We start from the raw sequence: 230,686 nt of genomic DNA, 5'->3' as shown, positions 1-230,686 counted from the left end.
CCGGCCAGCTCGCCGTGATTGGCGGTCCCGGGGAAGAGCTGGTCCACGGCATGCATGATCTCATGATCTCCGCCACTCGCCGGACGACTTGACCCGGCGATGACCATCGACATGCCCGACAGGATCAGCGCCTCGGCGAGCACGGTCAGGAACGTGTCCGACTCGATGGAGTCCGACCTGCCCAGCACCGCCTCCGCCGCCGTACGGGCCATGGAGACCGCCACCCCGTCGACGGGTTCGCCGCGCTCGGCCCGGCTCAGCTGCCAGTCCTCGATCGCCGACAGGTTGCTCACCACGTCGCCGACCCCGGCGCTCACCAGGGACGGCGGCGCGTCGTGGACGAAGTCGAGGTCCACCATGATCGCCAGCGGCATCGGCACGCCGAACGACGGCTTGCCCCCGTCGTGGACGAGGGAGGCCACCGGCGAGCAGATGCCGTCGTGCGAGAGGTTGGTGGCCACCGCGACCATCGGGATCCCGGCGAGCGAGGCGGCGTACTTGGTGGCGTCGATCGTCTTGCCGCCGCCGATCCCGACGACCGCCTCGAACGCGCCCTTGCGCAGGTCGGCGCCGAGCGCGATGGCCGCGTCGACCGTTCCGTCGGCGACCCGGAAGACCTTGGCGTCACCGAGCGACGGCGTGATGACCTCGGTGATCCGGTCCCCCTGGTTCGGGCCGACCGCGACCGCGACCTGCCCGGAGGTGGCCACCCGGCTGTCGGCCAGCAGGGTGCCGAGTTGCGCGATCGCGCCCCGCCGCACCTCCATCGTGAGGGGGGCGGGGAGCATCCTTGCCAGAATCGGCATGCGAACTCCTCAGAAGGCCGCGGAAATCAGTAACGGCACGCGATCTCACGGGCCTTCGCGAGGTCGTCGTGGTTGTCCACCTCGACCCAGTCGACCTTCCCGATCGGCGCCACGGAGATGGTCTCGCCGCGCCGGACCATCTCCTGGTAGCCGTCCTCGTAGTAGAGCTGCGGGTCCCGCTCGAAGGTGGCCCGCAACGCGTCGGCCAGCCGCTCGGCCGCGCCGGGCCGGATCAGCGTGGCGCCGATGTACTCGCCGTACGCCTCGGCGGGGTCCATCAGCTTGGTGATCCGCTTCAGCCGGCCGTCCCCCAGTGTGACCTTCATCTCCTCCTCGGCCAGGGACTTCACGTCGTCCACGGCGAGCAGGATGTCGGAGGTGTCCTCGGCGGCCAGCAGGGTCCGCTCCACCGACTCCGGGTGGACGGTGTCGCCGTTGACCAGCAGCGCGCCCCGCGAGAAGTGGTCACGCGCGCACCACAGCGAGTAGGCGTTGTTCCACTCCTCGGCCTTGTCGTTGTGCACCAGCGTCAGCGACACGCCGTGGCGGCGCTCCAGGTCGGCCTGCCGTTCGCGTACGGCCTGGGCCTGGTAGCCGACGATGACCACGACCTCGCGCAGGTCCACGGCCGCCAGGTTGCGCAGGGCGATGTCGAGGATCGTGGTCTCACCGTCGACCGGCACCAGCGCCTTGGGCAGCGTGTCGGTGTACGGCCGCAGGCGACGTCCGGCTCCGGCGGCCAGCACCATTCCGAGCAATTTCCCGCACTCCTTGAGGTCGAGCGTCAGACAGTAAACCCAAAGGTTAGTTGGCCCGGGGCCGCACTTGGGTAATCCGCCGTTGGTCTGACGTTAATCCTGGGGAGCCGGTTCCACCGCCTGGTCGGGTGTGCGGGGGGCGGCCAGCCAGCAGGTCAGGCTCTCCCAGCCGAACAGTCCCCACAGGTAGAGCGCGAGCAGGACGAACGCGGGAGCCACCATATCGAGCAGGCCGGCCAGGGCGACGACGAGCATCCGGCCGTCCCAGCCGAGCCCCGCCGTGGCCAGCCACGACGGCGGATACACGTGCTGACGCACCCGGTAGACGATGTCGTAGTGGTGGAAGGCCATCGCGCCGAGCAGCGCGAAGGTGATCACGGGCGGCACCGAGCGGGCGAACCCGGCCGAGGCGACGAAGCCGTACTCCGTCAGGCGCAGGATCGGGGGCGCCAGCCAGTCGAGCCGCCCGTCGTGCCGGTGCGCGCTGCCCGCCCCGGCGAGCAGCAGGGCGATCGCGGGCGCGAAGACCGCGAAGTCGTCGGCCCCGGCGATGCCGAGGACCAGCAGCACGGCGGTCACGAACGCCCCGGCGAGCGCGGGCGGCAGGGGTGGCAGCTGCCCGGCGACGAGCAGCCCCATCGCCCGCGACAGCGGGCCGTCGTCACGCTGGGCGACCACGACGCTGCGCGGCACCGGGGTCATGTGGACGGAGATCACGTCGGAGCCCTCCCGAGCGGCGTCGTGGGCGGCGTCATGGGCGGGGCGGCTCATGCCACCTCCTCGCCTTCGGCTCGGAGCAGGGTCATGCCGGAGGCGCGCAAGTCAGCACCTTGCCAGACGCTGTGTTTACTGATTCGCTCGCTACGCTCGCTCATGCGAAGGACCTCGCCATCCGCCCGGCGGCCGTGTAGACGAGCGCCACCCCGCCCCAGCCGAGCAGCGCGAGGAACGTCACCCGCGCGTCGAACAGCGCCGCCGTGACACAGATCAGGGCGGTCCGCTCCCCGATCGGCAGGACGATCGTCTTCTTCAGCCAGTAGGCCACACCCCGGTCGAGCCGCCGCGCCAGCGCCAGCACCGACCCGGTGCCCGAGGCCGCGGCGGCCGCCGGGGCCTCGTCCCAGGGCACCGCCATCGAACGCGGGGCCGCCGCCCGCAGGCTCGCCGCCCGCGCCCGGTCGGCCAGCGCTCCGGCGTACGCGAAGTCGACCATGTGCCGGATAGTCTGCAGGACCAGCGCGGCCACGGCCAGGGCCCAGATCCGCCAGGACCCCTCGGGACCGGAGGTGTATCCGAGCACCAGCCCGACGTAGACCACGTACTCCTTGATCCGGTCGCAGATGGCGTCGAGCCAGCCGCCGAGCGGGGAGAACCGGCGCGTGTACCGCGCGACCTGGCCGTCCAGGCAGTCGAGCACGAACGACAGGTAGAACGCGACGGCCCCCACGACGAGCCCCGCCCGGTGCCCGTCGGAGAACCAGACGGCCGCGATGAGCGCGAACGCGACCGAGATGCCGGTGATCGAGTTGGGCGTCAGGCCGAGCCGTACGGCCGGCCGGATCAGGTGGCGGGACCACGAGCTGACGCAGAAGGTCGTGAAGCAACCGTCTCCGCTCTTCACGGCGGCCTCCAGCCGGGCCCGCGGCTCGTCGACGTCGGCGAGCTCGCGCACCGCCCGCTCGGCGGCCGGGCGGGTCGCGACCCGCCCGCAGTGCAGCGCGCCCAGTGTGACGGCGTGCACCGGGACGCCCGCCCGGGTGAGCCCGGTGAGCAGCAGCTCGGGCACCTCGGTGTCGCCCACCCGCCCGAGGTGGCGGCGCTGGGCGAGGTCGGCCAGCTCCTCGGCCAGGTCGGCGAGCCCGGCGAGGTGCGCCTCCCCCACCTGCAGGACGCCGCGGAAGGTGCCGTTGGCCCATTCGACCTCGTGGAAGGAGGTGCCGGCCGACACGATGCGGCCCCACTCCGTCCGCACGGGCGGCCGCAGCGGGGCCGGGTCGCCGCCGGCGACGATCGCGCCGGTCGGGCGGGCGGGATGTTCGAGCAGCAGGGCCAGCGCGTCGGTGTGCGCGACGACGTCGGCGGCCAGCACGGCGACCGGGGAGGTCGAGGCGCGGGCCGCCTTGGCCACGATCCGCAGGTCCTCGGCGAGGCCGTCGCTCACGCAGATCTGGTGCCGCGGACCGCTCCCGATCTCCCGTTCCCGCCCGCCCGCCAGACCCGGCCGCCGGCCGTCCGCGGCCTCCGGCCCCGGACCGTCCGCCGCGATCTGTCTTCGCTCGCCCTCCCAGCCGTCCTGGCTTCTCACCACGATCACCACCTCGCGGACCGGCAGGGTGAGGAGCTGGGCGACGAGCCGCTCCAGGAGGCTGCCCTCCGACCTGGCGCCGTCGGAGCAGGGCAGCCCGGCGGCCGGCGAGGTCGCGAGGACGACCGCCACCGTCTGTGTGTCCCGTACCGTACCGGGCTTGCTCGGATCCGCCCCCATATGGAAACCCGTTTCACGTTGGCCGCACGTGCTCACCTCGCAAAGTAACCGAGTGATCACTAGGTGGCAATCACCTTCTGCGGCTTCCGGCACGGGTATGGTCTGCTGTCGGGGAGGACATCATGATCGCGGAATCGCGTCTGCGCAGGGTGGGGGTCGTGCTGGCCGGCGGCGTCGGCCAGCGCGTGGGGCTGAACACCCCGAAACAGCTTCTGAAGATCGCCGGAAAGACGATCCTGGAGCACACCCTCGACGTGTTCGACGGCCATCCGGAGATCGACGAGGTGATCGTCGCGATGACCCCCGGCTTCGTCCCGGACGCCGAGGAGCTCGTCAGGCGGGGCGGCTACGCGAAGGTCTCCCGGGTGCTCGAAGGAGGCGCGAGCCGCACCGAGACGACCTGGCGGGCGCTGTCCGCGCTGGGCGAGCGGGAGTGTGACGTGCTGCTGCACGACGCGGTCCGGCCGCTCATCGAGCCGCGCGTCATCAGCGAGTGCGTGGCGGCCCTCGGCCGCTACGAGGCGGTCGAGGTGGCGATCCCGTCCTCCGACACGATCGTCGTGGCCGCCCCCGGCCCGCGCGGCGAGATCATCCGTGACATCCCCGACCGCTCCCGGCTGCGCCGCGGGCAGACCCCGCAGTGCTTCCGGCTGTCGGTGATCCGGGCGGCGTACGAGCGCGCCCTGGCCGACCCGGCGTTTCCCTCCCTGCCGACGACCGACGACTGCGGCGTGGTGCTGCGCTACCTGCCCGACGTGCCGATCTACATCGTGCCCGGCAGCGAGCGCAACATGAAGGTCACCCACCCGGTCGACGTCTACCTGGCCGACAAGCTCTTCCAGCTCGCCGAGAACACCGCGCCCGCGCTGACCGACGAGCAGTACCGCGCCGGGCTGGAGGGCCGCACCGTCGTGGTCTTCGGCGGCAGCTACGGCATCGGCGCGGACGTCGTCACGCTCGCCCGGGGGTACGGCGCGAGCGTCCACTCGTTCTCCCGCAGCGAGAACGGCGTGCGCGTCGAGGACGCCGCCGCCGTCGAGGACGCCCTCGCCCGCGTGTACGCCGCGACCGGCCGGATCGACCACGTCGTCAACACGGCGGGCGTGCTGCACATGGGCAGGCTCGGCGAGGCCGGGCAGCACACCATCGAGGAGACCATCGGCGTCAACTACCTCGGCCCGGTCAACATCGCCCGCGCCTCGGTGAAATACCTGATGGAGACCCACGGCCACCTGCTGCTCTACACGTCCTCGTCCTACACGCGCGGCCGCGCCGACTACAGCCTGTACTCCTCAACCAAGGCCGCCGTCGTCAACCTCACCCAGGCGCTCGCCGACGAGTGGGCCTGCCAGGGTGTCCGCGTCAACTGCGTCAACCCCGAGCGCACCGCCACCCCCATGCGGCTGCGCGCGTTCGGCGACGAACCCGCCGGAACGCTTCTCTCCCCCGCCGCCGTCGCCCGCACCAGCCTCGACGTGCTGCTGTCCCGTCTCACGGGACAGGTCGTGGACGTGCGGCTCAGCCGATGACCGCAACCACGCACGGAGGGACGGGCGCTCGCCCATGGGGGGAAACATCAGGGGGCGCATCGCCTCCGAGGCGCGGCGCACGCCGCTCGCACGCCGCCTGGCCCTGGCCGCCGGGGGGCGCCGGGGCCTGCGGATGCCGGCCCGAGGCCGTCGGGGCCTGCGCAGGCTGGCCGGGGGACGCAGAGGACTGCTCACGGCGCTGACGCTCGCGTCGTACCCGGCCCTGCTCGCGGCGGCCGTCTGGCCGTTGCCCGCGACCTTCGCGGTGCTGGCGCCGCTGTCGTACGCCGCGGAGGCGGCGCTGCCGGGCCGGGCGGCGGCGGCGCTGAGCCGGGCCCATCTGGGCGCGACGGTCCGCTTCCTCGCGCGGGAGACCGCCGCCGTGGTGCTGCTGGCGCGGCTGGCGCCGGGACGGCCGTGGTGGTACGCCGCGCTGGCGACGGGGCTGTTCCTGTTCCACGGCGTGCGGGCCGCGCAGACCTGGCTCGCCTGCCGGCTCGACCGCGTCCACCACCAGATGCCGGTGGTGACGCGCAACATCCGTCTGGCCGCGCCGCCGATCCCGCCCGCGCCGCCCCGCGCGCTGCTCGCCTGGCGCGGCACCCGCCCGCTCTACCTCGACGCGCTGGCGATCGTGCCGGCGGCGGCCCTCACGCCGTCCGGCCTCGGCTGGGCGGGCGCCGCGGGCGCCGCCGCGGCCGTGGCGCTGGAGGCCGTCGTCACCGCCGCGCTGCTGGTCCACACCCGGCGGGCCGCCCACCTGGGCGACCGGCGGCGCGTCCTGTCGGCCGTGGACGAGTGGGTCGCCGCCTACCGGCCCGAGATCGTCATGTACTTCTCCGGCCCGGCCACAGCCGCCTACCAGGCCACGATGTGGCTGGGCACGCTGGAGCGGATCAGGCCGAGGACGCTGGTGGTCCTGCGCGAGCGGTCGCTCGCCGCGGCCCTCGGCCCGACGACGCTGCCGGTGGTGTGCATCCCCTCGTCGGTGGACCTCATGAACTTCCGCGCGCTGGACGGCGTCCGGGTCGCGCTGTTTCCCGCCAACGTCGGCAACAACATCCACATGCTGCGGGTGCCGGGCGTCCGCAGCGTGTTCATCGGCCACGGCGACAGCGACAAGGAGGCGTCGTTCAATCCGTACACGAAGGTGTACGACGAGGTCTGGGTGGCCGGGCCCGCCGGGCGCGACCGTTACCTGCGCGCCCAGGTGGGCGTGCGGGACGAGGCCGTCGAGGAGGTGGGCCGCCCGCAGCTCGCCGGGATCCGGCGCACCGGCCCGTACGCCGAGGGCACGGCGCCGTACCGGACCGTCCTGTACGCGCCGACGTGGGAGGGGTGGAGCGACGACGTGTTCCACAGCTCGCTCGACGCGATGGGGCCCGCGATCGTGCGCGCGCTGCTGGAGCAGCCGGTGCGGGTGATCTACAAGCCCCACCCGCTGACCGGCCACCGCTCCCCGGCGGCCCGGACGGCCCACCGGCGGATCATGGCGCTGCTGGGCGAGCGGACCGGTATCCCCCACGTGGCCGTGACCGGCCGGGAGCCGTCGCTGTACGACTGCTTCAACGAGGCCGACGTGCTGATCTCCGACATCTCCAGCGTGGTTTCGGACTTCGTCGCCAGCGGCAAGCCGTACGTCGTGACGAACGTGGCCGCCCTGCCGGGGGACCGCTTCCGCGAGCGCTACCCGGCCGCCGGGGCGGCCTATCTGCTCGGCCCCGGCCTTGCGGAGCTGCCGGGCATCCTGCGCCGCCTGGACGCCCCGGGAGAGGACGAGATGGCCGGCGCCCGCCGCGCCCTGCGGGGTTATCTGCTCGGCCCCGACCATCCGGACCCGCTGGCCCGCTTCGAGGAGGCCGTACGGCGGGCCGCCGCCCGCGCCGGGGAACGCGCCCGCTTCCTCGGCCTCGAAGCCCTCGCCCCCTCCGTGCGCGACTGAGATACTGGCGATGCCAACTCAGCGTATCGACGCGGACACGAAGGGATGCGAACCCATGGTCGCGACCTCACGCAAGACCCATGGCCCCGGTCTGGCACGCATACCGGATCAGCCGCTGCCCGGCACTCCTCGTGAGCTCTTCGATTCGCTGCCCCCACTTCCGGGTCTGCGGACCGAGATCATCGACGGGAGACTGATAGTGAGCCCCGTGGGCACCCCCGAACACGCCCGAGCGGCCATGCGGCTGTTCCGAGCGTTCATCCCCCTCATGGACGAGCGCGGATGGGAGGGCTTCAGCGGCAACGTGGACGTGTGCATCGACGGCAGCCGGGATCCGCTCGAACCGGACTTCGTCATCGCACCGTTCGACTGCCCGCGCTGGGGAGAACGAGAGCTGTTCTCTTCCGGGCTGATGCTGGTGGCCGAGGTGGTGTCGAAGGGGAGCGCGGAGGACGACCGGGGCAAGAAGCCGGCGATCTACGCCAAGGGTGGGGTCCCGGTGTTCCTGCTCGTGGATCCGCTGACGACGCCGGCGTCGGTCACGGTCTACAGCGACCCGAAGGAGGGGCAGTACCAGGTGACCTCGACGGTGCCGTTCGGGCGGGAGATCCTCGTCCCCCACCCGATCGGCTGCACGCTGGACACCTCAGTCTTCGAAAAGGTCGTCTAGGCTCGCCCGTTCCGGCTTGGGACGGGGCTTGCTGAGCTTCGGGGGGCTGGTCAGGAAGCCGGTCCCCCACGAGACGTGCATGGCCGCGTACACCACCGGGAGGCGTAGGAGCGCGGCGGGCGGCAGGTGGCGGCCGGTGAGGACCGAGCCCGCGACGATCGCCGCGAGATAGCCCCCGGGGATGAGCAGGCCGGGCCAGAACACGGGCGAGGCCACCAGGCCCAGCGCCATCGCCGCGACGGCGGCGGGCGGGGCGAGATAACGCAGGTTGATCGTGCCCTGGTGGGTGCGGGAGACGACCCGCCGCCAGCGGCCGTAGTGGAAGTACTGCTTGGCCAGGGCGCGCACGTTGGGCCGGGGACGGTAGGTGACGCGCATCCTCGGCTGGAACCACACCAGCCCGCCGGTCTCCCGGATGCGGTGGTTCATCTCCCAGTCCTGCGCGCGCTGGAAGTGCTCGTCGTAGCCGCCCACCCGGTCGAGCGCGCTGCGGCGGAAGACGCCCAGGTAGACGGTGTCGGCCGGGCCGGCCTCCCCGCCCGTGTGGAACCGGGCGTTGCCCACGCCGATCTTCGAGGTCATGGCGCAGGCGACCGCCTGCTCGAACGGCGTGATCCCCTCGGCGGCCATGATGCCGCCGACGTTGTCGGCGCCGGTCTGCTCCAGCGTCTCGACCGCCGTACGGAGGTAGTCGCGGGGCAGGATCGCGTGCCCGTCCACCCGCGCGATGATCGGGTTGCGGGACGCGGCGATCGCGGCGTTCAGCGCGTTGGGCGTGCGGCCGGTGGGGTTCGGCACGACGACGACGCGGCGATCCTCGGCCGCGATGGCGTCGGCCACCTCCTGGGTGCGGTCGTGGGACGGGCCCACGCTGATGACGACCTCAAGCGGGCCCTCGTAGTCCTGTTCGAGGACCTGCCGTACGGCGTCGCGCAGGTGCCGCTCCTCGTTCAGCACCGGCATGATCACCGATACCGGCGGCCAGGTCCGCGCGGGATTCTGGCTCGACTGTCGCGAGTCGGGAAAGGGCTTCATGGCGGCGCTCACGCTACTGTACGGAGGGGTGGAGACGGCAACCGGAGGACGGGAATGCCCGGCGAGGATCAGGAGGACTCCGGCGTCCGTATCGGGGGCGACGGGTACGGCGGAGTGCGGCTGACGACCCAGCGCGCCCGCCGTCGTGGGAGCAACCTCCGATCCCTGGTCATCTCGGGCGCGCTCTCCGGGATCGTGCTGGTCGGCTCGGGTGTGCTGTGGACGGTGCCCAACTTCGCCTCCGGCCGCATCCAGTCCGTGGACGCGGGCACGAGCGAGTCGTCACGGGGCGCGAAGAACATCCTGCTCGTCGGCGTGGACAAGCGTGACGACCTGAGCAGGCGCCAGCAGGTCCAGCTCCACCTCGGCCGCGACGTCGGCGAGCGTACCGACACGATGATGGTGCTCCACCTGTCGGAGGACCACAGCAGGGTCACCGTCGTCAGCCTGCCGAGGGACACCTGGACGACGATCCCCGGCAAGGGCGACCACAAGATCAACGCGGCGTACCAGTTCGGCGGGCCGAAGCTGACCGTCAAGACGGTGGAGCAGGTGACCGGGCTGCGCATCAACAACTACGTCGAGGTGAACGTGCTCGGGTTCATCGGCGTGGTGGAGTCGCTCGGCGGCGTCACCGTCTGCACGCCGGTGGCCATCGACGACCCCAAGACGAAGCTCGACCTGCGACCGGGGACGTACACCCTGGACGGGGTCAACGCGCTCGCGTACGCCCGCACCAGGGCCACGGCCCGGTCCGACCTCGACCGCATCGACCGGCAGCAGCAGGTCATCTCGGCGCTGCTCGACAAGGCGCTGAGCGGCGGCACACTCGCCAACCCGGCCAAGCTCGCGGGGTTCCTCGACTCCACGTTCAGGACGATCACGGTGGACCCCGCCCTGCAGAAGGATCTGCTCGGCATGGTCAGCCAGTTCAGGGACGTCTCGACCGACGACGTGTCGTTCGCGACCGTGCCGCTGGCCGACGTGAACTATCGCTCGCCCACGGGCGAGTCGGCGGTGCTGTGGGACAAGCCGGCCGCCCGTGAGCTGTTCCGGCGACTCGACGCCGACCAGCCCCTCGTGGAGCCGCCGGCGAAGGCGTCCGCGTCCGCGCAGCCGTCGGCGTCTCCCTCGGGCAGCCCTTCGGCCAGCGCATCGCCGGGGGCGCTCACCATCCCGCCCGCGCGGATCTCGGTCAAGGTGCTCAACGGCACGCTCGTCACCGGCCTCGGCGCGGCCACGAAGACCAAGCTCGTCGAGGCGGGATTCTTGGTGCCGTCGGCCCCCGGCGACACGGCCCGGCGCGACTTCGCGAACACGGTCGTCCGCTACCCGTCCGGCCGCGAGGACTCGGCCCGTACGGTGGCCGCCGCCATCCCGGGCGCCGAACTGCGCGAGCAGCCGGACGTGACCGGCATCGAGGTGGTCGTGGGCCAGAAGAACCACGACGTGAAGAAGGTGACCGTGACCGCGGCCCCCACGGCGTCCGCCACGGGTTCCCCCGCCTCCGCGCCCATGGCGACCCCCTCGGCCCGCACCGCGACCCAGAACATCTGCAAGAAGTAACCCCCGGGCAGGTCACCCGGCACGAGGCGCCTCCCCCAGCCGGGCCACTGAGGGACAACTGAGAAACCGTTCAGTAGTGACGCTGTCTCAGTTAGCATCAGTGCATGGAACCGGAGGCGCTGCCTTCCGTTTCCGCCCGCCCAGCAGCGCGAAGTGATGATCGCGCGAGGCCAGATCGACTGGTCCGCCGAGGGATCCGGCGCCGGGCTCGACGACCTGAGCGCTGTGGAAGTCGCCCGTCTCCGTGATCTGCTGGTGACGGCCGGCCGCGATCACATCGCCGAACTGTCCGACCGTGCGATGCTCGAATCACTGCGGCTCGTCGCTCCGGACGGTGGTGTCACAAACGCCGGCGTTCTCCTGCTGGCCGACGAACGAGTGTTGCGCACCGTCGTGCCGAGCTACGGGTACTCGTATCAGTTCCGCCCGACCCTGGGTAGCGAGGCGACGGGTAGGGCCAGAGGGACCAAGCCTCTGCTCGCCGCGATCGACGCCATGGCGGAGGCGGTCGCCACGCGCCGGGAGATCCACCCACTGACCATCTCCGGTGGCGTACAACTCCAACTCACCGATTATCCGCAGGACGCCGTACGCGAACTGATCGTCAACGCGTTCGTCCACCGGTCGTTCGAGACCGGCGGCACGGTGGACATCGAGCACTCTCCCGAACGGCTCGTCATCACGAGCCCGGGCGGGCTGGTCGCGGGGGTCACGCCGGACAACATCCTCACGCATCCCTCGACGCCTCGTAACCGGCTCCTGACCGAGGCGATCTCCACACTGCAACTCGCCGAGCGCACCGGGCAGGGCATCGACCGGGCCTACCGGGAGATGCTTCGCGTGGGTAAGGAACCCCCGGCCATCGAGGACAACGGCACCTTCGTACGCGCGACACTTCCGGGCGGCATCGGAAACGACGCCTTCGTCCGATTCGTCGGGGAGTTGCCGGCGAAGGCAGGGCGCGACGTCAACGTTCTGCTGACGCTGTCGCATCTGCGCGGCACCAGCATGGTCGACGCGCTCCGGCTCGCCGCCGTCATCCAGCGCCCTCCGGCGGAAGCCCAGGAAGTGCTCTCGCGCATGGCGGAGGAGTTCGCCCTGCTGGAGCCGACCAGACGCACGGTCAGGAAACCGTTCCCCACCTATCGCCTGCGGGCCGAAACGGTGGCCGCGATGCCGCGGGCGGTCGCCTACCGACGCCGGGGCGTGGACGGCACGGACCAGAAAGTGATCGAGCACGTTCGCGAGTACGGCTTCGTGACGAACCGCACCATCCAGCGCCTCTTCGATATCCAGGTGTACGCCGCGCGCGACATGCTCGGCGACCTGCGCGCACGCCAGATCCTGGAGAAGATCGGGGACGCGCGTGGCGGCACCGGAGTCAGATACGGGCCGGGCCCCGCTTTCCCGCACTGAGCGCGGGACGCCGTAGCAGGCCAGGATCTCCTGGCCTTGGAGCCGAGCGAACCTGCCACGGCCGGGCGGACAGACGGTGGTCAGGCCGTCCAGCCCAGGAACGCCTCGCCGGCCGAGACGCCGCCCAGCCACAGGCCGATACCGAGGAACGGCACCATCAGGCCCCAGGCGGATCGCCTGTACACGGCCCAGCCTGCCGTGCCGACCAGCCCCGCCCACACCACGAGAAGAACGACGATCGCCCAGAGCGGGGCGACCAGCCCGCTCGCCAAGTAGAACGGCAACGTGCACAACTGACCGGCCAGTCCCAGCCAACTGACCACTCGGGATACCACCGCCACCTCCGGCCACCGGACGCTGTCGCGACTCGCTCACCGTACCGGTGATGCGCGCAACGGTCGACGCCACCAGGGGAACCGTGCCGGGGCAGCGCCCGGCCCTGACCCCGCCCGGCGGGGCCTTGGGTGACGGTGAGCAGGCGTTCGGCCTCAGCCGCGCATACTCTCGTCGCTCAGCTCGTCCAGCGGGGTCAGCGCGGCTGAAGCCTCGTCGTGATCCATCCCGGTCGCCTCGAGCAGGTCGACGGCGATGGAGCGCAGTTGCGCGATGGTGACGTTCGCCGAGAAGCCCAGGTTTTTGGGTCGCTCCCGTGCGGCGACGGCGAGCAACGCCTGCCTGGCCATCATCGGTTCGCGCCCAGCCCCCAGTTCGAGCTGGAGCAGCAGCGCCGCCTCCGAGACTTCGCGCAGCGACTCGGCCAGCGCGACCGGTGGCGGGCTGGACTCCCCCATCGCCGCGAGCGTGCGGCGGACCAGTACCCGTGCGTTGCGCAGCGCCAAATCGACCGGTACGGCGGCGGTCTTGTACCTGGCCAGTCTGGCCCGGTGATGCCAGCGCAGCGGCGAGATCCTGATGATCTCGTTGCTGTTCTCCAGCGCCGCCGCGAACTCCCCGACCGCGGTCTGGGTCCTGCGACCGCACTCCAGTGCCTCGGCGGCCAGGTCCATATCGCCCTTTTCGATCGCCTCCGCCGCCTGTTCCAGCACGGTGGACAAGGCGTCGAGCACGCCGGACAGATGTTTGCCCGCGATGGTGAGCGGGCTGGCGGGCAGCAGTGCGACTGCGGCGATGCCGATGATGCCGCCAGTGAGCGCGTCGGCCATCCGGTCCAGCCCGCCGGCGTCCTCGCCCGGCACCAGCATGGTGACCAGCACCGCGGACGACCCGGCCTGCGACACGAACAGCTCGCCGCTGTTCAGCAGCGCCGCGACGGCCATCGCCAGCGCGATCACAAGCGCCAACTGCCAGGGGCCCGAGCCGATCCAGGACACCAGCACGTCGCCGATGCCCACGCCCAGACTGACGCCGATCACCAGCTCGGCCACCCTGCGCAGCCGCTGCCCGAGCCCCACACCCACGCAGATCATCACAGAGATGGGCGCGAAGAGGGGGTGGGCGTGGCCGAGCAGATGAACGGCGACGACCCAGGCCAGCGCGGCGCCCAGGGCACACTGCGCGATAGAGGGCACAATCAGGCCGAACGTGCCCAGACGTCTCCTCACCTGATCACCGAGCCACGTTCGCACTCCTCCACGATGCCGGATCTTTATGACATTGGGATCACATTTGCCCCGAATTCCTCCGATTCGAACCATTCGGCGAAGGCCGGGGCGACCACTGGCAATCCCCTCGAGTGGCCGAGGAACGCGGCTGGCTCTAGCGCGGCTGTGATGTCCGGGCCGTTGACACGCCCTACGGGCGCTGGGCATCGAGTAGCGAGGGCAGTGCCTCGAGGACGATTCTGTAGAGGTGTTCTTCGGCCTCTTCGTCCAGCACAGGACGCTCGCCCGTCTCGTCGACGACGACGATGGGCAGATCCTCGCGCCGGGCGGTCGCCTACCGACACCGGGGTGTGGACGGAACGGACCAGAAAGTCATCGATCACGTTCGCGAATACGGCTTCGTGACGAACCGCACCCTGCAGCGCCTCTTCGACATCCAGGTGTACGCCGCGCGCGACATGCTCGACGACCTGCGCGCACGCCGGATCCTGGAGAAGATCGGAGACGCGCGGGGCGGCACCGGGGTCAGATACGGGCCGGGGCCCGCTTTCCCCCGCTGAGTGATCGCAGTTCGTCAGCCGGCGCATCCTCCGACGACGTGGCCGGGCTGGGGTGGCCGGGTGTCCGCGCGGGGCTGCGGATCACGAAGAGGGCGAACCGGACCAGCAGCGGCGCGAGCAGCGCCATCATGAAAAGCCTGAGGCTCTGCACGCCGGAGATCAGGGACACGTCGGCGTCGGTGACGACGGCGGTGGTCATCACGGCGTTGATCCCGCCGGGCGTGGTGGCCAGATAGGCGTCGGAGAACGGGATGTCCAGGACCCGCGCCAGTCCCGCCGCCAGCACGGCGCATCCCCCGCTCACCACCGCCGTCAGGGCGAGGAGCATCGGCAGCAGCGACCGCACCCGGCGCAGCGTGTGCCGGGTGAAACGCAGGCCCACGTCGAGGCCGACCAGGGTGAACAGGACCGTTCTCAGCGCGCCCGCCGGGGCGTACGCCGGCGGCGCGTCCACCGGGACGATCTCCGTCAGCGTGCCGGTCAGGGTGACCAGCGCCGTGCCCAGAGCGGTGAGGAGCATCGGGCCGAGCAACGCCGGGCACGGCAGCCGCGTCCTCGTGCCCAGGAACACGCCGAGGACCGCTATGACCACCAGCACCAGGAGCCCCGCCCCTTGATGGTCGCCCGTGACGAGCCGTCCCCACTCACGGGCGGTGACCGGCGCCTCTCGCGCGCTCGTTCCTCCGGTCATCCAGTCGATGACAACGGGAGCGGTGGCCGCGACCAGGCCGACCCGTAAGTACTGCATGAACGCGACGAGCCGGGTGTCCGCGCCGAGGTCCTCGGCGGAGGCGACCACGGCGGTGGAACCTCCCGCCACCATGCCCAGGGTCGCGCTCGCCCGGTCGACTCCGGCGCGGCGGGCGAGGATCGCCGCCGCGCCGACGCCCATGACGACGGCGGCTCCCGTGACGGTGGTGAGCGGCATCACGGCACCCGCGGACTCCGCCAGGGCGTGCGGGTTCAGGTGCGTGCCCAGCAGGACCCCGAGGAGCGCCTGGGCCACCCGGTGCGCCCACCTCGGCGCCTTGTCGGGCATCACCCCGGCGAGGGCCAGGCAGAGGCCCAGCGCCATCGGCACGAGCAGGTGCGGCGCGGGGATCCGCTGCCCCACCAGTTCGGCCGCGAGGCCTCCCGCCGCGAGCGCGGCCGGCCAGCGGAGCGCCCGTACGAGACGCGGAAAGTGCCGGGCCGTACGGCTCACGCCCGGGGAGCCCGTGGAGAACGCGCCGGTCGCCGGACAGGGCAGGTCACGAGAGCCGTCTGTCCGGATTGGAATGGATTGAGAACCGCTGAGCACCCTCAACGATGCGGCATCGCGGGCAAAGCCACCGTATGACCCGGCAATGCTCCGGTGTGGATTGCCCGTTCTTATCGTCGTCACCGGGGGCCACGAGGCGGCCGGGACCGGTGGGAACGCCACGGCCCCGCGAACGATCGTTCACGACCCGGCGCACGTGCTGAGCGCCGTCAGCCGACGCCGTACATCTCGTCCAGGCCGACCAGGCGGAGGCTCTCGTCAAACGCGGCCGCGGCTCGCAACTCCCCCGTGAACCCCCCCGCACCGCCGTAGCAGGCCAGGGTCGTGGCGCTCGTGTCGTACCCCTTGGCGGCGAGGAGGTCGCGGGCGCGGGCCAGTCGCGCCACGTGGTGACGGCTCATCGTCTCACCCCACTTGACCTCTCCCAGGGACAGCAGCCTGCCCGCCCGGCCTCCGTCGGGAGGAGAGAAGACAGCCACGTCGATCTCTATCTGCGTACGGTTCTCCGGATCGTTCACGACGCCCGCGCCGACCGTGGCGGGGAAGCCGCCGTAAACCTCCTCGTCGGCGTCCTGGGCGAAGGCGCGGCACAGGGCCTCGAAGTGGGGGCCCACGATCTGGGCCAGGAAGGTCTCGCGCACCGAACCCCACACCGTCTCCCCGCGGTACGCCTCCAGTTCGGGCCACCTGCGGCGCATCACCCCCTCGTAGAAGGTGATCAGAGGCTCCACGATGCGGTACCGGAGACGGCCCGGGCGGAAGACGTCCGGCTCACGGGTGACCAGCGCACAGTCTTCCAAGACGTTGAGAGGGTGCGTGATCTGATCGGACCTGCGTCCGATGAAGCTCGCGATACCGCCGTTCGTGGTGTTGCCGCTGGCGATCGCCGCCAGCACGGAGTGATAGAGCGCCGGATCTCGGATGTCCGACTCCTCCGCGAGCAGATAGCGGGCCTCGCGAAAGAGGGGTTTCTGCGGGTTCAGGACGCTTCTGATGACCCAGGAGTCGAAGTCGTCCAGGCCGGCGGGAGCGTCCCCCTGCGTGAACTCGTACCGGTAGGCGGGAGTGCCTCCGACGATCGAGTGGACCAGTACGGCCAGACGCGGGTCCGTGAGGTCCCAGAACCGCGCGGCGTCCCGGTAGCCGAAGGGCTGGACGACCAGTTCGAGCCCGGCTCGTCCCCGCAGTGGCGCCTGCCCGGCGAGCAGGCCGCCCATCACCGCCATGGCCGACCCGCAGAGGACCAGGCGCGCGGAACTGTCCCGGCCGCTGCCGCCGGGGCCGAGTTCGCGCTGAATGATCGACGGCAGGCTCGGAGTCACCCTGGACAGGAACGGGAACTCGTCCACGACCACCAGAGTCGGCCGGTCGCCGCGCGACCTGCGGAAAAGCTCGGCGACCGCGTCGTTCCAGTCGCGGAACGGCTGATCGAGCGCCTCACGCGTGTGCCGTACCAGCGCGTCCGCGAAGAGCCGGAGCGACTCCGCCTCCGTGGCCTCGGTGGCGGCGAAGTACATGCCTCCGGTCTCCTCGGCCAGCGCCTGCAGGAGATAGCTCTTGCCCTGTCGGCGGCGTCCGCTGACGATCCCGAGCGTGGCTCCGCGCCCCGCCTGCGCTTCCGCCGACGCGAAGGAGGCGAGTCCCTGCCATTCCCGCACCCGGTCGAAGACCCGCTCCGGCTTCGGAACCACTCCTGCCTCCACTCTCGGTGATTACAGAAGTATAGTTCCCGGAACCATGGCTCTGTGCGCGCCGTCAGGTGGGGAGAACGTAGCCTCCCACGGAGGGCGGGATCACGAAGGAGTCGATCCGCTTCAGCTTGTGCGTCGCGCGGTTCAGCCGATACCAGGTGTGGAGCCTGCGCTCCTCGCCGCCGACCCGGCGGTCGGAGCGGGTCAGGACGTCGATGTGGCCGGCCTTGTCCCAGCGCGTCCGCAGCGGGCTCTCCCCCGTACGGAGCCGGATGGGGATCGTGCTCTTCTTCCCGGTGGCGAGGTTGCGGGTGACGACCATGTTCCGGACGGTCTTACCGGTCTTCGTCCACTTGGTGCCGGCCACGGTGACGCCGTCGGGGCCGAGGTCGCCGCGCATGTAGACCGATCGCCGCAGCTTCACCGACCACGTGCCGGTCGCGTAGAGCACCGCCGTACGGTTGTTGCCCGCCATCATCCGTCTGCCGTCGGGGCTGAAGTCCCAGGCCTGGTATCCCCTGGGCAGCGTGAAGACCTTCCCGGTGGCGGTGTCGGCGACCCGGTCGACCTCCCGTTCGGAGGCGTCGACGCCGAGCATGCTGACGTACCGCCCGCCCGGAGAAAGGGTCAGCGCGTTCATCTGGAGATCGTCCGGCCACGTCACCTTGGGGATCTCGCGCGCCCGGCCGGGGGCGGCCGTCCAGATCGTGAGCACGCCGTCCTTGCCGCTGAAATACGCCGCCTGGGCGCCGTCCTGGGAGACCGCGACCACGGCGGCGGCCACGTACTCGCCGTCGCCCACCGTCCTGCGCGCGTCCGGGAGCGGGACGACGCGGCCGTTGCTCAGCCACAGCTTCAACGGGCCGCACGCGTGCCGGCCGCCGTCGCTCTGGAGGCAGGAGCTGAGCCCGGCATAGTGGATCACCGGCTTGGCCGCCGCTGCCTCGGCATGGGGAGTGATCGTGAGGGGGGCGGCGGTCACGACCGCGGCCAGGAGCACCCGGTACGGCATTCCGGCATCTTCGCACACCGTCACGGATGTTCGGGGGCAGACGGCAAGAGATCGCTCAGCCGGGGAGGACTCGCACCTCGGCGGCGGGCAGGTCGGCCCACCAGCGGTCGTAAGCGCGGTAGAGCCGGTGGTCGCGGCCGGCCAGGAGCGCCACCAGCGCCCGGGCCTCCTCCGCGAGCCCCTCCCACGCCTCGGCCGGCAACGGGTGGAAGGCGGTCGCCTCGATTCCGCCCTCGACCTGGCGCCACACACCGGCGACGTACCCGTCGACCAGGAGCGTCGGCAGCACGTCACCGTTCGCCCGGATCACGAGCCTGCGGTAGTCCGGTGGGAGGACTCGGCTCCGGTCGGCGTACGCCAGCAGGACGCTGTCCCACATGGCCATCAGCCGGGGAGGGGCAGGGGTGTCCGCGGCGGGCCGCGCCGCGCCCGGCACGTCGTAGAGTTCCGCGCCGCCGGGCCCCTCCAGTCGCTCCAGTACGGCGGAGAGCGCGCCCAGCGCCTCGCGGACCCTGGACCGCTGCACCAGGGCGAACTGCGCCACGTCCGCCACGGACGCGGGCCCGAATCCCTCCAGGTAGCGGTGGACCAACGTCTGCAGGTGCTTGTCGGACAGGTCCCTGTCGTACGGCGTCGGCGGCGTCCCCGACGCGACGTACGACGGCCGGGGGCCGAACGACCACGGCCCGCCCATCGGGACATGCCGCAGCGGCGCGAACGACCGCACCGCCCACCACACGCCCTGCGGCGGGACCGCGAGCCGTTCGGCGAGCCAGCCCTGGATCTCGGCGTTGGTGCGCGGCCGGTCGGCGAACTCCAGCAGGTCGGGAAGGAGGGCGTCGGCGTCGGCGGCCCCGAGACCGCTCTCCGTGAAGCGGCGGTCGCCGAGCCTCGCGCCGCGCAGCGTCGGCTGCATGGCGGTGTGCATGGGCAGATGATCGTCGGCGTGCACCACGTGCAGCGTGATCCGCATCAATGTCGCCTTGACCAGCGCCCGACCGGCGAAGGCGACGTCGAGGTCGGCCGGGTCGAAGGCGGCGAGCCGGTTCCACAACGCGATGTACGGCGAGGCGGGCTGCTGGGCCTGGAGCGCGACCACGCGCCGGACCGCGTCGACGACGCCGACCGGCTCCCGCCGCAGCAGCAGTTGCCGGGCGAGCGTGGCGCGGTTGAGGTCCTGTGCCGTGATCGTCATGGTGACAAGGACTGTAACGGACCCCGAACGGTTCACCGCTGGGCGTCGAGGAGCGAGGGCAGTGCCTCGGCGGCCCGGTCCTTTCCGAGAAAGGCCGCGGCACCGGCCGTTATGGCGGCGGCCTCAACGGTGACATCGGTACACACCGCGATCACCCTCGTGCCGAGGGCGGCGAGGGCTGAGGCGGTGGCCAGTCCCTCCTCGATGGTCGGCAAGTGGAGGTCGATCAGGCAGGCGTCAGGCCGCAATCGCGCGGCAAGTGCCTCGGCCTCGGCCCCGGTCGCGCAGGCGGCCGCGACGGTGACGTGCGGCAGGGCGTCAAGGAAGATCGCCAGGGCATGCCGAACCCGGCGGTCAGGGTCGACGACCAGCAGATTCAATGGCTGCGGCGTTTCGGCCGGTGTGGTGGACAGGCGACTCTCCCTCCACAGCCGGCGGCGCGCGTCACAGACGCAAGTCTGCACGGTTACGGGGCGGAGAACCTCGTTCGAAGGACTGTTGCCGATTCGGCGGTTGGTACCGGCTCTCATCGGCGGAATGACGTAGAGCACGACAGGGGCTCATCCGGACGGAGTGATGCCCTCCCGGGTCGCCCACAAGGCCGCCTGGGTGCGGGAGGACAGGTCCAGCTTCGCAAGGATGTTGCTGACATGGGTACGTGCCGTGCGTTCGCTGACCGACAGAGCCGAAGCGATCTCCCGGTTGGACCGGCCGTCGGCGATGAGGGCCAGAACTTCTCGTTCGCGTGGTGTCAAGCTCGTCGCGGCCGTCGCGGGTGCTCGCATCGCAGCCGTCAACTGACGAGCGGCAGCCGGGTCGAGGTGCACCTCGCCGCGGACCGCGGCACGAAGGGCCCGCCCCACTTCGTCCGCGTCGGTGTCCTTGAGCAGGTAGCCGGCGGCTCCCGCCTCCAGGGCGGCACGGACCTTTCTCTCCTCCACGAAGCTGGTCACCGCCACGACCTCGACGGCGGGAAACCTGACCTTGAGTTCTCGGGTCGCCTCTATGCCGTCCATGACGGGCATCATCAGGTCCATCAGGACGACATCGGGAAGCTCGCCGGAACGGTCGAGAACCGCCAGGCGGTCGAGCGCTTCCTTTCCCGTTCCTGCCTCACCGACCACCTCCATGTCGTCGAGCATGTTCAGGAAGGCCCGCATGCCCGTACGAACGACGCGGTGGTCGTCGACCAGAAACACCTTGATCGTGCTCTCTACGGTGCTCACCGGCTGGTTGTCTCCATCTGCTTCGTGATCGGCGCGGTGACCATGACGCTGGTGCCGGCACCGGCCGCGCTCACAATACGCAGGTCGGCACCCATGCGTGCCGCCCGCTCCCGCATGGTTCCAAGTCCCATATGTCCTGGAAAAGCGGCAGCAGGGTCGAAGCCGCGACCATCGTCCTCAACCACGACCGTCAAGTCCGACTCGGTCCGGCTGACCGACACGGTGATCCGCTGGGCATCGGCGTGCTTGACGGTGTTGTGCAGCGCCTCGAGGACGATTCTGTAGAGGTGTTCTTCGCCCTCTTCGTCCAGCACAGGACGCTCGCCCGTCTCGTCGACGACAACGATGGGCAGACCCTCGCGGGCTGCGATGGCGGCGGCCTGTTTGCGGACCGCGGAGATCAGGCCCTCCTCGGCCAACGCTCCCGGGCGCAGTTCGAAGATGAGGGCTCGCATCTCCGCCAAGGCTCCTTGCGTCAGCTCCCGGAGCTGTGCCACTGCTCGTCCCAGTGGCCCGTTCCCGTCGATGCCCTGCTTCTCCATGGCGAGCTCGGCGGCACGGGCGTGCAGCGTCATCGAGAACAGCGCCTGGGAGACCGAGTCGTGGAGCTCCCGAGCCAGCCGCTGCCGCTCCAGAAGTGCGGCGTTCTGCCGGCCTTCGGCCAGCAAGGTGGCGTTCTCCACCGCGACGGCGATCTGATCCGCGAACGCCACGAGGAATCTGAGCTCCTCATCCGCCGGCTCGTCATGCGGCAGGTAGTAGACGTGTAGCGCACCGAACATCTGACCCATGGCCCCCAGGGGAACGGCCACGAGGATGTCCCAGTCGACATGGGGCAGGAACCGGTGGATCGGCTTGGCTCGTGGCCGCGCCAGGGTCCGCGCCGGGGCGCCGCGAATCACCTCCACGCGCTGCTCGCGAAGGGCGCTCACGGCGGGCGAGTCGACCCCGAGGCCCCAGCACGCTCGTAAACCTTCCTCATAGCCGTCGGGAAGACCGTCGGTGGCCAGGAACCGCAACCGGTCGCTGTCACGCTCCATCACGTGGACCGCGGCGGCGACACCTCCGCTCGCCCGCACCACCGTCGCCACGGCGTTCCGCAATGTCGTCTCCAGTGGCTGGTCCACGACCATGTCGCTCGCGACTCGGGCCAGCGCGGCCACCCGCCGCTGCAGGAGATCCATGGCATTGGCGGTGTCGGTGGCGTCCCTCACCACTGTGAGCGTGTGTGGTTCACCGGAGAAGATGACGGAGTCCGCGCGAACCTCCACGGGAAAGGTCGTGCCGTCCTTGCGGATGTGACGGACACGTATCGCCGCCCCGGTATGCGGAAGGGCCGAGAGGAACTCGGTGACAATCGTCAGGTCGGCAGGATGCGTCCATGCCTCGGGGTGAGTGCCTGCCAGTTCCCCGGGTGAGTAGGCGTGCATCCTGTGGAAGGCGGGATTCGCCTCGACGAGCCGGCCGTCGAGGTCGCTGATCACCAGCCCGTCGCCGGTCGCCTCGAACACGGCACGATACTGCGCTTGCTGCGCGCGTAGCCGCCGCTCGGTGCGCGTGCGTTGGATCGCGGCTCCCAAGGTGTCCGCGGCCGCCCGGAGTGCCGCCACGTCATTGGGCAGCCACTCCCGTTCCGCCGCGCATTCGTCGAACCCGATGAACCCCCACCAGAGGCCTTCGACGTGGATCGGTACGAGTGCGATCGACTTGATGTCCTCGGCGTCCAACTCGGGGCGCTCCGATGCGGGGAAGTCGCGGGTGTTGCCGACCATCACGTCCCGGCGCACCAGTAGCTCGGCCCACCGTCCCCAGCCGACGTCCACGTAGTCGAACCCCCTGAGCAGGGGGTTGTCCATCTGCGAGGTGATCCCTTCGGCGACCCATTCGTACCGCTGGCCACTGCACTGCCGACCGTGAGCGTCGAGATGGTTCTCGAAGATGTACACCCGGCTCACTCCGGCCGCCGTCCCGAGACGCGCCAGGACCTCGGCGATGTTCGTCTCCCACGGCTCGGCACTGGCGAGGAACCGGTCGGCGGCGAACAGTACGGCGGCCAGGACGGCGTCTGGGCCGGGAACACGGCTGGCGTCCTCTGGCGCGACCGCCATATTCGTTCCTCCTGACTTCCCCCGCCACGGCTACGGCACCGCCGCGGGAGCGGTCCACGGCGATGCTACTCCCGGTCGCTTTTCGACAAGGGACCCTCCCCCGCTGGTCGGGATGCCTGAGAACGCGCTGGTCATGCCGCCGATCTGAGACTTTTGACGTAGCGGGCCGATGGCGGAACGGCTGAGCCGGGTGCCGTCTGTCTGCCGATTCGGTGAAGTGATCGCCTCCGAGAGCATCGAGGTACACGGCCGGTGGCCGCGACATGGAATCTCGGAGGTACCTGACATGACGGCTGACCAGGCTGTTCGACCCGCCCGCCAGGAGACCGTGCCTGGCGACCTGGCGTGGGCCGCGCCGGGTTGGGTGGAGTGGCGGCCGCTCGCGGTGACGTTCGCGATCACGGCCGGCGTCTTCGGGCTGCTCGGCGCATCCACCGGCGTTCTCGCCTGGCTCACCCCCGAACTGGGCGAGACGACGCGTCGCGAGATCGCCACCCTCGTGCTCGCGCCCGGCCTCCTCATCACGACGTGGTTCGGCCGGAGCGCCGCGCACGTCGTAGCCGGCGTGATCGTGTCGCTCATTCTGGTCGTGAGGTCGACGATGACCGGCGTCCCCAAGAAGATGGGCAGCTTCGTCTGGCACCCGGTCGGCGCAGGTCCAACCCAGGATTACGCGGTGAGCGTGGGCGCGGGCCGGCTCGACCTCACCGATGTCTCGCTCGCACCAGGCACCCGGGCCAGGTTCGTCGCGTCGGTGTCGGTCGGCCAGCTCAAGGTGATCGTGCCCCCCACCGCCCGGGTCGAGGTGCACGGTATCGCCCGGCTGGGCGAGGTGAAGATCGACCACAAGGTCGAGGCCGGTGCGAACATCCAGATCGACCGGGTGCTGGAGCCCGAGGTGACCGGCACCGGCGATGCGCCCACGATCGAACTGCGGATCAACGCCGGCGTCGGAGACATAGAGGTGCGCGCATCGTCCCCGACCATCGAGACGTCGTTCCTCGTCGCGTCCCTGTGCGCCCCGTGAACTTCGTCGTACTGACGTGGGAGCATGACTTCATGGCGACATCGAAACAGCCGGTGACGGTCCCGACCGACGCCAACGTCGACGACTTCCTGGCTGCAGTCCCCGACGAACGCCGGCGGGCCGACGCGGAGCGCCTCTGCACGATTCTGCGCGAGGTGACCGGCGAGCCCGCGGTGATGTGGGGCCCGAGCATCGTCGGCTTCGGCAGCTACCGCTACACCTATGAGAGCGGGCGCACGGGCGACTGGCCCCTGGCTGCCTTCTCGCCGCGCAAGCAGCAGCTGGTGGTCTACCTGGTGGGCGGGTTCGAGGAGCGATACGCATCGGTGCTCGCCCGGCTCGGTCCACACAAAACCGGAAAGGGATGCCTCTACCTGAAACGGCTCGACGAGGTCGACGAGAGCGCGCTGCGTGAGCTCATCGACCGCACGGTGCGGGTGCACAAGGGCGTCGACCGGGCCAGCCAACGCGATGATAACGGGGAGCCCATAACACGTCGCGCCTCCGCATGATGTCCGGCTCCCACGACCGCGCCCGCAAGGCCATCGACGACCGGCTGTTCCGTCCGCGTACGGTCTCTCCCGAAAAAGGGACGGAACGGTGATCATCTGAAGGTTGTATCCAGAGACAGCGAACCCCGCTCCCCATAGGTAGGAAGCGGGATTCTTGGGTCGGCCGACCAGGGCCGCTCCCTCCCGGGAACCGTCAACGCCGATGCCCCGGCAGGACCAGCAGGGTGATCGAGTTCGCCGGGTACGTCGCGGTGACCCGGCCCTGATGCACCTTGAGATCGTTGCCGCGCACGATCGAGTTGAGATCGGCCGGGCTGTAGGTGAACCGCTGCGCCCTGGCGTTGCCGTGCAGTCCGGCGATCGACAACGGTGAGGTCAGCTCACCGCCGGTCTTGTTGATGACCATCAGGGTCAGCGCCTTGTCGCGTGAGCGCTGCGCCCCGTACACCGCCAACTGCCCCTGATCGCTGCTCGTCGCCGACACGCTCACGTCGCCGAACCGGCTCCCCGCGCCGTCATAGTTGCGATACATCCGGAACGCGTAGGCGCCGGGCTGCGTCGGCTGGGGTTCGCCCCAGATGGTGGCGAGGTCGAGACCCTCGCGCCCGAAGATGCCGAGAACGTCGGCCTGCGCCAGAGCGCCGTTGATGTCGTCCAGCGCGCCCCAGTTGTACTCGGTGATCGCGGTCTTCGTGCCGGGGTAGTACTGCGCGATCCATTCCTTCATCTTGCGGATGAACTGCAGCGGCGGCGCGTTCACGCCCGTGGGGCCGATCCAGGACTCCTCGACGTACGTCGGGTCCCACAGCGAACGCGTGGACCGCAGCCGCAACGCGTTGGACTCGGGGTCCTTCCCGCCGTTGATCTGAGGGTAGTAGTGCTGGTCGAAGTAGTCGAGCATGCGCTTGCCGCCGTGCGCGTCGCTGTAGTCCTTCATGTTCTTCAGGAACCACTGCGACAGGTTGAGCCCGCCGTGCGCGGCCGCGTCGGCTCCCGGCGCACATCCGTCCACCCCGGACGCGACCCACTCGCAGTATCCCCAGCCGGAGGGGCCGAGCACCGCCGCGCCCGGGTCGGCGGCCTTGATGGCCGCGGCGGTCGCGGTGCTCTTGCCGCCCAGCTCGTCGTACGAGACCGCCTCGGGGTGCACGTCGCGGTGCGTGGAATTCCACAACACCGGCTCGTTGTCGAGCTCGTAGATCGGCACGCCCCCGCGCGCCGCCTTGCCGAACCGGCTCACGAGATGCGACACCATCTCGCCGTCGAAGGATGCGCCCACCGGGATCGAGGTGTCCTCGGGCACCGCCCCGGTGAGGTTCGCGTTGTTGAGCCTGCCGTTGCCGCAGCCGGCGTCCCACTGGTCGAATCCGTCCTGAGCGGGGAACCGGCTGGCAGGGAATCCGCAGGCGAACGGGTGCTGGTCGGGCGAGTCCTTGGCCACCCACCCGCTCATCGGCACGGTGACGACCTGTTTGGTACCGCGGTCCCGGTTGGTCTTGACGAACGCCTCGACCGTGTTGTCGGGCCCGGCGACGATGTTCTCGAAGTACCAGTCGCTTCCCGTGTTGTAGGTGTGGTTCTTGAAGTTGTAACGCGTGGTCGAATTGCCGCCCCAGCGCGCCACCGGCAGGCCGATCTCGGCGGCGAACGCCGGGGGAGCGCCGTTCATGCCGTAGATGTCCGGACTGATCGCGTGCCGGGCGGCGGACAGGTCCACCGACAACGTCGGGCCCGCTGCGGCCACAGCCGGGTCCAGGGCCGCCTGGGCGGTCATCGTCCCCGCCACGAAGGAGACCGCTACGCCGAGCGTCGTGGCCGATCGCAGCTTCCGCCGCCGTTGAGCACCCATCATCGACGCTCCCGTCAATCGATCCATCAGTGACCAATCGAGGAGCCTGACCGTATGCTTCACACGAGTCAAGACACTGCGGTCGCGCGGAGACGGGCGGCAAGGCGGTACCAGGAAACCCTGGCCCCCTGACTTGGTACGTCTCCTGGTCAGGCCTTGGCCGCCCCGTAACGACCCGGCCGCGGTTTAAGAGGACAGCCTGAAAGTTGCACACAGCCCACGAATTCGGCCTCTCGGCTGCACGGCGACCTGCAGATCGACTTCGTGGCCTGGGTTGACCTCGCAGTTCACGTGAAAAGTGCTTTGTGATCTGGCGTGGACGGGGCCTTAGACAAGTCCGATCATCCCAGCTCAGAGCACACGATCAAGCCGACTCGAATTCGCCGCGAAAGCCCGAGGCCAAGAGGCTCTGTCCAGACGCAGCGAACCCCGCCTCTCATGTACGGGAGGCGGGGTTTTCGCTGCTCAGCGGCTACTTGAGGAGCTGGCGGGCCATGACTATGCGCTGGATCTGGTTGGTGCCCTCGTAGATCTGGGTGATCTTGGCGTCGCGCATCATGCGCTCGACCGGGAAGTCGCGGGTGTAGCCGTACCCGCCGAGGAGCTGGACGGCGTCGGTGGTGATCTCCATGGCGGCGTCGGAGGCGGCGCACTTGGCGGCGCTGGAGAAGAAGGTGAGGTCCTTGACCCGCGTGCCGTTCATGGCCAGCTCCGACTTGGCCGCGGCGGCGTAGGTGAGCTGGCGGGCGGCCTCCAGCTTCATCGCCATGTCGGCGACCATGAACTGCAGGCCCTGGAAGTCGGCGATCGGCTTGCCGAACTGTCTCCGCTCCTTGACGTACCCGATCGCGTGGTCCAGCGCGCCCTGGGCGATGCCGAGCGCCTGCGCGGCGATCGTGATGCGCGTGTGGTCCAGCGTGGCGAGGGCGGTCCTGAAGCCGGTGCCCGGCTCGCCGATCATCCGGGACTCCGGGATCCGCACGTTCTCCAGGATGACCTGGCGGGTGGGCGAGCCCTTGATGCCGAGCTTCCTCTCCTTGGGCCCGAACGAGACGCCCTCGTCGTCCTTCTCCACCACGAACGCGGAGATGCCGCGGGCGCCGGCCGACGGGTGGGCCACGGCCATGACCGTGTAGTACTCCGACACGCCCGCGTTGGTGATCCACATCTTGGTGCCGTTGAGCACGTAGTGGTCGCCGTCGCGCTCGGCCCTGGTCTTCATCGCGGCGGCGTCCGAGCCCGCCTCCGGCTCCGACAGGGCGTAGGAGAACATCGCCTCCCCGGCCGCGACCGGCCGCAGGTAGCGCTGCTTGAGGTCTTCGGACGCCGACAGCAGCAGCGGCATGGTGCCCAGCTTGTTGACGGCCGGGATCAGGGAGGACGAGGCGCAGGCGCGGGCGACCTCCTCGATCACGATCACGGTCGCCAGGGCGTCGGCCCCCGCGCCGCCGTACGCCTCGGGGATGTGGACGGCCTGCAGGTCGGCCGCGACGAGGTCCTTGTAGACCTCCCAGGGGAACTCCTCGTTCTCGTCCGCCGCCGCGGCCCGCGGGGCGATCTTGTCGTCGGCGAGGGCCCGTACGGTCTCCCGGAGCATCTCGTGCTCCTCGGCGAGGGCGTAGAGAGGGAAGCTCATGACGCGATACTAGGACGTCCGACCAGAAAGTTACCAGTCGGTACGACACGCGCCCTGACAGCTCGTCCTGACAACGGTCGTAATGGCCTCAGCACACCGCACGCATCGACCACCTGGGCGTTTCGCCGTACCGTTGGGGCCAAGGCCCCGGTTTGCCCAGGTGGCTGCTCGGGCAAATGACAGGCCCGGTACCATGCCAGATCACGAAGAGTCGGCAAGAGGGGAGCCTGCCGTGCCGTACCGCCTCACCGTGCTCGGGACCGGATACCTGGGTGCCACGCACGCGGCCTGCATGGCGGAGCTGGGCTTCGAGGTGCTCGCTCTCGACGTGGACCAGAGCAAGATCGAACGTCTGCGGCGCGGCGAGCTGCCGATCCACGAGCCCGGGCTGGAGGAGGTCCTCCGCCGCAACCTCGACTCGGGCAGGCTGCGCTTCACCACCTCCTACGAGGAGGTGGCGAAGTTCGGCGACGTCCACTTCGTCTGCGTCGGCACGCCGCAGAAGAAGGGCGAGCGCGCCGCCGACGTCTCCTATCTCGACGCGGTCGTCGAGTCGCTGGCCCCGCACCTGGACCGTGAGTGCCTGGTCGTGGGCAAGTCGACGGTCCCCGTCGGCACCGCGGAGCGCCTCGCCGAGAAGCTCGTACGGCTCGCGCCCGCCGGCACGCAGACCGAGCTGGCCTGGAACCCCGAGTTCCTGCGCGAGGGTTTCGCCGTACGGGACACCCTCCGGCCGGACCGGATCGTGATCGGAGTGACCTCCGAACGGGCCGAGAAGATTCTGCGGGACGTTTACGCGCCGCTCGGCGAGGTGCCGATCGTGGTGACCGACTTCCCCACGGCCGAGCTGGTCAAGTCGGCCGCGAACGCGTTCCTGGCCACGAAGATCTCGTTCATCAACGCGATGGCGGAGGTCTGCGAGGCCGCCGGCGGCGACGTCACGCAGTTGTCCGCGGCGCTGGCGTACGACGAGCGGATCGGCGGCCGATATCTCAACGCCGGCCTCGGCTTCGGCGGCGGCTGCCTGCCCAAGGACATCAGGGCGTTCACCGCCCGGGCCGACGAGCTGGGCGCCGGTCACGCGCTCGCCTTCCTGCGGGAGGTCGACGAGATCAACCTGCGGCGCCGCGCCCGGATGGTCGGCCTCGCCGGTGAGGTCCTCGGCGGTTCCTTTGGCGGCCGGAGGGTGGCGGTGCTGGGCGCGGCTTTCAAGCCCAACTCGGACGACATCCGCGATTCGCCCGCGCTGGACGTCGCGGTGAAGATCGCCGAGCTGGGCGGGCTGGTGACGCTCTACGACCCGGCCGCCCTGGCCAACGCGCGGGCCGCCCACCCCCAGCTCGGGTACGCCGAGTCGGCCCTGGAGGCCGCGAGCGGAGCCGAGGTCGTGCTGCTGCTCACCGAGTGGCAGGAGTTCGTCTCCCTCGACCCCGAGGACCTGGGGGCGGTCGTCGCCGCCCGGGTCATCGTCGACGGCCGCAACGCGCTCGACGTGGAGCTCTGGCGGGGCGCCGGCTGGCACTACCGCGCGCTCGGCCGCCCCTGATCCAGTTCCCCGTGGAGGGCGGCGGCCTCGGCGCGGAGCCGCTCGCCCTTGGCGTGCGCCTGGTCGCGCAGGGCGGCCTGGAACTCCTCCATCCGCCGCCGCAGGCCCTCGTCGGCCGCCGCCAGGATCCGTACGGCGAGCAGTCCCGCGTTGCGGGCGCCGCCGACGGCGACGGTCGCGACGGGCACCCCGGCCGGCATCTGGACGATCGACAGCAGCGAGTCCATCCCGTCGAGATATCTGAGCGGCACCGGGACGCCGATCACCGGCAGCGGGGTGACCGAGGCCAGCATGCCCGGCAGGTGGGCGGCGCCGCCCGCCCCGGCGATGATCACCTTCAGCCCGCGCCCGGCCGCGCGGGAACCGTACTCGATCATCTCGGCCGGCATCCGGTGCGCGGAGACCACGTCGGCCTCGAAGGACACGCCGAACTCGGCGACCGCCTCGGCGGCCAGGCGCATGACCGGCCAGTCCGAGTCGCTCCCCATGACGATCCCGACGTCAGGCATCCACGGGTCCTCTCAGGCAGGTGACGGCGTGGCGGGCGCGGGCCCGCACCTCGTCGAGGTCGGTGCCGAGGGCCGTGACGTGCCCGATCTTGCGGCCGGGCCGCACGTCCTTGCCATAAAAATGGATCTTGATGCCCGGGTCGTTGGCCAGCACGTGCTCGTACCGCGCGTACACGTCCGGGTCGGGCCCGCCGAGCAGGTTGGCCATGACGACGACCGGCGCGGTCATCGACGGCGATCCGAGCGGCAGGTTCAGCACGGCCCGCAGGTGCTGCTCGAACTGGGACGTACGCGCGCCCTCGATCGTCCAGTGGCCGCTGTTGTGCGGGCGCATGGCCAGTTCGTTGACCACGAGGCCGGTCTTCGTGACGAACATCTCGACCGCGAGGAGCCCGGTCACGCCGAGGTCGCGCGCGATGGTGAGCGCGACGCGCTGGGCGTACGCCGCCTCCTCCTCGCCGAGGTCCGGCGCGGGCGCGATGACCTCGACGCAGATCCCGTCCTGCTGGACCGTCTCCACGACGGGGTAGCTGACGCCCTGGCCGTGCGGCGACCGGGCGACCAGCACGGCGATCTCCCGCTCGAACGGGACGAACGCCTCGGCCAGCAGGTCGACGCCGGTATCGAGCGCCGCCCGCGCCTCGTCCGGTGACGAGCAGACCCACACGCCCCGGCCGTCGTACCCGCCGCGGACCGCCTTCAGCACCACCGGCCAGCCGTGCTCGCCGGCGAACGCCTCGACGCCGGCCAGGTCCTCGACCCGGGCCCAGGCCGGGCAGGGCGCGCCGATCGCGGTGAGCCGCTCGCGCATGACCGCCTTGTCCTGCGCGTGGACGAGCGCGTCGGCCCCCGGGTGTACGGCGCGCCCCTCGGCGGCCAGCGCCTGGATGTGGCCCGTGGGCACGTGCTCGTGGTCGAAGGTGACGGCGTCGCACCCCTTGGCGAACTCCCGCAGGTCGGCGAGGTCCCGGTAGTCGCCCAGCCGGGTGTCCACGATGACCTTGGCGGCGCTCTCGTCGCGGGCGCCCGCCAGCACGCGCAGCTCGATGCCGAGCGCGATCGCGGCCTGCTGGGTCATCCGGGCGAGCTGTCCCGCGCCGACCATGCCCACCACGGGCGCCGCGACAGGGCCCGCCGCGGGCGTGGCCGGCGGCCGGGAAGGGGAATCCTTCGGGCTGTTCACGACAGGTCAGCCTACCTATGGCCCGCGCGTACGCCCGCCACGGGTCACGCGTCAGCCCGTAGCGTCAGCTCGTTCTGTCAGTCGGCGTCCTCGGTGATGCCGGCGAGGACCCGGCGCATGCCCACGGTCGTCATCCTGTTGTCCGCGCCCACCCTGGTGGCGAGCAGCACGATCTCCGCACCCGTGACGGTCTTCGGCGCGCCGCCGGTGAAGGCCCGCACGTCGGCCGCGCCGTACCGCCGATGGGCGAGGGAGGAGCGGCCCGGGCCGGGCTTCTGGGTGAAGACGAGGCGCAGCGCGTGGAAAACCAGGGCCCCGCCGTCCGGCAGGGCGAGCGCGCGGGCCGGCCCCTCGATGCGTACGTCGGTGGACAGGCGGTCGGGACGGACCCTGCGGGGAGCCCGGACCAGTTCGCCGAGCAGGCCGCGCATCGGGTCGCCGGAGGCGAAGCGGACCCCGCTCAGCCCCGCGGGATCGGTCAGGAACGCGACGTGCCGGGTGGACACGAGCCGTGCCCCGACCCAGGAGCCCGGGCCGGCCGCGGCGTCCACGACCTCGCCCTCCGCCTCGGGCGCGTCGCCGGCGAGCGGAATCGGCCCGGCGCCGAGCCGCCACGCGCCGTCCGTGCGTACGAAGACGAAGTAGGCCGGGGTGGGCTTGCGGGCCAGGACGGCGAACCAGGGGTCGTCCTCGCCGTCCTCGTGTGCGGGGAGCAGGAACTCCGGGTTCTTGGGCACGCCGAAGCCGGGCGCGGCGCGGCCCTCGCGGGCCGCCGCGCAGACACGGCTCCCGATCGCCTTCTCCGCCCACGTCGTAAGCCGCTCGATCTCCGCGCAGTCGCCGTCCTTCCAGGCGGCGGCGAGGTCGCCGAGCCCGCCGAAGGCCGCCTCGGCGTCGGCCCGGGCGATCTCGGCCATCGGCGCGGAGGCCTCCCCGGGATCGGCCGGGAGCTCCCGGGCGCTCTCGGTTCCGCACCCCGCGAGGAAGACCACGAGGACAACCGCGAGCAGGACGCGGCCGGGGACGAGGCTCGGCGGACGAGCCCCGAAGGTACGACGAACCACGGTGAAGGCCACCTCTTCCACAACGGCACGGCCCCGCGCCAAGTGATCCAGTGGGGCGAGAGCGTAGTGCGAAGAGTGCCTCCAAATTCCAGATGACGGGATTTTCCGTGAAATGTTCTTTGGTGACCTGCGACGGAGCGGCGAGAGGTTGCGCTACTACCCTCATTTGTGCCACCGGCGGGTAGCCTGAGAGGACCTCGCCGCCGACCAGGCCGCAGATCAGGAAGGACCGATCGGGACGTGCAGTTTCTACGACGCGCCTACGAGCGGTTCGCCACGCTCATCCACGAGTTGATCAAGTTCGGAGCGGTGGGCGCCATCGCGTTCGTCATCGACTTCGGCGGCACCAACCTGCTGCGGTTCGGCGTCGGCCTGGGCCCGCTGTCCTCGAAGGTCGCGGCCACGATCGTCGCCGCCACGTTCGCCTACGCGGGCAACCGCTTCTGGACCTACCGGCATCGTCAGCAGAGCGGCCTGGCACGCGAGTATGTCCTGTTCTTCCTGCTGAACGGCGTCGGCCTGCTGCCCTCGCTGCTCACCATCGGTTTCGTGGTGTACACGCTGAACCTGCACGACACGGTGAGCTACAACATCGCCCAGGCCGTCGGCCTGGTCCTCGGCACGTTGTTCCGCCTCTGGTCGTACAAGAAGTGGGTCTTCCTCGCGACTCCGGAGCCGGTCGAGAGCGAGGGCCCCGCCGGGGGCGTCGAGGCGCTGGTCGTGTCCGCCGCGAAGGCCGGCTCTCCGAAGAACGACGCCCCGAAGATCGGCGCCCCGAAGAACGGCTCGCCCAGGAACGGCTCCCCTGGGAACGGCTCTCGGAAGACCGGCAAGAAGGCCCGGGCGAAGGCGAGAGCGGCGGTCGCGGCGGACGTCTCGGCGCAGCCCGGCCCGATCACCGCCCGCTGACCCCGTTCCCGTCCCCCGCTTCGCCCGCCGCCCGGGTCAGGCCGGGCCGGAGACGACGCGGCGGCGGTCGTTGTCGCGGTCGTGCCGCAGGAAGATGGCGAAGGTCGCCGGGCGGCGCCTGACGAGTTCGAGCCGGCCGCCGTCGGCGGCGACGAGGGCGCGGGCGAGGGTCAGCCCCAGGCCGGTGCCGCCGCCGCCGCTCACGTTCCGCTCGAAGACGCGATGGCCGAGGGCCTCGGGGATGCCCGGTCCCTCGTCGCCCACCTCGATCACCACGGACTTGCCCGCACTAGAGGTGTTGATCGTCAGCACGCCGTCGCCGTGCTTCAGCGAGTTCTCCAGCAGGGTGGCCAGCACCTGGCTGAGCCCGCCCGTCGTGCCGAGGGCGCGCAGGCCGCGGTCTCCCGCCAGCACCAGCGACCGATGGACCCGGCGGAAGGCGGGCTCCCACTCGACGATCTGCTGGCCGACCACGTCGTCCACGTCGAGCGGCCCGGCCTGGGCGTGGCGCTGCCTGCGGGCCGCGGCGAGTAACTCGTCGATCACCGCGGTCAGCCGCTCGACCTGCACGATGGCGGCCTCGCCCTCCTCGCGGACCACCTCGGGCTGCCCGGCCGCGGCGACGATCTCCTCCAGGCGCATGGTCAGCCCGGTCAGCGGCGTACGCAGCTGGTGAGAGGCGTCGGTGGCGAACTCGCGCTCACGGGCGAGCAGATCGGAGATCCGCAGCGCGCTGCGGTCCAGCACCTCCGCCACGAGGTCGAGCTCCGGAACGCCGTAGCGGTGCCTGCTGGGCCTCGCGTCGCCCGAGCCCAGCCGCTCCGCGATCCTGGTGAGGTCTTGGAGCGGCAGGCTCAGGCGGCGCGAGGTCACGGTGGCCAGCCCGATCGCGGCGCCGAGCGCCGCGATCGCGAGCGCGATGATCAGCACCAGCCGCGCCCGGGTATCCCGCTGGATCTGGGCCGAGTCACGGCTGACGCGTACGTAGCCGTTCTCGGAACGGGCCTCCTCGGTCAGGTCGCGGCCGTCCGGCGGAGGCGTGCCGGCGATGATCGGCCGGTTCCCGCGGACGTACACCTGGAGGTATCTGTCCGGGTAGTTCCGTGCGAGCTGCTCCGGACTGATCGGCTGCTGCTGGCTGACGGAATACTCCACCCCGATCAGCAGCCGGTTCGCCTCCGAATGCAGCTCCTGGGCGGCGTCCTCGTTGATCAACCGTACGACGACCACGCCCAGGGGCACGCCTAACAGCAGAACCGCGATGACCGCGACGAGCAGCATGGAGGCAAGCAGGCGCCGGCGCATGCGGCTAGCCCCTCCCCCGCGACCGCCCCACGGCCGCTACTCGCGCTCGAAGCGGAAGCCGACCCCACGAACGGTGGTGATGTAGCGCGGTTTGGCCGCGTCGTCGCCCAGCTTCCGGCGCAGCCAGGAAATGTGCATGTCCAGTGTCTTGGTCGAACCCCACCAGTTGGTGTCCCACACCTCGCGCATGATCTGCTCGCGGGTGACGACCTTGCCGGCATCCCGTACGAGCACGCGCAGCAGGTCGAACTCCTTGGTGGTGAGATGCAGCTCCTTGTCCCCCATCCAGGCCCGGCGGGAGTCGGCGTCGATGCGGACGCCCTGCACCACCGGGGTCTCCGATGTTCCGCGCCGGAGCAGCGCCCGCACACGGGCGAGCAACTCCGCCAGCCGGAACGGCTTGGTCACATAGTCGTCGGCCCCCGCGTCGAGACCGACGACGGTGTCGACTTCGTCGACACGGGCGGTGAGGATCAGGACCGGAGTCCCGTGTCCCTCCGCGCGAATGCGGCGCGCGACCTCCAGCCCGTCCATTTCTGGCAGACCGAGGTCGAGAACAATCAGGTCGACGCCCCCCGACAAGGCCCTCTCCAGGGCCTGCGGGCCATCCGGGCTCACCTCCACCTGATAGCCCTCCCGGCGCAGTGCGCGCGCCAGGGGCTCGGATATCGAGGTGTCATCCTCGGCGAGAAGTACGCAGGTCATGGTGCGATCGTAGGACCTTAAGCGATCGTTTCCCGGCTACAGCGCGCACTTTGACTTGTCGTTGACTCATCAATTGACCTGGGCAAACACTGATAAATCCGGGATAGTCAGTACGGAAGGGCAGCGATCTTCTATGGCGTTCTCCGCCAATTCGAACAGCCTCGGATCAATGCGGGCGATGACATGAGAAACGCCCGCCGAACCGATGCCGACGGGCGTTGTCCATCTGTATTCGCGAGTTTCGGCCGAGTCGCCGACCGGGTTACCGGCCGCGCCGGCGGGTCTCAGGCGGGCGACGGCGGCTCCGCGTACCGCTGGAGGTAGAGCTGCTCACCCAGACTCTCCAGGAGCCCGAGCTCGGTCTCCAGATAGTCGATGTGGTGCTCCTCGTCGGCGAGGATCCGCTCGAAGAGCGTGGCGGAGGTGATGTCTCCCCGCTCCCGCATGAGCGCGATCCCCGGCCGCAGCCGCTTGACCACCTCCACCTCAAGCTCCAGGTCGGCCTGGAGCTGCTCCTTCACGGTCTGGCCGATGTGGAGGGTGTTGAGCTTCTGGTAGTTCGGCAGGCCCTCTAAGAAGAGGATCCGGTCGGTGAGCTCCTCCGCGTGCCGCATCTCGTCTATCGACTCCGCCCTCGTCAGGGCGGCGAGCTTGGTGTATCCCCAGTTCTCCTGCAGCTTGGCGTGCAGGAAGTATTGGTTGATGGCGGTGAGCTCGGAGGTGAGCTGCTCGTTGAGCAGCGCGATGATCTCCTTGTCGCCCTGCATCGCGTACCTCGATCTATGCGCTGGTGACCAGGTCGTCTGACCGTTTCAGGATGGCACAGATCTTTCGGACACATGACGCGCAGTCCCCCCCGGCGCCGGTGGCGTCCCGCACCTGACGAGCCGTCCGCGCCCCCGCCGCGATGCAGTCGTGCACCTCGTTCTCGGTGACCGCGCGGCAGATGCACACGTACATGGGTCGCCCTCTCAGGGATCATGAGGAAGGTTAGGCATACCTAAGATAACTCACTTTGGTAAGGCTTGCCTATGTGATCCCAGGCACAGAAAGGGGCGGCGTCCGGCAAAACCCGCTGTCCGAGGAGGACCCGGGGAGCCGGAACGCCGCCCCCTTCGGCGGACGGGCCGTCGTCCGCAGAGGTCAGAGCACCGTGACTCAGAGCATCGTGACTCAGAGCACCACGACGGAGCGCAGCACCTCCCCGCGGTGCATCTTGCCGAACGCCTCCTCGACCTGGTCGAGGGCGATGGTCTCGGAGACGAACCCGTCGAGGTCGAGCCGCCCCTGCAGGTAGAGGTCGATCAGCATGGGGAAGTCGCGGCTGGGCAGGCAGTCGCCGTACCAGGAGGACTTGAGCGCGCCGCCGCGGCCGAACACGTCGAGCAGGGGGAGTTCGATGGTCATCTCGGGCGTCGGCACCCCGACGAGCACGACGGTCCCGGCCAGGTCGCGGGCGTAGAAGGCCTGCTTGTACGTCTCCGGGCGGCCCACCGCCTCGATCACCACGTCGGCGCCGAAACCACCGGTCAGGTCGCGGATCGCCGCCACGGCGTCGGCCTCCCGCGAGTTCACGGTGTGGGTGGCGCCGAAGCGGCGGGCCCAGTCGAGCTTGCGGTCGTCGACGTCCACCGCGATGATCGTCCGCGCCCCGGCGAGGTTCGACCCGAGGATCGCCGCGTTGCCCACGCCGCCGCAGCCGATCACCGCCACCGAGTCGCCGCGGGTGACGCCGCCGGTGTTGATCGCGGCGCCGAGGCCCGCCATCACGCCGCAGCCGAGGAGGCCGGCGACGGCCGGGATGGCCGCCGGGTCGACCTTCGTGCACTGGCCCGCGGCCACCAGGGTCTTCTCCGCGAACGCCCCGATGCCGAGCGCCGGGCTGAGCACGGTGCCGTCGGCCAGGGACATCTTCTGGGCGGCGTTGTGGGTGTTGAAGCAGTACCACGGCCGGCCCCGCAGGCACGCCCGGCACTGCCCGCAGACCGCCCGCCAGTTGAGGATGACGTAGTCGCCCGGCGCGACCTCGGTCACGCCCTCGCCGACCGCCTCGACGACGCCCGCGGCCTCGTGGCCCAGCAGGAACGGGAACTCGTCGTTGATGCCGCCCTCGCGGTAGTGGAGATCGGTGTGGCAGACGCCGCAGGCCTGCACGTTCACGACCGCCTCGCCGGGCCCCGGGTCCGGGACGACGACCGTCTCCAGTGTCACCGCCTCTCCCTTGCCCCGTGCCACCACGCCCTGGACTTCGTACGGCATGCCCCGCACCTCAACTCTCTCTGCTGGATCTCCTCAGAACATACGGCTCCACGACGCCGAGCCCGCGTGCGGGGCGGCGGCGCAGTTTCACCAGGTCGACGCCGGCCGCGCCGGTGAGCGCCGCGGCCATCTCGCTGTCGGCGAGGATCGTGCCCGGCCGGGCGATGGCGGTGAGCCGCGCCGCCAGGTTCACCGTCGTGCCGAAGACGTCGCCCATCGCGGGCAGCACCGGGCCGTACGCCAGCCCGACCCGCACGTCCGGCCCCTCGGCGTCCCGCTTGAGCTCGTCGAGCAGGTCGAGCGCGATCAGGGCCGCGGTGCGCGGGCCCGAGGCCGTGAAGAGCACCTCGTCGCCGAGCGTCTTCACCAGCCGCCCGTCGTGGGCGGCGATCACGTCGGAGGCCCGCGACTCGAACCCCTCGACCAGGTCGGCCAGCGCCAGTTCGTCCAGCTCGCGGGACACCCGGGTGAAGGCCACGAGGTCGGCGAACCCGACCGCGAGCCTCGGGCGGGTCGGGGAGGCGTCCCCGCCCGGCTCGCCGGGCTCGGCGAGGCTGACCAGCCGGCTCGCGGTCGCGGCGAGCTGCGACCGCCAGACGTGCACCAGCGTCCGCTCGAAGTCCGGCAGCAGGCGGCTGACCGTGTCCATCACCTGCCGGAGCCGCTCCTCGCCCTGCCGCGCTCCGGGCTCGATCAGCGCGTCCACCATGATCTCGGCCTGCCACTGCGCGAGCCGCGCGGTGTTGCGGCCGAGCGCGCGCGCCATGCGGATCACGGACCGCTCGTCGAGCATCTCCGCGTCCAGCAGGTCGCGGATGCGGTGCAGGGCCTCCAGGTCGGCGTCCGTGAACGCCACCGCGTCGTCGGCGAGCGTCGCGAAGCCGAGGGCCCGCCAGATCCGCGCGGCGAGGTCCTGCGGGATCCCCGCCGCCTCGGCGACCTGCCGCCGCGTGTACACCGGCGGCGGCCCCAGGAACAGCCGCCGCATGTCGTCGGCGCCGGGCCGCCCGCTTGTCTCCACGTCTCCCTCCCCCGTACGGCACGTGGTCCGCGCCGCGCTAGTCCCCGTCGATGTTCCCGTCCGCGGCATCCTCCACCAGCCGGAACAGCTCGTGCCGTACGCGCTGGATCTGGGGGATCTCCCGGTAGTCGATGTCGCCCTTCTCCGAGGCCGACTCGACCCGGAGCGTGCCACAGCCCAGGATGCGCTCCAGGAAGCGCTGGTCGGAGCTCACGCTGCTCACCTTGGCCAGCGGGATGTCGTCCTCCGACTTGTTCAGCACCCCGACGCTGATGGCGAAGCGGTGCGAGGTCAGCGTGTAGGAGGTCGTCACCCAGCGCAGATAGGGGGTGAGCGTCCACAGGACCAGCGCGACGAAGGCGACCACGGCCACCGCGCCGCGGGCGAGCCCCGCGTACTCGTAGTCGCCGGGGATGAGGACGAAGGCCGCGACGGCGGCGGCGAGGACGACGACGAAGGCGAGAACCGGCAGGATGAGCCGCTTCCAGTGCGGATGGAACGACAGAACGACCCGCTCGCCCTCGGTCAGATAGTGATCCGGGAGACCCATGGCGCAAATCGTGACACGATCCCGGGTCGTTCGCATGCGTTCCCCGGCTACGTGATCGATCCGGGCCTGACGTGGACGACGTCGCCGGCGCTGAGCGAGTGCTCCCCGTCCTCGCCGCGCACGAGCAGGTGGCCCGCCGGGTCGATGCCGGCGGCCCGGCCGGTGATCACCCGCTCGCCGGGCAGTTCGACCCGTACGTCCTGGCCCACGGTCGCCGACCAGGCGAGATAGGCCGCGCGCAGGCCCGAGGCGTCCGGGTCGCCGCCGGCGGCCACCCAGTCGCGGTAGTGCGACTCGACCTCCCGCAGGATCGCGCGCAGCAGCGGGTCGCGGTCGGTGCAGGCGGCGTTCTCCACCGCGAGGGACGTGGCCCGTTCGACGGGCAGTTCCTCCCGCCGCAGCGAGACGTTGAGGCCCATGCCGATGACGACCACCCGGTCGACCCGCTCGGCCAGGATGCCGGCCAGCTTGCGCTCTCCGATCATGAGGTCGTTCGGCCACTTCAGCCGTACGTCCAGCTCGGCGATCCGCCGTACGGCGGAGGCGGCGGCGAGGCCCACCAGCAGGGCCAGCCAGCCCTGCCGGGCGAGCGGCACCTCCGGCCGCAGCAGCATCGAGAACGTCAGCCCCGAGCGCGGCGGCGCGCTCCAGGGGCGGCCGAGCCGTCCCCGGCCCGCGAACTGCGCCTCCGCGACCAGCACGGCGCCCTCGCCGGGGGTGTCCCGCACGGTCCTGGCGAGGTCGGCGTTGGTGGAACCGGTCCGCTCGACCACGCGCACGGACGACCACAGCGATCCGGGGCGCACCAGCGCCCTGGTCAGCGCGGCCTCGGACAGCGGAGGCCGATCGAGGTCGGCGTACGGCGAGTCGGGCACGCGTCCAGGCTATCGGCCGGGGGTCGCCCCCGGCGCCGCGAAGCCGCATCGGCGACCGGCGGCCCTCCCGTGCGCCGCCCGGGCGGAGGACCCCTGGGACGAGGCCGGGACGAGGCGTGGCAGGCTCCGTACAGGAAAGAGCCGCGTACGGGAAAGAACGGCAGCCATGCCGGCCGTGCCGCCAAGGAGGAAGCAGATGCGAGAGGACGGCGGGGAGGGGCTGCCGGCCCGTCCGGGGCCGGTCACGCGGTTCCGCGTCCGGAGGGTGTCGGGATCGGCCGTACACGACCGGCGGGACGATATCGCCACCGAGGAGCCCCTGGAGATCCGGCTGCTGGCCGCGGGCGGCGACGCCCGCACGGTGGCGATCACGATGCGGACGCCGGGCGCGGACTTCGAGCTCGCGGCGGGGTTCCTGCACGGCGAGGGGATCATCGGCCCCGGCGGCATCGCCGCCGTCGGCTACTGCACGGACGAGGACCTGGACCCCGAGGCGCGCTACAACACCGTGACCGTACGGCTCACCGCGCCCGAACTGCCCGACATGACCTCCGTCCAGCGGAACTTCCTGACGTCGAGCGCGTGCGGCGTCTGCGGCACGGCCAGCCTGGACGCCCTGCGTGACCGCTGCCCGGCGCCGGCCGTCCGCCCGCCGGTCGGCGTGTCCGCCACGACCCTGTACGCCCTGCCGGACCGGCTGCGCGCGGCCCAGGGGGTGTTCGGCCGGACGGGCGGGCTGCACGCCGCCGGGCTGTTCACGCCCGAGGGCGCTCCCCTGGCCGTACGGGAGGACGTGGGGCGGCACAACGCGGTCGACAAGCTGGTCGGCTGGGCGCTGATGGGCGGCACGCTCCCCCTCGACCGGCACGTCCTGCTGGTCAGCGGCCGCGTCAGCTACGAGATCATGCAGAAGGCCGCGAGCGCCGGGATCCAGATCGTCTGCGCCGTCTCCGCGCCCTCGTCGCTCGCCGTCGACCTCGCCCGCGAGTTCGGCGTCACGCTCGTGGGCTTCCTGCGCGACGAGCGCTTCAACGTCTACGCCTGCCCGGAGAGGATCGACGTCGAGCGGGAGCCGTCGGTCCCGGCCGCTCCCGCACAGTGACACTTCGCGGCTGACCGGCGTGCGGGCGCGCGTTCTTACCGCGCCCGCACGCCGGACCGGCCGGTCAGCCGGTGTTCTGCAGGCCGGCGGCGACGCCGTTCACGCTCAGCAGCAGCAGCGTGGACAGGCGCTCGCGCTCCTCCTCCGACAGGTCGGAGGACGCCCGCAGCGCCGACAGCGCGCGCAGTTGCAGGTGGCTGAGCGCGTCCACGTACGGATCGCGGAGCTGCACGGCCCGCGAGAGGACCCGCCGGTTCTCCAGCAGGCGCGTGTGGCCGGTCACCTCCAGCACCAGCCGCCTCGTCAGGTCGTACTCCTCCAGGACCTGCTCGGCGAAGTCGCTCCGCCCGCCCAGCCCCAGGTAGCGGGACGCGATGGCCCGGTCGGTCTTGGCCAGCGACATCTCCGCGTTGTCCAGCAGCGCGGCGAACAGCGGCCACTCCCGGTACGCCGCGCGCAGTTCGGCCATGCCGCCGTCGGTGACCACGGCGGCGAGGCCGCTGCCGAGGCCGTACCAGCCGGGGAGGTTGACCCGGGTCTGCGCCCACGAGAAGACCCAGGGGATGGCCCGCAGGTCGTCGAGCGAGCGGGGCGCGCCGAGGCCGCGCCGTGCGGGCCGGGAGCCCAGCCGCAGCGAGCCGAGCTCCTCCAGCGGGCTGACCAGCGCGAACCACTCGGGGAAGCCCTGGGCCTCGGTCAGCCCCCGGTACGCGCGCTCGGAGGCCGAGGCGACGAGGTCGGCGAGTCGGCGGAACTTGGCCGCCGCCTCGGCCGTGCTCGACTCCACCGCCGAGGTGGACGCCAGCAGCACGGCGTTGGTGACCTGCTCGATGTGGCGCTTGGCGATGGCGGAGTGGCCGTACCGGGCGAAGATGACCTCGCCCTGCTCGGTGACCTTGAACCGGCCGGCCACCGACCCGGGGGCCTGGGCGAGCACGGCGCGGTTGGCCGGGCCGCCACCGCGGCCGAGCGCGCCGCCGCGGCCGTGGAAGAGCGTGAGCCGGACGTCGTTGGCCGCCGCCCAGGCGGTCAGCGCCGCCTGCGCGTCGTACAGGCGCAGGGTGGCCGCCGCCGGGCCGAGCTCCTTGGCCGAATCGGAGTAGCCGAGCATGACCTCCATGCGCCGCCCGTTGGCGGCGAGCCGCCTGCGCACCGGCTCCAGCGCGGCCATGCCCTCGAGAACCGTGGTGGAGTTGTCGAGGTCCTCCCCCGACTCGAACAGCGGAACCACGTCGAGCACCGGAGCCCGGTCACCCAGGGCGTGCCGGGCCAGCTCGTAAACGGCGGCGATGTCCTCGGACGATCGGGTGAACGAGACGACATACCGGGAGCAGGCGGTCACGCCGAAGCGCTCCTGGATCCAGCCGATCACCCGGATCGTGGCCAGGACCTCCTCGGTGCGCTCGGACAACGTGCCGGACGCGATCTCCCGCAGCGCCGCCGCGTGGACCGCCGAGTGCTGGCGCACCTCCAGCTCCGCGAGGTGGAAGCCGAAGGTCTCGACCTGCCAGATCAGGTGCTGCAGCTCGCCGTACGCCTGCCGTACGGCGCCCGCGCCGCGCAGGGAGTCCTGCGCGAGCCGCAGGTCGGCGAGCAGCTCCGCCGGGGCGCGGTAGGCGAGATCGAGGTCACGACGGCGGGTCGCGGCGATCTTGGCCGCCACGAACATCAGCCACTGGCGGTGTGGCTCCATCGGCGAGCGGGTGGCCATCTCCGACACCAGGTCGGGGTGGTCGTCCTCGGCCTGGGCGAGCGCCGCTCGCAGCCCGGCGGACGGCGGCGTGAAGATCCCGGCCAGGGTCAGCGACCTGCCGATCCTGGTGGTGGCGTTCTCCAGCGCGATGAGCACGTGCTCGGCCTGGATCTGCATGGCCTCCCTGGTCACCTTGGCGGTGACGTTGGGGTTGCCGTCGCGGTCGCCGCCGATCCAGCTTCCGTAGCGGATGTACGCCCTGGCCTGCGGCTCCCGCGTCCCGGTGCCCGGGCCGAGCGCCGCGTCGAGCGACCGGTAGATCAGCGGCACCGTGCGGAAGAGCGTCTCGTCGAACGCCGCCATCGCGGTGCGGACCTCGTCCAGGGGGTCGAGTTTGGTGTGCCGGAGCTGCTCGGTCCGCCAGAGGAGGTCGATCTCCTCCAGCAGCCGCCGGTGGGCCTCCTCGCGCTCGGCGGCCCCCCGTCCCGGCATGTTGTAGGCGTCGAGTTGCGCGCTGATCCGCTGGATGGCGGTGACGATCGCGCGGCGCCGCGCCTCGGTCGGATGCGCGGTGAGCACCGGCCGGAACTCCAGCCCGTCGATCAGCTCCTGGAGGCGGTCGTCCCCGCGCAGGCGCTGGACGGCCTCGGCGAGCGACTCGCGCAGCGGCACGTCGTCCTGGTCGCGCTGCCGGAGCGTACGCACCCGGTAGTGCTCCTCGGCGAGGTTGGCGAGGTGGAAGTAGCAGGTGAAGGCGCGGGCGATGTGCACGGCGCGGTCCACCGGCCATTCGGCGACCAGGGTCGCGACCTCGTCGGCGGTCGTCTCCCGGCGCCGGGCCGCGATCACCGCCTTCCGGAGCCGTTCCACGTCGGCGAGGAGGTCGGGGCCGCCGTGCTCGGCGATCACCTGACCCAGCAGTCCACCCAGGAGGCGCACGTCCGCGCGGAGCTCATCCGGCATCTCCGCTACGGCGTTGTGTCGTTCGGCAGGAGCGATGGCGGCCATGGTTGGAAGGCTAGCGAATGACGCTCCGCGCCCCGAGGGCGGTCTCACTAATTGGACTAGACCACTAAAAAGGGACAGATCAGATTGTCCCGACGACCGATCCGTTACGCGACAGAAGGGGCAGAAGACGCAGTCAGGTGGGGCGGGAGACGGCGGCGAGGAGTTCGGGCAGCCGGGCGAAGCCGATGCCGGCCGCGAGCCGGCGGCCCGCCCAGGCGACCGCCACGCCGTACGGCACCGCGAGCACGGCGAGCCAGGTCGTGCCGAGCAGGACCGGCAGCACGACGGGCAGCGCGAGCGCGGCGACGGCGAGCATCGTGGCGAAGGCCGAGACGAACGCCTGCCCGCCCTGCCCGGGCGCGGCGCCGCTGAAGGCGTTGAGCCGGTCGGGATAGGTGTACGGGACGGTCACGCTGGTGAGCGCGCCGACTCCCATGCCGACGCCGAGCACGCCCCACGCGGTGAGCGCGGCGGCGGGGGCCCAGGCGGCGTCACCCGCCACCAGGGCGGCGGCCAGTGACGCCAGCGCCAGCAGCGGCACCGCGATGACCGCCATGGCTAGGTGCCGCCCGGCGAGGTCGGTGCGCAGGTCGCGGGGCGTGCCGAAGGTCACCGCGTTCAACCACAGCGACCTTCCGTCGATGCCGAAGGAGTTGGCCGACTGCAGGCCGATCACCAGGGCGGCCAGGCAGGCGGGGCCGATCGCGGACGTGGGCCCCGCCGAGACGCCGGGACCGTGCAGGGAGAACATGACGACCGCGCTCACGAAGATCGCGGCGATCCAGTTCACCCGGCCACGCGGCTCCCTCCGGGCATACCTCAGCTCCTTGGCGACGACGGCGCCGATCACGCCGCCCGGCAGGAGTCCACCGGCCCAGGACCGGCGCACCGAGCCGCCGCTCTGGTTGGAGGAGTCGGGCCGCACCAGCGCGTGCCGCAGCGCGGTGATCCACAGCCATCCCAGCACGACCACCGTCACCGCGACGACGACCAGGTCGGCCGCACCGGCGAGCCCGCCGTCGGCGATCGCGTGCGCGGCCAGGCCGGGCGGCGTCCAGCGCAGGACGTCCGCCGCCGACGCCAGCATCCCCGCCGGGTCGCCCGGCAGCCGCTGGTTGAGCAGCAGGTTCGGCAGCTGGACGAACAGCACGCCGAAGACGGCGGCGACCGCGAGCACGTCGCGGCCCCGGCGGGTGCGCAGCGCGCCGGACAACGCGGTGGTCACCAGCCGGGAGGCCACGATGCAGAAGGCGAACTGGAGGACCACCGCGGGCACCCCGAGCAGCACCCCGCCCGGGCCGTGGGCGAGCGCGACCACGCCGCCGAGGAGCGCGACCAGCGAGGCGATCGGCCACGGCCCGGCGGCGGACGCGGCGAACAGGCCGGTCGCGAGCTGCCGGGTGGTCAGCGGGAACAGGGCCAGCCGGGCCGGGTCGAGCGTCTCGTCCAGGCCGAAGGCCATCAGCGGCACGACGATCCATCCGGCGGCGAACATCGCGAACACCACCGGCACGGCGTCGAGGGCGATGTCGTGCGGCGCGAACCGCAGGAGTGCCAGCAGCCCGAACCCCGCGACCGCCATGAGGACCGCGGCGAGCAACGAGAAGGCGAACCCCAGCTGCCTGGCGGTCTCGCCGCGCAGGCCCCCGCGGACGAGGCTGAGCTTCATCCGGACGAACAGCCACGTCATGGCGCGCTCCCCGGTCCGGTGGTCCGCGCGGTCAGGAGGCCGAGGTGCCCAGCCACGACAGGCCCTCCTCCCCGTTGCCGCGCGCGCCGACGAGGTCGAGGAACGCCTCGTTGAGCGTGCGGCCCCGCCGTACGTCGTCGAGCGGCCCCTGCGCGACGACGAGCCCGCCGTTCATCACCGACACCCAGTCGCACAATCGCTCGACCAGATCCATCACGTGACTGGAGAAGACGACGGTGGAGCCCGAGGCGGTGTATCTGCGCAGCACCTCGGCCAGCGTGTTGGCCGAGACCGGGTCGACGCCCTCGAACGGCTCGTCGAGGAACAGCACGCGGGGGTTGTGCAGCAGCGCCGCCGCGAGGCCGATCTTCTTGCGCATGCCGGTCGAGTAGTCGACCACCAGCTTGTCCTGGGCCTCGACCAGGTCCATGACCCTGAGAAGTTCGTCGGCGCGCCTGCCGGTCTCGTCCAGGGGGATGCCCCGCAACTGGCCGCCGTACAGCAGCAACTCGCGGCCGGACAGCCGTTCGAACAGCCGCAGGCCCTCGGGCAGCACGCCGATCCGCGACTTCGCGGCGACGGGATCGGCCCACACGTCGTGGCCGTCGATCTCGATCCGCCCGCCGTCGGGGCGCAGCAATCCGGTGATCATGCTCAGCGTCGTCGTCTTGCCCGCGCCGTTGGGGCCGACCAGGCCGGCGAAACCGCCCTCCGGCACCACCAGGTCGACCCCGCCGACGGCCACCTGCCGCCCGAAGCGCTTGTGCAGGCCCTGCGTGCGTACGGCGTCAGCCATCGCGTCCCCTTCTCCGCCGTCGTAATGAAGGCCTGGTCATGAAGGCCTGATCGTAAAGCCGAACGAACGACACGCCACCTCCGTTCCTCCCGGGCGGCTTCCGGCCGCGCCCCGGCGCGACCTCGCGGCGGGAGTCTCGTTAACCTGTCGGCCATGGATCCGACGCGGCCGAAGCTGATCGCGGGGCCCGGGGCCGCCGAGCATGCGAGGAACGGTGAGGGACCGATGAGCGCGGAACGCGCCCACGAGATCGATATCCACACCACCGCCGGCAAGATCGCCGACCTGGAGCGGCGCCTCGGCGAGGCGGCCCACGCAGGCTCCGCGCGGGCGGTGGACAAGCAGCACGCCAAGGGCAAGATGACGGCCCGCGAGCGGGTCGCGGCCTTCCTCGACGAGGGCTCGTTCGTGGAGTTCGACGAGCTGGCCAGGCACCGGGCGACCGCCTTCGGCCTGGACCGCGAGCGCCCGTACGGCGACGGGGTCGTGACCGGGTACGGCACGGTGGACGGCCGCCCGGTCGCGGTGTTCGCGCAGGACTTCACCGTGTTCGGCGGCTCACTGGGCGAGGTCTTCGGCGAGAAGATCGTCAAAGTGATGGACCACGCGCTCAGGACCGGCTGCCCGGTGATCGGGATCAACGACTCGGGCGGCGCGCGCATCCAGGAGGGCGTGGTCTCCCTCGGCCTGTACGCCGAGATCTTCAAGCGCAACGTGCACTCCTCCGGAGTGATCCCGCAGATCTCGCTGATCATGGGCCCGTGCGCCGGCGGCGCGGTCTACTCCCCCGCGCTGACCGACTTCGTCCTGATGGTCCGGGAGAAGTCGCACATGTTCATCACCGGGCCGGACGTCATCAAGACCGTCACCGGCGAGGAGGTGACGTTCGAGGAGCTGGGCGGGGCCCACACGCACAACTCCCGCAGCGGCGTCGCCCACTACGAGGCGGCCGACGAGCAGGACTGCCTCGACTTCGCCAGGGCGCTGCTGTCGTTCCTGCCGTCCAACAACATGGACGACCCGCCGGCCTTCGAGGCGGAGGCGGTCCTGGAGACGACCGACGAGGACCGGGTGCTCGACACGCTGATCCCCGACTCGGCCAACCAGCCGTACGACATGCACACGGTGCTCGAACACGTCCTCGACGACGGGGAGTTCCTGGAGATCCACGCGGGCTTCGCGCCGAACATCCTGGTCGGCTTCGGCCGGGTCGAGGGGCGTTCGGTGGGCGTCGTCGCCAACCAGCCGATGAGCTACGCCGGGACGCTCGACATCGCCGCCTCCGAGAAGGCCGCCCGGTTCGTCCGCACCTGCGATGCCTTCAACATCCCGGTGCTGACCTTCGTCGACGTGCCGGGATTCCTCCCGGGCACCGACCAGGAGTGGAACGGCATCATCCGGCGCGGCGCCAAGCTCCTCTACGCCTACGCCGAGGCGACCGTGCCGCTGGTCACCGTCATCACCCGCAAGGCGTACGGCGGGGCGTACGACGTCATGGGGTCCAAGCACCTCGGCGCGGACGTCAACCTGGCCTGGCCCACCGCCCAGATCGCGGTGATGGGGGCGCAGGGCGCGGTCAACATCCTCTACCGGCGCGAGCTGGCCGCCGCCGACGACCCGGACACGGCGCGGGCGAGGTTCGTCTCCGAGTACGAGGACACGCTGGCCAACCCGTACCTGGCCGCCGAGCGCGGCTACGTGGACGCGGTGATCCGGCCGTCGGACACCCGGGTCCGGATCGTCCGCGCGCTGCGGGCACTGCGCAACAAACGGGCTGTCCTGCCGCCGAAGAAGCACGGGAACATCCCGCTGTGAGCGCTCGCGAGCCGTACCTGGAGATCATCCGGGGGGACGCCACCCCGGAGGAGACCGCCGCCCTGGTCGCCGCCCTGGTCGCCGCGCTGCCGGCCCGGGCGTCGGTGCGCACCCCCCGGGAGGCCCGGCCCGTCACCAGGGGAAACTGGAGGTACGCGGGGCGCGGCATGCGCCCGGCGCTGCCGCACGGCCCAGGGGCGTGGCGCTCCGCCTTCCTCCCCGGCAGCCGATAGCCGAGAGCCCGGGATCAGCCGGGATCGGCCGGGGATCAGCCGGGGATCGGCCGGGAATCAGCCGGGGACCCCAGCCTGATTACATCGACGGAACCGGGTGTCAACTGGCCCAAGAGTTGGGACTATCTAGAAAGCGGGGGAATATAGTCGCCTGATCATCTAGTGACGAGTCCTGGAGGACACCATGGCCATCCCGGACTTCAGCGCACATGGGATTGCCGCGAAGTATGCCGTTCTGGTGGACGTGGGTTACCTTTACGCGGCCGCCGGTGAAGTTCTCTTAGGCGCCAAGGAGCGTAAGGAGTACCGCGTCTCCGCGGACGAGTTGATCCAGGCGCTGCAGAAGCACGTCGTGCAGAGCATCTCGGGTGAGCTGCTGCGAGTCTACTGGTACGACGCCGCACGCGACCGGGTGCCCACGGTGGACCAGCGGGTGATCGCCCAGCTGCCCTGGGTGAAGGTGCGGCTCGGCAACCTGAACGCCCGTGGTCAGCAGAAGGGCGTGGACGCGCAGATCCGCAGCGACCTGGAGGCGCTCGCCCGGCACCACGCCGTGAACGACGCCGTGCTGATCGCCGGAGACGAGGACATGGTGCCCGCCGTGGAGGCCGCCCAGGCCTACGGCGTGCGCGTCCACCTGTGGGGCGTCGAGCCGCCGTTCGGGACCAACCAGGCCGAACGGCTCGTCTGGGAGTCGGACACCGTCGAGATCCTGAGCGCCGACTTCCTGCGTCCGTTCTTCACCCGCGCTCCCGTGCCCGTGTCCGTCCCGCCCGCGCCGTCGCCCGCCCAGGTCTTCGCGGGCCGCGCCAAGCCGATGCCGCCGAAGACGCCGGTCGGCCAGACCTCCAAGCTGGGCCCGGGCCGGCCCCACGTGGAGGAGGTCGGCGAGCACGTCGCGCAGAAATGGATACTGACGCGCGGCCGGGACAACATCCGCGACCTGCTGCCCGGCCCGATCCTGCCCACGGTGATCGACACCGAACTGCTCATCGAGGCCGAGAAGGAACTCGGCCATTCCCTGCGGCCCTATCCCGAGGCCCGCGTGTGGCTGCGCGACGGCTTCTGGGCCCGGGTGTACCGCGAGTTCGACCTCGGGGTCGGCATCTCCAGCAAGTGACGGTCAGGTCCGATTTCCGCGAGCCCGCATCGGTGGCCTGGGCATACCGTCGTGCGTGTGACCACCACACGACAGCTCGACTTCGACGCGTGCTACCTGGCCGTGTCCGCCCGGGACTCCCGCTTCGACGGGCGTTTCTACACGGCTGTCACGACCACCGGCATCTACTGCCGCCCGATCTGCCCGGCCCGCACCCCCGGACGGGCGAACGTCCGCTTCTACCGGCACGCCGCCGCGGCCGAGGCCGCCGGGTTCCGGCCCTGCCGCCGCTGCCGCCCGGAGCTCAGCCCGGGCGACCCCGGCTGGGACGTCCGCGCCGACCTGGTGGGACGCGCGCTGCGGCTGATCGACGACGGCGTCGCCGACGACTCCGGCGTCGCGGGGCTGGCCCGGCGCCTGCACGTGACCGAGCGCCACCTGCACCGTCTGTTCGCCGCCGAGCTCGGCGCCGGGCCGCTCGCCGTCGCCCGCACCCGGCGGCTGCTGCTCGCCAAGCAGCTGCTCACCGAGACCACCCTGCCGATCACGGACGTCGCGTTCGCCGCCGGGTTCGGGAGCGTACGGCAGTTCAACGCGGCCATGAAGGAGTCGTACGGCTTCGCGCCGGGTGAGCTGCGCAAGGGCAACGGGCCGGTCGGCGGCGGGGGTCACGGCGGGGGGCAAGGCGGGGGGCACTGCTCCCCCGCGAGCGGCCTGACGCTGCGGCTCGGCCACCGGCGGCCGTACGACGCGCAGTCGGTGCTGCGCTTCCTCGCGGCCCGGGTAATCCCGGGGGTGGAGGCGGTCCGCTGGGCGGGCGCGGACGTCGCGGCGTACACCCGAGCCGTTCCGGGCGGCTCGATCACCCTGCGGCCCGCGGCGGACCACGTCAGGCTCACCGTGCGGACCACCGAGGCCCACCGCCTGTCGCCGCTGGTGGCGCGGTGCCGCCGGCTGCTCGACCTGGACGCCGACCCCGGGGCGGTGCGGGAGATCCTCGGCCGCACGTCGCTCGCGCCGCTGGTCGAGGCCCGGCCGGGACTGCGGGTCCCGGGAGCGTACGACGGGTTCGAGGCGGCCGTCCGGGCCGTCGTGGGGCAGCAGATCTCGGTGGCCGGGGCCCGCACACTGCTCGGCCGCATCGCCGCCCGCGCCGGCGTCCCCGCCGTCACCGACCCGAACCCTTCCTCGGAAGCGGCGAACGAGACCGCGCTGCTGTTTCCCACCGCCGACCGGCTGGCGGGCGCCGATCTTCACGGCCTCGGGCTCACCACCCGCAGGACCGCCACGATCAGGGCGCTGGCCGAGGAAGTCGCCTCCGGCGAGATCGACCTCGACGGCGCCGGAGACCCCGCCGACACCACGGCCAGGCTGCTGGCGATCCCCGGCATCGGCCCGTGGACCGCGAGCTACATCGCGCTGCGTGCGCTGCGCGACCCGGACGCCTGGCCCGAGGGCGACCTCGTGCTGCGCAGGACCATGGACCGGCTCGGCATCATGGCCGGCGAGAGCGAGGAGTGGCGGCCCTGGCGCGCGTACGCGGCGGTCCACCTGTGGAGCCACACCGCGCAGCGGACCCCGGCCTCAGCCCTCACCCCGGACACGCACCCGGGCACGGGCCAGCCCGAGCCTGGGACACCGACCAAGGCACAGCTTCAGCCCAAGGACACCACATGGACGTGACAGAACCGATGATCCTCACCCAGATCGTGCCCACCCCCGTGAGCCCTCTCGCCCTGCTGGCCCACGACGGCGTGCTCGTCGCCGCGGGCTTCACCGCCGACCCCCGCGAGATGTACGCGCGGCTCTCGCCGTCCCTGCGGACGCTCCCCCTGCGGGAGGACGACCTCGGCGACGCGGCGCTGGCCGTCCGCGAATACCTCGACGGGAAGATCGACGCGCTCGACCGGGTCCCGGCCGAGCAGCCGGGCACCCCCACCAGACAGCGCCTGTACGAGGCGCTGCGCGCCGTGCCCGCCGGGACCACCGTGTCGTACGCCGTGCTGGCCGAGCGGGCGGGGCTGCCCCGGACCGCCGCGCGGGCCGCCGGATCGGCCTGCGCGCAGAACCTCGTCGCGCCGTTCGTGCCGTGCCACCGCGTGCTGCCCTCGACCGGCGGTTACGGCGGCTACTACTACGGAACGCCGGTCAAGGAGTGGCTGCTCGCCCACGAGTCCGGCGTGACCGCTTGAGCCGAGCCGCCCGGTGAGCCGGGCGGCTCATCAGTTCTGGACGACGCTCTGGACCTCCCCGACGGGCACGTCACGCTGGGCGTTGACCTGGATCGGCGCGTAGGCGAGCGGGGCGTAGATGAACGGATCGACGGCGCCGCCGCCGAGGTTCTGGCCGTTGCCGACGACGTCCCAGGTGGTCGTCACGGTGAGCGTGTAGACCTTGTTCGGCTGGTCGATGGAGGAACGCAGGTAGCGCACCCCGCATGGAGGGTCCTCGTCCGAGCCCTTCGCGGAGCCCTTGACGTACGGCTCGCCGGTCTCGCCGCACCCCTTCTCGTAGACCGTGGCCCGTTTGTCGTCGGTGCCGGCCTCGATGTGCATGCTGTTCTCGGCCGGCGTCGCCGTGACGGTGGCGGACATGACCCCAGGCAGCGTGGCGGTGACGGACCTGGGGGCCTGGTCGGCCCCGGCCAGCCAGACCCATGTCCCCAGGTTGACATAGCTCTTGGCGTCCGGGCTCAGTTTGATCGTCGGCTCGGGGACGGTCAGCGCGGCCCGGGCGAGCTCCCTGAGCTGCTCGAACGTGATGCCTCCGGGGGGCGTGCCCCCCTCCGGCACCCACACGAGCGGGTCGCGCCCGGCCGCGCACGCCTCTCCCTTGGGGTCGCCCGCGTTGTAGGCGATGCCCCACCACTGGCCCTTCTCGTCGAGCTTGCTGGAGAACTTGTCGAGGTCCGGCCGGTAGTCGCCGCCCGTCTCCACCGACTCCTTCTTCTCCCGCGCCTTGAGGTCACGCGCCTGGTCGGCCGTCATGTTCGGCTCGTACCAGCATGGACTGGGCATCTGGTAACCGTTGCCGTTGCCGCCGATCCCGCTGCCGGACAGCGTGATCTGCGAGTTGGTGAGCTTGACGCCGGCCTTCCTGTCGTGCTGGAAGGCCTCGCCGTGCGGCCCGTCGCCCTGGTCCGCCGCGGCGGGCGGCGTGGCGAGCGGCGTGAGAACCGCGAGCATGCCGCCCGTCAGCAGGGAAATCACCGCGATTGTCGGTCTCGTGCTCAACGGAGGCACTCCTTAGCGCGCTCGTCCGGATAGTCGGCGTGGTGGTACATGGCGATTCGCCAGGCGCCGTCGTCCCCGCGGCGCAGCCCGGCGTTCTGCAGGAAGACCGCTCGCGGGCGTTTCACCCAGGCGGGCTGGGCCGCCAGCGGGGTGCCCTCCTCGTCGGTCAGCCGGACACCGGTCAGGTCGACGCAGGCGTTCGCCTCGGCCCCGCGTCCCATGATCGCGGGCACGGTCATCGAATAGATCTTGGCGACGCCCCGGGCCGAGCGTCCGTCCTTGAGGAACCCGTGCACCCATTTGTCGGCGTCACGGAAGGCCGACGACTCCGGGTGGAGCCCCTTGGTGTACGACCGGTCCGCGCCGGAGGTGCCGACGGCCCGCCACTGGGCCGTGAAGTCGTCGGCGAACGCCTTGACCACGGCCGACCGCACCGGGTCGAGCCCTCCCGGCCATTCGATCTCGATCCGCAGGCCGGGCGCCGCCGTCACGACGCCGTCGCCCGTCCCGTCACCCGTGTCGTCGCCGGTCACCCCGGTCGTCGCGCCTGCCGCCGCGGCGGGCGCCTTCGCGCCGCCGCCCGGGGTGAAGCCGTGGTCCGCGCCCGGCGCCGAGCAGGCCGACGTGAGCAGCGCGCAGGCCGACACGAGCAGTGTGGCCGCCGCCGTGGCGAGTGCCGGACGCGTCAAAGGGGTCCTCCGCTGTACGCGATCCCCCGCCGGGCCCACCCTAGAAGGGGTCGTCGGCGATGATCCAGCGTCATGCGCGAATCGGCATGGGTCGGGCATCGGCGCTCCGCTCAGGCGAGACGTTGGGGTCGGAGATCGGGTGAGAGGGTGCGGCGCCAGTCGGGCAGCAACTCGTCGATGAGCGCCTCGGTCTCCGGGGCCATCCCGCCGCCGTACGGGTGGGAGGCCGAGCGGCGCACGAGGCCGTCGACGACCGCCCGCAGCCGGACCGGCTCCCCGGTGGCGTGCGAGGCGCGGAGCAGGTCGCGCCACAACCCCTCGTCGTCGGCCGCGAGCAGCAACCCGGCACGGGCCGCCGCCACCGCGCCGTAGGGGTCGTCGCGCCGCAGCCTGATCTCGCACAGTCCGTGCGCCGCGTCCGCCACCCAGGCCGTCACGTCGTACTCCAGCGGGTCGGCCGCCAGCCAGGCGTACCGGTCCGGCGGCCTGCCGCTCAGCAGCGGCCCGCGGACCAGCCGCAACGCGCGGTTCAGCAGGTCCTCCTCGACCTCGCCGGAGGAGGACGTCCCGGCCCATTCGCTCGCCTGCCGTACGAGGTCCTGGAACAACCGCCAGTCCGTACGGATCTCCGGCCCGAGCCGCAACCGCCCGGACCGGTCGGCGAAGAGGTGGGGACGCCCCTCGGAGTCGCGGCCGAGCCATTCGGCGACCCGGGCGATGGTGGCGTCACGGACCGCGGTCTGCACGCCGCGCGGCCACAGCACCCCGGCGAGGACGACCGGATGCACGCCTTCGGGATGCGCGGCGAGATAGACGACGAGTTCGTGGGCGAGGGCCGCCCGCCCCTCTTCGAGGGGGTTCACCGGGCTGATCTCGATCGGGCCGAGGACGCGCACCTCGATGGCCGGGGGCTCCTCGCTGAGCCGCTCCGTCACGGGGGTGAGCGGCTCGCTCTCCTGCCGCAGCGCGGTCCGGAACAGGCCGACCACCGCGTCGTAGTGCCGGCGCGGCAGCAGGTGTGCCTCGATGTCCAGGCCCAGGGCGTCGACGCGGGTCCGTCCGTCGTCGGCGACGTCCCACTTCCAGGTGGCGTGCGGCACCTCGCCCGCGATCACGAAGCCGCTCGCCGTACGGGTGCCCTTGCCGAGCAGCGCCAGCCGGCGTGCCTCGTCCTCGTCGGGCCGGATGGCCGACAGCAGATAGTGGGGGGTGTACGCGGGATCGGCCACCCGGCTGTGCACGCGGCCGGTCAGCACGTCGCCGTCGTGCCGGCCGCGCTCCTCGAACTCGGGCAGCACCTCGGCCAGGCTGCCCGCCGTCCTGATTCTGTCGGGCGCGAGCAGGGCGAGTTCCTCGCCGAACCCGACGAGCGTGAGGCGCATGTCGTCGGACCAGCGGTTGGTGGCGAGTTCAACGGCGAGCGCGGACAGGGCGGCGACGGTGTGCGCGCCGGTGATCGCGATGATCCCGTGGGCGGCCTCCAGGTCGACCAGGACCCGGCCGCCCTGACCGGTGCCGAGCGAGACCAGTCCGGGGTAGGGCGCGGGCACCCCGGCGAGCGCGTGCTCGTCGATGCGCCGCCCCTCGTGGGCCGGGAGCCGCCAGACCTGCCCGCCGTCGCAGGCCTCCCACGGCTCGGGCGCGTGCTGCTCGGCCGGATGGATCCACAGGTCGAGACCCCGGCTGGACAGATGCACGGCGTAGATCGTGGGCGGCCGCCTGCCGGAGTCGGCCAGCAGCCGGCCGAGCAGCCGCAGGCCGATGTCGAGCATCCGGCTGCCGGGGGCGTCGGCGCCGAGGCGGATCGCGACCTCGGCCTCGGCGGCGTCTCCGCGTGGCCGCGCGATCCGCCGTCCGAACGCCCTGCGCCACAGCTGCTCGCGCCGTTTGCGGCCGAGCAGGGCCAGCAGTCCGGCCGCCGCCAGCGACGACGCCGCGAGGTAGTCGGCGAGCACCGGCCCGCCCTGCCGCCCGTTCTCGTCGGCCCCGCTTCCGTCGGGGTCACCGGCCGCCGCGACGGGCGCTCCGTGGCCATCGGCCGTCGCGCCGGGCGCGGAGGCGGACGGGGACGGGGACGGGGAGCCGGTGGCGTGGTGGCCGGGCGCCGTGCCCTCGGCGGCGGGCCGGCTGCTCCCCGGGGGCTGCCCCTCGTCCCGCGCGGACCCCGTGCCGGGCTGCTCGGAGGCGTGATCACCCGGGTCCCCGGCCGGTTGGCCGGTGGGGCGCGCCTCCCCCACGGCGGCCGGTTGAGCGGTGGTGGTCGTGATCGGCCGGGGCGTCCGCGGCGCCTCGCCCGTCGCGTGCGCGTCCGGCGTGCCGGCCTTGCCCGTGGCGTGGGCGTCGGGGGCGCCGGCCTTGCCCGTGGCGTGGGCGTCGGGGGCGCCGGCCTTGCCCGTGGCGTGGGCGTCCGGCGTGGCGGTACGGCCGCTGTGTCCCGGCTGCTGCGCCGCGGAGGGGTCCTGCGGCATCGCGGGCGGCGGCAGCACGACCCCCGGCTTACCCGGCTGAGGGGTCACCCTGCCGGGTTCGTGCCGTGCGTCGCCCTGATGCTGAGCGGTCCCCTCCGGCCGCGGGCTGGCGGGCCCGGCCGTCGGCGGGGTGTGCCGCGCGTTCCCGACCGGCCCGGCCGGGGTGTCTCCCGAGCCCTGGTCGGGCAGAGTCGTGTCCCTTTCCCCACCGGCCGAGCCACCGGCCGAGCCGCCGGCTGAGCCACTGTGGGCACCCGTTCCGGCCGAGGCACGCGGATCGGGCGTGGCGTGCGGACGCTCGTGGGCGCCGCCGGGCGAGCCGGCCGTGGAGTGAGGGGTCGGGCGGGGATGCGCGCGGACGTCGCCGCCCTTGGCGTCCGCTCCCCCGGAGCCGCCGCCGTAACGGGTGGTGCCGTCGAGTTCGGCGGGGGCGTTCCGGTGTTCCTTGAGGATCTCCGGCCGGTCCTCGTCGACGGGCACGACGTGGACGTTCCTGGCGTCGTCCGGCATGTCGAGCACCCATCCGGGGCGGATGAGGTCGGCCATGTGGAGACGGCTGCCGTCGGGCTGCTCCTTGTGCTGGTTCAGCTGATAGATCTCCGGGTAGCGGCGCCCGTCGCCCAGGCACTTGTCCGCGATCTCCCAGAGGCTCTCGTGGTGACGCCCGTGCGGGGGCTGGACCACGTAGACCTTCTTGACCTCCCTGGCGTGCAGGGCCGGCCGCTCCGCTTCGGTCTGGGGCACCGGCGCGGACAACACGGCGGCGACCGTCTGCGGCTTGATCACGACGGGCGCGCCCGCGCGGGCGATGGGCACCACCGCGGCGGTCGCCGTGAACAGCAGCAGGACGGCGCCGACAAGGCGGTTCGCGAGCGCCTGGGTGCCACCCGACAACGGCACCCGGGCCGGCATCCCGACCCGGCGCAGCCCCGCGTACACCTCGACGACCACGCACAGGAACAACTGCAGCCAGGCCAGCCACACCAGGAGGATCAGGATCGCGATGATCGTTTCGGGGCCGACGTGGTCGGTGAACAGGTCCAGGTTCAGCAGATCGCCGCTGATCGGCGGCCCGGCCAACCGGAGCAGCGCGTACGGCACGCCGCCCACCAGGGCGACGAGCGCGATGAACGCCCCGATGCCGGCGAACACGTCCTTCGCCCCGCGCCTGGGCCGCGGCCGCACCGACCGGTCGTCGCGCCAGTGCTCCGGCGCGCGCTGAGGCGCCAGCACGGACGGCATGCCCTCGGGACGCGGTCGCGGCCCCCGGCCGGGGTCCTGACGGGTGGAGTCGTGGGCGGAGTGCCGGCCCTGCGGCGTGGACCTGTCCGTCATTCCTCCCCCGGATCCGGTGCGGCCGTGGCCTCCGCCTCCATGTCGGAGCCGGCGAAGCCGAGCGCGGACAGGAAGAAGGCGTTCCAGTGGACCGCCACCCCCACTGTCACGTCCGCCTGGCCACCACCCACCGTGCAGTCGGTCATGCGTACGCCCTCGGCGTCGCGGTCCGTCGCGATCTCCTCGGCCCGGCCGCACACCGCGCCCTCGTCGGCGAGCAGGCGCACCTGGCCGGAGGCTCGAAGGGTCTCGACGTCGATCTGGTCGGCGGCGGCGCGGGCGGCCTGCTCGGCGATGTCGGCCGCCTTCAGCCGGGCGTTGATGGCCGCCCCACCGTCCACGAGCAACCCGGCCAGCAGGAACACCGCCCCCGAGAAAAGGACCACGAACACCGACATGGAGCCCCGCTCCGCCGCTCTCCGCCGTACGGCCCGGCGGGCGCACGCGCTCGGCCACCCCGGCCGCGAGGCGGCGGCGGCCGGTTGTGGGGTGAGGCGGGCGAGAGAGATCATTTCTGCACCCTCCGGAACTGCTCCAGCGGCACGACCGAGGTGCCCGACATCCGCTTGGCCGCGCCGAAGCCGAGGATCGCCAGATCGAGCTCGCAGGTCACGGTGGCGCGGACGACCGCGAGATCCTCGTCGGTGCTCATCTTCCACTCGGTGCCGGACATGTCGACCTGCGGCGAGCATTCGCCGGAAAGGGCCGATTCGGCGGCCTCCTTGGCGGCCGACTCTGCCTCCGACAGCGTGCGCTGCACCGAGGCGGCCCGCGCGGCGTCACGCGCGGCCCCGTTCACCTCTCCCTGCGCCTCCACGATCCGGCCCGCCGCGACCAGGAACGTCAGGAACAGCAGGAAGAGCGGGGCGAGCATGACCGTCTCGACCGTCATCGAGCCGCGCTCTCCTTTCCTGACGAAGCGGGAGTCCAGGGCAGACCGGGGAGCCGGGTCGCGACTGGGATCCGGGGCGGAGCGGGGGGTCATTCGCACCCCTCCGAGCCGTCGTCCGGGCGGAAGCACTCGACGGGCCCGCCGAAGCGCGAGGTGATGTGGATGGCCATTTCGGGCAGCAGCGGCACCACGAGTACGGCGTCGCCGGTGACCTCGATGCCCCGCTGGTCGCCCTGCTCCCACGCCTTCGCCTCGGCGTCGCGCAGCAGTTGCGGGCCGATCGCCTGCACGATCTGCCGGGCCTTGCCCTCCGCCGCGTCCTGCCAGCCGTCGGAGGAGCCCGCCGCCCTGGCGACCCGCGCGCCCTCCCGGGCGGCGGCGTCGGCGACCTGACGGCCGTGGAACCAGAGCGCGACCTGGACGATCAGGAACACGATCGCCAGCACGATCGGCATCAGGATGGCGAGTTCGATCACCGCCGCGCCCCGCTCACCCCGCCGCTCACCCCGCCGCTCGCCGCCCTTCTCGCCACGCCGCCGTCGCACGGAGCCGCCCGGCCCTTCGGCGCCTGGTCCGTGCGGCTCGGCGGCATGTGGCCGGGGACGGGAGCCGCGAGGTCCGCGGCCGCGTCCGCCCTGCACCCTTGTCATCCTCCGCCGCCGCCGCCACCGCCGCCACCGCCGCCACCGCCGAAGCCGTTTTCGATGTCGGCCTGCCGCCCTTCGACCAGTGTCCTGATCAGCGCGGCCAGGCCGAACGCGACGCCGGCGATGATGGCGGTGATGATCACCCATTCGACCGCCGAGGCTCCCCTGGACGGAGCGGTCCTGGCGCGGTCGAGCCGTACGTTAAGCACGGCGACCAGATAGTGAAACCAGAGCATCAGGCCCCCAACATCTTCATGGCTGCCGGAAAGGTAAGGAAAATCACGAAACCCGCGCACAGCAGGAGCTGGGCGACGAGCATCGACTGGGACCGCTCGCCCGCCTTGCCCTCGACCTCCGCGAGCTCGCGGCGGCGCAGGGTGGCGGCCCGTGCGGTGAGTGACGAGCGCACCTTGGCGCCGTCGTCGGCGACCAGCCCGAGGGCGGCCGAGAGGTCTCGCAGCTCGTCGACGTTGATCTCGTCGCCGAGCTGGCCGAGTGCCTGCCACGGGGTGATGCCGACGATCCGGGCGTTCGCCAGCGCCTCGCGGATGCGCTCCATGGCCCAGTTCGCGCCGGGGGCGGGCCCGGCCGCGTTCCCGGCGCCACTCCCGGTGCCGGTCGAGGCGCCGTTCAGGGTCCCGTTGAGCGCGCCGGGCGCGGCGGCGGGGCTGCCGACGGAGACGGCCATCATCAGCGCCTCCGGGACGCCCCGGCCGCCTGCGAGGTTCATCGCCACGAGGTCGAGGAAGGCCCCCACGGCGTGCCGGAAGTCCCCGCGCCGTTCGGCGGCGTCCCGCTTGAGCTGCAGGTCGGGCAGCAGGAAGAAGACCACGCTGACGACCAGGGCCGACCACAGTGGCACCTGCAGCGAGCCCCCCCACCCCATCAGCGCGAGCCAGCCGACCAGCAGCGGAAACGCCAGCAGGCCGGAGACCCCCAGCAGCAGCTTCGTCGCCAGGAAGCCCTCGAACGACCTGCCGAGCAGCGCGAGGTCGGCCTTGGTCGAGCGCACCTCCCAGCCGCGGCTCTCGTAGAAACGGGCGAGCCGGACGCCGAGCGTACGGCGGAACTCGCTGACGTCCTCCTCCGCGGCGATCAGGGGAGCCCGTGGCACGCTCGTGCCGTCGCGGGCCTGGTCGAGCGCGGCGAGCCGGGCGAGCAGGCCGGGCCGGGCCGGGAACAGCGCGCGCAGCAGCAGGAAGATCCCGAGCCCGAGCACCACCCCGGCGAGCACGGTGTTGATCACGGCGTCCTCCCTTCTGCCGCGAGACCGCCGGCGGTTCCTCCGGCGGGGGCCGGCCGCGCCGGGGGGCGGGTCTGCGGCTGAGAGACCTCGGCCCGCGGATGCGGGGCGAGGATCCGGGCGGGCTTGTCGAAGTGGGCGAGCCGCCGCATCCACGCGAAGCCCGCGCCGAACAGGCCGGCCACGACGACCAGCACGGCCTGGCCCAGCACGGAGTTGTACTCCTCCACGTAGGACCGGTTGAACACGACGAGCGCGCCGGCGAAGACGAGGGCGGTGCCGACGACGATCTGCACGCTCTTGCGGGTGGACCTGCGCTCGGCCTCCACCCGGCGGCGCATGTCGAGCTCCTCGCGGGCGGAGACGGCCAGGGCCGACAGCACGTCGCGCAGGCCCGGCCCGCGCAGCCGGGAATTGAGGATCAGCGCCGCCACGACGAGGTCGGCGGAGGTGTCGTCCAGCTCGTCGGCGAAGATCCGCAACGCGTCCGAGAGCGGCATTCTCATGTGCAGGCGGTCGACCAACGCCCGCAGGTGGGGTTGCAGCGTCGGGGCCGCGGCCCGGATCGACGACGGGATGGCCTGCTCCAGGCCCGCGGCGCCGGCGATCGTGTCCCGTAGCGACTCGGTCCAGGCCGCGAGGCCCTCCAGCCGCCGCATCGCGGTCCGCTCCTCGGCCGCGCCGCCGGTCAGCCCGCGCCACGCGATGACCAGCAGTACGGCGCCTCCCGCGATGACCGGCCACCCCGTCACCACCAGGACCAGCACCCCCGTGATCAGGGCCACCGCCATCCTGGTGGACAGCGTGCGCAGCAGCGCCGCCCGTTTCGCCCTGCCGTCGGGGGCGGCGGGCCGGGGACGCACGCCGTACACGGCCAGGGCGAGCAGGAAGATCCCGCCGCCGGCCATCGCGCCGGGCAGCAGCACCAGCGGGTCGAGCAGGTCCGGGGGCACGGGCAGCAGGCCGCTCATCGCCACGCTCCCATCGCCGGGTCGTAGCCGTGGGCGGCCAGTTCGTCCGCGCAGGAGATCGGGGCGTGCGGCACCACGTAGCCGCCCGACGTCGCGAACACCTCCGAGGACAGCACCCGCCCGTCGCAGCCCGTGACCTCGCGCACGCTGGACACGTAGCGGCGCAGTGTGCCGCCCCGGTGGTAGTCGTTGCGCTTCTCGATGAACACCACGAAGTCGATGGCCCCGGAGATGAGCATGTGGGTGGCCTCGATGGGCAGCCGCTCCACGGCCTGCAGCGCGTAGGTCGCGATGCGGTTGAACACCTCCATGCTGGAGTTGGCGTGGATCGTCGACAGCGACCCGTCGTTGCCCTGGGTCATCGCGTTCAGCATCGTGACGATCTCGTCGCCCAGCACCTCGCCCACGATCACCCGGGAGGGGTTCATGCGCAGCGAGCGGCGCACCAGCTCGGCCATCGTGATCTCTCCCTGCCCCTCGGAGTTGGGCAGGCGGTGCTCGAAGGCCACCACGTTCGGGTGCAACTCGGGAAACTGGTCCAGCCCCAGCTCAAGGGCGCGTTCCACGGTGATGAGCCGCTCGGTCGGCGGGATCTCGTTGGCCAGCGCCCGCAGCAGTGTCGTCTTCCCGGCGTTCGTCGACCCGGCGAGCATGATGTTCTTGCGCGCCGCGACCGCGGCCGTGAGGAACCTGCCCACCTCGGGGGTGAGCGTGCCGTTCCCGACGAGGTCGGAGAGGAAGACCTTGCCGAGGCGGGAGCGGCGGATCGACAGCGCGGGCCGCACGGTGACGTCCATGACCGCCGAGAGCCGCGAGCCGTCCGGCAGGCGCAGGTCGAGCTGCGGGTTCGCGGTGTCGAAGGGCCGCGACGACAGGCCCGAGTACGCCGCGAGGATCTGGATCAGCTCGACCAGCTCCTCGTCCGACTCCGCGACGGGGTCGTGCATGAGCTCCTGGCCGTCGGCGTAGCTGACGAACACCCGGTCGCATCCGTTGATGTCGATGTTCTCGACCTCGGGGTCGTCCAGCAGCGGCTGGAGGCGGCCGACGCCGAAGAGGGCGGCGTGGATGCCCGCCGCGAGCCCCTCCTCCTCCTCGGCGGTCGGCGGTGTGCGCCCCACGCCGATCTCGCCGCGCGCGAACTCCTCCAGCACCTGGGCGATCAGCGCCCGGGCGAACTGCCGTTCGTCCTCCCCCGACATCGGCGGCAGGCCGCTCGCCTGGTCGAGCCGCCGCTGGTGCGCCAGCCGGTCGCCGACCTCCTGCCGGAACCGCTTCACCAGGCCGTGGTCCACGGTCCGCCCCTGGGCGCTCATGACCGCACCTCCGGGGCCCGCCGCGTGGCCCGGCCGCCCGGCTGCCGCCGCGCCGCCGGCGACTCCTCGCCGCCGCCCGCGAGGTGCGTGGCGAGGCGGGTGGCCAGCTCCCGCGCCGTACGGATCAGCAGGCTGCGGTCGAGCTTGCCGCCCCACTGGCCGCGCAGCAGTTCCGCGCCCTTCGGGTCGTGCGCCAGGCCGCCGACGAAGGCGACGTCCCAGCCGGACACGATGCGCCGGATCTCCTCCAGCGAGGTGCGGTACGACCGGGGGTCGGCGATGACGACGACACCGGCCTTGCGGCCGAGCAGCGACAGCCGTTCACGCAGGTGGGCGACGTGGTCGAGGTTGGCCCGCGTGAACAGCACCACCAGGTCGGCCTCGGCCATGAGGTCGTTGATCGGGGCGTGCAGCCCGAGGCGGCCGCAGTCGGCGAGCACGTCGGCCTGCGGCAGGGCGGCGAACGCCCGGCCGAGCGGCCCCCACAGCCAGGTGAGGCCCGCCGCCTGCTCGCCGCTGGTCAGCCCGGCCAGCACGTCGAGGCCGCCGACGAGCTTCTGCGTGTGCTCGTACACGAGATCGGTGTGGAGCCCGCGCCGCGCGACCGCGCCGAGGCTGAGCAGGCCGCGGCCGGGGTTGAGAACGCTCCCGTCGGCCCCGGGCAGGCGGTAGGCGAGGTCGCCGCCGGACGGATCACACTCGGCGAGCAGCACCGGGCGGGGCCACACCGCGCCGAGGGCCGTCGCCGCGGTGGTCACTCCGGGCGCCCCCTTGTCGGCAGCGAGCACGATCAGCGCCACGTCACTTGACCCCCGGAAGCGAGATGAGCGCGATCTCCCCGCTGGAGGCGTACTGCGCGATCGTCGGCGCGACCGTGGTGTCGACGACGATCGTGACCAGCCCACCGCCGGACCGTCCGGTGGAGATGTTCACCACGCGGGCGGCGGTCGTCAGCACCTTCTGCGGGATGGTCGCGGAGCCGCGACCGGCCGTGGGCACGTAGACCACCTGGACGATCTCGCTCCACCTCAGGTCGGTGGGCATCTGCCCCGCCTTGAGCGAGAGGCCGACCTTGGCCTTGGCCGGGCCGACCTGGTCGGTCGATTTCGCGGTCATCTGCTGGGTGAGCAGCGTGCCCGGCAGGAGCGTCACCGCGGCGTACGTCTTGGCCACCTCTTCCTTGTAGCGGTAGGCGACGTAGTCGATGCCGGTGTCGGCGATCTGCACCTCTCTCAGGGCCGATGCCGGGATGAGCTGTCCGGCGCCCACCTGCTGGGTGACCTGCACGGCCGAGACGCGGTCGCCGCTGCGCATCACCAGGAGGGTGGTGGCCAGCGCGCCGCCCAGGATGAGGAGGACGGCGAGCGCGGCGAGGGCGGGCTTGCGCTCCCTCGGCGGGACGGGCAGCTTGCGGGAGGCCGGCCCGGACAGGCCGGGCCGGGCGGCCGCGCGGGCGTCCTGCGACGGCTTCTCGCTGATCCTCATGGGCGGGGGACCCCCAGGATGACGGCGCCCCTTCTGTTTTCGGGCCGCTTGATTGTAATTACGGTCTTACCGGTGCTCCGAATTCACTCCATTATGGCCAGCTACCGCCGCCATAAGTGGCGCGAAGTGGCGACCCATGCTTATCCGTTAGGAATACGCCTGTCAACGGGAGTCGATCTATCGCCATATCGACACAAGGCTTTACTATCCCGACATTTCATGATAGTAACTGACCACTTCTTCCCCACTTGTCACATCCTTCACAGGCGCATCTCGCGAAGCGCGGCCGGGGTCGTGCCGGGCATGTCTCCCGGTCCGTCACACGTCGCCTGATGACAGGCGCTTTTACCTATTCCGGGAAACGCCCAGATGAGCGGCCTGTGCGCGGCTACGGTGTCCCGCGGGAGAACAGCCGGACGCGGGGCGGCACCGGAGCGGACCTCGGCGAAGATCTTCACTGGAACGCCCCGGGATGAAACGCTTTCCGGAGTTCTCCGCCGCACCACCGCCGTCTGGGAGTCTGCGCATGCGGGTTACGCTCACCGTGGTCACCGAGCACGGCCACCGCGACGTGCTGGTCGAGGGAGACGGGACCGCCACGGTCGCCGCCCTCACCGGCGCTCTCACCGCCACGCTGGAGGGCGCGTCCGCCCGGCCCGCCAACGTCGTACGGCTCCCGCGCGCCCGCGCGCCGTACGACATGGACCGGGACCGGCCCGCCGTGCCCGCCCCCGGTCAGGAGACGCGGCTCTGGGTGGACGGCCGGCCGCTCGACCCCGACGCGGTCGTGTTCGGCCTGCTGCGAGACGGCGACCTCGTGGCCCTGGACGGCCACGCCGCGGCCGCCACGGTGACCGAGGAGCCCGGCGGCCCGGCGGAGGTGCGCGTGGTGGGCGGGCCCGGCGCGGGGGTGGTCCACCGGATCGGGCTCGGCGCGCACACCGTCGGCGCCGACCCCGCCTGCGCGATCTCGGTGCCCGATCCGAGGATGCCGCCGGTCGCGCTGGTCGTCCGGCTCGCCCTGGGAACGGCCACCGTGGAGCCCGCCGGACCCGCTCCCGACAGACCGGCGCCCGCCGGCGAACCGGTCGCCCGGCTGGACGGCGAGCCGGTCACCGAGGCGGTCGAGTGGCCCGCGGGCGGCATGCTCTCCTGCGGCGGCTCCGTGCTGTCTCTGGGCCCGGTGCGGCCCCCGGACGCCCACCTCGACGCGCTGCCGGACGGCGGCCTCGCCTACAACCGGCCCCCGCGCCTGCAGCGGCCCGAGCGGCAGCGGCGGTTCACCGTCCCGGCCGAGCCGAAGCGCGGCGAGGGCATGCGGCTGCAGCTGCTGGCCGCGATACTGCCGGCCGTCCTCGGCGTGGTCATGGCCCTCGTCACCCACACGTGGTACTACCTGCTGATCGCGTTCATGACGCCGCTCATCATGATCGGCCAGTGGGTGAGCGACCGCAGGCACGGCAGGAAGAAGCACCGCCAGGCGGTCAAGGCGTACCGCGAGCGGACGGCCGCCTTCGAGGCGGAGGTGGCCCGCGCGGTGCGGCAGGACGAGGAGGCCCGCCGCCAGGGCGCCCCCGACCCCGCCGAGGTGCTGCTCACCGCGACCGGGCCCCGCCGCCGCCTCTGGGAGCGCCGGGTGCACGACCAGGACGCGCTGCGGCTGCGGATAGGGCTGGCCGACCTGACCGCCGACCTGGAGTTCGAACCGGAGACCGGCACTCCCCCCGACGCGGCCCGGCGGGAGCCGCCGGTCTGCCACGACGTGCCGGTCGCGCTCGTCATGCGCCGCCTCGGCGTCGCGGGCCTGACCGGGCCGCGGGAGGTGGCCCTCGGCTGCGCCCGGTGGCTCGTCGGCCAGGCCGCCGCCCTGCACAGCCCGCGCGACCTCGCCGTCGTGGTGCTGTCGGCCAACGCCGACGGCGGCGAGCAGTGGGGCTGGGTCCGCTGGCTGCCGCACTGCGCCCCGGACGCCGCCCGCGGGGGCGCCCTGTCGTCCGACTGCGCCGCGCTCGTCGGCGCCGACCCCGAGGCCGCCGCCCGACGCGTCGCCGAGCTCGCGGCCCTGGTCGCCGAACGGCTCGACACCGAGAACGGCTCCGGCCCCTACCCCGGGGCGCCGCGCGGCGCCCGCCTGTCGGGCGGCCCGGCGGGCTGGGACGACCTGGGGCGCGGCGGGAACCGGCCCGCCGAGCCGGCCTTCACGACCTACGACGAGCGGCCGTTCGACGTGCTCGTCGTGCTCGACGGCGCGCAGGTGCTGCGCGGCCTGCCCGGCATGCCGCAGGTGCTGCGGCAGGGCCCCCGGGCGGGGGTCTACACGATCGCGATCGACGACGACGAGCGGCTGCTGCCCGAGGAGTGCGCGACGGTCGTGTCCTGCGACGCCGCGGGCGGCGTACGGCTCCACGGCGGCGGCCTCGACCCGATCACGGGCATCCGCGCCGACCGGGTCTCGCCGTCCTGGGCCGAGCGCCTGGCCCGCGCGCTCGCCCCGCTGCGCGACGTCAGCCGCGAGGACCCGTCGGCCGCCCTGCCCGACGCGGTCCGCCTGCTGGACCTGCTGGACGTCTCGCCCGACCCCGCCGCCCTCGCGGAACGGCAGGGCCGCACGACCCGGGCCCTGATCGGCGTGGGGCCGGAGGGGCCGTTCGAGGTGGACCTGAGCAGGGACGGCCCGCACGCCCTGGTCGCGGGCACGACCGGCGCCGGCAAGTCGGAGCTGCTGCAGACCCTGATCTGCTCGCTCGCGGTGGTCAACCGGCCCGACGAGATGACGTTCGTGCTGATCGACTACAAGGGCGGGGCCGCCTTCAAGGAGTGCGTACGGCTCCCGCACACGGTCGGCATGGTGAGCGACCTCGACGGCCACCTGACCCAGCGGGCCCTGTCGTCGCTGGCCGCCGAGATCCGGCGCAGGGAGCGCCTGCTGCTCGACGCGGGGGCCAAGGACATCGAGGACTACCAGCGGTCGCGCGGGGCCACCTGGGTCCTCGGCACCGGCGGCGTCCGGCGGGCGCGCGGCGGCGGGATCTTCGCCGCGCCGGTGCCGGAGAGCGCGGGGAACAACAGGGACCTGCCGCCGCTGCCCCGGCTCGTCCTGATCATCGACGAGTTCGCCGCGCTGGTGGCGGAGCTGCCCGACTTCGTGGACGGCCTGGTCGACATCGCCCGCCGGGGCCGCTCCCTCGGCATCCACCTGATCCTCGCCACCCAGCGGCCGGGCGGCGTGGTCACCGCCGACATCCAGGCCAACACCTCGCTCAGGATCGCGCTGCGGGTGACCGACGCCCGCGAGTCCGGCGACGTCATCGACGTGCCGGACGCCGCGCACATCTCGCGGGCGACGCCGGGCCGCTGTTACGTGCGGGCGGGCTCGTCCACGCCGGTCGCCGTGCAGACGGCGAGGATCGGCGGGCGGACCCCCCATGCCCGGGTCCGCGGCAACGGGACGGCCGACGGCGGCGCCGAGGACCTGCGGGTGCTCGACCTGCCCTGGCCCGCGCTCGGCCGTCCGCTGCCCGCCCCGCCCGCCCAGGCGGGGAGCGGCAGCGACCTGGCCCTGCTCGTCGACGCGCTGCTGGAGGCCGGGAACGGGCTGCCCCGCCAGCCCAGCCCCTGGCTGCCGCCCCTCCCGGACCGGGTCGTCCTCGACGTCGAGGCCGCGGCCGCGGGGCGGTCCGGGTCTGAGCGGTCCGGGTCTGGGCGGTCCGGGAGCGACCCGCTCGACGGCGGGGCGCTGACGGCGGCGCCGCCGTACCGGCCGGGGATCGAGGAGGTGCCGCCGCTGCCGTACGGCGTGACGGACCTGCCCTGGCGGCAGGACCGGCGGGCGCTCACGCTCGACCCGCGCCACGGCGGCCACCTGCTGATCGCGGGCGGCGCGCGCAGTGGCAGGTCCAGCGCGCTGCGGACGATCGCGGGGTCGATCGCGGCCGGCGCCTCCCCCGAGGACGTGCACGTCCACGCCGTCGACTGCGGGTCGGGCGCGCTGCTGCCGCTCGTCGCGCTGCCGCACTGCGGCGCCGTGGTCACCCGCGACCAGATGGACCGGGTGGAGCGCCTGCTGACCCGGCTGCGCGCGGAGGTCGGGCGCCGTCAGCACCTGCTGGCCGAGGCGGGGTACGCCTCGCTCGCCGAGGCGCGGGGCGCCGCCAGGTCCCGGGCCGGCACCAGGCCGCCGGCGGCCCGGGACCGTTCAGGCGTGGGGGCGCTGCCCTGGATGGTGCTGCTGCTGGACCGCTGGGAGGGATACGTCGCGGCCTTCGAGAACTACGACTACGGGCGACTGGTCGACGCGATGCTGCAACTGCTGCGGGAGGGACCGGCCGTGGGGCTGCGCGCCGTCGTCACCTCCGACCGGTCGGGCCTGATCGGGCAGATCTCCACCGTCTTCGACGACCGGCTGGTGCTCCGGCTCGCCGATCCCGCCGACTACGGGCTCGCCGGGCTGCCCGTACGCAACCTGCCGACCTCCATGCCGCCGGGCCGGGCCCTGTCGGTCGGCGACCACGGCCTGGTGGAGAGCCAGTTCGCGCTGCTGGGCGACGACCCCTCCGGGCCCGCGCAGGTGGCGGTCCTGCAGGATCTCGCCCGTACGGCCGCGACCAGGTTCGGGGGCACGACCGAGGGCGCGACCGGCGGCGGGACGGGCGCTGCGGGGGACGGCGGGGAGGCGGCCCGCGCCTGGGCCTGGCCGTCGGAGCCCCCGCTGCGGGTGGACGCGCTGCCGATGCGGATAACGGCGGAACAGACGATGGACCTGGCTCCGGCGTTCGAACCGCCGTCGGCGCTGTGGGCGCTGCTCGGCGCGGGCGGCGACGCGCTCACGCCGCTGGGCGTGGACCTGCAGGGCCAGGGCCCGGCGGCGGTGATCGCCGGGCCGCCCCGATCGGGCCGGTCGTCCACGCTGGTCACGGCGGCGCGCTCGCTGCTCGGCCGGGGCACGCCGGTGCTCGTCGTGACCCCGCGCCGCAGCCCGCTGCGCGACCTCGCCGGGGTGTCCGGAGTGCTCGCCGTCCTGGACGGCAACGCCAGGAGCGTGACCGGGGGCGGCGCCGACGAGTTCGGCGGCCTGCCCGGCGCGCTCGATCCGCTGGCCCTGGTCTCCGGGCACGAGCGTTACGTGGTGGTCGTGGACGACGCGGAACTGATCTCCCCCGACTCGCCGCTCGGGCTGGCCCTGGACGAGATCCTGCGGACCGGCCGGGACGGCGAGCACGGCCTGCTCGTCGCGGGGACCACCGGCGACCTCGCGACGGCCTACCGGGGCTTCGCGGCCGAGGCGCGGAAGGGCCGGACCGGCCTGCTGCTCAACGTGCAGAGCCCCGCCGACGGGGACCTGTTCACTGTACGGCTGCCGCGTGGCGCCGTGGGCGGGCCTCCCGGGCGGGGGCTGCTGGTCATCTCGGGCACCGCCACCCCGATCCAGGCGGCCGTCCCCCAGTGACCGGGTGACCGGGTGTTGAGCCGGGTGACCCGGTGACCCGGTGACCGGGTGACCTGACCGGGTGACCGGGTGACCTGACCGGGTGACCGGGTGACCTGACCGGGTGACCGGGTGACACAGCGCCGGACGCCGCATGGGCGGCGTCCGGCGGTGGGACGAGGACGACTATTTCAGCCCTTTTTCGGCATAAAGACCGTCCTTTTTTCACGAATCGCCGGGCGCCTCGTCAGCCGAGGCGCCCGGCCGAGATCGTGCGGATTTCGTTAACGGGTGGCGGACTCGATGTTGCCGCGGTAGGTGGTGATGACCCGGGAGGCCTCGTTGAGCTCTTCCGACATGCGCTGGAACGCCGTCCGGTAGCTCTGCCAGGCGTCGTGGAAGCGCTGCGCGCCGGGGCCGGTCCAGGCGGTGCCGACCTTGGCCGCCTCGCGGTCGAGGGCGGCCATCGTGGTGCGAACCTGGTCCGCCTGCTGGCCGAACTGCGCGGCCATGCCCTGCATCTCCGCGGGGTCGCCGCCGAGCAAGCTGTTACTCATTCAGTCACTCCTCCATCGACAAAGGGGCCGCCCTCACCGTAAAACGCATGTCAATCCTGTGGAGACCTTATGCCGAGTGGCTATATCAGCAGGGCAGGAGAATGTGGCTTTTCTGGTAGTTCACTCCTCTTCCGCCGGGCCTTGCCGGGGCCCCGCCCGGCCGGCGCTCCGTCCGGGAGGCGACCCCGGCCACCCACCCCGGAAATCCCCGCCCGGCGGAGGTCAGGGGTGCCCCTGGGGCCCCCTCCGGCCAGGCGGCGCCTCTACACTCCCAGGCAGGGTTCGCGAGCGCTGAAGGGAAGGGACATCCCTGTGCACAAGGTCCTGATCGCCAATCGTGGCGAAATCGCCGTACGGATCGCCCGGGCCTGCCGGGACGCCGGCCTGGCCAGCGTGGCGGTGTACGCCGACCAGGATCTGGACGCGCTGCACGCGCGGGTGGCCGACGAGGCCCACGCGCTCGGCGGGCAGAGCCCTGCGGAGACATACCTCGACATCGCGAAGATCCTGGCGGTGGCCGGGAAGACCGGCGCGGACGCCGTCCATCCCGGCTACGGCTTCCTGGCCGAGAACGCGGGCTTCGCCCAGGCCGTGATCGACGCCGGCCTCATCTGGATCGGCCCGCCGCCCTCGGCGATCAACGCGCTCGGCGACAAGGTCCAGGCCCGGCACATCGCGCAGCGCGTCGGCGCCCCGCTCGTGGCGGGCACCCCCGACCCGGTGTCCGGCGTGGACGAGGTGGTCGAGTTCGCCGGGCGGCACGGCCTGCCGATCGCCATCAAGGCGGCCTTCGGCGGCGGCGGGCGCGGGCTCAAGGTCGCCCGGACGATGGAGGAGATCCCCGACCTCTACGAGTCGGCCGTACGCGAGGCGGTGACCGCCTTCGGGCGCGGCGAGTGCTTCGTCGAGCGCTACCTCGACCGGCCGCGCCACGTCGAGACCCAGTGCCTGGCCGACCGGCATGGCAACGTGGTCGTCGTCAGCACCCGTGACTGCTCGCTCCAGCGCCGGCACCAGAAGCTCGTGGAGGAGGCCCCGGCGCCGTTCCTCACCGACGAGCAGCGCGACCTCCTCTACTCGTCGTCGAAGGCGATCCTGCGCGAGGCGGGCTACGTCGGCGCCGGCACCTGCGAGTTCCTCGTCGGCCAGGACGGCACGATCTCCTTCCTGGAGGTCAACACCCGGCTCCAGGTCGAGCACCCGGTGACCGAGGAGGTCTCCGGCATCGACCTCGTCCGCGAGATGTTCCGCATCGCCGACGGAGAGCCGCTGGGATACGACGACCCGGTGCTGCGCGGCCACTCGATCGAGTTCCGGATCAACGCGGAGGACCCGGGCCGGGGCTTCCTGCCCGCGCCGGGCACGATCACCTCGATGCGCGTCCCCTCCGGGCCGGGCGTACGCCTAGACGGCGGCTATGAGACCGGGATGAGCGTCCCGCAGGCGTTCGACTCGCTCGTGGCCAAGCTGGTCGTGACCGGGGCCACCCGGCGGCAGGCGCTGGAGCGGGCGCGGCGGGCGCTCGCCGAGTACGAGATCGGCGGCATGCCGACCGTGCTGCCGTTCCACCGGGCCGTGGTGGACGACCCCGCCTTCGCCGGCGAGCCGTTCTCCGTCCACACCCGGTGGATCGAAACCGAGTTCGTCAACGACATCCCGCCGTACGAGGCGACGGCGGAGACCCCCGGCGAGCCCGCCGGCCGTGAGCGGATCACGGTCGAGGTCGGCGGCAAGCGGCTGGAGGTCGTGCTGCCCGCGGGGCTGGGTTCGGCGGGCCCGGGGGCGGACCGGCCCGAGCTCAGGAAGGCGGCGCCCAGGCGGTCCGGCGGGAGCGGCGCCAAGAAGGCCATGGCGAGCGGCGACGCGCTCGTCAGCCCCATGCAGGGCACGATCGTGAAGGTCGTCGTCGCGGACGGGGACACCGTCGAGCCCGGCGACACGGTCATCGTCCTGGAGGCGATGAAGATGGAGCAGCCGCTGACCGCGCACAAGGGCGGCACGGTCACCGGCCTTGCGGCCGCCGTCGGCCAGACGGTCACCGCCGGGACCGCGCTCTGCGAGATCAAGGACGCCTGACCCGTCCCGCGATCACGGTCCGCGGCCGTGCGACGACCCTCGATGACCGTGCGGTGTGGTGCGGCGATGGGGAACGATAGTTTCCTGTGGAGGAACCATCGCGCCCTGCCGTTCGTCCAGTAGGGCGAAGGAGGCTTAAGCCGTGACCATGAAATCACCGCTCGGACGGGCCGGGGCCGCCCTGGCGGCTCTGTTCGCCGGGCTCTTCGTCTCGCTCGCGCTCGCTCCGGCCGCGAACGCGGCGGCTCCGCCGGACCCGGCCACGGTCGTGGCGTCCTGGAAGAACAGCAGTAACCCGCTCTTCGTCCAGCCCGGGTCGCCGCTCTCGCCGGACCAGCAGAGCAAGATCCGCAAGGAGCTGGAGGACTCGAAGGCCAAGATCTACATGGTCGCGCTCCCTGACGGCACCGTGACCACGGCCCAGGTGAGCACGTACATCCCGCAGCTGATGACCGAGCTCGACAAGGCCGGGCGGTCGCGGGCGACCGTGGCCCTGCTGGACGGCATGAGCCTGTTCGCCGGCTCCAACGACCTGCCGAAGAACGCGGCGGGAACGCTGGCACGGCTGTCCACCAGCGCCAACGACGACGTGGTCAGCGGCATGCAGGACTTCGTCAACCGGGTGAACCTGGTGCGCGAAGGTGATGTGAAGGGCGCTCGGGGCACTGGTTCCACCGTCGGTGGTGGCGGCGGCTCGGGCGTGCTCGTCGGCATCCTGGGCGTCGCCGTAGTGGGAGGTGCCGGTTTGTGGATCATCGGACGCCGCAACAAGCGCAAGCGCGAGGAGCGCGAGGCCGCCGAGCTCGCCGCCGTCAAGCAGACGGTCGAGGAGGACGTCACGAAGTTCGGTGAGGAGATCACCGCGCTCGACGTGGACGTCAAGATGCTCCCGCAGAGCGAGACCACGACCGACTGGCAGCGCGCGCTCGACTCCTACGAGCGGGCCAAGACCGAGCTGGACGCCATCAAGCGGCCCGAGGACCTGCGCACGGTGACCTCGACGCTGGAGGACGGCCGCTACGCGCTCGCGTGCGTCAAGGCGCGGGTGAACAACCAGCCGGTGCCGGAGCGGCTCCCGCCGTGCTTCTTCAACCCCCAGCACGGCCCGTCGGTGCGCAACGTCCGCTGGGCGCCCCCCGGCGGCGCGGTGCGCGACGTCCCCGCCTGCGCGGCCGACGCCGAGGCGGTGGAGCGCGGCTTCGACCCGCAGATGCGCGAGGTCGTGGTGAACGGTCAGCGCAGGCCCTACTGGGACGCCGGCCCCGCCTACCAGCCCTACGCCTACGGCTACTACGGCGGCTTCGGCGGCGGCGACCTGCTGACCGGCATGCTGGTGGGCACCATGCTCGGCAACGCGTTCGGCGGCTGGGGCCACGGCGGCTACGGCGCCGGCTACGACTCGGGATACGCCGCGGGCGTCGAGTCCGGCGGCGGCAACGACTGGGGCGGCGGCGACTGGGGCGGCGGCGGTGGCGGCGGCGGCGACTTCGGCGGCGGTGGCGACTGGGGCGGCGGCAGCGACTTCGGCGGAGGGGACTTCGGCGGCGGCGGCGACTGGTAACGCCTGACCCGGCATCGGATACGGCATCGGATACGACCTGAGAAGGGGGCGGACCACCTCGGTCCGCCCCCTTCGTCGTCGGCGACATCCGGGAGGCGAGCGGTGGCGGGTCAGGGGTGCATGAGCAGCAACGGGTCGCAGGTGTCGGTCCCCGTCAGGTGGGGGTTGTTCGGGTCGACCAGGCCCTTCTCGCTGTTGACGATGTAGTAGCCCCCGGCGGGCCGGGGGATCACGATCAGCGTCTGGAGCTGCATGAGCGGCTGCGCCTTGGCGGTCGTCCCTCCGTGCCCCAGAGAGGCGACCAGCATGCTCCTGAGCATGGCGAAGAGATTGTCGTGGTTGAATCCGGGCCAGATGAGCACCCGGTAGGTGTGCGGGATGATCCCGAGCTGCTCGCTGAGGCCCCGGACCGACACGCGCGAGTCCGCCCAGTGCGGCACGTGCCAGGCGGCCAGGTTGTCCTGCGCGACGAGGTCGCTCAGGGACTCCCAGCGCGCCCGTGCCATATGGATGTGCAGCTGGTCGAAATTCCTGATCGCCTTCGAGTTGATTCCCAGCCCCACCGGAGTGGGAACCACGGTGGGAGACTGGGTGGCGTAGTAGTCGGCGGCACTCCAATAGTTCGGCGCACTGTTGCCGCAGATCCAGGAACACTCGATACCGTTGATTCGCTCGGTGGGGACGAGAATGTAGTTGACGTATCCCTTCTTGCTGTTGGTGCCGCCCATCACGACGTAGTCGGCATGGTTCTGCAGGCAGGTGTTGTTACTGTGGCACTTCTGGCTGCGCTGCCAGAGAGAGTCCGAGTCGGTGGTCTTGCCGCACTCCTTGGGGTCGGGCCCCTTGGCCAGGCTCGGCGGAGGCGCGGCCAGGGCGCGCCCGGCACCGGAAAGAAGCCCCGCGCCGGCGAGCAGGCCGGTCCCCGCCAGGCCGGAGAACTGGATGAACCGGCGGCGCGTCAGCTCGCTCGCCTCGCCGCCCGCCCGGTCGCTTTCACGCATGATTGTTACCCCCGATGACCCGCACCTTCGTACGGCCGGATTGATCCCCTTTCGATAGGCCGATAAAAGCCCCCGGGACAGCCTTGGATCACCTCAGGAAAGATCGGGACACTTCCCTCGGACGCCGCGTACGGCGGCCACCCTCAGGAAGGCGATGATTTGCCGCGGCGTTGCGCGGCCGCCGAGCGGACGCCCATTAGAATGACCCGGCGCGACATATTATGCGATATAAGGCGAGTGCGACAAAGGCGATATCGCGCCGATTCTCTCGATATGGACCAGCGCCTCGCCCGAGCCGGAGCGGCCGTGATCGCTCCGGGAGACGACGCCGGCGACGTGCAAGCGAACGTAAAGATCGCGTGGGAGACTCGGGGCGTTCCCCCAGGAGGCCCCCCTTGCGCCGTTTCGCCCCCCGCTTCGTCGCCTTCCAGGCCCTGTCGCTCGCCTTCCAGGCCCTGTCGCTCGCCTTCCTGCCGGCGGCGGTCCTCTCCTCCCCGGCGGCCGCCGCACTCGTTCCGTACGCGGCGGGGGCGGCGGGGGCGGCGGGGGCTCCGTGCGCGCCGGGGAGCGGCGTCAAGCTCCGGGGCAGGGACCTCACCCAGGGCGGCACCCTCCCCGCCGTCCTGCGGTGCGCCGACCTCACCGGCGCGAAGCTCGACGGGGTGGATCTCACCGCCAGGGATCTGACCGGAGCCGTCCTCCGCAAGGCGTCGTTGAAGGAGGCCGACCTCGGCCAGGCGCACCTCGACTACGCCGACCTGCGCGGGGCCGACCTCTCGGACGCGGACCTCGGGCAGCTGCGGGCCAGGAAGGCGGACCTGCGCGGAGCGATCCTCACCGACGCGGACGCCGTCCAGGCCGAGTTCCCGCACGCCGACCTCACGGGCGCCGTCCTCACCCGGGCCGTGCTCACGCAGGCCGACCTGACCGACGCCACGCTCGTGGGCGCGGACCTCAGGCACGCCACACTCGGCCAGATCAAGGCCCGCAAGGCCGACCTCACCCGGGCCAAACTCGGCGAGGCCAAGCTCGGCCAGGCCCATCTGGAGCACGCCGTGCTCAGGAACGCGGACCTGTCGGAGGCGGAGTTCACCCAGGCCGAGCTGGACGGCGCCGACTTCCGGGGCGCCGACGTCGGCAAGGCGTCCTTCATCCAGGCGAGCGACGTGAACCTCACCGGCGCCCACGGCACGCCCGTGAACCTGCCGGGCGATGCCATCGCGCCCGGACGGACCGACGGCGCGGACGGAGAGGGGGACGCCCAGGTAGGTGTGGAGGACGTCGTACGCGGTGACACCGGCGACAATCTCACCGTACAGGCGGGCGGCACGCGGGGCCCGTCACCGGCGCTGATCCTGGTCGTCGTGAGCGGCCTGGGGCTCGTCCTGACCCTGGTCATGTGGGGCGTCGCGCACCGCCGCGGGCAGCGCCTCGCGGCGGAGACGGCGGCGGCCAGGCACGCCGCCGAGGAGGACGTGACCCGCTTCGGCGAGGAGATCGACGCCCTCGACTTCGAGATGAAGATCAACCAGATCAGCGGCCCGTCGCAGGAGTGGCGGGCGGCGCTCGACGCCTACGAGGCGGCCAAGCAGGCGCTCGGCGTCGCCCGCACGCCGTACGAACTGCGAGCGGCGGCCGTGACGGTGGCGCGGGGACGGGAGGCCCTGCGGCAGGTGCGGTCCCGGCTGCCGAACACGGGCGGAAGCCGCTGAGGCGGCCGGACCGCCGGGCCGGTCAGATGCCGGCCGTGAGGGGCGACATGAGGCGGCGGGCCGCCTCGGTGATCGAGCCCGACAGCGACGGGTAGACGGCGAACGTGTGGGCGAGCTGGTCCACGGTCAGGCGGTGCTGCACGGCCACCGACACGGCGAGGATCAGCTCCGAGGCGCGCGGGGCGACCACGACGCCGCCGAGCACGATGCCGGTGTTGGGCCGGCAGAACAACTTGACGAAACCGTCGTTGAAGCCCTGCATCTTGGCCCGGGCGTTGGTGGCGAGGGGCAGCTTGACGACGTTCGCCTCGATCTCGCCTGACTCGATCTGCCGCTGCGAGATCCCCACCGCGGCGATCTCGGGGTCGGTGAAGATGTTGGCGGCGACGGTGGCCAGGCGGATCGGCTGCACGGCCTCGCCGAGCGCGTGCCAGACCGCGATCCTGCCCTGCATGGCGGCGACCGAGGCGAGCATCAGGACGCCCGTGCAGTCGCCCGCGGCGTACACGCCCGGGGCGGAGGTCCTGGAGACCTTGTCGACCTCGATGAAGCCGCCCCGGTCGAGCCGCACGCCGTTGTCCTCCAGCCCGAGGCCGGAGGTGTTGGGCACCATGCCGACGGTCATCAGGCAGTGGGTGCCCTCGGCCGTGCGGCCGTCCTCCAGCGTGACGACGACCCCGTGCTCGGTGCGCTTGACCGAGGAGGCCCGCGAGCGGCCCATGACGTTCATGCCGCGCCGCCGGTAGACCTCTTCGAGCACCTCGGCCGCGTCGGCGTCCTCGTTGGGCATCATCCGGTCGCGGGAGGAGACCAGCGTGACCTCCGACCCCAGCGACTGGTACGCGCCGGCGAACTCCGCGCCGGTGACGCCGGAGCCGACCACGATCAGGTGCCCCGGTAGCTCCTCCAGGTCGTACAGCTGCCGCCAGCTGAGGATGCGCTCGCCGTCCGGCTCGGCCCCGGGCAGCACGCGCGGGTGGGCGCCGGTGGCCACGATGACCACGTCGGCCCGGATCGTACGGTCGCCCGCGCGCACCACCTGGGGATCGACCAGCCGGCCGCGGGCGCGGATGACCTCGACACCCTCGGCGGCCAGCCGGGCGGCGATGTCGCCGGACTGCGCCAGCGCGAGTTCCTTGACGCGCTTGTTCACGTCGATCATGTCCACGGCGACGCCGCCCGCGTCACCGTCGAGGCCACCGTCGAAGCGCACCCCCACGGACGCCGCGTCGAGAAGCGCCTGCTTGCGGACGGAGGTGGCGATCAGGGTCTTGGACGGCACGCAGTCGGTGAGAACGCACGCCCCGCCGGGCCCCTCCTCCTCCACGACGGTGACCCGCGCCCCCAGTTGCGCGGCGACCAGGGCCGCCTCGTATCCGCCGGGGCCGCCACCGATGATCACGATCCTTGTCACATGCTCCATTGTCCCGCATCCTGGCTACGTATTCCCGGCGAGGGCCGCGTAACGGGTCAACTACTCGTATTTCCCTCGCACAGCCCCATGTTTCTCTCGCCCCGCCCTATGCGCGCGCTACCCGTCAAACTTTGGCGATCTTGGATTAGGCTTGGGTGCCGTGCCTGTTTACGCGGCCTACGGCAGCAACATGGACCCCAAGCAGATGGCGGAGTGGGCGCCCCACTCGCCCATGCGAGGAACGGGGTGGCTCCCGGGCTGGCGGCTCACCTTCGGCGGCGAGGACGTCAGCTGGGAGGGCGCTCTCGCCACGATAGTCGAGGACGCCGACGACCAGGTATTCGTCGTTCTTTACGACGTCCCGGAGTGGGACGAGCCGTCCCTCGACCGGTGGACGGGCACCGACCTCGGCCTCTACCGCAAGGTGCGGCTCCGCGTCGCGACCCTGGAGGGCGACGTGCTCGCCTGGTCGCACGTGCTCGACTCCTATGAGGGCGGCCTGCCCTCGGCCCGCTACATCGGCATCCTCGCCGACGCCGCGGAGAAGGCGGGGGCTCCCGACGACTACGTCAAGGGGCTGCGCAACCGCCCCTGCAAGTCGCTCGGCGACTGATTCCGCCCCCGCGACGCCCCCAGCGACGATCTGAGCGACAAAACGGGCAGGTGGAGCCGCCGGACTTCGTCATGCCCTTCTGTACGCTCAGCAAAGTGACCCCTTATGACCTGGCGGCCGAGGCCGCGACCACGTTGAGGAACCTCACCGGCATCCCTTCCTTCGACGTCGCCCTCGTCATGGGCTCGGGATGGGTGCCGGCCGCGGACGCGATCGGCGAGACGGTCGCCGAACTATCGGTGACGAAGCTGCCCGGGTTCTCCCCGCCCGCGGTCGCCGGGCACGCGGGCACGGTGCGCGCGGTGCGGACGGCGGCCGGGCTCAACGGGCTGATCTTCCTGGGGCGTACGCACCTGTACGAGGGCCGCGGCGTCGACCCGGTGGTGCACGGCGTCCGTACGGCCGTCGCGGCCGGGGTGCGCACGGTCGTGCTGACCAACGCGGCGGGCGGGCTGCGCCCGGAGACGCAGAAGGTCGGCGACCCCGTGCTCATCGGCGACCACATCAACCTGACCGGGAGCAACCCGCTCGTCGGCGCGACGTTCGTCGACCTGACCGAGGTCTACTCCAGGCGACTGCGCGACCTCGCCCGCGAGGTGGACCCCTCACTGGGCGAGGGCGTGTACGTGGCCTTCCGCGGCCCGACGTACGAGACGCCCGCGGAGATCCGCATGCTGCGCACGCTCGGCGGCGACCTGGTGGGCATGTCGACCGTGCTGGAGGCGATCGCCGCCCGGGAGGCCGGGGCCGAGGTGCTCGGCATCTCCCTGGTCACCAACCCCGGCGCGGGACTGGCGGACGAGCCGCTCAACCACGAGGAGGTCCTGGAGGTCGGCCGCGCCACCGCCGCCCGGATGGGTGTCCTGCTCGCCCAGGTCGTCGACAAGTTGTAGGGAGCACCCGTGACCGATCTCGTACGGCTCGCCCGCGAATGGCGTGACCAGGACCCCGACCCCGACACGCGGGCGGAACTCGACGCGATCCTGGACCGGCAGGACCTCGACGCGCTGGAGGACCGCTTCGGCGCCAAGCTGGAGTTCGGCACGGCGGGCCTGCGCGGCGCGCTGGGAGCCGGGCCGAACCGGATGAACCGGGTGACCGTGATGCGGGCCGCCGCCGGGCTGGCCCGCGTGCTCGGACCGGGACGCCACGTGGTGATCGGCTACGACGGGCGGCACAAGTCCGACGTGTTCGCCGCCGACACGGCCCGCGTGCTGACGGGGGCCGGGCTGCGCGCGTCGGTCATGGGCGGGAAGTGGCCGACGCCGGTGCTGGCGTTCGCCGTGCGCCACCTCGGCGCGGACGCGGGCGTCATGGTCACCGCCTCGCACAACCCTCCCCAGGACAACGGCTACAAGGTCTACTGGGGCGACGGCGCGCAGATTGTCCCGCCGATCGACGAGGAGATCTCGGCCGCCATCGACGCGGTCGGCCCGGTGGACGCCCTCCCGCTGGGCGACGACTGGACGACCCTCGGCCACGACGACATCGTCACGCCGTACCTGCGGGCGCTGACAGCGCTGCCGCTGGGCGACGCCCGCGCGATCTCGGTCGCGTACACGCCGCTGCACGGCGTGGGCGGCGCGACCGTGTCCGAGGCGTTCCGCGCGGCAGGCTTCGAGGTGCCGGTCATGGTCGGGCGGCAGGCCATGCCCGACCCGAACTTTCCGACTGTCACGTTCCCGAACCCGGAGGAGCCGGGCGCGATGGACCTCGCGCTCGAACTCGCCGCCGCCACCCGCGCCGACCTCGTGCTGGCCAACGACCCGGACGCCGACCGATGCGCGGTCGGCACGCCGCTGCCCGGCGGCGGCTACCGCATGCTGACCGGCGACGAGGTGGGCGGGCTGCTCGCCGAGCACGTGCTGCGGCACACCTCGGGCGGCGACCGGCTGGTCGCCACGTCGATCGTCTCGTCGTCGCTGCTCGCGAAGATCGCCGCCGCCCACGGGGTGCGCCACGCCGAGACGCTGACCGGCTTCAAGTGGATCATGAAGTCGGGGCCGGGGCTCGTCTTCGGATACGAGGAGGCGCTGGGATACAGCGTCGGCTCGGACGCGGGCCTGCCGGTTCACGACAAGGACGGTGTCGGGGCCGCCCTCACCATCGCCGCGATGGCCGCCGCGGCCAGGCGGGAGGGCCGGTCGCTGCTCGACCTGCTCGACGACCAGGCCCGCCGGTACGGCCTGCACGCGACCACCCAGTTGTCGGTCCGGGTCGAGGACCTGTCACTGATCGCGAAGGCGATGGAGCGCCTGCGGGCCAACCCGCCGGCGCGGCTGGCGGGCCGGATGGTGGAGTCGGCCGAGGACCTGTCGCAGGGGGCGGCCGGGCTGCCGCCGACCGACGGCCTGCGTTATCGCCTCTCCGGCGACGCCCGGGTCATCGTGCGGCCCAGCGGCACCGAGCCCAAGCTCAAGTGCTATCTGGAGGTCGTCGTTCCGGTCGGGGACGACGATGTCACGGCGGCCAGGGCGCGGGCCGCGGCGGACCTGGAGTCCCTGAAGCAGGACCTCGCCACCGCCCTCGCCCTCTGAGCTATGAGCCGAGTTATGAGCCCGCCCACCTCTATACACGGGATCGGGTGGTGCGGGGGTTGCGGTAGGTGAAGGCCCAGCGGTCGTCTCCTATCGTGTGGCGGGTGTAGCGGGTGGGGTGGCGGTAGCGGTCGCGGTTGTGGAACTGGCAGGCCGGTCCGAGCAGCTTGAGGTCGGTCAGCCCTCCGCTGCTCCAGTCGTCGCAATGATCGATCTGGCACATGGTGGCGGGTAGGGGGCAGCCGTCGACCCAGCAGGTGGCGTACCGGGCGAAGACCGCCCGCCGCTGCGCGGGTGTGGCCAACCTGACCTTGCGGCCCATGTCCAGGACCTGCCCGGCGGCGTCCATGACGATCCTCACCAGGCTGCTGGTGCGGGCCAGCCGATGCACGCTGACAACGGGCAGCAGCTGCCCGGTCGCCAGGATCAGCCCCGGCAACCCCCGCAACCACACCCCCGGCGGCACATTGCCGCCCGCTCCCGGCGGACTACTCCCCGGCGGAGCATCGGCTCCCGCCCCCGGCCAGGCGTCACCTCCCAGCCAGGCGCCATCGCCAGGCCAAGCGTCGCCTCCCGGCCAGGCGCTCCCGCTCGGCCGGGCACCGCCGCCGTGGTCCACACCCGGCGGAGCGTCGGCTCCCGCCCCCGCCCAGGCCTCACCTCCCGGCCAGGGCGTATCTCCCGGCCGGGTGTCGCCTCCCTGCGCTGGGGGTCTTGCCATGTCGGGCACGTAGGGATCGTCGGACCCGGCAGCGGTGGCGGCAGGGCTGCTGGGAGCGGCGCACTCTCCGTCAGAAGCGGGAGCCTCCGTGGCGGGATTGTCGCCGGCGAAGCCGGTGGCCCGGTGCTCATCGCCGCCCATCGGCGCATCGTTCCCGAACCGCTCACCATCACATTTCGCCGTGTCGCTCTCGCGGTGCGCGCTCTCACCCACCGGCCCATCTTCGGCGCGGGGTTCGCCGCCGGGAGCGGCCGGGGAGTGGAAAGTGTCCAAGTGCTCGCCATGAGTGACGGGCGTGTCGCTGGCGAAGTGCTCGCTGCCGGGATCGCTCGCGGCGGTGTCCGGGTTGTTGGGGCGATCACTGTCGCCTGAGGGGACCGTGCCGGACGGCTGGTCGGCTGTGGTGCCGACCCCTGCGAGGTCGACGTCTGTGGTGGGGTCGTCCGTGGTGGGGTCGTCCCCGGGGCCGGCGCCTGGGGGATCGTCGGGAAGGGACTCGGCGTTGACCAGCACCAGAAGCTCAGTCGCGATCTTGTTCTCCAAGAACGCGATCAACGCATCCGCGTTCCGCACACTCAACGGCCGGTCATCACCTTCGGCCTTCGGCTTGGCGTACACATCGAGCATGTGCTGCAACCGCGCGGCCGCCTCCACCGGCAGGTAGAACTCCCCCTCCACACCGCCGCCCCTCCGCCGGCGCACCCGGAAGAACCGGCGATCGAAATCCGCCTGCTCATCCTTCTCATGCCCGTCGGGATCCAGCACCGCCCGCAGATACCGCCCCGCCTTCGCCACCTCCGCCGCACCCGCCGAGTTCGCCAACTCCAGCAAAATCCGCTCGGCCGTCGCCGCCTGGTCGTCGGTCAGCCCCGCGGTGGCCGTGCAGATCGCCTCCACGACCCCCTCAGGCAGACCACCCTCCGCGAACAGGCGACGCACCTCAGCAAGACGGTGCACTTCCATGCTCATCGTCAACAGGCGCCCCGCCCCCGCAGGCGTCATCCCCCCAGCGGACCGCAACCACAACTTCGTGGACGCATGCCCATGGCTCTTCGCCTCCCCCGCCCGATGGACACGACCCACCCGGGCCGACAACGCCGAAGTGATCCGATCACGGACCGCAAGCAACTCCTCCGCCTCGGCCAGACACACACCCGCGTCCTCAGGCACCGGCACCAACGCCACCACCCGAGCCGCCTCGACAACCGCCGCCACCGCCACCCACGACGACGACCCCGCATCACAGGCACCGCCAGAAGCACCACTGGAAGCACCATTAGACACGCCACCTGGCGGACCATCAGGCGCGCCGCCGGGCGCGCCGCCGACGTCCCGATCATCCCGATCCCGGCCGGCTTCGTGGTCGCGGCTCGCATCGTTCCGGCCAGCGCCCGTGGCACCGTCAGACGCACCATCGGGAACCTCGTCGGGAATATCACTGAAGGCATGTCTTGGAGTGCCGCTGGCGACGCCTCCAGCGCTGTCGGTAGAAACACTGTCAGGAGAAACGCCGGCAATAGAGACACCATTCGCGGTCCCATCACCGGTGTATCCAGCACCGGGCGCATGGCCGCGACGAGTGTCGAATGCACGGGCAGAGTCAGGCGATTCTGCTGATTCGTCGAACCGGCTCGCCCGCTCTCGCGCGTCGGGATCGACGATCGGCACGTATTCACGGGCAAGCGTACCCTCGGGAGACCAAAGGGGCGAGCGGGAGATAAGCCGCTGCCACCAGTCGTCATCGTCGTTCGAATGAGGGATGCGCTCAGGATCAATGTCGAACAGATCCACCACACCTCCACCTCGATTCGAAAACCTGTATTAATTCTTCCACACAGCCCCGCCGCGAGCACCACCGTGCGGTGATTTGTTGGAGCTACAGGTGAACTTCAAATCCATGGAGATGTCCGGCTTATAGGACTTTCTCGCCGCCTGCCACTCTTATCCGGAATAAGAAAGGGTGTCGGCCACAATGATTAGGGCGGACTTTCCGGCAATTGAATCCCTGGCGCCTGTCAGGACGGTGCGTACGCCTGTTTCACGATCGCGAGCTTGGCGGTTGCCGGGCATGGAGCGGTAGCAGCAAAGCTTCGACGTGGCCCTCCCCGCCACCGAACAGGGAGCCGGCTTCGGCGAACTGGGTGGTCCCGCGACACGTCGCGGCGCATGCCCCCGGTCCTGGTCTCTTTACATGATCAGCCGGCGACGACGGCGGCCACGACCAGCGCGAGCGCGGCGGCCAGGGCGGCCAGGGCGGAGGGCGACCAGGTGACCCGGGTCTCGCCGGAGGAGGTCCGCCGGCGCGACCCGCTCATCTCCTCAAGCTGCTGGGCCACCCAGTCGGCGTGGGTGCGCCCGCCCACGGCCGCCGTGGCCCGCTCGACGCGGTCCTTCGACGAGGCCGCCTTGACGGCCTGCCCGGCGGCCCTGGCCCGCTCCCGCGCCGTGGCCTGCGGCGTCCAGCAGCGTACGGAGATCCCGCCCGACTCGATCACGATGGCGCTGGTCACCGTCAGGTCGTCGACGGCGTTCCAGGGGACGTAGGCGTTTCTCAGCGGATTGCGGACGCGGACCCCGCCCTCCCCGGCGAGGATGGCGGGCCGCAGCGCCATCACGAAGACCAGAGCGGTGATGACACCGAGCACCGCCCCCGCGATCAGCGCGATGGGCAGCCGGCCGTGGGCGACCAGGTCCCAGGCGTTCCAGGCGGCGAACACCAGCCAGCCCCATCCGAAGATCCAGGCCAGCCTCGACCGGAAGACCTGCGGCTTCACGCCTGCTGCCGCATCTGCGCGAAGGCGGGCTTGATCACGCCGTTGATCAGCGCGAGCCGCTCGTCGAACGGGATGAACGCCGACTTCATCGCGTTGACGGTGAACCACTGCAGGTCGTCCCAGCCGTAGCCGAAGGCGTCCACCAGCTTCGCGAACTCCCGCGACACGCTGGTGCCGCTCATCAGCCGGTTGTCGGTGTTGACCGTCACGCGGAAGTACAGGCGGCGCAGCAGACCGATCGGGTGCTCGGCGATCGACGGAGCGGCCCCGGTCTGGAGGTTGGAGGTCGGGCACATCTCCAGCGGGATGCGCTTGTCGCGGACGTAGGCCGCGAGCCTGCCGAGCTTGGCCTCGCCGTCCGCCGGCACCGTGATGTCGTCGATGATCCGCACCCCGTGGCCCAGCCGGTCGGCGCCGCACCACTGGATCGCCTGCCAGATCGACGGCAGCCCGAAGGCCTCTCCCGCGTGGATCGTGAAGTGTGCGTTCTCCCGCTGGAGGTACTCGAAGGCGTCCAGGTGGCGGGTGGGCGGATATCCGGCCTCCGCGCCCGCGATGTCGAAGCCGACCACGCCGAGGTCCCGATAGCGTACGGCGAGCTCGGCGATCTCCATCGAGCGGGCCTGGTGGCGCATCGCGGTGAGCAGCGTGCCGACCCTGATGCGCGCGCCGCCGTCCGGTCCGGCGGAGCCGAGCCGGAACCCCTCCAGCACGGCCTCCACGACCTCGTCCAGCGACAGGCCCCGCGAGGTGTGCTGCTCAGGCGCGAAACGGACCTCGGCGTAGATCACGCCGTCGTCCGCCAGGTCCTCGGCACACTCGGCGGCCACCCTGACCAGCGCGTCGCGGGTCTGCATGACCCCGACCGTGTGGGCGAACGTCTCCAGGTAACGCTCCAGCGAGCCCGAGTCGGCCGCCTCCCCGAACCAGGCTCCCAGCGCGTCCGGGTCGTACGTGGGCAGTTCGTGCCCGCACTCCCGGGCGAGGTCCACGATCGTCCCGGCCCGCAGCCCGCCGTCGAGATGGTCGTGCAGGAGCACCTTCGGCGCCCTGCGGATCTCCTCCAGAGTGGGCAGCTCGTTCATTCGCCCTCCTCACCGCGGTCGTACATCCGGCAATCCTATCCACGGACCCGAATCGGGCGGCCTGGCGAAACTCGCCGTCGCTCACTCCTCGCGGTTGGCGGTCTCCGGGGAGAACGCGGGCAGGCAGACCGCCACGTACTCGGCGCCGGACGGCCCGGCGCTGTAGCGGATTTTCTCCCCCGGCTCGCTCGTGAACGCCTGCCCCGCCTCCACGACGGTCGTCCCGCCCTCGTGCTCGACGACGACCGATCCCTTGAGGACGAGCGTGTATTCGGCGAACGCGGGGGCCTGCGCGGGCTCGCTCCAGCCCGCGGGCGCCACCATGTGGGCGATGGAGACCTGTTCGTCACCGCTGTTGACGCGGCCGACGTACTCGTCGATGACCTTCCCGCCCGGCACCGGCACCCGGGTGGCTCCCTCGATCTTCCTGACCATGCCGACCAGTGTGTCAGTTGATATGGAGATCATGTCATTCGCGCACATTCGCACTACGCTTGAGCGGCTGTGGTGGCGGAAGAGGCCTCCGAGCCGGGAGTGAGGCGTGGACCAGACACGACAAGGGCCTTGTCGCCGGACGGACGAGGAGTCGCGGTGAGGGATCTGCCGGGCTTCGACGCGTTCGCCGCCGACCACGTCCGGCCGCTGGCCCGTACGGCCCTGGCGCTGACCGGAGACCCGGAGGCCGCCCGCGCGCTCGTGGTGACCGCGCTCTCCGCCGTGGCGGCCAGGTGGGTCACCACACGCTGGTCGTTTCCCGCCGATGCCACGCGCAAGGCGCTGTACGCGGCCTACCTGGAGCGCCCGCGACCCCGGGGAGCCGCGGGCGGGCGCGGCCCGCACCCGAGCCTCACTCCCGGCTCGGACGCGGCGGCTCTCGCGGAGGCACTCACCGCGCTGCCGCCGCGTCGGCGTGCCCTGGTCGTGGCCTGTTTCCACGACGGCCACACCACTTGGCAGGCGGCCGGTCTGTGCCGCATGGACGCGCGGACGGCCAACACCGAGACCGTGCTCGCCGTCGCCGAAATGCGCGACCGCCTTCCCGCCTTCTTCGTGGCGGGAACTGCCCCGGAGACCACGGCAGGAACGGCCCCGGACACCGGGGTGGGGACGGCCCCGGGATCAAAGCCAGCAGGTCTCGCGCCCAGCTCGTGGTCATCGCCATCGCGACGGCCGGGCCATCGCCCAGCCCCTGGGCATCACCATCCGAGTCAGCCGGTCCCTCGCCCGGCTCCTGGGCGTCGCCATCCGTGTCGGCCGGTCCCTGGCCCGGCTCGTGGGCGTCGCCGTCGGAGGAGGGCCGGGCTCCCGGGCCGGCGGCCTCCGCGCCCGTCTCGTCCACGCCCGCCGCGCCCGGCTCGCCCGGCTCGTTCGGCGCCCCGGCGGGGCACACGCCGCCGTACCATGCCGCACCGTTCTTCACGTCTCCGGCGGTCGCGCCGGTCGCTCCTGCGGGAAGCCCGGGCGCGGGCGACAACGGCGACGGTCCGTGGGAGGCGGCGCTGCGCCGGGAGCTGGCCGCCCTTTCATCGGCGATGCCCGCGCTCGACCCGGCCCCGCTCGCCGCGGAGACGGCGCGGGCCGGGCGGCTGCACGTCACCCGGCGTCGCGCCGTGGTCACGGCCGTGAGCGTCACGCTCGCCGCCCTGGTCGTCGTCCCCCTCGCCTTCGGCGTGACGAGCCTGGCCGGGCGGGTGGAGCGGGCGGTGGCTGGCAGCGCCCCCGGAGCCTCCGGTTCCCCGGACGTGAGCGCCGCGATTCCCGGCACGCTGCGCGCTCCCCTGCCCGCCCCCGTGCGCTTCGCCTACCAGGGTTCCTGCACGGACGACGACTGGGACGAGTTCGCCGAGGAGTTCGCGAACGGCTGCGACCAGTGGCGGCTGGTGACGACCACGGGCGAGCAGTGGCGCGTTCCGGACGTGACGCGCCACCCCGGCGACCACTGGACCCCCCTCCTCGCGATCAGCCAGGACGGCGACCGCGTGGTCTACTACGGCGAGTCGTCACCCGACTTCATGGTCTTCGACCGGCGTCGTGCCCGGGCGGAGAGAAGCGGGATGTTCCCGCTCGCCGAGGACCCGGCACCATGGAACACCCACCTGGTCATCTCACCCAGAGGGCGGTGGATGGCCGCCGACTTCGGCGCGGGCGCGCGAGCACCCCTACCGCGCGTGCAGAGCCTCACCAGTTACCGGGTGGCGGTGTTGCCGCGTCGCATGCGGATCCTGGCGGTCGGGGACGACGGCACGGTGACCGGCACGGCCACGTGGGACACCGACGCGGCTCCCGGGCGGCTCGCCACCACCGTCCTGCTGCGGGTGCGGCCGAACGGACGCACGCTGAGCAGTGCGCCGATCGACCCGGCGCTGTTCGAGTCCGGCGTCGCGGTCTCCCCTGACGGACGCGCCGTCGCCGTGGCGGCCGAGCGCGCCCACCCCGGCGACGACGACCACGGCCAGGTGGTCACCCTCGACTCCGCCACCGGGCGCGTGCTCACCCGGCGCGAGGCGGCCCTTCCCCCGGACGCGCACGTCGCCGCCGTACGCGGCTGGGCGAGCGAGCACGAGGTGATCGTCGAGGCGAGGCGGCCCGGCGGCGACGAAGATGACGAGGAAGAATACTCGGTCTACGCCGTCGACGTGCGCACCGGAGCCGCCCGGCCGATCCCCCTGGACAAGGCCGGCGGCGTGCGCGGTCAGTGGGTGCCCGGCACGCTGCGCTGACCCGTACGGCCCGGGTGGGGGCCGGTCAGGCGGTGCGCGTGAGGGCGAGCGGGACGCCGTCCGGGTCGACGAGCAGCCCGTCCGCCGCGACCCGGGCGCCGGACGCGACGAGCCTCCCGGCCTCCTTCTCGGGATCGTCCACGGCGACGGCGACGTGCCGGAAGCCGCGCCGGCCAGGGCCGGCTGTCGGGCCGACCGCCGGGTCTGCCGCCGGGTCTGCCGTCCACGGGCTCGGCGTCGTGGCCGCGGTGAACGTGAACACCTCCAGCACGGCCGGCCCGGCCATCAGGTAGGTGATCAGGAAGCCCCGGGAGTCCTCGTCCTGCGCGATCTGGCCGATCACCTCGTATCCGAGCGTGTCGCGGTAGAAGGCGAGCACGGCGTCGAGCCCGCCCGACGTGACCGCCACGTGGTCGAAGACCGGCGGCGCCGTACGCGGCCTGCTCAGGGTGGCCAGCCGTTCGCGTTCGGCCAGTTCGGGCGAGGCGACGCGGTGATACCGCAGATAGTTGTCGGTGATCTCCAGGTGTGTGCCGTCCGGGTCCTGGAAGAACGCGATCCGCACGCCGCCGACCGCGTCGAGCGGCGGGAGCGTGAAGGGCACCCCCGCGTCGCGTACGCGCTCGGCCCGCAGGTCGACGTCGCCGACCTTGAAGCCGATGTGCCGGATGCCGCGCTGGAGGTCGTCGTTCACCCAGCCGCCGAGGTCGCCGTCGCCCGTCTCGACCAGCTTGAGCAGCACGGGACCCGCCGACAGCCACGCGACGCCCGGACTCTCCGCCGGACCCTCGCCGGGGGTGAGATCCAGCAGGCTCCGGTAGAAGTCGAGCGAACGGGCCAGGTCGGCGACGCCGATCTCGACATGCCGGATATCTCTGGACACGTGCCCCCCTCCGTCGTGGCCCGCCCCGGCACCGCCGGTCACGAAGCCCTCATGTCCGCGCACAGGAGACTTTCCCATAGCCCTCGGGACGCAGACCAGGCGCCAGGGCCAGGGTGACCGCCACGGAGACCGCGGCCATGACGGCCATGGCGGCCGAGGCCGAGGTGAACTGGGCGACGGAGCCGGCGAGCGCGGCGCCGACCCCCTGCATGGTCATCGTGCCGGACGACTGCAGCCCCAGCGCCTGCCCGCTCATCTCCTCCGGGGTGACGGCCAGGAGGCGTTCCTGGAGGAGCAGACTGGCCGCGTATCCGGCCGAGGCGAGCGCCACGGCCGCGACCGCGAGCGGCAGGGCCGGGTGCAGGAGGAAGACCAGGTACGGCACGGCCAGCAGCAGCCGCAGCGGAGCGCTCACCCGCTCGCGCCACCACTTCGGGACGAACCGCCCCACCAGGGTGTCTCCCGCCAGCATGCCCGCGGCGGCGGAGGCGAACAGCGTCCCGGCGTGCCGGGGGTCGTACGCGACGTACAGCGACTCGCAGCCGACGATCAGGCCGTTCGGCACCCACAGGGCCAGATACAGGTGACGGCGCGCGGGCGACGACCACAGCCTCCGGTTGGTCCGCCAGGTCTCGGCGGGCGAGGGCCGTCCCTGCGCCCGGGGCGGGCGGGCGGCGAGCCCGAACCGGGCGACGGCGGCGGCGACGAGGTCCAGCCCCGCCCCCACGAGCAGGGTGCCGCGCGGGGAGAAGGCGGTGACGAGCACGCCCCCGGCGGCGAAACCCACGATCTGCTGGACGCCGACCGACATGTTGAGCACCGAACGGCCCAGCAGGTATCCGTCTTTGGGCAGGATCTCGTTGAGCAGCCCGAAGCGGACGCCGCCGCCGAGGGACGCGGCGAGCCCCATGCCGAGGACGACGGCGAACAGCGCCCACAGCGGCAGTCCGGGCACGGCGAGCACGACCGTGCCGGCGCAGAACACCAGCGCCAGGCACGTCATCGCGGCGCGCGGGGGCAGCCGGTCGGCCGCCGACAGCAGCGCCACCGCTCCGAGCACCTGGGAGAAGGAGGCGCCGAACATGCTCAGCGCCGACAGCAGCGGCGACCGCGTCGTCCCGTACACGAGCGTGCCGAGCGCGAGGCCGCTCACCGTCGACGCCGCCACCTGCGCGGACCCGACGGTGAAGAGCGGCGTGAACTCCGGAGTGCGGAACAGTTCCCGGTAGGTTCGCATGACGGAAGCGTCGATCATCATCGCGCGCCACCGTTAGTGTTTCGCCGGGAGGCGAAACATGGGCTGGTGGCTGGTCGACGCCGACACTCTCGCGGAGAGCCGCTTCGTCGCGCACCTGCCCGCCTACCGCGCCCGCCTGGCCGGCGACCCGATCACCGCTGCTCCTGAAGGCCGCCCGCGGACGCAACTGGACCGCCGACTTCCTCACGCCCGCCCCGGCCGGCGAGGGTGAGGCGGTCTTCGAGGAGGAGCTGGCCCGGGTCCGGGAGACCCCGCCCGGCGTCACGCAGGCCGACATCGAGGTGGCGCTGCGCGGCCCGCTGCCCACGCCGTTGCACACGTGAAGCGGCGGACAGCACAGTCGTCAGCGCCTCGCCCGTGACCGGCCGGACCGGTCAGGCGGTGAGGCGGTCGATCACCAGCGGGAGGAGGTCGGCGCCGCCCTGGTCGCCGATCTCGTACGCCCCCTCAAGCGCCTGGAGGGCCCGGTCGAACCGGCCGGGCTCGTCGGCGTACAGGGTCATCAGCGGGGCGCCCGCCCGGACCTCGTCGCCGGGCTTGGCGTGCAGGACGACGCCCGCGCCCGGCGACACCGGGTCCTCCTTGCGGGCCCGTCCGGCGCCGAGCCGCCAGGCCGCCAGGCCGACGCTGAGCGCGTCGAGCGTGCGCAGCGTGCCCGACGCGGGAGCGGTCACCACGGCCGACTCCGCGGCCTTCGGCAGGGGCGCGTCCGGGTCGCCGCCCTGCGCGACGATCATGCGCCGCCAGGCGTCCATCGCCGAACCGTCCTTGAGCGCCTGCTCGGGGTCCCGGGCGCCCGGCACGGCCGCGGCCTCCAGCATCTCCCGGGCCAGCCGTACGGTGAGCTCGACCACGTCGGCCGGGCCGCCGCCGGCGAGCACCTCGACGGACTCCTCGACCTCCAGCGCGTTGCCCACCTTCAGGCCGAGCGGCCGGTCCATCGCGGTCAGCAGGGCGACCGTGCGCACCCCGGCGTCGGTGCCGAGCTCGACCATCGCCTGGGCCAGCTCCCGGGCGTCGTCCACGGTCTTCATGAACGCGCCCGAGCCGGCCTTCACGTCGAGTACGAGCGACCCCGTGCCCTCGGCGATCTTCTTGGACATGATCGACGAGGCGATCAGCGGGATCGACTCGACCGTGCCGGTGACGTCGCGCAGCGCGTAGAGCTTCTTGTCGGCCGGCGCGAGGCCCGCGCCCGCCGCGCAGACGACCGCCCCGGCCGAGCGGATCACGGCGAGCATCTCGTCGTTCGACAGCGACGCCCGCCAGCCGGGGATCGACTCCAGTTTGTCCAACGTGCCGCCGGTGTGCCCGAGGCCGCGCCCGGACAGCTGCGGCACGTACGCCCCGCACGCGGCGACCAGCGGCGCCAGCGGCAGCGTGATCTTGTCCCCGACCCCGCCGGTGGAGTGCTTGTCGGCCGTGGGCCGGTCGAGGGCGGACCAGTCCATCCGCTCCCCCGACCTGATCATGGCCTGGGTCCAGTCCGCGATCTCCCGGCGGTTCATGCCGTTCAGCAGGATCGCCATCAGCAGCGCCGACATCTGCTCGTCGGCCGCCTCGCCCCGCGTGTACGCGTCGATCACCCAGTCGATCTGGGCGGCCGACAGCTCGCCGCGGTCCCGCTTGGCGACGATGACCTCGATCGCGTCGAACCCCACATCTCCCCCTTTATCGCGAAAGGTCGTCGGGCCCGAAGGCGAACGGCAGGAAGTCCGCCATCCGCATCGGGCCGTCTGGCGTCTCCACCAGCAGATCGGCGCCGCCGTGCTCGAACAGCAGCTGGCGGCAGCGCCCGCACGGCATCAGCAGCTCGCCGTGGCCGTCCACGCAGGTGAAGGCCACCAGCCGCCCGCCGCCGCTCGCGTGCAGCGCCGAGACGAGCCCGCACTCGGCGCACAGCCCGACGCCGTACGACGCGTTCTCCACGTTGCAGCCGGTCACGATCCGGCCGTCGTCGACGAGCGCCGCCGCCCCCACCGGGAACTTCGAGTACGGCGCGTACGCGTGGGTCATGGCCTCGCGGGCCGCCTCGCGCAGTGCCTCCCAGTCGATGGTCATTTCGCCTGCCCCCTCCGATACGGGACTCCGTCGGCCGCCGGCATGCGCAGCCGCTGTGAGGCCAGCGACAACACCAGCAGTGTGGTCAGGTGGGGGGTGAACGAGGTGAACTGCTCCGGAACGGTGTCCGTCAGGGCGAAGACCGCGAACACCGCGAGCGCCACGAGCCCGGTGACCAGCGCCGCGACCCCCCGCCGCTGCCGTACGAGCTGGTAGACCGCCATCGCGGCGAGCAGCAGCGCGACCACCAGCAGCAGCGCGTGCACCGAGATGCCGCCCTGGCGGAGCTGGAGCGCGTCGGTGTAGCCGAACAGCGCGGCGCCCCCGGCGAGCCCGCCCGGCCGCCAGTTGCCGAAGATCATGGCGGCGAGCCCGATGTAGCCGCGCCCGCCTGTCTGGCCGTCCCGGTAGATGCCGGCGGCCACCAGCGACAGGAACGCGCCGCCGAGCCCGGCGAGCAGGCCGGACACGAGCACCGCGGCCCACTTGTAGCGGTAGACGTTCACGCCCAGCGACTCGGCCGCGACCGGCCGCTCGCCGCACGCCCGCAGGCGCAGCCCGAAGGGCGTGCGCCACAGGACGTAGAACGACAGCGGGACCAGCAGGATCGCCAGGATCGTGAACCAGGACACGCCCTGGGTGATGCCCCGCAGCACGCCCGCGAAGTCGGACAATACGAACCAGTGCGTGGCCTCGACCGTCCGCAGCGGGTCGTCGAGGAAGCCCAGGCTCACCGTGCCCAGATCCGGCAGCGGCGGGGAGTTCTTCGTGCCGCCGCCCGGCATGCCGTCGAAGACGAGCTGGGACAGGTACTGCGTGAAGCCGAGGCCGACGATGTTGATCGCGACACCGGAGATGATGTGGTCGACGCCGAAGGTCACGGTGGCGACCGCGTGGATCGCCGCGCCCAGCGCTCCGCCGATGGCCCCGGTGAGCACGCCCGCCCAGGGGTTGTGGAACTGGAGCGCGCCCCAGGCGCCGAACCACGTGCCGAGCACCATCATGCCTTCGAGGCCGATGTTGACCACGCCGGCCCGCTCCGACCACAGGCCACCGAGCCCGGCGAGCCCGATCGGCACGGCGAAGCTGAGCGCGGTGCCGACCGTGCCCGCCGACGTGATGTCGTTCGCGCCGGTCACCAGGCGCGCGACCGACAGCAGCACCACCAGCCCGGCCAGCCCGAGCAGGAGCAGCGGCGCCGACAGCCGGAAGCGCCGCGCCGGAGGCGTCTCGACCGGACGCTCAACCGGAAGGTCCGTCGCCGTCATGCCGTCTCCTCGATCTCGTCCGCCGCGCCGCGTTCACCGATTCGCTCGCTCACGCCGCCGCCTCCGCCTTCGGCGGCTCCGCCGGGGCGGCGAGCTGGCGGCCGACCCGGCGCTGTTCCGCCACCATCCGGTACCGGTGGACCAGCTCGTACGCGATGATCACGGAGAGCACGACGACGCCCTGCATGATCTGGACGATCTCCTTGGGGATGTCGAGCAGCTGAAGCTGATTGGAGGAGTTGTACAGGAAGCTCCACAGCAGCGCGCCGACCGCCATGCCGACCGGGCTGTTGCGCCCGAGCAGGGCGATCGCGATCCCGGTGAAGCCGAGGTCGGTCGGGAAGTTGTTGCTGTACTTGTAGGAGGCGCCGAGCAGCTCCGGCATGCCGATCAGCCCGGCGATCGCCCCCGACATGACCATCGTGACGACGATCATCTTCTTCACGCTGACGCCGCTGGCCACCGCCGCGGACTCGGACTTGCCGGTCGCCCGCAGCTCGAAGCCGAACCGGGTGCGGGTGAGCACGACCCAGTACGCGACGCCGAGCAGGACGGCGACCACGATGAACCCGTTGACCAGCACCGGCGTGCCCGCGATGAGCGGGATGCCCGGCATGTGCGCGTCGTCGGGAATCGGCCGGGTGCCGAGGTCGTTGCCGGTCAGCACGCCGAAGTGCTCGCTGACCAGCCAGGACCCGAGACCGGTGGCGATCGCGTTCAGCATGATGGTCGAGATGACCTCGCTCACGCCCCGGTAGACCCGGAGCAGGCCGGCGATGGCGGCCCACAGGGCCCCGACGACCACCGCGGAGACCACCACGAGGACGATGTTCAGCACGCCGGGGACCACGGCCGCTCCGCCGACCGCGGCGGCGACCACGGCCGCCAGGCGGTACTGGCCGTCCACGCCGATGTTGAAGAGGTTCATCCGGAAGCCGACGGCCACCGCGAGCGCGGAGATGTAGTACATGACCCCGGTGTTGAGAGTCATGACCATCGACCGCGGCTGGGTGCCGTAGTCCGCGAGCGTGGTGAACGCCTCCACCGGCTCCTTGCCGGCGACGAGCAGGACCACCGACGTGATCAGCACCGCGAAGACGACCGCGAGGACCGGCGCGGCCACGGCGAGCCAGCCGCCCAGCCGGACCCGGCCGAGCACCCGGTCGAGGAAGCCGTTCATACGCCCTCCCCGGCGCCGGTCATCGCCGAGCCCAGTTGCTCGGGCGTCACGTTCGCGGGATCGACGTCGGCGACGATCCTCCCGCGCAGGATCACCTTGAGCGTGTCGGACAGCCCGATCAGCTCGTCCAGATCCGCGGAGATCAGCAGCACGGCCAGCCCGGCGGCGCGCGCGGTGCGCAGATGGTCCCAGATCGCCGCCTGCGCGCCGATGTCGACGCCGCGGGTGGGATGGCTGGCGATGAGCAGGACGGGGTCGCCGCTCATCTCGCGGCCGACGATCAGCTTCTGCTGGTTGCCGCCGGACAGCGCGGCGGCGTCCACGTCGATCCCCGGGGTGCGGACGTCGTACTCCTCGACGATCCGCTGGGTGTCGGCCCGCGCGCCCGCGCGGTCGATCCACGGGCCCCTGACGTTGGGCCTGCGGGTCTGGTGCCCGAGGATGCGGTTCTCCCACAGTGGGGACTCCAGCAGCAGGCCGTGCCGGTGACGGTCCTCGGGGATGTAGCCGATCCCGCCCGCACGCCGTCTGAGCGTCGACCAGTGGGAGATGTCGGCTCCGCCGAGGGTGAGCGCGGTCACCTCACAGGGGCGCATGCCCATGATCGCCTCGACCAGCTCCGCCTGGCCGTTGCCCTCGACGCCCGCGATGCCGAGCACCTCGCCCTTGCGGATGTCGAAGCTCACGTTCTCGACCACCGGCCGCCCGCCGCCGGTGCGCCCGGTGAGGTCGCGTACGGTCAGGTCGCGTACGGACAGGGCGACGACGTCGGTGACGGTCGACTCGCGGGTCTCCGGGCTGGGCAGCTCGCTGCCGACCATGAGCTCGGCGAGCTTGCGGGAGGTCACGTCCTCCGGGTCCACGGTCGCGACGGTGGTGCCCCGCCGGATGACGGTGATGGCGTCGGCGACCCGCAGCACCTCGTCCAGCTTGTGGGAGATGAACAGGATCGTCAGCCCCTCGCGGACCAGGCCGCGCAGGTTGTCGAACAGCTCGTCCACCTCGTGCGGCACGAGCACGGCGGTCGGCTCGTCCAGGATCAGGATGCGGGCGCCCCGGTAGAGCACCTTGAGGATCTCCACCCGCTGGCGGTCGCCGACCCCCAGCTCCTCCACCGGCACGTCGGGCCGCACGCCCAGGCCGTACGCGTCGGAGATCTCCTTGATCTTCCTGCGCGCGGCGGCGAAGTCGAGGGCGAGGCCGCCGCGCCGGGGCTCGCTGCCGAGCACCACGTTCTCCAGCACGGTCAGGTTGTCGGCCAGCATGAAGTGCTGGTGGACCATCCCGATGCTGGCGGAGATGGCGTCGGCGGGGGTGTGAAAGCTCACCGGCGACCCGGCGACGCGGATCTCTCCCTCGTCGGGACGCTGCATCCCATAGAGGATCTTCATGAGCGTGGACTTGCCCGCGCCGTTCTCGCCGACGATGGCGTGGATGTGCCCTCGGGCGACGCGGAGGTGGATGTCGCTGTTGGCGACGACTCCCGGAAACCTCTTGGTGATCCCGGTGAGCTCTACTGCGGGCGCCGTAGCGGTGGCGACGGTAATGGCGGCCTCCTCCTCGCGGAGTGCCCGATGACGGTCAAGTGGTAGTCAGAGTAGAACAAAAGGGCCCGGGGCGGGTGCCACCGGGCCCCTTGATTGCGCAGGTCAGGACGTCGGGACCGCGATCTCGCCGCCGATGATCTTCTGCTTGTACTCGTCGATCTTCGGTTTGATGTCGTCGATCTTGCCACCGGTGGTGGAGTAGTCGACGCCACCCGCCTTGAGGTCGTAGACGGTCGGACCGGCCTTGACCGTGCCGGTGGTGAAGTTCTTCAGGAAGTCGAAGACCGCCACGTCGACCTTCTTGATCATCGAGGTGATGATCACGTCCTTGAAGCCGGCGTACGCCGGGAGGCCCGCCTGGTCGGAGTCGACGCCGATCGCCATCGCCTTGGCGGCCTTGGCCGCCTCGAAGACGCCCGCGCCGGAGCCGCCGGCCGCCTGGTAGACCACGTCGGCGCCGGCGTCGTACATGCCCTGCGCGGCGGTCTTGCCCTTGGCCGGGTCACCGAAGCCGCCGAAGTCCGGGGGCTGGGTGAGATACTTGCTCTGGATCTTGATGTCCGGCTTGACGGCCTTCGCGCCGGCCTCGAAGCCCGCCTCGAACTTGTGGATCAGCGGCACGTCGACGCCGCCCACGAAGCCGATGTTGCCCTTCTGCGACTTGAGCGCCGCCGCGGCGCCGACGAGGAACGACCCCTGCTCCTCGGCGAACATCAGGTTGCTGATGTTGTCGCCCTTCGCGGCGTCGTCGTCGACGATGGCGAACTTGACGTCGGGGAACTCCTTGGCGACCTTCGCCACCGAGCCCGAGTAGGCGAAGCCGACCGCGATGACCGGGTTGTACCCGCCGTTGGCGAGCAGGCGCAGCCGCTCCTCCTTCTGGGCGTCGGTCTCGCCCGCCGTCGCCTCCAGTTCCTTCTTCTCGACCTTCAGCTCCGACACGGCCTGGTCGAGGCCCTTGGCGGCGGCGTCGTTGAACGACCCGTCGCCGCGGCCGCCGATGTCGTACGCCAGACCCACCTTCGCGCCGCCGCCGGCTTCGGCGGGCGCGGATGACGCGCCGGCCGTGGCTCCGGTCGTGGTGTCGTCGCCACCGCCACACGCGGCGGCGGCCATGAGCAAGACGCCGCCCATGGTGGTGGCGGCCAGTTTGCTAACTCGATTGCGGAGCAAGGTGTTGACTCCCCTTCCGTTCCCCGTCGTCCAACTCTCGTCGCACGCACGCAGGAACGCACGGCAACCCTGCACGGAAGATAGTTGTTTGACCTGCATAGACCAAACCCGCATACCACTCCGCAACATGTCCGTTATTGACCCCAGTCCGGGCTGTGACCCTGGGACAGCCTGGGAAAACTCGGTCAGGCGGGCCGGACGATCACGCCGGGGACCGGTCTGCCCGGCGAGGGCGGCGCGAAGGAGTCAGTCGGGAACGCGGGCGGTGCGGCGGATCGGAACCCGGCACACACCGCCTCGACGCGTCAGCGGTTGCCGCCCCACAGGGCGGTGAGCGCGGTGGCGGCGAGCACCTTGACGCCGATGCCGATGGCGCGCTCGTCCACGTCGAACTGCGGCCGGTGGAGGTCGACCTCGTCCACGACCCCCGGCGGGCGGGTGCCCAGGCGGGCGAGCGCGCCGGGCACCGACTCGAGGTACCAGGAGAAGTCCTCGCCGCCGAGGCTCTGCGGGGTGGGCACGGCGCTTCCCTCGCCGATGATCTGGGTGACCGCGTCGTGCAGCATCTGGATGCTGGTGGCCTCGTTCACCGTGGGCGGCGTGCCCCGCCGGTAGTCGATCTCGGCGTCCACGCCGTACGCGCAGGCGACCGAGTCGAGCAGGGCCTTGACGAGGTCGGGGGCCTGGTGCCAGGCCTCCTCGTCCAGCGACCTGATCGTGCCCTGGGCCATCCCGACGTCCGGGATCGCGTTGGCCACCGAGCCGGCCGAGATCTGGCCCCACACGAGGCTGAGGCTGGACCGGGGGTCCACGCGCCGCGACAGCGCGGCCGGCAGTTCGGTGACGATCTTGCTGAGCGCGTAGACGAGGTCCACGGTCAGGTGGGGCCGGGCGGTGTGCCCGCCGGGGCCGGCCACCCGGATGCGCAGGCTGTCGCAGGACCCGGTGATCGGGCCGGTGCGCAGGCCGACGTTCCCGGCGTCGAGGCGCGGGTCGCAGTGCAGCGCGAAGATGCGGTCGACGTCGTTCAGGCCGCCGTCGCGCATGACCTCCAGGGCGCCGCTCGCCACCTCCTCGGCGGGCTGGAAGATCAGCCGTACCCGGCCGGGCAGCGCGCCCGCGTCGGCCTGGGACGCCAGGAACAGCCCCGCGCCGATGACCATGGCCGTGTGCACGTCGTGGCCGCAGGCGTGGCAGGCGTTCGGGTTCGTGGAGCGATAGGGGACGTCCTTCTCGTCCTCCATCGGCAGCGCGTCGATGTCGGCGCGCAGGGCGACCGTCGGCCCCTCGCCCCGGCCGAAGTCCACCCACAGGCCGGTCCCGCGGGACAGCGGGTGTGGCGTGAGACCGGCGTCGGTCATGCGCTCGGCGATCTTCTCCGTCGTGCGATGCTCGCTGAAGGCGATCTCCGGATGCGCGTGCAGGTCGCGCCGGAACTCGATCAGCTCATCGTTGCGCTCGCGCAGGAAGTCCGCCAGTTGCGCGGCCAGGTCGGTGCTTCCCGGCACGGCCGCGTCCGGCGGAGCGAGCTTCGATGAGGTGGCCACGGGTCTTCCCTTCTCCGGTGAGCCGTCCCGGCCACGGGTCATCGGATCGTCCATATGATCACTAGAAGTCATGAAAAAGCCCAGAAGGGCCGAGCGGGCGTGTCTCGCCTCCACCGACCCTTCATTCACAATCCTCCCATGCCGCGAGCCCTTGATACGGCGGGTTACCCAGTATTTACACCGGTCACCGCTGATTGTCAGAGTTGCGGCGCACTTCCCCGGACATTTCAGACGTACCCCTTCAGGAGCCTGATTGTCCGGCGTCGCGGTTGGGGTTCGACGTCACGAACCTGTCCTCGGCGAGCTCGATGATCGTGGCATCGACGACGTCCTGGAGGCTTCCGCCGTCGGCGAGGATCGCCCGCTGGCGCTCGGAGGAGCTTCCCTGCTCCAGCACGTCGGTCACGACCGCCAGTTCCTCGGCACAGCCGAGCCGTTCCGCGACCGGTTCGAGTTCGCGCTGAAGTTCATACAATACGTCGCGCATCGGCGCCGTGGAGCCATGGTCGTCGGTGATCACGTCCGCGTCCAGACCGTATCGCGTCACGCGCCACTTGTTGTCGCGCACCACCCACGCCGCCGGATGCGGCAGCGTGTAGCCCCGGTCGATCTGCTGGTCGAACTGCTGCACGAGGCACTGGGACAGCGCGGCGACCATGCCGACCTCGCGCGGCGTGGGGATGCCGTCGAACATCCTGATCTCGATCGTGCCGAAGTCGGGGTGCGGCCGGATGTCCCACCACACCTCCTTGATGCTGCGGATCGTGCCCGCCTTGATCAGCGTGTCCATGTACTCCTCGAACTCGGCCCAGTCGGCCAGCAGGTGCGGCGGCCCGGCGGTGGGCAGCGAGCCGAAGACGATGGCCCGGCTCGACGCCAGCCCGGTGTCCTGCCCGCCCCAGTAGGGGCTGGAGGAGGTGAGCGCGAGGAAGTGCGGCAGGTACGCCGCGAGGGCGTTGACCATCGGGATGACCTTGTCCCGGTCTCGCACGCCCACGTGGACGTGCACGCCGAACGTCTGGATGCGCCAGGCGAGCCACTGCATCTCCTCGACCAGCTCCACGTACCGCTGACTGGGCGCGTAGACGGCGTCCCGCCACTCGCTGATCGCGTGGGTCCCGGTGCAGGCGAGCGCCATGCCGCGCGGCTCGACCACCTCGGTCAGCCGGCCGATGCTCTTGCGCAGATCCTGTACGGCCTCCGCGACCGTGTGGCAGACGTCGGTGATGATCTCGACCTGCGACTGCATCAGCTCGTGCATCGCCTTGGGCCGCTGACCCTCGCTGAGGTCGGGGACCGCGGCGAGCACGTCCCTCGCGTCCTGGCGCAGCTGCCGCGTGTGCGTGTCGACGAGCTGAAGCTCCCACTCCACCCCGAGCGTGGCGCCCCGCGAGGGGTTGAACTCGATGGTCACCGCTTGCCTCCATCACCTGGTCGTGCCGGACAACGTCGTCAGAGGTCAGCCCTACCCCTCATCCACCCCCGCACGCCCACGGCCGCGAGCGTCAGCGCCAGGAGGATGTTCACCGCGATCAGTACCCCGTGGACAACGTAGAAGGACGTCCTGTGGCCGTCGGCGAGGTTGAAGCCCAGGTTGATCCACTCGAAGATCATGAACGCGGCGAGCGTCACGAGGAAGGCGGAGACACGTCTCGTCATGCCCCCAGTATCGGCGGCTCTCCGCGTGGCCCCGAGGCCTATGGGGCATATGTCGCTTCATGCGAAAACAGTCGAGGCTAGGCTGAGCCACCTATGGGGACGAACCTACGGGCACTCGCCGCGACCGGGGCGGCCGCGGGACTGACGACGGCGCTGCTGACGACGGCGCTGCTCGGCGCCTCTCCCGCCGCCGGAGCGCGTGCCGTGCCGAGTCCACCGGCGCCGCGGGCGAGCGACACCGCGTCCGCCACCGGGACGACCGGGGCCGCCGGGGCCGCCACCGTCGGCGGGGAACGGCTGGCCGGGCACGGCGTCGTCGCGCCGGCCGGTTTCAAGGCGCCGCCCAAGACCGAGTCCTCCGCCTACCTGATCGCCGACGCGGACACCGGCGCGGTGCTCGCGGCGAAGGACCCGCACGGGCACTACCTGCCGGCGAGCACGCTGAAGACACTGACGGCCGTGACGCTGATCCCCAGGCTCGACAAGAACCGCAGGATCAAGCCGAGCGAGAAGGCCTGCAACGTCGAGGGCAGCGCCGTCGGGATCGTCCCCGAACCGATCTACAAGGTCGACGACCTGATGCGGGCGCTCCTCATGGTCTCCGCCAACGACGCCGCGGTCGCGCTCGCCGAGGCCAACGGCGGCCTGACCAGGACACTCGCCGACATGAACGCGCAGGCACGCAAACTCCAGGCGTACGACACCGTGGCCAGGACGCCGAACGGCCTGGACGCCCCGGGCCAGCGCAGCTCGGCGTACGACCTCGCCCTGATCGCCAGGGCCGGGCTGGCGATGCCCGCCTTCCGCGAGTACATCAGTACGAAGGTCGCCAAGTTCCCGGCGCCGAAGGACTACGGCAAGAAAAAGAAGAAGAAGAACCAGGACGACTCCGACCCCAGCGAGTCTCCGGCGCCCGCCTACTACGAGATGGCCAACCACAACCGGCTGCTCGGGCGCTACAAGGGCATGCTCGGGGTCAAGAACGGCTGGACGACGAAGGCTCTCGGCAGCTTCGTGGGCGCGGCCCGCCGCGACGGTCACACGATCATCGTCGTGATCATGCATCACCCCGGCGGCTTCTGGGAGGAGGTCTCCAAGCTGCTCGACTGGGGCTTCGCCGCGCGGAGCCGGGTGGCCCCCGTCGGCGAGCTGGTCCGGCCGGTGCCCGACCCCGCGCCCTCGTCGTCCGCCCTCGCCGTACGGCCCACGGGGACGCCCGGCCCGGGGGGCAGCGCAGGGGACGGCACAGGCGGTGACGCGCGCAGGGTGGCGGGCAGGGAGCCCGCGGGTTCGGGACTGGCCGTCCCCCTCCTCGCCGGTGGCGGCGCGCTGGCGGTCCTCGCCCTCGGCGGCGCGTACGCCCTGCGCCGCCGGTCCCGCAGGGACGACCCCTCCGGCGGTACGGCCGGGTGACCGGCGGCCCGCCGTCAGGCCGTGCCGTGGGTGGGGGTGATCGCGGGCGAGGGCAGCGGAGTGGGCTCGGGAGGCGGGCCGAGGCTGGCCGTCGCCGTCCACGCGGCGGCGTAGAGGATCACCCGGGCCGACAGGTTGATCCACAGCAGCAGCCCCACGACCACCGCGAACGTGCCGTACACCGGATTGTGCAGGGTGCTGGAGAGGATCAGCGCGGCGAGCTGCTTCAGCACGCCGAAGCCGGCCGCGCCCAGCAGCGAACCCTTGAGCACGACGAGGAACGGCTGCGCCGGTTTCGCCAGCCAGCCGAGCATGACCAGGAAGAGCAGCAGGTCGGCGACGAGGCTCGCGGCCACCCCGGCGAGCCAGACGCCGAGCCCGGCCAGCGGTGAGGAGCCGAGGCCGAGCCAGCCGGCGACCGTGCTCGTGGCCCCGGTGGCGAAGCCGCTCGCGATCACCGAGGCGAGCAGGACGACGCCCATGAGCACGAGCGCGACGAGGTCGCGCAGCTTGCCGACGAAGTAGTTGAGCGGCGGCTCACAGGTCATCCAGACGGTGCGCAGGGCCCCGCGCAGCGCGTCCATCGCGCCCAGGCCGGCGTAGAGCAGGCCGAGGAGGCCGATGATCCCGGCCCGCGCCCGCGCCCCGGCGAGCTGGTCGATGTGCAACTGCCCGGCGAGCCCGGGCAGCTGGCTGTTGATCGCCTCGGTGAGCGTGGCGAGCGCGTCCGGGCGGATCGTCACGACGTACCCGAACAGCGCGAAGGCTAGCGCGATCAGCGGGAAGAACGACAGGAACGCGAAGTAGGTGATGGCGCCCGCGAGCCGGTCGCCCGTCTGCACCTGGTAGCGCCGCACGGTCCGGATGAGATGGTCGAGCGCGCGGAAGCGGATCCGGTTGCGCTCGATCCACACCCGGCCCGCCGCCTTGACCGCGTCCACCCGCCGGGTGACCCGCTGGACGATCCCCATCGCCGTTCTCTACCCCGCGGAGGGGGCTCGATGCCTGCCCACGGCGGGCCCGCCGATCAGTCGAGGGACGGGGACGGCAGCAGGCCGAGGCGCTCGCGCACCTGGGCCATCGTCTCGCGGGCCACCGCGCGGGCCCGGGCCGCGCCCGCGACCAGCAGCCGGTCGAGCTCGGCCTCGTCGGCCAGCAGCTTCTCCGTGCGCTCGCGGATCGGGGCGAACGTCTCGATGACCGCCTCGGCGACCTCCTTCTTGAAGGTGCCGTAGCCCTGCCCGGCGAACCGGGCCTCCAGCTCGGGGATCGGCGTGCCGGTCAGCGCGGAGTGGATCCGCAGCAGGTTGGTGACGCCCGGCTTGTTCTCCTCGTCGGCGACGACCTCGCTGCCGGTGTCGGTCACCGCGCGCATGATCTTCTTGCGCAGGGCGTTCGGCTCCTCCAGGACGTCGATGATGCCCTGCGGGCTCGACGACGACTTGGACATCTTGGCGGTCGGGTCCTGGAGGTCGGTGATCTTCTCGACCTCCTTGAGGATGTAGGGGTTCGGCACCTTGAAGGTCGGGCCGTAGCGGCTGTTGAAGCGCTGCGCGAGGTCGCGGCTGAGCTCCAGGTGCTGCTTCTGGTCCACGCCCACGGGCACCTGGTCGGCCTGGTAGATCAGGATGTCGGCCGCCTGGAGGATCGGGTAGGTGAACAGGCCGACGCCGGCCGAGCTCTCGCCGTACCTGGCGGACTTGTCCTTGAACTGGGTCATCCGCCCGGCCTCGCCCATGCCGGTCTGGCAGATGAGGTACCACGCCAGCTCGCTGTGCTCGCGTACGTGGCTCTGGGCGAACACGGCGGCGCGCTCCGGGTCGATCCCGGCGCCGAAGAGCTGGGCGGCGGCGACCCTGGTGCGGCGGCGCAGCTCCTCCGGCTTCGGGGAGACCGTCAGCGCGTGCAGGTCGGCGATGAAGAAGAAGGCCTCGTGGGTGTCCTGCAACGCGACGTACTGCCGGACGGCGCCGAGGTAGTTCCCCAGGTGGAACGAGTCGGCGGTGGGCTGGATGCCGGACAGGACGCGAGCGAGGGCCATGGGGCAATTCTGTCAGGACTCGCGGGCTGCCCGCGACACACGCGCCGGGCCGCGGACGGCAATCACGCCGTGGTGGCCGGAGGCTCTCCGGTGGGGGCCTCCCCCGCGGGATCGGCGGGGGGATCGGCGGGGGGATTGCGGGTGACGCGGACGCGGGAGACCCGGCGGCCGTCCATCTCGGTCACGGTCAGCGTGACGCCCGGCGCCTCCGCGACCTCGCCGCGCTGCGGCAGGTGACCGAGGAAGGCCATGACGTATCCGCCCAGCGTCTCGTACGGCCCGCCGGGCAGCCGCACCGCCGTCTGCGCGTGGAACTCGTCCAGGTTGACCAGCCCGTCGACCTCCACGTCACCGGCGATCACCCGTACGGCGTCGCCGCTCTCGTCGTACTCGTCGCGGATGTCGCCGACGAGCTCCTCGACGAGGTCCTCCAGCGTCACGATGCCGTCGGTGCCGCCGTACTCGTCCACGACGATGGCGAGGTGGTGGCCCTCGTCGCGCATCTCGGCGAGCGTGGCGAGCACCCGCTTGCTGGCCGGCACGAGCTTGACCGGCCGGATCGGCACGACCTCGCTGATCGGCTCCAGCCGCCCGGTCCTGACGGGGTCGAGCAGGTCCCGTACGTGGACAAACCCGATGACGTCGTCGTAGGTGTCGCGGTAGACCGGGAAGCGGGAGTGCGGCATGGCGGCGGCGAGCACGGCGGCCTCGGCGAGCGGCGTGTCGGCGGCCATGAACTCGACCTCGGTGCGGGGCAGCATGACCTCCCTGAGCTGGCGCTTGCCCGCCGCGAACACCTCGGCGATCACGTCGCGCTCGTCCTGGGTGAGCTCCTTGTGGCCCACGACCATGTCGCGCAGCTCCTCGGTCGTCATGGCCGCCCGGTCGGCGGACGGGTTGCCGCCCACCAGCCGCACGATGCCGTTGGTCGACTTCGACAGCACCCAGATCACCGGACGCGACAGCGTGGCGATCCGGTCGAGCAGCGGGGCGGTCAGGAGCGACAGGCTCTCCGCCCGCTGGCGGCCGAGCCGCTTGGGCGCGAGCTCGCCGAGCACGAGCGTGACGTACGAGATGGCGAACGTGACCGTCACGAACGCGGCGGGCGCGGCCGCGTCCGGCCGCATGCCCCACCCCTCCAGGACCGGGGCGAACTCCGGGCCGAGCGCGTCGGCGCCGAGGGCGGCCGACAGCACCGTCGCCACCGTGACGCCGACCTGGATGGCGGACAGGAAGCGGTTGGGGTCGCGGGCGAGCTTCTGCACCCGCGCGCCGCGGCGTCCCTCACGGCTCAGACGGCGGATCTGGCTCTCCCGCAGGGAGACCATCGCCATCTCGGCCGCCGCGAAGAACCCGCCGATCAGGATGAATATGAGGACCAGGGCGATGGTCACCGCGACGTTGCTCACGTCAGTCGTCCGTTCGGGTGTCAGGCATGCCAGCCGGTCACCGCGGTCTCCGCGGCTCGCGGAGATTGCGGTACTGGAGGCATTTAACCCGCTCCTCAGGGCAAGCGCGTAAGCTAGGTCCTGGGTCTACATAATCAAACACATTTGAACAGGAGCGCACAGTGCGGTTGCTGGTTACTGGTGGAGCCGGGTACATCGGCAGCGTTGTGGCGGCGCGACTCCTGGAGCGCGGGCACGAGGTCACGGTGCTCGACGACCTGTCGACCGGGCACGCCGACGCGGTGCCGCCCGGCGCGTCGTTCGTGCGGGCGTCGATCACCGAGGCCGCCGGCGTGCTCTCCGAGGGGTTCGACGCCGTGCTCCACTTCGCCGCCAAGTCGCTGGTGGGCGAGTCGGTGGAGCGCCCGGGCCTCTACTGGTCGCACAACCTGGGCGGCACGCTGGCGCTGCTCGACGCCATGCGGCAGGCCGGAGTGGACCGGATCGTCTTCTCCTCCACCGCCGCGACGTACGGCGAGCCGGAGCGCACGCCGATCCTGGAGACCGACCCGACCCGGCCCGGCAACCCCTACGGCGCGTCCAAACTCGCCGTGGACACCGCGCTGACCGCCTTCGCCGGCCTGTACGGCCTCGGCGCGGTCAGCCTGCGCTACTTCAACGTGGCCGGAGCGTACGGCGGGTTCCGCGAGCGGCACACGGTCGAGACCCATCTGATCCCCAACGTCCTGAAGGTGGCGCTCGGCGAGCGGGAGTCGGTGAGCGTCTTCGGCACCGACTACCCCACCCCGGACGGCACCTGCGTCCGCGACTACGTCCACGTCACCGATCTCGCGGCGGCCCACCTGCTCGCCCTCGACGCCTGTGCGCCCGGCGAGCACCGGATCTACAACCTGGGCAGCGGCAGCGGCTTCTCGGTGAAGGAGGTCGTCGAGGTGTGCCGGGAGGTGACCGGGCACCCCATCCCGGCGACCACCGCCCCGCGCCGTCCGGGTGACCCGGCCGTCCTGGTGGCGTCGTCGGAGAAGATCCAGCGCGAGCTCGGCTGGACGCAGGCGCACGGCTCCCTGCGCGACATGGTCGCCGACGCCTGGGCCGCCTGCGCGAAACCCGCCTGAGCCTCCCGCGATCGGTGTGCGTGGCCGGTCAGGCGCGGCGCAGGGCCACGCGCATGCTGGCCCGGTTGTTGGCCGGACGGCGGTCGCCGAAGCGGCGCGAGTAGACGGTGGCCATCGTCGCCACGGCGTGGGAGGCCCGGGACGGCACCCGGAAGACCAGCCTGAGCAGCCCCCGTGACCCCGACCTGATCGGCGGCAGCGCGCAGCCGACGAACTGGCGACTCCGGTGGCAGCGCGCTCCGGTCGCCGACTGGAGCCGGGCCTCCTGCGGCTGGAAGAACACGTAGGCGTCCCGGACGATCCGTGGTCCCCGGTTGCGCACCTCCGCCCGTACGGCGAACCAGTGCCCGGGACGGGTGTACCGGGTGGAGGAACTGAACCGCATGGCCAGGTCGGCGCCCTCGTCGACCCTGGTCACCGCCTCGGCCGTGTTGTCGGCCTCGTCGTCGTCCAGCACCTCGGAGGTCAGGTCGGCCCGCGCGCGGAGGGGTCCGTGCGCCCCCGGCCGGATCATGCCCGTGATCGTCATGTCCCCCGAGCCGCCCGGCAGGACGTCGTCGGAGGACCGGCAGACCACCTCGTTGCGGACCGAGCCGGGCCCGCATTCGGCCACGCCGACGTTGAGGATCTGGAAGTCGCGGGGCAGCCGGACCCGCAGCGTCGGCAGCACCGCGTCTCCCGGGCCCTTGTTGTGCACGCTGACGTGGTAGGTCAGCGGCTGCCCGGGTTGCGCGACCTTCGGCGACGCGGTGATCCCGACCGTGAGATCGGCGGTCCCCCACCGGCCCTGCGCCGGCGCCGTCCCCGGCGCGGCGAGCGCCGGGTGCGGCGTTCCCGCGACGAAGACACAGACCAACCCCGTGACGACCCTGCGACCCATGCTGCTCCCCCGAAAGCGTGAGATCAATTCAATCGTCCGGGCAGTGCCCGCGACCGCCCGACACGCCGCGTACGGCGCCGCCGACGCGGGGTGATCTCACGCCGGGACGAGGTCCTCCTGCCGCGCCGCGGACCGGTCGAGCAACAGGTTCCGGTTGGGCAGCAGCGCGAGCGCGAGGAGGGCTACCACCGCGCCCACGACCCCGAGCCAGGGGATCACCGTCGCGGTCGCGGCGGCGTGCGCGGCGGGCAGCCCGTGCGCCGGGGCCTCCCGGGTCACCACCGACGCGTACGCCGTGCCCGCGACGGCCAGGGCGACCGAGCCGCCGATCTGCCGGAAGAACGTCAGGTTCGCGCTGGCCGTGCCGACGTAGCGGGGCGGCACGGACCGCTGGATCGCGACCGTGAGGCCCGACAGCATGGGCCCCATCCCGAGACCGATCAGCGCCATCCAGGCGACGAGCAGGGGCTCCGAGGTGCCGGCGGCGAGGTTCGCGCACAACGTCGTGCCGGCCACCAGGAGAACCGTCGCGGCGACGAGCCAGGGCTTGTACCGGCCGGTGCGGGAGATGAGCGCGCCGGTGACCGCGCTGCCCACCACCATCGCCAGCATCAGCGGGTAGATGTGCAGCCCGGAGGAGGTCGCGCTGAGGCCGCGCGCCTCCTGGAAGTAACGCGGCAGGAAGACCACTCCCGCGTACATGCAGAACGCGGTGAAGAAGGAGGCGACGTTGACCAGCGAGTAGGTGCGGTTCGCGAAGAGATGGAGCGGCACGATGGGCTGCTCCGCCCGGCGCTCGACCACGACGAAGACCACGAGCAGCGCGAGCGACGCGGCGATCGGCCCGATCACCGGCCCGCTCGTCCAGGTGTGGCCGTCCACGCCCTTCTCGGTCAGCCCGACGAGCAGCGCGCTGATCGCGGCGCTGAAGACCGCGATGCCGAGGTAGTCGGGCCGGGCCCCGCCGTGCCCAGGCCGGTGCGGCAGCCGCCACACGATGATCGCCACCAGGACGGCGCCGATCGGCACGTTCACGTAGAAGGCCCAGCGCCAGCTCGCGTGGTCGGTGAACAGGCCGCCGAGGAACGGCCCGGCGAGGTAGCTCAGCGCCATGACCCCGCCGAGCGCGCCCTGCACGCGGCCACTGCGCTCCGGCGGGAACAGGTCGACCACCAGCGCGAGCGACAGCGGCAGCAGCGCGCCCGCGCCCAGTCCCTGAACGCCCCGGAAGGCGATGAGCTGCCCCATGCTCTGCGCCGCGCCGGACAGGACCGAGCCGAGCAGGAACAGCGCCACCCCGGTCAGCAGGAGCGGCTTGCGGCCGTACGCGTCGGACAGCCTGCCGTACAACGGGACCGTGATGGTCGAGGTCAGCAGATAGGCGGTGACCACCCAGGTGTAGAGGCCGGTGCCGCCGAGCTCGCCGACGATCCTGGGCAGCGCGGTGCCGACGATCGTCTGGTCGAGCATCGCGAGGAACATGCCGCCCAGTACGGCGAAGAGGAGGAGTCCGTTCTTGGATCGCATATGTCAAAAGTGACATGTCGTCGCTTACATGTCAACACGGAGGTATAGTGAGGGGCATGTCCCTGCGCATCGCCCTCCTCGGTCTGCTCACGGCGTACGGCTCGGCGAGCGGCTACGACCTGGCCAAGTCGTTCGAGAAGTCGGTGGCCCACGTCTGGCAGGCCGGCCACAGCCAGATCTATCCGGAGCTCGCCAAGATGGCCGCGGACGGGCTGGTGACGGTCGAGGCGGAGGGCGCCCGGGGCCGGAAGATCTACACGATCACCGCCGAGGGCCGCGCCGAGCTGCGCGAATGGCTGGTGGGCCACGATCCCGCGGGTCCGACGCGGAGCGAGGTCGCGCTGCAGGCGTTCCTCCTCCCACTGCTCGACGCGCCGGAGGCGGTGGCCGTGCTGGAGCGGTTCCGGGCCCACTCCGAACAGAAGCTGGTGGAGCTGGAAGCCCTCTGGACGGCCAAGCACTCGGCGCCCATCCCGGAGGGGACGGCGCGGGTCAAGTTCGGCAATCTCGCCCTGGACCTCGGGATCCGGCAGACCCGCATGGTGCTCCAGTGGGCGGACGACGCGATCGCCGAGATCCGCGCCCAACCCTGACGTGCGGGCGGGGACTCAGCGGCAGGAGAGGGGGGCCGGGGCCTTTGCCTCGGAGTCGAAGTCGACGTTGCCGAAGTGCTTGTGCAGCAGGCCCCGCATCGTGCCGTCGGCGTACAGGTCCTGGATCGCGCCCTCGACGGCCGCGCAGGTGCGCACGTCCTTCCTGGGCAGGCCGACGGCGTACCGCTGGTCCCTCAGCCGCACACCGATCACCGACAGCTTCAGGCCCATCTCCCGGTTCGCGAAGCCGGCGATGATGAGGTCGTCTCCGGGGACGGCGTCGACTTTTCCGCTGGTCAGCAGGTTCATGCACTGGGCGTAGTTGTCGGTGGGGACCTGCTCGACGTCCACCCTGCCCGCGACGAGCCGGACCGTCGCGCTCCCGGCGGGCGCGCACATCCGGCGCCCGGCGAGGTCGTCGAGCTTCCTGATCCGTGAGCCGGCGAGCACCAGCAGGTCGGCGTGGGCCGTGTAGTAGGGCCCCGCGAAGGTGACAGCGTCGCCCCGGTTGTCGTCGTAGGAGTACGTCGCGACGACCATGTCGACCACGCCGTCGGCCAGGGCCCGCACCCGTTCGCCGACGCCGATCCGGTGGAAGGTGATCCCGCTCGCGGGGACCTTGAGGCGCCTGGCGATGTACGTGGCGAGGTCGACCTCGAACCCGCTGGACCCCGTCCCCTGCTGCAGGGCGACGCCCGGCAGGTCTCCCCGTACGCCGATGGTCAGCCGCCCGGTGCGCGCCACCTTGTCGAGCACGGACGCGAATGTGGGCCGGGCCTGGGGGCTGCTCGACGACGGGGTCCCCACCTCGCCGGTCTCTCCGCCGACCGCGGCGAACGGGAGGAGGCCCATCTCTCTCGCGACGAGCGCGCCCCCGCCGGCCAGGACGGCGAGCGCGGTCGCGCACGCGGCGATCAGCAGGCCCCTGCGCCGGGACCGCCGGGACGGCGCCGGTCCCGGATCGTGCGGCGCCACCGGCCCTGCCCCCTGCGGCCCTGACCCCTGCGAACCCGGCCCGTGCGGTCCCGAACCCTGCGGCCCTGATCCGTGCGGCTTCAATCCGTGCGGCCCCGACCCGCGCGGTCCGGTCCCCCGCGGCTCCGATCCGTATGCTCCGGTCCCCGGGGGCTTGGGCGGCGAGGAGGCGGTGCCCGTGTCCCCGCCCGCACGGACGTCGGTGCTGACCGCGGGCGACAGTAACGCACGGGCCGCCTCGGTGTCCCAGGTCCCCACGCTCAGCGCGGGGCCGGTGGAGCCCTCGCGCCGGCCGCGCCAGGCCGCGTTGTGGGCCGGGTTGTCGGCCGCATTGTGGGCCAGGTTGTGGGCTCCGTTCGGGGGCCCGTGCCGGCCGTCGGGGTGGTGAGGGGCCGCGCGTCCGGCGAAGGGCTTGGCCGCGGGATCGGCCGCGTGCGCGGCTCCCTCGGAGAGCACCGTCGTGGAGGCGTCGCCCGACGCCGTACGGCCGAGCAGGCGCAGCAGGATCTGGTCGGCCGTCGGGCGCTCGTCCGGTGACTTGCGCAGGCAGGCCCGCACCACCCCGGCGAGCGGCTCGGGCAGCGTCGAGGTGTCGATCTCGTGGTTGAGGATGCGGTTGAGCACGGCCGCGATCGAGTCGCCGCCGAAGACGACGGTGCCGGTCGCGGCGTACGCGATCGTCGAGGCCCAGGAGAAGACGTCGGCCGGGGGCCCGACCTTGCCGCCGGAGATCTGCTCGGGGGCCATGTAGGCGGGCGTGCCGATCGCCCGGCTGGTGATCGTGGCGGTCGAGTCGAGGATGCGGGCGATGCCGAAGTCGACCACCCGGGGCCCGTCCACGGCCAGCAGCACGTTGTCGGGCTTGAAGTCGCGGTGGACGATTCCCGCCTGGTGGATGGCGGTGAGCGCGGTGGCCGTGCCGACGGCCAGGCGCTCCAGCGCCGAGCCCGTCACCGTCCCCCGCTCCTCGACCGTCTCGCGCAGCGACCGCCCGTCGATGAACTCGCTCGCGATGTACGGCGTGTCGCCCTCCAGGTCGGCCGCCATGACCCGCACGGTGCAGAAACTCGCCACCCGCTGGGCGGCCCGCAACTCCCGGGCGAAACGGGACCTGGCGACCGCGTCGCCGGTGAACTTCACGTGCAGCAGCTTGACCGCGGCCTGCTCGCCGGCCTGGTCCTCGCCGAGGTAGACCACGCCCTGGCCGCCCTCGCCGAGACGTCCGGACAGCACGAAGGGACCGAGCCGGGTCGGGTCCCCCGGTTGGAGCGGCGCGATCTGCGGCATCCCCGTTCCCCACGATTCGGCAAAGTACCGGCCAGCAGAACTTTACGGCCCCCGCGCGGCGGTTCCGGCGCCCGATACCACGCCGTGACGTCAGGAAGTCGTGACAATGCGGCGAGCGGTCCCCATCCGCATGTGATGGAAAAGGGCCGCCCGGAATGTCTCCGGGCGGCTCCCCCTGCCCGCCTGGCGGCGGGCGGTCAGACGCGGCGCGCTCCGATGGTCTGGGGTACGCGCCGCTCGTTCCGGTGACGGTCTGCTCCGTGCCGAGGTCGGCCAGCCCGGCGACCACCGTGCCCAGCCCGCCCTGCGTCCTGGTCGCCTTCTGGGCCTCCGTGCGGGCCTTGGCGATGAAACTCTGGATGGTCTTCCAGCGCGCCGAGCCTCTTCAGCACCTCCTCGGCGGCTGTTCCGGTCTCGCTGCTGAGCTTCGCCGCCCTGAGCCACTGGCCGAGCTCGACGCGGGCCGCGCCGGCCCACTCCTTGACCTTCGTCGTGGGCACCGCCTCTTCGGCGGGGTTGTGTGAGGTGTGCGTCGTCTCTGCCATCGCGCTTCCTTCGTCGAGGGCCTTCGCCCGTGGTGGCCCGGCCCTCGACCAGGGTCGCCGGGAGCCGTCGCCGTCGGATTGCCGGCCGATACGGATACGATTACCGGCGTGCTCGCGGGTGATTTACCGACGGCCCGAAGACGCGAATCGGCCCCTGCCCGGCGGCGGAACCGCGGGCAGAGGCCGATTTCTCCCAATTTAGGCAGACATTTTCTTCTTCAGGTTCTCGTCGAGCGCCGCGAGGAAGTCCTGGGTGGTCAGCCACTCGGCGTCGCCGCCGACCAGGAGCGCGAGGTCCTTGGTCATCTGGCCGCCCTCGACGGTCTCCACGCAGACCTGCTCCAGCTTCTCGGCGAAGTCGATCACCTCGGGCTGGTTGTCGAGCTTGCCGCGGTGCTGCAGGCCCCGGGTCCAGGCGAAGATCGAGGCGATCGGGTTCGTGGACGTCGGCTTGCCCTGCTGGTGCTGGCGGTAGTGCCTGGTCACCGTGCCGTGCGCGGCCTCGGCCTCGACGGTGCGGCCGTCGGGGGTCATCAGCACACTGGTCATGAGGCCGAGCGAGCCGAAGCCCTGCGCCACGGTGTCCGACTGCACGTCGCCGTCGTAGTTCTTGCAGGCCCAGACGTACCCGCCCTCCCACTTCAGGGAGGCGGCCACCATGTCGTCGATCAGCCGGTGCTCGTAGGTGATCCCGGCGGCTTCGAAGTCGGCCTTGAACTCGCTCTCGTACACCTCGGCGAAGATGTCCTTGAACCGGCCGTCGTACGCCTTGAGGATCGTGTTCTTGGTCGACAGGTAGACCGGGTAGCCGCGGTTGAGGCCGTACCGCAGCGAGGCGCGGGCGAAGTCCCGGATCGACTCGTCCAGGTTGTACATGGCCAGGGCGACGCCCGAGCCGGGGAAGTCGAAGACGTTCAGCTCGATCGGCTCGCCGCCGTCCTTCGGGGTGAAGGTCAACGTCAGGGTGCCCTCGCCCGGCACCTTGAGGTCGGTGGCGCGGTACTGGTCGCCGAAGGCGTGACGGCCGACGACGATCGGCTTGGTCCAGCCGGGCACCAGCCGGGGGACGTTCGACATGATGATCGGCTCACGGAAGATGACACCACCGAGGATGTTGCGGATCGTCCCGTTCGGGGACCTCCACATCTTCTTCAGGCCGAACTCCTCGACCCGCGCCTCGTCCGGCGTGATCGTCGCGCACTTGACGCCCACGCCGTACTGCTTGATGGCGTTGGCGGCGTCGATCGTGACCTGGTCGTCGGTGGCGTCGCGGTGCTCAATGCCGAGGTCGTAGTACTTCAGGTCGACGTCGAGGTAGGGAAGGATCAGCTGGTCCTTGATGAACTGCCAGATGATCCGGGTCATCTCGTCGCCGTCGAGCTCGACGACAGGTCCCGCTACCTTGATCTTGGGCATGCGTGGGGTTCCCCTTCTGGTCTGACTGGCCAGCACGTCCTTTTTGAGGCTCACTGGCCGTTGAGGCTATCGGACAGGTGTGGTAAGCCCGCGACGAGGTCGCGTTGCTACGAGTCGTGCAGGCGCAGCAGCATGAGCAGCGAGCCGGCCACGAGAGCCGCGCCGAAGGCCGCGAGCGTGATCGCGTCGGCCCGCCTGCCGCGGACCGCGAGCACACCCGCCCGCCGGTCCGGCGTCGCCAGCCGGGCGACGGACCCGGCGAGGAAGGCGCCGCCCATCACCGCTCCGCCGGTGGACACCGGCGCCCCCAGCCCGATCACGCCCAGGCCGGCGGCCACACCCGCCGCCACCAGCAGGTACGGCCCCCAGGCCGTGCTCTCGCCCGCTCTCACGTATCTCCCATGCCTGCCGCCGCGGTCCTCGATGTCACCGCTCACCGATGGGCACCCATTTCCGGTCGCGCTCGCCGATGTACTCGCTGTCGGGCCGGATCAGCCGGTTGTCGGCGTGCTGCTCGATCACGTGGGCGGTCCACCCCGACATCCGGCTGACCGAGAACACAGGAGTGAACAGATCCGTCGGGATGCCCAGGTAGTGGTAGACGGTCGCCGCGTAGAAGTCCACGTTCGGATACAGGCGCTTCTCCGCGAAGACGACCTCCTCCATCTCCCGGGACATCCGGTAGAAGGTGTCGTCGCCGGAGGCCTCGGCCAGCTCCTCCGACATCCGCCGAAGGTGCGTCGCCCGGGGGTCCTCCGTCTTGTAGACGCGGTGCCCGAATCCCATGATCTTCTCGCCCGCCGCCAGTCTGTCCCGTACGGCCTGGGCGACGCCGCGCGGGTCCAGCGCTTCCAGCGTACGCATGACCTGCTCGTTCGCGCCTCCGTGCAGGGGCCCCTTGAGCGTGCCGATGGCGGCGACGACGGCCGAGTGCATGTCGGACAGCGTCGCGGCGCACACCCGGGCGGCGAACGTCGAGGCGTTCATGGTGTGATCGGCGTGCAACACGAGACAGGTGTCGAAGATCTCGGCGGCGCGCCGCCCGGGGCGCCGGCCGGTGATCTGGAGCAGGAAGTTCCCGGCGATGCTCAGCTCGGGATCGGTCTCGGGCAGCGTCGCCCCGGTCCGCGCCGCGTGGTAGCGGGCGACCAGGATCGGCTGCTGGGCCGTCAGCCGAGCGGCCTTGCGCTGATTGGCTTCAGGGGCGTTGGAATCCTTGTCCGGATCGTCCCCGCCGGCCAGGGAGACCAGCGTGCGCAGCGCCTCCATGGGCGACTGCCTCTCGGCGATCTCGGGGATGTCGCGCTCGACGAGCGCGCCCAGAGTGCGGCCCCGCACCAGCTCCGCGCCGTAGTCGGCGAGCTGCGCCCGGGACGGCAGCGACCCGCGCTGGAGCAGGTGGGCGGTCTCTTCGAAGGTGGTGCGGCCGGCCAGGTCGTGGATGTCGTAGCCACGGTAGAAGAGCAGGCCCGCCTTGCCGTCGATGTCGCTCAGCGCTGTGGACGCGGCGACGACGTCGGCGAGTCCTTTGGTGGGCTTGTCTGCCGCCTCTCGGGGGGTTCCACCCCCCAAGTCCCCCCCGTCCGAGGAAGTCTGCTTCATAGTATTTCCTCCGCTTATCTCCGCCCGAAGTCTACCCGTGAGCAGGGAAGAAGCCCCTCAGAGCCCCAGATCGATTTCACGGAGGATTCTGCTTATGGCAAAGGCGATTCCCCCTCGCCACGGGTGGGTAAGCCGCATCTATAGAGAAAGTAACGGCGGGCTACCTGGGGAGGAACTGCCGTGGAGGGGCCGTTCATACGGATCGAGGACAGCGGCGAGGTGGTACCGCTGCGCCCCGACGTCACCACGATCGGTCGCGGCCGGGGCGCGGACATCCGGCTGGCGGATCCGAGCGTGTCACGGTTGCACGCCGAATTCGTCCGTCGCGGGCCCTACCTGTACGTCGTTGACCTGGGGCTGTCCCGCAACGGCACACGGGTGAACGGCAGGCCGATCGCCCGGAGGGTGCTGGACGACGGCGACGTCGTCTCCTTCGGCGCCGCCCGGGCCCGGGTCGGCGGGATCCCGCGTGAGGACCTCGCTCCCGAGGTCGAACTGCGCCGGGCCGCCGCGCCGGAACTGACCCGCCGCGAGGTCGACGTGCTGACCTCGCTGTGCCGCCCCGCCCTGTCGGACGAGGCGTTCGTGGCGCCGGCCACGGCCCGCGAGATCGCCGACGACCTGGTGGTGACCGAGGCGGCGGTCAAGCAGCACCTGCTGCGGCTCTACCAGAAGTTCCGCATCCCGGAGGGCACCAACCGGCGGACCAGGCTGGCCAACGAGGTCGTCGCCCTCGGCCTCGTACGGCCCACGCCGGTCGTGCCGCCGCAGCGAGCGGGCGGCCCCGCCGAGCCGGAGCCGCAACGCGCCCCCGTGAGCCGCCGGGCCTCCTGAGCCACGCGCACACCGGCCGTCAGGAGGTGGAAGCCGTCCACCCCCCGGCGGCCGGTGGAGCGTTCCCAACCCGCTGGTACGGCACCGCCACTCGATGGTGACAAAAGCGATTCATGGGCGAATGGGCTAAGACGAGGGAAGAGCTTTTTCGGACCGGATGAACCTGGCTCCCCACTCATGGATTCGGTCGAGCAGTTCGGGTGGTTCGATGACCCGGAAATCGGCGCCGGCCACGCCCAGCGTCATCGCCGGCCAGTCCAGGGAGTCGGCCGTCATGCGCACCCGGCAGTGCTCGTCGTCGACCTCCTCGATCATGCTCCACCTGCCGATCCGTTCGCGCACGGTCGCGGCCGGGGCGTCGACCAGGACCTCCACCCGGTACGGCCGGGGCAGGCTGTCCCGGCCGGTCCGCACGAACTCGGCGACGTCCGCGGCGGGGAGCTCCCGGGGCCGGAAACGGGAACCTGTGTCGTGAGGCGCGGTGAGCCGGTCGATCCGGAAGCTGCGCCAGTCGTGCCGGACGAGGTCGTAGGCGAGCAGGTACCAGTGGCGGCCGAGACAGACCAGCCGATGAGGTTCGACGTGCCGGTCAGTGCGCCGGCCGCCGGAGGCGGTGTAGGAGAAGCGGAGCTGTTCGCTGTCCCGGCAGGCCAGCGCGACCGTGGTGAGCACGCCCGGGTCGACACTCGCCCTGGCCGCGCCGTCCCAGCCGGCGCGTACGGTCATCGCGCGCAGCGCGTCGATCCGGCGCCGCAGCCGGGCCGGCATCACCTGCACCACCTTGGCCAGCGCCCGCACCGAGGCCTCGGCGATGCCTTCCACCGCCCCCTGGGCGGCGGCCTGCAGTCCCAGGGCCAGGGCCACCGCCTCGTCGTCGTCGATGACCAGAGGCGGCAGTGCCGCGCCTGGGGCGAGCTGGTAGCCGCCGTCCACGCCGCGCTGCGCCTCGACCGGATAGCCAAGCTCCCGCAGCCGGTCGATGTCCCGGCGCAGGGTGCGGGCCGAGACTCCCAGCCGCTCGGCCAGTTCGGCGCCCGGCCAGTGCCGGTGGTTCTGCAGCAGGGACAGCAGCCGCAGCGTCCGGTCGCTGGTGTTCGCCATATCGCGATTCTCCTGGAATTAAGGTCAGAAAGTGACCGCTGTGCGGCCTAGCGTGGTTCGTGACCAGCGAGACATGACAGTGAAGGCGGAGACCATGAGCGAGACCACGGACCCCGGCGAGCCGACCACCCCTGACCTCACCGACGCGCCCGTCGCCACCGGCGAGCGCGCCGACCTGCTGGCGGCGCTGGCCAAGAGTCGGCACTTCCTGCGCTTCACCACCCGCGACCTGACCGACGAGCAGGCCGGGCGGCGGACCACCGCCGGCGAGCTGTGCCTGGGCGGGCTGATCAAGCACGTCGCCGCGGTCGAACGGATGTGGACGGCCTTCATCCAGAAGGGCCCGTCGGTCATGGGTGACTTCGCCACCATGACCGAGGCCGACTGGGCCCGGAGGGCCGACGGGTTCCGGCTGCTGCCCGGCGAGACGCTGGCCGGGGTGCTCGCCGACTACGCCGAGGCCGCCCGCCGGACCGACGAGCTGGTCGCCACCCTGCCCGACCTGGACGCCACCCAGCCGCTGCCGAAGGCCCCGTGGTTCGAGCCCGGCGCCCGGTGGTCGGCCCGCCGGGTGCTGATGCACATCATGGCCGAGACCGCCCAGCACGCGGGCCACGCCGACATCATCCGCGAATCCCTCGACGGCGCCAAGAGCATGGGCTGACACCCCCGCGGAGGCGTGGCGGGGTCAGGAACGCCTCGGCCCGCAGCGCCGCGACGCCGATGCGCGGCGGGTCGCGCGACACGAAAAAGACCAGGAACCGCGGCTCCCGCGCCGGCCGGAACTTCCGGCGGACCATCTGCCCCAGGTTGCACACGGAACTCGGACCTCTGCAGCTAAAGAGCGTGTTTGAGAAGGGTTACTCCTCTGGATGAGCGAGGGTGATGCGCTGCTGACGAGTTGCGCAGCAATCCGAGGGTGTCGGTGACGATGAACGGCTTATACCCGTTGATCTTCTTCCCCGCGTCGTAGCCGCGGGACTCGCGGCCGACGGTTTCGGCGCCCTTGACACTCTGGGAGTCGATGTACCCGCCGTTGGTTCCTCCGCTCGCCCCTGGGCCGCAAATAGGCAACCCCGCGAGGGGTTCCCATTTCGAGAGCGAAGGGTTCGATAGTATGAGATGGGTTCGCAGGTCAATTGGGGTAGCTGGAGTCCTACTCTGCTTCTCATCCGCTATAAGGACGACAAGGACTCTTCCGGAAGCTGCCCCCTATGCCGTTCCGGTGCTGGTCGGTGGAACTGCTTTGGTACTTCTCTCACTTGTCCTTGCACTCTTCGAAAGAAAATCATGAGTAACCACTCACACATTTCCATTCATGAACCGGCGGGGGCAGCCAATGACGGGCGTGGGTAGCCATGGCCGTCCTGCGAGGGCGGCGTGGATCGCGTCCGAGCCGAGAGGAGGCGAACGAACCCTTGAGAGCTACGCGAAGTCGTCGAGGGTCCCGAGTGCTCCAATGTGTCAGCCTCATGCTGGTCACCCTCGTCGGCGCATGCTCGCCTGATGGGATCGACTCCGCCTCGAGATCCCGTGGCGGCGCTCATGGCCCGGTTACGCCGGGAAGGACGGGGGACACCGGCTCTCCCCGCGATGTCGGCAGCACGGCCCTGGGAAAATAGACCAGCTTCAACCCAAGGGTGGACGGCGATCGGAGATTTTTTATCTCGGATTGCCGGCGTGCCGACTCCGTAGTACTCGGTGAAAACACCTGCGCCAAGGCCGCGGGGGATGTCTCCGATAGTTATGTCAACTGCCTGCTCGCCGACCGGCCGAAGCCTGACTGTGAGGCGGCGACAGCATACAGAGTGTGCATCTTGCGAGGAAGTGGCGATCTCTGTGGTGATACCGGCCCCATCTATGAAGCATGTCGAAGTCGCCGGTCAGGCGATAATGCGATACCTCGCCACATTTGCATCGAAGGCAACGCCGAGTATGAGATCTGCCGGAACAGCTGGGGGGTCACCGCAAAAGCCGATGTCTGCATAGCAGCTACAGCGGCCTACGAGGACTGTCGCGTGCGGTCCGCGATTTCCAGGTGCGAGGCCAGGCGTACCGACTACGCCAAGGAGAACTTCGGCTGATCATGAGCGGTGAGGCCGCGCGGAAGGGGAGATTCCTCCGGCAGGAGGCCGTGCGGCTGCGACGGAAGGCACGCGACCTGGCGGCCAAGCACTGAGGCACCCCAGCCGGCGACGTCAGCGCCGGCTTGGCAGCGGGATGCTCCCGAAGCGAACCCGTGGCGGGGTCAGGAACGCCTCGGCCCGCAGCGCCGCGACGCCGATGCGCGGCAGGTCGCGCGACACGAAAAAGACCAGGAACCGCGGCTCCCACGCCGGCCGGAACTTCGCGTTGAACCGGTACAGCGAGTCGATCTGGACCCAGCGGGACAGGAAGACAAGAACACCGCGCCAGGCCCGCGACACCGGTCCCGCGCCCAGACGCTCCCCCCGGCCAGCGCGGCCCGGAACCCCGCGAAGTTCAGGGACACCCGTGTCACCCCGAGGTCCGGCGCGGCCTCCAGAGGCTTCACGATCAGGAACTCGTTCAGACTGGGATCGGCCCGGCGGTCGCGGCGCATGAGATCGAGCGACAGCCCGTCGCGCCCCCACGGGACGAAGTGCAGGACGGCCCGGATGTCCCCCGTCTCCTCCCCACTCCCGGACCTAACCCCGGCGGCGGGGGGTGACGCCTGCGCCGGGCCGTGGGCCGTCACCACCACGCAGCCGGCGTCGGCGGGGCGGTGGCCGGTCTACGTCGGGACCGGCCGGGTGTCCAAGAGCCTTCCGGTCTCCCAGTTCCGTCCACTGATCAAGGACGCCCGGACGATGGCCGCCAAGCTCTGCGATCTCCCCGGCGTCTGTTGGTAGGCCCGGCGCCTGTGGACCGGGTGGGTGCCGGCGGAAGCGGGGTCAGGCCGTTCTACGGCTCTCCGGTCCGCCGCCCGACCCAGTGTTCTCACCGATGACCGCACCGGGGGAGGGCCGGGGGACGGAAGCCTGCGGGCGGCGCCACCGTTGGAGCAGCCCACTCCCCCAGCCGAGGCTCGGCAGCGTGAGAAACGCCTCCGCCTGCAATGCGGAGACGCCGATGCGCGGCAGGTCGCGAGTGTTCGAGTAGACCAGGAATCTCGGCTCCCACATCGGCCGGAACTTGGCGTTGAAGCGATACAACGACTCGATCTGGAACCAGCGGGACAGGAAGACGAGAACGGCACGCCAGGCGCGCAACACCGGTCCCGCCCCGAGTCGCTCCCCCCGCGCCAGCGCGGAGCGGAACATCGCGAAGTTCAGCGACACCCTGGTCACCCCGAAGTCCGGCGCTGCCTGCAGGGCTCGGACGATCAGCAGTTCGTTGAGCCCGGGATCGGCCTCGCGGTCGCGCCGCATGAGGTCGAGCGAGATGCCGTCGCGCCCCCAGGGCACGAAGTGCAGGACGGCCCGGATGTCCCCGGCCGACTGGTCATCGCCCTCCGGTGTCGCCGCCCGGTGCGCCGTCACCACGAGGCAGTCGGCGTCGGCGGGGTCGCCGAACCGGCCGAGCGCCATGGAGAAGCCGCGCTCGGTCTCGGTGCCGCGCCAGTGGTCGGCCGCGGTGCGGATGCGCTCGCGCTCCGCCTCGCTCAGGTCGCCGGCCCGCCGCACCTGGCAGGTGTAGCCGAGCCGCTCCACCCGCTTGACCATCTGGCGCACGTTGCGCATGGTCCGGCCTTCCAGCGTGAAACCGGCCACCTCCACGACGGCCTCGTCGCCGATCTCCAGAGCGTCCAGGTCGCCCTCCCTGGTCCACACCTCGCCGCCGGTCTCGCTGCACCCGATGACGGCCGGGACCCACGCGTGCCGCCCGGCCTCCTCCAGGAACCGCCTGATCGCGCCGGGCCATGCCTCCGGGTCGCCGATCGGGTCGCCGCTGGCCAGCATCACCCCGGCGACGACGCGGTAGGCTACGGCGGCCTTGCCGCTGGGTGAGAAGATCACGCTCTTGTCGCGCCGGAGCGCGAAGTATCCGAGGGAGTCCTGCCGGCCGTACCGGTCGAGCAACCCGCGCAGGCGCTCCTCGTCGTGCTCGGTGAGCGCGGCGGCCGGCCGTTCCGGCCGCAGGGCGAGGTAGATCGTGGTCACGGCGGTGAGCACGCCGAGCCCGGCGAGCGAGAAGGACACCAGGTCGGCGACCCGGTCGGAGGCGTACGCCACCGGGCCGTCCAGGCCGACCAGGCCGAGCAGGACGTGCTGCATCCGGTGGCCGAAGCCCGGGTCGCCGACGACGGTCCTGGGGTGCGAGTCGACGATGACCCAGCCGAGCATCACGTCGAACGCGCCGAGCGCCAGCAGGTTCCACAGCGCGCGCCAGCGCGAGCGCGGGTCGGACAGGGCGTAGAACTCCCGCCTGTTGACCAGCAGCACCACGAACAGGAGCAGCGACACCGACGCGGCGATCGGGTGCCGCCAGCGCAGTCCCTCCAGCGCGGTGCCCACCGGCAGCAGCACCACAACCGCACGCCATGCCCGGACCTTGCGCCTCCGGAGAGCGTGGGCCAGCATGATCAGCAGGATTCCCACCACCAGCGACGCCGACAGGGCGAGCGAGGTGACGCTACCTGGCAGGACGCTCGCGATCTCGCTGATCCGGCTTTCCCGGACGCGCGGGAACACGCCCTTGACGATGTCCAGAATCCCGATCAGCAGGGCGGCGTACGCTGCCGCTGCCGGTATCCATGGACGCGCCATCCCCCTTCGGAAGGTGCCTGTCCGACTGCTCACGGAAGCAGACCTTAAATGGTGAAATCCACTTTCGGGGCCAAGATACCCATCCTTAACCCCGACCTTACGCCTGTCGAGTACCTTTACATGGGCCGACGCCGCCGGGGGGCGTCAGGAAGAGGCCGAGTTGGAACTGACAGCGACAAAAGTGCAGATCCTGTTCGTCGCGCTCGCCCTCGGCGGACTGGTCACGACCGTCTGGCTGTGGCCCCGGCTGAGCGGGCCGTCCTGGCGTTCGATCGCCGCACGGGCGGGCGTGCTGGTCGCGGGCCAGGCCCTGTTGCTGCTCGCGGTCGCCGTCGCGATCAACGCGTACTTCGGGTTCTTCGGCTCGTGGGGCGACCTGCTGGGCACGAACGCGGCCGACGCGCCGGCGATCGCGGCGGGAACGGGCGCCGGCGAGGCGGGTCTCGTCCGGGTGCTCGGCAGCAGGCCGGTCGAGGTCACCAAGCCGAAGGTCGGCCTCCCGGCGGGACGCCTGGAGCAGGTCACGATCTCCGGGGGCCGGACGGGGCTGAGCTCATCCGCGTACGTGTACCTGCCGCCGCAGTATTTCGAGAAGAAGTACGCCGACCGGCGCTTTCCGGTGATCCTCGGGCTGACCGGCTATCCGGGCGACGCGGAGAACCTGGTCACCCGGCTCAACCTGCCCACGCTCACGGCGACCTCGATCCTCACCCACGAGATCGGCGCGACCGTCCTGGTGCTCATGCGCCCGACGGTCGTGCCGCCCCGCGACACCGAGTGCATGGACGTGCCGGGTGGGCCGCAGGTCGAGACGTACTTCACATCGGACGTGCCGCGGGCGATGGCCGCGGCCTACCGGGTCGGCGGCGGCGCCGCCAACTGGGGCGTCCTCGGCGGGTCCACCGGGGGCTACTGCGCGCTCAAGCTGACCATGCGCCACCCCGAGGCGTTCTCGGCCGCTGTGTCTCTGTCCGGCTATTTCCACGGCCTGGTCGACATGACGACGGGCGACCTGTTCGGCGGGAACCGGCGACTCCAGGACGAGAACGACCTGATGTGGCGGCTGGCCAACCTGCCGGCCCCGCCGGTGTCGGTCCTCGTGACGAGCAGCCGCCAGGGCGAGTCGAACTATCAGGCGACGGAGAAGTTCCTTGCGGCGGTGAAGGCGCCCATGCGTGCGTCCTCGCTGATCCTGCCGAGCGGGGGCCACAACTTCGCCACCTGGAACCGGGAGCTTCCCCAGGCACTGCCCTGGCTCGCGCAGCAACTGCACGCACCGGCGCAGGCCTCATCCCGGGTCACGGGCGCGCAGCAGTCCCGGCCCGTGAGCCGGAAGCCGTCCCGGCACCCCACTCGGCGGCCTCGACCCGGTCACCGTCCCGTGGAGGCAGCCGGGCGGGTCCGGTAGGGGTCAGCCCCGCTCGGCGGCCTCGACGACGTTGGCCAGCAGCATGGCCCGGGTCATCGGCCCCACCCCGCCGGGGTTGGGGGCGACGAAACCCGCGACCTCGCGGACGTCGGGGGCCACGTCTCCGGCGATCTTCCCGTCGACCCGGGACACGCCCACGTCGAGCACGGCCGCGCCCGGCTTGACCATCTCCGCGGTCACGAGGTGGGGCACTCCGGCCGCGGCGACGACGATGTCCGCCCGGCGCACGTGGGACGCCAGGTCCTGGGTGCCGGTGTGGCAGAGCGTCACGGTGGCGTTCTCCGCGCGCCGGGTGAGCAGCAGGCCCAGCGGCCGGCCCACGGTGATGCCCCGGCCGACGACCACGACCTCGGCGCCCTTGATCGGCACGCCGTACCGCTGGAGCAGCACCACGATGCCGCGCGGGGTGCACGGCAGCGGGGCGTCGACCATGTGGACGAGCCTGCCCAGGTTGACCGGGTGGAGGCCGTCCGCGTCCTTGGCCGGGTCCATCCGCTCGATGAGCGCCTGGGTGTCCAGGTGCCGTGGCAGCGGAAGCTGGACGATGTAGCCCGTGCAGGCCGGGTCGGCGTTCAGCTCGTCGACCGCGGCCTCCACGTCGGCCTGGGTGGCGGTGTCCGGAAGGTCCTTCCGGATGGAGGTGATGCCGACCTCCGCGCAGTCGCGGTGCTTGCCCGCGACGTAGATCTGGCTGCCCGGGTCGTCGCCGACCAGGATGGTGCCCAGACCGGGGGTGATGCCCCGGTTCGCCAGGGTCTTCACCCGCTCCGCCAGCTCGCCCTTGATCGTGGCGGCGGTCGCCTTGCCGTCCAGAAGCCGCGCGGTCATCGCACTCCCCAGTCCTTCCAGGTGGTCTTATCGTGTCCCCTCGCGGCGCTCGATGATCCGGCGGGTGAGAGGGATGAACTCCACGATCTTCCACCCGAGGTACGCGGCCAGGACCGCGATGGGTAGCAGCGCGATGGGGCTGTTCCACACGCCGTTCATCAGGGCGAAAGAGGTCGTGAACATGTCAACGGGCATGAAGGGACTCCGGTGGAGGACGAGTGGGGCGTTTCAGGCTAACCGCACCACAGGGGTGATCGTGCCGTTTCCGCCCCTTCTGTCCGCCGTGTGCCCCTCCGATCGCGTCACTCCCCCACTGACCGTGCTCTGATCAGTGCGATCAGGGCTCTGGTCAGTGGAAGAAGTGCCGGGTGCCGGTGAAGTAGAGCGTGATGCCCGCGTCCTTGGCGGCCTCGATGACCTGTTCGTCCCGGATCGAGCCGCCCGGCTCCACGATCGCCTTCACCCCTGCCTCGGTCAGCACCTGCAGACCGTCGGGGAAGGGGAAGTACGCGTCGGACGCGCCGACCGATCCGGCCGCGCGCTCACCGGCCCGCGAGACCGCCAGCCGGGCCGAGTCGACCCGGTTGACCTGGCCCATCCCGACACCGACGGTCGCGCCGCCGGACGCGAGGAGGATCGCGTTGGACTTCACCGAACGGCAGGCCCGCCAGGCGAAGGCGAGGTCGGCCAGCACCTCGGGCGAGGCCGGCTCGCCGGCCCTGAGCTCCCAGCCGGACGGGTCGTCGCCGGGGGCGTCCACCCGGTCGACCGTCTGCACGAGGAGGCCGCCGTCGACGCGGCGGAACTCCGCGGCGTTCCGCGGCCCGGACGGGCACGCGAGCAACCGGATGTTCTTCTTCTCCCGCAGGACCTCCAGCGCGTCCGCCGCGAACGACGGCGCCACCACGACCTCCGTGAAGATCGGCGCGATCTGCTCGGCCAGCTCGCGGGTCACCTCGCGGTTCACCGCGATCACCCCGCCGTACGCCGAGACCGGGTCGCACTCGTGCGCCTTGCGGTGCGCCTCGGCCACGTCGGCGCCCACGGCGATGCCGCAGGGGTTGGCGTGCTTGATGATGGCGACGCAGGGCTCGGCGAAGTCCCAGGCGGCCCGCCAGGCGGCGTCGGCGTCAACGTAGTTGTTGTAGGACATCTCCTTGCCGTGGAGCTGCTCGGCGTTGGCCAGGCCGTCCGTGCCGCCGGTGTAGAGCGCCGCTCCCTGGTGCGGGTTCTCGCCGTACCGCAGAGCCGCCTTGCGCTTCCACGCCGCGCCCATGAACGACGGCCACTCGCCCTCGGTGGCGTACACGTTGCCGAACCACGAGGCGACCGCGACGTCGTACGCGGCGGTGTGCGCGTAGGCCGCGGCGGCGAGCCTCCTGCGCTCGGTCAGCGTGAAGCCGCCCTCCGCGGCCGCGGCCAGCACGTCGCCGTACGCCCTGGGGTCGACGACCACGGCCACCGTGCCGTGGTTCTTGGCGGCGGCCCGGATCATCGCGGGGCCGCCGATGTCGATCTGCTCGACGCACTCGGCGTCCGAGGCGCCGGAGGCGACCGTGGCGGCGAACGGATAGAGGTTCACCACCGCGAGCTGGAACTGCTCGATCTCCAGCTCCTCCAGCTGCTTCACGTGCGAGGGGTTGCCGCTGTCGGCGAGCAGCCCGGCGTGCACCCGCGGGTGGAGGGTCTTGACCCGGCCGTCCAGGCACTCGGGGAAGCCGGTGAGCGACTCCACCCTGGTGACCGGCACGCCGTAGGAGGCGATCGCGGCGGCGGTGCCGCCGGTCGACACGATCTCCACGCCCGCGGCCTCGAGCCCCCGCGCCAGGTCTTCCAGACCCGTCTTGTCGTAAACGGTGATGAGCGCACGGCGGATGGCGATGCGGGTCACTTCGTGGTCCTTCCTGATGTCGTGCCCAGGCGTACGGTGCGCCCGGTCGTGGTCCAGCCCTCGCGGGCCATCCGGCCGACCATCTCGACCAGAAGCCCGCGCTCGACGGTCTTGATCCGCTCGTGCAGCGACTTCTCGTCGTCGCCCTCCAGCACCGGCACCGCCTCCTGGGCGATCACCGGGCCGGTGTCCACCCCCGCGTCGACCAGGTGCACGGTGCAGCCGGTGACGCGGACGCCGTACGCGAGCGCGTCACGCACCGCGTGCGCGCCCGGGAAGGCGGGCAGCAGCGCCGGATGGGTGTTGACGACCGGGAACGCGGCCAGCACGCGAGAGCCGAGGATCTTCATGAACCCGGCGGAGACCACGAGGTCGGGCCGGTGCCCGGCGATGCGCTCCGCCAGCCTCTCGTCCCATTCGTCCCGGTCGGGGTGGTCACCCACCCTCTCGACGAACGTCGGGACGCCCGCGCGCTCGGCCCGCGCCAGGCCCTCGATGTCGTCGCGGTCGGCTCCGACGGCCACCACCGTCGCGCCGTACGCGTCGTCGGAGGCGGCGTCGAGCAGCGCTTGCAGGTTGGTCCCCGATCCCGAGACGAGGACCAAAAGCCGGCAGGACAGGGCGGAACTCCTTCGTGAGCTGGCTTCGTTTTGCAGGTGATACCGGGAGATGGTTCCTTGGAGATGGTCGCGCGTGGAGGGTGGACCCTCGACGCAGCTAAAGCGTATCGGGCGCCGGCCATCAGGAATCACGACGGGCTATGCGAACGCGAGGCGAGGAGACCGTGACAACATCCCTTGAGACTTCGGCCCCAACGACGGGAGGGCGGAGGGCGTTGGCCCTGGCCGTCACGGCCCTGGTCTTCACCCTGCTACTGCCGCCCGCGGGGCTGGCGCTGTCGGTCTTCGCGTTCGTCATGGCCGTCCGCGATCTCCGCCTGCTGAACCGCGCACGGCAGGGCATCGGCATGGCGACGGGAGCCGTGGTGCTGTCGACGCTCGCGTTCGTCCTGGGCGCCGCCACGACGGCCTTCCAGCTCTACTTCTCGGCGGAGCTCAACGCCTACACCGAGTGCCGCAAGGGCGCGGGCACGGTGGCCGCCCAGCAGCAGTGCTCCGACCAGCTCATGCGGGCCTTCGAGGACAAGCTCGGCATGGCCTGGCCCGCCGGGGTCCCCGCCCCCGCCTGACGCTCCCGTCTGCCCCCCACCGGCGCGTGGGGGCCGGGCGTTCCTCCGGTTTGCCCTTGACGTACGGGTCAGGGTTTACCGTCGCGGCGGCGTGCGGCGGGTCCGCACGGCCGCTCACGTCGTCGCGCGAGGAGAGACGCATGCCCGAGACACCGCCCGGCACCGTACGGGAGATCCGGCTCGCCGAAGTTCCGGCCGGTCTGCCCGGCCCCGAGCACCTGGCCGTCGTGGAGGTCCCGCTGCCCGTGCCGGGGGCCGGCGAGGTCCTGGTGCGCAACCGCTGGTTCCAGGTCTTTCCGGCGTTGCGCACGCTGATGGCCGGAGGCGTGCCGGGCGCGCCCTTTCCGGCCCTGCGGCCCGGCGACACGTTGTTCGGCCCTGCCGTCGGCGAGGTCGTCACGGCCGGGGAGGGGGTGCGCCTGCGGCCGGGCGACCTGGTCTCGCACTTCCAGGGCTGGCGCGAGTATGCCGTGGTCCCCGCGTCCGAGCCGCTGGACGGCGCCCTGCCCGACCCCGCCGCGCACCTCGCTCCGGGGGCCACGGCGTACGCGGCCCTGACGCGGATCGCGGACCTGCGCCCGGGAGAGACGGTGTTCGTCAGCGGGGGCGCCGGAGGCGTCGGATCACTCGCGGGCCAGATCGCCCGCCTGCTGGGCGCGGCGCGCGTGATCGGCAGCACCGGCTCGGCCGCGAAGGCCGAGCGCATGACCGCCGAGCTCGGCTACGACGCGGTCGTGCTCCGCGACGGCGGCCCGATCGGCGCGCGGCTGGCCGAGGCCGCGCCCGAGGGCGTCGACGTGGTCGTCGACAACGTCGGCGGCGAACAGCTCCGCGCGGCGGCCGACGCGGCCCGGCCCGGCGCCCGCCTCGTCCTGGTCGGCACTCTGGCCACCCAGCTGTCGGCGGCGTCCACCGGCGCGACCGCCCCGGTGGAGCTGGACACCTTCCGGCTCATCCTGAGGAACATCACGCTCCGGGGCCTGACCGGCGTCGACGCGGCGACCACCGAGGAGTGGACAGAGCGGTTCGGCGCCTGGCTCCGCTCGGGATCCATCTCCTTTCCGCACACGCGGATCCCGGGCCTCGACCGCGCGCCACTGGCATTGCGCCAGCTCTTCGACGGCCGGCACGTCGGCACGGTCGTCGTGGAGCCGTGACGCCGCACACCTCTGCCCGGCGACACGAGCCGACAGGACGGCCCAGACAACGCGACGGTGAAAGTGCGACCGTAGAGGCGAATCACGACGACCGGGGCAACGCGCCCGCAGTTGACACGACCGGGAACGGTGCGGTCAGGTCGAAGCGACTGCGACAGGGCGCGAAGGTGGAGGCGGGATGGGGATGCGGATCGGCGACGCCGCGGCGGCGACGGGGACCACTCCGCGCGCCCTCCGCTTCTACGAGCAGCGCGGGCTGCTCCTCCCGCCGCGCACCGCGTCGGGTCAGCGGGAGTACGGCCCGCGTGAGATCGCCCGCGTCCGTCTGGTGCGGCAGCTACTCGCCCTCGGCCTGACCGTCGAGGACGTCGCCGGCTGCGCCGACCGCCTGGACCTGCTGGAGGGCGACACCCTCCCGCCGTACGGCTCCCCCGGCTGCACGGGCGGCACGGGGGTCGTCCAGCGCCGCGTCGCCGCCCTGAACGACGAGATCGGCCGCCTCACCCGCCTGCGGGACCGCCTTGCCGCGACCGTCCCCGAAGCCGGGCGATCGGCGGGCCGGTGAGGCGTCAGTCGCGGTCCCAGGCGTAGGGGTCGACGTAGATGACGTGGCCGCCGCGGTCGTCGGTCTCGTCCACGATGTCCTTGCGCGGCTTCGGCGGGGGGCTCGGGGCACGCTTCGCGGCCGGTTTGCGCGGGGTGTCGGGAAGCGGCTTGCCAGGAACCGTGTCGCCGGGATTCCGGGGCGTGGCCCCGGCCCGCCGCGCGCCCATGTCGTCGAAGGTCTCCGCCGCCGCCGCGGCGTGCTCGTCGGTCCAGTCGTCCCTGATCACCGGGATCGGCTGGGTCTCCGCCTCGGTGGCGTCCAGCCAGTGCCCCGGCAGATGGGCGGCCCGGGCGGGCCGCACCTTCCCGGCCGCCTTGGCGATGGCTGCGCCGGCCTTCCTGACCGGCTCCGGCGGGGTCGCCGGCCGCCGGGAGATCAGCCACCAGTTGGCGATGCCGGCCGAGATCCCGGCGGCCACGCCGACCTCCAGCGCGACCGACAGCGCCACCTCCCAGGGGGAGGGCCCCACGGCGGCCAGCCCGGCCCCGCCGAGCGGGCCGCCCGACAGCGCCGCGAGCGTCCCCGCCGCGAGCCCGCTGGTGATCCCGCAGACGAAGCCCCACAGCGGCGCGGCCTCGATCGAGGGGGTGGGCGCCACGCGGGCCGTCACCACGCCCGCGACCGCCCCCACGGCGAACGGCACCGCGATCACCGACATGACCCACGGGGGCGCGGTGCCGGGCGGCGGCAGCGCGCCGAGCAGCGGCAGCATGGGGACCGCGCCCAGTTTGACGCCGGTGGGCGCGACCAGCGTTCCCGCGCCCACCGCGAAGCCGGGTCCCGCGATGTACGCCATCCCCCAGATCACGGCGTTGCAGAAGTAGAGGACTTCCAGGAGCACGAGCAGCAGGCCGCCGACCAGGCCGGGGCTGAGGATCTCCGACATCTGCTGGATCCGGGTGAAGTTGACCGCCACGGTCACGAGGACGAGCACCGCCCCGGCCGTGAGGAGCAGCGCGGTCGCGACGGCCGTACCGGCGACGAGTGAGCGCGGCCGCTCGGGCAGCAGGCGCAGCATCGACCGCCACGGCCCGATCGTGCGGGCGGTGGCCACCGACCCCGTGACGAAGGCCAGCAGCAGGTGGCTGACGAGCGCCTCACCCGGGAACGGCTGCATGATCTCGTTGCGCGACACCAGGGCGATCACCCCGGCGAGCAGCGCGTACGGCGCGGCCAGCGAGATGCCCGCCTGGGCGATGAGCACGAGCTGGGCGCGGCGGCGGGCGTTCTCGACGTCGCGGGGGGTGCCCTTCGGCAGCCGGGCCGGCATCCTCACCCGCAGGTCGGCGTCGCGTGCCATCCACAGGCCCGCCCGGTAGAGCAGCGCGCCGGGCAGGATCATGAGCCCGATGGGCAGCAGGCCCACCCGGCCGCCGGGGATCGCGAACCCGGCGTGGTGGGCGGCCAGCCAGAGCTGGCAGGCGGTGCGGAACACGCCGGGCAGGCCCTCGCCGAAGGGTCCCCGGGGAGCGGCCATCCAGCCGATGAGGGTGAGCGTGGTGAGCACGGCGATGCCGACGCCGAGTGTCCAGAACGCGGCCAGCATGCCGGAGACGGGAAGCGGACGGCGGCTCTCCTCGTCGTCACCGGCGCCCACGCGGCCGAGGACCGCGCGAGGACCGGTCCTGAATTGATCGAGAAGTCCCGTCACGCTACCTCATAATCCCAGCGCGGCCCCCGTACGCCACGTCGCCACGCCGTTCATCCCCGCCCGAAATGGGATGATCTTGCGGCCACCGCCGTCGGCGCTCCCGCCGTCAAACGCGTCGTGACCTCACGCTGCCCAGGGAGCGCGAGGTCACGAACGGCGAATCCGGGTCACTGCCCGATCGTCACGACATGAGCTCGCGCATGAGGCGGGCGGTCTCGCTGGGCGTACGGCCGACGCGGACGCCGACCTTCTCCAGGGCTTCCTTCTTGGCCTGGGCGGTGCCCGCGGAGCCGGACACGATCGCGCCGGCGTGGCCCATGGTCTTGCCCTCGGGCGCGGTGAACCCGGCGACGTAGGCGACGACCGGCTTGGTGACGTGCTCGTCGATGTAGGCCGCGGCCCGCTCCTCGGCGTCGCCGCCGATCTCGCCGATCATCACGATCGCGTCGGTCTCCGGGTCCTCCTGGAACGCCTGGAGCGCGTCGATGTGCGTCGTGCCGATGACCGGGTCGCCGCCGATGCCGACGCAGGTGGAGAAGCCGATGTCGCGCAGCTCGTACATGAGCTGGTAGGTCAGCGTGCCCGACTTCGACACCAGGCCCACGCGGCCCTTGGTGGTGATGTCGGCCGGGATGATCCCGGCGTTGGACGCGCCGGGCGAGGCGATGCCGGGGCAGTTCGGCCCGATGATGCGGGTCTTGTTGCCCTTGGAGACGGCGTACGCCCAGAACTCGGTCGTGTCGTGGACCGGCACGCCCTCGGTGATGACCACGCAGAGCGGGATCTCGGCGTCGATGGCCTCGCGGACGGCCGCCTTGGTGTGCGCCGGGGGCACGAAGACGACGGAGACGTCGGCGCCCGTCCGCTCCATGGCCTCCGTGACGGTGCCAAAGACCGGCAGGCCCTCGTGCGTGACGCCGGCCTTGCGGGCGTTGACGCCGCCCACGACGTTCACCCCGGCGGCGAGCATGCGGCGGGTGTGCTTGGTGCCCTCACCGCCGGTCATGCCCTGAACGATGATCTTGCTGTTCTCGGTGAGCCAGATAGCCATTACGCACCTACCGCGGCGAGCTCGGCGGCGCGCTTGGCCGCTTCGTCCATCGTGTCGACCAGCTCGACGCGCGGGAGCGCGGCGTCGGCCAGGATCTGCCGCCCGAGAGCGGCGTTGTTGCCGTCCAGGCGGACGACGAGCGGGTGGGTCACTTCCTCACCACGGCTCTCCAGCAGCTTGAAGGCCGAGACGATGCCGTTGGCGACCGCGTCGCAGGCGGTGATGCCGCCGAAGACGTTCACGAAGACCGACTTCACCGACGGGTCGGACAGGATGATCTCCAGTCCGTTCGCCATGACCTCGGCCGAGGCCCCGCCGCCGATGTCGAGGAAGTTGGCCGGCTTGGGCCGCCCGGGGAACTCCTCGCCCGCGTACGCCACGACGTCCAGCGTGGACATGACCAGGCCGGCGCCGTTGCCGATGATGCCGACGTCGCCGTCCAGCTTCACGTAGTTGAGGTGCTTCTCCTTGGCCCGGGCCTCCAGCGGGTCCTCCGCGGCCTTGTCGACGTACGTCACGTGCTCCGCCTGGCGGAAGTCCGCGTTGTCGTCGAGGGTGACCTTGCCGTCGAGCGCCTTCACCTGGCCGTCGGCCGAAAGGATCATGGGGTTGACCTCGACGAGGGAGGCGTCCTCGTCCACGAAGACGGCCCAGAGCTTCTCGATCAGCTCGGCGGCGCCGTCCAGCGCCTGCTGCGGCAGGCCGCCGGCCACCGCGATCTCGCGGGCCCTGGCGCGGCTGACGCCCGTCAGCGGGCTGACCGGCACCTTCGCCACCTTCTCCGGCGCGGTGTGCGCGACCTCTTCGATGTCCATGCCGCCGGAGGCGGAGCAGATCGCGAGGAACGTACGGTTGGCACGGTCGAGGAGGAAGGAGAAGTAGTACTCCTCCGCGATCTGGCTGGCCTCCTCGATCAGAACCTTGTGGACCGTGTGGCCCTTGATGTCCATGCCGAGGATCCGCGTCGCCTTGTCGTACGCGTCGGCGGCGTCGTCGGCCACCTTCACGCCGCCGGCCTTGCCGCGCCCGCCGGTCTTGACCTGGGCCTTGACGACAACGCGTCCGGTGAGCTGCTCGGCAGCCGCCCGCGCCTCATCCGCGGTGTGCGCCACTTTTCCGCGCGGCACCGCGATGCCGTACTCCGCGAAGAGCTCCTTCGCCTGATGTTCGAACAGGTCCACGAGGGTCCGTCCCTTTTGATGTCCGAGGCCGGGCGCCGTCGTCCCGCCCGGCTATTCCGCGCAAGAAGCCTAGTCCCCGCGCGAGCATGGCCTTGTCATCGGGTCACCCAGAGCCTTGCCTTCAACCCTCGATTACGGCAAGGTTGGGCAAAATGCCTAAACGGTGGTGGGAACCGCAGAACGGACCCAGTCCACGATCTCCTGCGTCGTTGAGCCCGGCGTGAAGATCCGCGCCACCCCCATCCGCTCCAGTTCGGGGATGTCGGCCTCGGGAATGATGCCGCCGCCGAACACGACGATGTCCTCGGCCTCCTCCTCGCGCAGCACCTCGAAGAGCCGGGCGAACAGCGTCATGTGGGCGCCCGACAGAATTGACAGCCCGATGGCCGCCGCGTCCTCCTGGATCGCCGTGCGGACGATCTGCTCCGGCGTCTGGTGCAGCCCGGTGTAGACGACCTCCATGCCCGCGTCCCGCAGTGCCCGCGCCACGACCTTGACGCCGCGGTCGTGCCCGTCGAGCCCCGGCTTGGCGACGACGACCCGAATCCTGCCTGCCATGAAGACCTCCCAGATGGTGCCGCTGCCCGAAGCGTAACCGCCGGGGCGGCGAACCCTCCCCGTGCCCACTCCCGCGCCCACCCCTCCGCCGGCCTCTTCTCCATGTGTTCCTTTCGCATGCGAACTATTCGCGCGAAATGATAATCAAACCGCATACCGCCCTTCATCAGCTATTTCACAGGAAATCTAGATTTCCGTGACTTTTCCGTGATCATGAACGGCGAGGATTCCCGGGCCGCTCTTGATGATCAAGGGCACTTACGGGAGGAACCCCACGTGAAGCGAGCAGTAATGGCGCTGGCGTGCGCCGCGACGGCCGCGCTCGTCGCGCCCGCCGTCGCCGCCCCCGCCCAGGCACAGACCACCGCGGGAAGCCAGGCGCGGCCCGCGAACCCGGTGGCCGCGCTCAAGAAGCAGTTCGTTCCCGGCCGCGGCGTGCGCGTCGTCTCGTCCGCCAGGTTGAACTACGGCGGCTTCATCGACGTCAAGTCCGGCTCGAAGGGCGTCTTCGGGTTCGGCCGGTCCGGGGTCGCGTCCTCCGACCTCACCACCAAAAACAACTACGGTGGCGGGCTGGGTGACGACGACGAGCTCAAGGGCCTGAACGACCCGATGCGGACCATCACCATCGGCCGGACGTCGTACGTCTCCGGAGGTATCTACGCGGACCTGCTCCCCGACGGCAAGTCGTGGCTGCGCCTGCCCGGGCAGGACCCGGACGCGGCGCTGACCGGCAACGGCGGCCTCGTCAACCCGCTCGACCCGCGTGCCCTCCAGGCGGTCCTCGCGACCACCAAGGCCAAGGGCGCGGGCGGTGTCGTCAACGGCGCGCGGACCACGCTCTACCGTGGCACGATCACGGTGAAGCAGCTCGCCGCGGCGGTGCCGTCGCTGCGCAAGGGCCTGCCCTCCAGCATGTCGAAGGGCGTGATCAGCTGGAAGCTGTGGATCGGCGGAGACCAGCTCGTCCGCAAGGTGGTCAGCTCGATGACGACGACCATGAAGCTCAAGAAGCTGAGCATCGACATCGAGATGAGCAGCACGACCGCCTACAGCGGCTGGGGCGGGAAGGTCACGGTGAAGGCGCCGCCGAAGGACCAGGTCGCCACCACCTCTGACATCGACGGCAGCGTGCCGGACCTGCCGCAGGTCGTCGACCTGGGCGACTGATCCGCACCCGGACGTCCGCGGCGGCCGGGCTTCCCGCCCGGCCGCCGCTCAGAGCTTCTCGATGGGCGCGTAGGCGAGCAGCAGGGTCTTCTCGCCGTCCCCACCGAAGTCGATCTTGACTCGGGTCTTCCCGGCGACGCCGTCCACGCTGACGACCGTGCCCAGCCCGAAGCTGTCGTGGGTGACGCGGTCGCCGGGCGACAGGCTCGGCACCTGGCGGCCGCCCGCCTTCGGCGCCGGCGCCGTACGCGCGGAGGGGCGGGAGGTCGCGGCGGACCAGGCGGTCTTGCCGGGATCGCCGCGCCACTCGACCAGGTCGCCCGGCACCTCCGACAGGAAGCGCGAGGCCGGGTTGAACGACGGCGCCCCCCACGAGGACCGCACCGCCGAGCGGGACAGGTAGAGCCGCTGCTTGGCGCGGGTGATGCCGACGTACGCCAGCCTGCGCTCCTCCTCCAGCTCCTTCGGGTCGCTCAGCGAGCGCATGTGGGGGAAGACGCCGTCTTCCATGCCCGTGAGGAACACCACCGGGAACTCCAGGCCCTTGGCGGTGTGCAGGGTCATCAGCGTGACCACCCCGCCGTGCTCGCCGGTCTCGGGAGCGCGGTCGCCCGGGGGAACGACCCCCGCGTTCCCACCCGGGATCTGGTCGGCGTCGGCGACCAGCGAGACCTGCTCCAGGAAGTCGACGAGCGTGCCCTCCGGGTTGGCCTCCTCGAACTCGGCGGCCACCGAGATCAGCTCGTTGAGGTTCTCCAGGCGGCTCTCGTCCTGCGGATCGCCCGAGGTCTCCAGCTCCGCGCGGTAGCCGGTGACGCGGAGCACCTCCTCCGCGAGGTCGGACAGCGGGAGCTCCTTGGCCCGAAGCTCCTCCAGCATCGCGACGAAGTCCCTGATCGCGTTGAGCGACCGGGTGGCCAGCCCCGGCGCCTCGCCGGCCCGGCGCAGCCCCTCCCAGAAGCCGACGCGCTCCCGGTTCGCGAACGCCTCGACCATCGCCTCCGCCCGGTCGCCGATGCCGCGCTTGGGCACGTTGAGGACCCGCCGAAGCGACACCGTGTCGTTCGGGTTGGCCAGGACCCGCAGGTAGGCGAGCAGGTCCTTGACCTCCTTGCGCTCGTAGAACCGCACCCCGCCCACGACCTTGTACGGCAGGCCGGTGCGGATGAAGATCTCCTCGAAGACGCGGGACGCGGCGTTCGTGCGGTAGAAGATCGCCACGTCACTCGGCGTGACGTCGTGGTCGTCGCAGAGGCGGTCGATCTCCTGCGCGACGAACATGGCCTCGTCGTGCTCGTTGTCGGCCGCGTAGCCGATGATCTTCGATCCCGCGCCCTGGTCGGACCACAGGTTCTTCGGCTTGCGGCCCTCGTTGCGCGAGATGACCGAGTTGGCGGCGTTCAGGATCGTCTGCGTGGAGCGGTAGTTCTGCTCCAGCAGGATCGTCCGGGCGTCCGGGTAGTCGCGCTCGAACTCCAGGATGTTGCGGATCGTCGCGCCGCGGAAGGCGTAGATCGACTGGTCGGCGTCGCCGACCACGACCAGCTCGGCGGGCTCGACCCCCTCGCGCACGACGTCACCGTCGGCGGTGCGCACCTCGGGCCGCCCGACCAGCTCGCGGACCAGCGTGTACTGCGCGTGGTTGGTGTCCTGGTACTCGTCGACCATCACGTGCCGGAACCTGCGCCGGTAGTGCTCGGCCACCTCGGGGAAGAGCTGGAACAACGTGACCGTCAGCATGATCAGATCGTCGAAGTCCATCGCGCCGGCCTCGGTGAGCCGCCGCTGGTAGGTGCGGTACGCCTCGGCGAGCGTGCGCTCCAGGTGGGTCGACGCCCGGTCGGCCGCCGTCTCGTAGTCGATCAGCTCGTTCTTGAAGTTGCTGACCTGGGCCGAGAACGACCGCGGCGGGTAGCGCTTGGGATCGAGGTCGAGCTCGCGGCAGACCATCGCCATCAGCCGCTGGGAGTCGGCCTGGTCGTAGATCGAGAAGCTTGAGGTGAAGCCCAGCCGCTTGGCCTCGCGCCGCAGGATCCGTACGCAGGCGCTGTGGAACGTCATCACCCACATGGCCCTGGACCTCGGGCCGATCAGCTTGTCGACCCGCTCCTTCATCTCGCGGGCGGCCTTGTTGGTGAAGGTGATCGCGAGGATCTCCCCCGGCTGGACGCCGCGTTCCGCCAGCAGGTAGGCGATGCGGTGGGTCAGCACCCGGGTCTTCCCGGAGCCCGCCCCCGCGACGATCAGCAGGGGGCTGCCCTGGTGGGTCACGGCGCCCCGCTGCTGCGGGTTGAGGCCGTCGAGCAAGGGATGGGTGGCGGCTCCGATGGACACGTCCCTAGGGTATGACCGCCCACCGACATCCGGAGCCCACTCACCCGGCAAGTCCAGTTTAAGGTAATTGCCGGACCATGAGGAGGTTGCCCGTGCTGGACGAGGCGGATATCCGCAAAGTGCTGGTCGTCGTCGCGCACCCCGACGACATCGACTTCGGCGGGGCGGGAACGATCGCCAGGCTGACCGAGGCGGGGGCCGAAGTCGTCTACTGCCTGGTCACCGATGGCGACGCGGGCGGGTTCGACCGTCTCGTGGACAACGGCGGCATGGCGGCGCTGCGCCGGGCCGAGCAGACGGCGGCGGCCAAGTGCGTGGGCGTCGGCGACCTGCGCTTCCTGGGATACCAGGACGGCATGGTCGAGCAGACGCTCGGCCTGCGCCGCGACATCGCGCGGGTGATCCGCCAGGTGCGGCCGGATTTGGTCGTCACCTCGTCCCCCGACCGCAACTACGAGCGGCTCGGGCCGAGCCACCCGGACCACCGGGCCGTCGGCGGCGCCACCCTCGACGCCGTCTATCCCGACGCCCGCAATCCGTACGCCTTTCCCGAACTGCTCACCGACGAGGGCCTGGAGGCCTGGACGGTGCGCGAGGTCTGGCTGAGCGGCGGGACGGCCGTGAACCACTACGTCGACGTGACCTCCACCGTGGGCCGGAAGATCGCCGCCCTGCGCGCCCACGAGAGCCAGACCTCGAACATCCCCGACCTCGACGGCATGATCAAGGGCTGGCTCTCCGCCAACGCGGCCGCCGCGGGCCTCCCCGAGGGCGCGTACGCCGAGGCGTTCCAGCGGGTCGTCACCGCCTGAGCGGGTCGTCACACGCAGGCGTCACGAGCCGGTCGGCGCAGGCGGGTCGTCGCAGGCGGGTCGGCGCAAGCAGAGGAGGGCGGATCTCCACCCGGGGGTGGAGATCCGGCCGGTCTCCATCCCGGCCTCTCCCTCCTTCTCCACCCGTTCTGCACCCACTTCTCCACCCCGGCGCCGATCCCGTCCGGGCCCGCTCTCCGTACGGTCGACGCATGGAAAAAGCGCAGATCATCGTCGTCGCCCTCGCCGCCATCGCCTTTGTGATCTACCGGCAGACGACGCCGCGACCGGCCGCCAGGCGGGCCGGGCTGATCATCTCCGTGGCGATGATCCTGGGCGGTCTCGCCTCCGACGGCGCGGCGCTGGTGGACCCCCTCCACCCGGTGCTGGCCGTCACCCTGCTCGTCTCGGGCCTGATCGTGGCGGCGGGACTCGGCGCGCTGCGCGCGACGACCACCCGGGTGTGGCGCGACCCGCACGGCGTCGCCTGGTCCCAGGGCACGGGCCTGACGCTGCTCGCGTGGGCGGGCTCCGTCGCCGCCCGGATCGCCATGATGGCCCTGACCGCCCTGCTCGGCGTCGCCACGTCCCAGGGCTCCATCCTCCTGTTCGTCGGAGTGACCCTCGGCGTCCAGTTCCTGGTCGTCGCCTGGCGCGCGAACGCCCTCCCCGGCGCCGCCGTCCCGGACGCGTACGCCGCCCGCTAACGTCGGGACGTGCAGCCGGTCTCCGCGACCGCGCCCAGGCGGTCGCGTACGCCTACCGGACCGGGCTCGCCCATCCCGGCGACGACTGATCCCGGCCGGTCGGGCCGGCCCGGCGGTCGTCCAGGCGGCGTGCCGCCCGGGCGGCGGCGTAGCCGAAGGAGTTCGTCGCCACGTGCAGCAGCGCCGGGGCGAGCAGACCGGCGCGGTGGCGGAGCCCGTGGAACACCAGCCCCGCCAGCGCGGTGGACGCCACCGTCCCCGCCACCAGCCGCCCCACCTCCACACTGTCCGGGCGCGCGTCCACACTGTCCGGGCGCGCGGCGCCCAGGGCGGGGTCCTCCCCCGACGCTGGCCGCCCCGCCTCGACGCCGCCCCGACCGCCGTCGGCGAAAGCGGGGTCCTCCCCCGCCGCGAGGCGTCCGAGGGCGGGATTGGCGCGGGCCATGTCGAGCGCGGGCAGCACGTGCCAGAGCCCGAACAGCGCGGCCGAGGCGGCGGCCGCCGTACGCGCGGGCAGGACCCGGCCGAGCAGGGCCGGAAGCACACCGCGGAAACCGACCTCCTCCAGCAGTACGGTCCCGAGAGGCACCTGAACCATGGCCTCCTCCAGCACCCGGCGACGCGACAGCGCCAGCGCCCGCTGGTCGAGGAACAGCGGCCGGGTGCGAGGCAGCGCCACCCCGGCGGCGTACCCGGCGGCGACGGCGGCGGCGAGCGCTCCACCGGTCGCGGCGCCCGCGCGGGCACTCCGGAAGCCCAGCTCATGCCAGGTCAGCCCCTCCCGCCGGGCGATCAGCAGGAGCGCGCCGGTCGCGGCGGCGGACGTCACCGGGGCCCAGCGCCGGGCGACGCGGTTGTTGAGCACGTTCGCCGCGGCGAGCAGGCCGAGCCCCGTCGCGATCGCCCACCTCACGCCGTCCGCCTCACGCCGTCCACCTCATGCCGCCCATCTCACGCCGCCCGCCCCGCCTTCGCATGTGCCCCGCCGCCTCATCGCGCCACATCGTGACCTAACGCCGTCCAGAGCAGGGCCTGTTCCGAAGTGGTTCGCCCAGAACCACTCGGTGAGACACCGGGCGAGCTTCACGTCGCCGGGGAAGTCGTCGCCGGCGCCCTCGCACGGCGTGGCCCGGGACGCCGCGTCACCCCGCCGCGCGGTCCGGCGGAGGAGACCCGGCGAGCGTGCCGCAGGACGCGACCAGGGTCACCAGGAGGAAGAACGCGGCGAACGCTCGACGGGTCATTCCACCGCTAATACCCCAATTTCTGGAAAAGTTTCACCAACACCCGCCGGTAGCGGTCACAAACTCCAGAGGTGCACGGGCTCGTTGGTGTGCATGTGCTCCAGGTAGCGCAGGGTCATCCGGCGCAGCGCCTCGTGGTCCCCGCCGAGCGCCCGGGCCGTCCTGACCTGCCAGTCCGCGCCCGTACGGCCGGTCGCGCAGCGCCGCTCGATGATGCCGAGCAGCCGGTCGCGCTGGACCGGGTCGACCTCCCACAGGTCAAGCCCGTGATAGGCGAGGGGCAGCAGCCTCCGCAGGATCAGCTCGGCGGCGGGCACCTCCCCCAGGCCCGGCCAGTAGAGGCGGGCGTCCAGGCCGTACCGCGCGGCGTTGCGGAGGTTGTCCTCGGCCGCGGCGAAGGACATGCGCGACCACACGGGACGCTCGGCCGACGGGAGCACCCGCATGAGCCCGTAGTAGAACGCGGCGTTGGCGGCGATGTCCGCGACCGTCGGCCCGGCCGGTAACACCCGGTTCTCCACCCGCAGGTGCGGGACGCCGCCGGCCACGTCGTAGACGGGCCGGTTCCAGCGATAGACGGTGCCGTTGTGCAGCCGGAGCTCGTGCAGCCCGGGCACTCCGCCGTCCTCCAGGACCTGCCTCGGGTCCTCCTCCTCGCACAGCGGCAGCAGCGCGGGAAAGTAGCGGACGTTCTCCTCGAACAGGTCGAAGACCGAGGTGATCCACCGCTCCCCGAACCACACCCGGGGCCGCACGCCCTGCGCCTTCAGCTCCTCGGGACGGGTGTCGGTGGCCTGCTCGAACAGGCTGATCCTGGTCTCCCGCCACAGCTCCCTGCCGAACAGGAAGGGCGAGTTGGCCGCGACCGCCACCTGCGGGCCCGCGATGACCTGGGCCGCGTTCCAGTGGTCGGCGAACTTCTCCGGGCTCACCTGCAGGTGGAGCTGGACGCTCGTGCACGCCGCCTCGGGGGTGATGCTGTCGGCGTAGGTGTCGAGCAGGTCGACGCCCTCGATATAGAGGTGCAGGTCCTCGCCGCGGGCCGCGAAGATCTGCTCGTTCAGCAGCTTGTAGCGCGGGTTGGCCGAGAGCGTCCCCTCGCTGACGTCGGACTCGCGCAGCGTGGGCAGGATGCCGACCAGCATGAGCTGCCCGCCGACGCGCGCGGCCCGTTCCTGCCCGCGGTTGAGGCGGCGCCGTACGGACTCCTCCAGCTGCCGGCTGCCGTCACCGGACAGCACCTGCGGCGGCACGTTGATCTCGACGTTGAACTGGCCCAGCTCGGTGGCCCAGTCGGGCTCCGCGATGGCGGCCAGGACCTCGGCGTTCTTCATCGCCGGCTCGCCCCGCGCGTCGACCAGGTTCAGCTCGATCTCGAGGCCCATCAGCGGCCGTTCGAACTCGAACCGCGACCCCCGCAGCATCTCCGCGAGGACCTCCAGGGAGAGCTTGACCTTCTCCCGGTAGCGACGGCGGTCCTCCCGGGTGAAGGACACGGAGGGTACGTCACGGCCCATGCCCGAAGCGTCGCACGCCGAGGGGCGATCACACCAGACGGGCCGAGACAGTCGGGCCCACGCGGACGGGCCTACGGGGACGGGCCGACGCGGACGGGGTCAGACCAGGCGCCTGGCGGTGGCCCACCGCGACAGCTCGTGCCGGTTGGACAGCTGCAGCTTGCGCAACACGCTCGACACGTGGGTCTCGACCGTCTTCACCGAGATGAACAGCTCCTTGGCGATCTCCTTGTACGCGTAGCCGCGCGCGATCAGCCGCAGCACCTCCCGCTCCCGCTGGGTGAGCGAGTCGAGCTCGGGGTCGATGGGCGGCGCCTCGGTCGAGGCGAACGCGTCGAGCACGAATCCGGCGAGCCGAGGGGAGAACACCGCGTCGCCCTCCGACACCCGGCCGATCGCGTCGGTCAGCTCGGCGCCGCTGATCGTCTTGGTCACGTAGCCCCGGGCGCCGCCCCGGATGACCCCGATCACGTCCTCGGCGGCGTCCGACACCGACAGCGCGAGGAAGCGCACCTGCGATCCCGAGCCGAGCACCCGCCGCAGCACCTCCTGGCCGCCGCCGCCCGGCATGTGCACGTCGAGCAGCACCACGTCGGGCTCCAGCTCGGCGATCGCCGAGACCGCCGACTCCACGTCCTCGGCCTCCCCGATCACCTGGATCGACGGGCCCAGCTCGGCCCGTACGCCGGACCGGAACAGCCGGTGGTCGTCGACGATCAGCACACGTACGGTCTTCATGATTCCCTCTTCATGGTCAGCATGACCTCGGTTCCGTCGCCGGGCTCGGTCCTGACCCGGGCGCTTCCGCCGTTGCGCTCCATCCTGCCGATGATCGACTGGCGGATGCCCATCCGGTCATCGGGGACGTCGTCGAGCACGAAGCCCTTGCCCCGGTCCCGGACGAACACCGTCACCTCGTCGGGCTCGACCTCGGCGTAGACGGAGACGACCGAAGCCCCACTGTATTTGCACGCGTTGACCATCGCCTGCCGGGCGGCGTGGAGCAGGGCCGCCATGTTCTCGGACAGCTCGCAGTCGCCCACGCAGACGACCTCGATCTGCACGCCGTGGGCGTCCTCCTCCTCGGCCGCGACCCGGCGTACGGCGGCGGCGAGGGTCGCGTCGGCGTCCTGCTTGGGCTGGTAGAGCCAGTTGCGCAGCTCCCGCTCCTGTGACCGGGCGAGCCTGGCCACCTCGCGCGCGTCGTGGGCGTTGCGCTGGATGAGGGTCAGCGTGTGCAGCACCGAGTCGTGGACGTGGGCGGCCACCTCGGCCCGCTCCTCCTGCCTGATGCGCTCGGTGCGCTCCCGCTGGAGCTCCTTGACCAGCGAGGCGAGCCAGGGCGCGGCGATCATGAGCATGCCGCCGACGACCACCGCCGTGAACACCAGCCCGGTCCGCGCCTTGGCCAGCTCGCCGCTCGCGGCGAGGAAGCCGATCGCGCCCACGACGACGAGCAGCGCGCCGATGCCCGTACGGACCCAGGTCGTGTTGACCTGCTTGACCGCGCCGGACATCCAGCGCTGCCGCCGGCCCGGGTCGGCCTGCTGCCACAGGATCAGCGCGCCGATGCCGCCCACCGCGATCGGCCATGTGCCGAACCCGCCGCTGGACGCGCCCGTCAGCCAGGCGAAGGCCCCCAGCGTCAGCCACAGCACGCCGTACGCCGCGAGCTGTCCCCACTCGCGGGCGGGCTCGTGGCCTTTCACCTCCTCCTTGGGGGTGAACATCCACAGCGCGGCGTACGCCACGAGGCCCAGCCCGTCGACGACGGTGAGCAGCACGAAGGCGAGGCGCAGCACGACGGGGTCGAGGCGCAACTGGGCGGCGGCGCCCTGGGCGACGCCCGCGACCACCCGGCCCGACACGGGCCGGATCATCCGGGGGTACGCCGCGGGGGCGTTAGGCATCTCAGACATCTCGGAAAGCATCGTCACACGTCACGGAGCATGCCCGCATCAGGGCATGCCCTGATGTGGCCCCCGGGGACTCGGGGACGGCTCAGGGTCGATGCCCTTCGCCGTCTCGGCTGTCCGCCCAGGCAAGCCGTGAGGTTTGCCCGGCGGAATCGCTCTGCGCTCGCACGGTTACGGATACTGTTGGATCACGCCGTCGGGTGTGGATGGCGCTCGGCGCTGGAGGATACGGCGAGACACATGTTCGAGGCACGACTGGACCGCGAGGACGAACCGGATCTCGCGGTTGAACTGGACTCGGCCGGCCTCAGCACCGGTGTCGAGCGGGAAGTCTCCGGCGAGGAGGCGATCAGAGAACCGTTCGACCCGGAGAAGATCGACGTCGCGACCCGAACTCCCACAGTGGCCTTACTGCTGTCGCGGATACAGCGGGGTGCGCTCGACCTCCAGCCGGACTTCCAGCGGCTCGCGGGCATCTGGACGCAACAGGCACAGAGCAGACTGATCGAGTCCATGCTGCTTCGCCTTCCGTTGCCGACCTTCTACGCGGCCGAGGCCGACGACGCCCGTTGGGTGATGGTCGACGGCATTCAGCGGCTCACCGCCATGGCCCGCTTCATCGCTCCCGAAGACATCGGCGCGGCCCCCCTCGTCCTCAGACATCTCGAGTACCTGGGACCCGAGTACGAGGGCAGGCGATTCGCCGACCTGCCAGGCCGGCTGCAGACCCGCCTGCTGGAAACCGAACTGGTGGTGCATCTCATCCGCCAGGGCACACCGGAACCGGTGATGTTCAGCATCTTCGCCCGGATCAACACCGGGGGACGACCGCTGACTCGACAGGAATTGCGGCATGCCCTGATTCCCGGCCCGGCACGGAGCCTTCTGCAGGAGCTCGCCCGGTCGGAGCCGTACCAGAGGGCGACGCTCCGGTCGGTCTCCCCGGAGCGGATGGACGATCGCGAGATGGTGCTGCGTTTCATCGCGTTCCGTCTCACCGAACCCGAGCGTTACAACCGCCGGGACTTCGACGACTTCCTCCGTGCTGCGATGCACGAGATCAACCGGCTCGGCGAGGAGCAGGTGTCACGGCTTCGCACGGAGTTCTTCCGGGCTATGGACGCGGCATGGGACATCTTCGGGCAGTGGGCCTTCCGTAAGTACGTTGGCAGCCAGCGTCGTTCGCCGATCAACAAGGCGCTGTTCGAAGCGGTGGCGGTCGGCCTCGCCCGGCGTTCCGACCAGGAGCTCGCCCTGCTGCGCGAGCGGCGTGAGGAGGTGCTGGAGCGGCTGTCCATGCTGATTCGTAAGCACGACTTCGAACGGGCCGTCTCCTACAGCACCGGTGACATCGTCAAGGTCCACCGGCGGTTCACGGCCGTCGACACGCTGCTTCGGGAGGTCGCCGGTGATTGACCGGCTGAGTGTCACCAACTTCAAGGCGTTCGGCTTCGCAGAGATTCCACTCGCCCCCTACACCTTGCTCTCCGGGTTGAACTCCAGCGGCAAGAGCACGGTCTTGCAGGCGTTCGCGCTGCTCCGCCAGTCGTACGAGGCCCTGCACGAGGAGGACGGCGGTTTCCTGCTGAACGGGGATCTGGTCGAACTCGGGGTCGGGCAGGACGTTCTGCACGAGGACTACATTCGCCTGGACGACTCGGAACCACGTATTCGCCTCGCTCTGCGATACCAAGGCGCCGAATACTCCTGGTCGGTGCGTTATGAGCGAGAGGCGGACCTTCTCCGGGTAGACGATGGCTGCGATCGGTCCGGCTCCGCTCTACCGCCGCCACTTTCCGGAACGGGCTTCCAGTACCTTCGTGCCGACCGCATCTCCCCCGCGGTCAGTTACCCGCGGTCTCACGAGATCGCTGTCAGGCGTGGGTTCCTCGGTTCGCGTGGTGAGCATACGGTCAACTACCTGCGGCACTTCCAGGACGAGCCGGTGCGCGATGAGCACCTCCGGCATCCGCAGGCACGTTCAAGCCGCCTGCTCGACCAGGCCGAGGCATGGATGCAGGAGATATGCCCCGGCGTCAACCTGCAGGCGGAGGCGATCGAGGGCACCGACTCCGTGCGGCTGAGCTTCCGGTTCGGCACCGCCGGACTGTCCGCGAGCAATCGGTACCGACCGACGAATGTCGGGTTCGGACTGACCTACGTCTTGCCGGTGGTGGTGGCATGCCTGACCGCCAGACCGGGCGGCCTCCTGCTGATCGAGAACCCCGAAGCTCATCTGCACCCTCGCGGACAGATCGGGATGGCGACTCTCACCTGCGCGGCGGCCGCCGCCGGGGCCCAGGTGGTGGTGGAGACACACAGTGATCACATGCTCAACGGGGTCCGGCTCGCGGTCAAGGAACGCAGGCTCTCCACGGGGGACGTCCTGGTTCACTACTTCCGCAGGAACGTCGGCGAAATAGAGATGGCCAGCCCTACTGTGGGGCCAGACGGAATGGTCTCGCATTGGCCCGAGGGCTTCTTCGACGAGTGGGAGCGTTCGCTGGATCGCCTCCTCGATTGAGCCACGCCCCCAAGGATCCCCAAAGGACCCCCCATGACTGTCCTGCTGTTCTTCAACGAGCTTTCTACGACGGTGGAGGCGCCGCAGCGCCGGACGGACAACGTCATGGCCGAACTCGTGGATCTGCTGAGGATGGTCCGCGGCTGGCGTGGTGACGTCGCCCTCGTCACCGCCGTGGAGTTGAAGTCCCTGGAGCTCACACCCGGCTACGCCGTACAACAGTGGATCGCTGCCAGCGGCGCCAATCGGGATCGCTGGCGCTTGATCCGTGCCCTGCAGAATCGCGCCCCTTACCGAGCCGTACTGACCGAGGGCGCGGACGCCGAGGTCGAGTACCGGCACGGAGATCGGCTCGCTGAAGGCATCGGAGCAGCCCACCTGTCAGACGGACTGGCGGTAAGCCTCACCTATGACATGGTTTGGGACCGTACGTCGGTCGAGGCTCGACGGAAGATGCTCGTAGAGGATGATCTTGGAGAGGTGTCACTGCGTGAGGACACCGTGGAGGTCCGTCACGCCGCCACTTCTGGACACGCCTTGGCGCACAAGGAGTGGGTGCAGGAGACGGGACGCGACGGTCTCGTATCGGGCGACGCGATATGGGAGCACAGGAGTCTCTTCTTTCCCCACCTCCGCTTCCTCCCTCGCGTCGAGAGAGATCTACGCGAGTTGCGGCATGACTGGGTGCGGCCAGCAGCGAACATACTCGGCAAATTGGAACGATCCATCGCTGAATGGAACATGGGCTCCGCCGCCCTGCCGCTTTGGCAGACCTATGTGAGCCCGGAGTTCGAGGGGCGCGAGCGACTGTGCAGCTTCGTCGACCTCGACGGCCTCACCCGCGTCTTCGAATGGCACGCCCGGTTAACTCCGGGTGCAGGCCGCCTCCACTTCCGTCTGGTGCCCGAGGACCGCACGGCCAGGGTCGCCTACGTGGGCCGCAAGCTCGGCATCTGACAGGCCTCCCTGATGTGGCCCCCAGGGACTCGGGGACGGCTCAGGGGTTCCCCCGATGGCAGGGTCCAGGTCGGCACGGCCAGGATGGGACCATGACCGAGGCGCCATCCGCTCCCGCTTCCGACCCCGCCGGCCAGCCAGAACCCGAGAGGGTGCTGAGCCGCCACCGGGACGGACGCATGATCACGGGCGTGTGCGCGGGCCTCGGCAGGTACACGGGCATGGACCCGGTGCTCTTCCGGGTCGGCTTCGCGGTGCTCGTTCTCGCCTCCGGCATCGGCGTCATGCTGTACGTCGCGGCGTTCCTGCTGATGCGCCGCCCGGACGGCGGCCCCGGCCATCTGGAGCAGTGGACCCGGCGGATGTTCGACGCCGAGACCGTGCTCGCGTTGCTCGCGGCGGTCTTCGCGTTCGGGCTGATCATCAACGTGGCCTCGGGCGGCATCAACCGCGGCACGATCGTCGTCGGCACGCTGCTGGCCATCGTGCTGATGACCGCCCACGCCCGGGGCGTCGACCTGCTCACCATGGCCAGGTCGATGCCGGAACGGGCGACCGGCCGGCGCGGCATGACCAGGTCCGCCCCCGGGTTCGCGCCGTTCGCCCCCTTCGCGCAGGAGCCGTACGGCCCGGCGCCGCAGCCCGCCGAGACCACGGCGATGCCGGGAGCGTACGGCCCCCAGGCCCCCGGGTGGGGGCCCGAGCCGTCGGTCGGCAGGATCGCGGACGACACGACCCCGGAAGACACCGCCAAGGACACCGCCAAGGACGCCGAGCACGGCGCGGGTTCTGTGGGGTGGGCCGACGGCGACCCGCCGACCCGGGCCTTCGAGTCTCCGGCCGGGACGGCCCCGCTGTCCATGCCGGACACACAGGTCTCCGAACCGCGCGACTCCGACACGCCTGGCCCCGGCCCACTCGGCTCCGGCGCGCATGACTCCGGCCCACGCAGTTCCGGCCCCCTCGGCTCCGGGCCTCGTGACTCCGGTGCGCGCGGTCCCCTACCGCCGCCTCGGGCCGCGGACGGGTACCGGCGGCTGTCGGACCTGGCGCGCGAGGCGCGGGCGAGCGCGCGGGGCGACCTCGGCTCACCCGGGCAGGCGCCGGGCCGGGCCGCCGGCCAGGGCTACGGAAGCGGCCAGGGATACGGCGCGGGTGAGCCCTTCGCGCCCCACGGCCCGTACACGAGGCGGGAGCCGTACCGGCCGCTCGGCACGCCCTACGCGGCGGACCCGTACGGTCCGCCCGTAGCCCCGCCGCCGCGGCCCAGAAAGCCCAAGCGTCCGAGGTCGTTCGTCAGCGGCCTCACCATATGCCTCGCCCTGATCGTTGGAGGGATCATGGTCACCATGCAGCGGACCGGCACCGGCACGGTCGGCCTCCCGGTCGTCGGCGGGGCGGTGCTCGTCACGATCGGCGCGGGCCTGCTCGTCGCCGCCTGGTTCGGGCGAGGCGGCGGGCTGGTCGCCGCCGGCACGATCGTGGCGCTCGTGCTGGTGGGAAGCACGACGGTCAACGGCATCCCCCGCAAGGTCGGCAGCTTCGTCTGGCATCCCGTCACCGCCGTCCAGTCCCCCGGCACCTACGAACTGGGCATCGGCGACGGCAAGCTCGACCTGAGCGACATTCCCCTGAAGTCCGGCGCCCGGCTGAGGTTCGACGCCTCGGTGTCGCTGGGCCAGCTCGCGGTGATCGTCCCGCCCACCGCGCGGGTCGAGGTGTACGGGTTCACGAAGCTGGGCGAGGTGCGGATCGACCACCAGGTCAAGGACGGCACGAACGTTCGGTTCGACCGCGTCCTGGAGCCCGAGACGCCCGGCAAGGGCGACGCGCCCACGATCGAACTGCACGTGAAGGCGGGCGTCGGCGACGTGGAGGTGCGACGTGCTGCCTGACCCCCATGCCGGTCCCGCTGTCGATCCTCGCGCCGAGCGCCCGCGCCGGGTGCATCGTACGAGCTGGATGTGCCTGCTCTCGGGCCTGCTGTTCATCGGCATGGGCATCCGCTACCTGACCGGGCCCGATCCCGACGCGGTCGTGATGGCTCCCCTGCTCGTCGGAGGGCTGGGCTTCGCGGCCTTCGTCGCCATCCTCGCCAAGGCCATCCGCCGCTGATCCCCTCCCGCTGACCTCTCCTCGTCGACCCTGGGCCGGGCTTCCCGCCCAGGGTCGAGGTATTTCACGCGCCGATTCGGCGATCCGCTCGCCAGGAGCATACTCAGTATGCATACTTAGTATTCATGTCCGTACGACACGGCCTGCTCGCCCTGCTGAGTCAGGGCCCGCGCTACGGCTACCAGCTCAAGACCGAGTTCGAGGCGTCCACCGCCGACACCTGCCCGCTCAACATCGGGCAGGTGTACACGACGCTGTCCCGCCTGGAGCGGGACGGCCTGGTGTCCCGCGCCGGTGAGGACGAACAGGGCCGCGTCCGGTACGCCATCACCCCCGACGGCCACGGCGAACTCGGCCGGTGGTTCGCCAAGCCCGTCTCCCGGGCCGACCGGCCCCGCGACGAACTCGTCGTCAAGCTCGCCATGGCCGCCACCACCCCCGGCGTGGACGTGGCGGCGGTCATCCAGGCGCAGCGGTCCTCGACGATGCGCAACCTGCAGGAGCTCACGCGAGCCAAGCGGGGCTTCGACGCGTCCGCCGAGGCCGCGCAGCGCCTGGTCCTCGATTCGATGATCTTCCAGGCCGAGGCCGAGCAGCGCTGGCTCGACCACTGCGAAGCCGTCCTCGCCCGCCCCTCCGACTCCAGCCCAGCCAAGGAGACCACGTGACCGAGCGTGAGCCGTCCGCGTCCCCAGCGGACCCGTTACCCCGCCCGGACGGCGAGCCGATCGTCCGCCTCGCGGACGTCGTCCGCGTCCACGGCGAGGGGCCGCACGCCGTACCCGCCCTGCGGGACGTCAGCCTCGACGTGCGGGCGGGCGAACTGGTCGCCGTCATGGGCCCGTCCGGGTCCGGCAAGTCCACCCTGCTCAACCTGGCGGGCGGGCTCGACCGGCCGACCGAGGGGTCCGTCCTCCTCGAAGGCCGCGAACTGCGGGACCTGCCACCCAAGCGGCTCGCGGAACTGCGCCGCAGGAGCGCGGGGTACGTGTTCCAGGACCTCAACCTCATCCCGTCGCTGACGGTGGCCGAGAACGTCGCGCTGCCGCGTGAGCTGGACGGCGTGTCCACGGCGACGGCCCGGCGTGCCGCCCTGCGCGTGCTGGACGAGGTGGGCCTCGCGGACCTGGCCGACCGGTATCCCGACGACCTGTCGGGCGGGCAGCGCCAGCGGGCCGCCATCGCCCGGGCGCTGGTCGGGGAGCGCCGCCTGATCCTCGCGGACGAGCCCACCGGGGCCCTCGACACCCGGGCGGGCGACGAGATCATCCACGTGCTCCGGCAGCGTGCCGACGCGGGGGCCGCCGTGCTGCTGGTCACCCACGAACCGAGGTACGCCGCCTGGGCCGACCGCGTCGTCTTCCTCCGGGACGGGCGGATCACCGACTCCTCCGACGCCGGCGGGACGGACGGCGCCGACGGCATGGGCGTGGTGAGCGCCCGATGAGAGGCCTGCGCGCCGCGCTGCGGATCTCGCGCCGCACCGTGACGGGTGGGGAGGGACTGTGCACGGCACGAAGGCGACGCCGTACACGCGGGCGGAGATCGCCGGGCTCCTCCCCGGCAGCCGACTGATCCCGGTGTCGCAGCAGTACCTCCGTTATCTCGCCCCGGGAGGGTATGAGCACGGACTCGTCCGGCAGGTGGATCTGCGCGACCCGATGTCCCAGGACACCTTCCGGCTCGTGCGGGGCAGGCTTCCCGCCGCTCCCGGTGAGGCCGTCATCTCCGCTCAGCGGCTGGACGAGCAGATCAGACCGGGCGTGACGCTCCTGGCCACGGAGGAACGGCGTCCGCTCCGGGTCGTCGGCGTCGCCCTGTTCGCCCCAACGGGGCCAAACCCCAGCGTTGTCGTCTTCCCCGGCAGTCTGCCCGACTCCGCCTTCGGGCCCGCCGATCCCGATCAGGTGACGCACAGCTGGCTCGTGGACGCCCCGCGTCCGCTGTCATGGCCGGACGTCCGCCGGCTCAACGCGCGCGGTCTCGTGGTCGCCAGCCGGGCCGTCGCCGACAGCGCTTCGGCGTCCAAGCCGCAGTACGACCTGAAAATCAACGGCTCCTCGCTACCGGTGCTCCCGTGGACCGGGATCGCGCTGCTGCAGGTCGTCCTCGCGGCCGGGCCCGCCTTCGCCGTCGGCCGGCGGCGCCGGGCCCGCGAGTTCGCGCTCGTCGCCGCCCAGGGCGGCTCTCCCGCTCAACTGCGGCTGATCGCGCTGGCCGACGGCCTGCTCTTCGGCGTCGCCGGGGCCATGGCCGGGGTCGCGATCGGCATCGCGGCGGTGCCGCTCGCCGCGCCGGGGCTCGAACTGTGGTCGAAGACGCTGGTGGACTCGTTCAGCGTTCCCTGGATCTCGGTCACGCTGGTCGCGGTGCTCGGGGTCGTCGCCGGGGTGCTGGCCGCCCTCGCCCCCGCCCTCGGCGCGGGCCGTACGGACGCCGCGGCGGTGCTGTCCGGCAGGCGCGAGCGGCGCCGCGACCGCGCGGGCCGGCCGCTGCTCGGAGCGGTGCTCGTCGTCGCGGGCCTCGCGGCGACGGCGGCGAGCGCCCGGCATGGCGTTCACTGGATCGCCGCCTCTGCGCTGGTCACCCAGCTGGGTCTGGTGGCGCTGGTGCCGACCCTCGTCCGCCTCGTGGGCGGGGCCGCCGCCCGGCTCCCCCTGCCGCTCCGGTTCGCCGTCAGGGACGCCGTACGCAACAGGGGCCGTACGGCGCCCGCCGTCGCCGCGGTGATGACCACGGTCGTGGCGCTCACCGCGATAGGCATCGCCTGGCGGGCCTCGGCCGTCAGCCCCTCGCCGTACCTGCGTGACCGGCCGCAGGGGCCGGCGGGATCACTCTGGATCTCGGCGGCCGGCCTCACTCCGCAGCTGTGGGACCGCGTCCGCGCCGCCGTGCTTCGGGAACTGCCCGCGGGCGTGCCGCTGGTCGAAGGACGGGCTCTCGCGACGAAGGCCGGCGTGCCGCTCGGCGTGAGCCTGCCGGAGCCGGTCCGCTCAGGGAACCGGCCGATCCTCTTCCTGGACCGCGGGTACGGCGGGTTGCTGGCCGGAGACGAGAGCCTGCTGCGTTACGTGCTCGGCCGCGAGGACCCGGAGGCGGTCGCGGCGCTGCACGCGGGCAAGGCGGTAGTGCTCAATCCCGCCACCGTCCGCAAGGGCAGGATCACAGCGAATGTCACAAGGCAGGACGCGGGACCCCTGGACAACCCCGAGCCGATCTCCCTGCCGGCCGTCGGGGTGCCGCCCACGGGGCAGGGCTGGGCGCGTGCGGTCGTCGCGCCGGAGGTCGCCGAGAAGCTGGGCTACGGCACCGTCACCGCCCTCCTCGCGGTGAACCCTGCGGATTATCGGATGTCACCGGCGACGGCGGACCGGATCACCGCGGCCGTGGAGGCCATCACGTCCCACGCCGTGGTCAGGCTGGAGACGCGACGCGGTCCCGTCGACGACTCGGTGGCCCTGCTCGTGCTCGCCGTGGCGGCCGCCGTGCTCGTGCTGGGGATGACCTTCGTCGCGACCGCGCTGGCGGCCGTGGAGGCGCGGCCCGACCTGGAGACGATGGCCGCGGTGGGGGCGGCTCCACGGACGAAGCGGGCCGTCGTCGCCGGCCAGGCCCTGGTGATCGCGCTGCTCGGCACGACCGTCGGAGTGCTCGCCGGCCTGCCACCCGGCGCCGCCGCCACCCGGGTCCGCTCGTCGTACGAGCCGCTGTTCGTCGTGCGGCCCGACGGGGTGCCCGTGCTCGTGCGCGCGGAGCCGCCGGCGCTCCTGCTCACGATCCCGTGGCCGCTCATCGCCCTCCTCGTCGTGGGGCTGCCCCTGCTGGCGGCGCTCGGCGGCGCCGTGTTCACCCGGTCGCGCCTGCCGCTCCCCCGGCGCAGGGTGACGTGACCTGACGCCGGGGCCGCCCGGGTGACCTCGCCGCTGTCGCAGCGGATCAGGCGCGGAGCAGTTCGGGGGTGCGCTGCTGGGGCAGGCCGGCGAGCCGGCGCTGGTCCTCGGTCAGCAGCGCGGCGATCGGCCCCGGCTCGCGCAGCCGGGTGAGCCGGTCGCGGTTGTACTTGCGCTGCCGCGCCGTGCGGCGCTTGCTCACCGCCGCCTTGTACGCGTCGACGTGGTCGCGGTCGGCCTTGCGCGCGCCGCTCAGCTCGTAGCCGTACGCGGTGAGCCGCTCGCCCAGCACCTCCTCGCACAGCGAGATCTCCCAGGACTCCAGCCGGGAGGCCCACTTGCCGGAGTGGGCGGTGGTGACCTCCTCGTGCGTGTTGCTGTGCCACACCTTGTGCCGGGGAACGGCCAGGTCGGCCATGTGGCGGGGCTCGCACATCGCCGGGTCGTAGTCCTCGCCGAGGAACACGCACAGCTTCTTGAGCTCGGTCTCCGGGTCGGCCGTCAGGTCCTCGTAGCGCAGCTCGTAGAAGCCGCCCGGCGGCAGCCTGCGCGCGTTCCGCCGGCCGAAGTCGGCCGCCTCGGCCCAGTTGGCCATCGCGTGGACGGCGTCCTCCTTGTACCAGGGCATCTGCTTCAGCGAGGCCACGCAGTCGCGGCCGTCCCGGACGAGGTGGACGAACTGCGCGTCGGGGAACAGCCGCATGAGCATCTCGACGTGCCGGTAGTAGCTGGGCCGCTTGTCGCCCCAGCGCGGCTTGCCGAAGCGCTCGGCGTAGCACTTGAAGACCATGCCGACGACCGAGCCGAAGCTGCCCGGGCCGAGCATGGCCGCCTGGACGAAGTCGGGCCGGCTCAGCCCGAGCTCGTGGAACTTGGTGGTCCGGCCCTCGGCGATCCAGCCCGCCAGCCGGCGCCGGTTGTCGGCCAGCCGCATGTCGCCGTACGCGCGGCGGGCGAAGTAGGCCGGGACGACGAACCGCGTCTCCGGCGGCACGGCGATGCGCGGGTGCGAGTGCAGCATGAGCTGGAGCATGGTGGTGCCGGAGCGCGGGCAGCCGACGACGAAGACAGGCCTGTCCGAATGCATGAGATCAATCCCCCGTGATGAAGTTGCCAGGCGTACGGCCGCCGCCCTCCCCCGGGCGCGTCCGTGACGCGGGTCCCACGGCGCGTGCCGTGCGAACGTGTGGAGCCGGCCGCCGGGGCCGGTCAGATCGTGATCTTCTCGCGCTCCGCGGCGGTGTCCGGCACCTGGCGGGACGCCAGCCAGACGCGGTAGACGAGGCTCATCTCGAAGACCAGCAGCAGCCCCCCGGCCACGACGGAGACCGGCACCAGGGCCCGGGCCCCGAGCAGCGGGCCCACGACGAAGACCGCGGCGTGGAACTCGATGCCGCTCATCACGTGGGTCCGCACCCGCCGCCGCACCAGGAAGACCCGCAACCGGTCGTACCAGGGGAAGCGGGCGTGGAACGCCTTCTGCAGGTCGACGACCGTGGCGCCGTCCCCGGCCACGGCCTCGCCGGCGGCCTGCCCGAGCTCAGTGCGCGGCCGGGCGCGCAGGACGCTCTCGGCGAGCACGCAATGCCCGTCCAGGCGCGCCTCGACGAGCGCGCGGGTGGCGTCCTTCACCCGCTTGAGCTGCGGGCCGTTGATGTAGCGGAACAGGTCGAGCACGACGACGCCCACCGCGGCGAGCACGAACTCCGGATCCCCCGAGCGGGAGTACTCCCCGAACCCCCAGCCGAAGGCGCAGCACACCACCCGCACCCGGTCGCCGACGTAGTCGAGCCACAGCCCGAAGGGCGTGCCCGTGCCCTTCAGCCTGGCGATCTTCCCGTCCATGCAGTCGACCGTGAAGCTCAGGTAGAACAGCGCGGCCCCGGCGACGAGCAGGCCCTCCGCGAAGGCGGCCGCCGAGGCGAAGCCGACCAGCATGGACAGCCTGGTCAGGCCGTTCGGCGTGACAGACGTGTGGTTGGCCGCGAGCAGCGCGAGTCGGCAGGCGAGCGGATCGACCATGAAGACGGTCCACCACGAGTCCCTCGGCTTGCGCGTCGCGAGTATGTCGTTCAGCGTGAAGCCCCCCATGAAGGCAACAATGACTACAAGCGGTAGCCGTTCGCCTGCTCTTCTGTAACAGAGAGGGCATCTCGTTGCCAGTTCTTGACCGCCATCCCAAGTAGGTAAACCATCGCCCAATCCGGTGGCCGATCCGTTACAGTCCGTGTCCGAGGGGGAGACCATGCCCGTTGTCACCTTGTACCGGCGGTTGCAGGGGCGGTTGCGCGGACGGCTGCCGGCCGTGGAGCCCACGCCGAAGGCCGCGCTCATCCGGGCCGACGCGAGCCCGCTGCAGGCCCAGCGCGAGACGCTGGACGTGGTCTGCGCCCTGCTGGGCGGAGCGGCGGTGCCGTACTTCTGCGTGCGCCCGCTGCCCGACCGCCCGCCGGTGGTCGCGGTGCCCGAGGAGGACCGCGACCGCGCGCTCGCCGCGCTCGCCGCCGGCGCCCACCCGCTGTTCGCGGCGCGGCAGCCGTACGGCAGGCCGGGGGCGCGGGCCCAGGCGGACGCGGGGCGGATGCGCCCGGTGCGGCGGGCCGCGCCACTGCTGGGCGACGCCCGGGTCGTGCGGCTCGCCATGTATTTCGCCAGCCCGTCGCGGACGCTCACGCTCGGCCCCGAAAACGGTCTCGATCTGGAGTTCTGGGCCCGCGAGGGCGACGACCTGGCCGGGCCGCGGCCCAACCCGGCGTGCGACCGCGTCCCCGCCGACGGCCCGGTGGCGGAGGGCGGCGAGGAGCTGTTCCTGCCCCTCGCGTGCCCGGCCCGCCGCGCCCGCGCCTACCGGACCCGGCCGGAGTTCATCCGGCGACTGCTGGACGACATCGACTTCCCGATCGACGCCGTCTACACGTGGGTGGACGGCGCCGACCCCGCCTGGCGGGCCCGCCGCGACCAGGCGCAGCGCGAGGAGGCGCGGCGCGCCGACTGCCCGCTGAGCGAGATGGCGACCACCGAGGCGCGGTTCACCAGCAGGGACGAGCTTCGCTACTCGCTGCGCTCCCTGCTGATGCACGCCCCGTGGATCAACCGGATATGGATCGTCACCGACGGCCAGACGCCCCCGTGGCTCGACACCACCCACCCGATGGTGTCGGTGGTCGACCACAAGGAGATCTTCACCGACACGTCGGTGCTTCCGGTGTTCAACTCGCACGCCATCGAGACCCAACTCCACCACATCGAGGGGCTCAGCGAGCACTTCCTGTACTTCAACGACGACTTCTTCCTCGGCCGGCCGCTGGCGCCGCGGACGTTCTTCGAGGGCAACGGGATCACCCGGTTCTTCCCCAGCACGGTCCACGTGCCCTTCGGCGTGCCGGAGACCGAGGAGTCCCCGGTGCACGCGGCCGGGATGAACAACCGGCGCATCCTGGAGGACCTCAGCGGCCGGACGATCACGCAGAAGCTTAAGCACGTGCCGTACGCGCTGCGCCGGTCGCTGATGTACGAGATCGAGGAGCGGTTCGCCGCCGAGTTCCAGGCGACGGCCCGCAGCAGGTTCCGCACGTCGCGGGACATCTCGGTGGTGTCGTCGCTGGCGCACTACTACGGCTATCTCAGCGGGCGGGCCGTGCCCGGCCTGGTCGACTACACGTACGTGGATCTCTCCCTGCCCAAGACGCCGGCCCGGCTGCGCCGCATGCTCGCCCGGCGCAGGCACGACGTGTTCTGCCTGAACGACACCTCGCCGACCGACGACGAGCAGGACGCGCTGCTCGCGCGGTTCCTGGAGGCCTACTTCCCCACCCCGGCGCCGTTCGAGCGGTGAGCCCCGGCAACCCCTGCCGTCTCCCGCCGTCCCCTCTCGCCCCGGGTGTCGTCGCGCGCCTCGTACCTCTCGGCGTACAGGCCGCGCGACGTCCAGCGCCCGGCCGGGACGAACGCGCGGGTCACCACGTCGAGCCGGCGACCGGTGAGGCCGGCCTTGCCGGTGTGGCCGACGACCCAGAGCGTACGCAGCCCCGCGAGGCGGGCGGCCAGCAGCCGGGGGCCGACCTCGCGGCCCGCGAAGCTGCCGTCCCGCTCCGGTGACCGCGCCAGCGCGATGTCACTCAGCCTGCCGAAGACCGACGGATAGACCGTGACGTACTTCCTGACCTTCGCGGGCACGAACATCACCCCGTCTCCCGGCCGGGCGGTGGAGGCGAGCAGCGCCAGGACCGGGCGCGGGTCGTCCTGCCTGCCGTCCGGCCCGCGCGTGGCGAGCTGCCCCGGCACCGAGAGGCCGATCCAGGCGGCCAGCGCGGCGACGGCCACGCCGGTGGGCAGCGCGGCGAGACCCGCCCCTGCGAGCAGCGCCGCCGCTGGGACGCAGCAGAGGACGTACCGGAAGACGTACACGGGATGCGCGGCCCAGGACGCCGCCAGCAGCACCGTCGCGGGGACGAGCAGCCACGGCAGGGTCACCCGCACCAGGGCCGCATACCCCCTGGAACCCCCCGCTCCCCGCCATTCCACCCCACCCGGGTCGCCCCGCTCGCCCACCCCCACCTTGTACGGGCTCGCGGCGCGGGCGGCGCGGATGGCGCTGACCAGGCCGAGGGCAAGGCCGAGGAGTGTGAGCGCCCAGGCCGGCGGGGCGACCCCGAGCGCCGTGAGCGCGGAGGCGCCGAGCGGCGCCGTTGGAGCGAGCCCCGGCCAGCGCGGCGGAGTCGTCGCGCCGAGATCCCCGAACATCTGGACGGCGAGCCGCCCCACGTCGGCCGCCTCGGGCCGGCGGATCCAGCTCACCTGCGCGCCCTGCCCGGAGCCGAGCCAGGCCAGCGGCGCCACGGCCACCGACGCCGCCGCCGTCGCACAGGCCCAGCGCGCGAACGGCCCCCGCGACAGGACCACGACCACGCCGTGGGCCCCCGCGACCAGGAACGCGAAGAGGTTGAGGTAGGCGAGGGCGGTCAGCGCCACCGCGTATCCGGCCAGCGCCGCCGGGGTGGGCGACCGCAGCACGCGCAGGAGCAGCAGCGTCACGCCGACGGCCGCGGCCGTCGTCATCGGGTACGGCCGCGCCTCCTGAACGTATCGGGAGAAGATGGGCATGAGGGCCAGGAGCGTCCCGCCGTACAGACCCGCCCGGGGAAGGCCGAGAGCGCGGCCGAGCGCGCCGGTCCCGGCGGCGGCCAGCGCCCCAGCGAGGACCGACGGCAGCCGCAGCGCCACCTCGGCCGTGCCGAAGACGCCGACGACCACGTGCATCAGCGCGTAGTAGAGGCCGTGGACGGCGTCGACCGACCGCAGCAGATGGGCCAGCTGGGGGAGGGTGCGGACGGCGGCGCTCACGGTGGCGGCCTCGTCGCGCCACAGCGGCGGGCCATCGAGATCCCACAGCCCGGCGGCGAGCGCGAGCGCGGCCGGAACGACGGTGACAGCCGACGGCCTTCCCACCCGGCCTTTCAGCGCGCCACCCCTCGTGCGGAACGCCCACGCCCGCGCTGATCGTGGGGGTGTGGTGCCGGGAGCGGCCCCGCGGCCGCTGGTGCGCTCGCTCACGGCAGCATGCGCGCGACCACGCGCGCCGAGGCGTGCCCGTCGTCCCAGGGGCAGAACCTTCGGGCGAACTCCGCGTATCGCGCCGCGAAGGGCTCGAGGTCGCCGCACCGCAGCACGTCGAGCAGGTCGTCGCCGGTCCTGACGACCGGCCCGGGGGCCACGGCCTCGAAGTCGAGATAGAAGCCGCGCACCTCGTCCCGGTAACGCTCCAGATCGGGGGCGAAGAACACCATCGGCCTCCCGGTGCAGGCGAAGTCGAACATCGCCGACGAATAGTCGGTGACCAGCACGTCCGCGGCCGCCAGCAGATCGGCCATATCCGGAAATTTCGAGACGTCGCGGACCCGGTGGCCGAGGCCCTCGGGGATCGCCAGGTGCCGCGCCACCAGATAGTGGGCCCGTACGAGCAGCAGGTCGTCGTCGTCCAGCGCCCGGGCCGCCCGGGTGAGGTCCAGGGCGAGCCGTCCCGCGCCCTCCGGCTCGTCGTCCCGCCAGGTGGGCGCGTAGAGGACGACCCGCCGGTCGGCCGGCACGCCCAGCCGCCGCCGGGCGGCCCGGGCGCGTGCGGGGTCGAACAGCACGTCGTTGCGGGGATAGCCCGACTCCAGGACCTCACCCGCGTAGCCGAACGCGCGGCGCAGCGCGGTGGTCGCGAACGGGCTCGGCGACAGCAGCAGGTCCCAGGTCGCCACCTGCCGGGTCAGCTCCGCCCGCGGCGTCTGCCGCGCGTACGGCATGCCCTCCAGGTCGAGCCCCAGGCGCTTGAGCGGCGTGCCGTGCCACGTCTGCACGACAAGCTGGCCGCGCGGCTTGTGATACCACCCCGGCTGCGTGCGCCGGTTGGCCACGACGAAGCGGCTGGTGCTCAGCGCCTCCTCGTGCTCGCGTGAGCCGTGCAGGACCAGGCGCGCGCCCGGGGGCACGGTGAACTGCCCGTCCCGGGTGACCCAGACGATCTCGACGCCGGGGTGACGGCGCGACAACTCCTCCGAGACGGCCCGGGGATTGCACGAGTACTGGCCGCCGCCGTAGCTGTCGAAGACGGCCGCGTTCCGCAACGCCGCGCCTCTCCCGATCCGGCCCCCCAGCCGGCCGCTCGTGCGGGACCGGGCCGCGGCCAGGCGCCTGCGCGTGGCGTACGGCCCCCGCTCGTGCGGGCCGAGGGCCGGCCGCACCACGAGGCTGAGCGCGCCGTCGCGGGCCGTACGGAAGGAGACCTCGTGCAGCCCGGCGACCCGCGGCCGGGGCGGGTCGGCGATCAGGGCCGGGCCCAGCCGGACGCGCTCGTCCCCGGCGAGCACGCGCCAGGTGCCGCCGGCGAGCGGCAGCCCGTCGGCCGTCCTGCCGATCAGGGCCGTCCATCCGTCCTCGTCCTGAAGGACCGGCCAGGAGTGGCGTTCGGCGCCGCGCTCCAGGGTGATCCGGTCGCCGGGAAACCGGTCCGGCGCCTCCAGGACCAGCTCCCCCGCGTCCGTCCAGCGCACGGCGCCGATGTGCCCCGCGGACCCGGCGGGGTCGTCACCGGCGGCCACACCGGCCGTGAGTGTGAGGCCCCGCTCGTGCGTGAGGGAGACCCGTGCGCCCGCGACGTCGAAGACGCGCTCACCCGGCGCCCCGGTCGCTCTTCCGGCCCGGGTCACGCCCCGGGCCCGGACCCGCGCGTGCAGCGCCCACCGGCCGGGAGGCAGGGCGTCGAGGGCGATCACGGCCTCGAAGCCGGAGTCGTCGTGGCAGGCGACCGACTGCCGGGAGTCGGCGGTCACGTCGGGCCTGCGGGTCCGCCGCACCGGCAGGGCGATCCGCTCCTCCTCCCGCTGCAGCCACACCTCGATCCGGCCGCGCCCGCTGTCCAGGTGGGCGATGTACGCGTGACCGGCCAGGACGAGCCTGCCGTCGACGTGCCGTACGTCGTCCACGCGGGCGACGAGCCGCAGGTCGCGGGTCGCGTCGAACAGCGAACGCGAGAGCCGGGGATCGCGGCGGAAGGGATAGTCGAGATACCAGCGGCGGCGGACCAGCCCGCGCCGGAGCACTCCCCGGTGCCTGATCTCCGACTCGGCGAACATCCGCAGCTCCGCCAGCTCGCCGGTCATGCCGTGCGCGGCGAAGTGGATCCGGAGCCGCCCGAGGACCGGCAGCCGTTCGACCGCGCCGGGGTCCAGGCGGCCCAGGGCCTCGGCGAGCCCGTCCGGGATCCGGTCGCGTACGGCGTCCAGCACCGCTTCGAGGTCGGGCCCCTCGGCCAGGCGCAGGTCGTAGGCCGCGCGCAGTCGCGGCGCGTGCCGTCCGAGCAGGTCCGACACCTCCAGCATGGCCCGCAGGCGGCGCAGCGGATCGGCCGGCGGCCGGGACCCGCGCGTGAGGCAGACCACGTCGTTGAGCACGTCGGCCGAGGTGGACAGCACGTGCGCCGGAATCGTCACCGGGAAGTCCTCGCCCAGCCCCTCGGGGAAGGCGAACCGGTGCCGGTTCCAGAACTCCCGGCGGAACACCGTGCCGCCCGCCCGCGGGTCGTCCAGCAGCTTCGGATGCCGGGTGATGTGAGTGCGCAACCGCGCCGCCGCCCCCGTTGCCGCCCCCGCTCTCGATCCCGCCCCCGGGCCCGGCGCGGTGCCGGTCGTCCGTCCCGTTTCCGTGGCGGTCCCGCCGGAGGCGTACGGGCTCCAGCGGAGGATCCGGCCGCAGGCGAGGTCGGAGCCGGTGTGGTCGAGGGCGTCGACCAGCATGCGGTAGGCGTCGGCGGGGACGACCGAACCGGGGTCGGCGAAGGCGAGGTAGCGGCCGGTGGCGAAGGCCGCGCCCGCGTTGCGGGCCGCGCCGGGGTCGTCACCGCCGTCGCCGAGGGCGAGCAGCGTGAACCCCGGGCCGGGCGGCCGCAGACCCTCCGGCCGCCCGGCGAGGATCACCTCGATGTCGTCGAGAGTCTGGTCGTGCAGGGACTTGAGGCACTCCTCGGCGTGTTCCTCCCCGCCGTGCAACGGGACGACCACCGAGAGCCTGGGAGGCGCTGTCACGCCGCCAGGATGCCGAGGCACGGCGAGGCGACACCCCGCCGATCTCGATTGCCTTACCGTTTCTTGACCAATCCTTGACGCACAGCCATGGGCTGCTCTCGCTCAGGCACGGCGGAGATGTCTCGCCGTGACATGAGACAACTGGCAGATCACCCAGCGTCAAGGATGCGACCGGCGCAGACCAGTGCCGCCCCGAAATCCTTGACTCGGTCGCTGCTCACATCCCGGACGATGGCCGCCAGCACCTCACTCTCGGCAGGAGTGACATCGAGGTGGCGACAGTCTCCTGACTGCTCGTGGAACAGACGGACCACAGGCGGGGCAAGTTCACCGGCTACCTCCTCCTGCACGAGCATTATCGAGATGACGGCTGTGCCACAGTCGAACGTGCCACCATCCCCGATGTGCTCGATCGGTCCCATCTGGCGCGAGGATCGCGCGAATCGTGCCGATCGACACCATCCGAGGCGGCAGTTATGACCAGCAGACGGCTTCTTCGTGGCCTCCTTAGGGGCTCCGGCGAGCGCTTCGGTGGGCACTGGATCAGGAGAACGCTTACGCTTCGTCATGGGTCCTCTTCCTGTGTGAGCAGGTTGGGATCAAGGGCCTGCCTGGTGTTGGCGCACCAGGCGGGCCCGTTATCTCGGAGCGTCTCGACCGTATGACTTACCGATGCGCGCCGTCAAGCGATGCGCCCAGAAAGGCCGTACGGATCGTTCACCACTACACTTCGGCGCATGAATCAGCGCCCTGAATCGCCATGGGTGCCTGTCGGCATCGATGGCATCGCCCTGCATCTCGGCGTCTCGCAGAACACCGTCATGGCATGGCGTCGGCGTTCCGCGAAGGAGTGGGTGACAGTCAGGAAGTTCCCGGAACCAGCCGGCAAGATCTCTGGTCGTGACTGGTGGTGGCTCGCAGACGTCCTCGACTGGGCACGTGCGACGGGCCGCACCGAGGAGACGTCGTGAAGTGCCGTCACCGTCTTCGATGCAACCGAATGGTGACCTCGTAACGCGGTCGCGGTCCAACCATTATTGCCACACCTCTGATTCTCAGGACAACTACCCGTCGGGCGCGTCCCGGTGCTGCATTGATCTTGACTGTGCCAGGGGCAGCGGAAGGATCAGCACATCCATGAGGGGTGCGTCGGGCCAGCCGGGGCGCAGACGGGCGACAGGCTGCCAACCCCATTGGACGTAGGCGGCGTAGGCCGTGGAGTTCTCCGGGCGGACCAGCAGTGTGGCGCGTCGTTCGCCGCGGCCGGCCAGGAGCTCATCGTGCAGGGCATGCGCGATGCCCTGTCCGGTCCACGCCCGCCGCACCATGATCTCCGAAAGGGCGAAGGTACGGGCGCCGTCCTCGGCGGTGAAGTCCGGCTCGGGTTCGGCCTCCAGCCCATTCCACCACCGTGTGTCAGGGGGCAGAGGCCATCCCCAGGCCTGGCCAAGGGGCTCGTCACCCGCGTACGCCATGACGAGGTCGAAGCCGTCCCGGCTGGTGTAGGCGTCGAAGCGGGTCATGAAGGCCTGGTCACTGGCGAATGCGTCACCGGTGGCGATCCGCTCGGCGTAGGCGTCGCGGTGGATCAGTGACACGACCTCACGCTGCTCGCGGGCGCCGGCGGCGTCGAACCGCTTGAAGATCACAGTTTCGGTCATGCTGTTCCTCCGGGTTCTCAGGATCAGACGGGGGCCAGCGCACGGGCGGCCTGGTCGAAGCGTTCGCAGAACTCCTCGTCGAAACCCTCCGCCTCGTGCCGGACGGGCCGCAGTTCATTGAGCACCCGGACGGAGGTCAGCCGTTCTCCCAGATCCGGAAGGAGCTGCGTTCCCTCCTCGACGGCGGTCCGGTGGTCCCCGGCTGCGGAGGTGGCCGCGGCGAGCCGGGCGCGGTAGTAGGCGCGGTCACGGGGCGAGCGGGCCGGGTCGCTGAGAACCGACCGATACAGGCGGGCGGCGTGCTCGGGGTCGCCGAGTGCGATCCTGCCCATGGCCTCGTAGCCGGTTATCTCCGACTGGGTGACGAAGGTGCTCCAGGGGTGGTCGGTGTCGTGGGCGCCGCGGTCGAGCTCGGTGCGGGCCCGGCAGATCGCGGCACGGAAGGCCACCTCGTCGTCGAGCTGGGCGTGGGCGAGTGCCTGGCGAAGCGCGATCAGCGCGTGCAGGGTGGCGGAACGGGCGTGCCGGGCGGCGTCGGCCGCGCGGTCGGCGAACCGCAGCGCCTCACGTGCGGTGCCCCGGCGGCCGGTGATCCTGGCTAGATGGGTCGCCTGTTGGGCCATGTTCACATACACGTGCACGACCAGCTCGGTGTCGCCCGAGCTGCCGGCCAGCAGCGCGGCTTGGCCGTACAAGGTGCGGGCGAGGGGCTGGTTGCCGGAGTCGTAGGCGAGCCAGGCAGTGACGATGCCGAGGTCGGCGGTCGTGACCAGCAGCTGCCTGCCGACCTGGTCGGTGTAGTCGGACTCGTCCAGCATCGCCCGTGCCCGGGCGAAGGTCTCCATGGCCTGGCGCAGCAGGCCGCCGCCGCCAATGGTGCGGTCCTGGTTGCGCAGCCGTGACAGGATTGCCTGCAGATAGCGGACGTGCGCGCGGTCGACCCGATCGGGAGGGGGCAGCAGCGCGGCCACGACCAAGCCCGAGGTCACGGCGCCGAACTCCCGGCGGTCGAGATCCACGTCGACTCCCCAAAAACCGGCCTCATCGTCGCTTCCCAGACTGGCATCCTCCCGGCCCAGGATGAGCGGCAGCAATGCCGCTCGGGGCATCCCGAGCTCGTCGCAGACGCGGAGAATTTCCCGTACGTCGTGGAAGGTGTACCGCTGGCGTCGTTCGACTTTGGTCACCACGGATTGGGACCAACCGAGCAGGTTGCCGAAGTCGAGCTGGCTCAGCCCCGACGCTCCGCGCATGATCGCCAGCACCGCCCCCATGTCGAGCCGGGCGAGTGCCTGCCGCAGAGGCAGCGAATCCCAGACCCAGGTGGGAGTGACGCCGGTCGACTCCCGGGCCGAGGTGAGGCAGGGGCCGCAGAGCGGGTCCGGGTTGTACCGGCTGAGCTTGGCGAAGCGGCATGCCGGGCAGACGCGGTCGCCGTTCGCACTCGGGTCCATCGGGGCCCTCCGCCAGCCAGTGATGTACGTCGTCTTGATGGTGCCCGCGCCGCCGTTGGATCGGGGAGAGCGTATCTCCAGCTCACCTTTCTCGTAGGCCAATCTGGCCTAACCCGCGACGGCCTGGCTGGGACACAACGGCGTTGGCTCTCTCCGCGGCAGAGGGCACGCTCGCAGGAGCAATCCCATGAGAGACCCTCTCGTCGCTCACGGTCACCACGACGGGGCGGCGTTCTCCCGGAAGACGCCTGCTCAGGAGACCTTGCATGGATGTGCTCCTTGCCCCAACCCAGACGCCACAACCAACAACCGAACAACCAGTGCAGATCCCCGCTGAGGACCGCCTGATCCGGGTTAGCGCCTGGCAGTTGAGCCGCGAAGGCGGCCCACAGCAGGCTCGGCGTCTGTTGCGTTCGCACGTCGCCGAGCGCGTGGACGGCCCCGCGCTCGATGAGGCGGACGTCGTGGTCAGTGAGCTGGCGACCAACGCGTTCGTGCACACCGGAGGTCCGTGTGAGCTGCGACTGGTTCAGTACGCGGGGTTCCCCATCGTCTGTGAGATCGCTGACGTCGGCGACCAGGAGGACATCGTTGCCAAACGGCTCGCCGAAGCCCTCGTGTGCCCGGCTGTGGCCGACGACCCCGATATCGCCCACCTTGACGAAGGCGGCTTCGGCCTGAGCATCGTCGCCGCCCTGACCAAAGGGCACTGCGGCGTGCGCCCGGCCCGGCTGTATCACAGCACGCAGGTGGGCAAGAGTGTCTGGTTCGCCCTTCCCGCGCTCGGACGCCGTTCATGCGACTCCGCGCAACCTGAGTTCGACCCCGAGGAGTCGGCCGCGAAGGCTCAGTCTCCGTCCCTGCCGTTGTAACTGCCGGCAAGGGGCGGTGTGGCGGGTCCTTCCTGGGACGCCGGCCACGAGCACGACCCCCGGACCGATGCGGTCCGGGGAGCCCACATGGGGAGGCCCCGTTCCCCCGCCGGTCCAGGTGTCCAGAGCCCGGGCCATCGGGCGGTTACCAAGGTCCCTCCAACAAGGATCAGGAGCAAAGATGAGCACGCAGACCATCGCGCGGAGCGTTGAACCGCACCAGCACGCCGGCGACGACGCCGACGACCCGTTCCAGCTCGACATCACCTTCATCGAGAACACGCCGGCGACCGAGACGGTGCTGTTGTGCAGCACCGGCGACACTTGCGGGAGCTCCTGCCCGAGCGCCTGCACCACCTCGTAGCCCAGGTCCAGCCCGGCGGCGCGGGCCGGACGGACGTCTCCCTCCGGCCCGCTCCCTTCCTGTCTAGAACGGAGTGTGGGTGATGACGCGCTTACGACACAGCCTGTACCGGGTTGCCGGTGAGGGGATGCTGCGCGCCGCGGTGCGCCTCACCGGGCCGGACCTGCCGCCCTGGCCGGGTCCCACAGCGCCCCTCGAGCGCTGGCGTTCGTGGCTGGCGGCAGCGTGGGCCGACGATGCCTTTCGGCAGGCGGCGTCCAGCGCCAGCCCGGATCTGGACCGCAAGGTCCAGGCGATCCTCGGCGGGCTCTCGGTCAAGGTACGCCGGGCACGCCGGGCGGCACTGGCCACCGCCCGATACACGATCAGGTACGCGCGCCGCTCGACACCGTTCGGTCTGTTCGCGGGCGTCGCGCTGACCGAGTTCGGCGACGTGGCCGAGGTCCGCTTCGGGGAGTTGCACCAGGCTGTTGCCCGGCCGGACCCGGTGGCGCTGGACGCGGCGGTCAGCGACTTGGAGGCGGACGGCGAGCGGATGGCCGACGTCGACGTATGTGTCAACAACCTGGCAGCTCTGCGGGGCGGGCGCGTCTACGTGCCGTCCGAGGGCGCTTCGGAGTTCTCCCTCGCGCTGACCCCCGCGGTCGCGCTGGTGCTGGATGCGGCCCGGGCCCCGATCCGGTACTCGACCCTGACGGACAAGCTCGCCGCCGAATTCCCAAGCACGAACGAACGCCACCGGGCCGGGCTGGTCGCGGAGCTGCTGCGGGTGCGGCTGCTGCGGTCGTCGCTGCGTGCACCCGCCACCGTCGTCGACCCGGCCGATCCCCTGCCGGCTGCCCTGAAAGACACGCCCTACCGGGCGGCGGTGGATCTGCGGCTGGACGCTGCGGTGCGGCTGCCGACGACGGTCGTGACGGAGGTGGAGACCGCCGCGACGGTCCTGACGCGCCTCACCGTTTATCCGACAGGGACCTCGGCATGGCGCCGTTACGCCGAACGGTTCGCCGACCGGTACGGCGAGGGTGTCGAGGTGCCGCTGGAGCTGGTGACGGATCCCGAGGCGGGCTTGGGCTTTCCCGAGGGTTTCGGCCAGGTGTCCGAGCCGCCTCGCCCGATGACCCGCCGGGACCGGCTGCTTCTGGAACTGGCCGGCACCGCGGCCGTCACAGGCAGTCGCTCGGTGGTCCTGTCCGGCGCGATGATCGAGCGGTTGGAGGCCGCCGCGGGCAAGCGTACGGTCACCCCGCCCCACCTCGAACTGTGTGTGCAGGTACAAGCGCACTCGACGCAGGCTCTCGACTCCGGGCACTTCCGTCTTCGGGTGTTCACCGTCTCTCGGGCGGCCGGCTCGATGACGGGTCGCTTCTGGCATCTGTTCCCGCAGACCGGAGCAACGTACGCCGGTCTGCCCACGGTCGAGCCTGGCGCGGAGCTGGTCCAGCTGTCCTTCCACGCCGGCCGCGTCCCGGCCGATCTGCTCACCCGTGCCCCGCAGGTGCTGCCCCGGCTGGTCAGCGTCGGGGAGTTTCGGCATCGCGGGAAGGGTGTGCTGTTCCCGTCCGATCTGGCTGTCGGTCTCCGCCACGGCCGCCTCTATTTGACCGAGGCCGCCACCGGGACGCACGTGGAGGTGCTCGCACCGACCGCGATCAACTTCCTGTGGAACAACTACACCCCTCCCCTGGGTCGGTTCCTGGCCGAGATCAGCCGGGCCACCATTCCCCAGGTGACGTGGTTCGACTGGGGCGCCGCCTGGACCCTTCCGTTCACCCCGGCATTGCACTACCGGCGTTCGATCCTGGTTCCCGCACGATGGAAGCTGCAGGCTCACGAGTTGCCCGGTCGCACCGCGACGCTGGATGAGTGGGCCGGGCACCTGCACGCCTGGATGAGCTGCTTCGGCGTGCCGGACCGCGTGCTCTTGGCCGAGGACGACCAGCACCTTCCGCTCGATCTGCGCCAGGACATGCACCTGGACCTGCTGCGCACCCACCTTGCCTCCAGTCCGACCGGTGCCGCGGTCCTGTACGAGGCGCCGCCACCGGATGCCGACGGCTGGATCAGCGGGCGCGCCCACAGCCTCGTTGTCCCGCTCAGGGCACGCCCATGACCGCGACGGCGGCTCTTCCGCGGACGCAGGACCTGTCCGAGGGCGCGCTCGGGGTAACGCTGCTGCATATCGAGCGTGGTGACCTCGCATCCGCTCGAAAGACCTTGGCGCAGGCGGTCGCGGGCGGTGTCAGTGCCGGAGGCAACGCCTCGTTGTTCCACGGCGCCCCCGCACTGGAGTTCGTGCTCAGCCGTGCCCGGCGTGCCGACCGCGACATCCGGGACGCCGTCGACCGCGTCGTGACCGCGCGACTGGCCGCAGCGCGGCGGCGGCAGGTATCCGCGGCACTACCGCATGCCGCGGAGTTCGACCTCATCCGGGGCTTGACTGGGCTGGGCGCACTGCTGCTGAATCGCGACAGCGCCTCGCCACTGCTGGAAGAGGTGCTGGACTACCTGGTTTCCCTGTGCCGGCCGGTCCGCCTCGATGGCCGGGAGCTGCCGGGCTGGTGGTCGGATGCCGGGCCTGCCGATGAACAGATGCCCGGCGGACACGGCAACAACGGTGTCGCGCACGGCATCGCCGGCCCCCTGGCGCTGCTGTCCCTCGCCGCCCGGCGTGGCGTCCAGGTGCCGGGACAGCACGACGCCGTCGAGGTGGTCGCGCGCTGGCTGGACAGGTACGGCTGCTGCTACTGGGTCACTCGCGACCAACTGTCCAATCCCGAGCCGCCGAAACGGCAGGTCGCGCGCCCGTCGTGGTGCTACGGAGAACTCGGCATCGCCCGCAGCCAGCAGGTGGCCGCGATCGTCCTGGGCGACCCGGTCCGTCGGCTCGCGGCAGAGGACACCGTCGTGCGCGTCCTCGCCGACCGAGCCCGCCTTGACCGGGTCACCGATGCTTCGCTGTGCCACGGCTGGGCCGGCCTGCTGACCGTCGTCCGTGCCGTCGCCGACGACAGCCCCGACCCGGACCGATACGCGCCGCTGATCGAGGACCTGGCCAAGCGCCTGGCCGCTGACCTGGGCCGGCTGTCCAAGCCCGGATTCATGGAAGGCCGTGCCGGCGCGCAACTGGCCCTGGACGGCACGAACACCACCGGCTGGGCCAGGGCCCTGCTGATCACCTGACTCCGCCCGTCATTCGACCCGAGCCTCACTGAGAAGGAGCGCCCACGACCATGGACGTCGACGATGAGGACCTGCCGATCACGCCCGAGCAGGGCTGGTGGCATGCCAGCGTGTCGTTCCCAGGCGGTGCCGTGAGCCTGGAGGCTGCCCAGGCGCTGGTGTCCGCGCTGCACGACCAGCGGTTCCACTACCTCCGCAAGGATGGAGGGCTGCGGCTGCGCATCAAACGCCCGGCTGCGGCCCTGCTGGACCGGCTCGTCGCCGACCAGCTGGCCAGCGGCTGGGTCGGCGGGGTCTACGAGCCGGAGACCCAAGCGTTCGGCGGCCCCGAAGGCATGGATATCGCCCATGAGGTGTTCTGCGCGGACAGCCGCGCAGCCCTGGCCGAGACGGGCAGGGCGGGTGCCCGGGAACGCTGTGTCCTGCTGATCTCGGCCATGAGCCGGGCGGCCGGCTTGGACCCTTTCGAGATCGGCGATGTCTGGGCGAAGCTCGGCTCCCTGCGGCCATCCGTCACTCCGCCTGCCATCGCCTCGCGTGACCAGGCGGTAGCGGCCATGCGGCGCCTCATGAACGCCGACGCCGCTCGGCGGCCGGACGCCGAGCCCGGCTGGGCCGAGCGCGTCGCCGGGTTCGAGGAGGCCGGATACCGGCTGAGAGGGCTGGCCGCGGATGGGCGGCTGACGCGGGGTCTGCGCGCGGTACTCGCCCATCACGCGATCTTCGCCTTCAACCGTGCCGGAGTGTCCGCCGACGAGCAGGCCGCAACCGCATGGCTGGGCCGACACGTCGCCTTCGCCGACGAGGAGGCAGCCGACGTGTCTTCCCGCATGTCCACCTCACCGGACTCTAACCTCACCCGAATGGGGACCACCGTGACGCCTGTAACCGACCCCGCCGAGCTGCGCGAAGCGCTCGTGACGCGCCTCATCGACAGCGGCCACCTGCGCACTCCTGACGTCATCGCCGCCTTCCGGAACACCGAACGCCATCTGTTCCTCCCCGGCGTCGACCTTCAGGCCGCGTACGTCGACGACGCCGTGCCCATCAAGCACGACGAGACGGGCGAGATGATCTCCTGCATCTCCGCACCCTCAATCGTCGCCACCCAGCTGGAGCAGGTGGGCGCCAAGCCCGGCCACAGGATCCTGGAAGCCGGGGCCGCCACCGGCTACAACGCACACCTACTCGGCCAGCTCGTGGCCCCCGGCGGTCACCTGTGGACCGTGGACGTCGACCAGGACCTCGTGGACAGCGCCCAGAAGAACCTCGCGCAGGCCGGGGCTCCGAACGTGACCGTCGTGCTGGCCGACGGCGCCGCAGGCCTTCCCGAACACGCCCCCTTCGACCGCATCCAGTTCACCGTCGGCGCCGGCGACGTCCCCCTGAGGATCCTCGACCAGCTCGCCCCCGGCGGACGCCTGGTCATCCCGATGCGGATCCGCGGCAGCGTCTCGCGATCCTTCGCCTTCGAACGCGACGGTCAGACCTGGAAGGCCGTCTCGTGCGAGATGGCGACGTTCGTGCCCCTGCGCAAAGGCGTCTGTGACGACATCTACACGCTCGTGTCGATGGCCGGTGACGGGAACGTACGCCTGGAGACCTTCAGCGAGCAGGACGTGGACCGCGAGGCGATGCGCACCGTGCTGGACCAGCCGCAGGCCAAGGTCTACTCCGGCGTGAAGTTCCGCCAAGGCGACCCCTGGCAGTGGCTGTATCTGTACCTGGCGTGCGTGCTGCCAGGCGGTCTGTCGCGCATGCCTGGGTCCCGCCCCGGCTTCACCCCGCACTTCGGCTGGGGCTCCATGGCCGCGCTCGACGGCGACACCCTGGCCTACCTGACCGTACGCGAAGGCGAGGACGAGCAGGGCAGGTTCTGGGAGATCGGCGTCATCGGCCACGGCCCGCGCGCCGCCGAGCTCGCCGACCAGGTAACCACCGAGATCGGCGAATGGGACCGCGGCTGGGGCAACAACGCCCCACAACCCGGCTTCCGCATGGCCGTAGGCGATGCCCGCGACCAACTGACAGCCGCCGAACCACGCTTCGTCATCGACAAGACCTACAGCCGTCTCGTCGTCGACTGGCCGCGCAGGAGCTGAGCCGATGATCCCCGCGATAGCCAGCCGGATCCCGCTGGTCCGCCGGCCCAAGGCGGCCGGGTTACCCCTGGCCGAACGCATCAGCCACCTCACCGAGCTGACCGTCGAGCCCGCCAATGCGAGCCACCGTGATCTGGTGGCCCGCGCCAGCGGAGTCCTCAACTACGCCGCGCTGATCGCCTCCGACGTCGGGATGCCGGACCTGGCCGCGCAGCTGTGCTGGAGGCAGCACCAGGTCTTCGCCAAAGCGGGCAACCTCACCGGGGACATCGCCGTGATGGCACTCATGCCGCTGGTGAACATCGCCCGGCTGCTGATCCGTGAAGGTGACGGCGAAGGCGCCTACGACCTGCTCACGCGGCTGTACCGCGCTGCTCAGCGGCGTGGCACAGCCGAGATCCGTAACCACAACGTCGATCTCTCGGCGTTGATCGACACGGAGGCGGACCACCGGAAGGTCTGCGAGGAGCTGTGGGTCACCGTGCTCATCGACGGCGCCAGGGCCTTGGCGCGGATCGGCCGCTGGACCGAGGCCGCCGAAGCCATGGCCGCGCATCGCGGCGTCGGCAATCGCCTCCTCGACGGCCGTCAAATCATGATCATGTCACTGATGGAACGCGGCCTCGACGAGCAGGCTCGCGCCACGATCGAATCCACCGTCCCCGCGGAACCGTGGGAGAACGCCATCGCGGCCCTCCTGCGCATCTGCTGCCGCCCAGCGATGTCACCAGCGCCGCAGCCGGAGCTGGAGCATGCCCTGCAGGAGGCACTCGCTCTGATCGCCCCGCCCGACCCCGCGACCGCGACGTTCCAGGCTCGAGTCGGACTGACCGCACTCGACCTGGCCCACGATCGGACCAGCCCCTGCCCCGCCCTTCTGCGGGACGCCGTCGTGGACGTGGCCATCCTCGACGCCTACGCCGCCCGCGACGTCCTGAACCACCACCCGGTCTGCTCCCGCCTGGCCAGTGAGCAACGACAGAAACTCGACGACGTGCTCACCGCATCAAGGCTCGGTGCCGGGAAGCTCTCACCTGCCCACATGCACGCTCTCACCACAGCCGTGGACACGGCCGAAGTGACACTCCGCGGGCTTCTGTGACCCGCTCACGGCCTTGGCGCGGCTCTCGTTGAGCCACACCTCACGCAGGCAGGGTTTGCCGTCCTCAGCGTGGACACCGTCACGCATCACCACACGAATGACTGGCTATCTATCACGCTGTTCGCCCGTCCCCGCGACGTACAAGCAACGGAGTGCGAGATGCCGCGCATTGCGCCGCACCCACCTGTGAGCTGCTCACGCACAGAGACGAACGTCAGTGAACTTCCGGGTCCGGCCTACTTCCCGGCCTCGGCGGGCAGGAGCTCGGGGCGGGGGTGGCGGATGGGGGTCAGAGTCGCGCACAGGGCGATCGTCAGACAGGAGATCCCGGCCGTCATGCAGACGACCGCGACACCGTAACGGGCGGCCCCCCAGGTCAGCAGGGCCGCGCCGATCGGACCGAGGGCCGCGTGGATGGTCCAGAACGCCGCGGTCACACGTCCCAGCAGGCGATCGGGGCTCACCTCCTGCCTCAGGGACATGGAGCAGATCCCGGCGATGCCCCTGCAGAAGAGGAAGACGGTCGCCAGCACCGCCACCGTGGCGACATTCGCGGACAGACCGATGAACGAGATGGCGGCACCGCACAGTGCGTACGAGCCGATCCAGCAGGCGCCGAATCCGAGGGACCTGCGTGCGAGCCCCGCGAAGGCGGCGGCGACCACCGACCCGACCGCGGCGGATGCCAGCACATATCCGGCCGCGCTGTCGGGCTGCCCGAGATCATGCTTCAGGTGGAAGATGATCAGATCGGTCAGGCCGAGGGTGAGGAACGTCAGGAACGACAGGAGGATCGTCAGCGCCCGCAGCGCCGGATGCCCCCAGAGAAACCGCGCGCCCACCAGGACGTCCTTCCATCCCGCCCGCGCCGCCGGCGCGTCCGCGGTGGCGCTCCGCGGCCGGGGCCGTACGAAACACAGGCCGACGGCCGACACGGCGAAACTTGCCGCGTCCGCCGCGATCGCGGTGGACGGGCCGTACGCCGCCGAGAGGAGACCGGCGAGTACGGGTCCCGCGACGCTCGCCATGGAGTGCGTCCCGTAGAGACGGCTGTTGGCCTTCATGATCTGGCCGTCGGCGACGAGGCCGGGCACGACGGCGACGTATGTGACCTGGAAGACCATCCCCAGGGCGGCACCGATCGGCACGACGACGTAGAGGAGCCAGACCTGCGGGGAGAAGATCCAGACGAGCGGGACAAGCCCGTAGACGAGCGCCCGGACGACGTCACACGCGATCAGCAGGGCCCGTCGGTCGACCCGGTCGGCCAGCACCCCGGCGAAGATCCCCGAGAGGATCGACGCCGCCCCCGCCGAGCCGGTCAGCAGGCCCATCTGGACGACGGAGCCTGTCGCGTGGAAAACGAGCAGCGGCATCGCCAGAATGGAGAAAGAGTCCCCCATGACGGACAGGGTCTGCACGCTGAGAAGAACGCTGAAGTTCCGGTTCTTCCAAAGTGTTCGGGGTTGCTCCCCCGCCGCGTCTCCGGCCAACGGCTCTCCCCCGACAGGTCTTCCCTCGGCTTCTGCCACCGGGGCCGATCGACCGATGTTCCGCCACCCGCCCGGAGGGGGAGGAACCAGTATGTACCTGGCTAATGCCCAGGAACCTGCTGGCATCCCACACTTCGCACGGACAGGACCAGCGATCGTTTCGGATGCGTCCCACAGTGCATGCCGTACGGACCCATCCATCGAATCGGGCGGCTCAGGACACCACGCATCTCGACTTCAGGACTATGGAGATCCGGAATGTCGTCGCTGAATCCCATGCAGGACGGGCTCGGTTTCGAGCAGATGCTGTCCGAGGCCTTCAAGGTGGGGCTGGATCTGCCTCCGGATACCGACGTGACCACGTTGGCCTTCGGGCGACATCGACACTGGGATTCCCTGGGCCACATGTCGCTCGTCATCACTCTTGAGCAAACCTTCGGGGTATCGCTCGGCGAGGAGGACGTGCTGGAGATCGACAGTTACGCCACCGCCGCCGCCGTCCTGAAGTCGAAGGATCACGCCGGCCCATGAGACCGGCGCTTCTGCAATGGTTGGACCGGCCACCGTCCGGCACGGCCCTGGTGGACAGGCGCGCCGGCCGGAGCTGGACCTATGCCGAGCTCGCGGCCGATGTCCTCCGGAAGAGCGCGGCCATCCCCAGCCGGCGTAAGTCCCTCGTGGCCTGCCTGTGTCATGCGGACGCGCGGTCGGCCATCGCCTATCTCGGCGCGATGGCGGCCGGCCACGCGGTCATGATGCTCGACGGCGCCGCCGACAGGAGCGCGATCGATCGTCTACTGGATCTCTACCAGGTCGAGTTCCTGCTGGACGGCGACGGCTGCGAACGGCTGCGCAGTCCGGACGGGCCCCCCGTGGACGACGAGCTGGCGGTCCTTCTCGGCACGTCAGGAAGCACCGGCAGTCCCAAGTACGTGAGGCTCAGCCGGCACAACGTCGATGCCAATGCCGCCCAGATCACCCAGATCCTCGAAATCGACGGCGACGAGCGGGCTGTGCAGGCCCTTCCACTGCATTACTCCTATGGGCTTTCGGTCCTCAACTCCCACCTGCTCGCGGGGGCGTCGGTGGTGTTCCCCGGCGCCAGCATCGTACGGCCACAGTTCTGGGAGGCCATGAGGGACAACGCGTGCACGTCCCTGGCCGGTGTGCCCTACACCTACGCGATCCTCACCCGGCTGGGCTTCGAGGAGGCCGGCCTGCCGGACCTACGGACCCTGACCCAGGCCGGCGGCCGCATGGAGCCTGACACGGTGCTCCGCTTCGGACGCCACATGACCGAACAGGGCGGACGGCTCGTCGTGATGTACGGACAGACCGAGGCCACCGCGCGGATCGCGTATGTGCCGCCCGACCGGCTGCTGGACAAGCCGGACCGTGTCGGCGTACCGGTTCCCCGCGGCCACCTGTCACTCGCCGACGACGGGGAACTGCTCTACGAGGGACCCAATATCATGCTGGGGTACGCGCGAGGGCGCGCGGATCTCGCCTCCGGCGATGTCAACCGCGGCCGGCTCGGGACAGGTGACCTCGCCGACGTCGACGACGAGGGTTTCTACTCGATCGTCGGCCGTAAGCGCCGCATCGCGAAGCTGGGCGGTCGGCGCGTGAACCTCGACGAGCTGGAAATACTCCTGGTGACACATGGCCGGGTGGCTGCCCTGGAGCTGTCGGGGCGGCTGGTGCTGGTGCGGGCGGCAGGTGACGCGACGACATCGGGGCGTGAGCTGTCCCAGCACGTGGGCGAGCTCATCCGCGTACCGACACGTTTCATCCACGTCGTCGGCGTCGACCGGCTCCCGATGACCGGCACCGGGAAGATCGACTACGGAGCGCTGACAGACGAGCTGGCGACCGGTCATGAGTGATATCGGTTCCGCGTCGGTATCTCTACCGTGAAGCAGGACGACACCATGGAACACGACGAGATCGAGCGACTGATCCAGTCGAGCAGAAGAGTCATCGGCTGCCTGGCCCCCGATGTCGAGCCGGGAGTCGACGTGGCGAGTTGGATCAATGTCAGCCGGTTCGTCGACGCGTCAGGTGACGACAACCCGCTCTACCTCGATGTGCGGTATGGCGCGGGCTCGGTCCATCACACGATGCTCGCGCCCCCGACGTTCGTCCTGGCGGTCCGTGCGCCCGCCTCGGCCGGCGTGCTGGACCTGATGGAGCACCGGCTGACCGGCGCGCTGAGCTCGTTGCACCTGAGCTGGGACGACACCGTCCGGCTGGGGGATGCCCTCGCCGGGAGCGTCTGCGTGAGCGACGTCAGCCGGCACCTCGCCGCGGCGGGCCGGGCCCGCGTCCTGTCCACCGTCGAATATCGGCGCAACGGTGTGGGGTTCGCGCGCGGCTGGGCGGAGGTCGAGGTCGCCCCGCTCGACAAGGACCGTTCGTTGTTCTCGCACCGCTCGATCCACCGGTACGAGCCCGCCGACGTCGAGCGGATGGCGCGGGAACTGGACACCGAACAACCCTCCCGTGGCGCGGTCCCGCGCTTCTGGAGCGACGTCGCCCTGGGGGATTCGACACCGACCCTCCTGAAGGGTCCGCTGACGCTGGCCGACCTCGAACTCTGGGTCTTCGCCGAGGGCCGCCCCGTGCGAGCCGGCAACCTGCACCACGCTCGCCTGGCCGAGCTCAAGGGACGCCGGGCGGCGAATCCGGTCACCGGGTGGCCGACCTGGGACATGGCCGAGAGCTCGCTGGATTCGGCGGCCACGGCCCCCGACGGGCCCAGCGCGCCCGGAGGCCTGCTGTTCGCGCTCGCCGGCCAGCATGTGACGCACTGGATGGGTGACGACGCGTTCCTGCGGCAGTTGAGCGCGCGCATCATGCGGCCCTTCCGCTACGGCGATGCGCTGTGGCTGACCGGAACGGTCATCGACCGCTACACGGCGACAGACGAGGGGAGGACCCGTTATCACGCGATCACTCTCCGGGTGATGGGACGGAACCAGCTCCACGAGCCCGTTGTGGAGGCCCACGCCGTCGTGTTCCTGCCGGACCACGGGAAGCCGGTCAGGCTCCCCGTACGGGGAGGACTTACCGGCGACGCACCGCGGGAGAACTGATGCAGACGTTCGACGAAGCACTGGCGGAGTTCATCGAGCGAAGCAGGCGCCTTCTTCACAGGGAAAGCCCTGAAGACCGCCCGCCGCCGCATCCTGCTCCGCCCTTCGATCCCGACGCCGTCCCTGTGCCCAGCGCCCTGATCCTGACGGAGGATCTGATCCGGCGTTACGCCTACGCCATCGGCGAGGACAACCCGCTCTACACGGATCCGGCCTATGGGGAACGGTCCTGGCTGGGCAGTCAGATCGCCCCTCCGACCATCCTCATCCACGTCCGATTCCCGGCCGACCATGGCGCGCAGCGACCGCAGGGATATCCCGTGGCGAACTTCCTGTCGGGGGTGGCGTGGGAGTTCTACGACGTGCTGCGTCCCGGGATGCGTTTCACCTCGTCGAAGATCCCCCGCGAACTCGTCGTCACCCATGGGCGGCAGGGGAAGGTCATCTTCCATCATTCCGAGAACTTCTACTGGACCAACTACGGTGCGCTGAAAGCGAAGGCCTACGGACGCCTCATCCATCTGCCGGTGGAGCAGATGGGCGGGACTCGCGTGATGCCGGTCGAGCGACTGGGCGAGCGGATGCTCTACGACCGCGAGCCCCATCACTACTCGTCCGCCGAGATCGAGAAACTCGGCGAGGCGCTTGAGAAGGAGCAGCGTCGTGGCGCTCACGTCTTGTCCTGGGAGGAAGTCGACGGAGGCGAAGAGCTGCCGAACATCGTGCAGCCGCCGTACACCGTCGGCGACGCTTTGACCTATCAGTCGCTGGACCACGGGCTCCTCGCCGCCCTGGACGGCACGCGCCTGGTGCGTGCGTTCCGGCCCGCCTACCGGCGCTCTCGCCAGAACCCGGCCTTCGCCCGGACCCATCCCGTGACCGGGTGGCCCTACACCCCCTACGACGAGCACGAGGACAGGCATCTCGCGCCCTATCGGTGCCAGCCGCTGCCCTTCGACTTCGGCATCCAGCGCGCGCAGGCGCCGATCCGGCTGCTCACCAACTGGGCGGGCGACAACGCGTTCGTGCACCGCATGTACACCACCATGCGCAGGCCGATCTTCTACGGCGACGCGGCGATCTACAAGGGGAAGGTGATCCGCAAGTACGTCACGAAGAAGACGGATGCAGCGGGGCGAACCGTGCCGTACGCGGCGGTGGCCGTCGAGATCGTCGGCCTCAACCAGCGCGACGAGGTTCACTGCCTCGGTTACGCGACCGTGTTCCTGCCCTCGGCGGCCATGGGTCAGCCGGTCCTGCCGGTTCCCCACACCGACCCTCCCGAGTATGTGCCGTTCGACACGCACCGCCGAGCCGGATGGTACTAGGGTCGCGACCCCCGGCTTCACCCGGACGAAGCGGTGTCCGGAGTGGTGCGTCGCGAGGGGCAGCGGACCGACCGGCACGTCCGTGATCCCCGACAGGGCGTGCGCGGCTGCGCGGGCCAGACGGGCTGACGGCGCGGTCAGCGGAACACGAGGTCCACGAGCCGGGCGGCGGCGTGCCCGTCGGCCGCCGGGCGGTACCCGCGGAGGAACGCGCCCAGCGCGTCCCGGTGCTTGTCCGCGATCTCGTCAAGGTGGGTGAGCGCCTCGGCCACCTCGCCGGCGTCGCGCAGCGTCGGGCCCGGCGCCTCGGGATGCAGGCACAGGTCGTGTGGCGCGCCGGGGTGGAGGAGCATCGGACGCCCCGTGACCGCGAACTCGGCCATCGCCGCGACGTCCCCGGTCACCAGCACGTCGGCGGCGAGGAACAGCTCCTGCGGATCCGGATGGCCGGTGACGTCCACGACGCCGCCCGCCCCTCCCCACGATCCGCGTCCTGGGTCGGTGGCCCCACCGGAGGCCCCACCGGAGGCCCCGGCAGGGAACCCGGCGCAGGGCCTGGTGTGCGAGCCGTCCGTGGAGCGCGCGTAAGGACGGGCGGCGGCCGGTGACGGCCTGCGGACCAACAGCGTGCAGTCGCCTGGGAGGGCGGCGGCGAGGCGGCCGGGGTCGAGCGCGACGTGCTCCCCCGGCGCGTACAGCACGACCATACGGCCGTCCGGCAGGCCGAGACGGCGCCGCACCTCGGCGGCGCGTTCGCGCGCGCCCGGGCCCACGAGAAGGTCGTCACCCGGCAGGCCGGTCTCCAGCACCTCCCCCTCGAAGCCGAACGTCCGCCGCAGCCACGGCGTCCACCAGGGACCCGGGCTGACGAGGTGAGTCCACTGGTCCGCCCCGAAGCCACCGCCGAAGCCACCGCCGAAGCCACCGCCGAAGCCGTCCGCCGCGCTGTCCGCCGCGCCGGGCGGTCGCCCGGCCACACGGCCCGCGACGCCGCCTTCCGCACCGGCCGCGAAGCCCTCGGCACCGACCGGCCATCCGTGTGCGAAGCTTGCGACGCCATCCCCCGGAATGGCCACGGAGCCCTCGGCGCAAGCCCTCCGTCCGGCCTCCGGACTGGTCGTGGAGGGCGCGGCGAGGGCGAGTGTGGTCGCGGGGCCCTGCCAGGTCTGTACGACCACCTGACCCGGCCTGCGTTCGAACCACGGCGGCAGCGGCGTGTCGATGACGATGTAGCGGCACCGGGCGAGGGCCTCGTAGTGCTCCCGCCCCTGCGTCCGCACCGGCTCGACGTCGTCCGGGAGGGCGACCTGACCATCCCGCACGCTCCACAGCAGCGGCAGGTCCGTCCCGCGCCGGCGCAGTTCCTCGCACACCGCCCTCGGACTGCCGCCGAAACGGGTGCCGCCTCCCCCGTCGAACAGGACGGCGTCGCGTAGCGGCCGTCCCCGCATCTGCGGGTACGTCCGCGTGCGCAGCGTCCGCTGGGCCTTCTTTCCCCGCTCGTCGGCGGTCAGGTCGCCGCTCACCGTCAGCACGGCGCGGCCCCGGCCCGGCACGACGATCCCGAACGTACGGCGGGCCGTCTGGTGGATCGCGGGCACGTCGGTGTCGAACTCCAGCGGCAGGTCCACCGGCTCGGCCCGCTCGATCTGCCCCAGAGGCTCCAGAGGCACAGTCGGTTCGACGGGCACAATGGGTGTCAGCGGCGCGAACGGCACGACCGGCCGCAGCGGCCCCAGCGGTTCCGGCGGGACCGGCGGGACAGGCGGGACAGGCCTTCCGGCGGCCCCGGCCGATGCCTGCGAACCCGATGCCAGCGAACCCGATGCCAGGGGGTCCGATGCCAGGGGGTCCGGAACCGGGCGGGCGCGGACCGACAACGCGTACCGTCCGCGGGGCAGCGGCAGCCGCCCGGCGGGGCCGGCGACCTCCTCAGGCGTGAGCCGCGCCCGGAACCGGGTGCCGGAGCCCTCGATCGGCAGCGACCACTCGCCGTAGCCGGTGACGACGGGGTCGAGCGCGGTCACCACCAGCGCGGACACCTCGTGCGGCGCGGCGAACCCGCCCTCGATGAGCAGTTCGCCCCCTCCCCCTCGCCCAGCCGGCAGCCACTCGGCGAGGTCGGCGTACGCCGCCATGGGCTGGTCGCGCAGGACCAGGCCGCCGGTCCGGTCGCGGCACATGACGATCTCCCGGCCGGCCGGTCCGGCCAGGCCGTACCGGCCGAGCGGCACATCGTCGGCGGCGGTCACCGGCGTCGCCTCCCCGCCCGCGGCCCGCACCTCGACCTCCCAGCACGTGTACGGCACGGCGACCTCCGGCGGCACCGTGTGCCGGGACGCGGGCAGCAGGTCGCGCAGATCGATCACGGCCTCGAACGTGCGCCGGTCGACGTTCACGGGGTACGTGCGGGGAATCCCCCCGGGACGCCGGGTGACCTGGAGCACCGGGCACGGGCCGAGGTCGTTGACGACGTGACCCACGAGCCGCAGGCGGCCGTCGCGCACCTCGCCGGTGACCACCCGCGCGGTCTCCCGTACGGCGCGCAGGACCAGGTCGCCCGTCTCGCCGAGCAGCGGCGCGACGTAGTGGTCGGGGCCCACGCTCCGGTAGCCCGCCTCCTCCACCACGGCCGCGGCGGCGTGCGGATCGGACAACCGCCCGCGCCGGACGACCCCCCTGTGGAGAACCCGCAGCTCTACGTGCCACCGCCCGAGCCGGCCCGGCCTGGCGAGCACCCCAGGGTCGATCGAGAGCCGGAAGCCGCCCCAGTCCCGTTCCGCGCCCTTCGCCGTCACCCGGGCCCTGGTGACGGCGGCCGGGACCCGGATCCGGCGTCCGGTCCGTTCGTGGACGAGCGCGGCGAAGACCTGCTGGTGGATGCGCCGGGTCGGGCGGAGGTACGGCGGGGCCGTCCGGCCCTCGACCACGAGCACGCCGTCCTCCCACCGGATCGCGTCGACGCGGTGCCGGGGGACGAGTTCGTCCCTGGCCCTGGTGACGGCGGCCGGGATGTCACGCACCGGGTCACGCACCGGGTCGCGCACCGGGTCGCGCACCGGGTCGCGCGCGAGGGTGATGTTCAGGTGGTGGCCGCCCATCCGGCGGACGAGCCGCCGGTCGGGCTCCACCTCCCGGTCCCAGGCGAGGACGTCCAGCAGGCCGGCGAGGCGGCGTTCCCGCACCAGGTGCCACTCCACCCGCCGCAGGGCGGGCAGGTCGTCGAGCACGCATGACGCCACCTCGTCGAGATAGCGGCCCGCGAGGTCGAGGAAGCGGTCCTGGAAGGCGGGGGACCCCTGGTCGAGCACGTCGAGGAAGTTCGTCAGGTCGGCGTCGAGAACGGCGTGGTCCCAGGCGTGGATGTGCGCGGTGAAGTTGTGCTCGCTCAGGAAACGGCGCACTTCGGTGACGGCGGCGAACCGGCCCTCCAGATGCCCGGCCCGCGTCTTGTCCTGCGTGATCGACAGGGCGACCGAAGGAGTGGCCGAAGGGCCGCCGCCCTCGCGGCGCCGCCAGAGGTAGACCGGGGCGGGCAGCACGTCGGCCGACCGCGCCAGGAAGTGGGCGCGCAGCGCCACCGCGATGTCCTCGTACAGCACGCTCTCGGGAAAGGCGAAGCCGTGGGCGTCCCAGAACGAACGGCGCCAGAGCTTGTTGGTGACCAGGCGGTCGCGCAGCAGCGCGTGCCTGCGGGTGATGTGGGTGGCGTCGGCCGCGTCGGCGAAGACGGGCCGGTGCATGGCCGACTGGCGGGCGCCCCGGCCGTCGAGCCGCAGCACGTTGCCGGTGGCGAGGTCGGACCCGGTCCGCTCCAGGGACGCCAGGAGGTATTCGAGGGCGTGCGCGGGCAGCAGGTCGTCACTGTCGAGGAACATGAGGTGCTCCCCGGTCGCGTGCCGCACTCCCGTGTTGCGCGCCGCGCCGAGCCCGGCGTTGGCCTGCCGGACCAGCCGGAACCGCGCGTCCCTCGCGGCGAACCCGGCGGCGATGGCGGCGCTGCCGTCGGGCGATCCGTCGTCGACCATGACGACCTCGACGTCCTCCCAGGTCTGCGCGGCGACCGAGGCCAGGCAGGCGGCGAGGTACGGTTCCACGTCGTAGATCGGGACGATCACACTGATGCGGGGCACGGGCGGTCCTTTCGCACAAGGGCGCGCAGGCGCCGGCGCAGCAGGCGGGCGGTGCGGCGCAGCGGCCGCGCCCCAAAACGACGGGCCCCAAAACGACCGGACCCGAAACGACCGGACCCGAAACGACCGGACCCGGAACGACCGGACCCGAAACGGCCGGACCCGGAACGGCCGGAACTGCCCCCGGCGCCCGGTGGCGCACCGGAACCACCCGTCCAGGCGCGGCCGGGACCAGGCAGGGTCCCGCTCCCGGCGTTCCCCGTGCTCCCGGCACCCGTGACACCACCGGTGCTGCTCGCGATCTCCGCACTCCCGGCGGGCAGGAGCCCCCACTTGTCGCCGGCGTCCCACACCGTGCCGAACATCTCGTGGATCAGGTCGCCGAGGTCGTCACCCGGCCGGGCGCAGCGGCGGGCGCGGGTGACGGCGGCCGTGCGCTCCAGCCGGGCGTGGACGACCTCGCCGTCCTCCCGTTCGTCCAGCGCGAGGGAGACGATCCCCAGGCGCCGCCGGTCGGCGTGCTTGACGACCGCCCCGATGGTGCCGCGCGACGGGACCCAGCCCGGCGGGCAGTGGAAGCGGAACGGCACCGGGAAGGCGTCGTCCGGTACGGTCTCCCGGAACCGGACGCGGGGTTCCCCCTCGTAGCAGGCCAGCATCAGGCGCAGGTCGAGCGACGGATCGCCGAGGGGGTCGCGCCGCCCGCCGCGGAGCCGTCCCCACGGCCCGGTCACGGTCACCCGCACGTCCGGCAGGCGTCCCGCGAGCACGCCGTCGACCGTCGCCCTGACCTCCTCGAAGGTGGCCTCCCCCGCGTCGACCACGACCTCGATGTACGGCACGAGGTAGGCGCGGTGCGGGTGCCTGCGCAGCCAGCGGAAGACGGGCACGCGTTCGGCGAGGTAGGGCCAGTTGTGCCGCTTCACCTCCGGCTCGCGGCGCATCACGGTCGAGCGGCCGAGATGCCAGCAGCGGGCGCCGCGGTCGGGCACGAAGACGGCCCCCGCCTGGGCGAGCCGGTAGCCCAGTTCGGTGTCCTCGCCGAGAACGAGCGACGCGTCCAGGCCCCCGGCGGCCCGCAGCAGCGCCGCGGGCAGCGACGCCGTCGCCCCGACCATGACGGAGAACGCGGTGAAGCCCGCCGCGCGCAGGTCGTCGGTCTGGTCCCAGCGCGCCTCGGTCCACTGCGGGGTGGTGTCCTCCTCGGCGAACAGCTTGTCCACCGCGCCCGCCTCGACGGCGGCGAGCACCTCGCTCGCCGGGATCTCGTCCAGGCCCGGCACGAACCTCAGATGCCCGAGCACGACAAGGTGGTCCGTGAGGTGGTGCCAGCGCATCTGCGCCTCGACGTGCTCGGGGAACAGCACGAGGTCGGCGTCGAGATAAAGGATCACCTGGCCTTCGGCCGCCTCCGCCCCGGCCGCGCAGGCGCTCGCCCTCCCCCACGCGCCGGCGCGCGGGCGGACCACGCGCAGCCGTTCCGGCACCGGCCAGGCGGACGGCACGCTCCAGTCAGATGGCGCGGTCCAGCCGGATGGCGCGGTCCAGGCGTCGGGTGAAGGCCGGGCGTCGGGTGAAGGCCGGGCGTCGGGTGAAGGCGACGGGGCGGGCCGCTCGCCGTCGTCCACCACCACGACCTCCGTCAGGTGGGCCGGGTAGGTCTGCCGGGCCAGGCTCGCCAGCGTCAGCGGCAGCGTGTGCTCCGCGCGGTGGGCGGGGATGACCACGCTCACCGTGAGCGTGGGGGTCCACTCCCCCGGCGCCGGCGGCTGCCCGAGCACCCCGTAGTCGTTGAGCGGGATGCGCACGCCCCCCGTCACGTCCTCACCTCCGCCCGCCATGGGGCACCGTCCTTCATCAGTCCGTTGAAGACCAGCCCGCGCCACTGCTCCTGGTAGGACGCGAGGAACGACTGCACCGGCTGCCGCCAGGTGTGGCCGTACGCGCTGCGGCGGCGCAGCAGGTAGCCGAACCCGTGGGTGCGGTAGATCCGGCCGCCCGCCGCCTCGACGGCCTGCAGAAGCTGGCCGTCGACCGTCCTCGGCAGCGGCCGGAAGCCGCCGGCCGCCTCGAACGCGGCCCGGGTGACCAGCATCGTCCCCCCGGCCACCAGCGGCGCGAAGCGCTCGGTGCCGATGCACCGCCTGATCGTCACGTTGAGTTGCTCCAGATAGACGAACTCCGCGGCCGACCCGACCAGGTCGGCGCCGCTGTAGAGCCGGGCGAGCAGGAGATCGGCGAGGTGGTCGGGGCCGTACCAGTCGTCGTCGTCCACCTTGGCGAGGTAGGACCCGGACGCGGCGGCCGCCATCCGGTTCAGGACCTCGCCGAACGGCGTCGTCGCGGGCGCCTCGATCACGGTGACCGGCAACGACGTGCGGGGAAGCGGCGCCTCCCGCGCGGTGAAGCCGTGGAGCCCCACGATCAGTTCGGCCGTCACGCCGCGCTGGCGCTCCATCTGCTCCACCGCGAACGGGAGCATCTCCGGGCGGCGGGTGCAGAGCAGGATCGACACCCGTGGCTGCGGCGGCGCGGACAGGCCGGACCCCACGGCGAGCCGCCGCCAGCACGCGGCGGAGCCGTGCTCGCGCAGCGCGGTCCTGCGCAGCCGGATGCTCATCTCCTCGCGGCGCAGGTCGCACGCGAGCGCCTCGGTGGTCACGGTGGCGAGGACGGCGGCGACCGCGGAGCCGAGCGCCTCGTCGCGCGCGGGGTCGGGCTCGGCGAGCACCGGGACCCCCGCGGCCGCCAGCGCGGCCACGACGCGCGCCATGACCGGCGCGAGCCCGGCGGACGCGGACCCAGCGGACGCGGACCCAGCGGACGCGGACCCAGCGGACGCGGACCCGGCGGACGTGGGCCCAGAGGATGTGGACCCAGAGGATGTGGACCCGGCAGAGATGAGCGCTGCGGACGTGGGCACCGCGACCCCGCGGACGTCGCGCAGGCGGGCGATGTCCACGTCCGTGACGCGCCCGCCGGGCGGCAGCCGTACGAGAGTCGCGGAGCCGCACATGACGGCGAACCCGTCCCGGTGCGGCGTGAGCTCCGCGACCCCCTCCTCGGGATGCGGCCGGAACCCGATCGGGTTGACGACGGCCTCGTCCACCGGCGGGACGCGGGAGGCGCCGGCGCGCACCGGCAGGTCGCAGCCTGGGGCGTCACGACGGTCCGGCACCGGGCCGCCCGCGGGCGCGAGGGTGGCGTTGGCGTCGCCGGGCCGCCAGTCGGCCGTGCCCGCGCCCAGCAGCCCGGCCACCGGCGTGGTGGTCCCGGCCGTGCCGAAGAGGCCGTACGCGACGTGGGCCAGGATCTCCCCGGCGGCGACGGGCTCGGCGAAGGCGGCCTCCAGGTGCCAGCCGCGCCCGCGGCGGGCGACCCGCAGCCCGGTCAGCAGGCGCCAGCAGGACGCCTGCCCGGCGGCCGGGAGCGGCCGGCCCGCCCAGGGCGGCACGTCCGCGACGGCGATCCGCACGCGCGGCGCCCGCGGCAGCAGGACCCGCAGGGGCACGGCCCTGCGCAGGTCGGCCGGGGACCGCGCCGCGAGCACCACGCACCCCGTCTCCAGCACGGGCACGGTCTTCCGTGCGGACACCGCCTCCCGCACGCCCCCCGTCTTCCGCCCGCGCCCCGTCCCCCGGGAAGTCGCGGTCTCCTGCGAGGGCACGGTCTCCTGCGTGGGCGCGGGGACGGGAAGGTCCTCCAGCGGCATCCACGGGCCGGAGAAGCCCTCGACGAGGCGGCCGAGCAGCGACGGACAGGATTCGAACCCGATCCACGTCCCCCACGCCGACCGGGTGGCGGCTCGCCTCACCCGCCCTCCTCACGCTGCGCGGTTTCTCATCCGACCGGCCCAGCATCGCGAACCGCGTCCCCGGCGGAGCCGCCTTAGTCCCTTCCTTGGCCGAAGGTTTGCCGGCTCCCGGCACGGGAACCGGATGCCGGATTTGCATGCCCGAACCGGACTGGAGGGGAGGAAGTGGCGGCGGACGCGTTACGATGCCGCCTTGTAGATTTCCGAGGAGTACCCCCCATGGCCGTACGTCGTCTGATCCCCCTCGCGGTCGCGTGCGCTCTCGCGACGGCCGCCGCCCTCCCCGTCCCCGCCCACGCTCGCGCGGCCCGTGAGCCGTTCTGCGCGACCCACAAGTGCATCGCCCTGACCTTCGACGATGGTCCGGGTCAGTACAACCAGACGCTGCTGAAGACCCTCGCCAAGTACAAGGCGAAGGCCACGTTCTTCCTCATCGGCTCCGAGGTGAAGAAGCACCCGAAGCTCACCCAGGGCATCGCCAAGGCCGGCCACGAGATCGGCAACCACTCGTGGGACGGCAGATATCTGACCGAGCTCACGTACGCCGAGATCAACAAGAAGATCGGCGACACCCAGCGACTGATCACGAAGACGACCGGGAAAGCGCCGGTGCTCTTCCGCGCGCCCGGCGGGCTGCGCAACGGCGGCGTGGAGGAGATCACCGCCAAGTTCGGGCTCATCCAGATCCCGGGCACGTCCGCCACGAAGGACTACATCAAGGACTACCGGAACGTGGACCTCCTCACCTCACGCGCCCTTGAGGTGGCCGGAGAGGGCGAGGTCGTCCTGATGCACGAGACGGTCAAGGAGACCGTGGAGTCGATGCCGAAGGTGCTCAAGGAGCTGACCGCCCAGGGCTACCACTTCGTCACCGTGTCCACCCTGCTGGAGGGCGAGGAGCTCATCCCGGGACAGGTATATCCCGACCCGATGCGTGACTCGATGACGATGACCGTCGAGTGATCCGCCGGCCCAGGCGCTGGGCCGGCGACTCCACGAAGCGGTAGGTCAGCCAGCTCAGCGTGAGCATCACCGCGAGGTAGCCGAGCGCGAGGGCCGCCCGGCCGGTGTCCGGCACCGACTTCAGGTCCCCGACGAGCGCGTTGAGATACTTCAGCAGCGGATGGTGCAGCAGGTACACCGAATAGCTGATCAGGCCGAGCCAGGTCAGCACGCCGGGGACGCGCCTGCCGCGCAGCGCCATCCCGATCGCGAACGTCGCCCCGGCGAGCGCGATCGTCGTGATCCAGACGCCGGGCTGCACCCACCACCAACCGGCCTGCGCCGACCACACGGGCGCGGCGGCCACGAGGACCGCTGCGACCGCGACCGGGCCGAGCCCGGCCGTGCCCCGCTCCCAGCGGTACAGCGCCGTCCCCGTGAACATCACCGCGAGGATGGCCGCGCCGAACCACGGCACGAAGCTGCCGAAGAGCAGGAGCACGAGCGCCATCAGGCCCAGCGCGTACGCCGCGACGGTGCGGAACCGGCCGGTGATCAGGCAGGCCAGGCCCGCGACGAACACCACGCCGGCGACGACGGCCGGCCAGTGGCCGGGCAGCAGCGGCGCCGAGAGCACCAGCCCGGCGGCGACCGCAACCACCCCGAAGACGATCGCCAGCGTTCCGCTGCGCCGGTGCATCCCGCCCGCGAACAACGCGGTCACCAGCAGGTAGAAGACCATCTCGTACGACAGCGTCCACATCGGGTCGGCGACGGCGCCGATGTGGACGACGTCGAGCAGCATGCTCAGGTGCGCGGCCACGGCCGAGGGATGGCGGGGCACCTCCTGGCGCACCGGCACCCAGACCGCCATGACCAGCACGAAGGCGATCACCAGCAGATAGAGGGGATACAGCCGGAAGACCCGGCTGATCCAGAAGGCGCCGACGTCGCCCCTCTTCTCCAGGGACGCGGGGATGATGTACCCGCTGACCAGGAAGAAGACCAGCACGCCGTACATGCCGAGGCTGAACCAGTAGGGGCGGAGCGACGGCATCACCCAGGGCAGCGCGTGCTCGGCGACCACCGCCATCGCCCCGATCCCCCGCAGGGCGTCGAGCCAGGCCAGCCGACCGGCCCCGGCAGTGCGTCCGGCAGGGCGTCCGGCAGGGCTTTGGGCGGGGCTGTCAGCGGCGTGCGGTGGCGTGGTGCCGGGCCGCGGGGTCTCGCGCTCTGTGGCAGTCACCGAGTAACACTATCCAGCCACGCCGGATTCACACCGGTTGTTACTGGTCACTCCCATTCAATGGTGCCCGGCGGCTTACTCGTCACGTCGAGCACCACACGGTTGACCTCGCGCACCTCGTTGGTGATCCGGGTGGAGATCCGCGCCAGCACGTCGTACGGCACCCGCGACCAGTCGGCGGTCATCGCGTCCTCGGAGGTCACCGGGCGCAGGACGACCGGATGGCCGTAGGTGCGGCCGTCGCCCTGCACGCCGACCGAGCGGACGTCGGCCAGCAGCACGACCGGGCACTGCCAGATGTCGCGGTCGAGACCGGCGCGGGTCAGCTCCTCGCGGGCGATGGCGTCGGCCTCGCGCAGCAGGTCGAGGCGCTCGCGGGTGACCTCGCCGATGATGCGGATGCCGAGGCCGGGCCCGGGGAACGGCTGACGCCAGACCATCGCCGGGGGCAGGCCGAGCTCCTCGCCGGCCCGCCGCACCTCGTCCTTGAACAGCGTGCGCAGCGGCTCGACCAGCTGGAACTTCAGGTCGTCGGGAAGCCCGCCGACGTTGTGGTGGGACTTGATGTTCGCGGTGCCGGTGCCGCCGCCCGACTCGACGACGTCCGGGTAGAGGGTGCCCTGGACGAGGAAGTCCACCGGCCCGTCGGCGATGATCGCGCGGGCCTCGTCCTCGAAGACCCGGATGAACTCCCGGCCGATGATCTTGCGCTTCTCCTCGGGGTCGGTCACGCCCGACAGGGCCTTGAGAAAGCGCTCCGAGGCGTCGACGACCCGCAGCTTCACGCCGGTGACCTCGACGAAGTCGCGCTCGACCTGCTCGGCCTCGCCCTTTCGCAACAGGCCGTGGTCGACGAAGACACAGGTCAGCCGGTCGCCGATGGCCCGCTGGACGATCGCGGCGGCCACGGCGGAGTCGACGCCGCCCGACAGCCCGCAGATCGCCCGGCCGTCGCCCACCTGGGCGCGCACGGCCTCCACGGCGTCCTCGACGATGTTGAGCATGGTCCACGAGGGGCGGCAGCCGGCCGCCTCCAGGAAGTGCCTGAGCACCTGCTGCCCGTGCTCGGAGTGCAGCACCTCGGGGTGGAACTGCACGCCGTACAGGCCGCGGGAGGGGTCCTCCATCGCGGCGACCGGGGTGGCGGAGGTGGCGGCGGTGACGGAGAACCCGGCCGGGGCGCCGACCACCGAGTCGCCGTGCGACATCCAGACGGTCTGCGCGACGGGCAGCCCGGCGAACAGCAGGCCCTCCTGAAGGACCTTGAGCGAGGTCCCGCCGAACTCGGCGGCGCCGGTCCTGGCGACCTCGCCCCCGAGTGCCCTGGCCATGGCCTGGAAGCCGTAGCAGATGCCGAAGGTCGGCACCCCGGTCTCGAACAGGCCGTCCGGCACGGGCGGGGCGCCCTCGGCGTACACCGACGACGGGCCGCCGGACAGGATGATCGCCTTGGGCTTCCTCTCCAGCATCTCGGAGACCGGCATCGTCGACGGGACGATCTCGGAGTAGACGTGGCACTCACGCACCCGTCGCGCGATCAGCTGCGCGTACTGCGCGCCGAAGTCCACGACGAGGACGGTGTCGAAGTCGGACACTGGAAGGGACCCCCAGAAAGGATGCGAGGCGGTGACGCCAGTCTATCGGCGCGGTGACGCGCCCCGCCCGTGGGTGACTCCGGCGATCGGCAGGCGGAGCGCGCCCGGCGCGGCGGCGGGCACCACCGGCCTGACCGGCCGCACCGGCGTGACCCGCCGGTACGGCGAGCCGGGGGCGGGGCGCGGGTCGGGCTCGCCCTTGTTGGGCCACAGCGCCATTGCCCGCTCGGACTGGGCCGTGATCGTCAGCGAGGGGTTCACGCCGAGGTTGGCCGAGACGGCCGAGCCGTCCACGACGTGCAGGCCCTCGTACCCGTAGACGCGGTGGTAGGGGTCGACGACCCCGGTTTCGGGTGAATCGCCGATCGCGCAGCCGCCGAGGAAGTGCGCGGTCGCCGGGACGTCGAAGAGGTCGAGCCAGGAGCCGCCCGGCAGGCCGCCGATCTCCTCGGCCGCGAGGCGTACGGCCCGGTGCCCCGCGGGGATCCAGGTGGGGTTGGGCTCACCGTGGCCGGGGCCCGCCCTGAGCCTGCCGCCCCTGAGCGAGAGCGTGATCGAGTTGTCCTTGGCCTGCATGACCAGGGCGATGACCGCGCGCTCCGACCACCTGCGGTGGTTGAACAGCCGGAGCAGCAGGTGGGGGCGGCGCAGCGCCGCCCCGAGGAAGCTCAGCCAGCGCGGCGCCCGGCCGCCGCCGTCGACCAGCAGCGTGCGCAGCAGGCCCATCGCGTTGGAGCCGTCGCCGTACCGGACCGGCTCGATGTGGGTCTCGGCGTCGGGGTGGATCGAGGAGGTGATCGCCACGCCCCGGTTGAGCTTCCCGCCCTTGGTGTCCGGCCGTTCGAATCCGAGCAGGGCCTCGGAGTTCGTCCTGGTCAGCGCGCCGAGCCGGGGCGAGACGCGCGGCAGCGTGGTCACCCTGAGCCGGTGCAGCAGGTGCTGGGTGCCGTACGTCCCGGCGGCGAAGACCACCTGCGCGGCGGTCAGGGTGCGGGTGCGCCCGAACGGGCCGGTCCGCCGCACCGTGACCGCGTAGCCGCCCTCGACCGGGCGCACGCCGGTCACGGTGGTCTCCGGGCAGATCCTCGCCCCGGCCTTCTCGGCCAGGTGGAGGTAGTTCTTCGTCAGCATGTTCTTGGCGCCGTGGCGGCAGCCGGTCATGCACTCGCCGCACTCGACGCAGCCGCGGCGGCGCGGCCCCGCGCCGCCGAAGTAGGGATCGTCGACCTCGGCCCCGGGCTCGCCGAAGAACACTCCGACGGGGGCGAGGCGGAAGGTGTGCCCGACGCCCATCCGCTCGGCGACCTTCCTCATCACCTCGTCGGCGGCGGTGACGGTCGGGTTCTCCACCACGCCGAGCATCCGCCTGGCCTGGTCGTAGTACGGCCCGAGCTCGGCCTTCCAGTCGGTGATGTGCGCCCACTGGGGATCGCGGAAGAACGGGTCGAGCGGCTCGTAGAGCGTGTTGGCGTAGACCAGCGAACCGCCGCCGACCCCGGCGCCGGCCAGCACCATCACGCCGTTCGTCCCGCGCAGGACGTGGATGCGCTGGATGCCCCTGAGCCCGAGCGCGGGGGCCCACAGGAAGTCCCTGACCCGCCAGGAGGTCTTCGGCAGGGTCGTCTCGTCGAACCGCCGGCCGGCCTCCAGCACGCCGACCGTGTAGCCCTTCTCACTGAGCCGCAGCGCGGCCACGCTCCCGCCGAACCCCGACCCGATCACCACGACGTCGTAGTCCAACGCCCTGCCCTTTCTCGCTTATCCCGCCTTTCTCACTTGAGGCGCAGGCGCTTCATGGTCTTGAGCAGCCCGGCGAGCGTGTCGGCGTACTTCTCGTAGGTCATGCCGAGGATCGGCTCGAAGCCCAGCCAGGTGGCCTGGCTGGCCACCGTCTGCACCTCGGTGTACTTCAGCAGGCCCTCCGAACCGTGGCGGCGGCCGAGGCCGGACGACTTCATCCCGCCCATCGGCGCGTCGTAGGAGGCGTACGCCGAGGCGTACCCCTCGTTGATGTTGACGGTGCCCGCCTTGATCCGGGCCGCGAGCCGGCGGCCCCGCGCGACGTCCCCGGTCCAGATCGAGGCGTTCAGCCCGTACGCCGTGTCGTTGGCCGCGCGGACCGCCTCGTCCTCGTCGTGGAAGCGGTAGAGCGATACGACCGGCCCGAACGTCTCGTCCCGGCAGACCGCCATGTCCTCGGTGACGCCCTCCAGGATCGTCGGCTCGTAGAACAGCGGGCCGAGGTCGGGGCGGGGCCGGCCGCCGGTCAGCACGGTCGCGCCCTTGGCGACCGCGTCGGCGACGTGCGCCGAGACCGCGTCGACCTGCCGCCGGTGGGTGAGCGAGCCCATCTGGACGTCCCAGTCGAGGCCGGCGCCGATCCTCATGTTCTCCGCCGCCCGGACGAACTTGTCACGGAAGGGGTCGGCGACCGACTCGTGCAGGTAGAGCCGCTCCATCGAGATGCAGAGCTGCCCGGCGTTGGTGAAGCAGGCCCTGATCGCGCCCTGGGCGGCCACGTCGAGGTCGGCGTCGTCCAGCACGATCATCGGGTTCTTGCCGCCGAGTTCGAGCGAGCAGCCGACGAGCCGCCTGGCCGCCTCCTCGGCGATCTTTCGCCCGCCGCGCGTCGAGCCGGTGAACGCGACGTAGTCCGCGCCGTCCAGCAGCGGATCGCCGACGTCGTCCGGGTCGCCCAGCACGACCTGCCAGATGTCGCGCGGCATGCCCAGCTCGGCCAGCAGGTCGATGGTCCACAGCGTGGACAGCGGGGTCTGCGTGTCGGGCTTGTGGACGACGGCGTTGCCCGCGATCAGCGCGGGCACCACGTCGGTCACCCCCAGGGCCAGGGGGTAGTTCCACGGGCTGATCACCGCGACCACGCCCTTGGGGTGACGCACCTCGGCTGCGCGCGTGGCGATCGGGAAGATGCCCTGCCTGCCCTGCGGCTCCAGCAGGCCGGGGGCGCGCCGCGCGAAGTAGAGCGAGCAGCCCGCCACGTCGAGGAGCTCCTCGTACGCGTGCCGGCGCGCCTTCCCGGTCTCCCACTGCACGACGTCGAGCAGCTCCCGGCGGCGGTCGAGGATCGCGTCGTGGAGCCGCAGGAAGGGCGTGATCCGCTCACCGACCGGCAGCGCCGCCCACGCCTCCTGCGCCGCCCGGGCCCTGTCGTACGCCGCGCGGACGTCCTCGGGGGTGGAGATCGGGACTTCGGCGAGGAGCTCGCCGGTGAAGGGCGCGAAGATCTCCCTCGTCTTACCCTCGGAGGAGACCTGCGTGAGAATCCGCTCGACCATGGCCGCGTCGAGCAGCCGATTCATGGCACCCATGCCGGAAGAATATTCCGGAGGATCGCCCGTGGCTACCGGTAGGTAACGCCCCCAGGCGCCGCACCAGGGCCGGCGACCGGCCACGCCTGCCCACTCCACCGCCGAGGTCCGATAACCTCCTCGACCGGTAACACGAGGGCGTTCTCGTCGCGCCACCCGGCCAGGCGCCGGAATTAATTCGGACAATTACCGGTGTCGCGGCGGCCGGCCCGCCGCCTACCGCCCTGTCAACCTGACGCCAATACGGTTGACAATACGTACGAGGTTCACACAAAATATCGGTCAGAGGCACTTGGTCGATAGTTGCGTCTTGCTCATGTGAACGGTAGGCGGCGGTCCCGGGGGGCCGGGTACACTCGCCATCGATGCGCTCGCCCGTCACCACACACGAATTCGCGAAACCATCCCGGCAGGAGCAGCCTCAACTATCGCCGCGACATCAGGTTGCAGTCGTTCGGCTCACTGGGGGAACAGATGCAGGTGCGCGCTCTCGGACCACTGACCATACTGGCGGAAGACGGGGGCGAAGTATCCTTACCGCCCAAGCCCCGACAGGTGTTCGCGCTGCTCGTAGCATATGCCGATCATGCGGTTGCCTCTGAACACCTCCTTGAGGAGTTGTGGGACCAGCATCCGCCCCGATCCGCCACCGCCACTCTGCAGACCTACGTAGGCCAAATCCGGCGCGCGGCCAAAAATGCTCTGGGTGACAATTCGACCACGTCCGCCAACGAGATAATTCTCACAGTCGGACGCGGTTATATGTTATCCAGCAAATCACTCCACATCGACCTCCTCGAATTCAAGAGGCTGAAGGAGGAGGGGGAGGAGGCGCTCCGCGCCGGCAAATACACCGAGGCGTCCGCCACCCTGACGAAGGCGCTTGATTTATGGCGCGGACCGAGCTTCGTCAATGTCGATTGCGGTGCCCGGCTCAGCCCGCTCGTCGCTCGGCTGGAAGAATGCAGGTTGAGCGTGGTCGAACATCGGGTCATCGCCGATCTGCAACTGGGTAACCACCATTCTCTGGTCTCGGAACTCGCCGAGCTGACCGCGGCCCATCCGCTGCACGAGAGCCTGCACATGCACCTGATGCTCGCCCTCTACCGGTGCGACCGGCGGGCCGAGGGGCTTGCGGTCTACCGGGACCTGCGTCGCCGGCTGGTGACAGAGCTTGGCCTGGAGCCATCGTCCTCCCTGACGGAGATGCAGCACGCGATACTCGTCGGCGACCGGGCACTGGACAGGCCGCCGGGGACGGAAGCGTACGGGCCGAGCTCGCCGTCCGCTCGCCCTGCTCCGCATCGTCGACTCCGGCCCGAAGGGCAGCTCAGGACCTGCTCACCAGGAGACAGGACCAGGTGAACCCCGCTCCGGCACTGATCACCATCGCGTGGTCCCCCGTTTCGAACCGCCGGTCTTCACAGAGGTCGGCGAGACTGGCGGACGCGTCACCGGCGCCCAGGTGTCCGGTGTCGCGTCCCGCCAGGACGATCTCGGCGGCGGTCACCTCGGCCACGGCGGGCACGTAGGCCGTCTCGATCGTCTTCCGGCCGAGTCTCGGCATCACGACGAACTTCAGGCGGGAATCCTGAGGGGTGAGGTTCGCGTCGGCGAGGCACCTGCGCATGACCCTGAGCAGGCTTTCCCTGCTCGCTCGGGCGAAGGCGTCGAACCCTTCGGCCTCCAGGAAGGCCTTCTTGGTCCTGCGCATGTCGATCCGCGGGCTGATGGAGCGCGGGGCGGCGCTGAAGGGGTCCTTCCCCCGGTGCATGCGCTCCAGACCGGGAGCCGCGACCGTGGCGACGGCGTGCAACCTCATCTGTCCGGGAAGGGGGGCGTCGGGCCTGTGCACGACAAGAGCCGTGGCACCGTCGCCGTAGGCGATGCCGTAGTCGCTCCGCCAGCGGTCGAAGCCCGGCGGGGCGAAACGGTCCGCGGTGGTCACCAGAACGCCGGCCAGCTCCGGGTCCGCCATCAGCCTGGCCACCGCCATCTCGATCGAGGCGGCTCCGCCGTTGCAGATCTGCTGGATTCCGATCGGCAGGGCGTCCGGCAGGTTCAGCCGGTCGGCGATGTAGTGCGCGGGAGACCACAGGTCGTGTCCCTGGTAGTGCATCCAGGCGTGCAGAAGGAGCCCCGGTGCCGGCAGCACCGGCACCGTGTCCAGCAGAGCTCGGCGAGCGGCGAGAACGGCCATCTCCGGTGCGGCGATGCTCGCGACGGGGAGTTGCTCGTAGCCGAGATCCTCCGCGGTGTCCTCCTCGACGGCACCACGCGCGATCGCGTCCTGGACCTTCTCGCAGTCCTGCGGAATCCATGTGCTGAGCCCGCTCAGGCACATCAGCCCCTGCAGTCGCATGAACGTCTCACTCCTTGCGGCATGGCAGATATCTGCTACTAATCAGAGTTCTAACATATGGGGAGGTTCGATGACACGGTCGCCCACCGGGATCGAGGTCACCGACGACACGGCGGTACGAGTGATCACCTTCACCCGTCCGGAGCGGCGTAACGGCATGGACCTGCGGATGTTCCGTGCGTACTACGACGCGCTCGCCGACGCCGCCGCCGATCCGGCGGTCCGCGCGGTTGTCATCACGGGCGCCGGCGGCAGCTTCTGCAGCGGAGCGACCCCCGACCTCCTCGCCGAGCTGGCCGGCGGCGAGGGTCGCGAGGCCCTGGTCGCCACGCTCGGGCACGTGCCCCACCTCCCGCTGACCCTGGGCAAGCCCCTGATCGCCGCGATCAACGGCGGCGCCGCCGGCCTCGGACTGGTGCACGCTCTCTACGCGGACGTCAGGTTCATGGCGCACGATGCTCGGCTGTCCACCGTGTTCAGCCGGTTCGGTCTGGTCGCCGAATACGGCGCGGCCTGGTTGCTGCCCCGGCAGATCGGCGTCGCGAATGCTCTGGATCTGCTGCTGTCGTCGCGTACGGTGACCGCCGAGGAAGCGCTGCGGCTTGGCCTCGTGCAGCACACCGCGGCGCGTGGGGCCGTCCTCGAGACGGCTCTCGACTACGCGCGGGCTCTCGTCGGCACGTGCTCGCCCACCGCGATGGCGGTGATCAAACGGCAGGTCTGGAATGGCCTCCAGCAGGACGCGGCGACGGCCGCCGAAGAGGCCGTCACCCTCATGGCGCGGTCCTTCGAACTGCCCGACCTCAAGGAGGCGGTGACCGCGGTGCGGGAGCGCCGCAAGCCGAGGTTCGCGCCCTACTCCGGCTGATCCGGCACCATCGTCTCCGCTTCACCCCGCGAGTGATCGGCGGGGCCACTCAGATCCCCGACAGGAACGACAAGGAGACAAGCGGATGGGCGCGGAGGCGGTGTACGGCGTGACCGGCAACCCCGAGAAGGCCGAGTACGCCGCCTCCTTCGGCTACGACCGCATCTTCGATTACGAGAACCTGGCAGCGCGACTCGCCGACGCCACCGGCGGCCGGGGTGTGGACGTCCTGCTGGACTCGGTCGGCGGCCCCGTCCGCGCGGCGGGCTTCGACCTGCTCGCCCAGTTCGGACGGCAGGTGATCTTCGGTGACGCCGCCGCCGAGGACGCGACGTTCACCGGCGTGCAGATCTGGGGCGCCTCCAAGGCACTGGCCGGCTTCAACCTCGGCGCTCTGGCACACCAGCGTCCCGAAGCGGTGCGAGGGATGCTGGCGGAGGCCGTGGCCGACGTGGCCGCCGGAGACATCCGGATCGATGTCACCGAGGTCCCCCTGGAGGAGGCGGCCAAGGCACACGAGATCCTTGAGTCGCGCCTGAGCAGGGGCAAGTTCGTCCTGAGGATCGGTCCTGCATAGCAGTCGGATCTCCCACAGGTAACCCTCCCGGCTCGCCCTCGCCACCGGTCGGCCACCGGTCCCCTCACCGGTCTCCGGTGAATCTCCAGCGAACGTCGAGGACGTAGAGATCCAGCCTCGGGCGGGCGTCAGCTCTTTCCATGTCGGACCTATGGCGCATACCGGCAGATTGGTCACCAGATGAGCTGAGCCGAACGGGGATGCGATGACCACCAGTACCGAGGCCAGGCGGGAGACCCGCGACGAATACCGACATGTTGCTCGAGAACTGACATTCGACCAGCCCGTGGAAAGGTCCCTGGTTCACCGTGACGCGGTCGCGGAGGTGTTCGTGACCGACTCCGCGACCGCGGGCACGGACACCTACGCCATCGCGGCCCAGCTGCCCAGAGCGCACAGCTACCACAACGACCATCTCACCGGTTCGGTCCTGACGGATCCCCTGCTTCTGCTGGAGTGCTTCCGGCAGGCCGGGACCGTCGCGGCTCACCGCCATCTCGGCGTGCCTGGGGGTACCGCCTTCCTGATAGCCGACCTGGCCGTCCGGTTCGACGCCGATCGGCTCTTGGCCGATGCCGACGAGGGCCGGGGACCGCGAGAGCTGCTGATTCTCCTGACCGCCGAAGACCAGAGGCGAAATGGCGACCGCCTGCTGAGCACCACTCTCGTCGCGGAGTTCCAGGTGGCCGGACGCCACCTGGGATCAGGCGACATCTCGGCGGCCTACATGCCCGGCGACGGCTACCGCGCCTTCCGCGCAAGGCGCCGGGGATCGCCCGCGCCGATGTCGGACGAGCTGCCGGCGGGCGAACCGGACGCGGCCGTCGCGGGCCACCTCGTGGGGCGCCGACTGCGGGAGAACGTCGTTCTGTGCGACGCCCGCCATCGTCCGGGGCACGCCACCGCCCGCGTCGACGTACCGGTCACCCATCCCAGCCTCTTCGACCACCCCCTCGACCATGTCCCGGCGATGGTGCTGCTCGAAGCGGCCCGGCAGGCCTCCCTTCTGGCTGCCTCTGACGGTGAATCCACCGCCGACCTGCTGCCCGTGGGCCTGCGCGCCCGGTTTCACCGGTTCGCGGAACTCGACGCGCCGATCGACCTCGTCGTGGACGTGTCCCCCGGCGTACCAGACGATCACGCGCACCGCCGCGCGCGTCAGGTGGCAACCGTCGAGTTCCGCCAGATGGACGCGGTGGTCTGCGACATCGACCTGACACTGGCCTCCCTTCACTGACCGGACCGCTGATGCGCCTGCCCCACCCCTACGGGATCGTCGCCGGAGCCTGGTACCCACCGGACCGGCAGACGGTCGACGAAGCGATCGCAGCCGGCGACGTGGACGCCCGGACGGCGGCCGACCTGGGCTATCGCTCGCTGCCGATGAGTCCGGAGAGCAGCCCGCCGGAGATGGCGGTGCTGGCAGGACGCCAGGTCCTGCGGCGCGTCGCCTGTGCGCCCGAGGATCTGTCGGCGCTCTTCCACGCCAGCGTGCACCACCAGGGCCACGACGCCTGGTCCGCGCCGCACTTCATCGCCGATCGGCTCGGCGCCTCCTCCGCCGTGCCCGTCGGACTGCTCCAGCAGTGCAACGGGGGCGCTGTCGGCATCGAACTGGCCGTCGCCTGGCTGGGGCGCGACCCACGGCCCGTGCTCGTCACCACCGCCGATCGGTTCCTGATGCCCAGCTGGCATCGCTGGCGTACGGACTACGGCATGGCCGCCGGCGACGCGAGCACCGCCGTGCTCGTGCATCGGGGAGATCGGTTGCCGGCCGACCTCCTACTGCACTCCATCGTGACCACGGTGGCGTCCGACCTGGAGGTCATGCATCGGGGAGACGACGAACTCAACGCCACACCGCTCGGGCACAGCCCGACGATCGACGTCCGCCGCACCAAACGGAGCTTCATCCGGGCTTTCGGCATCGAGCGGTTCGTCAAGACCGTGCACGACCGCATCCAGACCGCGGTCGTCACCGCGCTCGCCGACGCCGGGCTCGCCCCGGACGACCCCCGGCTGCGGTACGCGGTGCTGCCACGTCTCGGCACCAAAGCCATGGCGGAGGCCTACATTTCGCCTCTCGTCGAGTGCACGCCGGCGCCACTGCTCGACCTGGGCCGTGACACCGGTCATGTCGGAGCCGGAGACCTCAACGCCTCACTCGCCGATCTCGCGGTCGGAGACCGGCTGGAGCCGGGCCAGTTCGCCCTGGTCCTCAACGGGGGAGGCGGCTTCACCTTCACGGCCCTGGTGGCTGGTAGGCCGCTTCCGCCGAAGTGATCACCAACACAACAGGAGTTTTCAGATGACTGACGTCAAGGCCTCCATCTACGATCTTCTGACCAGCAAGTTCGGCGTCCCCGCCGTGCAGCTCGACGACAACGCGACCCTGGAGTCCCTCGACCTGGACTCACTGCTACTCGTGGAGTTCAGCGTGAGCGTGGAGAAGACGCTCGGCGTCATCGTCGAAGAGCAGGAACTGGCCGCGGAACGGACGCTCGCCGAAGTGATCGAGAGCGTCCGATCGAAGCTGCAGGTGGTGCGGTGACGAGCGCCCGCACTCACCGCCTCGACGTCGCCGTCACAGGTCTGGGCCTGATCACGCCCGCGGGCAACGGCGTGGACGACAACGTGGAGCGTGTCTGGTCCGGCAGGTCGACCGCCCGCGGCACCGAGGCACTGGCCGGGCTGCCGGTCGACTTCTCGTGCCAGGTCGAGGACTTCGACGCCGACGAGACGCTCGGGCGGCGCCTGGCCCTGCGTATGGACCGGGTCAGCCATCTGGGCCTGGCCGCCGCCAGGCAGGCGGTCACCGACGCCGGTCTCGATCCCTCCACATGGGACGGCGCCCGGGTCGCCGTGGTGATCGGCACATCGTTCGGCGGTTCGGCGAGCTTCGAACGCGAGCACGAGACCTTCCTGCTCCGTGGCGCGTCTGTGGTCTCACCACAACTCATGACCATGGCGCCGGTCAACATGACGGCCGGCTTCATCGCGATGGACCTCAAGGCGCTCGGACCCAATCAGGTGGTGTCTACGGCGTGCGCCTCCGGAGCGACGGCCATCGGGCTGGGCCGCATGCTGCTGGGGAGCGGAGCGTGCGATGTCGTCCTGGCCGGCGGAGCCGAGGCCGCCCTCACCCGGACGGGGATCGCCAGCCTGGCCAAGATGGGCGCCCTCTCCCGGCGTACGGACGACCCCGCGGGCGCCTCGCGGCCGTTCGACGCGCAGCGGGACGGCTTCGTGGCCGGCGAGGGCGCCGGGGTGCTCGTCCTGGAGCGGGCCGCCGACGCCCGCGCCCGAGGCGCCCGTGTTCGTGCCCACGTCAGCGGATTCGGTGCCTCCGCGGACGGGCATCACCCGTCGGCGCCGCACCCCGACGGAGCCGGCGCGGAACGCGCGATCCGCGCCGCCCTCGCCGACGCGCTCCTCGAACCGCGGGACGTCTCGCACGTCAACGCCCACGGCACTTCCACTCCGATGAACGACGTGACCGAGTCCCGCGTCATCAGCCGCGTCTTCGGTGAGCACCCCGTAGTCACGTCCACCAAGGGGGTGATCGGTCACCTGATCGGCGCCGCGGGAGCGGTGGAGGCGGCCTACACGGTGCTGGCGGTGCAGAACGGATCGGTTCCGCCGACCGCCAATCTCGTCAGCCTCGACGACGACGTGGAGGTGGACGTGGTGGCCAAGGAACCGCGTCGCCTGCGGATCGGCGCGGCGGTGTCCAACTCCTTCGGCTTCGGCGGGCAGAACGCGGTGCTCGTGGTGACCTCCGCGTGAGCCGCTCCGTACTCGTCACCGGAGGCGCCCGCGGGATCGGACGGGCGATCGCCGAAGACCTGGCCGGGCACGGGCACCGGGTGGCGGTGACCTGCCGTCAGGGCACACCTCCGGCCGGTGTCCACGGAGTGACCTGCGACGTCACCGACCCCGCAGCCGTGGAGCAGGCCCTCAGGGAGGTCGCGGCCATCCACGGCGAGGTCGAGGTCCTCGTGGCCAACGCGGGCATCACCCGCGACGCGCTCCTCCTCGCCACACCGGACCGGGACGTCGACGAGGTCCTGGACACCGACCTGCGTGCGGTGATCAGGATGGCCAAGCTCGCGGCACGGGCGATGCTCGGCGCACGCTGGGGGCGGCTCGTCCTGATCTCTTCGGCGGTCGCGTTCACCGGCTCTCCGGGCCAGGCCGCCTACTCGGCCGCGAAGGCGGGACTGGTCGGGCTGGCCCGATCACTGGCCTGGGAGCTGGGGCCGCGCGGGATCACCGTCAACGTCGTCGCGCCGGGGCTGATCGACACCGACATGACCCGCGGCCTGCGGCCCGCGCGGCGAGAAGAGTACCTGGCGGCCACGCCTCTCCGCCGGGCCGGCAGACCAGAGGAGGTCGCCGCGGCGGTCCGCTTCCTCGTGGGAGACGACGCCTCCTTCATCACGGGCGCCGTTCTGCCGGTCGGCGGCGGTCTCGGCATGGGCGTCTGAGATGTACCTGGGGCGAGCGGGAGACCGTGACGCGAGCGCGGGCGGCCTATCAGGCGCCGAACAGACCGGAACGAAGAGGAACCTGACCGAGAGAAAGGTTCAGTCATGCCCGTCGGTGTGATATCCATCGGCTCACACGTCCCCCCACGAGTCGTCACCAACCGCGAGATCGCCGCGTGGACCGGCGCCACCGAGGAGTGGCTCGCCGAACGGACCGGGGTGGTGGAACGTCGGTACGCGGCGGACGAAGACGCCACCTCCGATCTCGCGACCCTGGCCGCTCAGGACGCGTTGGCGGATCTGGAACCCCGGGTGCGCAAGCGGCTGGCCCTGCTCGTCGTCGCCACGTGCACCCCCGACCACCCCCAGCCGGCGACCGCCGCCCTCGTGCAGGACCGGCTCGGCCTGACGGACGTCCCCGCCTTCGATGTCAACGCCGTGTGCAGCGGGTTCCTGTACGCCCTCACGATCACTGAGGCGATGCTCAAGGAACGACCGGACGCGTACGGACTCATCGTGGGCGCGGACATCTTCTCCCGCATCATGGACCGGCGGGATCGCCGGACGGTCTCCCTCTTCGGGGACGGGGCGGGGGCGGTCGTCCTCGGGCACGTTCCCGACGGATACGGGATCCTGGCGAGCCGCCTGCGCTCCGACGGCACACTTCACCACTTGGTGGGTGTCGAGGCCGGCGGCACCCGGAGCCGGCTGGACGAGGACGCTCTCGCCGCCGGCCGGCATCTCTTCCAGATGGACGGGCGGCAGGTCAGGGAGTACGCGATGACGACGCTCGAACGGATCATCGAAGAGACTCTGGCCGACTGCGGCATGAAGATCGACGAAGTCGACCGGTTCGTCTTCCACCAGGCCAACACGCGCCTGCTCGAGTCCTTCGCGGCCACGCTCGGCATCGACTCCGCGCGGGTCGCCCTCACCGCCCCCCACCTGGGCAACACGGCGGCCGCGTCGGTTCCGCTCACCCTCCACCACGCACACCGTACGCAGCCACTGCGACGAGGCGAACTGCTCCTGTTCGCCTCCATCGGAGGCGGCATGACGGCGGGATGCGCCCTGACCAGATGGTATTGAGGAGAGACGACTGCAATGCGCCTACGAGACCGGGTCGCCATCGTGACCGGTGGCACGCGAGGGCTCGGCAGGGTGATCGCCGAGAGTTACCTCGCCGAGGGAGCGGCTGTGGTCTGCGCCGCCCGAAACCCCCATGACGTCGAAGAACTCGCCGGCACGCACCCCGGAAGAGTCCACTTCCAGAAGACCGACGTCACCTCCGAGGAGTCGGTGGCGGAGCTCATGGCCACGGCCACGGACGTCTTCGGAGGCCTGGACGTGCTGGTGAACAACGCGGGAATCAGCCGGGACGGCACCATCCGCAGAACCTCGGTCGCCGACTGGGAGGCGACGATCGCGACCAACCTCACCGGGGCCTTCCTGTGCACCAGGGCAGCCGTCCCGGTGTTGGAGGAACGAGGCGGCGGACGGATCATCAACGTCTCCTCCTGTGTGGCTCGGCGGGTCGCGGTGGGCACCGCGGCCTACAGCGCCAGCAAGGCGGCGGTGGAGATGTTCACCATCAGCGCCGCGGCCGAGCTCGCTCCCAGAGGAATCAGCGTGAACTGCCTGTCCCCCGGCTATTTCGACGAGGGTATGGGACGGCAGGTCGCCGCGGACGACCGTGTCTGGGCACGCTACGGACCCCGGCTGCTGGCCGGACGGCTCGGCCGTCCCGGGGAGCTGGGGGCGGTCGCGGTCTTCCTCGCCACCGAGGACGCCTCCTACGTCAACGGTCATGTGCTCGAGGTCAACGGCGGTCTGCTGTGGGCGGCGTGACGACCGGCGACGACGTCCTCGTGGTGGGCGCGGGCCCCGTCGGCCTCGTCGTGGCATGTGAGCTGCTCCAGCAGTCCATCCCCGTGCGGGTGATCGACCTCGGCCGCACCCTCACCGCCCAGTCACGGGCGAACGTGATCTGGCCTCGCAACCTGGAGCTGCTCGACCGGATCGGGGTGACCGGCCAGATCATCGCCGACGGTCACCGGCTGGCCGGCACGGCGTTCCATTCGTCGGGCCGCCGCATCGGCACGGCCTATCTCAGCCGAATGGCTGACGCGCCGTATCCGTTCGCCGTGATGATCTCCCAGAACGAGACCGAGCGGATCCTCCGGCGCCGCCTGGCCGACCTCGGGGGCACGGTGGAGGACGGCGTGTCCCTCACCGAACTGCGCCTCAGCGGCCCGTCGGGCCGCCCCGTCGCCCTGCTCGCCCACCCGGACGGCCGCGGTGAGGAGGCCGAACCGGGGTGGCTCGTCGGAGCCGACGGAGCACACAGCGCCGTACGAAAGCAACTGGGCATCGGATACGCGGGCCGGCCGGTCGACGTGACCTTCGCGATCGCGGACGCCGGGATGACGACGGCACTCGACGACGACCTGTCCCACTACTGCTGGTCGCCGCGCGGCGCCATGGCGGTGGGCCCCATGGGCCACGGCGTCTTCCGGCTGGCGGTGAACGTGCCGCACGGCCTGTACGACGACGCGCCGCCGCCCCCGGAGATGTTCCAGCGGATGGTCGACGAGCGAGCCGGTGGCGGACGGGTCGACGAACTGCTGTGGAGCGCCACCTTCCGGGTCAGGTGCCGGGTCGCCGAGACCTTCCGTTCCGGTCGTTGCTTCCTCGCGGGGGACGCCGCGCACATCGTCAGCCCGGCCGGTGGTCAGGGCATGAACACCGGCATCCAGGACGCGTGCAATCTCGCCTGGAAGCTCGCGGGTGTCATCGGAGGGCGTCTGCCGGAATCGATCCTGGACACCTACGACAGCGAGCGGCGCGACGTCTCCCACCAGGTGGCCCGCAACACCGCCATGCTGACCCGGGCGGGGATCATGACGACACCGCTCCGCACGGCCGTCCGCGACATGACGTTCCGCGTCGCGGACCGGATCGGCGTGCTCCAGCGCCGCGTCGCCCCGCAGCTCGGTCAGACCGACATCAGCTACGGGCGGCGCGCCCACCCCGGCCGGCCGGTACCCGTGGGCGCGCGGGTGCCCGTACTGATCTCGGCGTCCGACGAACCCACCTGGATCGAGGGATGGCCTGCCGTGTCGCGCGACCGATACACGCTGCTGGTGCGGGGGCGGTCCCGTCCCTCCCCGGCCTCGGCCGTCGCCGTACTCGATCTGGCCGGACGGCCGCTGCCTCCCGCTCTCGAACGCGCGCTCGGCACGCGGGACGAGGCCGTGCTGGTGCGGCCCGACGGTCATCTGGCCGCCCGCCTGCACCGGGACACCGGCGAAGCGCGGGAAGACCGATCCGGGCGAGCATGAAGGAGCGTTGTGACTCCCCTTGGCAAGGACCGCGAGACCGTGTCCGCGGCGTCCCGCACGGCGGTCGCGTTCTTCGACGCGGACGAGACCCTCGTCCGGATGAAGAGCCCGTTCGCTCTGCTCCGCCATCATCTCGGGCTTCGGGGTGACGACGGCACCGCGTACGAGCGCCTGGTCGAGCCGCTGCGCCGGCACGCCCGGCAGGGCGGAGCGCCCGCCGAGGTCAGCGCCATGTACTACCGGCTCCTGGCCGGTGTCCCGCTCGCCCAATTGATCGAGGAGGGGCGGGACTGGTACGCCACACTGTGCCGGACCGGCGTGCCGTACGTCGCGGCCACGCTTGAGGCGCTGCGGCGGCACCAGGAGGCGGGCCACGTCATCGCGGTGATCTCCGGCGCCTGGTGCGCGAGCCTGCGGCCCATCACCGACGACCTCGGTGTGGAGACGGTCCTGTGCACGGAGCCGGCCGTCGACGAGGCTGGGCGGCTCACCGGCGAGGTCGACCGGGTGATGTTCGGGCCCGCCAAGGCCGCGGCGGTGCATGAGGTGCTGGACAGGTTCGGGGCACGTGCGGAGGACTGCTTCGCCTACGCCGACGACCCGGGAGACCTGCCGATGCTGTCCCTGGTCGGCCGTCCCACCGTCATCGGCGGGCATCCGCGGATGGCTGAACTGGCCGCGCGGCACGGCTGGGGACGACTGCCGAACACGGTGGTCGACGGCGGCCGGCCCGTGCCCGTCTGAACCGTTCGGCCTCCACCCGAGGGCGTGAAGGCGCCGATGAAGGTCAGGGAAGTCTGTTCAAGGTCGTCACAGCACGTTCCAGAAAGGCCTCGAAGAGGCGCCGCTCCTCCTCTGTGAACGCCGCGCCCAGTGCCCGCTCCACGCGCAGGGCGGCCTCGTCGGCCTGATGGACGAGAGTCCGCCCGTGCGCCGTGAGCGTGTTCACCAGCACCTTCTGGTGCAGCGCCGACGAACGCCGCTCGATCAGGCCGGCCCGCTCCAGATTGGTCAGCACGGTCGCCATCGTCTGGGGCGTCACCATGCATTCCCGGGCCAGCTGGGCGGCCGACATGCCATCGGATGTGGACAGAAGCAGCAGGGTGGCGTACTGGGGCACGGTCAGGCCGAACTCGCGCAGCGCGTGGGTCTTCCGGCCGATGAGAGCCTGCTCGGCGCGCTTGATGACATGCCCCAGTCGCCCCGCGGCGGGCCCGGGTGTTCCCGACAGGGGACCGTCCGTCGTCCCCACGGCTCCGATATCGGTCATATCAGTAGTCTGACATCGAGAAACCCCGGTCAATCCCTCTTCGCCCCACGTGGTGCCGGCGGGAGCGCGCACGTCAGCCGCGCGGTGCAGGTGCGCCGGCCTTCCTCGTCGGTGAGCACGATCTCGTAGGTGGCCGTGGTGCTGCCGACGTGCAGCGGACGGCACACCCCGGTGACCCTGCCCTCGCGTGCCGGCCGGTGGTGCGTGCAGGAGAGTTCCAGGCCCGCGACGATCCGGTCGGCGCCCGCGTGCATCCACGCGGCGAGCGAGCCCAGGGTCTCGGCGAAGGCGGCGTTGGCGCCGCCGTGCATGATCCCGATCGGCTGACGATTGCCGTGTACAGGAATGGTGCCCACGACCAGGTCCGGCCGGCAGACGTCGATCTCGATGCCGAGCCGCTCCGCCAGTTGCTCGTCCGCGTACCGAGGAAGCACGGGCACCAGCCCGAGAGCCTTCGCCGTCATTGGTCCCCAATCACCGAACGAATATCGTACTCTGTCTTATATCAGTGCTTTGTCATTGGCGGAAGAACCGGGTAGAGGGGTTTCGTAATGCGCACCACCACCTTGGGTGGCTCCGGCATCGAGGTCGGCGTGATCGGGCTCGGCTGCATGGGCATGTCGTGGGGCTACGACATGCTCGGCCGGGACGACGCGACATCCATCGAGGTCATCCATCGCGCTGTCGACCTGGGTTGCACCCTGATCGACACCGCGGACCAGTACGGCCCCTTCACGAACGAGGAACTGGTCGGAAAGGCCCTGCGGGAGCGCCGGGGCGAGGTGGTGCTGGCGACCAAGGGCGGCCTCGTGGTGGATGATCCGCACACCTTCGCCAGCCACCGCGACGGGCGCCCGGAGCACATTCGCAACGCCCTGCACGGCAGCCTGCGCCGGCTGGGGACGGACCACGTGGACCTCTATCAACTCCACAGGGTCGACCCCGCCGTGCCGATCGAGGAGACCTGGGGGGCGATGGCGGAGCTCGTCGCCGAGGGCAAGGTCAGGTCGCTCGGCCTGTCCGAGGTCTCCGTCGAGCAGATCGAGCGTGCGCACGGCATCCACCCGGTGGCGAGCGTGCAGACCGAACTTTCGCTGTGGAGTCGTGAGCCGCTCGCCGACGGGGTGCTCGAACACTGCCGCGAGCGGGGGGTCACGTTCATCGCCTACTCACCGCTCGGCCGGGGCTTCCTCTCGGGACGGATCTCCGGACCCGGGGACCTGCCGGAGATCGACGGCCGGCACCGCACACCCCGGTTCCAGCCCGGGGCCATCGCGGCCAACCAGGCCGTCGTCGACCCGGCCCGTGCGCTCGCGGAGCGCTTCGGAGTCACCGTGCCGCAGGTCTCGCTTGCCTGGGTGCTGGCGCAGGGCACGCACGTGGTGGCCCTCCCGGGCACCAAAACTCTCCGCTACCTGGAGGAGAACACGGCCGCGGCGGACATCGTCCTTCCGGAGGACGCCCTCAAGGCGCTGGCCGACGTGCCCGCACCGGTCGGCACCCGCTACTGACCGGCGCGGAAGATCAAGGACCCCCTTCACATGCTCCTGCTCGACTTCTGCGCCGGTTCCTTCGAGACCAACGGCTACGTGGTCGCGGCCGGGCCGGGCCGCGGTTGTGTGATCATCGACCCCGGGCAGCGCTCGGTCGCCGCGCTGCACGGACTCGTGACCCGGCATCGCCTCGAACCGCAGGCGATCCTGCTCACCCACGGCCACATGGACCACACCTGGGATGTGCTGCCGCTGAGCGAGCGCTACGGCGTGCCGGTGTACGTCCATCCCGACGACCGGTTCATGGTCGCCGCGCCCGCCCGGGGGCTTCCGGAGAGCTTCCCCGGTGAACTGCTGGCCGGCCACCCCAACGCGGAGCCCTCGGACGTACGCCCGTGCGGAGCACCCGGCTCCGAGGTCGTCGAGGCGGCGGGCCTGACCATCCGGGCCCATCATGTCGCCGGGCACACTCCCGGTTCCGTGGCCTACTACGTCGAATCGGGTGAGCCCCTGCTCATCACCGGTGACGCGTTGTTCGCCGGATCACTCGGCCGAAGTGACGGGCCGGGCGGCGACGCCGGACGGCTCCGTGCCGGCCTCTCCCGGATCTGCCGCCCCCTGGACGACGCCACACGCCTGCTCCCGGGTCACGGAGGACCGAGCACTCTCGGCAGGGAAAGGGAGTTGCACGCCTTTCTCCGGTGAGCGCGCCGGTTTCCCTCCGGAGACCGGTTATCTGCGACTCATCCGGCCGGGGCAAGCGCGACCTGCCCCGGCCGCGCCCGCCCGCCGTCCCCGGCGAGCAGCGCCTCCAACCTCCCGGCGGTCACGGTGCCCGCCTGCGCGGTGTGCAGGACGAGCCGGACATCCGGGCGGTCGGGCATGTGCAGGGTGGAATGCTCGAAAGTCAGCAGTCCCACTGTGGGGTGGTCAATCGCCTTGACTCCCTGCGCGGGCACGGCCACCTCATGACGTGACCATATCTCGGCGAATTCCGGACTGGTTTCGCTGAGCATCGCGGCCAGCTTGTCGAAACCGGGATCGTCGGGAAAACGCGCCGCATCTCGACGAAACTCCGCCACAAGGCTGAGCGCGAGCTTCTCCCAGCTGCGAATACGGCCGCGATAGTGGTCGCTGGTGAAGAAGGACACCAGGCAGTTCCGGTCTTCCGGCGTGAATCCGAACACCAACTCGGCCGCGCGGTTCATCACCGACACGTTCCAGTAGCGATCCACCACATGTGCCGGGCTGGGCATCCAGTTGTCGACCAGCCGCCTGAGCCTGTCGGCGTCGGGGACCTCCCGCAGAGCGGTCTCCGCGACCTGCGTGCCCGCCAGGCGGTACAGATGCTCACGCTCAAGGGGAGACAGCCGCAATGCCCTACTCACCGCGTCGAGCACGCTCGGCGAGACGGTGATGTCCCGCCCCTGTTCCAACTGGATGTACCAGGAGGTCCCGACACCGGCCAGGACTGCGACCTCCTCGCGCCGCAGGCCCGGTGTACGCCGGCGTCCACCTCCGGCGAGACCGACCTCGCCCGGCGAAAGCCGCGCCCTCCTGCTGCGCAGGAATTCCTTCAGCTCCCGATGCCGCCGAGACCGTGACGCCATTCCGTACTGGGTGGTCTTCACAGTGCCAGGATAAACACCGGCTCCCTCCATCGGGAACCGCCCGCGATTCTTGAAGCCATGGTTAGTGATGTGGTGCAGACCGACGGCCCGGCCCGCTTCGATGCCAGACAGTGGATGATCCTCACGCTGCTCTGCGGCACGCAGTTCATGCTGGCCCTGGATTTCTCCATTCTGAGCGTCGCCCTGCCGAAGATCGGCGGAGACCTCGGATTCGAGGTCAAGGACCTGCAGTGGATCATCACGGCGTTCGCCCTTCCCTCGGGGGGATTCCTGCTGCTCTTCGGCCGCGCGGCGGACCTGTACGGACGGCGCCGCTGGTACATCGGTGGCATGGCGCTGTTCACCGTGTCCTCCCTGATCGGCGGACTGTCCACCTCCCCCGGCATGCTGCTCGGCGCCCGGGTGGGACAGGGCTTCGCCTCCGCCATGCTCACACCGGCCGCCATGTCGTTGCTCACGACCTCGTTCCCCGAGGGAAGGCAGCGGGATCGCGCCCTCGGTATCAACGGCACCCTGCTGTCGCTAGGTTTCCTGACCGGTGTCGTGCTCGGCGGCGTCATCACCGACCTGACCAACTGGCGGATCACCCTGTTCATCAACGTCCCGATCGGCGCGCTCGCCCTCCTGGCCGCACCGATCCTGATCAAGGAGAGCCGGAACCACGAGGCCCCCAAGCTTGATGTGGCGGGTGCCGTCACCGTCACCGGCGGCCTTCTCGCGATGATCTTCGGCATCGGTTCGGCCGAACGCAACGGCTGGGGGAGCCCGCTCACACTCATTCGATCGCGGCGGGCGTGGTGCTTCTCCTGCTCTTCCTCATGGTCGAGTCCCGCGTCTCCCAGCCCCTCATCAACCTGTCGGTGCTGCGCCGCCGTACGGTCAGCTGGGGCAACGTCACCGGCCTGGTGACCTTCTCGATGGTGACAGGCGCCGTGTTCCTCCTCACCCTCTACATGCAGCAGGTCAGGGGCATGTCGCCATTGCAGACCGGATTCACCTTCGCCTCGCTCGGCACCGCCGCCGTCCTGGGAGGCGCCTTCGCCGCCCGCATCGTCGGCAAACTCGGCGTGCACAGGACCCTCGTCCTCGGCCTAATTCTCCAGGGGCTCAGCACGGGAGGCCTGGTGGTCCTGCGGGCCGACAGCACCATGGCCCTGCTCCTGGCGGCCATGGCGATATGCGGTCTCGGCCACCTGCTGGCGGTGGTCGGCTACATGATCTTCGGAACTTCCGGACTGGCCGACGACGAGCAGGGCATGGCCACCGGCCTGACCTACACCGCGCAGCAGGTCGGCCTGACCTTGGGCACACCCGTCGTGGCGACGATCGCGGCGACGCAGATGGGCGCGGGCGGAGCGGCGTCGGCGGCCGAGGACATCCTGGGAGGCGTACGCCTGGGGCTGCTGGCGGACGCGGGCATCGTGGCCGCGGCCGTGCTGGTCGCCCTCGTCTTCCTGCGGCAGCGCCCGGCCATGTCCGGTGCGGCGGCTCAGGAGGCGGCGGCGCCCGCGGAGGCGACCTCGTGAGGGCCTCGCTCCGCGAACGCCGCCCGGCCTCCGCGGCTCTGGCGCTCGTCATGGTCCTCGGACTGCCGTCGATCACAGGCGCGTCCGCCGCCCCGGAAAGACGGGTGGTGCGCGACGCGGCTCCCGCCCCGGTGACGAGCGAGACCATCTCCGAAGGAGACACCTCGGCCCCCTTCACGATCAAGGTGAGGGATCGGAGGCACTTCCTCCACCGCAGGCTCACGGTTCAGCCGGGAGGAACCGGAGGATGGCACACCCATGCTGGTGAACAGGTCGCCATCATCCAGTCGGGGGAGCTGACCCGTTTCGACGCCAGGTGTGTTCCGCACGTCTACAGAGCGGGCGACGCGCTGGTGGAGCCCGCCGACCCCGGGGACGTGCATATCGGAATCAACCTCGGCAAAGAGCCACTGGTGCTCTATGTCGTCGACATGCTTCCGCGGGGCGCCCCCGTGGCGGTAGCGGCCACGAATCCCGGCTGCAGGAAGCTGCCCGGCTGACGTCCGGCTCGCTCAGGCGGTCCGGTCTCCAGCGCTCCGCGGAGCCGCTCGCCGAACTCGGCGGGGTGGGTGCTGAGCCCGGTGTGCCCGCCGGGGAAGTGGACGAGCGGCGTGCCGAACCGCTCGGCCAGGAAGGCGGCGGGGCGGTAGGGAAGCTCGCCGGCCGAGTCGGCCCCGGCGGCTAGCACCAGCCGGTCCGACAGTGCCCGCAGGCGGTCCACGTCCGGGGTGTAGGCCATGAAGCTCGGCACGATGCGCCCGAGGAAGTAGGGCATGTCCGCCATCGTCCGTTGCACCCGGGCCGCCGCCTCAGGGGGCAGCTCGGGCGGCAGCTCAGCGGCCTTCGGGGCGTCCGCGGAGGCGGAGGCGCCGGCGGGGGTGTCCGCGGGGTCGGCGGGCGCGACGGCGTGGGCGGGCGCGGCTGATGCGGCGGGGGTGTCCGCGGGGTCGGCGGGCGCGACGGCGTGGGCGGGCGCGGCTGATGCGGCGGGATCGACGGGGCCGGGCCGCCTCAGGCCGGCCGCGAACACCGCGGCGGCGGGCATCAGCCCCTCCCGGTGGAACGTGTCCCGCACACGGGCGAGCAACGCCCGGTGCTCGGCGGCGTCCGGCAGCACCTCCACCACCGGCGGCTCGTGCGCCACGACGCGTTCGATCCGCTCGGGATGGGTGGCCAGCAGGTGGAGCGCCACGATCGCGCCGGAACTGCAGCCGGCCACGCGGGCGGGCGCGTCCGGCGACAGCAGCTCCAGCAGCCGGAACGCGTCGTCGGCGTGCCGCTCGACCCGCTGCTCGGCCTCCGGGTCGTCGAGCGGGCTGCGGGACAGGCCGCGCGGGTCGTAGGACGCGACCGTGTAGCCGGTGGCCAGGTCGTCGGCGACGCCGTCGAAAGAGGCCGCGCCGCCCGTACCTCCGGGGATCAGCAGCAGGAGCGGACCCTCGCCGCGCACCTCGTAGTGCAGGGTGGCCCCGTCCACGCGCAGGTGGCCGATGGTCGGGCTGGTCATGCGGAGTCTCCTTGGTCGTGTCCGGGCCGGTGGTCAGGAGGGGGCCGGTGGTCAGGAGGGGGGCCAGTGCGTCAGAAGGGTGTGCAGGGCGTCAAGACCGCGGACCCAGGAGTCCTCCGCCGGGCGGCTGTGCGCGAACCCGCCCGCCGCCTCCAGGCTGGCGAAGCCGTGGAACGTGCTGCGCAGCAGCCGGACCGCGTCGGTCAGATCGGGTTCGTCCAGCGCGTAGGCCCGCAGCATGCTGTAGGTCAGCTCGACGGCGCGTAGCGGGCCGGAGGCCCGGGCCACGAGCTCCGGATCGATCTGGATCGGGATCTGCGTCGCCGTGTAGCGGCCCGGGTGGTCGCGGGCGTACTCCCGCCAGGCGTTCGCGTAGGCCACCAGGGCGTCCTTGCCGGCCCGCCCGGCGATCGCCTCCGCGATGCGGATCGTCTTCTCTTCCGCCGCCAGCAGCGCGATCCGGCCACGCAGGTCCTCCAGGCCGCGGACGTGCGCGTAGAGGCTGGCGTCCTTCACCCCGAGCCGTCGCGCGACGGCCGACATGGTCACGTGCTCCAGCCCGACCTCGTCCGCCAGTTCGGCGCCGATGAGCGTCACCCGGTCGGCCGTCAGCCCGGCCCGTGCCATGTGCACGCCACCCTTCTATATCTAGGTATTTACCTAATAGCCCTAGATCCTAGCTTGGACTCCAAGCTCAAGGGAAGCGGTTTCGGCCCGTCGAACCGGGGCCGGGCGTGATCCGTCATGGAGGCATGAGGACATCGATCCGTACGGCGGGCGTGCTCGCCGCTCTGCTCGTGACGGGAGCCGCGGGCTGCGCGGGCGGCCGTACAGCGCAGGACTCCCCGCCGTCTCCGGTGGACCTGACCGGGAAGGTGCGGCTCGTCTCGTACACGGACTGCGCGGAGATGACGGAGGGGCTGCGACGGGCCGCCGCGCGGAACGTGACGCCCTGGGGATTCGGCGACGCCATGCTCTTCGCGGCCCGCGAGGACGCGGGCGGGGCGAAGCAGGCGGCGCCCCAGCCGTTCTCCACCACCAACACGCACGAGGCGGGCGTGGACGAGCCCGACCTGGTCAAGACCGACGGCGATCGGGTGATCACGGTCACCGGGGGCGTGCTGCGCGTCGCGGACGCGCGGACCCGGCGGGTCACCGGGACGCTTCGGCTCGTCGCCCGCGACCAGTGGTGGGCCGAGGCCGATCTGCTGGTCGACGGTGACCGCGCGCTCGTGCTGTTCCAGGGCGGCGGGATCATCCCGTTCGGGGCGATGGCCAAGACCCGGGTCGGGCCGGACGGCCCGAGGTACGTGCTCGTGGACCTCTCCGGCGAGCCGCGCGTCCTCGGCGCGATGACCGTGCACGGGCAGCACGTCGACGCCCGGCAGTCCGGCTCCACGGTGCGGCTCGTCGTCCGGTCCCAGCCGGACGTCACCTTCCCGACACCGAAGGAGGGCGCGTCGGAGGGGGAGATGCTCGCTGCCAACCGGCGGGCCGTGCTGGCCACTCCCGCCGACGCGTGGCTGCCGTCGTACGCGATCGAGAGCGGCGACGGTGCCGGCGGCGCGGGCCGCACCGAGCGGGTCGGGTGCGACCAGGTCAGCCACCCCGACAGTTTCACGGGCACCTCGATGCTGACCGTCCACACGATCGACCTGGCCGCCGCCGCGCCGTTCGGCTCGGCGTCACCGATCGCGGTCGCGGCCGACGGCGACACCGTGTACGGGACGGCGGGCAGCCTCTACGTCACCAGCAATCCGCGGTGGTGGACGGCCCGCCCGGTCGACGTGGTTCCGGTCCCGGAAACCTCCGGGCCGGAAACGTCGGGGCCCGCGCCCACGCCGACGGCGCCGCCCGAGCGCACGGAGGTGCACCGCTTCGACGTCTCCGGGCCCGGCGCCCCGCGCTACGTCACCTCGGGAACGGTGCCGGGACGGCTGCTGAACCAGTACTCCCTGTCGGAGTACGACGGCCATCTGCGAGTGGCGACGACCAGCGGCGCCGAGGTGTTCGGACGCGCGAGCGAGGCCCCTAGCGAGAGCGGCGTGTACGTGCTCGACGCCGGCACCCTCACCCCGACCGGCTCGGTGACGGGGCTGGGCAGGGGCGAGCGGATCTACTCGGTGCGGTTCACCGGCGGCCTCGGCTACGTGGTGACCTTCCGCCAGACCGATCCCCTGTACGCGCTGGACCTGCGCGATCCGGCCGCGCCGAAGGTGACCGGCGAGCTGAAGATCACCGGTTTCTCCGCCTATCTCCACCCGGCGGGCGAGGGACGGCTCATCGGCATCGGCCAGGAGGCGAGCGGGGCGGGCCGGGCGCTCGGCACCCAGATCTCGCTGTTCGACGTCACCGACCCGGCCGCGCCCGCCGTACTGTCGCGGTTCCACCGGAAGGACTCCGGCTCGGAGGCCGAGTGGGACCCGCACGCCTTCCTCTACTGGCCCGCCACCGGGCTGGCCGTGCTCCCGCTGCAGAGCTGGGCCGGCGGCGAGGTCACGGAGAGCGCCGCCCTCGCATTGCGGGTCGGCGACCGGGAGATCACCAGGCTGGGCGTCGTGGCCCACCCGAAGCCCGCCGCGAAGAAGGGCTTCGCTCCCGACAGCCAGGGCATCCGTCGTTCCCTCGTCATCGGCGGCGATCTGTGGACCCTCTCCGGCGCCGGTCTCAAGGTCAGCGACGCCGCCACCCTGGCCGACCGGGCGTGGATCCCCTTCGCCTGAGAACGCACCCGTCACTGAAATACAGTTAAGCGAACCGTATTTCAGTGGCGAGGTGATCGCTCGTGGTAGCCAAACCGGGACACATCTTCGATCGGGACTGGGAGTGGGAGGCACTGACCTCCTTCGCGACCGGCACCCAGGCAGAGGTGGCCTTCGGCGTCGTCAGCGGCCGCCGCAGGCAGGGAAAGACCTTCCTGCTCAGGAACCTGGCCGAGGCTCTCGGCGGTTTCTACTTCGAGGCGACGGAGGGCACGGAGATCGAGCTGCTCCGCCTGTTCGGCATGGCCTTGGCCAGACACACCGGCTCCCCGGTGGGTTACCCGTTCGCGGACTGGCGCGACGCGCTCACCTTCTTCTTCTCGCTGGCCGAAGACGGCCCGATACCACTGATCATCGACACCTTCCCGTACCTGATGAAGGCCAACCCGGCTCTGCCGTCCCTGCTCAAGCAGGAGATCGACCTGCGCGGCCGCACGCACGGAGGCACGAGCAACGCACGGGTGCTGATCTGCGGCTCCGCGCTCTCGGTCATGGGCAAGATCCTCTCCGGACAGGCGCCGCTGCGGGGCCGGGCCCGCCTGGAGCTCGTGATCCAGTCGCTGCCGTACCGGGACGCCGCCGCGTTCTGGGGCGTGCCGGACGACCCGCGCCTGGCGGCGATGCTGCACTCGGTCGTCGGCGGCACCCCGGCCTACCGGGACGAGTTCGTGCAGGGCGACCGGCCGGAGTCGGTCGAGGACTTCGACCGATGGGTGGTCCATACGGTCCTCGACCGGAGGACGTCGATCTTCCGGGAAGGCCGCTACCTGCTGGCGGAAGAGCCCGACATCCGCGACCCCGCCCTCTACCATTCCGTTCTCTCCGCGGTCGCGGCGGGGAACAACACCTGGGGCGGCATCGCCGGCCACATCGGGTACAGGTCCTCCGACATCGCCCACCCGCTCAACGTCCTGGAGGACTGCGGGCTGCTGGTCAGGGAGAAGGACGCCTTCCGGTCGGGACGGACGCGGTACCGCATCGCCGAGCCGCTCATCACCTTCTACCAGGCGATCATGCGTCCGGAGTGGTCGGACCTCGGCCTCGGCCTCGCCGAGGAGGTCTGGCGGCGTTCCCGTCAGCGTTTTCTGTCGAAGGTGATGGGGCCGCACTTCGAGACGCTCTGCCGGGAGTACGCGTTGCGCCACGGCCGGGAGCACTTCGGCGAGGGCGGCATCGGCGAGGTCGCGGCCGGCACGGTGGCCGACCCCGTGGCCAGGACCCAGATCGACGTGGATGTGGCCGTCCTCGGCCCCGCATATCCCGGCGAACCCCGGGCCGTCCGATCCCTGGGCGAGGCCAAGTGGGACAAGCTCATGAGCGTGCGCCATCTGGAGCGCCTTCGCCGGGCCCGCGACCTGCTGTCGGCGAAGGGCTACGAGACCTCCGGAACCGTGCTGGCCTGCTACAGCGGCGCCGGCTTCGACGACGACCTGCGGGCCGAGGCCGCGCGGGACCCCGCCGCCCTGCTCGTGGACCTGCCCGCGCTGTACGGGCGCGCCTGATCGGCGAGGCCCGGGCACGCGTCAGCGCCACCGGCCGGGGCGTGGACCCATTCGGCTGAGAGGGGTCAGCCCGCGTTCCAGGGCGCCTTGGCGAGATCACGCGGAGGCGCGACGGGCACGATCTCCGGCGCGCCGAGGCGGATCGCGTCGGCCTCCTGGTCGGTGTCCTGCTCCTGGGAGGCCCGCTCCGCCTCGACCCGCTTGGTGTAGTACTCGACCTCCCGCTTGACCTGGTCGGCGTCCCAGCCGAGGGGGCCGGCCATGAGTTCGGCGGCCTCCTGGGCGACCGCGGTCCCCCGATGGAAGGTCTCGATCGAGATGCGGGTGCGCCGGGTCAGCGCGTCGTTGAGGTGCCCCGCGCCCTCGTGCGTCGCGGCGTACACGATCTCCGCGCGCAGGTAGTCGTCCGCGCCGTCGAGCGGCCGGCCGAGCGAGGGGTCCTTCTCGACGAGCGCCAGCACCTCGTCGATCAGCGAGCCGTACCGCTCCAGCAGGTGCTCGATCCGGGCCACGTGCAGCCCCGAGGACCGCGCCAGGCGGTGGCGGGAGTTCCACAGGGCCTGGTAGCCCTCCGCCCCGACGAGCGGCACCTGGTCGGTGCACGACGGCGGGACGCGCTGGTCGAGCCCGTGCGCGACCGCGTCCACGGCGTCGGCCGCCATGACGCGGTACGTCGTGAACTTGCCGCCCGCCACCATGACGAGCCCGGCCACGGGGTGGGTGACGACGTGCTCGCGCGAGAGCTTGCTGGTCTCCTCGGACTCCCCCGCCAGCAGCGGGCGCAGCCCGGCGTACACGCCCTCGACGTCGTCCCTGGTCAGCGGCACGGAAAGGACCGAGTTGACCCGGTCGAGCAGATAGTCGATGTCCGCCCGGGAGGCCGCCGGATGGGCCTTGTCGAGCGTCCAGCGGGTGTCGGTGGTCCCGAGGATCCAGTGCCGGCCCCACGGGATGACGAACAGCACGGACTTCTCCGTACGCATGATCAGCCCGCTGAGCGAGTGGATGCGGTCGCGCGGCACCACGAGGTGGATGCCCTTGGACGCCCGCACGTGGATCTGCCCCCGGCCGCCGACGAGCTGCTGGATGTCGTCGGTCCAGACGCCGGTGGCGTTGACGACCTGGCGGGCGCGCACGTCGAACTCCGCGCCCGTCTCCAGGTCGCACACGCGCACCCCGGTGACCCGCTCCCCCTCGCGCAGGAACCCCACGGCCTGCACCCGCGAGGCCACGTGCGCGCCGTACGTCGCGGCGGTGCGCAGGGTCGTCATCACGAAGCGGGCGTCGTCGACCTGGGCGTCCCAGTACTGCACGGCCCCGGTGAACGCCGACCTGCGCAGCGAGGGGGCGACCCGCAGCGCCTGGCGCCGGGTCAGGTGACGGTGCCCCGGCACCCCCCGGTTGAGGCCGAAGGAGAGCCCGAGCGTGTCGTAGAGGACGAGCCCCGCCCCGATGTACGGCCGCTCCCAGCCCTGGTGCGTGAGCGGGAACAGGAACGGCACCGGCTTGACCAGGTGCGGCGCGATCCGCTTCAGCAGCAGGGAGCGTTCCCTCAGTGCCTCTCTGACCAGGTCGAAGTTGAGCTGCTCCAGATAGCGCAGCCCGCCGTGGATCAGTTTGGAGGACCGCGACGACGTGCCGGAGGCGAAGTCGCGCGCCTCCACCACGCCCACCGAGAGCCCGCGGGTCGCGGCGTCGAGCGCCACGCCCGCGCCGACCACCCCGCCGCCGATCACGACCACGTCGAGCTCCTGCGCCGCCATCCGCGCCAGAGCGGTGGTCCGTTCCTCCGGGCCCAGCCGCGCCGTCCCCATCCTCGCCGTCATAGGTTTCCTCTGTACGCCCTTCGCCTCTGCCGTGGTAAATCTACCCGCCGGTAGGTACCCCAGAATCCCCCTATGTCCCCCCCTTTCTAAATGATCTACGGAGAAGTCGGGGGATGATCCTCCGGCGGCGGATCTCGCGGCGGCGTGGACACCCCGCGCGGCGGGCGCGGGCCGTACGCGGAAGGATGGGCGGCATGAGCGCGACTCTCTCCGGTGCCCGCATCGTCACTCCCGACGGCGTCCACGACGGCTGGCTCACCATCGAGGACGGCAGGATCACCCACATCGGGCGCGGGCAGGCGCCTCGCGACGGGCACGACCTGGGCGGGCGCACGGTCGTCCCCGGTTTCGTGGACATCCACTCGCACGGGGGCGCGGGCGGGAGTTTCCCGGACGGCGACCCGGAGACCGCCGCCGAGGTCGCCGCCTTCCATCTGGGGCGCGGCTCGACCACCCTCGTGGCCAGTCTGGTCACCGCGGCGCCGGGCACCCTCGCGCGGGCCGCGTCGGTGCTCGCCGACCTGTGCGAGCAGGGTCTCGTCGCCGGCGTCCACTTCGAAGGGCCGTACATCGCGAGGTCGCGCTGCGGCGCGCACGAACCCACGCTGCTGCGCGCGCCCGACGTGGCGGAGTTCCGCGCGCTGGTGAAGGCCGGGCGGGGCCATGTCCGGATGCTGACGATCGCGCCCGAACTGCCGGACGCGCTCGACGTGGTGAGAGAGGCCGCCGCCGAGGGGGTCGTCGCCGCCCTGGGGCACAGCGACGCGACCTACGAGCAGACGCTCGACGGCATCGAGGCCGGCGCGACCGTGGCGACCCACCTCTACAACGCGCTGCCGCCGCTCGGCCACCGCGCGCCGGGGCCGGTCGCGGCGCTGCTGCAGGACGAGCGGGTGACCGTGGAACTGATCAACGACGGGGTCCACGTGCACCCGGCCATGCTGCGCCTGGCCATGGACGCCGCGGGCGCGGACCGCACGGCGCTGATCACCGACGCGATGGCGGCGGCGGGCATGGGCGACGGGCGCTATCCGCTCGGCCCGATGACCGTCGACGTGAAGGACGGCGTGGCCCGCCTCGCCGAGGGAGGCGCGATCGCCGGCAGCACGCTCACCATGGACGCGGCGTTCCGCCGTACGGTGCGGGAGGTCGGGCGCTCACTCGTGGACGCCGCCAGGATGGCCTCCCTCACCCCCGCCCGGGTCCTCGGTCTGGACGGCGAGACCGGCTCGATCACGCTCGGCAGGTACGCCGACCTCGTCGTGCTCGACGAGGACCTGGGCGTCGCGGGCGTGATGAAGCGCGGCGCCTGGGTCCGCCGCCCCTGACGCGCTCACTCCTGCCCGCGCCTGCCCCTGATCAAAGCGCCGTCCCTGATCTGAAGCGCCGTCCCTGATCTGAAGCGCCGTCCCTGATCTGAAGCGCCGCCCCTGATCGAGTCGCCGACAAGCCGGGAGCCGGGCCCTGCGGCCCGGCTCTCCTGGCGACGGATCAGCGCTGCGGCGGGGCGACGACGACCTCGACGCGCTGGAACTCCTTGAGGTCGGAGTAACCGGCCGTGGCCATCGTGCGGCGCAGCGCGCCGAGCAGGTTCATCGAGCCGTCGGACAGCGACGACGGGCCGTGCAGAATCTCCCGCAGCGTGCCGATCGTGCCGAACTCGACCCGCTTGCCGCGCGGAAGCTCGGGGTGGTGGGCCTCCGAACCCCAGTGGAAGCCGCGGCCGGGGGCCTCACTGGCCCGGGCGAGCGGGGAGCCCACCATCACGGCGTCGGCGCCGCAGGCGATGGCCTTGGCGATGTCGCCGGAGCCGCCCATGCTGCCGTCGGCGACGACGTGGACGTACCGGCCGCCCGACTCGTCCATGTAGTCGCGGCGGGCCGCCGCGACGTCGGAGATCGCGGTCGCCATCGGCACGACCACGCCGAGCACGTTGCGGGTGGTGTGCGAGGCGCCGCCGCCGAAGCCGACCAGCACGCCCGCCGCGCCGGTCCGCATGAGGTGCAGCGCGGCCGTGTACGTCGCGCAGCCGCCCACGATCACCGGGACGTCGAGTTCGTAGATGAACTGCTTGAGGTTGAGCGGCTCGGCCCGGCCCGACACGTGCTCGGCGGAGACGGTCGTGCCGCGGATGACGAAGATGTCCACGCCCGCGTCGATGACGGCCTTGTGGTGCTGCACCGTCCGCTGGGGCGACAGCCGTACGGCGGTCGTGACGCCACCGGCGCGGATCTCCTCGATCCGGCGGCCGATGAGCTCGTCCTTGATGGGCGCGGTGTAGATCTCCTGCAGCCGCCTGGTCGCGGCCGGCGGGTCGAGGGTGGCGACCTCCTCCAGCAGCGGCGCCGGGTCCTCGTAGCGGGTCCAGAGCCCTTCCAGGTCGAGCACGCCGAGGCCGCCCAGGCGGCCGATCTCGATCGCCGTCGCGGGCGACACGACGCTGTCCATCGGGCTCGCCACGAGCGGAGAGTCGAAGCGGTAGGCGTCGATCTGCCAGGAGATCGACACCTCCTCCGGGTCGCGGGTGCGCCGGGAGGGCACGATGCCGATCTCGTCCAGCGCGTAGGCCCGCCGTCCGCTCTTGCCGCGCCCGATCTCCTGAGTCATATCGCCTTTTCTTTCTGTTTCTTCCGCTACCGGGCTATCGCCGGTGGTAGTTCGGGGCCTCGACCGTCATCTGGATGTCATGCGGGTGGCTCTCCTTGAGCCCGGCCATCGTGATCGGCATGAGCTGCGCCTTCTCGTGCAGCTCCTCGATCGTCCGGGAGCCGGTGTACCACATGCCCTGCCGGAGGCCGCCGACGAGCTGGTGGGCCACCGCCGCGGCCGGGCCGCGGTAGGGCACCTGGCCCTCGATGCCCTCGGGGATGTACTTGTCCTCCCCGGACACGTCGGCCTGCGCGTACCGGTCCTTGCTGAACGACGCGCCGCCGCGCTCGCGGTTGCGCACCGCGCCGAGCGAGCCCATGCCGCGGTACGACTTGAACTGCTTGCCGTTGATGAAGATCAGCTCGCCGGGCGACTCCTCGCAGCCGGCGAGCAGCGAGCCCAGCATGACCGTGTCGGCCCCGGCGGCCAGCGCCTTGGCGATGTCGCCCGAGTACTGCAGGCCGCCGTCGCCGATCACCGGGATGCCGGCCGGGCCGCAGGCCAGCGCCGCCTCGTAGATCGCGGTGAGCTGGGGCGCGCCCACGCCCGCGACGACCCGGGTGGTGCAGATCGAGCCGGGGCCCACGCCCACCTTGACGGCGTCGGCGCCCGCGTCGACCAGCGCCTGCGCCCCCGCCCGGGTGGCCACGTTGCCGCCGATGACGTCGACCCGCCCGTTGTTGGCCTTGACCTTGGCGATCATGTCGCACACGCCGTGCGAGTGCCCGTGCGCCGTGTCGACGATGATGACGTCGGCGCCCGCGTCGATGAGGGCCATCGCGCGCTCCTCGGCGTCGCCGGCCACGCCCACCGCGGCGCCGACCATCAGGCGGCCGTCGGCGTCCTTCGTGGCGAGCGGGTACTGCTCGCTCTTGGTGAAGTCCTTGACCGTGATCAGGCCCTGGAGGCGGCCGGCCTCGTCCACGAGCGGGAGCTTCTCGACCTTGTTCTGCCGCAGCAGCCGGAAGGCCTCCTCGCGGTCGACGCCCACCGGGGCCGTCACCAGCGGCATCGGGGTCATGACGTCGCGCACGGCCTTGCCCTGGTCGCTCTCGAAGCGCATGTCGCGGTTGGTGACGATGCCCACGAGCACGCCGTCGGCGTCCGTGACCGGGACGCCGGAGATCCGGTAGGTCGCGCACAGCCGCTCGACGTCGGCGAGGGTGTCCTCGGGGGAGCAGGTGACGGGGTTGGTCACCATCCCCGCCTCCGAACGCTTGACCAGGTCGACCTGCTGCGCCTGCTCCTCGATGGAGAGGTTGCGGTGCAGTATGCCGATGCCGCCCTGCCGCGCCATCGCGACCGCCATGCGCGCCTCGGTGACCGTGTCCATCGCGGCCGAGACCAGCGGGATGCGCAGCGTGACGTTCCGGGACAGCCGGGTCGTCGTGTCGGCCTCGCCCGGCTGCAGGTCCGAATAGGCGGGAACGAGGAGCACGTCGTCGAACGTGAGTCCCGGTTCGGTGAACTTGGCCATCTGACTGCACCCTCCTCCTGGATCCCTCGCCAGACCCGAGGTCAGTCTAGTGGCCGCCCGAAACCGCACCGGGCATACCTGTCAAGGGGGACGGCAGAAAAAGTGGGGGGACCGGATTCCGGTCCCCCCACTCGGGGTGCGTCCCGCCCACCGCCTCGTCGAGCCCCCCTCCGCGCCCGGCCGAGGCGGCGTTCCGGCTAACGCTGCGTCAAGAATGCGTCACGCAGCGTCCACGCGCAATGTCGCAAGCTGCAACTGCACAAAGATGCATTCCCCGCCAATTCGAAGATCCACCCAGAACAATTACAAACCATCGCATTCATACATGAACAATCGGGCGCGGCGATGCCGAATGTGCGAACGGAACGGACAACGCGAAAAGGCCGGGTTATTCTCGCGGCCCGAGGCGTGACGGGGATCTGAGCGGGGAGTTCGCGCTTCCCGCCGTGCGACCACCGACGTGCGCGCCACCAACGTGCGGCCACCGACGTGCGACCACCGACGGAGCGAGCATGAGTACGACGGGAAACGCCGTCCCGCGGACCGGCACATTCGAAAGCCTCGGGCTCTCCCCCGGCCAGGCGGCCCTCTACGCGGCCGCGCTCCGCCTCCACCGGGCCACCCCGGCCGAGCTCGCCGAGGCGGTCGACCGGCCCGCCGGCGACGTGCTCGACGCCCTCGACACCCTCGTACGGCTCGGCGCGGTCGACCGGCGGCGGGAGGAGGTCGTCGCGCGGCATCCGGCCGCGGTGATCGGCCGGCTGGTCGCGGAACGGCTGGACCGCATGGCCCTGGAGAGCCGGCGGCTCGACGAGATGATCGCGGCGGCCGGGCGCCTGGCCCGCCACTACGACACCGGGCGCGACTGGCGGGGCGGGGGATTGCCGGTCGAGCGGGTGAGCGGCGCCGGCGCGCTCTACGAGGGCGTCATCGGCCACGCCCTGAAGGCGCCTCCCGCCGATCTCGTCATGGCGGTCCCCGACCACCGCACCGTGGTGCGGTTCGCGAACACCCACAGCGCGCAGTGGATCCGCGCCGCCGCGGACGGCGTCGTGCGGTTGCGCGCGATCGTCCCGCACGCCGCCCTGTCGTCGCCCGCCGTACGGGAGATGTATGAACGGTTCACGGCGGCGGGCGCGAAACTGCGCGCGCTCGACGAGGTGCCGAGCTGGTTCCTCGCGCTCGGCGACGGCACCGCCTGGCTGCCGGTCCAGTGGGGCGTCCCCCTGCCCGACAACGCCTACAACTGCTGCGTCGTCCACGCCCCGGCGGCGGCGGGAGCCCTGCGCGCCCTGTTCGGGGAGCTGTGGGCCCGGGCCGCCCCGATCTCCCCGCGCAGCGGCGCCCGGCAGGTGCTGCGACTCGCCGCGCAGGGGCTTTCCGACGACGCCGTCGCCCGCCGTCTCGGCGTGTCCGTGCGCACGGTGCGGGCCAGGTTCGCCGAGGCGATGGCGGAGCTGGGCACCCAGTCACGCTTCCACGCCGGGGTCGAGGCCGCCCGCCGCGGCTGGCTGTGACCCGGCCCTGGATCGGCCCCGGATCCGGCCCCGGATCCGGCCCCGGATCCGGCCGCGCGTGACTCCGGCGGAGCGAAGGGCCTGACGAGCAGATGAGGCGCACTTTCGCTCCCGGAGGGGGCCGTGGTCATAAGGTGGGATGCGTGCTGGAAGACGTCCCCCGCGACCCGTTCGCGGATGACCCTGACGACCCCGCGGCGGAGCTCGGATCACCCGACGACGTGGAACCGCTCTCGCTCGCCGAGCGCGACGAGGCACTGACCGATCTCGCCGACGTGGAGGTCTTCCGTTCCCTGCTCGAACCCCAGGGCGTGCTCGGGCTGGTCCTCGACTGCCCCGAGTGCGGCGAGCAGCACTACTTCGACTGGGACCTGCTGCGCGGCAACCTGCGCCAGATGATCGACAACGGCCGGCCGCAGGTCCACGAGCCCGCCTTCCAGCCCGATCCGTCCGACTACGTGAGCTGGGAGTACGCCCGGGGCTACGTGGACGGCGTGATCGACACCGAGGAGAGCCGCTGACTGTCCACGTCGGCGACCAGGGCGCCGAGCAGCCGGAGGGCCGCGTCGGTCCCGCCCAGGGGCTCCCGGCGGGCGAGGACGTCGAGGAGGGCGTCCGTCCGGACTACGTCGCCCTCCACGTCGGCATCGCCGTACGGTCCGGGAAGGCCCGCCGTACGACGACGTTTCACGGTCACGCAATCGACTCCAGCTCGGCCAGCTGCCGGAGCCTGGCGAGCGCACGATGCTGCGCGACCCGGACGGCACCAGGGGTCATGCCGAGTACATTACCCGTCTCCTCGGCCGAAAGGCCCGAGACGACCCGCAGGATGAGAAGCTCGCGCTGGGTGTCCGGCAGCCGGGCCAGCAGGTCCCGGGCGTGCTGCGCCTCGATGTAGCGCACCACGGTCTCCTCCGGCCCCGGGCCCTCGTCGGGGCCGTCCGGCAGGTCCTGCGTCGGCACCGCGGAGCGCACCGAACTGCGCAACGCGTCCGCCACCTTGTGCGAAGCGATGCCGAACACGAACGAGGCGAAGGGGCGGCCCATGTCGCGGTAGCGTGGCAGCGCCGACAGCACCGCGATGCACACCTCCTGAGCCACGTCGTCGGCGATGTGGTACTGACCGGAGACCCGCCCCAGTCGGCCCCTGCAGTACCGGACCACCATCGGGCGCAGTTGTCCCAGCAGTGATTCGATCGCGGTGCGATCTCCTTGTACGGCAAGGCTGGTCAGTTCCCTGAGGTCGGACTCATCCGATCTCGTCGCAAGCCTTACCCCAGTTGCGGCGTCGGCGACGCATCCCTCGGTCACGTTAGGCATGATGCCCGCAGCGATCGTTCATGTCGTCATGGTTAACGGCTACGGATTGGTCACATTGACGCGTCGATAACCCTTTGTAATCAATCGGCCACGCGACCGTTGGAACATTCCAACCAGAATGACCAATTCGAGAGATATATGCCGGATGCCTTGACAGGTATTAAGAAGTATGCGGCGTCTGCCTATTGCCGCGCGGCCCTTCAGCGCCGTACGGCACCGGTATGGACCGCGCAGCCCGAACGCACCCCCGGCGGAGAGCCGGCGCGCATCCCACCGGTATAGACCACTGTTCGGGCGCCGGCCTCACCGGAGGGTGGAGGCGACCACCTGGGGGGCGCGTCCGGCGCCGAGGTAGAAGACGCCGGGGAAGCCGCGCGTCTCGAACCCGCCGCTGACGTTGCCGCGCAGCGTCGAGCGCTCGATGCGCAGAGAGCCGCTGCGGTCGTTGCTGACGAAGAACACCGCCCCGCCGCCCTCGTTGGCGTGGTTGCCGGTCATCAGCGAGCCCGCGATCCGAATGGCGTACCTGTTGCCGTCCGCGTACACGGCCCCGCCGTTGCCGCCACCCGGGGTTCCGGCCTTGGCCGGGTTGGCGCCGCGTCCGACCGCCCGGTTCCCGATGAAGACACTGTTGACGATCTGCCAGGACACGCCGATCCCGCTCAGCGCGCCCCCGTTCGAGCACACGCCGTTCTCGAAGCTGCTGCCCGCGACGTACACCGGCAGGTCGTGCCACTGATCCAGCACGCGGATCGCCGCGCCGCCCAGGTCGGGGCCGGTGCGGTCGCAGCGGTTGCGGACGAACCGCGAGTTGACCACCTTGAGCCTGCCGCCGCGGGCGAAGACCGCTCCGCCACCGCCCCCGTCGGTCCTCTGGCCGGTGGAGTCGCCGTCGGCGAACGTCAGATTCTGCAGGGTCAGCGCGGGTGTCGGCTGGTCGTCGCAGTGCGAGGTCGTCCACACCTGGGCCCGGTCACAGGTGTTCATGTAGAGGATGCGCCGCCGGCCCGCACCGCTGAGCGTCACCTTCCCGCCGCCGTCGACGACGACGCGGGCGCTGGTGTTTCGGACCTTCGCCGTGGCGGTCAGCCTGATGGTCACCGGGCGGGGGCCGCAGGAGAAGGTGATGACGCCGCCACGGGCGACCGCGCCGAGGAAGGCCTGGGAGGTGCAGCTCGCGGGCGTGCCCCGGCCGACGACGGTCGTCGGGCGGGAGACGTCGGCGGGCCGCGCCTCGGGCGGCACGGGAACCGTCCCCCTGAGGCTCTCCACCCGCGTCGCCGGTACGGATTCCGCGGCGGCGGGCGGAGCCGTCACCGCGGCCAGTGTCATCCCGGCCGTCGTCACCGTGGCCAGTGTCATCCCGGCCGACGTCATTGTGGCCGTCGTCACGCCGCGCATGGAGGCACCGGCACCCGAGACCAGCGCGGCGGTAAGAGCTCTGAGTCCAAATAGCACGCCGACGATCGTATTGACCAGGATTCGGCAAAAAGGGGGTTTCGGGGAATCTCCCGGAGAAAGCGCGCGCCCCGCGGTCCGCCCGTGAGGGCGGCGCGGGGCGCGGTTGCCGATCCGGTCGGCCGCCTCTGCCGAGCGGCTCCCGATCGATCGCCGTCGATCAGTGGCCGTCGATCAGTGGCCGTGACCGTGGCCGTGACCGTGACCGCCGCCGGCCGGGGCCTCCTCCTCGGGCTTGTCCACGACGAGGACCTCGGTGGTCAGCAGCATGCCGGCGATGGACGCGGCGTTCTGCACGGCCGAGCGGGTCACCTTGACGGGGTCGATGACGCCCTGGGCCACCAGGTCGCCGTACTCGCCGGTGGCGGCGTTGAAACCCTCGCCGGCGTTCAGCGCGGTGATCTTCGTGGTGACGACGTAGCCCTCGAGGCCCGCGTTCTCGGCGATCCAGCGGGCCGGTTCGACCAGGGCCTTGCGGACGATCGAGACGCCGGTGGCCTCGTCGCCGGTCAGGCCGAGGTTGTCGAGGTCCTTGGACACGTGCACGAGCGCGGAGCCGCCACCGGAGACGATGCCCTCCTCGATCGCGGCGCGGGTCGCGGAGATCGCGTCCTCCAGGCGGTGCTTCTTCTCCTTCAGCTCCACCTCGGTCGCGGCGCCGACACGCAGCACGCAGACACCGCCGGCGAGCTTGGCGAGGCGCTCCTGGAGCTTCTCGCGGTCCCAGTCGGAGTCGGACTGCTCGATCGCGATCTTGATCTCGCGGATGCGGTCCTCGATCGCCTGGGCGTCACCGGCGCCGTCGACGACCGTGGTGGTGTCCTTGTTGACCACGATGCGGCGGGCCGTGCCGAGGACCTCCAGGCCCACGTGCTCCAGCTTCAGGCCGATCTCCTCGCTGACGACCTGGCCGCCCGTGAGGGTGGCGATGTCCTGCAGCATGGCCTTGCGGCGGTCGCCGAAGCCCGGAGCCTTGACGGCCACGGAGGTGAAGGTGCCCCGGATCTTGTTGGTCACCAGGACGGCCAGGGCCTCGCCCTCGACGTCCTCGGCGATGACCAGAAGCTGCCGCTTGGTCTGGGCGATCTTCTCCAGCAGCGGGAGGAAGTCGGCGATGGAGGCGATCTTGCCCTGGTGGATCAGGACGTACGGCTCCTCGAGCACCGACTCCATGCGCTCGGGGTCGGTGACCATGTAGTGCGACAGGTAGCCCTTGTCGAACTGGAGGCCCTCGGTGAACTCCAGCTCCAGGCCCATCGCGTTGGACTCTTCGACGGTGATGACCCCGTCCTTGCCCACCTTGTCGAACGCCTCGGCGATCAGGCCGCCGATCTTCGCGTCCTGCGCGGAGATCGTCGCGACGTTGGCGATCTCCTTCTTGTCCTCGACGTGGCGGGCGCTGGCGAGCAGCCGCTCGCTGACGGCCTGGGCGGCCTTGTCGATGCCGCGCTTGAGCGACAGCGGCTGGGCGCCGGCCGCCACGTTGCGCAGGCCCTCGCGGACCATGGCCTGGGCCAGGACGGTCGCGGTGGTGGTGCCGTCACCCGCGACGTCGTTGGTCTTGGTCGCCACCTCCTTGGCGAGCTGGGCGCCAAGGTTCTCGTACGGCTTCTCCAGCTCGACCTCGCGAGCGATGGTGACACCGTCGTTCGTGATCGTCGGGGCACCGAACTTCTTGTCGATGACGACGTTGCGGCCGCGCGGGCCGAGGGTCACCTTGACGGCGTCGGCGAGAGCGTTCACACCACGCTCGAGAGCGCGCCGCGCGTCCTCTTCGAACTCCAGGATCTTCGGCATTCAGGTCTCCTTGTGAGCACGTCGGAGCCCCGGGCACGTGGACCCGGGGCTCCTCATGGCTTGCGCGGCCTACTACTTCTCGATGATGGCGAGCACGTCGCGAGCCGAGAGCACCAGGTACTCCTCGCCGCCGTACTTGACCTCGGTGCCGCCGTACTTGCTGTAGAGGACGACGTCGCCCTCCTTGACGTCGAGCGGAATGCGCTTCTCGCCGTCCTCGTCCCAGTTGCCCGGGCCCACAGCGAGCACGCGGCCCTCCTGCGGCTTCTCCTTGGCGGTGTCCGGGATGACCAGGCCGGAGGCGGTGGTCTGCTCGGCCTCAAGCGGCTGGACCACGATGCGGTCGCCGAGCGGCTTAACGGGAACCTTGGTGGCGGTCGTCACGATCGGACCTCCCCTTCAGATTGCGATGAATGAGCTGAAGAGGCGACCAGCGGCCTGCCGTCGCGGGTGTCAGACCTGTCTCGTCGCTGTTGGCACTCTCAATGGCAGAGTGCCAACACGAAACAGTATGCAAGTGGCGCGTGACAGTCAACACGAACTCGCCCCGCAGGTCAGACCCACCTCCCGGCAACGCGTCCGAGACCCCCCGTTCAGCCCTCCGCCGCCCGCGCGTCACCATCCCGCCCAGGCATCCCACCCTGCCACCGCATCCCCGCCACCCCACCCTGCCACCGCATCCCCGCCACCCCACCCTGCCACCGCACCCCCGCCGCCGCCGCGGCGCTCCCGGCGGGCCGCGATCGGGAAGAGGGCCGCGCACCCCGTGCGCGGGCGTACGGACCGGAGCGGACTCCGAAGAGGTCAGGGCATGCCTCACTGACATTTAAACGTCAAAGTGAGCGCTATCATGGAGACCGGAGGAGCGGCGGACCCGCGGCCGCGTGCGCTATGAACCAGACCCTGTTGAACGACGCCGTCGAGCAGATCCTCGGCGGCTGGGCCCGGGCGCGTCCGGACGTGGACTGTGCGGCGCTGGGGGTGGCCGGGCGGATCTCCCGGGCGTCCCGGCTGCTGGACAGGGGCGTCAAGGACTACTTCGCCCGGCATGATCTGGAGCCGTGGGAGTTCGATGTGCTCGCCACGCTCCTGCGCGCCAACGCCGATCACCGGCTCTGCATGGGCGACCTCGCCACCGCCGCGATGGTCAGCTCCGCCGCCCTCACCAACCGCGTGGACCGCCTGGTGGCGAAGGGCCTGGTGCATCGCGAGACCGCGCCGTCGAACCGCCGCATGGTCATGATCACTCTCACGGACGAGGGCCGCGCGGTGGTCGACGAACTGCTGGAGGGCCACGTGGCCGACGAGAACCGGCTGCTCTCCGGCCTCACCCCCGGAGACAGGGAGCAGCTGTCTGTCCTGCTCTGCAAACTGCTCACCTCACTCGGCGACGTCCGTTCCCACTGATCGCCTGCCGTGAGGTGGGGCGCGGAGGCGGTAGCGTCGCGGGCGTGGATCTGGACACCCTGCGCATGCTGTTCGCGCCCGCCGGGCGCGCGGCCCTGGACGACGCCGTGCGGATCCTCGCCGACGGCGCGGACCCGGTGGCGGCCGCGAGCGCGCTGCGCCGATCCCACTCCCCCGAGCTCGCCGCCGCGGCGCTCACGCAGGCGTCGCTGCGGCGGCGTGCCGAGGTCAAGTTCGGCGCCGACGCCGCCGTCATGTACTTCACCCCGCACGGGCTGGAGCAGGCCACCCGGCCCGAGGTCGCCGCCCACCGCGCCGCCAGGATCAGGGCCGCCAGGATCGGGGCCGCCGGGATCGGGGCCGCCGGGCCCGGAGTCACCGGAGCGGGGCCGACCGGCGTGGGACCTGCCGGAGTCCCGGAGGGCCTGACCGGAGGCGTGGAGGCCCCGGAGGGGCCGCGGGTGCTCGACGTATGCTGCGGCATCGGCGGCGACCTGCTCGCGCTGGCCCGCGCGGGATGCCCGGTGGACGCGATCGACCTCGACCCGCTGACGGTGGAGATCGCCCGTGCCAACGCGGCGGCACTCGGCCTGTCGTCCCTGGTCACGGTCCGTACGGCGGACGCCGCGGCGGCGGAGCCGGGGGGATACGATCTGCTGTTCGCCGACCCGGCCAGGAGGGGGGCGAGAGGACGGACGTTCGACCCGAGGGCCTACTCCCCCTCGTGGCCGGTTGTGCTCGACCTGGTCGCCCGTGCTCCGGCCGCCTGTCTGAAGACGGCCCCCGGCATCCCGTACGAGTTCATCCCGGAGGGCGCCGAGGCCGAGTGGGTCTCATACCGGGGCGAGGTGAAGGAGGCGGCCATCTGGACCAGGATGGGAACGGGCGGCCGGCGCGCCACCCTGCTGCCCTCCGGCGCCACGCTCACGGCCTCGGGCGCGGAGGCCGATGTCGGGCCGGTGAGCCGTTTTCTCTACGAGCCCGACGGCGCCGCCGTACGGGCGCACCTGGTCGCCGAGGTGGCGGCCCTCGTGTCGGGCCACCTCGTCGATCCGCGCATCGCCTACATCACCGGCGATCGCCTCGTGCCCACGCCGTGGGCCGCGTGTTACGAGGTCACCGACGTGATGCCCTTCTCGTTGAAGCGGCTGCGCGCGGCGCTGCGCGAGCGGGGCGT

Annotated in this window: 197 protein-coding genes and 2 pseudogenes (2 of these 199 only partly in view); 83 read left to right on the top strand and 116 right to left on the bottom strand. The window is 71.6% G+C overall.

Annotated elements, in window-relative coordinates:
• From OG344_RS15135 to OG344_RS15120, 4 genes are all read right to left on the bottom strand, one after another.
• On the bottom strand, positions 1-788 hold the 5' portion of the coding sequence (locus OG344_RS15135; RefSeq protein ID WP_405089097.1) for an iron-containing alcohol dehydrogenase family protein. It extends 253 nt beyond the left edge of the window; 788 of the gene's 1,041 nt are visible here — the first part of the coding sequence; its start codon is at positions 786-788; its stop codon lies off the left edge, out of view.
• Between the two features lie 44 nt (positions 789-832).
• A complete protein-coding gene (locus tag OG344_RS15130; RefSeq protein ID WP_405088756.1) occupies positions 833-1,564 on the bottom strand; it encodes a sugar phosphate nucleotidyltransferase in 732 nt (243 codons plus the stop codon).
• Positions 1,565-1,657: 93 nt separating this feature from the next.
• On the bottom strand, positions 1,658-2,335 hold the full coding sequence (locus tag OG344_RS15125; protein ID WP_405088755.1) for a DUF5941 domain-containing protein: 678 nt from the start codon (positions 2,333-2,335) through the stop codon (positions 1,658-1,660).
• Between the two features lie 100 nt (positions 2,336-2,435).
• Entirely contained in the window at positions 2,436-4,001 is a 1,566-nt protein-coding gene (locus OG344_RS15120) for a CDP-alcohol phosphatidyltransferase family protein (protein ID WP_405088754.1), read from the bottom strand.
• A 170-nt stretch (positions 4,002-4,171) separates the two neighbouring features.
• Between OG344_RS15120 and OG344_RS15115 the strand changes: the two genes are divergently transcribed.
• The 3 genes from OG344_RS15115 to OG344_RS15105 are packed head-to-tail and all read left to right on the top strand — an operon-like array spanning position 4,172 to position 8,190.
• Positions 4,172-5,578 carry an SDR family NAD(P)-dependent oxidoreductase gene (locus tag OG344_RS15115; RefSeq protein ID WP_405088753.1) on the top strand — a complete coding sequence of 469 codons (1,407 nt, stop codon included), beginning with the start codon at positions 4,172-4,174 and terminating at the stop codon, positions 5,576-5,578.
• Between the two features lie 34 nt (positions 5,579-5,612).
• On the top strand, positions 5,613-7,520 hold the full coding sequence (locus OG344_RS15110; protein WP_405088752.1) for a CDP-glycerol glycerophosphotransferase family protein: 1,908 nt from the start codon (positions 5,613-5,615) through the stop codon (positions 7,518-7,520).
• 10 nt (positions 7,521-7,530) lie between these two features.
• The gene (locus OG344_RS15105; RefSeq protein WP_405088751.1) at positions 7,531-8,190 is read left to right on the top strand and encodes a Uma2 family endonuclease; all 660 of its coding nucleotides are present in this window, start codon (positions 7,531-7,533) and stop codon (positions 8,188-8,190) included.
• Here OG344_RS15105 and OG344_RS15100 read toward each other — a convergent pair.
• The gene (locus tag OG344_RS15100; protein WP_405088750.1) at positions 8,167-9,225 is read right to left on the bottom strand and encodes a glycosyltransferase family 2 protein; all 1,059 of its coding nucleotides are present in this window, start codon (positions 9,223-9,225) and stop codon (positions 8,167-8,169) included. The genes OG344_RS15105 and OG344_RS15100 overlap by 24 nt on opposite strands.
• A 54-nt stretch (positions 9,226-9,279) precedes the next feature.
• Here OG344_RS15100 and OG344_RS15095 point away from each other — a divergent pair, with 54 nt between their 5' ends.
• Positions 9,280-10,791, top strand: a complete 1,512-nt coding sequence (locus OG344_RS15095; protein ID WP_405088749.1) for an LCP family protein — start codon at positions 9,280-9,282, stop codon at positions 10,789-10,791.
• A 156-nt stretch (positions 10,792-10,947) separates the two neighbouring features.
• Positions 10,948-12,207: an ATP-binding protein gene (locus OG344_RS15090; protein ID WP_405088748.1), complete on the top strand. Its 1,260-nt coding sequence runs from the start codon at positions 10,948-10,950 to the stop codon at positions 12,205-12,207.
• Positions 12,208-12,287: 80 nt separating this feature from the next.
• Here OG344_RS15090 and OG344_RS15085 read toward each other — a convergent pair whose 3' ends face one another.
• The gene (locus OG344_RS15085; protein WP_405088747.1) at positions 12,288-12,530 is read right to left on the bottom strand and encodes a hypothetical protein; all 243 of its coding nucleotides are present in this window, start codon (positions 12,528-12,530) and stop codon (positions 12,288-12,290) included.
• 165 nt (positions 12,531-12,695) lie between these two features.
• Positions 12,696-13,793 carry an FUSC family protein gene (locus OG344_RS15080; RefSeq protein ID WP_405088746.1) on the bottom strand — a complete coding sequence of 366 codons (1,098 nt, stop codon included), beginning with the start codon at positions 13,791-13,793 and terminating at the stop codon, positions 12,696-12,698.
• 377 nt (positions 13,794-14,170) lie between these two features.
• Here OG344_RS15080 and OG344_RS15075 point away from each other — a divergent pair, with 377 nt between their 5' ends.
• Positions 14,171-14,329 (top strand): hypothetical protein, encoded by a 159-nt coding sequence (locus tag OG344_RS15075; protein WP_405088745.1) that lies wholly within the window; start codon positions 14,171-14,173, stop codon positions 14,327-14,329.
• Here OG344_RS15075 and OG344_RS15070 read toward each other — a convergent pair.
• The 7 genes from OG344_RS15070 to OG344_RS15040 all read right to left on the bottom strand — a co-directional run bounded on the left by OG344_RS15070 (position 14,295) and on the right by OG344_RS15040 (position 22,822).
• Positions 14,295-15,533 (bottom strand): AbrB family transcriptional regulator, encoded by a 1,239-nt coding sequence (locus OG344_RS15070; protein ID WP_405088744.1) that lies wholly within the window; start codon positions 15,531-15,533, stop codon positions 14,295-14,297. The two genes, OG344_RS15075 and OG344_RS15070, sit on opposite strands and share 35 nt — an antisense overlap.
• 266 nt (positions 15,534-15,799) lie before the next feature.
• Positions 15,800-17,281 (bottom strand): ATP-binding protein, encoded by a 1,482-nt coding sequence (locus OG344_RS15065; RefSeq protein ID WP_405088743.1) that lies wholly within the window; start codon positions 17,279-17,281, stop codon positions 15,800-15,802.
• 64 nt (positions 17,282-17,345) lie between these two features.
• Positions 17,346-18,293, bottom strand: a complete 948-nt coding sequence (locus OG344_RS15060; protein WP_405088742.1) for a hypothetical protein — start codon at positions 18,291-18,293, stop codon at positions 17,346-17,348.
• Positions 18,294-18,348: 55 nt separating this feature from the next.
• Positions 18,349-19,488: a winged helix DNA-binding domain-containing protein gene (locus OG344_RS15055; protein ID WP_405088741.1), complete on the bottom strand. Its 1,140-nt coding sequence runs from the start codon at positions 19,486-19,488 to the stop codon at positions 18,349-18,351.
• Between the two features lie 32 nt (positions 19,489-19,520).
• On the bottom strand, positions 19,521-20,039 hold the full coding sequence (locus OG344_RS15050) for a response regulator (protein ID WP_327043898.1): 519 nt from the start codon (positions 20,037-20,039) through the stop codon (positions 19,521-19,523).
• 9 nt (positions 20,040-20,048) lie between these two features.
• A complete protein-coding gene (locus OG344_RS15045; protein WP_327043897.1) occupies positions 20,049-20,687 on the bottom strand; it encodes a response regulator transcription factor in 639 nt (212 codons plus the stop codon).
• Between the two features lie 23 nt (positions 20,688-20,710).
• Entirely contained in the window at positions 20,711-22,822 is a 2,112-nt protein-coding gene (locus tag OG344_RS15040; protein WP_405088740.1) for a GAF domain-containing protein, read from the bottom strand.
• Positions 22,823-23,108: 286 nt separating this feature from the next.
• Here OG344_RS15040 and OG344_RS15035 point away from each other — a divergent pair, with 286 nt between their 5' ends.
• Entirely contained in the window at positions 23,109-23,849 is a 741-nt protein-coding gene (locus OG344_RS15035) for a hypothetical protein (protein WP_405088739.1), read from the top strand.
• Positions 23,846-24,361, top strand: a complete 516-nt coding sequence (locus OG344_RS15030; RefSeq protein ID WP_405088738.1) for a DUF1801 domain-containing protein — start codon at positions 23,846-23,848, stop codon at positions 24,359-24,361. Before OG344_RS15035 ends, OG344_RS15030 begins: the two co-directional genes overlap by 4 nt.
• A gap of 193 nt (positions 24,362-24,554) precedes the next feature.
• Here OG344_RS15030 and OG344_RS15025 read toward each other — a convergent pair whose 3' ends face one another.
• Together OG344_RS15025 and OG344_RS15020 are read right to left on the bottom strand one after the other, a co-directional pair.
• Entirely contained in the window at positions 24,555-26,213 is a 1,659-nt protein-coding gene (locus OG344_RS15025) for a glycoside hydrolase family 44 protein (protein WP_405088737.1), read from the bottom strand.
• A gap of 469 nt (positions 26,214-26,682) precedes the next feature.
• On the bottom strand, positions 26,683-27,846 hold the full coding sequence (locus tag OG344_RS15020) for an acyl-CoA dehydrogenase family protein (RefSeq protein ID WP_405088736.1): 1,164 nt from the start codon (positions 27,844-27,846) through the stop codon (positions 26,683-26,685).
• A 232-nt stretch (positions 27,847-28,078) separates the two neighbouring features.
• Between OG344_RS15020 and OG344_RS15015 the strand changes: the two genes are divergently transcribed.
• Positions 28,079-29,392, top strand: coding sequence for a UDP-glucose dehydrogenase family protein (locus OG344_RS15015; protein ID WP_405088735.1), 1,314 nt, complete (start codon positions 28,079-28,081; stop codon positions 29,390-29,392).
• Here the strand turns inward: OG344_RS15015 and purE are convergent.
• The 3 genes from purE to OG344_RS15000 all read right to left on the bottom strand — a co-directional run bounded on the left by purE (position 29,368) and on the right by OG344_RS15000 (position 32,148).
• Positions 29,368-29,901 carry a 5-(carboxyamino)imidazole ribonucleotide mutase gene (gene purE, locus OG344_RS15010; RefSeq protein ID WP_327043883.1) on the bottom strand — a complete coding sequence of 178 codons (534 nt, stop codon included), beginning with the start codon at positions 29,899-29,901 and terminating at the stop codon, positions 29,368-29,370. The two genes, OG344_RS15015 and purE, sit on opposite strands and share 25 nt — an antisense overlap.
• Entirely contained in the window at positions 29,894-31,084 is a 1,191-nt protein-coding gene (locus OG344_RS15005) for a 5-(carboxyamino)imidazole ribonucleotide synthase (protein WP_405088734.1), read from the bottom strand. The genes purE and OG344_RS15005 overlap by 8 nt, the downstream gene beginning before the upstream one ends.
• 77 nt (positions 31,085-31,161) lie before the next feature.
• On the bottom strand, positions 31,162-32,148 hold the full coding sequence (locus OG344_RS15000; RefSeq protein WP_405088733.1) for a hypothetical protein: 987 nt from the start codon (positions 32,146-32,148) through the stop codon (positions 31,162-31,164).
• 240 nt (positions 32,149-32,388) lie between these two features.
• Between OG344_RS15000 and OG344_RS14995 the strand changes: the two genes are divergently transcribed.
• Positions 32,389-33,057, top strand: coding sequence for a GtrA family protein (locus OG344_RS14995; protein ID WP_405088732.1), 669 nt, complete (start codon positions 32,389-32,391; stop codon positions 33,055-33,057).
• A gap of 36 nt (positions 33,058-33,093) precedes the next feature.
• Here the strand turns inward: OG344_RS14995 and OG344_RS14990 are convergent, their stop codons facing one another.
• From OG344_RS14990 to OG344_RS14955, 8 genes are all read right to left on the bottom strand, one after another.
• On the bottom strand, positions 33,094-34,362 hold the full coding sequence (locus tag OG344_RS14990) for an ATP-binding protein (protein WP_405088731.1): 1,269 nt from the start codon (positions 34,360-34,362) through the stop codon (positions 33,094-33,096).
• Between the two features lie 36 nt (positions 34,363-34,398).
• Positions 34,399-35,067, bottom strand: a complete 669-nt coding sequence (locus OG344_RS14985) for a response regulator transcription factor (protein WP_030451323.1) — start codon at positions 35,065-35,067, stop codon at positions 34,399-34,401.
• Between the two features lie 284 nt (positions 35,068-35,351).
• On the bottom strand, positions 35,352-35,834 hold the full coding sequence (bfr, locus tag OG344_RS14980) for a bacterioferritin (RefSeq protein WP_405088730.1): 483 nt from the start codon (positions 35,832-35,834) through the stop codon (positions 35,352-35,354).
• Between the two features lie 13 nt (positions 35,835-35,847).
• Complete coding sequence (locus OG344_RS14975; RefSeq protein WP_111698258.1) at positions 35,848-36,027, bottom strand: bacterioferritin-associated ferredoxin; 180 nt, start codon at positions 36,025-36,027, stop codon at positions 35,848-35,850.
• A 213-nt stretch (positions 36,028-36,240) separates the two neighbouring features.
• The gene (locus OG344_RS14970; protein WP_405088729.1) at positions 36,241-37,326 is read right to left on the bottom strand and encodes an S-(hydroxymethyl)mycothiol dehydrogenase; all 1,086 of its coding nucleotides are present in this window, start codon (positions 37,324-37,326) and stop codon (positions 36,241-36,243) included.
• Between the two features lie 10 nt (positions 37,327-37,336).
• Entirely contained in the window at positions 37,337-38,347 is a 1,011-nt protein-coding gene (locus tag OG344_RS14965) for an adenylate cyclase regulatory domain-containing protein (protein ID WP_405088728.1), read from the bottom strand.
• 37 nt (positions 38,348-38,384) lie between these two features.
• The gene (locus OG344_RS14960) at positions 38,385-38,897 is read right to left on the bottom strand and encodes a PH domain-containing protein (RefSeq protein ID WP_405088727.1); all 513 of its coding nucleotides are present in this window, start codon (positions 38,895-38,897) and stop codon (positions 38,385-38,387) included.
• 47 nt (positions 38,898-38,944) lie between these two features.
• Positions 38,945-39,772: a biotin--[acetyl-CoA-carboxylase] ligase gene (locus tag OG344_RS14955; RefSeq protein ID WP_405088726.1), complete on the bottom strand. Its 828-nt coding sequence runs from the start codon at positions 39,770-39,772 to the stop codon at positions 38,945-38,947.
• 196 nt (positions 39,773-39,968) lie between these two features.
• On the opposite strand from OG344_RS14955, the gene fdhD reads away from it, so the two are divergent.
• Complete coding sequence (fdhD, locus tag OG344_RS14950; protein WP_327043871.1) at positions 39,969-40,874, top strand: formate dehydrogenase accessory sulfurtransferase FdhD; 906 nt, start codon at positions 39,969-39,971, stop codon at positions 40,872-40,874.
• 64 nt (positions 40,875-40,938) lie between these two features.
• Here the strand turns inward: fdhD and OG344_RS14945 are convergent, their stop codons facing one another.
• From OG344_RS14945 to OG344_RS14935, 3 genes are all read right to left on the bottom strand, one after another.
• Entirely contained in the window at positions 40,939-43,575 is a 2,637-nt protein-coding gene (locus OG344_RS14945) for a phosphoenolpyruvate carboxylase (protein ID WP_327043870.1), read from the bottom strand.
• Positions 43,576-43,708: 133 nt separating this feature from the next.
• Positions 43,709-45,265 (bottom strand): hypothetical protein, encoded by a 1,557-nt coding sequence (locus OG344_RS14940; protein ID WP_405088725.1) that lies wholly within the window; start codon positions 45,263-45,265, stop codon positions 43,709-43,711.
• A 31-nt stretch (positions 45,266-45,296) separates the two neighbouring features.
• Complete coding sequence (locus OG344_RS14935) at positions 45,297-46,061, bottom strand: ABC transporter ATP-binding protein (RefSeq protein ID WP_327043868.1); 765 nt, start codon at positions 46,059-46,061, stop codon at positions 45,297-45,299.
• 225 nt (positions 46,062-46,286) lie between these two features.
• Here OG344_RS14935 and OG344_RS14930 point away from each other — a divergent pair, with 225 nt between their 5' ends.
• From OG344_RS14930 to OG344_RS14910, 5 genes are all read left to right on the top strand, one after another.
• Positions 46,287-47,876: an acyl-CoA carboxylase subunit beta gene (locus OG344_RS14930; protein WP_405089096.1), complete on the top strand. Its 1,590-nt coding sequence runs from the start codon at positions 46,287-46,289 to the stop codon at positions 47,874-47,876.
• Positions 47,873-48,109 carry an acyl-CoA carboxylase epsilon subunit gene (locus tag OG344_RS14925; RefSeq protein ID WP_405088724.1) on the top strand — a complete coding sequence of 79 codons (237 nt, stop codon included), beginning with the start codon at positions 47,873-47,875 and terminating at the stop codon, positions 48,107-48,109. Before OG344_RS14930 ends, OG344_RS14925 begins: the two co-directional genes overlap by 4 nt.
• A 184-nt stretch (positions 48,110-48,293) precedes the next feature.
• Entirely contained in the window at positions 48,294-49,229 is a 936-nt protein-coding gene (locus OG344_RS14920; RefSeq protein WP_327043866.1) for an NYN domain-containing protein, read from the top strand.
• 57 nt (positions 49,230-49,286) lie between these two features.
• On the top strand, positions 49,287-50,891 hold the full coding sequence (locus tag OG344_RS14915) for a DNA-3-methyladenine glycosylase 2 family protein (protein WP_405088723.1): 1,605 nt from the start codon (positions 49,287-49,289) through the stop codon (positions 50,889-50,891).
• Positions 50,882-51,400, top strand: a complete 519-nt coding sequence (locus tag OG344_RS14910; RefSeq protein ID WP_405088722.1) for a methylated-DNA--[protein]-cysteine S-methyltransferase — start codon at positions 50,882-50,884, stop codon at positions 51,398-51,400. The genes OG344_RS14915 and OG344_RS14910 overlap by 10 nt, the downstream gene beginning before the upstream one ends.
• A gap of 30 nt (positions 51,401-51,430) precedes the next feature.
• Here OG344_RS14910 and OG344_RS14905 read toward each other — a convergent pair whose 3' ends face one another.
• From OG344_RS14905 to OG344_RS14850, 12 genes are all read right to left on the bottom strand, one after another.
• Positions 51,431-52,450, bottom strand: a complete 1,020-nt coding sequence (locus OG344_RS14905) for a hypothetical protein (RefSeq protein ID WP_405088721.1) — start codon at positions 52,448-52,450, stop codon at positions 51,431-51,433.
• Complete coding sequence (locus OG344_RS14900) at positions 52,438-53,130, bottom strand: hypothetical protein (protein WP_405088720.1); 693 nt, start codon at positions 53,128-53,130, stop codon at positions 52,438-52,440. Before OG344_RS14900 ends, OG344_RS14905 begins: the two co-directional genes overlap by 13 nt.
• Positions 53,131-53,240: 110 nt before the next feature.
• Positions 53,241-56,933: a hypothetical protein gene (locus OG344_RS14895; RefSeq protein WP_405088719.1), complete on the bottom strand. Its 3,693-nt coding sequence runs from the start codon at positions 56,931-56,933 to the stop codon at positions 53,241-53,243.
• Complete coding sequence (locus OG344_RS14890; RefSeq protein ID WP_405088718.1) at positions 56,930-57,445, bottom strand: pilus assembly protein TadG-related protein; 516 nt, start codon at positions 57,443-57,445, stop codon at positions 56,930-56,932. The genes OG344_RS14895 and OG344_RS14890 overlap by 4 nt, the downstream gene beginning before the upstream one ends.
• Positions 57,442-57,825, bottom strand: a complete 384-nt coding sequence (locus OG344_RS14885) for a TadE/TadG family type IV pilus assembly protein (RefSeq protein WP_405088717.1) — start codon at positions 57,823-57,825, stop codon at positions 57,442-57,444. The genes OG344_RS14890 and OG344_RS14885 overlap by 4 nt, the downstream gene beginning before the upstream one ends.
• Positions 57,826-57,914: 89 nt before the next feature.
• Positions 57,915-58,370: a TadE/TadG family type IV pilus assembly protein gene (locus OG344_RS14880; protein ID WP_405088716.1), complete on the bottom strand. Its 456-nt coding sequence runs from the start codon at positions 58,368-58,370 to the stop codon at positions 57,915-57,917.
• Positions 58,371-58,471: 101 nt separating this feature from the next.
• Positions 58,472-58,708 (bottom strand): hypothetical protein, encoded by a 237-nt coding sequence (locus OG344_RS14875; protein WP_405088715.1) that lies wholly within the window; start codon positions 58,706-58,708, stop codon positions 58,472-58,474.
• The gene (locus OG344_RS14870) at positions 58,708-59,718 is read right to left on the bottom strand and encodes a type II secretion system F family protein (protein WP_405088714.1); all 1,011 of its coding nucleotides are present in this window, start codon (positions 59,716-59,718) and stop codon (positions 58,708-58,710) included. Before OG344_RS14870 ends, OG344_RS14875 begins: the two co-directional genes overlap by 1 nt.
• Positions 59,715-60,686, bottom strand: a complete 972-nt coding sequence (locus OG344_RS14865) for a type II secretion system F family protein (protein ID WP_405088713.1) — start codon at positions 60,684-60,686, stop codon at positions 59,715-59,717. The genes OG344_RS14870 and OG344_RS14865 overlap by 4 nt, the downstream gene beginning before the upstream one ends.
• The gene (locus OG344_RS14860; RefSeq protein WP_327043854.1) at positions 60,683-62,002 is read right to left on the bottom strand and encodes an ATPase, T2SS/T4P/T4SS family; all 1,320 of its coding nucleotides are present in this window, start codon (positions 62,000-62,002) and stop codon (positions 60,683-60,685) included. The genes OG344_RS14865 and OG344_RS14860 overlap by 4 nt, the downstream gene beginning before the upstream one ends.
• Entirely contained in the window at positions 61,999-62,802 is an 804-nt protein-coding gene (locus OG344_RS14855; RefSeq protein WP_327043853.1) for a hypothetical protein, read from the bottom strand. Before OG344_RS14855 ends, OG344_RS14860 begins: the two co-directional genes overlap by 4 nt.
• A 1-nt stretch (position 62,803) precedes the next feature.
• A complete protein-coding gene (locus OG344_RS14850; RefSeq protein ID WP_405088712.1) occupies positions 62,804-63,487 on the bottom strand; it encodes a hypothetical protein in 684 nt (227 codons plus the stop codon).
• Between the two features lie 526 nt (positions 63,488-64,013).
• On the opposite strand from OG344_RS14850, the gene OG344_RS14845 reads away from it, so the two are divergent.
• Positions 64,014-68,933, top strand: coding sequence for an FtsK/SpoIIIE domain-containing protein (locus OG344_RS14845; protein ID WP_405088711.1), 4,920 nt, complete (start codon positions 64,014-64,016; stop codon positions 68,931-68,933).
• A 263-nt stretch (positions 68,934-69,196) separates the two neighbouring features.
• On the opposite strand, the gene OG344_RS14840 is transcribed toward OG344_RS14845, so the two are convergent.
• Complete coding sequence (locus OG344_RS14840) at positions 69,197-69,469, bottom strand: WXG100 family type VII secretion target (RefSeq protein ID WP_327043850.1); 273 nt, start codon at positions 69,467-69,469, stop codon at positions 69,197-69,199.
• Between the two features lie 312 nt (positions 69,470-69,781).
• Here OG344_RS14840 and OG344_RS14835 point away from each other — a divergent pair, with 312 nt between their 5' ends.
• A complete protein-coding gene (locus OG344_RS14835; protein WP_405088710.1) occupies positions 69,782-71,545 on the top strand; it encodes an acetyl/propionyl/methylcrotonyl-CoA carboxylase subunit alpha in 1,764 nt (587 codons plus the stop codon).
• Positions 71,546-71,693: 148 nt separating this feature from the next.
• Positions 71,694-73,106 (top strand): hypothetical protein, encoded by a 1,413-nt coding sequence (locus OG344_RS14830; protein WP_405089095.1) that lies wholly within the window; start codon positions 71,694-71,696, stop codon positions 73,104-73,106.
• 110 nt (positions 73,107-73,216) lie between these two features.
• Here OG344_RS14830 and OG344_RS14825 read toward each other — a convergent pair whose 3' ends face one another.
• Positions 73,217-74,107, bottom strand: a complete 891-nt coding sequence (locus tag OG344_RS14825; RefSeq protein WP_405088709.1) for a CDP-diacylglycerol diphosphatase — start codon at positions 74,105-74,107, stop codon at positions 73,217-73,219.
• 395 nt (positions 74,108-74,502) lie between these two features.
• On the opposite strand from OG344_RS14825, the gene OG344_RS14820 reads away from it, so the two are divergent.
• On the top strand, positions 74,503-75,819 hold the full coding sequence (locus tag OG344_RS14820; RefSeq protein ID WP_405088708.1) for a pentapeptide repeat-containing protein: 1,317 nt from the start codon (positions 74,503-74,505) through the stop codon (positions 75,817-75,819).
• Between the two features lie 22 nt (positions 75,820-75,841).
• On the opposite strand, the gene OG344_RS14815 is transcribed toward OG344_RS14820, so the two are convergent.
• Positions 75,842-77,233, bottom strand: a complete 1,392-nt coding sequence (locus OG344_RS14815; RefSeq protein WP_327043846.1) for an NAD(P)H-quinone dehydrogenase — start codon at positions 77,231-77,233, stop codon at positions 75,842-75,844.
• A gap of 160 nt (positions 77,234-77,393) precedes the next feature.
• On the opposite strand from OG344_RS14815, the gene OG344_RS14810 reads away from it, so the two are divergent.
• The 3 genes from OG344_RS14810 (at position 77,394) to OG344_RS14800 (ending at position 80,383) form a co-directional block, all read left to right on the top strand.
• The gene (locus OG344_RS14810) at positions 77,394-77,846 is read left to right on the top strand and encodes a gamma-glutamylcyclotransferase (RefSeq protein WP_327043845.1); all 453 of its coding nucleotides are present in this window, start codon (positions 77,394-77,396) and stop codon (positions 77,844-77,846) included.
• 95 nt (positions 77,847-77,941) lie between these two features.
• On the top strand, positions 77,942-78,739 hold the full coding sequence (locus tag OG344_RS14805; protein ID WP_405088707.1) for a purine-nucleoside phosphorylase: 798 nt from the start codon (positions 77,942-77,944) through the stop codon (positions 78,737-78,739).
• Between the two features lie 9 nt (positions 78,740-78,748).
• Positions 78,749-80,383, top strand: a complete 1,635-nt coding sequence (locus tag OG344_RS14800; protein WP_405088706.1) for a phospho-sugar mutase — start codon at positions 78,749-78,751, stop codon at positions 80,381-80,383.
• Positions 80,384-80,414: 31 nt separating this feature from the next.
• Here OG344_RS14800 and OG344_RS14795 read toward each other — a convergent pair whose 3' ends face one another.
• The 4 genes from OG344_RS14795 to OG344_RS14780 all read right to left on the bottom strand — a co-directional run bounded on the left by OG344_RS14795 (position 80,415) and on the right by OG344_RS14780 (position 85,398).
• A complete protein-coding gene (locus OG344_RS14795) occupies positions 80,415-82,256 on the bottom strand; it encodes a DUF222 domain-containing protein (protein WP_405089094.1) in 1,842 nt (613 codons plus the stop codon).
• A gap of 1,043 nt (positions 82,257-83,299) precedes the next feature.
• Positions 83,300-83,878: a hypothetical protein gene (locus OG344_RS14790; RefSeq protein ID WP_405088705.1), complete on the bottom strand. Its 579-nt coding sequence runs from the start codon at positions 83,876-83,878 to the stop codon at positions 83,300-83,302.
• Positions 83,875-84,963, bottom strand: coding sequence for an adenosine deaminase (locus OG344_RS14785; RefSeq protein WP_405088704.1), 1,089 nt, complete (start codon positions 84,961-84,963; stop codon positions 83,875-83,877). The genes OG344_RS14790 and OG344_RS14785 overlap by 4 nt, the downstream gene beginning before the upstream one ends.
• An 81-nt stretch (positions 84,964-85,044) precedes the next feature.
• Positions 85,045-85,398 (bottom strand): cupin, encoded by a 354-nt coding sequence (locus OG344_RS14780; protein WP_327043839.1) that lies wholly within the window; start codon positions 85,396-85,398, stop codon positions 85,045-85,047.
• 812 nt (positions 85,399-86,210) lie between these two features.
• Between OG344_RS14780 and OG344_RS14775 the strand changes: the two genes are divergently transcribed.
• Complete coding sequence (locus OG344_RS14775) at positions 86,211-87,683, top strand: hypothetical protein (RefSeq protein WP_405088703.1); 1,473 nt, start codon at positions 86,211-86,213, stop codon at positions 87,681-87,683.
• A gap of 25 nt (positions 87,684-87,708) precedes the next feature.
• On the opposite strand, the gene OG344_RS14770 is transcribed toward OG344_RS14775, so the two are convergent.
• Both OG344_RS14770 and OG344_RS14765 read right to left on the bottom strand, forming a co-directional pair.
• Positions 87,709-88,566 carry a VOC family protein gene (locus OG344_RS14770; protein ID WP_405088702.1) on the bottom strand — a complete coding sequence of 286 codons (858 nt, stop codon included), beginning with the start codon at positions 88,564-88,566 and terminating at the stop codon, positions 87,709-87,711.
• A gap of 49 nt (positions 88,567-88,615) precedes the next feature.
• Positions 88,616-89,803 carry an MFS transporter gene (locus tag OG344_RS14765; RefSeq protein ID WP_405088701.1) on the bottom strand — a complete coding sequence of 396 codons (1,188 nt, stop codon included), beginning with the start codon at positions 89,801-89,803 and terminating at the stop codon, positions 88,616-88,618.
• A gap of 58 nt (positions 89,804-89,861) precedes the next feature.
• Here OG344_RS14765 and OG344_RS14760 point away from each other — a divergent pair, with 58 nt between their 5' ends.
• The gene (locus OG344_RS14760; protein ID WP_405088700.1) at positions 89,862-90,035 is read left to right on the top strand and encodes a hypothetical protein; all 174 of its coding nucleotides are present in this window, start codon (positions 89,862-89,864) and stop codon (positions 90,033-90,035) included.
• A 163-nt stretch (positions 90,036-90,198) separates the two neighbouring features.
• On the opposite strand, the gene OG344_RS14755 is transcribed toward OG344_RS14760, so the two are convergent.
• The 9 genes from OG344_RS14755 to OG344_RS14715 form a co-directional block, all read right to left on the bottom strand.
• Positions 90,199-91,485 carry a thymidine phosphorylase gene (locus tag OG344_RS14755; protein WP_405088699.1) on the bottom strand — a complete coding sequence of 429 codons (1,287 nt, stop codon included), beginning with the start codon at positions 91,483-91,485 and terminating at the stop codon, positions 90,199-90,201.
• Between the two features lie 10 nt (positions 91,486-91,495).
• Positions 91,496-91,885: a cytidine deaminase gene (locus OG344_RS14750; RefSeq protein ID WP_327043833.1), complete on the bottom strand. Its 390-nt coding sequence runs from the start codon at positions 91,883-91,885 to the stop codon at positions 91,496-91,498.
• Positions 91,882-93,153 (bottom strand): ABC transporter permease, encoded by a 1,272-nt coding sequence (locus OG344_RS14745; RefSeq protein ID WP_405088698.1) that lies wholly within the window; start codon positions 93,151-93,153, stop codon positions 91,882-91,884. Before OG344_RS14745 ends, OG344_RS14750 begins: the two co-directional genes overlap by 4 nt.
• A 49-nt stretch (positions 93,154-93,202) precedes the next feature.
• Positions 93,203-94,333, bottom strand: a complete 1,131-nt coding sequence (locus OG344_RS14740; protein WP_405088697.1) for an ABC transporter permease — start codon at positions 94,331-94,333, stop codon at positions 93,203-93,205.
• Complete coding sequence (locus tag OG344_RS14735) at positions 94,330-95,880, bottom strand: ABC transporter ATP-binding protein (RefSeq protein ID WP_405089093.1); 1,551 nt, start codon at positions 95,878-95,880, stop codon at positions 94,330-94,332. Before OG344_RS14735 ends, OG344_RS14740 begins: the two co-directional genes overlap by 4 nt.
• Before the next feature lie 102 nt (positions 95,881-95,982).
• The gene (locus OG344_RS14730; RefSeq protein WP_405088696.1) at positions 95,983-97,014 is read right to left on the bottom strand and encodes a BMP family protein; all 1,032 of its coding nucleotides are present in this window, start codon (positions 97,012-97,014) and stop codon (positions 95,983-95,985) included.
• Positions 97,015-97,358: 344 nt separating this feature from the next.
• Entirely contained in the window at positions 97,359-98,600 is a 1,242-nt protein-coding gene (locus OG344_RS14725) for an amidohydrolase (RefSeq protein ID WP_405088695.1), read from the bottom strand.
• A 241-nt stretch (positions 98,601-98,841) separates the two neighbouring features.
• Positions 98,842-100,014, bottom strand: coding sequence for a glutamate--cysteine ligase (locus OG344_RS14720; RefSeq protein ID WP_405088694.1), 1,173 nt, complete (start codon positions 100,012-100,014; stop codon positions 98,842-98,844).
• Between the two features lie 38 nt (positions 100,015-100,052).
• Complete coding sequence (locus OG344_RS14715; protein ID WP_405088693.1) at positions 100,053-100,259, bottom strand: SCO4848 family membrane protein; 207 nt, start codon at positions 100,257-100,259, stop codon at positions 100,053-100,055.
• A gap of 93 nt (positions 100,260-100,352) precedes the next feature.
• On the opposite strand from OG344_RS14715, the gene OG344_RS14710 reads away from it, so the two are divergent.
• A complete protein-coding gene (locus tag OG344_RS14710; protein ID WP_405088692.1) occupies positions 100,353-101,672 on the top strand; it encodes a D-alanyl-D-alanine carboxypeptidase family protein in 1,320 nt (439 codons plus the stop codon).
• 14 nt (positions 101,673-101,686) lie between these two features.
• On the opposite strand, the gene OG344_RS14705 is transcribed toward OG344_RS14710, so the two are convergent.
• The 3 genes from OG344_RS14705 to OG344_RS14695 form a co-directional block, all read right to left on the bottom strand.
• Positions 101,687-102,643 (bottom strand): YihY/virulence factor BrkB family protein, encoded by a 957-nt coding sequence (locus OG344_RS14705; protein ID WP_405088691.1) that lies wholly within the window; start codon positions 102,641-102,643, stop codon positions 101,687-101,689.
• 56 nt (positions 102,644-102,699) lie between these two features.
• Positions 102,700-103,713 carry a tryptophan--tRNA ligase gene (trpS, locus tag OG344_RS14700; RefSeq protein WP_327043825.1) on the bottom strand — a complete coding sequence of 338 codons (1,014 nt, stop codon included), beginning with the start codon at positions 103,711-103,713 and terminating at the stop codon, positions 102,700-102,702.
• 62 nt (positions 103,714-103,775) lie between these two features.
• Positions 103,776-105,122 carry a hemolysin family protein gene (locus OG344_RS14695; protein ID WP_405088690.1) on the bottom strand — a complete coding sequence of 449 codons (1,347 nt, stop codon included), beginning with the start codon at positions 105,120-105,122 and terminating at the stop codon, positions 103,776-103,778.
• 161 nt (positions 105,123-105,283) lie between these two features.
• Here OG344_RS14695 and galE point away from each other — a divergent pair, with 161 nt between their 5' ends.
• Complete coding sequence (gene galE / locus OG344_RS14690; protein ID WP_405088689.1) at positions 105,284-106,237, top strand: UDP-glucose 4-epimerase GalE; 954 nt, start codon at positions 105,284-105,286, stop codon at positions 106,235-106,237.
• Positions 106,238-106,265: 28 nt separating this feature from the next.
• On the opposite strand, the gene OG344_RS14685 is transcribed toward galE, so the two are convergent.
• The gene (locus OG344_RS14685; RefSeq protein WP_405088688.1) at positions 106,266-107,117 is read right to left on the bottom strand and encodes a CARDB domain-containing protein; all 852 of its coding nucleotides are present in this window, start codon (positions 107,115-107,117) and stop codon (positions 106,266-106,268) included.
• A gap of 96 nt (positions 107,118-107,213) precedes the next feature.
• Positions 107,214-108,644, bottom strand: a complete 1,431-nt coding sequence (locus OG344_RS14680) for an MDR family MFS transporter (protein WP_405088687.1) — start codon at positions 108,642-108,644, stop codon at positions 107,214-107,216.
• Between the two features lie 56 nt (positions 108,645-108,700).
• On the opposite strand from OG344_RS14680, the gene OG344_RS14675 reads away from it, so the two are divergent.
• Positions 108,701-109,237, top strand: a complete 537-nt coding sequence (locus tag OG344_RS14675) for a PadR family transcriptional regulator (protein ID WP_405088686.1) — start codon at positions 108,701-108,703, stop codon at positions 109,235-109,237.
• 15 nt (positions 109,238-109,252) lie between these two features.
• Here OG344_RS14675 and OG344_RS14670 read toward each other — a convergent pair whose 3' ends face one another.
• The 5 genes from OG344_RS14670 to OG344_RS14650 all read right to left on the bottom strand — a co-directional run bounded on the left by OG344_RS14670 (position 109,253) and on the right by OG344_RS14650 (position 115,062).
• Positions 109,253-111,499: a protein kinase domain-containing protein gene (locus tag OG344_RS14670; RefSeq protein ID WP_405088685.1), complete on the bottom strand. Its 2,247-nt coding sequence runs from the start codon at positions 111,497-111,499 to the stop codon at positions 109,253-109,255.
• Between the two features lie 197 nt (positions 111,500-111,696).
• Entirely contained in the window at positions 111,697-112,044 is a 348-nt protein-coding gene (locus tag OG344_RS14665) for a hypothetical protein (protein ID WP_405088684.1), read from the bottom strand.
• Positions 112,045-112,242: 198 nt separating this feature from the next.
• Positions 112,243-113,460, bottom strand: coding sequence for an NADP-dependent isocitrate dehydrogenase (locus OG344_RS14660; RefSeq protein WP_405088683.1), 1,218 nt, complete (start codon positions 113,458-113,460; stop codon positions 112,243-112,245).
• 107 nt (positions 113,461-113,567) lie between these two features.
• Positions 113,568-113,897 (bottom strand): DUF3017 domain-containing protein, encoded by a 330-nt coding sequence (locus OG344_RS14655; RefSeq protein ID WP_405088682.1) that lies wholly within the window; start codon positions 113,895-113,897, stop codon positions 113,568-113,570.
• Positions 113,887-115,062 (bottom strand): citrate/2-methylcitrate synthase, encoded by a 1,176-nt coding sequence (locus tag OG344_RS14650; RefSeq protein WP_405088681.1) that lies wholly within the window; start codon positions 115,060-115,062, stop codon positions 113,887-113,889. Before OG344_RS14650 ends, OG344_RS14655 begins: the two co-directional genes overlap by 11 nt.
• Positions 115,063-115,242: 180 nt before the next feature.
• Between OG344_RS14650 and OG344_RS14645 the strand changes: the two genes are divergently transcribed.
• Positions 115,243-115,896, top strand: a complete 654-nt coding sequence (locus tag OG344_RS14645) for an FHA domain-containing protein (RefSeq protein ID WP_405088680.1) — start codon at positions 115,243-115,245, stop codon at positions 115,894-115,896.
• A gap of 126 nt (positions 115,897-116,022) precedes the next feature.
• On the opposite strand, the gene OG344_RS14640 is transcribed toward OG344_RS14645, so the two are convergent.
• A complete protein-coding gene (locus OG344_RS14640) occupies positions 116,023-116,997 on the bottom strand; it encodes a helix-turn-helix transcriptional regulator (protein WP_405088679.1) in 975 nt (324 codons plus the stop codon).
• 94 nt (positions 116,998-117,091) lie between these two features.
• On the opposite strand from OG344_RS14640, the gene OG344_RS14635 reads away from it, so the two are divergent.
• A complete protein-coding gene (locus OG344_RS14635; RefSeq protein WP_405088678.1) occupies positions 117,092-117,661 on the top strand; it encodes a DinB family protein in 570 nt (189 codons plus the stop codon).
• A gap of 242 nt (positions 117,662-117,903) precedes the next feature.
• On the opposite strand, the pseudogene OG344_RS14630 reads toward OG344_RS14635, so the two are convergent.
• Positions 117,904-118,055, bottom strand: a pseudogene (locus tag OG344_RS14630) (transposase); the annotation flags it as partial.
• Between the two features lie 1,140 nt (positions 118,056-119,195).
• A pseudogene (locus tag OG344_RS14625) lies at positions 119,196-119,713 on the bottom strand (phosphatidylglycerol lysyltransferase domain-containing protein).
• Here OG344_RS14625 and OG344_RS14620 point away from each other — a divergent pair.
• Positions 119,634-119,867 carry a hypothetical protein gene (locus OG344_RS14620; protein WP_405089233.1) on the top strand — a complete coding sequence of 78 codons (234 nt, stop codon included), beginning with the start codon at positions 119,634-119,636 and terminating at the stop codon, positions 119,865-119,867. The pseudogene OG344_RS14625 and the gene OG344_RS14620 overlap by 80 nt on opposite strands.
• Before the next feature lie 42 nt (positions 119,868-119,909).
• Here the strand turns inward: OG344_RS14620 and OG344_RS14615 are convergent, their stop codons facing one another.
• Complete coding sequence (locus tag OG344_RS14615; RefSeq protein ID WP_405088677.1) at positions 119,910-121,724, bottom strand: phosphatidylglycerol lysyltransferase domain-containing protein; 1,815 nt, start codon at positions 121,722-121,724, stop codon at positions 119,910-119,912.
• 160 nt (positions 121,725-121,884) lie between these two features.
• On the opposite strand from OG344_RS14615, the gene OG344_RS14610 reads away from it, so the two are divergent.
• A complete protein-coding gene (locus tag OG344_RS14610) occupies positions 121,885-123,132 on the top strand; it encodes an alpha/beta hydrolase (RefSeq protein WP_405088676.1) in 1,248 nt (415 codons plus the stop codon).
• Between the two features lie 3 nt (positions 123,133-123,135).
• Here OG344_RS14610 and OG344_RS14605 read toward each other — a convergent pair whose 3' ends face one another.
• The 4 genes from OG344_RS14605 to purN form a co-directional block, all read right to left on the bottom strand.
• A complete protein-coding gene (locus OG344_RS14605; protein ID WP_405088675.1) occupies positions 123,136-123,981 on the bottom strand; it encodes a bifunctional methylenetetrahydrofolate dehydrogenase/methenyltetrahydrofolate cyclohydrolase in 846 nt (281 codons plus the stop codon).
• Between the two features lie 27 nt (positions 123,982-124,008).
• Positions 124,009-124,176: a hypothetical protein gene (locus OG344_RS14600; protein ID WP_327043806.1), complete on the bottom strand. Its 168-nt coding sequence runs from the start codon at positions 124,174-124,176 to the stop codon at positions 124,009-124,011.
• A 154-nt stretch (positions 124,177-124,330) separates the two neighbouring features.
• Positions 124,331-125,872 (bottom strand): bifunctional phosphoribosylaminoimidazolecarboxamide formyltransferase/IMP cyclohydrolase, encoded by a 1,542-nt coding sequence (gene purH / locus OG344_RS14595; protein WP_405088674.1) that lies wholly within the window; start codon positions 125,870-125,872, stop codon positions 124,331-124,333.
• Positions 125,869-126,492, bottom strand: a complete 624-nt coding sequence (gene purN / locus OG344_RS14590; RefSeq protein ID WP_327049512.1) for a phosphoribosylglycinamide formyltransferase — start codon at positions 126,490-126,492, stop codon at positions 125,869-125,871. The genes purH and purN overlap by 4 nt, the downstream gene beginning before the upstream one ends.
• 215 nt (positions 126,493-126,707) lie before the next feature.
• Here purN and OG344_RS14585 point away from each other — a divergent pair, with 215 nt between their 5' ends.
• The 3 genes from OG344_RS14585 to OG344_RS14575 all read left to right on the top strand — a co-directional run bounded on the left by OG344_RS14585 (position 126,708) and on the right by OG344_RS14575 (position 128,783).
• On the top strand, positions 126,708-127,061 hold the full coding sequence (locus OG344_RS14585; protein ID WP_405088673.1) for a hypothetical protein: 354 nt from the start codon (positions 126,708-126,710) through the stop codon (positions 127,059-127,061).
• A 140-nt stretch (positions 127,062-127,201) separates the two neighbouring features.
• Positions 127,202-128,218 carry an MDR family NADP-dependent oxidoreductase gene (locus tag OG344_RS14580; RefSeq protein WP_405088672.1) on the top strand — a complete coding sequence of 339 codons (1,017 nt, stop codon included), beginning with the start codon at positions 127,202-127,204 and terminating at the stop codon, positions 128,216-128,218.
• A gap of 178 nt (positions 128,219-128,396) precedes the next feature.
• The gene (locus tag OG344_RS14575; RefSeq protein ID WP_327043802.1) at positions 128,397-128,783 is read left to right on the top strand and encodes a MerR family transcriptional regulator; all 387 of its coding nucleotides are present in this window, start codon (positions 128,397-128,399) and stop codon (positions 128,781-128,783) included.
• Between the two features lie 4 nt (positions 128,784-128,787).
• Here OG344_RS14575 and OG344_RS14570 read toward each other — a convergent pair whose 3' ends face one another.
• From OG344_RS14570 to OG344_RS14555, 4 genes are all read right to left on the bottom strand, one after another.
• Entirely contained in the window at positions 128,788-130,476 is a 1,689-nt protein-coding gene (locus OG344_RS14570) for a DUF6350 family protein (protein WP_405088671.1), read from the bottom strand.
• Positions 130,477-130,657: 181 nt separating this feature from the next.
• Positions 130,658-131,527, bottom strand: coding sequence for a succinate--CoA ligase subunit alpha (gene sucD, locus OG344_RS14565; RefSeq protein WP_327043800.1), 870 nt, complete (start codon positions 131,525-131,527; stop codon positions 130,658-130,660).
• Positions 131,527-132,708 carry an ADP-forming succinate--CoA ligase subunit beta gene (gene sucC / locus OG344_RS14560; protein WP_405088670.1) on the bottom strand — a complete coding sequence of 394 codons (1,182 nt, stop codon included), beginning with the start codon at positions 132,706-132,708 and terminating at the stop codon, positions 131,527-131,529. The genes sucD and sucC overlap by 1 nt, the downstream gene beginning before the upstream one ends.
• A gap of 156 nt (positions 132,709-132,864) precedes the next feature.
• Positions 132,865-133,266 (bottom strand): cobalamin B12-binding domain-containing protein, encoded by a 402-nt coding sequence (locus OG344_RS14555; protein ID WP_327043798.1) that lies wholly within the window; start codon positions 133,264-133,266, stop codon positions 132,865-132,867.
• Between the two features lie 276 nt (positions 133,267-133,542).
• Here OG344_RS14555 and OG344_RS14550 point away from each other — a divergent pair, with 276 nt between their 5' ends.
• Positions 133,543-134,436, top strand: coding sequence for a hypothetical protein (locus OG344_RS14550; RefSeq protein WP_405088669.1), 894 nt, complete (start codon positions 133,543-133,545; stop codon positions 134,434-134,436).
• 48 nt (positions 134,437-134,484) lie between these two features.
• Here OG344_RS14550 and pcrA read toward each other — a convergent pair whose 3' ends face one another.
• Entirely contained in the window at positions 134,485-136,743 is a 2,259-nt protein-coding gene (gene pcrA / locus OG344_RS14545; protein WP_405089092.1) for a DNA helicase PcrA, read from the bottom strand.
• Between the two features lie 104 nt (positions 136,744-136,847).
• Between pcrA and OG344_RS14540 the strand changes: the two genes are divergently transcribed.
• Together OG344_RS14540 and OG344_RS14535 are read left to right on the top strand one after the other, a co-directional pair.
• Positions 136,848-137,582, top strand: coding sequence for a PIG-L deacetylase family protein (locus OG344_RS14540; protein ID WP_327043796.1), 735 nt, complete (start codon positions 136,848-136,850; stop codon positions 137,580-137,582).
• A 212-nt stretch (positions 137,583-137,794) separates the two neighbouring features.
• A complete protein-coding gene (locus OG344_RS14535) occupies positions 137,795-138,289 on the top strand; it encodes a hypothetical protein (protein ID WP_405088668.1) in 495 nt (164 codons plus the stop codon).
• A gap of 52 nt (positions 138,290-138,341) precedes the next feature.
• Here the strand turns inward: OG344_RS14535 and OG344_RS14530 are convergent, their stop codons facing one another.
• The 4 genes from OG344_RS14530 to OG344_RS14515 all read right to left on the bottom strand — a co-directional run bounded on the left by OG344_RS14530 (position 138,342) and on the right by OG344_RS14515 (position 142,960).
• Positions 138,342-139,202: a type II CAAX prenyl endopeptidase Rce1 family protein gene (locus OG344_RS14530; protein WP_405088667.1), complete on the bottom strand. Its 861-nt coding sequence runs from the start codon at positions 139,200-139,202 to the stop codon at positions 138,342-138,344.
• Positions 139,203-139,589: 387 nt separating this feature from the next.
• A complete protein-coding gene (locus OG344_RS14525) occupies positions 139,590-141,050 on the bottom strand; it encodes a glutamate--cysteine ligase (protein ID WP_405088666.1) in 1,461 nt (486 codons plus the stop codon).
• A 99-nt stretch (positions 141,051-141,149) separates the two neighbouring features.
• Positions 141,150-141,788 carry a response regulator transcription factor gene (locus OG344_RS14520; RefSeq protein ID WP_327043791.1) on the bottom strand — a complete coding sequence of 213 codons (639 nt, stop codon included), beginning with the start codon at positions 141,786-141,788 and terminating at the stop codon, positions 141,150-141,152.
• On the bottom strand, positions 141,785-142,960 hold the full coding sequence (locus OG344_RS14515) for a PspC domain-containing protein (protein ID WP_405089091.1): 1,176 nt from the start codon (positions 142,958-142,960) through the stop codon (positions 141,785-141,787). The genes OG344_RS14520 and OG344_RS14515 overlap by 4 nt, the downstream gene beginning before the upstream one ends.
• A gap of 189 nt (positions 142,961-143,149) precedes the next feature.
• Between OG344_RS14515 and OG344_RS14510 the strand changes: the two genes are divergently transcribed.
• From OG344_RS14510 to OG344_RS14475, 8 genes are all read left to right on the top strand, one after another.
• Positions 143,150-144,382, top strand: coding sequence for a DUF262 domain-containing protein (locus tag OG344_RS14510; RefSeq protein ID WP_405088665.1), 1,233 nt, complete (start codon positions 143,150-143,152; stop codon positions 144,380-144,382).
• Positions 144,375-145,490: a DUF3696 domain-containing protein gene (locus tag OG344_RS14505; protein WP_405088664.1), complete on the top strand. Its 1,116-nt coding sequence runs from the start codon at positions 144,375-144,377 to the stop codon at positions 145,488-145,490. Before OG344_RS14510 ends, OG344_RS14505 begins: the two co-directional genes overlap by 8 nt.
• Before the next feature lie 33 nt (positions 145,491-145,523).
• Positions 145,524-146,447, top strand: a complete 924-nt coding sequence (locus tag OG344_RS14500) for a hypothetical protein (protein ID WP_405088663.1) — start codon at positions 145,524-145,526, stop codon at positions 146,445-146,447.
• A gap of 92 nt (positions 146,448-146,539) precedes the next feature.
• Positions 146,540-148,342: a PspC domain-containing protein gene (locus OG344_RS14495; RefSeq protein ID WP_405088662.1), complete on the top strand. Its 1,803-nt coding sequence runs from the start codon at positions 146,540-146,542 to the stop codon at positions 148,340-148,342.
• Positions 148,332-148,562, top strand: a complete 231-nt coding sequence (locus OG344_RS14490) for a hypothetical protein (protein WP_405088661.1) — start codon at positions 148,332-148,334, stop codon at positions 148,560-148,562. The genes OG344_RS14495 and OG344_RS14490 overlap by 11 nt, the downstream gene beginning before the upstream one ends.
• 125 nt (positions 148,563-148,687) lie before the next feature.
• Positions 148,688-149,230 carry a PadR family transcriptional regulator gene (locus tag OG344_RS14485; RefSeq protein WP_405088660.1) on the top strand — a complete coding sequence of 181 codons (543 nt, stop codon included), beginning with the start codon at positions 148,688-148,690 and terminating at the stop codon, positions 149,228-149,230.
• Between the two features lie 59 nt (positions 149,231-149,289).
• Positions 149,290-150,009 (top strand): ABC transporter ATP-binding protein, encoded by a 720-nt coding sequence (locus OG344_RS14480; RefSeq protein ID WP_405089090.1) that lies wholly within the window; start codon positions 149,290-149,292, stop codon positions 150,007-150,009.
• A 58-nt stretch (positions 150,010-150,067) separates the two neighbouring features.
• A complete protein-coding gene (locus tag OG344_RS14475) occupies positions 150,068-152,452 on the top strand; it encodes an FtsX-like permease family protein (RefSeq protein ID WP_405088659.1) in 2,385 nt (794 codons plus the stop codon).
• 46 nt (positions 152,453-152,498) lie between these two features.
• Here OG344_RS14475 and OG344_RS14470 read toward each other — a convergent pair whose 3' ends face one another.
• Together OG344_RS14470 and OG344_RS14465 are read right to left on the bottom strand one after the other, a co-directional pair.
• Positions 152,499-153,539 carry a sulfotransferase family protein gene (locus OG344_RS14470; protein ID WP_405088658.1) on the bottom strand — a complete coding sequence of 347 codons (1,041 nt, stop codon included), beginning with the start codon at positions 153,537-153,539 and terminating at the stop codon, positions 152,499-152,501.
• A 122-nt stretch (positions 153,540-153,661) separates the two neighbouring features.
• Complete coding sequence (locus OG344_RS14465) at positions 153,662-154,543, bottom strand: CDP-alcohol phosphatidyltransferase family protein (protein ID WP_405088657.1); 882 nt, start codon at positions 154,541-154,543, stop codon at positions 153,662-153,664.
• Between the two features lie 154 nt (positions 154,544-154,697).
• Between OG344_RS14465 and OG344_RS14460 the strand changes: the two genes are divergently transcribed.
• On the top strand, positions 154,698-156,287 hold the full coding sequence (locus OG344_RS14460; RefSeq protein ID WP_405088656.1) for a stealth family protein: 1,590 nt from the start codon (positions 154,698-154,700) through the stop codon (positions 156,285-156,287).
• Here the strand turns inward: OG344_RS14460 and OG344_RS14455 are convergent.
• From OG344_RS14455 to OG344_RS14445, 3 genes are all read right to left on the bottom strand, one after another.
• Positions 156,254-158,005 carry a hypothetical protein gene (locus tag OG344_RS14455; protein ID WP_405088655.1) on the bottom strand — a complete coding sequence of 584 codons (1,752 nt, stop codon included), beginning with the start codon at positions 158,003-158,005 and terminating at the stop codon, positions 156,254-156,256. The genes OG344_RS14460 and OG344_RS14455 overlap by 34 nt on opposite strands.
• Positions 158,002-161,019 carry a CDP-glycerol glycerophosphotransferase family protein gene (locus tag OG344_RS14450; protein ID WP_405088654.1) on the bottom strand — a complete coding sequence of 1,006 codons (3,018 nt, stop codon included), beginning with the start codon at positions 161,017-161,019 and terminating at the stop codon, positions 158,002-158,004. The genes OG344_RS14455 and OG344_RS14450 overlap by 4 nt, the downstream gene beginning before the upstream one ends.
• A gap of 149 nt (positions 161,020-161,168) precedes the next feature.
• Positions 161,169-161,441, bottom strand: coding sequence for a hypothetical protein (locus OG344_RS14445; RefSeq protein ID WP_405088653.1), 273 nt, complete (start codon positions 161,439-161,441; stop codon positions 161,169-161,171).
• Positions 161,442-161,756: 315 nt separating this feature from the next.
• Here OG344_RS14445 and OG344_RS14440 point away from each other — a divergent pair, with 315 nt between their 5' ends.
• Positions 161,757-161,990, top strand: a complete 234-nt coding sequence (locus OG344_RS14440) for a hypothetical protein (RefSeq protein ID WP_405088652.1) — start codon at positions 161,757-161,759, stop codon at positions 161,988-161,990.
• A gap of 93 nt (positions 161,991-162,083) precedes the next feature.
• Here OG344_RS14440 and OG344_RS14435 read toward each other — a convergent pair whose 3' ends face one another.
• Together OG344_RS14435 and OG344_RS14430 are read right to left on the bottom strand one after the other, a co-directional pair.
• Positions 162,084-162,680 carry a GNAT family N-acetyltransferase gene (locus tag OG344_RS14435; protein WP_405088651.1) on the bottom strand — a complete coding sequence of 199 codons (597 nt, stop codon included), beginning with the start codon at positions 162,678-162,680 and terminating at the stop codon, positions 162,084-162,086.
• A gap of 23 nt (positions 162,681-162,703) precedes the next feature.
• Positions 162,704-164,134, bottom strand: coding sequence for a helix-turn-helix domain-containing protein (locus OG344_RS14430; protein WP_405088650.1), 1,431 nt, complete (start codon positions 164,132-164,134; stop codon positions 162,704-162,706).
• A gap of 266 nt (positions 164,135-164,400) precedes the next feature.
• Between OG344_RS14430 and OG344_RS14425 the strand changes: the two genes are divergently transcribed.
• From OG344_RS14425 to OG344_RS14400, 6 genes are all read left to right on the top strand, one after another.
• Positions 164,401-165,006, top strand: coding sequence for an ATP-binding protein (locus tag OG344_RS14425; RefSeq protein ID WP_405088649.1), 606 nt, complete (start codon positions 164,401-164,403; stop codon positions 165,004-165,006).
• A gap of 181 nt (positions 165,007-165,187) precedes the next feature.
• Positions 165,188-165,370 carry an FxLD family lanthipeptide gene (locus tag OG344_RS14420; RefSeq protein ID WP_405088648.1) on the top strand — a complete coding sequence of 61 codons (183 nt, stop codon included), beginning with the start codon at positions 165,188-165,190 and terminating at the stop codon, positions 165,368-165,370.
• Positions 165,371-165,452: 82 nt separating this feature from the next.
• Positions 165,453-167,483, top strand: coding sequence for a lantibiotic dehydratase family protein (locus OG344_RS14415; RefSeq protein WP_405088647.1), 2,031 nt, complete (start codon positions 165,453-165,455; stop codon positions 167,481-167,483).
• On the top strand, positions 167,480-168,553 hold the full coding sequence (locus OG344_RS14410) for a lanthionine synthetase C family protein (protein ID WP_405088646.1): 1,074 nt from the start codon (positions 167,480-167,482) through the stop codon (positions 168,551-168,553). Before OG344_RS14415 ends, OG344_RS14410 begins: the two co-directional genes overlap by 4 nt.
• Positions 168,554-168,603: 50 nt before the next feature.
• Positions 168,604-170,655, top strand: coding sequence for a methyltransferase, FxLD system (fxlM, locus tag OG344_RS14405; RefSeq protein ID WP_405088645.1), 2,052 nt, complete (start codon positions 168,604-168,606; stop codon positions 170,653-170,655).
• A 4-nt stretch (positions 170,656-170,659) separates the two neighbouring features.
• Positions 170,660-171,757 (top strand): hypothetical protein, encoded by a 1,098-nt coding sequence (locus OG344_RS14400; RefSeq protein ID WP_405088644.1) that lies wholly within the window; start codon positions 170,660-170,662, stop codon positions 171,755-171,757.
• A gap of 236 nt (positions 171,758-171,993) precedes the next feature.
• Here OG344_RS14400 and OG344_RS14395 read toward each other — a convergent pair whose 3' ends face one another.
• The gene (locus OG344_RS14395) at positions 171,994-173,376 is read right to left on the bottom strand and encodes an MFS transporter (protein ID WP_405088643.1); all 1,383 of its coding nucleotides are present in this window, start codon (positions 173,374-173,376) and stop codon (positions 171,994-171,996) included.
• A 132-nt stretch (positions 173,377-173,508) separates the two neighbouring features.
• On the opposite strand from OG344_RS14395, the gene OG344_RS14390 reads away from it, so the two are divergent.
• From OG344_RS14390 to OG344_RS14375, 4 genes are all read left to right on the top strand, one after another.
• Complete coding sequence (locus OG344_RS14390; protein ID WP_405088642.1) at positions 173,509-173,781, top strand: acyl carrier protein; 273 nt, start codon at positions 173,509-173,511, stop codon at positions 173,779-173,781.
• Positions 173,778-175,136, top strand: coding sequence for an AMP-binding protein (locus OG344_RS14385; RefSeq protein WP_405088641.1), 1,359 nt, complete (start codon positions 173,778-173,780; stop codon positions 175,134-175,136). Before OG344_RS14390 ends, OG344_RS14385 begins: the two co-directional genes overlap by 4 nt.
• A gap of 27 nt (positions 175,137-175,163) precedes the next feature.
• On the top strand, positions 175,164-176,345 hold the full coding sequence (locus tag OG344_RS14380; RefSeq protein ID WP_405088640.1) for a MaoC family dehydratase N-terminal domain-containing protein: 1,182 nt from the start codon (positions 175,164-175,166) through the stop codon (positions 176,343-176,345).
• A 125-nt stretch (positions 176,346-176,470) separates the two neighbouring features.
• Complete coding sequence (locus OG344_RS14375) at positions 176,471-177,673, top strand: MaoC family dehydratase N-terminal domain-containing protein (RefSeq protein WP_405088639.1); 1,203 nt, start codon at positions 176,471-176,473, stop codon at positions 177,671-177,673.
• Positions 177,674-177,810: 137 nt separating this feature from the next.
• Here the strand turns inward: OG344_RS14375 and OG344_RS14370 are convergent, their stop codons facing one another.
• The 3 genes from OG344_RS14370 to OG344_RS14360 are packed head-to-tail and all read right to left on the bottom strand — an operon-like array spanning position 177,811 to position 185,620.
• Positions 177,811-181,806 (bottom strand): glycosyltransferase, encoded by a 3,996-nt coding sequence (locus OG344_RS14370; protein WP_405088638.1) that lies wholly within the window; start codon positions 181,804-181,806, stop codon positions 177,811-177,813.
• Complete coding sequence (locus OG344_RS14365) at positions 181,788-183,626, bottom strand: glycosyltransferase (protein ID WP_405088637.1); 1,839 nt, start codon at positions 183,624-183,626, stop codon at positions 181,788-181,790. The genes OG344_RS14370 and OG344_RS14365 overlap by 19 nt, the downstream gene beginning before the upstream one ends.
• Positions 183,623-185,620, bottom strand: coding sequence for a glycosyltransferase (locus OG344_RS14360; RefSeq protein ID WP_405088636.1), 1,998 nt, complete (start codon positions 185,618-185,620; stop codon positions 183,623-183,625). Before OG344_RS14360 ends, OG344_RS14365 begins: the two co-directional genes overlap by 4 nt.
• A gap of 219 nt (positions 185,621-185,839) precedes the next feature.
• Here OG344_RS14360 and OG344_RS14355 point away from each other — a divergent pair, with 219 nt between their 5' ends.
• Entirely contained in the window at positions 185,840-186,583 is a 744-nt protein-coding gene (locus tag OG344_RS14355; protein ID WP_405088635.1) for a polysaccharide deacetylase family protein, read from the top strand.
• Here OG344_RS14355 and OG344_RS14350 read toward each other — a convergent pair.
• The 4 genes from OG344_RS14350 to OG344_RS14335 are packed head-to-tail and all read right to left on the bottom strand — an operon-like array spanning position 186,522 to position 192,732.
• Positions 186,522-187,808: an acyltransferase family protein gene (locus OG344_RS14350; protein WP_405088634.1), complete on the bottom strand. Its 1,287-nt coding sequence runs from the start codon at positions 187,806-187,808 to the stop codon at positions 186,522-186,524. The two genes, OG344_RS14355 and OG344_RS14350, sit on opposite strands and share 62 nt — an antisense overlap.
• Before the next feature lie 47 nt (positions 187,809-187,855).
• Positions 187,856-189,403: a glutamine-hydrolyzing GMP synthase gene (guaA, locus tag OG344_RS14345; protein WP_405088633.1), complete on the bottom strand. Its 1,548-nt coding sequence runs from the start codon at positions 189,401-189,403 to the stop codon at positions 187,856-187,858.
• A gap of 42 nt (positions 189,404-189,445) precedes the next feature.
• The gene (locus OG344_RS14340; RefSeq protein WP_405088632.1) at positions 189,446-191,143 is read right to left on the bottom strand and encodes an FAD-dependent oxidoreductase; all 1,698 of its coding nucleotides are present in this window, start codon (positions 191,141-191,143) and stop codon (positions 189,446-189,448) included.
• A gap of 32 nt (positions 191,144-191,175) precedes the next feature.
• On the bottom strand, positions 191,176-192,732 hold the full coding sequence (locus OG344_RS14335) for a succinic semialdehyde dehydrogenase (RefSeq protein WP_405088631.1): 1,557 nt from the start codon (positions 192,730-192,732) through the stop codon (positions 191,176-191,178).
• A gap of 474 nt (positions 192,733-193,206) precedes the next feature.
• On the opposite strand from OG344_RS14335, the gene OG344_RS14330 reads away from it, so the two are divergent.
• Entirely contained in the window at positions 193,207-194,097 is an 891-nt protein-coding gene (locus OG344_RS14330; RefSeq protein WP_405088630.1) for a BTAD domain-containing putative transcriptional regulator, read from the top strand.
• Here OG344_RS14330 and OG344_RS14325 read toward each other — a convergent pair.
• Positions 194,063-195,094, bottom strand: a complete 1,032-nt coding sequence (locus OG344_RS14325) for a ketoacyl-ACP synthase III family protein (RefSeq protein ID WP_405088629.1) — start codon at positions 195,092-195,094, stop codon at positions 194,063-194,065. The two genes, OG344_RS14330 and OG344_RS14325, sit on opposite strands and share 35 nt — an antisense overlap.
• Positions 195,095-195,164: 70 nt before the next feature.
• On the opposite strand from OG344_RS14325, the gene OG344_RS14320 reads away from it, so the two are divergent.
• From OG344_RS14320 to OG344_RS14270, 11 genes are all read left to right on the top strand, one after another.
• Entirely contained in the window at positions 195,165-195,962 is a 798-nt protein-coding gene (locus OG344_RS14320; RefSeq protein WP_405088628.1) for an enoyl-CoA hydratase-related protein, read from the top strand.
• 85 nt (positions 195,963-196,047) lie between these two features.
• Positions 196,048-196,539, top strand: coding sequence for a zinc-binding dehydrogenase (locus OG344_RS14315; protein WP_405088627.1), 492 nt, complete (start codon positions 196,048-196,050; stop codon positions 196,537-196,539).
• A gap of 205 nt (positions 196,540-196,744) precedes the next feature.
• The gene (locus OG344_RS14310) at positions 196,745-197,776 is read left to right on the top strand and encodes a ScbA/BarX family gamma-butyrolactone biosynthesis protein (protein ID WP_405088626.1); all 1,032 of its coding nucleotides are present in this window, start codon (positions 196,745-196,747) and stop codon (positions 197,774-197,776) included.
• Positions 197,777-197,787: 11 nt separating this feature from the next.
• On the top strand, positions 197,788-198,822 hold the full coding sequence (locus OG344_RS14305) for a ketoacyl-ACP synthase III family protein (protein WP_405088625.1): 1,035 nt from the start codon (positions 197,788-197,790) through the stop codon (positions 198,820-198,822).
• A 25-nt stretch (positions 198,823-198,847) separates the two neighbouring features.
• Entirely contained in the window at positions 198,848-199,090 is a 243-nt protein-coding gene (locus tag OG344_RS14300; RefSeq protein ID WP_405088624.1) for a phosphopantetheine-binding protein, read from the top strand.
• Positions 199,087-200,325 (top strand): beta-ketoacyl-[acyl-carrier-protein] synthase family protein, encoded by a 1,239-nt coding sequence (locus OG344_RS14295; protein ID WP_405088623.1) that lies wholly within the window; start codon positions 199,087-199,089, stop codon positions 200,323-200,325. Before OG344_RS14300 ends, OG344_RS14295 begins: the two co-directional genes overlap by 4 nt.
• A complete protein-coding gene (fabG, locus tag OG344_RS14290) occupies positions 200,322-201,026 on the top strand; it encodes a 3-oxoacyl-ACP reductase FabG (protein WP_405088622.1) in 705 nt (234 codons plus the stop codon). The genes OG344_RS14295 and fabG overlap by 4 nt, the downstream gene beginning before the upstream one ends.
• A gap of 105 nt (positions 201,027-201,131) precedes the next feature.
• Entirely contained in the window at positions 201,132-202,115 is a 984-nt protein-coding gene (locus tag OG344_RS14285) for a 3-oxoacyl-ACP synthase III family protein (protein WP_405088621.1), read from the top strand.
• A gap of 15 nt (positions 202,116-202,130) precedes the next feature.
• The gene (locus OG344_RS14280; protein ID WP_405088620.1) at positions 202,131-202,874 is read left to right on the top strand and encodes an SDR family NAD(P)-dependent oxidoreductase; all 744 of its coding nucleotides are present in this window, start codon (positions 202,131-202,133) and stop codon (positions 202,872-202,874) included.
• Positions 202,871-204,367 (top strand): FAD-dependent monooxygenase, encoded by a 1,497-nt coding sequence (locus OG344_RS14275; protein ID WP_405088619.1) that lies wholly within the window; start codon positions 202,871-202,873, stop codon positions 204,365-204,367. Before OG344_RS14280 ends, OG344_RS14275 begins: the two co-directional genes overlap by 4 nt.
• A gap of 9 nt (positions 204,368-204,376) precedes the next feature.
• On the top strand, positions 204,377-205,111 hold the full coding sequence (locus OG344_RS14270) for an HAD family hydrolase (protein ID WP_405088618.1): 735 nt from the start codon (positions 204,377-204,379) through the stop codon (positions 205,109-205,111).
• Between the two features lie 43 nt (positions 205,112-205,154).
• Here OG344_RS14270 and OG344_RS14265 read toward each other — a convergent pair whose 3' ends face one another.
• Both OG344_RS14265 and OG344_RS14260 read right to left on the bottom strand, forming a co-directional pair.
• A complete protein-coding gene (locus tag OG344_RS14265; protein ID WP_405088617.1) occupies positions 205,155-205,637 on the bottom strand; it encodes a MarR family winged helix-turn-helix transcriptional regulator in 483 nt (160 codons plus the stop codon).
• A 29-nt stretch (positions 205,638-205,666) separates the two neighbouring features.
• The gene (locus tag OG344_RS14260) at positions 205,667-206,101 is read right to left on the bottom strand and encodes a hotdog fold thioesterase (RefSeq protein ID WP_405088616.1); all 435 of its coding nucleotides are present in this window, start codon (positions 206,099-206,101) and stop codon (positions 205,667-205,669) included.
• Between the two features lie 87 nt (positions 206,102-206,188).
• Here OG344_RS14260 and OG344_RS14255 point away from each other — a divergent pair, with 87 nt between their 5' ends.
• Positions 206,189-207,148, top strand: coding sequence for an aldo/keto reductase (locus OG344_RS14255; protein WP_405088615.1), 960 nt, complete (start codon positions 206,189-206,191; stop codon positions 207,146-207,148).
• Positions 207,149-207,178: 30 nt separating this feature from the next.
• Positions 207,179-207,835, top strand: coding sequence for an MBL fold metallo-hydrolase (locus OG344_RS14250; protein ID WP_405088614.1), 657 nt, complete (start codon positions 207,179-207,181; stop codon positions 207,833-207,835).
• A gap of 38 nt (positions 207,836-207,873) precedes the next feature.
• On the opposite strand, the gene OG344_RS14245 is transcribed toward OG344_RS14250, so the two are convergent.
• Positions 207,874-208,761: a helix-turn-helix transcriptional regulator gene (locus OG344_RS14245; RefSeq protein WP_405088613.1), complete on the bottom strand. Its 888-nt coding sequence runs from the start codon at positions 208,759-208,761 to the stop codon at positions 207,874-207,876.
• Between the two features lie 57 nt (positions 208,762-208,818).
• Here OG344_RS14245 and OG344_RS14240 point away from each other — a divergent pair, with 57 nt between their 5' ends.
• From OG344_RS14240 to OG344_RS14230, 3 genes are read left to right on the top strand one after another with little or no spacing between them, the layout of a single operon-like run.
• On the top strand, positions 208,819-209,670 hold the full coding sequence (locus OG344_RS14240; RefSeq protein WP_405088612.1) for an MFS transporter: 852 nt from the start codon (positions 208,819-208,821) through the stop codon (positions 209,668-209,670).
• Positions 209,580-210,287, top strand: coding sequence for an MFS transporter (locus OG344_RS14235; protein WP_405088611.1), 708 nt, complete (start codon positions 209,580-209,582; stop codon positions 210,285-210,287). The genes OG344_RS14240 and OG344_RS14235 overlap by 91 nt, the downstream gene beginning before the upstream one ends.
• The gene (locus OG344_RS14230) at positions 210,284-210,787 is read left to right on the top strand and encodes a cupin domain-containing protein (protein WP_405088610.1); all 504 of its coding nucleotides are present in this window, start codon (positions 210,284-210,286) and stop codon (positions 210,785-210,787) included. The genes OG344_RS14235 and OG344_RS14230 overlap by 4 nt, the downstream gene beginning before the upstream one ends.
• Here the strand turns inward: OG344_RS14230 and OG344_RS14225 are convergent.
• Together OG344_RS14225 and OG344_RS14220 are read right to left on the bottom strand one after the other, a co-directional pair.
• Complete coding sequence (locus OG344_RS14225) at positions 210,706-211,794, bottom strand: alpha/beta fold hydrolase (protein WP_405088609.1); 1,089 nt, start codon at positions 211,792-211,794, stop codon at positions 210,706-210,708. The two genes, OG344_RS14230 and OG344_RS14225, sit on opposite strands and share 82 nt — an antisense overlap.
• A 51-nt stretch (positions 211,795-211,845) precedes the next feature.
• The gene (locus tag OG344_RS14220; protein ID WP_405089089.1) at positions 211,846-212,421 is read right to left on the bottom strand and encodes a TetR/AcrR family transcriptional regulator; all 576 of its coding nucleotides are present in this window, start codon (positions 212,419-212,421) and stop codon (positions 211,846-211,848) included.
• A gap of 125 nt (positions 212,422-212,546) precedes the next feature.
• Between OG344_RS14220 and OG344_RS14215 the strand changes: the two genes are divergently transcribed.
• Positions 212,547-214,517, top strand: coding sequence for a beta-propeller domain-containing protein (locus tag OG344_RS14215; RefSeq protein WP_405088608.1), 1,971 nt, complete (start codon positions 212,547-212,549; stop codon positions 214,515-214,517).
• Between the two features lie 62 nt (positions 214,518-214,579).
• Complete coding sequence (locus OG344_RS14210; RefSeq protein WP_405088607.1) at positions 214,580-216,058, top strand: ATP-binding protein; 1,479 nt, start codon at positions 214,580-214,582, stop codon at positions 216,056-216,058.
• A 65-nt stretch (positions 216,059-216,123) separates the two neighbouring features.
• Here OG344_RS14210 and OG344_RS14205 read toward each other — a convergent pair whose 3' ends face one another.
• A complete protein-coding gene (locus OG344_RS14205) occupies positions 216,124-217,884 on the bottom strand; it encodes a glycerol-3-phosphate dehydrogenase/oxidase (RefSeq protein ID WP_405088606.1) in 1,761 nt (586 codons plus the stop codon).
• A 185-nt stretch (positions 217,885-218,069) separates the two neighbouring features.
• Between OG344_RS14205 and nagA the strand changes: the two genes are divergently transcribed.
• Complete coding sequence (gene nagA / locus OG344_RS14200) at positions 218,070-219,212, top strand: N-acetylglucosamine-6-phosphate deacetylase (RefSeq protein WP_405089088.1); 1,143 nt, start codon at positions 218,070-218,072, stop codon at positions 219,210-219,212.
• 163 nt (positions 219,213-219,375) lie between these two features.
• On the opposite strand, the gene OG344_RS14195 is transcribed toward nagA, so the two are convergent.
• Both OG344_RS14195 and guaB read right to left on the bottom strand, forming a co-directional pair.
• A complete protein-coding gene (locus OG344_RS14195; protein WP_405088605.1) occupies positions 219,376-220,491 on the bottom strand; it encodes a GuaB3 family IMP dehydrogenase-related protein in 1,116 nt (371 codons plus the stop codon).
• Positions 220,492-220,525: 34 nt separating this feature from the next.
• Positions 220,526-222,010, bottom strand: a complete 1,485-nt coding sequence (gene guaB, locus OG344_RS14190) for an IMP dehydrogenase (protein ID WP_405088604.1) — start codon at positions 222,008-222,010, stop codon at positions 220,526-220,528.
• A 512-nt stretch (positions 222,011-222,522) separates the two neighbouring features.
• Between guaB and OG344_RS14185 the strand changes: the two genes are divergently transcribed.
• Both OG344_RS14185 and OG344_RS14180 read left to right on the top strand, forming a co-directional pair.
• Positions 222,523-223,527: a helix-turn-helix domain-containing protein gene (locus tag OG344_RS14185; RefSeq protein WP_405088603.1), complete on the top strand. Its 1,005-nt coding sequence runs from the start codon at positions 222,523-222,525 to the stop codon at positions 223,525-223,527.
• A gap of 143 nt (positions 223,528-223,670) precedes the next feature.
• Complete coding sequence (locus OG344_RS14180) at positions 223,671-224,048, top strand: DUF5319 family protein (RefSeq protein ID WP_191909912.1); 378 nt, start codon at positions 223,671-223,673, stop codon at positions 224,046-224,048.
• On the opposite strand, the gene OG344_RS14175 is transcribed toward OG344_RS14180, so the two are convergent.
• From OG344_RS14175 to groES, 5 genes are all read right to left on the bottom strand, one after another.
• Positions 224,009-224,224: a hypothetical protein gene (locus OG344_RS14175; protein ID WP_405088602.1), complete on the bottom strand. Its 216-nt coding sequence runs from the start codon at positions 224,222-224,224 to the stop codon at positions 224,009-224,011. The two genes, OG344_RS14180 and OG344_RS14175, sit on opposite strands and share 40 nt — an antisense overlap.
• Positions 224,221-224,847 carry a sigma-70 family RNA polymerase sigma factor gene (locus OG344_RS14170; protein WP_405088601.1) on the bottom strand — a complete coding sequence of 209 codons (627 nt, stop codon included), beginning with the start codon at positions 224,845-224,847 and terminating at the stop codon, positions 224,221-224,223. Before OG344_RS14170 ends, OG344_RS14175 begins: the two co-directional genes overlap by 4 nt.
• Before the next feature lie 303 nt (positions 224,848-225,150).
• On the bottom strand, positions 225,151-226,305 hold the full coding sequence (locus tag OG344_RS14165; protein ID WP_405088600.1) for a hypothetical protein: 1,155 nt from the start codon (positions 226,303-226,305) through the stop codon (positions 225,151-225,153).
• A 174-nt stretch (positions 226,306-226,479) separates the two neighbouring features.
• The gene (gene groL / locus OG344_RS14160) at positions 226,480-228,102 is read right to left on the bottom strand and encodes a chaperonin GroEL (RefSeq protein WP_405088599.1); all 1,623 of its coding nucleotides are present in this window, start codon (positions 228,100-228,102) and stop codon (positions 226,480-226,482) included.
• A gap of 72 nt (positions 228,103-228,174) precedes the next feature.
• On the bottom strand, positions 228,175-228,489 hold the full coding sequence (gene groES / locus OG344_RS14155; RefSeq protein ID WP_111699864.1) for a co-chaperone GroES: 315 nt from the start codon (positions 228,487-228,489) through the stop codon (positions 228,175-228,177).
• 504 nt (positions 228,490-228,993) lie between these two features.
• Here groES and OG344_RS14150 point away from each other — a divergent pair.
• Together OG344_RS14150 and OG344_RS14145 are read left to right on the top strand one after the other, a co-directional pair.
• Complete coding sequence (locus OG344_RS14150; protein WP_405088598.1) at positions 228,994-229,509, top strand: MarR family winged helix-turn-helix transcriptional regulator; 516 nt, start codon at positions 228,994-228,996, stop codon at positions 229,507-229,509.
• A 44-nt stretch (positions 229,510-229,553) separates the two neighbouring features.
• On the top strand, positions 229,554-230,686 hold the 5' portion of the coding sequence (locus OG344_RS14145; RefSeq protein ID WP_405088597.1) for a THUMP-like domain-containing protein. It continues 163 nt past the right edge of the window; the window shows 1,133 of its 1,296 coding nt (coding positions 1-1,133); it begins with the start codon at positions 229,554-229,556; its stop codon lies off the right edge, out of view.

The sequence above is a fragment of the Microbispora sp. NBC_01389 genome (assembly GCF_045040095.1).
Lineage (GTDB): Bacteria > Actinomycetota > Actinomycetes > Streptosporangiales > Streptosporangiaceae > Microbispora.
This window is presented reverse-complemented; position numbering and strand designations above follow the sequence as displayed.

Excerpts from the sequence above, each read along its gene's own strand:
- OG344_RS14280 (WP_405088620.1), top strand. The coding sequence starts at position 202,131 with ATGCGCCTACGAGACCGGGTCGCCATCGTGACCGGTGGCACGCGAGGG.
- OG344_RS14975 (WP_111698258.1), bottom strand. The coding sequence starts at position 36,027 with ATGTACGTGTGCATCTGCCGCGCGGTCACCGAGAACGAGGTGCACGAC.
- OG344_RS14830 (WP_405089095.1), top strand. The coding sequence starts at position 71,694 with ATGAAATCACCGCTCGGACGGGCCGGGGCCGCCCTGGCGGCTCTGTTC.
- OG344_RS14485 (WP_405088660.1), top strand. The coding sequence starts at position 148,688 with ATGTCCGTACGACACGGCCTGCTCGCCCTGCTGAGTCAGGGCCCGCGC.
- OG344_RS14425 (WP_405088649.1), top strand. The coding sequence starts at position 164,401 with ATGGATGTGCTCCTTGCCCCAACCCAGACGCCACAACCAACAACCGAA.
- OG344_RS14220 (WP_405089089.1), bottom strand. The coding sequence starts at position 212,421 with ATGGCACGGGCCGGGCTGACGGCCGACCGGGTGACGCTCATCGGCGCC.
- OG344_RS14400 (WP_405088644.1), top strand. The coding sequence starts at position 170,660 with ATGATCCCCGCGATAGCCAGCCGGATCCCGCTGGTCCGCCGGCCCAAG.
- OG344_RS14605 (WP_405088675.1), bottom strand. The coding sequence starts at position 123,981 with ATGACCGCGCGGCTTCTGGACGGCAAGGCGACCGCCGCCACGATCAAG.
- OG344_RS15040 (WP_405088740.1), bottom strand. The coding sequence starts at position 22,822 with ATGGCGGTCGCGCCAGAGGACGCCAGCCGTGTTCCCGGCCCAGACGCC.
- OG344_RS14300 (WP_405088624.1), top strand. The coding sequence starts at position 198,848 with ATGACTGACGTCAAGGCCTCCATCTACGATCTTCTGACCAGCAAGTTC.
- OG344_RS14865 (WP_405088713.1), bottom strand. The coding sequence starts at position 60,686 with ATGAGCGGCCTGCTGCCCGTGCCCCCGGACCTGCTCGACCCGCTGGTG.
- OG344_RS14940 (WP_405088725.1), bottom strand. The coding sequence starts at position 45,265 with ATGACGTGGCTGTTCGTCCGGATGAAGCTCAGCCTCGTCCGCGGGGGC.
- OG344_RS14435 (WP_405088651.1), bottom strand. The coding sequence starts at position 162,680 with ATGACCGAAACTGTGATCTTCAAGCGGTTCGACGCCGCCGGCGCCCGC.
- OG344_RS14170 (WP_405088601.1), bottom strand. The coding sequence starts at position 224,847 with ATGCCTAACGTGACCGAGGGATGCGTCGCCGACGCCGCAACTGGGGTA.
- purE (WP_327043883.1), bottom strand. The coding sequence starts at position 29,901 with ATGCCTGACGTCGGGATCGTCATGGGGAGCGACTCGGACTGGCCGGTC.
- fdhD (WP_327043871.1), top strand. The coding sequence starts at position 39,969 with ATGCGAGAGGACGGCGGGGAGGGGCTGCCGGCCCGTCCGGGGCCGGTC.
- OG344_RS14840 (WP_327043850.1), bottom strand. The coding sequence starts at position 69,469 with ATGAGTAACAGCTTGCTCGGCGGCGACCCCGCGGAGATGCAGGGCATG.
- OG344_RS14885 (WP_405088717.1), bottom strand. The coding sequence starts at position 57,825 with ATGACGGTCGAGACGGTCATGCTCGCCCCGCTCTTCCTGCTGTTCCTG.
- OG344_RS14470 (WP_405088658.1), bottom strand. The coding sequence starts at position 153,539 with ATGCATTCGGACAGGCCTGTCTTCGTCGTCGGCTGCCCGCGCTCCGGC.
- OG344_RS14670 (WP_405088685.1), bottom strand. The coding sequence starts at position 111,499 with ATGCCGCAGATCGCGCCGCTCCAACCGGGGGACCCGACCCGGCTCGGT.
- OG344_RS14515 (WP_405089091.1), bottom strand. The coding sequence starts at position 142,960 with ATGCCTAACGCCCCCGCGGCGTACCCCCGGATGATCCGGCCCGTGTCG.
- OG344_RS14420 (WP_405088648.1), top strand. The coding sequence starts at position 165,188 with ATGAGCACGCAGACCATCGCGCGGAGCGTTGAACCGCACCAGCACGCC.
- OG344_RS14650 (WP_405088681.1), bottom strand. The coding sequence starts at position 115,062 with ATGAAGCAGACTTCCTCGGACGGGGGGGACTTGGGGGGTGGAACCCCC.
- OG344_RS14205 (WP_405088606.1), bottom strand. The coding sequence starts at position 217,884 with ATGACGGCGAGGATGGGGACGGCGCGGCTGGGCCCGGAGGAACGGACC.
- OG344_RS14540 (WP_327043796.1), top strand. The coding sequence starts at position 136,848 with ATGAGGAGGTTGCCCGTGCTGGACGAGGCGGATATCCGCAAAGTGCTG.
- OG344_RS14715 (WP_405088693.1), bottom strand. The coding sequence starts at position 100,259 with ATGACGAGACGTGTCTCCGCCTTCCTCGTGACGCTCGCCGCGTTCATG.
- OG344_RS14860 (WP_327043854.1), bottom strand. The coding sequence starts at position 62,002 with ATGAGCGCCCAGGGGCGGACCGTGGACCACGGCCTGGTGAAGCGGTTC.
- OG344_RS14385 (WP_405088641.1), top strand. The coding sequence starts at position 173,778 with ATGAGACCGGCGCTTCTGCAATGGTTGGACCGGCCACCGTCCGGCACG.
- nagA (WP_405089088.1), top strand. The coding sequence starts at position 218,070 with ATGGGCGGCATGAGCGCGACTCTCTCCGGTGCCCGCATCGTCACTCCC.
- OG344_RS14850 (WP_405088712.1), bottom strand. The coding sequence starts at position 63,487 with ATGAGGATCAGCGAGAAGCCGTCGCAGGACGCCCGCGCGGCCGCCCGG.
- OG344_RS14685 (WP_405088688.1), bottom strand. The coding sequence starts at position 107,117 with ATGGGTCGCAGGGTCGTCACGGGGTTGGTCTGTGTCTTCGTCGCGGGA.
- OG344_RS14750 (WP_327043833.1), bottom strand. The coding sequence starts at position 91,885 with ATGACCATCGACTGGGAGGCACTGCGCGAGGCGGCCCGCGAGGCCATG.
- OG344_RS14415 (WP_405088647.1), top strand. The coding sequence starts at position 165,453 with ATGACGCGCTTACGACACAGCCTGTACCGGGTTGCCGGTGAGGGGATG.
- OG344_RS14895 (WP_405088719.1), bottom strand. The coding sequence starts at position 56,933 with ATGACGGACAGGTCCACGCCGCAGGGCCGGCACTCCGCCCACGACTCC.
- OG344_RS14675 (WP_405088686.1), top strand. The coding sequence starts at position 108,701 with ATGTCCCTGCGCATCGCCCTCCTCGGTCTGCTCACGGCGTACGGCTCG.
- OG344_RS14575 (WP_327043802.1), top strand. The coding sequence starts at position 128,397 with ATGGGGATGCGGATCGGCGACGCCGCGGCGGCGACGGGGACCACTCCG.
- OG344_RS14935 (WP_327043868.1), bottom strand. The coding sequence starts at position 46,061 with ATGGCTGACGCCGTACGCACGCAGGGCCTGCACAAGCGCTTCGGGCGG.
- groL (WP_405088599.1), bottom strand. The coding sequence starts at position 228,102 with ATGCCGAAGATCCTGGAGTTCGAAGAGGACGCGCGGCGCGCTCTCGAG.
- OG344_RS14705 (WP_405088691.1), bottom strand. The coding sequence starts at position 102,643 with ATGGGGATCGTCCAGCGGGTCACCCGGCGGGTGGACGCGGTCAAGGCG.
- OG344_RS14250 (WP_405088614.1), top strand. The coding sequence starts at position 207,179 with ATGCTCCTGCTCGACTTCTGCGCCGGTTCCTTCGAGACCAACGGCTAC.
- bfr (WP_405088730.1), bottom strand. The coding sequence starts at position 35,834 with ATGCAGGGCGACAAGGAGATCATCGCGCTGCTCAACGAGCAGCTCACC.
- OG344_RS14390 (WP_405088642.1), top strand. The coding sequence starts at position 173,509 with ATGTCGTCGCTGAATCCCATGCAGGACGGGCTCGGTTTCGAGCAGATG.
- OG344_RS15035 (WP_405088739.1), top strand. The coding sequence starts at position 23,109 with ATGACGGCTGACCAGGCTGTTCGACCCGCCCGCCAGGAGACCGTGCCT.
- OG344_RS14845 (WP_405088711.1), top strand. The coding sequence starts at position 64,014 with ATGCGGGTTACGCTCACCGTGGTCACCGAGCACGGCCACCGCGACGTG.
- OG344_RS15100 (WP_405088750.1), bottom strand. The coding sequence starts at position 9,225 with ATGAAGCCCTTTCCCGACTCGCGACAGTCGAGCCAGAATCCCGCGCGG.
- OG344_RS14825 (WP_405088709.1), bottom strand. The coding sequence starts at position 74,107 with ATGCGTGAAAGCGACCGGGCGGGCGGCGAGGCGAGCGAGCTGACGCGC.
- OG344_RS15090 (WP_405088748.1), top strand. The coding sequence starts at position 10,948 with ATGATCGCGCGAGGCCAGATCGACTGGTCCGCCGAGGGATCCGGCGCC.
- OG344_RS15125 (WP_405088755.1), bottom strand. The coding sequence starts at position 2,335 with ATGAGCCGCCCCGCCCATGACGCCGCCCACGACGCCGCTCGGGAGGGC.
- OG344_RS14945 (WP_327043870.1), bottom strand. The coding sequence starts at position 43,575 with ATGGCCGCCATCGCTCCTGCCGAACGACACAACGCCGTAGCGGAGATG.
- OG344_RS14615 (WP_405088677.1), bottom strand. The coding sequence starts at position 121,724 with ATGGCGCGTCCATGGATACCGGCAGCGGCAGCGTACGCCGCCCTGCTG.
- OG344_RS14910 (WP_405088722.1), top strand. The coding sequence starts at position 50,882 with ATGGACGTGACAGAACCGATGATCCTCACCCAGATCGTGCCCACCCCC.
- OG344_RS14255 (WP_405088615.1), top strand. The coding sequence starts at position 206,189 with ATGCGCACCACCACCTTGGGTGGCTCCGGCATCGAGGTCGGCGTGATC.
- OG344_RS14960 (WP_405088727.1), bottom strand. The coding sequence starts at position 38,897 with ATGGGTCTCCCGGATCACTATCTGACCGAGGGCGAGCGGGTCGTTCTG.
- OG344_RS14315 (WP_405088627.1), top strand. The coding sequence starts at position 196,048 with ATGGGCGCGGAGGCGGTGTACGGCGTGACCGGCAACCCCGAGAAGGCC.
- OG344_RS15105 (WP_405088751.1), top strand. The coding sequence starts at position 7,531 with ATGCCAACTCAGCGTATCGACGCGGACACGAAGGGATGCGAACCCATG.
- guaB (WP_405088604.1), bottom strand. The coding sequence starts at position 222,010 with ATGGCCAAGTTCACCGAACCGGGACTCACGTTCGACGACGTGCTCCTC.
- OG344_RS14970 (WP_405088729.1), bottom strand. The coding sequence starts at position 37,326 with ATGCCGTACGAAGTCCAGGGCGTGGTGGCACGGGGCAAGGGAGAGGCG.
- OG344_RS15115 (WP_405088753.1), top strand. The coding sequence starts at position 4,172 with ATGATCGCGGAATCGCGTCTGCGCAGGGTGGGGGTCGTGCTGGCCGGC.
- OG344_RS14235 (WP_405088611.1), top strand. The coding sequence starts at position 209,580 with ATGGTCGAGTCCCGCGTCTCCCAGCCCCTCATCAACCTGTCGGTGCTG.
- OG344_RS14395 (WP_405088643.1), bottom strand. The coding sequence starts at position 173,376 with ATGCCAGCAGGTTCCTGGGCATTAGCCAGGTACATACTGGTTCCTCCC.
- OG344_RS14465 (WP_405088657.1), bottom strand. The coding sequence starts at position 154,543 with ATGGGGGGCTTCACGCTGAACGACATACTCGCGACGCGCAAGCCGAGG.
- OG344_RS15020 (WP_405088736.1), bottom strand. The coding sequence starts at position 27,846 with ATGAGCTTCCCTCTCTACGCCCTCGCCGAGGAGCACGAGATGCTCCGG.
- OG344_RS14215 (WP_405088608.1), top strand. The coding sequence starts at position 212,547 with ATGAGGACATCGATCCGTACGGCGGGCGTGCTCGCCGCTCTGCTCGTG.
- OG344_RS14265 (WP_405088617.1), bottom strand. The coding sequence starts at position 205,637 with ATGACCGATATCGGAGCCGTGGGGACGACGGACGGTCCCCTGTCGGGA.
- OG344_RS14355 (WP_405088635.1), top strand. The coding sequence starts at position 185,840 with ATGGCCGTACGTCGTCTGATCCCCCTCGCGGTCGCGTGCGCTCTCGCG.
- OG344_RS14440 (WP_405088652.1), top strand. The coding sequence starts at position 161,757 with ATGAATCAGCGCCCTGAATCGCCATGGGTGCCTGTCGGCATCGATGGC.
- OG344_RS14410 (WP_405088646.1), top strand. The coding sequence starts at position 167,480 with ATGACCGCGACGGCGGCTCTTCCGCGGACGCAGGACCTGTCCGAGGGC.
- OG344_RS14785 (WP_405088704.1), bottom strand. The coding sequence starts at position 84,963 with ATGAACGAGCTGCCCACTCTGGAGGAGATCCGCAGGGCGCCGAAGGTG.
- OG344_RS14660 (WP_405088683.1), bottom strand. The coding sequence starts at position 113,460 with ATGCCCAAGATCAAGGTAGCGGGACCTGTCGTCGAGCTCGACGGCGAC.
- OG344_RS15060 (WP_405088742.1), bottom strand. The coding sequence starts at position 18,293 with ATGCCGTACCGGGTGCTCCTGGCCGCGGTCGTGACCGCCGCCCCCCTC.
- OG344_RS14580 (WP_405088672.1), top strand. The coding sequence starts at position 127,202 with ATGCCCGAGACACCGCCCGGCACCGTACGGGAGATCCGGCTCGCCGAA.
- OG344_RS15110 (WP_405088752.1), top strand. The coding sequence starts at position 5,613 with ATGGGGGGAAACATCAGGGGGCGCATCGCCTCCGAGGCGCGGCGCACG.
- OG344_RS14875 (WP_405088715.1), bottom strand. The coding sequence starts at position 58,708 with ATGCTCTGGTTTCACTATCTGGTCGCCGTGCTTAACGTACGGCTCGAC.
- OG344_RS14305 (WP_405088625.1), top strand. The coding sequence starts at position 197,788 with ATGCGCCTGCCCCACCCCTACGGGATCGTCGCCGGAGCCTGGTACCCA.
- OG344_RS14635 (WP_405088678.1), top strand. The coding sequence starts at position 117,092 with ATGAGCGAGACCACGGACCCCGGCGAGCCGACCACCCCTGACCTCACC.
- OG344_RS14890 (WP_405088718.1), bottom strand. The coding sequence starts at position 57,445 with ATGATCTCTCTCGCCCGCCTCACCCCACAACCGGCCGCCGCCGCCTCG.
- OG344_RS14920 (WP_327043866.1), top strand. The coding sequence starts at position 48,294 with ATGGCCATCCCGGACTTCAGCGCACATGGGATTGCCGCGAAGTATGCC.
- OG344_RS14445 (WP_405088653.1), bottom strand. The coding sequence starts at position 161,441 with ATGGGACCGATCGAGCACATCGGGGATGGTGGCACGTTCGACTGTGGC.
- OG344_RS14555 (WP_327043798.1), bottom strand. The coding sequence starts at position 133,266 with ATGGCAGGCAGGATTCGGGTCGTCGTCGCCAAGCCGGGGCTCGACGGG.
- OG344_RS14240 (WP_405088612.1), top strand. The coding sequence starts at position 208,819 with ATGGTTAGTGATGTGGTGCAGACCGACGGCCCGGCCCGCTTCGATGCC.
- OG344_RS14195 (WP_405088605.1), bottom strand. The coding sequence starts at position 220,491 with ATGACTCAGGAGATCGGGCGCGGCAAGAGCGGACGGCGGGCCTACGCG.
- OG344_RS14225 (WP_405088609.1), bottom strand. The coding sequence starts at position 211,794 with ATGACCAGCCCGACCATCGGCCACCTGCGCGTGGACGGGGCCACCCTG.
- OG344_RS14525 (WP_405088666.1), bottom strand. The coding sequence starts at position 141,050 with ATGGGCCGTGACGTACCCTCCGTGTCCTTCACCCGGGAGGACCGCCGT.
- OG344_RS14150 (WP_405088598.1), top strand. The coding sequence starts at position 228,994 with ATGAACCAGACCCTGTTGAACGACGCCGTCGAGCAGATCCTCGGCGGC.
- OG344_RS14325 (WP_405088629.1), bottom strand. The coding sequence starts at position 195,094 with ATGCGACTGCAGGGGCTGATGTGCCTGAGCGGGCTCAGCACATGGATT.
- OG344_RS14640 (WP_405088679.1), bottom strand. The coding sequence starts at position 116,997 with ATGGCGAACACCAGCGACCGGACGCTGCGGCTGCTGTCCCTGCTGCAG.
- OG344_RS14310 (WP_405088626.1), top strand. The coding sequence starts at position 196,745 with ATGACCACCAGTACCGAGGCCAGGCGGGAGACCCGCGACGAATACCGA.
- trpS (WP_327043825.1), bottom strand. The coding sequence starts at position 103,713 with ATGGCCCTCGCTCGCGTCCTGTCCGGCATCCAGCCCACCGCCGACTCG.
- OG344_RS14740 (WP_405088697.1), bottom strand. The coding sequence starts at position 94,333 with ATGAACGGCTTCCTCGACCGGGTGCTCGGCCGGGTCCGGCTGGGCGGC.
- OG344_RS14430 (WP_405088650.1), bottom strand. The coding sequence starts at position 164,134 with ATGGACCCGAGTGCGAACGGCGACCGCGTCTGCCCGGCATGCCGCTTC.
- OG344_RS14990 (WP_405088731.1), bottom strand. The coding sequence starts at position 34,362 with ATGCGCCGGCGCCTGCTTGCCTCCATGCTGCTCGTCGCGGTCATCGCG.
- OG344_RS14285 (WP_405088621.1), top strand. The coding sequence starts at position 201,132 with ATGCCCGTCGGTGTGATATCCATCGGCTCACACGTCCCCCCACGAGTC.
- OG344_RS14985 (WP_030451323.1), bottom strand. The coding sequence starts at position 35,067 with ATGACCTGCGTACTTCTCGCCGAGGATGACACCTCGATATCCGAGCCC.
- OG344_RS14330 (WP_405088630.1), top strand. The coding sequence starts at position 193,207 with ATGCAGGTGCGCGCTCTCGGACCACTGACCATACTGGCGGAAGACGGG.
- OG344_RS14320 (WP_405088628.1), top strand. The coding sequence starts at position 195,165 with ATGACACGGTCGCCCACCGGGATCGAGGTCACCGACGACACGGCGGTA.
- OG344_RS14500 (WP_405088663.1), top strand. The coding sequence starts at position 145,524 with ATGACTGTCCTGCTGTTCTTCAACGAGCTTTCTACGACGGTGGAGGCG.
- sucD (WP_327043800.1), bottom strand. The coding sequence starts at position 131,527 with ATGGCTATCTGGCTCACCGAGAACAGCAAGATCATCGTTCAGGGCATG.
- fxlM (WP_405088645.1), top strand. The coding sequence starts at position 168,604 with ATGGACGTCGACGATGAGGACCTGCCGATCACGCCCGAGCAGGGCTGG.
- OG344_RS14185 (WP_405088603.1), top strand. The coding sequence starts at position 222,523 with ATGAGTACGACGGGAAACGCCGTCCCGCGGACCGGCACATTCGAAAGC.
- OG344_RS14260 (WP_405088616.1), bottom strand. The coding sequence starts at position 206,101 with ATGACGGCGAAGGCTCTCGGGCTGGTGCCCGTGCTTCCTCGGTACGCG.
- OG344_RS14600 (WP_327043806.1), bottom strand. The coding sequence starts at position 124,176 with ATGCCCGTTGACATGTTCACGACCTCTTTCGCCCTGATGAACGGCGTG.
- OG344_RS14460 (WP_405088656.1), top strand. The coding sequence starts at position 154,698 with ATGCCCGTTGTCACCTTGTACCGGCGGTTGCAGGGGCGGTTGCGCGGA.
- OG344_RS14930 (WP_405089096.1), top strand. The coding sequence starts at position 46,287 with ATGAGCGCGGAACGCGCCCACGAGATCGATATCCACACCACCGCCGGC.
- OG344_RS14730 (WP_405088696.1), bottom strand. The coding sequence starts at position 97,014 with ATGGGCGGCGTCTTGCTCATGGCCGCCGCCGCGTGTGGCGGTGGCGAC.
- OG344_RS14760 (WP_405088700.1), top strand. The coding sequence starts at position 89,862 with ATGGGCTGGTGGCTGGTCGACGCCGACACTCTCGCGGAGAGCCGCTTC.
- OG344_RS14520 (WP_327043791.1), bottom strand. The coding sequence starts at position 141,788 with ATGAAGACCGTACGTGTGCTGATCGTCGACGACCACCGGCTGTTCCGG.
- OG344_RS15095 (WP_405088749.1), top strand. The coding sequence starts at position 9,280 with ATGCCCGGCGAGGATCAGGAGGACTCCGGCGTCCGTATCGGGGGCGAC.
- OG344_RS14495 (WP_405088662.1), top strand. The coding sequence starts at position 146,540 with ATGACCGAGGCGCCATCCGCTCCCGCTTCCGACCCCGCCGGCCAGCCA.
- OG344_RS14780 (WP_327043839.1), bottom strand. The coding sequence starts at position 85,398 with ATGGTCAGGAAGATCGAGGGAGCCACCCGGGTGCCGGTGCCGGGCGGG.
- OG344_RS14335 (WP_405088631.1), bottom strand. The coding sequence starts at position 192,732 with ATGGGTGCCATGAATCGGCTGCTCGACGCGGCCATGGTCGAGCGGATT.
- OG344_RS15055 (WP_405088741.1), bottom strand. The coding sequence starts at position 19,488 with ATGACGATCACGGCACAGGACCTCAACCGCGCCACGCTCGCCCGGCAA.
- OG344_RS14665 (WP_405088684.1), bottom strand. The coding sequence starts at position 112,044 with ATGGCAGAGACGACGCACACCTCACACAACCCCGCCGAAGAGGCGGTG.
- OG344_RS14680 (WP_405088687.1), bottom strand. The coding sequence starts at position 108,644 with ATGCGATCCAAGAACGGACTCCTCCTCTTCGCCGTACTGGGCGGCATG.
- OG344_RS14620 (WP_405089233.1), top strand. The coding sequence starts at position 119,634 with ATGTCCCCCGTCTCCTCCCCACTCCCGGACCTAACCCCGGCGGCGGGG.
- OG344_RS14765 (WP_405088701.1), bottom strand. The coding sequence starts at position 89,803 with ATGCGAACCTACCGGGAACTGTTCCGCACTCCGGAGTTCACGCCGCTC.
- OG344_RS14710 (WP_405088692.1), top strand. The coding sequence starts at position 100,353 with ATGGGGACGAACCTACGGGCACTCGCCGCGACCGGGGCGGCCGCGGGA.
- OG344_RS14745 (WP_405088698.1), bottom strand. The coding sequence starts at position 93,153 with ATGACGGCGACGGACCTTCCGGTTGAGCGTCCGGTCGAGACGCCTCCG.
- OG344_RS14535 (WP_405088668.1), top strand. The coding sequence starts at position 137,795 with ATGGAAAAAGCGCAGATCATCGTCGTCGCCCTCGCCGCCATCGCCTTT.
- OG344_RS15025 (WP_405088737.1), bottom strand. The coding sequence starts at position 26,213 with ATGATGGGTGCTCAACGGCGGCGGAAGCTGCGATCGGCCACGACGCTC.